Origin of the sequence: Aquiflexum lacus, from assembly GCF_015476655.1 — a bacterium.
GTDB classification, from domain to species: domain Bacteria; phylum Bacteroidota; class Bacteroidia; order Cytophagales; family Cyclobacteriaceae; genus Aquiflexum; species Aquiflexum lacus.
In genome coordinates this window covers 1-168,093 of record NZ_JABFHF010000012.1, presented here as the reverse complement: position 1 = coordinate 168,093, position 168,093 = coordinate 1, and the positions used below count along the sequence as shown (strand labels likewise).

The 168,093-nt window shown below is 38.5% G+C and carries 142 protein-coding genes and 1 pseudogene; 77 read left to right on the top strand and 66 right to left on the bottom strand.

Annotated elements, in window-relative coordinates; all coding sequences use genetic code 11:
* The first annotated feature begins 365 nt into the window (after positions 1–365).
* The 4 genes from HMJ38_RS12840 to HMJ38_RS12825 all read left to right on the top strand — a co-directional run bounded on the left by HMJ38_RS12840 (position 366) and on the right by HMJ38_RS12825 (position 2,555).
* Complete coding sequence (locus HMJ38_RS12840; protein WP_194974805.1) at positions 366–845, top strand: RES family NAD+ phosphorylase; 480 nt, start codon at positions 366–368, stop codon at positions 843–845.
* Between the two features lie 161 nt (positions 846–1,006).
* Complete coding sequence (locus HMJ38_RS12835) at positions 1,007–1,225, top strand: helix-turn-helix domain-containing protein (RefSeq protein WP_194974804.1); 219 nt, start codon at positions 1,007–1,009, stop codon at positions 1,223–1,225.
* On the top strand, positions 1,222–1,551 hold the full coding sequence (locus tag HMJ38_RS12830) for a HipA N-terminal domain-containing protein (RefSeq protein WP_194974803.1): 330 nt from the start codon (positions 1,222–1,224) through the stop codon (positions 1,549–1,551). Before HMJ38_RS12835 ends, HMJ38_RS12830 begins: the two co-directional genes overlap by 4 nt.
* A complete protein-coding gene (locus HMJ38_RS12825; RefSeq protein ID WP_194974802.1) occupies positions 1,548–2,555 on the top strand; it encodes a type II toxin-antitoxin system HipA family toxin in 1,008 nt (335 codons plus the stop codon). Before HMJ38_RS12830 ends, HMJ38_RS12825 begins: the two co-directional genes overlap by 4 nt.
* Before the next feature lie 349 nt (positions 2,556–2,904).
* Here the strand turns inward: HMJ38_RS12825 and HMJ38_RS12820 are convergent, their stop codons facing one another.
* The 11 genes from HMJ38_RS12820 to HMJ38_RS12770 form a co-directional block, all read right to left on the bottom strand.
* Positions 2,905–3,060: a hypothetical protein gene (locus tag HMJ38_RS12820; RefSeq protein ID WP_194974801.1), complete on the bottom strand. Its 156-nt coding sequence runs from the start codon at positions 3,058–3,060 to the stop codon at positions 2,905–2,907.
* Positions 3,061–3,599: 539 nt separating this feature from the next.
* Entirely contained in the window at positions 3,600–5,405 is a 1,806-nt protein-coding gene (gene typA, locus HMJ38_RS12815) for a translational GTPase TypA (RefSeq protein WP_194974800.1), read from the bottom strand.
* Positions 5,406–5,901: 496 nt separating this feature from the next.
* Positions 5,902–6,594, bottom strand: a complete 693-nt coding sequence (locus HMJ38_RS12810; RefSeq protein WP_194974799.1) for a hypothetical protein — start codon at positions 6,592–6,594, stop codon at positions 5,902–5,904.
* Between the two features lie 28 nt (positions 6,595–6,622).
* Positions 6,623–7,306: a hypothetical protein gene (locus HMJ38_RS12805; RefSeq protein ID WP_194974798.1), complete on the bottom strand. Its 684-nt coding sequence runs from the start codon at positions 7,304–7,306 to the stop codon at positions 6,623–6,625.
* Positions 7,293–7,763: a hypothetical protein gene (locus HMJ38_RS12800; protein ID WP_228780036.1), complete on the bottom strand. Its 471-nt coding sequence runs from the start codon at positions 7,761–7,763 to the stop codon at positions 7,293–7,295. Before HMJ38_RS12800 ends, HMJ38_RS12805 begins: the two co-directional genes overlap by 14 nt.
* A gap of 212 nt (positions 7,764–7,975) precedes the next feature.
* A complete protein-coding gene (locus HMJ38_RS12795; protein ID WP_194974796.1) occupies positions 7,976–8,641 on the bottom strand; it encodes a hypothetical protein in 666 nt (221 codons plus the stop codon).
* Between the two features lie 11 nt (positions 8,642–8,652).
* Positions 8,653–9,363: a hypothetical protein gene (locus tag HMJ38_RS12790; protein WP_194974795.1), complete on the bottom strand. Its 711-nt coding sequence runs from the start codon at positions 9,361–9,363 to the stop codon at positions 8,653–8,655.
* Positions 9,360–10,040, bottom strand: coding sequence for a hypothetical protein (locus HMJ38_RS12785; RefSeq protein ID WP_194974794.1), 681 nt, complete (start codon positions 10,038–10,040; stop codon positions 9,360–9,362). The genes HMJ38_RS12790 and HMJ38_RS12785 overlap by 4 nt, the downstream gene beginning before the upstream one ends.
* The gene (locus tag HMJ38_RS25800) at positions 10,040–10,387 is read right to left on the bottom strand and encodes a DUF5615 family PIN-like protein (protein WP_394355069.1); all 348 of its coding nucleotides are present in this window, start codon (positions 10,385–10,387) and stop codon (positions 10,040–10,042) included. Before HMJ38_RS25800 ends, HMJ38_RS12785 begins: the two co-directional genes overlap by 1 nt.
* The gene (locus tag HMJ38_RS12775) at positions 10,384–10,617 is read right to left on the bottom strand and encodes a DUF433 domain-containing protein (protein WP_194974792.1); all 234 of its coding nucleotides are present in this window, start codon (positions 10,615–10,617) and stop codon (positions 10,384–10,386) included. The genes HMJ38_RS25800 and HMJ38_RS12775 overlap by 4 nt, the downstream gene beginning before the upstream one ends.
* A gap of 128 nt (positions 10,618–10,745) precedes the next feature.
* Complete coding sequence (locus tag HMJ38_RS12770) at positions 10,746–11,090, bottom strand: PadR family transcriptional regulator (RefSeq protein WP_194974791.1); 345 nt, start codon at positions 11,088–11,090, stop codon at positions 10,746–10,748.
* 535 nt (positions 11,091–11,625) lie between these two features.
* Between HMJ38_RS12770 and HMJ38_RS12765 the strand changes: the two genes are divergently transcribed.
* Together HMJ38_RS12765 and HMJ38_RS12760 are read left to right on the top strand one after the other, a co-directional pair.
* Positions 11,626–12,432, top strand: a complete 807-nt coding sequence (locus HMJ38_RS12765; RefSeq protein ID WP_194974790.1) for a hypothetical protein — start codon at positions 11,626–11,628, stop codon at positions 12,430–12,432.
* 270 nt (positions 12,433–12,702) lie between these two features.
* Positions 12,703–14,085 (top strand): hypothetical protein, encoded by a 1,383-nt coding sequence (locus HMJ38_RS12760; protein WP_194974789.1) that lies wholly within the window; start codon positions 12,703–12,705, stop codon positions 14,083–14,085.
* A gap of 127 nt (positions 14,086–14,212) precedes the next feature.
* On the opposite strand, the gene HMJ38_RS12755 is transcribed toward HMJ38_RS12760, so the two are convergent.
* Positions 14,213–15,457 carry a serpin family protein gene (locus tag HMJ38_RS12755; RefSeq protein WP_194974788.1) on the bottom strand — a complete coding sequence of 415 codons (1,245 nt, stop codon included), beginning with the start codon at positions 15,455–15,457 and terminating at the stop codon, positions 14,213–14,215.
* A 98-nt stretch (positions 15,458–15,555) separates the two neighbouring features.
* Between HMJ38_RS12755 and HMJ38_RS12750 the strand changes: the two genes are divergently transcribed.
* A complete protein-coding gene (locus HMJ38_RS12750) occupies positions 15,556–16,470 on the top strand; it encodes a glutaminase (protein ID WP_194974787.1) in 915 nt (304 codons plus the stop codon).
* Positions 16,471–16,752: 282 nt separating this feature from the next.
* On the opposite strand, the gene HMJ38_RS12745 is transcribed toward HMJ38_RS12750, so the two are convergent.
* From HMJ38_RS12745 to HMJ38_RS12730, 4 genes are all read right to left on the bottom strand, one after another.
* Positions 16,753–19,242 carry an OmpA family protein gene (locus HMJ38_RS12745; RefSeq protein ID WP_194974786.1) on the bottom strand — a complete coding sequence of 830 codons (2,490 nt, stop codon included), beginning with the start codon at positions 19,240–19,242 and terminating at the stop codon, positions 16,753–16,755.
* A 3-nt stretch (positions 19,243–19,245) separates the two neighbouring features.
* The gene (locus HMJ38_RS12740; protein WP_194974785.1) at positions 19,246–20,406 is read right to left on the bottom strand and encodes a hypothetical protein; all 1,161 of its coding nucleotides are present in this window, start codon (positions 20,404–20,406) and stop codon (positions 19,246–19,248) included.
* 313 nt (positions 20,407–20,719) lie between these two features.
* A complete protein-coding gene (locus tag HMJ38_RS12735) occupies positions 20,720–21,028 on the bottom strand; it encodes a thiamine-binding protein (RefSeq protein ID WP_194974784.1) in 309 nt (102 codons plus the stop codon).
* A gap of 167 nt (positions 21,029–21,195) precedes the next feature.
* The gene (locus HMJ38_RS12730) at positions 21,196–21,861 is read right to left on the bottom strand and encodes an SGNH/GDSL hydrolase family protein (protein WP_194974783.1); all 666 of its coding nucleotides are present in this window, start codon (positions 21,859–21,861) and stop codon (positions 21,196–21,198) included.
* Between the two features lie 276 nt (positions 21,862–22,137).
* Here HMJ38_RS12730 and HMJ38_RS12725 point away from each other — a divergent pair, with 276 nt between their 5' ends.
* Positions 22,138–23,160 (top strand): DUF4407 domain-containing protein, encoded by a 1,023-nt coding sequence (locus HMJ38_RS12725; protein WP_194974782.1) that lies wholly within the window; start codon positions 22,138–22,140, stop codon positions 23,158–23,160.
* A 2-nt stretch (positions 23,161–23,162) separates the two neighbouring features.
* Here the strand turns inward: HMJ38_RS12725 and HMJ38_RS12720 are convergent, their stop codons facing one another.
* The 5 genes from HMJ38_RS12720 to HMJ38_RS12700 form a co-directional block, all read right to left on the bottom strand.
* On the bottom strand, positions 23,163–25,598 hold the full coding sequence (locus HMJ38_RS12720; RefSeq protein ID WP_194974781.1) for a DUF5686 family protein: 2,436 nt from the start codon (positions 25,596–25,598) through the stop codon (positions 23,163–23,165).
* A gap of 150 nt (positions 25,599–25,748) precedes the next feature.
* Complete coding sequence (locus tag HMJ38_RS12715) at positions 25,749–26,483, bottom strand: VIT1/CCC1 transporter family protein (RefSeq protein WP_194974780.1); 735 nt, start codon at positions 26,481–26,483, stop codon at positions 25,749–25,751.
* Positions 26,483–26,944, bottom strand: coding sequence for a membrane dipeptidase (locus tag HMJ38_RS12710; protein WP_228780035.1), 462 nt, complete (start codon positions 26,942–26,944; stop codon positions 26,483–26,485). Before HMJ38_RS12710 ends, HMJ38_RS12715 begins: the two co-directional genes overlap by 1 nt.
* An 83-nt stretch (positions 26,945–27,027) precedes the next feature.
* A complete protein-coding gene (locus tag HMJ38_RS12705) occupies positions 27,028–27,438 on the bottom strand; it encodes a DUF779 domain-containing protein (RefSeq protein WP_194974779.1) in 411 nt (136 codons plus the stop codon).
* Between the two features lie 323 nt (positions 27,439–27,761).
* Positions 27,762–29,288, bottom strand: coding sequence for an aldehyde dehydrogenase family protein (locus HMJ38_RS12700; RefSeq protein ID WP_194974778.1), 1,527 nt, complete (start codon positions 29,286–29,288; stop codon positions 27,762–27,764).
* Between the two features lie 234 nt (positions 29,289–29,522).
* On the opposite strand from HMJ38_RS12700, the gene HMJ38_RS12695 reads away from it, so the two are divergent.
* From HMJ38_RS12695 to HMJ38_RS12680, 4 genes are all read left to right on the top strand, one after another.
* Positions 29,523–30,440, top strand: coding sequence for an AraC family transcriptional regulator (locus HMJ38_RS12695; RefSeq protein ID WP_194974777.1), 918 nt, complete (start codon positions 29,523–29,525; stop codon positions 30,438–30,440).
* Between the two features lie 505 nt (positions 30,441–30,945).
* On the top strand, positions 30,946–31,866 hold the full coding sequence (locus HMJ38_RS12690) for a DnaJ C-terminal domain-containing protein (RefSeq protein ID WP_194974776.1): 921 nt from the start codon (positions 30,946–30,948) through the stop codon (positions 31,864–31,866).
* Positions 31,853–32,146, top strand: coding sequence for a chaperone modulator CbpM (locus HMJ38_RS12685; RefSeq protein WP_194974775.1), 294 nt, complete (start codon positions 31,853–31,855; stop codon positions 32,144–32,146). Before HMJ38_RS12690 ends, HMJ38_RS12685 begins: the two co-directional genes overlap by 14 nt.
* A 106-nt stretch (positions 32,147–32,252) precedes the next feature.
* Positions 32,253–32,846, top strand: coding sequence for a porin family protein (locus tag HMJ38_RS12680; protein WP_194974774.1), 594 nt, complete (start codon positions 32,253–32,255; stop codon positions 32,844–32,846).
* 26 nt (positions 32,847–32,872) lie between these two features.
* Here HMJ38_RS12680 and HMJ38_RS12675 read toward each other — a convergent pair whose 3' ends face one another.
* The gene (locus HMJ38_RS12675; RefSeq protein WP_228780034.1) at positions 32,873–33,802 is read right to left on the bottom strand and encodes a sugar phosphate isomerase/epimerase family protein; all 930 of its coding nucleotides are present in this window, start codon (positions 33,800–33,802) and stop codon (positions 32,873–32,875) included.
* A 113-nt stretch (positions 33,803–33,915) separates the two neighbouring features.
* Between HMJ38_RS12675 and HMJ38_RS12670 the strand changes: the two genes are divergently transcribed.
* Both HMJ38_RS12670 and HMJ38_RS12665 read left to right on the top strand, forming a co-directional pair.
* The gene (locus HMJ38_RS12670; protein WP_194974773.1) at positions 33,916–34,950 is read left to right on the top strand and encodes a DUF481 domain-containing protein; all 1,035 of its coding nucleotides are present in this window, start codon (positions 33,916–33,918) and stop codon (positions 34,948–34,950) included.
* Positions 34,951–35,202: 252 nt separating this feature from the next.
* Positions 35,203–35,955 carry an LOG family protein gene (locus HMJ38_RS12665; RefSeq protein ID WP_194974772.1) on the top strand — a complete coding sequence of 251 codons (753 nt, stop codon included), beginning with the start codon at positions 35,203–35,205 and terminating at the stop codon, positions 35,953–35,955.
* A gap of 53 nt (positions 35,956–36,008) precedes the next feature.
* On the opposite strand, the gene HMJ38_RS12660 is transcribed toward HMJ38_RS12665, so the two are convergent.
* The 10 genes from HMJ38_RS12660 to HMJ38_RS12615 all read right to left on the bottom strand — a co-directional run bounded on the left by HMJ38_RS12660 (position 36,009) and on the right by HMJ38_RS12615 (position 46,602).
* Positions 36,009–36,164: a hypothetical protein gene (locus HMJ38_RS12660; protein WP_194974771.1), complete on the bottom strand. Its 156-nt coding sequence runs from the start codon at positions 36,162–36,164 to the stop codon at positions 36,009–36,011.
* Positions 36,165–36,241: 77 nt separating this feature from the next.
* On the bottom strand, positions 36,242–38,017 hold the full coding sequence (locus HMJ38_RS12655; protein ID WP_194974770.1) for an SLC13 family permease: 1,776 nt from the start codon (positions 38,015–38,017) through the stop codon (positions 36,242–36,244).
* Positions 38,018–38,108: 91 nt separating this feature from the next.
* Positions 38,109–38,936, bottom strand: a complete 828-nt coding sequence (locus HMJ38_RS12650) for a ZIP family metal transporter (RefSeq protein WP_194974769.1) — start codon at positions 38,934–38,936, stop codon at positions 38,109–38,111.
* Between the two features lie 93 nt (positions 38,937–39,029).
* The gene (locus tag HMJ38_RS12645) at positions 39,030–39,449 is read right to left on the bottom strand and encodes a DsrE family protein (protein ID WP_194974768.1); all 420 of its coding nucleotides are present in this window, start codon (positions 39,447–39,449) and stop codon (positions 39,030–39,032) included.
* Between the two features lie 68 nt (positions 39,450–39,517).
* The gene (locus tag HMJ38_RS12640) at positions 39,518–41,899 is read right to left on the bottom strand and encodes a TonB-dependent receptor (protein ID WP_228780033.1); all 2,382 of its coding nucleotides are present in this window, start codon (positions 41,897–41,899) and stop codon (positions 39,518–39,520) included.
* Positions 41,900–42,161: 262 nt separating this feature from the next.
* Positions 42,162–43,424, bottom strand: a complete 1,263-nt coding sequence (locus HMJ38_RS12635) for an NAD(P)/FAD-dependent oxidoreductase (RefSeq protein WP_194974766.1) — start codon at positions 43,422–43,424, stop codon at positions 42,162–42,164.
* 157 nt (positions 43,425–43,581) lie between these two features.
* Positions 43,582–44,118, bottom strand: coding sequence for a hypothetical protein (locus tag HMJ38_RS12630; RefSeq protein ID WP_194974765.1), 537 nt, complete (start codon positions 44,116–44,118; stop codon positions 43,582–43,584).
* 19 nt (positions 44,119–44,137) lie between these two features.
* Positions 44,138–44,614 (bottom strand): nucleoside deaminase, encoded by a 477-nt coding sequence (locus HMJ38_RS12625; RefSeq protein WP_194974764.1) that lies wholly within the window; start codon positions 44,612–44,614, stop codon positions 44,138–44,140.
* 177 nt (positions 44,615–44,791) lie between these two features.
* Positions 44,792–45,532: a LytR/AlgR family response regulator transcription factor gene (locus HMJ38_RS12620; RefSeq protein ID WP_194974763.1), complete on the bottom strand. Its 741-nt coding sequence runs from the start codon at positions 45,530–45,532 to the stop codon at positions 44,792–44,794.
* On the bottom strand, positions 45,529–46,602 hold the full coding sequence (locus tag HMJ38_RS12615) for a sensor histidine kinase (RefSeq protein ID WP_194974762.1): 1,074 nt from the start codon (positions 46,600–46,602) through the stop codon (positions 45,529–45,531). Before HMJ38_RS12615 ends, HMJ38_RS12620 begins: the two co-directional genes overlap by 4 nt.
* Positions 46,603–46,874: 272 nt before the next feature.
* Between HMJ38_RS12615 and HMJ38_RS12610 the strand changes: the two genes are divergently transcribed.
* Entirely contained in the window at positions 46,875–49,391 is a 2,517-nt protein-coding gene (locus tag HMJ38_RS12610) for an outer membrane beta-barrel family protein (RefSeq protein ID WP_194974761.1), read from the top strand.
* A gap of 128 nt (positions 49,392–49,519) precedes the next feature.
* On the opposite strand, the gene HMJ38_RS12605 is transcribed toward HMJ38_RS12610, so the two are convergent.
* Together HMJ38_RS12605 and HMJ38_RS12600 are read right to left on the bottom strand one after the other, a co-directional pair.
* Positions 49,520–50,497 carry a pyruvate dehydrogenase complex E1 component subunit beta gene (locus HMJ38_RS12605; protein ID WP_194974760.1) on the bottom strand — a complete coding sequence of 326 codons (978 nt, stop codon included), beginning with the start codon at positions 50,495–50,497 and terminating at the stop codon, positions 49,520–49,522.
* 125 nt (positions 50,498–50,622) lie between these two features.
* Positions 50,623–51,033, bottom strand: coding sequence for a rhodanese-like domain-containing protein (locus tag HMJ38_RS12600; RefSeq protein WP_194974759.1), 411 nt, complete (start codon positions 51,031–51,033; stop codon positions 50,623–50,625).
* 73 nt (positions 51,034–51,106) lie between these two features.
* Here HMJ38_RS12600 and HMJ38_RS12595 point away from each other — a divergent pair, with 73 nt between their 5' ends.
* Positions 51,107–51,607 (top strand): metallophosphoesterase family protein, encoded by a 501-nt coding sequence (locus HMJ38_RS12595; protein ID WP_194974758.1) that lies wholly within the window; start codon positions 51,107–51,109, stop codon positions 51,605–51,607.
* Positions 51,608–51,748: 141 nt separating this feature from the next.
* On the opposite strand, the gene HMJ38_RS12590 is transcribed toward HMJ38_RS12595, so the two are convergent.
* On the bottom strand, positions 51,749–51,892 hold the full coding sequence (locus tag HMJ38_RS12590; RefSeq protein WP_194974757.1) for a hypothetical protein: 144 nt from the start codon (positions 51,890–51,892) through the stop codon (positions 51,749–51,751).
* A gap of 91 nt (positions 51,893–51,983) precedes the next feature.
* On the opposite strand from HMJ38_RS12590, the gene hisS reads away from it, so the two are divergent.
* Positions 51,984–53,351, top strand: coding sequence for a histidine--tRNA ligase (gene hisS / locus HMJ38_RS12585; RefSeq protein ID WP_194974756.1), 1,368 nt, complete (start codon positions 51,984–51,986; stop codon positions 53,349–53,351).
* 54 nt (positions 53,352–53,405) lie between these two features.
* Here hisS and HMJ38_RS12580 read toward each other — a convergent pair whose 3' ends face one another.
* The gene (locus HMJ38_RS12580) at positions 53,406–53,687 is read right to left on the bottom strand and encodes a hypothetical protein (RefSeq protein WP_194974755.1); all 282 of its coding nucleotides are present in this window, start codon (positions 53,685–53,687) and stop codon (positions 53,406–53,408) included.
* A 343-nt stretch (positions 53,688–54,030) separates the two neighbouring features.
* On the opposite strand from HMJ38_RS12580, the gene HMJ38_RS12575 reads away from it, so the two are divergent.
* Both HMJ38_RS12575 and HMJ38_RS12570 read left to right on the top strand, forming a co-directional pair.
* Entirely contained in the window at positions 54,031–54,363 is a 333-nt protein-coding gene (locus tag HMJ38_RS12575; RefSeq protein ID WP_194974754.1) for a YbaB/EbfC family nucleoid-associated protein, read from the top strand.
* Positions 54,363–55,367, top strand: a complete 1,005-nt coding sequence (locus HMJ38_RS12570; RefSeq protein ID WP_194974753.1) for a glycosyltransferase family 2 protein — start codon at positions 54,363–54,365, stop codon at positions 55,365–55,367. The genes HMJ38_RS12575 and HMJ38_RS12570 overlap by 1 nt, the downstream gene beginning before the upstream one ends.
* 50 nt (positions 55,368–55,417) lie before the next feature.
* On the opposite strand, the gene HMJ38_RS12565 is transcribed toward HMJ38_RS12570, so the two are convergent.
* The gene (locus HMJ38_RS12565; protein WP_194974752.1) at positions 55,418–55,636 is read right to left on the bottom strand and encodes a PspC family transcriptional regulator; all 219 of its coding nucleotides are present in this window, start codon (positions 55,634–55,636) and stop codon (positions 55,418–55,420) included.
* A 67-nt stretch (positions 55,637–55,703) separates the two neighbouring features.
* On the opposite strand from HMJ38_RS12565, the gene HMJ38_RS12560 reads away from it, so the two are divergent.
* The 4 genes from HMJ38_RS12560 to HMJ38_RS12545 all read left to right on the top strand — a co-directional run bounded on the left by HMJ38_RS12560 (position 55,704) and on the right by HMJ38_RS12545 (position 66,778).
* On the top strand, positions 55,704–57,491 hold the full coding sequence (locus HMJ38_RS12560; protein ID WP_194974751.1) for a tetratricopeptide repeat protein: 1,788 nt from the start codon (positions 55,704–55,706) through the stop codon (positions 57,489–57,491).
* Between the two features lie 559 nt (positions 57,492–58,050).
* Positions 58,051–61,311 (top strand): SusC/RagA family TonB-linked outer membrane protein, encoded by a 3,261-nt coding sequence (locus HMJ38_RS12555; protein WP_194974750.1) that lies wholly within the window; start codon positions 58,051–58,053, stop codon positions 61,309–61,311.
* 47 nt (positions 61,312–61,358) lie between these two features.
* Positions 61,359–63,089: a RagB/SusD family nutrient uptake outer membrane protein gene (locus HMJ38_RS12550; RefSeq protein WP_194974749.1), complete on the top strand. Its 1,731-nt coding sequence runs from the start codon at positions 61,359–61,361 to the stop codon at positions 63,087–63,089.
* Positions 63,090–63,250: 161 nt separating this feature from the next.
* Complete coding sequence (locus tag HMJ38_RS12545; RefSeq protein WP_194974748.1) at positions 63,251–66,778, top strand: FG-GAP-like repeat-containing protein; 3,528 nt, start codon at positions 63,251–63,253, stop codon at positions 66,776–66,778.
* Positions 66,779–66,787: 9 nt separating this feature from the next.
* Here the strand turns inward: HMJ38_RS12545 and HMJ38_RS12540 are convergent, their stop codons facing one another.
* A complete protein-coding gene (locus tag HMJ38_RS12540; protein ID WP_194974747.1) occupies positions 66,788–67,549 on the bottom strand; it encodes a creatininase family protein in 762 nt (253 codons plus the stop codon).
* Positions 67,550–68,091: 542 nt separating this feature from the next.
* On the opposite strand from HMJ38_RS12540, the gene HMJ38_RS12535 reads away from it, so the two are divergent.
* The 4 genes from HMJ38_RS12535 (at position 68,092) to HMJ38_RS12520 (ending at position 71,458) form a co-directional block, all read left to right on the top strand.
* Positions 68,092–69,075, top strand: a complete 984-nt coding sequence (locus tag HMJ38_RS12535) for an isoaspartyl peptidase/L-asparaginase family protein (RefSeq protein ID WP_194974746.1) — start codon at positions 68,092–68,094, stop codon at positions 69,073–69,075.
* 3 nt (positions 69,076–69,078) lie between these two features.
* Positions 69,079–69,831 (top strand): copper homeostasis protein CutC, encoded by a 753-nt coding sequence (locus HMJ38_RS12530; protein ID WP_194974745.1) that lies wholly within the window; start codon positions 69,079–69,081, stop codon positions 69,829–69,831.
* 261 nt (positions 69,832–70,092) lie between these two features.
* Positions 70,093–70,551 (top strand): CBS domain-containing protein, encoded by a 459-nt coding sequence (locus tag HMJ38_RS12525; protein ID WP_194974744.1) that lies wholly within the window; start codon positions 70,093–70,095, stop codon positions 70,549–70,551.
* A 199-nt stretch (positions 70,552–70,750) separates the two neighbouring features.
* Positions 70,751–71,458, top strand: a complete 708-nt coding sequence (locus HMJ38_RS12520; protein ID WP_228780032.1) for an endonuclease/exonuclease/phosphatase family protein — start codon at positions 70,751–70,753, stop codon at positions 71,456–71,458.
* A 164-nt stretch (positions 71,459–71,622) separates the two neighbouring features.
* On the opposite strand, the gene HMJ38_RS12515 is transcribed toward HMJ38_RS12520, so the two are convergent.
* The 6 genes from HMJ38_RS12515 to HMJ38_RS12490 form a co-directional block, all read right to left on the bottom strand.
* Positions 71,623–72,516 (bottom strand): dienelactone hydrolase family protein, encoded by an 894-nt coding sequence (locus HMJ38_RS12515; protein WP_194974743.1) that lies wholly within the window; start codon positions 72,514–72,516, stop codon positions 71,623–71,625.
* A gap of 290 nt (positions 72,517–72,806) precedes the next feature.
* Positions 72,807–73,745: a DUF4097 family beta strand repeat-containing protein gene (locus HMJ38_RS12510; RefSeq protein WP_194974742.1), complete on the bottom strand. Its 939-nt coding sequence runs from the start codon at positions 73,743–73,745 to the stop codon at positions 72,807–72,809.
* 18 nt (positions 73,746–73,763) lie between these two features.
* The gene (locus HMJ38_RS12505; protein WP_194974741.1) at positions 73,764–74,573 is read right to left on the bottom strand and encodes a hypothetical protein; all 810 of its coding nucleotides are present in this window, start codon (positions 74,571–74,573) and stop codon (positions 73,764–73,766) included.
* A 25-nt stretch (positions 74,574–74,598) separates the two neighbouring features.
* Complete coding sequence (locus HMJ38_RS12500) at positions 74,599–75,624, bottom strand: outer membrane beta-barrel protein (protein ID WP_194974740.1); 1,026 nt, start codon at positions 75,622–75,624, stop codon at positions 74,599–74,601.
* 22 nt (positions 75,625–75,646) lie between these two features.
* Positions 75,647–76,405, bottom strand: a complete 759-nt coding sequence (locus HMJ38_RS12495; RefSeq protein WP_194974739.1) for a hypothetical protein — start codon at positions 76,403–76,405, stop codon at positions 75,647–75,649.
* On the bottom strand, positions 76,398–76,967 hold the full coding sequence (locus HMJ38_RS12490; protein WP_194974738.1) for an RNA polymerase sigma factor: 570 nt from the start codon (positions 76,965–76,967) through the stop codon (positions 76,398–76,400). Before HMJ38_RS12490 ends, HMJ38_RS12495 begins: the two co-directional genes overlap by 8 nt.
* 391 nt (positions 76,968–77,358) lie before the next feature.
* On the opposite strand from HMJ38_RS12490, the gene HMJ38_RS12485 reads away from it, so the two are divergent.
* The 7 genes from HMJ38_RS12485 (at position 77,359) to HMJ38_RS12455 (ending at position 82,943) form a co-directional block, all read left to right on the top strand.
* Positions 77,359–78,009, top strand: coding sequence for a DUF998 domain-containing protein (locus HMJ38_RS12485; protein ID WP_194974737.1), 651 nt, complete (start codon positions 77,359–77,361; stop codon positions 78,007–78,009).
* Positions 78,009–78,224: a hypothetical protein gene (locus HMJ38_RS12480; RefSeq protein WP_194974736.1), complete on the top strand. Its 216-nt coding sequence runs from the start codon at positions 78,009–78,011 to the stop codon at positions 78,222–78,224. The genes HMJ38_RS12485 and HMJ38_RS12480 overlap by 1 nt, the downstream gene beginning before the upstream one ends.
* 25 nt (positions 78,225–78,249) lie before the next feature.
* Positions 78,250–78,690: a DUF4440 domain-containing protein gene (locus tag HMJ38_RS12475; protein ID WP_194974735.1), complete on the top strand. Its 441-nt coding sequence runs from the start codon at positions 78,250–78,252 to the stop codon at positions 78,688–78,690.
* Between the two features lie 30 nt (positions 78,691–78,720).
* Complete coding sequence (locus tag HMJ38_RS12470) at positions 78,721–80,397, top strand: mechanosensitive ion channel family protein (protein ID WP_194974734.1); 1,677 nt, start codon at positions 78,721–78,723, stop codon at positions 80,395–80,397.
* Positions 80,398–80,418: 21 nt separating this feature from the next.
* Positions 80,419–80,868 (top strand): GNAT family N-acetyltransferase, encoded by a 450-nt coding sequence (locus tag HMJ38_RS12465; RefSeq protein ID WP_194974733.1) that lies wholly within the window; start codon positions 80,419–80,421, stop codon positions 80,866–80,868.
* Between the two features lie 33 nt (positions 80,869–80,901).
* Positions 80,902–81,627, top strand: a complete 726-nt coding sequence (locus tag HMJ38_RS12460; protein WP_194974732.1) for a class I SAM-dependent methyltransferase — start codon at positions 80,902–80,904, stop codon at positions 81,625–81,627.
* A gap of 251 nt (positions 81,628–81,878) precedes the next feature.
* Positions 81,879–82,943: an amidohydrolase family protein gene (locus HMJ38_RS12455; protein ID WP_228780031.1), complete on the top strand. Its 1,065-nt coding sequence runs from the start codon at positions 81,879–81,881 to the stop codon at positions 82,941–82,943.
* A gap of 188 nt (positions 82,944–83,131) precedes the next feature.
* Here HMJ38_RS12455 and HMJ38_RS12450 read toward each other — a convergent pair whose 3' ends face one another.
* The 3 genes from HMJ38_RS12450 to HMJ38_RS12440 form a co-directional block, all read right to left on the bottom strand.
* Positions 83,132–84,532: an MBL fold metallo-hydrolase RNA specificity domain-containing protein gene (locus HMJ38_RS12450; protein WP_194974731.1), complete on the bottom strand. Its 1,401-nt coding sequence runs from the start codon at positions 84,530–84,532 to the stop codon at positions 83,132–83,134.
* A gap of 221 nt (positions 84,533–84,753) precedes the next feature.
* Positions 84,754–86,664 carry a PspC domain-containing protein gene (locus HMJ38_RS12445; RefSeq protein ID WP_194974730.1) on the bottom strand — a complete coding sequence of 637 codons (1,911 nt, stop codon included), beginning with the start codon at positions 86,662–86,664 and terminating at the stop codon, positions 84,754–84,756.
* A gap of 3 nt (positions 86,665–86,667) precedes the next feature.
* Positions 86,668–86,997, bottom strand: a complete 330-nt coding sequence (locus HMJ38_RS12440; protein WP_194974729.1) for a PadR family transcriptional regulator — start codon at positions 86,995–86,997, stop codon at positions 86,668–86,670.
* A gap of 392 nt (positions 86,998–87,389) precedes the next feature.
* Between HMJ38_RS12440 and HMJ38_RS12435 the strand changes: the two genes are divergently transcribed.
* Together HMJ38_RS12435 and porU2 are read left to right on the top strand one after the other, a co-directional pair.
* Positions 87,390–88,502: a putative type IX sorting system protein PorV2 gene (locus tag HMJ38_RS12435; RefSeq protein ID WP_228780030.1), complete on the top strand. Its 1,113-nt coding sequence runs from the start codon at positions 87,390–87,392 to the stop codon at positions 88,500–88,502.
* 6 nt (positions 88,503–88,508) lie between these two features.
* Entirely contained in the window at positions 88,509–93,536 is a 5,028-nt protein-coding gene (gene porU2, locus HMJ38_RS12430; RefSeq protein WP_194974728.1) for a putative type IX secretion system sortase PorU2, read from the top strand.
* A 372-nt stretch (positions 93,537–93,908) separates the two neighbouring features.
* Here porU2 and HMJ38_RS12425 read toward each other — a convergent pair whose 3' ends face one another.
* On the bottom strand, positions 93,909–94,607 hold the full coding sequence (locus tag HMJ38_RS12425; protein ID WP_194974727.1) for a TVP38/TMEM64 family protein: 699 nt from the start codon (positions 94,605–94,607) through the stop codon (positions 93,909–93,911).
* Between the two features lie 277 nt (positions 94,608–94,884).
* On the opposite strand from HMJ38_RS12425, the gene HMJ38_RS12420 reads away from it, so the two are divergent.
* Positions 94,885–96,072 (top strand): cystathionine gamma-synthase, encoded by a 1,188-nt coding sequence (locus HMJ38_RS12420; RefSeq protein WP_317174520.1) that lies wholly within the window; start codon positions 94,885–94,887, stop codon positions 96,070–96,072.
* Between the two features lie 276 nt (positions 96,073–96,348).
* On the opposite strand, the gene HMJ38_RS12415 is transcribed toward HMJ38_RS12420, so the two are convergent.
* The gene (locus HMJ38_RS12415; protein WP_194974725.1) at positions 96,349–96,771 is read right to left on the bottom strand and encodes a PIN domain-containing protein; all 423 of its coding nucleotides are present in this window, start codon (positions 96,769–96,771) and stop codon (positions 96,349–96,351) included.
* 3 nt (positions 96,772–96,774) lie between these two features.
* Positions 96,775–97,023: a DUF6364 family protein gene (locus HMJ38_RS12410; RefSeq protein ID WP_194974724.1), complete on the bottom strand. Its 249-nt coding sequence runs from the start codon at positions 97,021–97,023 to the stop codon at positions 96,775–96,777.
* Between the two features lie 265 nt (positions 97,024–97,288).
* On the opposite strand from HMJ38_RS12410, the gene HMJ38_RS12405 reads away from it, so the two are divergent.
* The 11 genes from HMJ38_RS12405 (at position 97,289) to HMJ38_RS12355 (ending at position 112,735) form a co-directional block, all read left to right on the top strand.
* Positions 97,289–98,179 (top strand): glycoside hydrolase family 16 protein, encoded by an 891-nt coding sequence (locus tag HMJ38_RS12405; RefSeq protein WP_194974723.1) that lies wholly within the window; start codon positions 97,289–97,291, stop codon positions 98,177–98,179.
* Between the two features lie 498 nt (positions 98,180–98,677).
* The gene (locus tag HMJ38_RS12400; protein WP_194974722.1) at positions 98,678–103,627 is read left to right on the top strand and encodes a DEAD/DEAH box helicase; all 4,950 of its coding nucleotides are present in this window, start codon (positions 98,678–98,680) and stop codon (positions 103,625–103,627) included.
* Between the two features lie 15 nt (positions 103,628–103,642).
* Positions 103,643–104,818, top strand: coding sequence for a hypothetical protein (locus HMJ38_RS12395; protein WP_194974721.1), 1,176 nt, complete (start codon positions 103,643–103,645; stop codon positions 104,816–104,818).
* Positions 104,815–107,091 carry a hypothetical protein gene (locus HMJ38_RS12390; protein ID WP_194974720.1) on the top strand — a complete coding sequence of 759 codons (2,277 nt, stop codon included), beginning with the start codon at positions 104,815–104,817 and terminating at the stop codon, positions 107,089–107,091. Before HMJ38_RS12395 ends, HMJ38_RS12390 begins: the two co-directional genes overlap by 4 nt.
* A 69-nt stretch (positions 107,092–107,160) precedes the next feature.
* Positions 107,161–107,340, top strand: a complete 180-nt coding sequence (locus HMJ38_RS12385) for a hypothetical protein (RefSeq protein ID WP_194974719.1) — start codon at positions 107,161–107,163, stop codon at positions 107,338–107,340.
* A 27-nt stretch (positions 107,341–107,367) separates the two neighbouring features.
* Complete coding sequence (locus tag HMJ38_RS12380) at positions 107,368–107,937, top strand: SH3 domain-containing protein (protein ID WP_194974718.1); 570 nt, start codon at positions 107,368–107,370, stop codon at positions 107,935–107,937.
* A 1-nt stretch (position 107,938) separates the two neighbouring features.
* Complete coding sequence (locus HMJ38_RS12375) at positions 107,939–108,559, top strand: hypothetical protein (protein ID WP_194974717.1); 621 nt, start codon at positions 107,939–107,941, stop codon at positions 108,557–108,559.
* A gap of 138 nt (positions 108,560–108,697) precedes the next feature.
* On the top strand, positions 108,698–109,801 hold the full coding sequence (locus HMJ38_RS12370; protein ID WP_194974716.1) for a tetratricopeptide repeat protein: 1,104 nt from the start codon (positions 108,698–108,700) through the stop codon (positions 109,799–109,801).
* Positions 109,785–110,393, top strand: a complete 609-nt coding sequence (locus tag HMJ38_RS12365) for an AbiU2 domain-containing protein (protein ID WP_194974715.1) — start codon at positions 109,785–109,787, stop codon at positions 110,391–110,393. The genes HMJ38_RS12370 and HMJ38_RS12365 overlap by 17 nt, the downstream gene beginning before the upstream one ends.
* A 440-nt stretch (positions 110,394–110,833) precedes the next feature.
* The gene (locus HMJ38_RS12360; RefSeq protein ID WP_194974808.1) at positions 110,834–112,177 is read left to right on the top strand and encodes an IS4 family transposase; all 1,344 of its coding nucleotides are present in this window, start codon (positions 110,834–110,836) and stop codon (positions 112,175–112,177) included.
* 168 nt (positions 112,178–112,345) lie between these two features.
* Entirely contained in the window at positions 112,346–112,735 is a 390-nt protein-coding gene (locus HMJ38_RS12355) for a helix-turn-helix domain-containing protein (RefSeq protein WP_194974714.1), read from the top strand.
* 124 nt (positions 112,736–112,859) lie between these two features.
* On the opposite strand, the gene HMJ38_RS12350 is transcribed toward HMJ38_RS12355, so the two are convergent.
* The 3 genes from HMJ38_RS12350 to HMJ38_RS12340 all read right to left on the bottom strand — a co-directional run bounded on the left by HMJ38_RS12350 (position 112,860) and on the right by HMJ38_RS12340 (position 114,110).
* Entirely contained in the window at positions 112,860–113,291 is a 432-nt protein-coding gene (locus HMJ38_RS12350) for a hypothetical protein (RefSeq protein ID WP_194974713.1), read from the bottom strand.
* Between the two features lie 182 nt (positions 113,292–113,473).
* Entirely contained in the window at positions 113,474–113,815 is a 342-nt protein-coding gene (locus HMJ38_RS12345) for a HepT-like ribonuclease domain-containing protein (RefSeq protein WP_194974712.1), read from the bottom strand.
* Positions 113,796–114,110 carry a nucleotidyltransferase family protein gene (locus HMJ38_RS12340; RefSeq protein WP_194974711.1) on the bottom strand — a complete coding sequence of 105 codons (315 nt, stop codon included), beginning with the start codon at positions 114,108–114,110 and terminating at the stop codon, positions 113,796–113,798. The genes HMJ38_RS12345 and HMJ38_RS12340 overlap by 20 nt, the downstream gene beginning before the upstream one ends.
* 245 nt (positions 114,111–114,355) lie before the next feature.
* Between HMJ38_RS12340 and HMJ38_RS12335 the strand changes: the two genes are divergently transcribed.
* From HMJ38_RS12335 to HMJ38_RS12325, 3 genes are all read left to right on the top strand, one after another.
* Positions 114,356–114,622 (top strand): GIN domain-containing protein, encoded by a 267-nt coding sequence (locus HMJ38_RS12335; RefSeq protein ID WP_194974710.1) that lies wholly within the window; start codon positions 114,356–114,358, stop codon positions 114,620–114,622.
* 208 nt (positions 114,623–114,830) lie between these two features.
* Entirely contained in the window at positions 114,831–117,239 is a 2,409-nt protein-coding gene (locus HMJ38_RS12330; RefSeq protein WP_194974709.1) for an ABC transporter permease, read from the top strand.
* An 831-nt stretch (positions 117,240–118,070) separates the two neighbouring features.
* A complete protein-coding gene (locus tag HMJ38_RS12325; RefSeq protein WP_194974708.1) occupies positions 118,071–118,682 on the top strand; it encodes a Uma2 family endonuclease in 612 nt (203 codons plus the stop codon).
* A gap of 236 nt (positions 118,683–118,918) precedes the next feature.
* On the opposite strand, the gene HMJ38_RS12320 is transcribed toward HMJ38_RS12325, so the two are convergent.
* Complete coding sequence (locus HMJ38_RS12320) at positions 118,919–120,088, bottom strand: FG-GAP repeat domain-containing protein (RefSeq protein ID WP_194974707.1); 1,170 nt, start codon at positions 120,086–120,088, stop codon at positions 118,919–118,921.
* A gap of 256 nt (positions 120,089–120,344) precedes the next feature.
* On the opposite strand from HMJ38_RS12320, the gene HMJ38_RS12315 reads away from it, so the two are divergent.
* The 3 genes from HMJ38_RS12315 to HMJ38_RS12310 all read left to right on the top strand — a co-directional run bounded on the left by HMJ38_RS12315 (position 120,345) and on the right by HMJ38_RS12310 (position 123,599).
* On the top strand, positions 120,345–121,391 hold the full coding sequence (locus HMJ38_RS12315; RefSeq protein WP_194974706.1) for a linear amide C-N hydrolase: 1,047 nt from the start codon (positions 120,345–120,347) through the stop codon (positions 121,389–121,391).
* Positions 121,392–121,575: 184 nt separating this feature from the next.
* Positions 121,576–121,704: a hypothetical protein gene (locus HMJ38_RS25530; protein ID WP_262892890.1), complete on the top strand. Its 129-nt coding sequence runs from the start codon at positions 121,576–121,578 to the stop codon at positions 121,702–121,704.
* A 167-nt stretch (positions 121,705–121,871) separates the two neighbouring features.
* Positions 121,872–123,599 carry an FAD-dependent oxidoreductase gene (locus HMJ38_RS12310; protein WP_194974705.1) on the top strand — a complete coding sequence of 576 codons (1,728 nt, stop codon included), beginning with the start codon at positions 121,872–121,874 and terminating at the stop codon, positions 123,597–123,599.
* Between the two features lie 10 nt (positions 123,600–123,609).
* On the opposite strand, the gene HMJ38_RS12305 is transcribed toward HMJ38_RS12310, so the two are convergent.
* From HMJ38_RS12305 to HMJ38_RS12295, 3 genes are all read right to left on the bottom strand, one after another.
* Complete coding sequence (locus HMJ38_RS12305) at positions 123,610–123,819, bottom strand: hypothetical protein (protein WP_194974704.1); 210 nt, start codon at positions 123,817–123,819, stop codon at positions 123,610–123,612.
* 182 nt (positions 123,820–124,001) lie between these two features.
* A complete protein-coding gene (locus HMJ38_RS12300) occupies positions 124,002–126,419 on the bottom strand; it encodes an ABC transporter permease (protein WP_194974703.1) in 2,418 nt (805 codons plus the stop codon).
* A 385-nt stretch (positions 126,420–126,804) separates the two neighbouring features.
* Positions 126,805–127,269, bottom strand: coding sequence for a YybH family protein (locus HMJ38_RS12295; protein ID WP_194974702.1), 465 nt, complete (start codon positions 127,267–127,269; stop codon positions 126,805–126,807).
* Between the two features lie 93 nt (positions 127,270–127,362).
* Between HMJ38_RS12295 and HMJ38_RS12290 the strand changes: the two genes are divergently transcribed.
* The 3 genes from HMJ38_RS12290 (at position 127,363) to HMJ38_RS12280 (ending at position 129,171) form a co-directional block, all read left to right on the top strand.
* Positions 127,363–127,728, top strand: a complete 366-nt coding sequence (locus HMJ38_RS12290; RefSeq protein ID WP_194974701.1) for a cupin domain-containing protein — start codon at positions 127,363–127,365, stop codon at positions 127,726–127,728.
* Positions 127,729–127,794: 66 nt separating this feature from the next.
* A complete protein-coding gene (locus HMJ38_RS12285; RefSeq protein ID WP_194974700.1) occupies positions 127,795–128,820 on the top strand; it encodes a quinone oxidoreductase family protein in 1,026 nt (341 codons plus the stop codon).
* A gap of 6 nt (positions 128,821–128,826) precedes the next feature.
* On the top strand, positions 128,827–129,171 hold the full coding sequence (locus HMJ38_RS12280) for a hypothetical protein (RefSeq protein ID WP_194974699.1): 345 nt from the start codon (positions 128,827–128,829) through the stop codon (positions 129,169–129,171).
* A gap of 209 nt (positions 129,172–129,380) precedes the next feature.
* Here HMJ38_RS12280 and HMJ38_RS12275 read toward each other — a convergent pair whose 3' ends face one another.
* Entirely contained in the window at positions 129,381–129,800 is a 420-nt protein-coding gene (locus tag HMJ38_RS12275; RefSeq protein WP_194974698.1) for a hypothetical protein, read from the bottom strand.
* A 150-nt stretch (positions 129,801–129,950) separates the two neighbouring features.
* On the opposite strand from HMJ38_RS12275, the gene HMJ38_RS25325 reads away from it, so the two are divergent.
* On the top strand, positions 129,951–130,199 hold the full coding sequence (locus HMJ38_RS25325) for a hypothetical protein (RefSeq protein ID WP_228780029.1): 249 nt from the start codon (positions 129,951–129,953) through the stop codon (positions 130,197–130,199).
* Between the two features lie 313 nt (positions 130,200–130,512).
* Here HMJ38_RS25325 and HMJ38_RS12270 read toward each other — a convergent pair whose 3' ends face one another.
* Positions 130,513–131,235: a class I SAM-dependent methyltransferase gene (locus tag HMJ38_RS12270; protein ID WP_194974697.1), complete on the bottom strand. Its 723-nt coding sequence runs from the start codon at positions 131,233–131,235 to the stop codon at positions 130,513–130,515.
* Between the two features lie 746 nt (positions 131,236–131,981).
* On the opposite strand from HMJ38_RS12270, the gene HMJ38_RS12265 reads away from it, so the two are divergent.
* From HMJ38_RS12265 to HMJ38_RS12195, 15 genes and pseudogenes are all read left to right on the top strand, one after another.
* Entirely contained in the window at positions 131,982–134,384 is a 2,403-nt protein-coding gene (locus HMJ38_RS12265; RefSeq protein ID WP_194974696.1) for an ABC transporter permease, read from the top strand.
* A gap of 244 nt (positions 134,385–134,628) precedes the next feature.
* Positions 134,629–137,055 carry an ABC transporter permease gene (locus tag HMJ38_RS12260; RefSeq protein WP_194974695.1) on the top strand — a complete coding sequence of 809 codons (2,427 nt, stop codon included), beginning with the start codon at positions 134,629–134,631 and terminating at the stop codon, positions 137,053–137,055.
* Positions 137,056–137,601: 546 nt separating this feature from the next.
* Positions 137,602–139,665, top strand: a complete 2,064-nt coding sequence (locus HMJ38_RS12255) for an adenylate/guanylate cyclase domain-containing protein (RefSeq protein ID WP_194974694.1) — start codon at positions 137,602–137,604, stop codon at positions 139,663–139,665.
* Between the two features lie 32 nt (positions 139,666–139,697).
* Complete coding sequence (locus HMJ38_RS12250) at positions 139,698–141,455, top strand: hypothetical protein (RefSeq protein ID WP_194974693.1); 1,758 nt, start codon at positions 139,698–139,700, stop codon at positions 141,453–141,455.
* Positions 141,456–141,476: 21 nt separating this feature from the next.
* The gene (locus HMJ38_RS12245) at positions 141,477–142,670 is read left to right on the top strand and encodes a phosphatidylserine decarboxylase (RefSeq protein ID WP_194974692.1); all 1,194 of its coding nucleotides are present in this window, start codon (positions 141,477–141,479) and stop codon (positions 142,668–142,670) included.
* Between the two features lie 183 nt (positions 142,671–142,853).
* The gene (locus HMJ38_RS12240) at positions 142,854–144,161 is read left to right on the top strand and encodes a DUF2254 domain-containing protein (RefSeq protein WP_194974691.1); all 1,308 of its coding nucleotides are present in this window, start codon (positions 142,854–142,856) and stop codon (positions 144,159–144,161) included.
* Positions 144,162–144,190: 29 nt separating this feature from the next.
* A pseudogene (locus HMJ38_RS25795) lies at positions 144,191–144,277 on the top strand (hypothetical protein); the annotation flags it as partial.
* A 281-nt stretch (positions 144,278–144,558) separates the two neighbouring features.
* Complete coding sequence (locus HMJ38_RS12230; protein ID WP_194974690.1) at positions 144,559–146,970, top strand: ABC transporter permease; 2,412 nt, start codon at positions 144,559–144,561, stop codon at positions 146,968–146,970.
* Positions 146,971–147,195: 225 nt separating this feature from the next.
* Positions 147,196–149,652, top strand: coding sequence for an ABC transporter permease (locus HMJ38_RS12225; RefSeq protein WP_194974689.1), 2,457 nt, complete (start codon positions 147,196–147,198; stop codon positions 149,650–149,652).
* 400 nt (positions 149,653–150,052) lie between these two features.
* Positions 150,053–150,289 carry a hypothetical protein gene (locus HMJ38_RS12220; RefSeq protein WP_194974688.1) on the top strand — a complete coding sequence of 79 codons (237 nt, stop codon included), beginning with the start codon at positions 150,053–150,055 and terminating at the stop codon, positions 150,287–150,289.
* Between the two features lie 101 nt (positions 150,290–150,390).
* Positions 150,391–152,064, top strand: a complete 1,674-nt coding sequence (locus tag HMJ38_RS12215) for a tetratricopeptide repeat protein (protein ID WP_194974687.1) — start codon at positions 150,391–150,393, stop codon at positions 152,062–152,064.
* A gap of 159 nt (positions 152,065–152,223) precedes the next feature.
* On the top strand, positions 152,224–152,802 hold the full coding sequence (locus tag HMJ38_RS12210) for an outer membrane beta-barrel protein (RefSeq protein WP_194974686.1): 579 nt from the start codon (positions 152,224–152,226) through the stop codon (positions 152,800–152,802).
* 292 nt (positions 152,803–153,094) lie between these two features.
* Entirely contained in the window at positions 153,095–153,808 is a 714-nt protein-coding gene (locus HMJ38_RS12205; protein ID WP_194974685.1) for an SDR family oxidoreductase, read from the top strand.
* A gap of 320 nt (positions 153,809–154,128) precedes the next feature.
* Positions 154,129–154,803, top strand: coding sequence for an ABC transporter ATP-binding protein (locus HMJ38_RS12200; protein ID WP_194974684.1), 675 nt, complete (start codon positions 154,129–154,131; stop codon positions 154,801–154,803).
* Between the two features lies 1 nt (position 154,804).
* Positions 154,805–156,139: a TolC family protein gene (locus HMJ38_RS12195; RefSeq protein ID WP_194974683.1), complete on the top strand. Its 1,335-nt coding sequence runs from the start codon at positions 154,805–154,807 to the stop codon at positions 156,137–156,139.
* A gap of 179 nt (positions 156,140–156,318) precedes the next feature.
* Here the strand turns inward: HMJ38_RS12195 and HMJ38_RS12190 are convergent, their stop codons facing one another.
* From HMJ38_RS12190 to HMJ38_RS12170, 5 genes are all read right to left on the bottom strand, one after another.
* Entirely contained in the window at positions 156,319–157,473 is a 1,155-nt protein-coding gene (locus HMJ38_RS12190; protein WP_194974682.1) for a hypothetical protein, read from the bottom strand.
* A 116-nt stretch (positions 157,474–157,589) separates the two neighbouring features.
* Positions 157,590–157,988: a VOC family protein gene (locus HMJ38_RS12185; protein ID WP_228780028.1), complete on the bottom strand. Its 399-nt coding sequence runs from the start codon at positions 157,986–157,988 to the stop codon at positions 157,590–157,592.
* Positions 157,989–158,148: 160 nt separating this feature from the next.
* On the bottom strand, positions 158,149–159,060 hold the full coding sequence (moaCB, locus tag HMJ38_RS12180; RefSeq protein ID WP_194974681.1) for a bifunctional molybdenum cofactor biosynthesis protein MoaC/MoaB: 912 nt from the start codon (positions 159,058–159,060) through the stop codon (positions 158,149–158,151).
* A gap of 138 nt (positions 159,061–159,198) precedes the next feature.
* Entirely contained in the window at positions 159,199–159,963 is a 765-nt protein-coding gene (locus HMJ38_RS12175) for a glycosyltransferase family 2 protein (protein ID WP_194974680.1), read from the bottom strand.
* A gap of 162 nt (positions 159,964–160,125) precedes the next feature.
* Positions 160,126–161,118 (bottom strand): glycosyltransferase family 2 protein, encoded by a 993-nt coding sequence (locus HMJ38_RS12170; RefSeq protein ID WP_194974679.1) that lies wholly within the window; start codon positions 161,116–161,118, stop codon positions 160,126–160,128.
* 264 nt (positions 161,119–161,382) lie between these two features.
* On the opposite strand from HMJ38_RS12170, the gene HMJ38_RS12165 reads away from it, so the two are divergent.
* The gene (locus HMJ38_RS12165; RefSeq protein ID WP_194974678.1) at positions 161,383–162,114 is read left to right on the top strand and encodes a hypothetical protein; all 732 of its coding nucleotides are present in this window, start codon (positions 161,383–161,385) and stop codon (positions 162,112–162,114) included.
* Between the two features lie 49 nt (positions 162,115–162,163).
* Here HMJ38_RS12165 and HMJ38_RS12160 read toward each other — a convergent pair whose 3' ends face one another.
* Together HMJ38_RS12160 and HMJ38_RS12155 are read right to left on the bottom strand one after the other, a co-directional pair.
* Positions 162,164–164,326, bottom strand: coding sequence for a xanthine dehydrogenase family protein molybdopterin-binding subunit (locus HMJ38_RS12160; RefSeq protein ID WP_194974677.1), 2,163 nt, complete (start codon positions 164,324–164,326; stop codon positions 162,164–162,166).
* Between the two features lie 2 nt (positions 164,327–164,328).
* Positions 164,329–164,784: a (2Fe-2S)-binding protein gene (locus tag HMJ38_RS12155; protein WP_194974676.1), complete on the bottom strand. Its 456-nt coding sequence runs from the start codon at positions 164,782–164,784 to the stop codon at positions 164,329–164,331.
* 218 nt (positions 164,785–165,002) lie between these two features.
* Between HMJ38_RS12155 and HMJ38_RS12150 the strand changes: the two genes are divergently transcribed.
* From HMJ38_RS12150 to HMJ38_RS12140, 3 genes are read left to right on the top strand one after another with little or no spacing between them, the layout of a single operon-like run.
* Positions 165,003–165,704: a DUF6503 family protein gene (locus HMJ38_RS12150; RefSeq protein ID WP_194974806.1), complete on the top strand. Its 702-nt coding sequence runs from the start codon at positions 165,003–165,005 to the stop codon at positions 165,702–165,704.
* A 23-nt stretch (positions 165,705–165,727) separates the two neighbouring features.
* A complete protein-coding gene (locus HMJ38_RS12145) occupies positions 165,728–166,936 on the top strand; it encodes a bifunctional alpha/beta hydrolase/OsmC family protein (RefSeq protein WP_194974675.1) in 1,209 nt (402 codons plus the stop codon).
* Entirely contained in the window at positions 166,933–167,970 is a 1,038-nt protein-coding gene (locus HMJ38_RS12140) for a glycoside hydrolase family 113 (protein WP_194974674.1), read from the top strand. Before HMJ38_RS12145 ends, HMJ38_RS12140 begins: the two co-directional genes overlap by 4 nt.
* Positions 167,971–168,093: the final 123 nt, after the last annotated feature.

The following is a 168,093-nucleotide window of genomic DNA, read 5'->3' as shown; positions in this document are numbered from 1 at the left end:
GAAACACTGACTATATTTGAAAAACAAAAGTGTCAACCATTTTCAGGACGAGACAAGCTTTTCCTTTTCATTTCGCCTGCCTGCCGTGGCAGGAACGTAGAGAGAAATCTAGGGATACGGGTTTATAATGAGAACCTTGACTAATGAAGGAATTGGCCTTAGAATGAAGGGATTTATTTGTTGGAATGGCGAATTAGATTAAATACTAGAAAAACCGGGCAGGGATGTCCGGTTTTTTTTTCTAAACTATTCAAGCGGTAAAACTTGCTATGCCTATTTACCAATGTCCATTATGAATTGTTTTGAGATAGAATTCAGGAAGTCAGAAACTGCCTAAACAGACTGGAATATGGAAATCTTGCCTGATGCGAGTTTATAGAATCAAAAGGAAGAAATACTTAGAGACTACCTTGAGTGAGACAGGGGCGGCATTAACAGAAGGTTTCCGATGGAACAGCCCTAATACCTATCTGGTTTACACTTCCGCATCAAGAGCCTTGGCAACTTTGGAAGTATCAGTTCATTTGGATCTCAGTGAAGACCTACCTACAGATAGGTATTATGTTGAAATAGAAATCCTAGATGAAATAGAGATTTTGGAGTTAAGGTCCGAAGACCTTCCAGAAAACTGGGGTGCCAATCCCCCCATACTTGAAACGCAATTTATCGGAGATGATTTCGTCATGGAAAAAATTGCCGCAGTATTAAAAGTGCCAAGTAGTATTGTTTCCCCTGAGTTTAATTATTTAATCAACCCAAATCATCCTGAAGGAAAAATGATTAAATTGGTTTCTCTTGAGCCATTAAGATTTGGTCAAAGGTTTAGGGAGATGAGGGAGGGATAAAGGGATTTTATGTTCCTTAGTTTATCTTTCTTAATAGTGAATTGATTCACTTCTAATTCAGCTTTTTACAAAAATTAAATGCATAACATAGTGCAATTTACCGCTCCTTTAATAGATTTCCAAGAAATTTACACTACATTTGTATAAAATAATGCCATATAATGCACTTTACAGGATTGGTCAAAACTATTAAAGAACGTCGGGAAGCGCTACATGTAACACAGGAAACAATAGCTGAACTTTCGGGTGTTGGATTGAGGACTTTAAAACAGTTTGAAAGCGGAAAAGGTAATCCTACACTTTTGACACTTCAGAAATTATTAGATGTGTTGGGGATGGAGGTTTGCCTGAAAATTAAGGACTTAACTTCTAATCAATGAGAAATGCTAAAGTCTTGTTCAAAAATGAAGAAGCGGGAATCTTGACTCAATACGATGATGGTTCGTTTTCATTTCGATATCATAATGATTGGATAGTGGACAGCCATAAGCAAAGCATCAGTCTCACATTACCTAAAACCAAACAAGAGTTTCATTCCAAACACCTATTTCCATTTTTTTATCACATGCTTCCTGAAGGTTCCAATAAGCAAGTGGTTTGTAAGCTCAATAGGATCGACCGGGAAGACAACTTTGGCATACTATTGACTACGACAAAGAATGACAGCGTTGGGGCAGTTAGGGTTGTTAAAGTAGAGGATCAATGAGCTTTGTGGAAATCAAATATTGTCCCTGTACATTATCTGAGGATTTTGATACTTACAACAGAACTGCTTTGAAGAGATTATTTCAAGGTAAAAAAGTACATCATGTTTTGCCTTATGATTCACCAAGCACTAATCCGGAAACTGATCAGCAATTTGAAGAGAACCGAAAACGAATATCGATATCAGGTGTGCAAGAAAAATTTTCTTTATTGCTTGAAAAGAACAAATTAAGGCTTATTCGTGAAGGTGAACAAGGAACCTATATCCTGAAACCAATTCCAGGTGCTGGTAAGTTGCCAGATCAAATGCCTGCCAATGAGCATTTGACCATGCAAATAGCCCGTCAGGTTTATGGGATAGAAACTGCAGAAAATGGGTTGATTTTTTTTAAAGACGGTACACCTGCCTACATCACCAAGAGATTTGATGTCAAAGAAGGTGCTTCTCTTTCTTTTGGAAAAGCCGAAAAATTGGCTCAGGATGATTTTGCTTCATTGGCACAAAGAACCCCACAAACCCATGGAGTGCACTACAAGTATCTAGGGAATTATTTGGAGATCTTTGAGTTGATGCAAAGATACTTGCCGACCTATAAGTTGGAGGCACCAAAACTGTTGAAAACACTTGTCTTTAATTACCTTTATTCAAATGGGGATGCACACTTTAAAAATTTCTCGATATTGGAAACCCCATTTGGAGACTATAGACTCAGTCCAGCTTATGACTTACTCAATAGCCGAATTCATATAGATGATAAAGATTTTGCCTTGGAGGATGGTCTATTGCCCAGAAATCTTGCTCTGGGAAAAACCAGTTTTCAATTTGCTAAACTAGCAGAGAAAGCATTAATAAGTGAAAAGAATTTTAATGAAATCATGGCATTGATGATTTCAAAATCAGAGTTTGTTGAAAAAATGATCGCCGCTTCGTTTCTAAATAACCATACCAAAAGAAACTATTTGCAGTCGTATCAAGGTCGTTTGAAACAACTCCTTAAAGAATAAAATAAAGATACAAGCTGAATTCTGTCACTTATTTTCAGGATTTTCGCCTTTTTTTGACAAAGGAAATTTAGAGGTTTAGGGAAACGGATTTCAAAAGAAAACCCAAAAAAGCACCAAAGAAAGAAATTGAAAGGGCATAAAAAATAAAAGCTGAGTATGAAAACGAAAGTGAGGATTTCGTTTCCAAATAATCAAGTATAAATGTTTAAAAATTCCTCTCCTTTTATAAAGTTGAACCCCATTCTTTATAAAACCCCTCCAAAACCCTCTCCGCCAAATCTACCATACTTTCCTCCTCAGGTTCATTTCTGTTGGTAAGGATAATGATGCTGATTTGTGTGGTTGGTATTCAGTAAAAGATATTTCGGAAGGAGGTGCTGCTGCCTGTATGGTAGACCACTTTTTCTCCTTGGTAATCTTTGAATAGCTCTGCAATTGGGTGAGGTTTTTGGGAACAGGCAGTCAAAATAGCAATGTTTAGCGTAAATAAAAGGTATTTGTTCATGGAGTGAATTTATGGATTTAAGATATATTTCAACCAATTCTATTTCTTAAATGGATGATTTTTTGAATTGAAAATTTCTAATTCCCACTGTTTTCAATAATGTAGTTTACTAAACAATAATAATATTGGTTAGTAAACAATAAAAGAGAATTGGATGGTCTTTATAAAGCGATGAGATTTTTTGATAAAAAAGAGGCTTTACTGGTCACAATTTCCCAGGAAGATGATTTTGAGCAGGATGGTTTTAGGATCAAAGTTCTGCCTTTTCATCAGTTAGAATGGTAAAAAGAAGGCATACCAGATTTTCAAAAACTTGCAGGTCTACTCCCGCAACCTTTGAGGTCTTCCCTACCGCGACGTCAGGACCTCGAAGGTTTTTCCCCTTATTAAGAATTCAATGATTTTACTTAAACGTCAAGACCTTCGGGGTTTTGAAAACCCCAAAGGTCAATGGGGCTGACAAAAAAAAGACCTCAAAGGTTTAAAAAAACCTTCGAGGTCAAGTCTTGAATCTTATGTCTTAAGTCTTGCGTCTTAGCTTACGCTTCTTTCTTCGCCATCCTAGTTCTTTCCCCTTCGTCCAGGAAGATTTTTCTCATTCGGATGGATTTTGGAGTGATTTCAAGGTATTCATCCTTCTGGATGTATTCCATAGCTTCTTCCAATGAGAATTTTTTGGCTGGTTGGATCCTGACGTTGTCATCAGAACCTGAGGCCCTCATGTTGGTCAATTTCTTACCTTTTTGCACGTTAACGACGATATCATTGTCACGGGAGTTTTCCCCGATTACCTGACCGGCATATAACTCATCTCCCGGATCGATAAAGAATGTTCCTCTGTCCTGTAATTTGTCGATGGCATAAGCGGTACATTGTCCACCTTCCATGGATATCAGAGAACCGTTGATCCTTCCCGGTATAGGACCTTTGAAAGGCTCATAGGCAGAAAACCTATGGTTCATGATGGCCTCACCCTGTGTCATGGTCAAGACATTGTTTCTCAAACCAATCAATCCCCTTGATGGGATTTTGAATTCCAAATGTTGTAAGTCACCCTTGGGCTCCATGATCAACAATTCACCTTTTCTTTGGGTAGCGAGTTCGATTACTTTTCCGGCCGTAGTTTCAGGGACATCCACTACTAAGGTTTCGATAGGTTCGTTTTTGACTCCATCGATCTCTTTAAAAATCACCTGAGGCTGACCAACCTGCATTTCATAACCCTCTCTCCTCATGGTCTCAATCAATACTGACAAGTGGAGGATACCACGTCCATAAACCAAGAATTTATCTTCGTTATCAGTGGTCTCAACCCTCAAAGCAAGGTTTTTTTCCATTTCCTTGAAAAGCCTGTCTCTCAAGTGTCTTGAAGTCACGAATTTGCCTTCTTTTCCAAAAAACGGAGAGTTGTTGATCGTGAAGAGCATGTTCATGGTAGGCTCATCGATCGAAATTCTTTGAAGCGGTTCAGGATTTTCCAAATCAGCCAAGGTATCACCGATTTCAAAATCCTCAATTCCAGTAACCGCGCAGATATCACCTGCGTGGACTTCAGTGGCCTTAACTTTGCCTAAGCCTTCAAATACATGAAGTTCTTTGACTTTTACTTTTTTGAATATACCATCAGCTTTGCAAAGGGTCAACTGTGCGCCTTCTTTGATGCTGCCTCTTTTGACCCTTCCGATAGCTATTCTGCCAACAAAAGAAGAGTAATCCAAGGAAGTAATCTGCATCTGCAAAGTACCTTCATCAATTTTTGGAGCAGGTATATGATCAATAATGGCATCCAAAAGTGGAAGGATAGTGTCAGTAGGATTTTTCCAGTCGGGACCCATCCAATTGTTTTTGGCTGAGCCATAGAGAGTCTGGAAATCCAACTGCTCCTCAGTAGCGTCTAAGTTGAACATCAGGTCAAAAACAGCCTCATGGACTTCATCAGGCCTACAGTTTTCTTTGTCCACTTTATTGACTACTACGATTGGGGTCAATCCCAAAGCCAAAGCTTTGCCCAACACAAATCGGGTCTGTGGCATTGGACCTTCAAAAGCATCCACCAATAGGATAACCCCATCGGCCATTTTCAAAACCCTTTCCACTTCACCACCAAAGTCAGCGTGACCAGGTGTGTCAATGATATTTATCTTGTGATCTTTATATCTAACGGATACGTTCTTTGAAAGAATGGTGATCCCTCTTTCTCTTTCCAGATCGTTGCTGTCAAGAATCAGGTCGTCAAATTGTTGGTTTTCACGGAAGATTTTGGAGATGTGAATGATCTTGTCCACCAAGGTGGTCTTGCCGTGGTCAACGTGTGCGATAATCGCGATATTCCGAATATTAAGCATTGCAAAATTGAATTAGGCTGCAAAGGTAGGAAGAAAATTTGGTATCGTACCGATTGACTTAAAAATCATAATGAAAAGTTAATGGAGAGAGGGTGGTTGGGAATTGAAAGATTGGAAGAACTTGTCCGCCGTGGCGGATTGTAAGATTGAAAAATTGCTAAACATCGGCATCGGGATCAGGTATTTTAAAATGAAGAAAAATCGGGAAGAAAAGACATATTGGAGTTAGCGCTGACTTCCAACTAATATACTACATTTCCGCCTTTCTTACGGAAATTTGTGATGGGATTCAGGTAGGTTGAGTAAGAAGGGGATCAATTCAGGTTCAGTCGTGTTTTAATCAGATAGGTTTTTTACTTTTTGATTCAGGCAATTTTGAGATAGCAAGTGAAAAGCTCCGGTGGAGGGGACAATATAGTAATCACGGCTTTTGATGAGGATAGCTTAAGAAGTTGGGAAGTGCTGTAGGTACGACTGAGATCATTGCATATATGTATCAACCTTCCCCATAGATTTGAATCAAGGCTTCTGTATCTGAAATACTTCGAGCCAATACCTTAGGTAAGATAAAAACACTGACAAAAAGAAAAGTGATCGCAAGCAAAATAGTGCCGATAAAGATTTGGGCAAAAAGACCGCTTTGCACACCTTGCTCTCGGTATACAAAAGTATGTCCCTGTATACATACGATCACGCCAAAGTTGATAATCTGGAACACACTGTTGGAGGCGATATATGAAGCATATTTCTTGTACTTTTTATGTTTGCCCCAATACCGGATTACCACCCAAAAGAAGGAAAATAGTAGGAAGGCAATGATCATTGCAATCCATGCCCTAGAATCCTGAAGCAGAATTGAAGATTGAAAAAACAGATAAAGAAGGCCAATTGGAAAAATAACCCTGTAACTCAACAACAAATCCTTAAGCGCTGTCCAATAATATCCCCAAAGCCTCTTTTGGATCATTTTTTTATACGATTCCTCCAATTCTGAAAACCCAAAAATCCCAAAGGAAGCATGTACTTTCGCAAAGGCAGCTTCTAATGTAGCCTTAGGTTCTTGTTCCATTAACTCCTCAATTTTACAAGCCACATGGTCCAGGATTTCATATTGCACATCGATCTCCGGATAGCCCTTGTAGGAGATTAGTTTTTTGAGTTGTTCGATTTGGTCTTTGGTTAGTTTCATAGGAGTTCCGGGTTTTACCAGGCAAATGTCAGTTATAGAGTTTTATCAACTCTTCGGTATCGGCTTGGCTTCTTTCGAATACTTTTGGAAGAATAAATAAACAGCAATACATCAACATGAGGACTCCGGTGATAGCAAGCACTCCGTAGTTAGACCAAATAGTTTCGTTTTTCAAGCAGTTATTTAGCATGATATAGCTAAAACTGCACAGTTGGTAAACAAAGGAGACAATAGCAAAGAAATTCCCTGTGGTATTGAAAGAAGCATATTTTCGGTACTTTTTAAGTTTCTTCCAATGAATGCCGGCCAATAAAACTACAAAACAAATAAACAGCATTAACAGTCCACCTATCCATCCATTAGTAGATTCAAATGCAAAGCGCAGGTTGTAAAACAGCGTAAAAACACCAAGCACTAGCAGTACTTTGAAGCTGAATAAGAACAGTTTCAATTCTTCCCAAAAATATCTCCAATGCCTTTTTGCAATCATTTTCTGGTAGGATGCATCGAGTTCATTGAAACCTTTATGACCAAAGGAAGCAAAGACTTCACGAAAAGCTTGATCCAATGATAAGCTGGGTTTTTCTTCCATGAATGCTTCAACCTTACATGCTACATGGTCCAGGATTTCGTATTGCACATCAATGTACACATGCCCCTTATACGAGATAAGGTCTCTTAACTGTTTGATTTGCGCCTTACTTAGCTTCATACAAGTAGGGTTTGAGTTTGGCTTGATAGACTTTGAACAGGGCTCGATTGGAATTGAGCAGCAGGAAAAAAATTAAGGTTGTAGGTTGGGGGCTTGCAAAGAGAACGTCAAATATCCCTTCAAACCCTTTCAATTTTTGTGTGGAAAACAAAAATATTCCCCAGCAGAAGAGATTGCCAACTATCAACTCATTGAAAGCATCTCTTTTTCCACTATACAAACCTTTCCCTTTTAAAGATGGGGATCGTTCTCCAATCGTATCTTTCGTATGATAAATCCATGCAAAAAAACAGATGGGTAAACAAATGAGTGATAAGAACATTATTAAAATGATTAATTTTTGATTAGGAAGAAAATAACCAAAAATTGTTGCTATTGTAAGAAAAATACCGTTAGCCATTAAGTCCTTAAGATGTAAAGAAGAGATACTTTTTAGAAAGTATTTCAAATACTCCAAGGTTAATAAGTTTCGATGCCTAAATTTGATTTTAAAAATCTTCCACCTACTCCAATTCAGTTTCTCCTGCTCCCAAAAAGCCTCAACCTCATCTATCCCCGAAAATTCATATTTGCAAAGTACATGATCGAGAATTTCAAAGTACAACTCCTCCCATCGAAAAGGTCTTTCGGCAAGTTTTTCCTCTAGATATTGAATGTCCTTAGCTTTCATTATCTTATCAGTTTTAAATTTTTGAGGTTAATTGATCCATAAAGGGATAAGGCATAAATATTCAAAATAGTAGTATAACAGATCATCAAAGCCATTGCCCAGCTTCCAAAACCGTGGATGTTCAGAAAGGTGGAAGTCCCCAAGAAAAAAGCGTTGAGCAAATTGAAGATCAGCACATACCTTCCAAGTGCACCTTGAAGAATTACATTTTTTGGTCTATTATACTTTGGATCACGGGAAAAAGAAAAGGAATTGCCTGAATGGTAAAGTAAAGCCACTAAGATGCCAACTATTGGTAGAAAGGAGAATACCAACATGACATCTAAACTGATAAATAGATTAACCATCACAAGAAAAATACTGTAGGAAAAAATCACCAATACTTTCCAAAAATCCATTTTCCAGAATTTTAAGGCTTGTAATTGAGAGCTTTGTAATTGATTGCTGACTGAGTTTAGAAGCTCTTTCTCCATTCGTTTAACGACCGACCATGCAAATTCTTCATCCAAGGCTTCCATTCTGTTTCCAAACTCTTCAGAAGCAACCTGTTCCAAAGCAGAGATATAATGATCTAATAGCTCATCATATATTTCCACATAAGTGATCAAGCACCGATCTAGCCGGTCTTTAATGGTTTGGATTTCTATATCACTTAATTTTTTCATTGTATTTAATGTCAATGGATTTGAGGTTTGACCATGGCCTTTTGGGCATTGAACCTTGCCAATGTCATCAGGAAAAACAGCCACAATCCCATAATGGTACCATACACATATGGCGGCTCAAAAAAGAATGTAGGACGCACTGCTTCCCCAAGTTCCAGAAGGTGAACAACCAATACAGGAACAAAGACAATTATCAAAATCAGGATATGTAGCACAGCAAAACCTCTTGGTACGGCAGCCTTCTTTTGAGCCAAAATAGTTTTGTCATCCACTGCGCGATAGTGGTGCTTCATTTTTCTTTTTGGATAGGATTGGTCTATTACCAAACCTTCAAGAACCAAACCCATCAGCATGATTAAATTGACTAGGTGCATCAGCATTCCTCCATTTTTGACCCAATTGGGGAGACTGATCACAAATGCGAAAAGGATAATTGGAATCCAGATTTTTTCTAACCGGAACAGATCAAATAGCTTTTCCTTAAACATTTTCGGGTATTCAGCTTTAAGGGAATCTAAGTAACTTTCAGCCACTTCCCTGCAATATTGAAGTGTAAAGGTTTCATCCAGTTCAGCCAACACCTCCTTCATGGGCCTTCCCGTTTCATTTTCCAAGGCAGTCTGATAATGATCTAAAACCTCATCCCTAACCTCCGTATAAGGGATTTGCTTCGCATTGATATGGAAGTGCAATTGTTTGATTTGGTCTTCGTTCAGTTTCATATCAGCGCAGTTTTAGTCTTGATTTGCCAAACTTCAAGTAGGGTGAGCACATAAATGGAAAGGATGATGAAAATAATTGCTGCAATTGACGGGGCCAAATTGGCGATTGGGTTGGAATTAAAAACCCATTCAGCAGACCACATGATGACATATGCCATCATGACTGGCAGGTAAAGTTTTTCTGAAAAGGGGTATGAAAGTGAAGATTGAAGAGGTCCTGCTGTATTGAAGTCTTTTTTTATGGTTTTGATCCTGAAATGGGATTTAATCAAAAAGAAAATATGAGCACCTGCTAAAATCACAAGAGGAGATAATACCAACAGAGCGATTTCTTTTTGGTTGGTCACAAAACGGCTCATTTGAAATGCAATGAAAGTAAAAATTATTACATATAGTATCTTGGAAAAGCAAAAATATCTTTTCAAAACCTGCCAATGTAGACTGCTGAGCTCCTTTCTGATTTCTTTGTTAAACTTTGCCTGAAGGGCATGGCAATAGGCAAAAGTGAACTTTTCCTCCAATTCAAAAAGTTGATCATTGAATTTCTGTACCGGAAACTCCTGCAAATGGCTGACATAGTGGTCATAAACTTCCATCAGGATTTCTGCTGAAGAAATCTCTTTCCGCATAATGGCCATGCGGATTCCTTGGAGTTCTATGTCTGTGAGTTGGCGCATTATTGCAAAACTTTAATACTATCCGGTGTCAAAACGATAAGTAAATATTCTGTAATCAGTTTTTCAATTTGATTCCAATTTTTCCGAAAATAAGACCTTAGTTCCCTTAACCTTTTGTTTCCCAATTTCACTAAAATTAATTTTGGCGGTATTTTTTTCAACATAAAAGAATCATAGAAATCAGAATCTTTTGTAATTAAAACACAATTATTTAATGCAAAATATTCATTGATTACCCCGTCCCTTGTTGAGGTTCCATTGGGGAAAGTTTTAACATGTATGACCTCTTGTCCTTGAATGTCCTCGGCTAGTGAAGGAGGGATATTTGCATCCAAGAGAAAAATCATGCCGCAGAAATTTTGAATTCTTTAATATCTACAGTTTGAGCAGCATAAGCAAGGCATGCCAAAATATCCTCTTTTTCCAAGTCCTTGAATTCTTCTAAAATATCTTCAACGCTATCGCCACCAGCTAAATATTCCAGAATGTAACTAACGGCATATCGTGTATTCCTAATGGTAGGTTTTCCATGCGCGATATCAGGGTTAATAGTGATTCTATTTAATTGATTTTTCATTTTTTCATTTTTTTTAGGTTTCAATGTCAAACTGTGATCCCGAAATTTCTGAATGCAGGGTTTAAAGTTTGTTTTATTTAGACATAGTTTTATGTCCAGATCGAATTCATTCAGTCCTCCGTTTTTACCTATACTAACCCCGGTTTCCATTCAGGGTCCAAAATCCGCTGCAGGTTGCCGACAAAGCTTTGCAGCTCGGACATCTTGGCGCTGACTTCCTTGTGACCGTTTTTGGTGAGGCTGTAGTATTTCCTTACCCGGTTGTCCACCTGTTGGATTTCAGTGGTCAACATCCCTTCTGCCTCCAATTTGTGTAGGGCAGGATATAGTGCGCCTTCCGTGATTTTGATTTCGCCCTCGGTAAGTTCTTTTACCCTTTGAGTAATTTCATAGCCATACATTTTATCGTTCTCCTCCAAGAGTTTGAGGATGATGGTCTGTAAGCTTCCTTTGATCAGATTATTGTTTGACATGTTTTCTAAGATGCATCAGTAAGGCAAATATATAAAAAAATTATATACATAAGCAAGTTGGGTATCTTTTTAAGATGTGAGATATGAGACGTGAGATTTGAGACAGGGTAGGGTAACCATTGAGGTCTTTTTTTGACCTCGAAGGTTTTGATTGATGGAACGGGAGGGTTGGGAAGGGAGAGATTAGAACCAAGATACAAGAAACAAGACAAAGTCCTCAGGGTTTTTTATAGCAAGGGGTCAAAATATTTTGGAAAATAGGGTTTTTCATTAGAACGAGTAGTTTAATCCGGAGATTGAGGAGGAGCTAGGATTCTAGGGATTGGCAGTCTGAAGACTGCAAAAGGGGTGGTCCAAGTCTGAAGACTTGAACCACTACTGGAACCACTATCCTTCACAAAGCTTTGGCAAATAAGTTCAAAGACTTCGAAAATAACCATCTTTAACAGATCAACTATTTTAATTTTTATTGCAATAAAATAATCTAACCAATTATTAGTTATAATAGCATGTTTTAATTTTAAACTGCCTGTTTATGAAATTAAGGATTGGATTTACAGGATTGATTATAATGCTTTTTGTTTTGGATGGTTATGCACAGCGGTATTATGAAAAAGAACTGCTATCGACCAGATTGGAAAGGAAAGAAATGAGACAAAAAGCAAGTGTGGCAGATGGGGGTTATGTGCTTTTTCAGGGGGGACTTAGAAAGCATGAAAATTCCAGAAGCAATGATATTTTTACCGGCGGTTATGGTGAATACAATGGAGTAGTCGGTGTTAATTATGGTTATCGGTTAAAAAATGCCTCAATCGAAACAGGATTGGGATTCATTTGGCAGTATCATAGTGAAATCTATTTTCTTGAAGCGGCAGGTGAAAACTTTAGGACTTCTGGGAATTATAATTCAATATTCCTTCCGCTTGTTATGAAATATGATGTGCCCACAGGTCCATCCAAGAAATTCAGATTTGGGGCTATGGGTTCATTGAACTTTCTCCTCCACCAAACAAGAAACAGGAACCAACAAGGAAGAGGTACATACTATTTTGATTATTTTAATGATAGAGAAAGGTATTTGCAGTACAAGTATTATTGGGATCGGCCAAGGATATCGGGATTTTTTAAAGCAGGAGTGTATGCGGAGTTTCAGGTTTTCAAATCCTCCTTCCTGAATCTACAGTTTTCAAGAGCAATCTCAGCAGGTCCTTTAAGGACAGTCACCTATGAATGGGAGTATCAAGGGCAGAAGGGCAGTTTCACGGATGAACTCAAGATTGAAGGGTATATAGTAGAAATTGCTTATAAATTGCCCCTGAATTTATTTTCAGCTACCAGGTAATAAAGACGTGAGATGTGAGACATGAGATTTGAGATGGGGTCCTTGCTGAGAGGGAATCCTGAATTTAAGGATTAAGTAGTGTTGGAGGAGGAGTTTTAGTTATTGGCAGGAAAAATGTAGATGAGATTGATATAGATTTTAATGAGTGAAAATTTTATATTGATTATTGATTTGCCTAATAAAAAAGGGGCCAATGATTTTTCCTTTTTTTATTAAAAGGAATTAGTTTAAAAGTCTTAATTTAATGATTCGTTCACGAAATATTCTAAAATGAAAAAACTACTGCTTTCAATGAGTATGCTTTTGTGGATGTGTTCTTTTCAAACAAATGCCCAAAGCAGGATCAATCTTGAAATGTACCTTGTTCCTCAACAACACCATCAAAGTTTATTAAATAATCCTTCTCCTTCAGTGGACTTTGTTACTCGTACAGGATTGAATTTGGGTTTGGGTTTGTCCTATAATATCAATAGGGACTGGCAACTTGTACTGCAATCCTGGCATGTGTCCTCACCTTTTCGGTTTACACAACATCCTGAACATTCGGGATTTGCATTTATTCCGGGGCCACAGAGAATAAATTGGGGGTTTTCCTACAGTAATTTTAGTTTGGGTCTTAGGAGAACTTGGGAAATGGGTGAAAATGATCTTTATGCACAGCCTTCCATTGGGGTCAATCTTTCAAGAGAATATGGGTTTAACGTTCAGGATTCGGTACTGAATTTTGGATTTACAACAAATGTGGTTCCTTCTGCTTCTCTTGAAATTGGAATGAAATTCAATACACCGGGTAATAACTATTTTTTAGTGGGATTGAGGCATCATCAAGGTTTTGGAAGGCTAGATGGCTCAATTTTTACCTGGACGGGGGTTTCCCCACAGCCGCAAGTCCAACGCAGGGGCAGCTACACTGGTCTTGTTTTGGGCTATGGCATAGACTTTAGGACAAGAAAAGGGGAGGATTGGAGAGTCACCAAAATGGAGCGAAAAACAGAGAAGCGTGTGGCGGCTTGGGGGGATGGTACTTATGTAATGTTCACTACCTTACAGAGGTTCCAGCCAGATTTTGTACAAAGTAATGCATCAGGCATGAACAGGCTTAGACCTGCTTCCCAAATTCTATTTGGTTACACTTCAGGCCAATGGAGTTTTGAGACCGGTTATTCCAGTTGGATGAGTCAAACAAAGGTGAATTCTCAAAACTTTGGATGGGTCAGCTTAAATGACCCAAGGACAAGGGCCATACCACTAAGAGCGAGATACCATTTGGATGTAGGCCAAAATAACCGGCTAAGGGTGGGAGTTTCAGCTGCTACTTTTGTTACATTAAATACCGTAAGGATGGATGAAACCCATAGAGGAGCCATTATGTTGAATGATGAACGAGTCCCTGTCCTGAAGTCTTCCCCAACAGATCAAAATTCCGGAGGTAGGTTGTTTTACCAAGGTGGTGCTTTCATAGATATCCCTTTTTTCAATTCCAGTATACTTTCATTTAATTTTTCGCAAAATTTTGGTAGCCCCGAAGTCGGAGTTGTAAATGTTCAGGAAATAGTCAATGGAGAACGGGTTGATTATATGAAGTCGGGAAATCTAAACGGGTTTAATATTGAAGTAGGCTTAAAGTTGCCCATCAGCACTTTGGTTAGATAATGGTAAATTTAAAATGGGTGCAAGAGGCCACTTTAAATGGTTTCAGATTTGATTTTGGCTGGAAAGTACCGTTGAATATCCTTGACAAACGGAAGAAATTAAATTTGAAAAGATAATTCTCAACCTCTCATTTCAAATTTGGATTTTCCATTTTACCCATAAACAAGATGGTACCACTGTGTTTTTCCTGGATAAAGAAAAGGAATGGTTTGTCCAAGCGAATGAAGGTTGGTATTACCGGCATGGAGGTGACTCCGACTTCTACTACAGTTGCAGCTGCTGCTTCCGTTCCTTTTTCATCCACTTCTATCATAGCCTGATGGATGACCCTTGAGATATACATATCCATTAAAGGATCCTCAAATAGTTTGGTGAAATTTTTCGGACTTGGTTCAAAGGCTTTTTTCAATCCAAGGTCCATTAGATGTTGTTTGAGGTTTTCCACCTTGTATTCCATTTTGAACTTGGGCATTTCCACTATCATTTCATTCTCGGAGCTTTGTTGATGCCAGGATTGGATATTTTCAAAATTGATTTCCGGCATCAATTCCGATAAATTTCCTCCGCTATGGTAAACGATGCCCATGTTATATTGTCCTGTGCTATAGGGGAGTTCAAGATATTGAAGTTGGCCGGACTGGAAATAATTGACTTTAATCTTGCCTCCCGTGCTCATCATATCCACTTGGGTGGAGGGAGATTTTTCGGGATAGAAATTTTGTTTTGTAGTCTTGGAGGCATCAAAAGGAGTTTTCCAGTCTCCTTTGAAATGGATGGCATTGACCAGGTACATGATGGCCTCATTGGGAATTCCATCCAACATATTTTTTATCAAGCCTCTTGTTTCCCTTTCGATCCAATTGTTGATGACCTGATGGGAATTGGGTTGATTAAAATCCAGCGCATCTACATTTGCACCATAGTAGTTTTCCATCGTGGTCATGAAAGGAGGCTGCACACTCAGGCCCTGTCTGTACCAAATGGCATTGGCAATGTTGATGGCCACTTTTGGGTCTACATTTTTCAGGAACTCTGTCAATCCTTTATTCGCATCATTTGCCTTGCCCAAATCCAGCCCCTCAAAGTGAAGCACTTTCAGAAACTCCTCCAATACTTCGCCTTCGTTGCCGTTCATCGCCATACTGAGGGCCTGATGTATACTGTATGGGCTGAAAAAATAATTGCCGTCTTCTGACTTTTCGATTTCCCGGAACATTTCCATAGCAAATTCACTGCTGCTATTGACCAATCTGATTTCATTTTGGTCCAGGGTTCTTACATTGGGGAGGATATCATTTGGAATTTGTGACACTTGAGCACAAGAAACCAAATATGTCAAACAAATAAAAGGGAGGAAGGATAGATATTTCATAGCAAATCGGATTTACTGTCAGGACGAAAATAAATACAAAAACGCTACAAATGTTCTTCGTATATTTTTTCCGCAAATAATAAAAGCCATTTTTGGGTATGGACTATCAACAATTAATAGAAGAAGTTTACGAAGAGGTAAAATCCAAAAACCCGAGGGGCAAAGTGGCGGATTATATCCCGGAATTGGCAGAAGTAGATGGGGATAAGTTTGGAATCGCATTGGTAGACTTGGAAGGAAATGTCTTTGGGGTAGGGGATTATGAAGTTCCTTTTTCCATACAGAGTATTTCCAAAGTCCATACCTTGACCATGGTTGCACATATTTTCCAAAGCAAGCTATGGTCAAGGGTGAATGTGGAACCGAGCGGTAATCCCTTCAATTCCATTGCCCAATTGGAATTTGAAAAAGGGATTCCCAGAAACCCATTTATCAATGCGGGTGCCTTGGTGATTACTGATGCCCTGACAACTAAGTTTGAGCAACCCATTTCCGAAGTCAGTAAATTCATCAATGAATTATCAGGGAAGGAATGCGTTAAAATCAATCAGGATGTAATGGATTCCGAACTCAAACATTCGGAAAGGAATACCGCGCTTGCCTATTTTTTGAAAGCATACAAAAATTTTGATAACAAGGTAGAGGATGTGTTGAAAACTTATGTCGCTCACTGTGCCATGGAAATGAACTGCGTAGATTTGGCGAGGTCCTTTTCTTTTTTGGCAAATGATGGCTATTCCATTTATGCTAAAAGAGAAATAGTGACGGAAAGTTATGCCCGACGTATCAATGCCCTGATGTTGACCTGTGGCTTTTATGATGAAGCAGGGGAGTTTGCATTCAGGGTTGGTCTTCCGGGTAAAAGTGGCGTAGGGGGAGGAGTGGCAGCGGTCATGCCCCACAAATTCAGCATTGCAGTCTGGAGTCCGGAACTCAACGAAAAAGGCAACTCTGTCAAAGCCATTTTGGCCTTAGAACTGTTGACAGATAAGTTAAAGTTTTCTTTATTTTAAGGAAAAAGGTGATTTCCTTCCTTTATCTTTTGTTTTTATAGCATTTCAATTAGGATCATACTACTAATTTACCTCCCGATGGAGATTGCCACGTCGCACGGAGGGTTCTCACAAAAAAAGGAGTAATTAAAAGTGGTCCCTACCAAATCGGCAGGCAGGCTCGCAATGACGACACTAACACCGGTCATCGGACATGACACTTCTTGATAGTGCCTACTGAACACTGCTCCCTGAGGCTGCCCACTGCGACACTTCCTTCCTTCATCCCTCATCCTTTTTCCTTTATCCTTGAATAAGCTCCGCCCTGACTTCCACTTTTCTATCCAGGTCATTGGACCCACTTCTTGTTCCTCTTATCACCTGACCTCCTGATTCAAATCTTAACTTTTCCTGTGGAATGCTAAATTCCTCAGAAAGGATATTTCCGACATTTTTCATCCTTTCATCGGCAAGCTTGAGATTGTAATTGACATTTCCGGTATTGTCTGCAAATCCTGTAAGGACTAGACCATATTCTCCATTTTCTTTGATGAAGTTGGCCAAATCACTGAGTTTATTGATTTCTCCTCTATCCGGAATCCTTTGATTTACTTTAAAGAATACCACTTCTTTTGATTTCAGAATCGTGACTACGGGCTCATTGTCCAAATAGACGGTGTCTCTTAATACCACTTCTTGAATTATTATGTCAGGGGTGCTCTGCGAAGGTTTTGGTGCTTCTTTTTGATCCAGCATTTCAGCGCTAATGGTAGTCCCCAAGATAGAAGAAGTAATCGCCATTGAGATATCGTCCAATTCTTTTTGAGTAGGAGGAAGGATTTCCTGAGCTGTTTTCTCAGTTATATCAGTTGAATCCTGTAGCATCGGCTCTTTTTCTTCTCCGTCATTGTTAGATAGTATTGCAGCCGTGGCAGCTACACCGCCCGCTGCTGCAAAAGGCCACCACCATCTCCTTCTTCTATCAGATTCATCCCGGGGACTTTCTTCCCGGATCGTTGTCTGACGATTGGTGATGGTTGATCTTTGGGTCCTTGTGTTTTGGGGTCTTTGTTGTTGTGATTGTTGGGTACTTTCGATCAGCAATCTGTCTCTTTCACTCCTCAGGTAGCGGTTTTCTTCTTCAAGACTTGACATGGTTTCTGGGTCCTGCACCACGCTTCTAGTCCACGTTGATGGCGTAGGCTGTATTTCCTGTCTTTGGGCCTGTTCAGGTTGTGACATTGGGCCTTCTGTTGTTTGAGTGCCTTGCATATCACTAGCGGACTCTATTTCTTCCTCTAGTCTAATGACCGGAGTGGTTTCTCTAGCTTGTTGAAAAGCGGAATCAGAAACATATTTCTCTTTTTCGAAAGTACGGCTGTCTAAATCAGGAGGAACTACCAAAACCCTCTGTTCCAGTCTGTAATCCCTTTTAAGTCTGGAAATACTGTCAATTTCCATCTTCAGTTCCCGTTCTCTTCTGCCGATGCTGTCAATACTATACCTTAGGTCAAATCTGTTTTTCTCAGATTCCTGAATCATTTTTTCTTTTTCTACGGGATCAAGGAATTCATCTGCAATGAGCTTTTCATTTTGTTCATCAAAATTCCTTCTCAGTTCAAGCAATGAATTGTTTCTGACTTGACCGCTTACTATTTTATTCTCTCTTTTTTGAATTTCCTGATCCCAAGCCAGGATCTGGCTTAAATATCTCAAGCTATCCAGTTTTTCTGTTTCCGCCAGTTGGATATTGTAGGTGTAATTGTAAGTGGCTGCTTGACTTTCCGGTGGAACGCTGTCTGAAGTGGTTTGAGGACTTTCCTCTGGAGCAGCAATACTTCTCTTGCCATAATCTGGATAATAGGTACTCAGACGTGGTGCCGAAAAGGTTTTCTTACTTACTCCAAGGTTATATTTGATACCAACCCCATGATAGATGATCCAATCATTGGCACTATTAGGATTTCCCCTATAGGGATTTTGTGGATCTACAAGGTTGGTTCCCGGCTTGGATGCATAGGCCTGAAAGTCATTTTCATAAAAAGTCCTGTATTTGCCGCTCACATCATCCAAGTAATCAGTGAAGGTGTAAAGTAAATCTGATTGGGCGAAGACTTCAAACCTATTGCCTAATCTGATTCTGAACCCCAATCCCAAATTGGTATAAAATGCCCCCAGTTCATATCCATTAATAAGTTCTGTTCTGACCGCGTGGAGGTCTGTTTCATAAATGCTGTTATGGATTATATTGGTAGAATTGTAATCATACCGAAGCCCATCAGCATCCAAAAGGTCGCCTTTAACTTCAAAATTTATCAAACCAAAACCTAAAGTGAAATAAGGAGCAATCCATGATTTAGCAGGAAGCATTATGTCGTTGTCTGCCTTGAATACAAATGAGACCCCCATATCTCTGGTATGGTTACTGAAATTTAAGCCTCGATCAAAATTCGGATTTTCGAGCATTAAGCTTCCATCTCTTTGAATATAGCGGTCACTCATGGCAAAATGATACTCTCCATAAGAAAACATCAGCCCGATTGTGGCACTCAATTGTTTTTCAAGAGAAACCTTAAATGAAGGCTTTTCAAAATAGTTTTCATTAAAGTAGAGCACATGATGAATGGCGTCCATGTTTGATATGCCACGAATCCGCTGAGGAGAAAGGTCTCCATAATAATTGGTGTAACCCCCGCTCACCCCTAAGCGCCAACCAAAATCCTTTTGTTGTGCCTGGGATTTATAAGCGAGCATCAATAAGAAACAACTTAAAATCAGGTATAGCTTTTTCATGGCTTACCTCCTGTTATTAAGACCCATCCAAATATTAAATTCAAGGCTTATGCCAGCAAATGGTTGTATATGGTGCTGGCTAACTCCTGCACCGTTGTCCATATTGAGTGAAACAGCTCCCACATTGAACCTGAAAACCCTAAAAATTTTATATCCTAATCCGGCATAAATAGGTAGTCCAATGATTTGTCCTTCGATTTGATCTCCTTGGGAAGATTCGAAGTTTTGCAAGAAAACTCCCGTGGAAAAGGATGCATTGCCCAGGAATTTGGTAAATGTTCTATTTCCCAAAGGAATTGAAAGTCCAGCGTAAGGACCATGGAGATATTCTGTAGAGGCCAAGCTTCTTTTGATAGGAATGCTGCCGTATCCAATATTCAGGGGCAATGTTCCCGGTTTCCTTTCTGTCGGATAATTGGAAACAGTCCTGATGTCTACCAAACTCAAAAGGCTCTCTTCCAGGTATTGATCTGATTCATTTTGAACAATGTCTATCAATTCACCAATATATTGGTCGGCATAAGCTGCTTTCTCATTATCTTCCTTATTTTTTCCTAAAATGTTAAACCTAGCTCTCTTGAGTTTAAGCCTGTCTTTTTGTTCAAGCTTTTGTCTGACAATTTCGCTGAACCCTTTAAAATCCCTCCCCAAAAAATGTCTATAATCCTCTAAGGCATCTTCCACTATCTGATTCATTTGGGTAATCATTACCTGATTGGAATTATTTGTTTTGATACCTCCTCCGGTGACTTCGAGATTGGCACGTATGTAAGACTCCAGATTATCATCGATGGAGGATTTAATTGCCTCCATCTGTTCCTTTTCGGCTCTTTTGTAGAAAAACAATTCCAAATCATATGCTTCATTGCTTCGAAGTGGATTGGAAACAAAAACCTCATATTGTGAAACTTCAAAGTCAAATGCCCTTTTCCAAGAATACTCGTCACCTCTTTGTGAATCTTTTCCGCTGCGATTTAAGACGACAGCTACCAACTCAATGTCTTTTGGAAGAATTCCTCTGATAAAAAAAGGTTCTTCAGAAGGTAAAGGATTGTTACTGTTGATTTCATTGTTGACCACATTATAGTTGACGGTTTTTATCTGTGCTTTTAATGTGTGGACAGTGAAAAAACCTAAAATTATGAGCAAAAGAATCCTTTTCATGAACATTGGTTTAGCGTTAATTTTTTATTTTTAAATTCTTAAACGGATAAATTCCCTTTAAAACCAACAAGTGGAAAAGCGGATTGTTGGCTAAGCGTTATTTCTCGAATACATAGAATTACCTTACAAAGTTTTGTCAAGGTTTTATAATATCTCAAAATTATTTAATATTTTATTGTTTTATTTATATAAATGTTGGATTTTAAGTATTTTAACTTAGTGGTTTATTGTAGTCTAGGTATCAATTAGGACAATGTTAATTTACTCAAAATAAGGGGAACTTATTTATGGATTAAAAATTAATAATTAGATATTATTTTGATTTGAATTTGCCAGTTTTCTCTGACATGGTCACATCAATTCCTTTTCGGATGTGTAATCGGTAATATACCAAGACTTCATCAGCCCCCGCATCTAACACTGCTTTTTGGGCTTTTTCAGCAATTTGCATCAACTCATCATGAGGACCTTCCATAACGGTTTCAAAAGGAGTAACTTCATAGTTGACACCTGATTTTTGAATAACTTCTATAGCCTTGTCCACTAGGGCATAAGTGTCAAAAGTTTTGCTTTTTGGAACGATCTGAATTCCAAGGTTGATGGTGTTTTTTGTGTTAGACATTAAATTTTAGATTTAAGAAAGGTAAGAGAAAAGAGAAAAGAGAGCCGAGATAGATATTTTTAGCTTCAAGCGTATAAATCTAAAATCTTATCCAGATACTTTCCTGAGCTCAAATCTAAGATCTAAAATCTCAAACTTCCAACTTCCTGACCTCCCTACTTCCCACTTTAATCCAAGAAAGGTTTCACGGCTTTTTTCCAAATGGCATAACCTTTTTCGTTCATATGGAGATTGTCTTCCAAGAACAATTCTGGTTTTGGTTTTCCATCTTTGGCCAACATTGGCGTCCAAATATTAATGAAATTTGCATTGGAATGGTTCATGGCAAATTGCTTCAACTGCTTATTGAATAGCTCATATTGTCCTTTTTTCGCCCACCTTGAGGGACTTGGTTTGGCACTTATAAAATAAAATTGGGCATCGGGCACAAGAGCAGTTACTTTTTCCATGATTTCGAAAAACTCCTCTAATATCTGCCTAACCGGTTTACCCGCATTGATATCATTATCCCCTTCATAAATAAAAATCTTTTTGGGCTCAAATTCCAATACCAGTTGGTCAAGATACTTGATCAAGTGGTGGGTCTGTGAGCCTCCAAATCCTGTATTGATGATATTGGCCTTAGGAAAGTCTTTTTCCAGTGATTTCCATAATCGGATGCTTGAACTCCCTGTGAAAACCACGCCACCTTTTTCCCAATCAACCTGCTGATATTTTCTGGATAGTGCTTCGACCTCTTTTTTAAATTGGTCAGTATTTTGGGCATAAATTGGTATGATAAAGGAAGAAATGAAAAGAATGAAAAGTAGTCCAAATGTATATTTTGTTCTCATGGTTTTTTCTTTGCAATTTAAATTTTTCTGATGGAATGGGTAGATCAAAAACGAACATTATTTGAGCAATTTTAGAAAATGAGCGTTTATGAACAGAGGAATTTAGAGCGTAAACTGGACTGCTCATTTTTTTATTGACCCCATAAAATAGCGCTTTGAACTACATTATGCCCTATTCTATCCCAGATATTTCGCCCTTTGTGTAGCTGAATATAATTTCATTATCAAGTTGCTCGTTTTTTGAGGAACTAACCAAGCATGCAGTCTTTTGTACCTATGAAAAAAATCACCCGCTTCTTTTTGTTTTGCTCTGGTGTTTATGCACCATTATTGAACAAGACACCGACTGATACCCATAAATATGTAGGCATTGGTGGAACGGTGTTCTTCACAGGCCTATTGGCTGCGATTTCGGCCTCTTACGCACTTTATACCGTTTTTCAGTCTATTTGGTATGCTTTGGGTTTTGGATTGGTTTGGGGTTTGATGATCTTCAATTTGGATAGGTTTATAGTTTCCAGCATGCGGAAAAGAAATAATGCTTGGGCAGAATGGAAAATGGCGATACCAAGACTTGTTTTTGCAGTGCTGTTGGCAGTAGTTATTTCCAGACCTTTAGAGCTTAAGGTTTTCGAAAGGGAGATCAATAGGAAATTGGATGAGAAAAAAACTGAAATGATAGCTCAAAGTAAAGAAGCTTTGAAAGCAGGATTTACTGAAATCAATGAGCTTGAAGCCAAAAAAGACAGTCTGAAAAGTGAACTTTCACAGGCGGCTGCTTACAGGGATAAATTACAGCAGGAATATGATTATGAGCGTTTTGGCACAAAAACAGACGGGACTAGCGGGATAGTGGGATTAGGGAGCAACGCCAAAAAGAAAGAACAACAATTGGATGCCGCTCAGAAAGAACTTGAAAGTATCAGGGCAGCACATCAAGTCAGAATCGATACATTGGATGCACAGATCAGACAACTGACTTTGGCAAGAGAATCCGAGTTTGAAAAGCTACAGCCCGGAATTGATGGGTTTGACGGTTTGGCGGCCAGGTTGGATGCACTTCATCAACTGACCCAAGAAAGTGAGGCCATGAAATGGGCCAATATCATGATCATGCTGCTTTTTGTGGCGGTCGAAACAGCCCCTATTTTTATAAAGTTGATTTCCCCAAGAGGACCTTACGATGAATTGTTGGACTTGTCGGAATTGAGAGTGGAGGTCTATTCCAAAGAACAATCCACCAAGGCCATTGAAAAAAGTGAACGTAACCTTCAGGTATTTAGGGCGGCTAATGAGTAGGGCTAAAATGAAATGGTCATCGAAAGGGTAATTGTAAGGTTATCATTGAACCTTGGATTGGCATACGGGCCATACCTGTAAAATGCGCCCAGACCCCATCCCCTGTATTGCAGACCTGCCTTTTGCTTGATAATATTGTTGAGTTCAATACCTGATTCCCAATAGCCTTTTTCCAAGGTTTTGAATTCCACAAAGTCATAAAAATCCGGATTGGTCAGCGTACCGATTGCAAAGCTTTGGAAAAATTTCAACTGTGGAGCGAAAATAATTCTCCCTGCTTTTTTATGGAACAATGGGCCTGTCTGATGGGCATAACTTGCCATCAAGCTTCTGTCAGAAAGGAATTCATAGATGAACATGGTCTGAAGATATCCCGGAAAGGAAAGTGCAAAATCCAATGCATTTCTCTGTCCTATATTAATTCCGTAGCCTGTATTCAAATAGGATAGAGGAAGGTTATTTCCCCAAATTCCGTTGGCAGCAAGGTGAAAATGATTCAGTGAATTGCCGGAATTCCATTGGTGTTGAAATCTGAACTCGGTATTAACGAAATCCACATTTCCGTCTAATAATTCAGGAATAGCTTTGGAGACCCTTAGACTGAGGACAGGGTAGGAGACTGCCCATGAAATCAGATTGTTTCCTATTCGTGAAAGACTTTCGTTACCTGTCCACCTAAAATTCAAACCTGCTTCCGAAACTCGGAAGAATTGCGGGAATTCATCAGTCGGATTGAGGTCAGTGAAATTGAGAATGTTGTTTCGATTTTGTACCGAACCGAAAAGGCCTATTCTAGTTCCCCTTAAAGGTATCTGCGAAAATTCCACACTGTAGTTTTCTACCCTGTCCATTCGCTCGGCTATAACTTTTCGGAATACCTCCCCTCCTGAACTGAAAGAATTGCTACGTGGCAGTAAGGTTCTTCCCGGTTCTTCCAAATCCTGACTGTAATTGAATTTCAATCTGGAATCATACTTCTTGTCGAGATTCAATTCCAGTCCACCGCCATATTTCCACCCCTTATCCCTGAAGCCATATCGAAAGTAACCTTCTACCCTGAAAAAATCAGATAAAGTCTCATTGGAGGACAAGCCCAGGCCAAGCCCAAAGCCTTCAAATCTGTTGAAACGAAACAACTTATTTGGAATAAGGTCTACAAAACCTAAAGGGATTCTTCCTGAGGAAAGTTGTGTCAGTACTTTGGAAAGGAGGTTGAGTCTCCTTTTGTCTTTGGGCTCCATTTGGTCAAATCTCACATAAGTAAGATATTCTCTAGTAGTGAGGGAATCAATCCTCAATTCATTCCAATCATATTTATTATTTTGGATATCAAAATTCAGGGAAACTGGTCCAAATCTCGTCTTATTGTCAAATTCATTGATTTTGACCTCCGAGACAAATGTTTGATTGATGACCTTAAGACCTTTTTCCTCAAACTCCATTTCAGGTGCAAAATAAATACTGTTGAACTGTTGGGGAAACCAATGTTCTCCGTCCCACAGGTTTTTTTGTTGGATTTCAAAAACCAGGTTGGTGTCAGGGTCGGATGGGGAAATGGTCATGTTTTCAATGGCAAATTGCTTATCTGAAATGTACAGAAGCCCTTTTCCAAGTTGATATACTTTTCCTTCCTTAGGTTGGTAAGCCACCACATAGGTTGTTCCCAAATCCGTTTTGATACTGTCTTCCAGAAAATAATCATATTTTCTAAGTCCATCACTTGAAATCGGATTGACATAGGGGACTTCAAGTATTTTGATATGATCGGTGTAAAAAGAAAATGGCTGAAAGCTGTTGGAGGCCATGGCTACCAAAGGGTTTTCGATACCTGACATTTTGGAAGCCAAGACGGTTTCATTCTTTTTTCCTGGCTTTTTAAAATTGACTTCTGAATAACTTTCCGCCATAAAAATATGTCCACCCTGTAGAATTTGGGCTGTATTGTCGTCATATTCTGGACTTTCTTTTAATCCATCCAGGGTCATGACCACCTTGTTGTAGCTTTTAAAACTATAGGTATTCAGTTTATCAGGATCGTTCAGTTTTTTATTCTCAATGACCTTTTTTACAATTGGGATGGCCGGGTTTTCACCTGCCTTCACCTGCACCTCACTTAGTGAAATGGTTATGGGTTGAAGAAATATTTCAGGATTTGTTCTCAAGGCAGAAACTCTGATAGACAGTTTTTCAAATCCTACATGAGAAACTCTGACGGAGTCGTTTTCTGTTTGAAATTCAAGCCTGTACCAACCTCTAATGTCCGAAACAGTTCCTTTATTCTTTGAATTTCCTAAAATTTGGAGCGAGGCAAAAGGTATAAAGGCCCCTGTTTTTCCATCAATGACATGACCTTCTATTTGAAAGCTTTGGGCAATGAGTTCCTTTTCAAAAGAACATATTACCAGGAAAAATAGTAAGGTTACTTTTTTGATCCTCATAAAAATTTAATGTCTTATGCAGGATGGGCAGATCCTGACTTTTTCTTGTCAATATTTAGTTTTTTGGTAAGTATACATTGTTTTAAAATAAATTGTTTCCTACAAATACATAAGTGCTGAAAAAAAGGGTTGGTTTAAAATCGCTTGTATTTATCGGGCATTCATGATGATGGTTTCCAAAAAACCACCGACAAAATAAGCCACTGAAGCAGCGACAAAACCCAGGGCAAGCGTCTCTAATACACTCTTAAAAACGTTGGTTTGATTAACATAACTTTTGAGCCAACCGATGACAATAAATGCAACTCCTGTAAATAAACTAGTCCAAAAAAAGAGATCAATTACCGTTTCATTGAAAAAGTCATAGACATAAACCATCAAGGGAATAAAACCGATGAATATAAACGAAATCAATGTAGCCAATCCGATTTTGAAAGGGCTCTTGGTTTCTTTAATCATATTGAGTTCATCCTTCATCATTTCGTTCACCCATCTATCCCGGTCAGAAACGATCACATCCACCACTTTTTCCAATAGCTCACCTTCAAAACCTTTGGCAGTATATATTTCAACTATTTCCTGCCTCTCTTTTTCAGGGATGTTGTCTACTTCCCAATATTCTATATTTTTATGTTTATTGTAGTTTTCTTTTTCTGATTTTGAGGATAGGTAGGCGCCAACTGACATGGAAAATCCATCAGCCAAGAGATTGGCAAAGCCGAGAATGATGATGATGGAGGCATCCAAATTGGCTCCGACTGCCCCCGCAACGACAGCAAAAGTAGTCACCGCCCCATCGATACCTCCATAGACAAACTCTCGGAGGTAATTTTGGAGATTACCCAAAAACTTTATTTCCTGATGAATTTTTTGTTCCTGTCCCATTAGAGTATATCCAATAAAAATCTTTTCACATTTTCTCCCATGATAGCTCGTGTTTCATCTTCTGTAAATCCATCCCATAATTTCGCCTCAATAATAATAGGTAACCCTGTAATGTCAAATGGAACAGTAACACTGCCATCATAATCCGATCCCAAAGCCACATGTTTATCACCCACGAGATTTTTAACTTTTTTCATACTGGCAACGATTCCCTTGATTTCATCATCTCCTACCACCATGTCAAAAAATGCAATTCCAATAATCCTGCCTTTCTCCGCTAATTTTTTTATCTGTTCGTCGCTTAGATTTCTGGGAGAATTCACCACAGCCCTAATCCCGGTATGAGAAACCCTTACGGGCTTTTTGGGATCTTTGCCTTTTTCTATGATGGCAGGAGCAAATAAAGTGGCTAACCCATAAATCAATAAAAGTGAAATCAAAGGAATTAACAGTTTCTTCATAGGGAAGTTTGTTCAGCTATGAAGATAAGTAAAAATGAATTTGTTGTAATAGGCTTTTTTGAATAATTGATTTATCCCCTGAATTAACCCTCTTCCAATACTTCTTCCCCCGTTTTGGTGGGGATAAGGTTATCCAACTCCTCCATGGTAAAGAGTTTGGATCGGATCATAAACCTGATACCCATTGGGATTTCAATGGAGAAACTGCTGCCTCTTCCCGGAGTAACATCCAAGGTCAATTGGGTATGTTTCCAATATTCAAACTGATCTCCACTCATAAAAAAATCACAGCCGTATACTTTGCCCAACCAAATGTCATTTCCTCCGACTTTGAAATCACCTTTTTCAAAGCACATTGGGGAGCTGCCGTCACAGCAACCACCGCTTTGATGGAACATCAGATCAGTCCCAAAGCGCTTTCGCAAGGTGTCAATGACATCCATAGCGGCTTCAGTGATAAGGACTCGGGGGGTTTGTGGGTTGTTGTTAGACATGAGAGTTTTGGTTTAAGAAGCGAGAGACGAGATGATAGAGCCAAGAATCAAGAGCCAAGAATCAAGACTGGGTATGTGAATACGGGAGGCTGAGGTTTTAGAAATAGGAAATGAAAAGCGAGAAGAGAGAGCCTAGATACTAGAACCAAGAGCCAAGAAAAGCTCTGTGAATCGGGAAAGATACGATTCTTTAAATAGGAAAAGAGATGCGAGACCTGAGATTTATGATGCCAAGAGAGTTTCGGGAAACATAGACATAAGATTAAAAGAACCTCTTGATTCTTCAATCTTATGTCTTGTGTCTTGCGTCTCAAATCTACCTGCTAAAAGAACCCAAGCTTATTCTTGTTATAAGAAATCAGCATGTTCTTGGTTTGACGGTAATGGTTTAACATCATCAGATGGTTTTCCCTTCCGAAACCGGATTTCTTGTAGCCTCCGAAAGGAGCATGTGCCGGATAAGCATGATAGCAGTTGACCCAAACACGTCCTGCCTGAATGGCCCTTGGAATTTGGTATAGCTCATGGGCATCTCTGGACCACAAGCCTGCACCTAATCCGTACATGGTGTCATTGGCGATTTCAATGGCTTCCTCGGTAGTTTTGAAGGTTGTTACTGATGTGACAGGTCCAAAAATCTCTTCCTGGAACACTCTCATTTTGTTGTGCCCTTTAAAGATTGTTGGTTGGATATAGTAACCATTTTCCAATCCTGAATTCAAAAAGGCTTTGTCTCCACCGCATAATACCTCAGCACCTTCCTGCTTTCCGATATCCAAATAAGAAAGGATTTTCTCAAATTGGTCATTGGAAGCTTGTGCACCCATCATGGTATCTTCTGCCAATGGATGCCCCATATTGATGGCTTTGGTCCTTTCGATGACCTTTTCCATAAATACATCATAAATGTCTTCATGTACCAGGATTCTGGAAGGACATGTACAGACCTCTCCTTGATTTAAGGCAAACATCACTGCACCCTCCACACATTTGTCGAAAAATTCATCATCGGCATCTGCAATGGATTTCATAAAAATGTTTGGAGATTTTCCACCTAATTCCATGGTGACAGGGATAAGGTTTTCGGATGCATATTGCATAATCAGACGTCCTGTGGTAGTCTCACCTGTAAAGGCTACTTTGGCCACTCTGGTGGATGTGGCTAGCGGCTTACCTGCTTCAGGTCCAAATCCTGTGACCACGTTCAATACACCCGGAGGAAGGATATCACCGATCAGTTCCATCAGTACCATTATACTGGTAGGGGTCTGTTCTGCGGGCTTTACAATGGTACAACAGCCCGCTGCCAAAGCAGGGGCAATTTTCCAGGTAGCCATCAACAATGGGAAATTCCATGGGATAATTTGTCCAACTACGCCTAAAGGTTCATGTAATGCAATGCTTACAGTGTGTTCATCATGTTCTGAAATGGTGCTTTCATCTGCCCTGATGACACCTGCAAAATACCGGAAATGATCAACGACAAGTGGTAAATCAGCTGCTCTTGTTTCTCTAAGGGCTTTTCCATTATCGATCGTTTCTACTCTTGCAAGCATTTCAAGGTTTTCCTCGATGACATCTGCGATTTTGTTTAGCAAACGGCTTCTTTCTGCCGCAGAAGTTTTGGACCAAGTTGGAAATGCTTCATGAGCAGCATCCAAAGCCTTTTCGATATCAGCTTTATTTCCTCGTGCAGCTTGTGAAAAAACTTTCCCGTCAATTGGAGAGGTGTTGTCGAAATATTCTCCAGATGCAGGAGCTACCCATTTGCCACCTATAAAGTGGTCATACTTTTCTTTGATCCTAGGCCTCTCTACAGGCTTAGCTTGAGATAAGGTTAATGTTGTCATAATTTTTGATTATTTTGGATTTATTCAAATTTACCCAATAATTTTCTCATTTAATAGACCTATCTTATCATCTTATCCACTAAAAATGATAATTATGTTCCAAATATGATGGTTTAGTTTTTTAAGGTTTTTAGATTGGCCCAAAACTTTATATGAGTACCTCGTTATATTGTTATGAGATTTTCTAAAATAATGCATAATGATTACCTTTAACATATACCCAAAATAGACAAAATGCACAATAATTTTATACCTAGAGTGCCTTGGCGAAACGATAGGGATTTAAAAACCTTGGTTGAAAACAGGACCACCTACACCCTCAATGATTGTGAACTTAATATTTTTGAGACCCATGAAGTTGCGGAAAACATTAACCTGAGTTTTGGAGATCTTGTGCTGACTACCATGCTCAAGGGCAAAAAAGTCATGCACCTTTTTGATAAACCCGGATTTGATTATTTACCGGGTGAATCTGTGATTGTCCCTCCGAATGAAGTCATGAAAATTGATTTTCCCGAAGCCCAAATGGATAACCCTACCCAATGTATTGCTTTATCCATTTCTCCTGAAATGATCGAAAACACATTTAATCTGCTCAACGAAAGATTGCCTAATAGGGAATTGACCAAAGAGTGGGGGCTAGACCTGTCTTATTTTCATTTGATCAATACCCAAGACCTTTCGGAAATCATCAATAGGTTTATCAAAATAGGTGTAAAAGAACGGTCCAAAGAAAAGGACCTGATTGCATCATTTGCATTGAAAGAACTTTTGATTAGACTTACCCAGACCCAAGCGAGGGAAATGCTGGAAATGACCTATAAAACCCAAGCGGGTTCCAATAGATTGGCTTTTGTCGTCGATTTTATCAAAGACAATATTAGGGAAAATCTAAATCTTGAGGTTTTGAGTGAAAAAGCCAATATGAGTAAAGCACACTTTTCTCGAACTTTTAAAATTGAACTCGGGCTTTCTCCCATGGAGTTTGTACTCAATGAAAGGCTGAAACTTGCCAAGCAATATCTTCAATTGGGAGACTATCAAATTCAGGAAGTTTGTTTCATGTCAGGATTTAATAATTCGACCTATTTTATTCGTGCCTTTAAAAATGAATTTGGCGTAACACCAAAGGTTTTTCAGAATGTGAGGTAATTACAAAATATCCTTTGGAGGTTAAAAAATTGTTAAAAAATATTTTATGGTTTTTATGGTCTTTTGAATTGATTTTGATAAGTTTAGAAAATTTTGGTAGCTAAAAAACACAAAAAGTTTGAAAATTACCAAAGTTTATATGGCTGTAGTCAGTTGCAAATAAACCCTATTTAGGAGTCTTTTACAAAGACTCCTTTTTTTATGCTTTATATTTTAACCGGTTTTGTTAAAAATTACATAAAATGACTAAAAAGAGGTTAAATTTTAACCCTGTTTTTCAATTAATTGGTTTTTTGACTACAAATAGGACATTCTGAAATGTAATGTCGTTGTTTTGGCGTTTTGATAAGGAAATTTTGGTTTAATTTTAACATAGGGTTTACATGAAGCCTTATTTTTTTGATGTGGGTTATTTGAATCGGAGGATTTTTTTCTGAAATCATTTATTTTTCTTTAATCCAATAATCATTTATCATAAATTCGATCAAGGATTAAAAACGGGTCTATGGAATTCATTGATTACTACAAGATTTTAGAGATTGATAGGAATGCTTCGGCAGATGATATCAAAAAAGCCTACAGGAAGTTGGCACGGAAGTACCATCCTGACCTGAACCCCAACGACAAGGAGGCAGAAAATAAATTCAAGCAGGTCAATGAGGCCAATGAAGTGCTCAGTGATCCCGAAAAAAGAAAGAAATACGATCAGTACGGCCAAGATTGGAAACATGCAGAAGAGTTTGAAAGAGGAGGCCAACGCCAATCCAGGCCAAGAGGACAGCAAAGTAGCAGGGCATACTCGGGACATTTCACGGAGGAGGATTTTTCTGACTTTTTCAGTTCCATGTTTGGTGGGGCTGCTTCAGGTGGTTTTCAGAGTTCGGGTAGGGAAGGAGTAAAGTATAAAGGAGCAGATTATAAAGCCGAATTACATTTGAAACTTTCGGATGTATATAAAACCCACAAACAGACACTGACCGTAGGCGGCAAAAATATACGACTTACCATTCAGGCCGGAGTGGAAGACGGTCAAACCATCAAAATCAAGGGGTATGGGGGTGAAGGTATCAATGGGGGACCAAAAGGAGACCTTTTTATTTCATTTGTGATCAAGAATGATACTGATTTTGTGCGGGAGGGAAATGATTTACATGCTAAGGTCAGTATGGATCTTTACACGGCAGTATTGGGCGGTGAAATCACAGTGCCTACCATGGATGGCAAGGTAAAGCTTAAACTCAAACCGGGAACGCAAAACGGTACAAAAGTCAGGTTAAAAGGAAAGGGATTTCCGGTATATAAGGAGGAGGGCAAGTTTGGTGACTTATATGTCACCTATCAAGTGGAGATACCCAAAGCCCTTTCAGAAAAAGAAAAGGAATTATTCATGCAACTTGCCAACATCAGAAATCATGGAAACGACTAATTATATTTCAATCACTACGTTTTGCCAATACCATGGCATAGAAACAAATCTGCTTTTTTCTTTTCAGGAATTGGGGATGGTAGAAATTATGGAAGAGGAATCGGAATACTACTTGGAAGAGGAAAAGCTGAGTCAATTGGAAAGGATGATCCGCATTTACAAAGATCTTGGGCTAAGTCCTGAAGGGGTGGATGTGGTTGTTGGCCTTTTGGATAGGATTCAGGACTTGCAGGAGGAGAATAGAAGGTTGAAAGGGAAGTTGGGGAAATTGGGAGGATGAAATTGAAAATCCTTCAAATCCATGCCCAAAACCTGGATTTTCAACTAATTTTTTTATTTGAAATAAATCAACTAATTTGAAAGTATGTTTTAACCTGTTTGATATCATGAAAAATCTTTCTGTCCTTCTGATTCTCTTCATAATATTTACCTCAAGCTTAAATGCCCAGGATACCCGTTTTGGAATAAGATTGGGGCCGAGTTTTACCACTGTTGATAGGGAATTTATAGATAGGAATTCTTATATTGTAGGATACCATGCAGGAGGATATGTAAATATTAGGATTAGTGAGAATATGAGTGTTGAACCGGGGCTGCAATGGGCCACCAAAGGATCTCCAATTATTTTTTTTGGATCTCCAGGCAAAGTGAGATATAGAAATTCCTATTTGGATATTCCGCTTTTGCTGAAATTAGATGCTTCCAAATCAGTTTTTTTCCTGATAGGTGCCCAGCCTTCGTTTTTATTGAATTCTGCAATGATTATCCGTGTAGATGAGGGCAAAACTGTTGATAAAAGCAAATCCATTAAAGATTCATACAATGATTTTGATTTTGCCGGATTAATTGGTTTGGGATTTAATTTGGGGCTTGGGATAAATCTTCAACTGAATTACGAACACGGCTTGGCCAACATAAGGGCCGATGGAGGCTCTAATTACAATAGAGGATTCAAATTCTCTTTGGGTAAGACTTTTTAAGGGAAATAATTTTATGGTTATACGCATTATATTTGCCTTTCAATTTCTCTAATAAACTCCGCACCCTCTAGATACTCTTCGGCTGTTTGTAAATGCTCCATCATCAATGGCACCTCTGGAAATTTTCTCAGTTCAGCGAGGAAAACACGATAATCCATTGATCCAAGTCCCGGTCTTACTTCATTAAATTCGGGCATAAAAGTCCCTTGCTTTAGGATAAGGTCCTTGGCATGGATGCTTTTGATATTTGGACCCAACTTTTTGAAACATTCTTTGATCAGGTTTCCATTTCGAAAAAAGACTGCCGGGCTAACCATCATATTCACCGGATCAAGATGTACAGCAAAGGATTTCCGGTCTATGGCTTTGATCAGACGGAGGTAAGCATCGGGTGATTCAGGAAAAATCCAAGGCATAGCTTCCAAAGTGAAGAAAGTCCGTGAGGGCTTTACCTCGTCAATTATCTTCCTTGTGGTTACCACAATCATTTCAAAAGTTTCATCCGAAAAGTTCTCCGGGTGTGGTCCGGCCCAGTTTTCCATATCTCTAGACCCTGCTATGTTGACACAGCATTTGGCCCCGATCTTATCTGCAAGTTCCAGTGAAGCAGTGCATTTTTCAAATGCTTCTTTGGCCATTTTTGGGTCGGGACTAATGGGATTGGACCAGGCACCGACCTCTGCAATCAATATATCGGCAGCCTTTGCTGCTTTTTCATAGGACTTGATTTCTTCGGAGCTTGCATTTAAACCAACAGGACAATAGGCGGCACGGTACCCCAGTTTTTTGAGAGCCGAAACCCAACCTGCGGGAGAATCAAATTTTTCAAAAACAGGTCCTCCGAGTCTGAGTTTGCTCTCGGTATTGAAAGGAGTAGCTTCTAATGGAAAATTGGCCAGCAATCCCGAACCGAGCAGGGTCATTGAGGTGACTTTGGAAAATTTGCGCCTTTTCATAGTTTTGGGTTAAAATTCATATAATTGTTGCATATTAAAGACCATTCTTTTTCAAGTTTTCGAAAATTAATTTTAAATCAAACCTGTTTTAAAAATATACTATGATTTAATATATGAATTGGAGGTTTTTATATGTGTTTATTTTTTGCAGCGCGCTGTCTATTCTCGATGCAATGGCACAGGAAAAGGACACACTTTATCTCCGTAATGGGCAGATTATGGTGGGTAAACTGAACAGCATCAATTTGGGTATCATTGAATTTGATGACATGGATTTGTCTGTACAAAGAATCAGGTACCATAAAATCAAAACCATCAAAGCCAGTATGGCGACATATCGGATTCAGACTTTAGATGAATCTGTGTATTATGGGGTATTGAAACCTACTCAGGAGTATGGGCAGGTGATTGTGGATGATGGATTTGTGGAGAAACAATATCCCATAGTCAATATTTTCAATTTGGTCTCATTGGAGAAAAGATTTATCAAAAAGATCAAAGGAACCGTTGCCCTAGGGTATTCCTATACCAAATCAAGTGATATTGGAAGATCCAATGTGGATTGGAATTTAAGATTTACAGAACAGAAATTTCAACTCGATTTTACAGGTTCCTTTATTTTCACCAATAACCAAGGTGAAAGAACAAGGGACAGGGAGTCAGTCACCCTTGGCGCATTATACAATCTCAATTCCATCCTTGTTGCCGGTGTCGCACTGAATTATCAAAGAAACATTGAATTGGGTTTGGCCAGCAGGTTACAGCAGATGGCTGGATTTGGGCGAAGGTTCCTTTTCAAAAGCAACCTTCAAGGAACGTTGATTTCGGGAGCTGTTATCAACCAGGAAAGGAGTTTGGAAGGAAATACTACAGGTAATTTATATGAAATTCCCGCTCAGTTCAAGTTGGATTATTTCCACTTTTCAGCACCTAATCTTTCTTTTACTGTTTTTCCTAAATTCTTTTTTGGTGTGAACCAGAATGGAAGGCAAAGGTTTGATGGAGAAGCAAGGGTCAATTGGGAAGTCATCAATAATTTGGATTTAGGACTTCAGTTCTATTCCAATTATGACAATCAGGCTTTGGAAGGCAGCAACACAAACTTTGATTATGGTGTTGTATTTAATGTGGGGTATAAGTTTAAGTAGTTGGACAGGAGACGGAAGACGGGAGACAGAAGATAAAACCTTCCTATTCGGTACAGGGGATGAAAGATTTAACGGGCATTTAAGAAATTTACCATTTGTTCATCGATTTTGTTTTTTTTGACTTGGTTGCCTAGAATTATAATAAAGTTATGGTGCCTCACCTGTTATGTTCAGAGTATAAATATCCATTGCTGAGTTACTTCAATAAATTAGAAACCTTGTCAGTGTTTAAATTATTATTAAGTTTAAATTATGAAAAAAGAGCAGTCAACCGATTTTGCACCTTTGGTCAATCCTGAAGAGGAGGCTTTCTTTGCAGGGCCTCAGACCCGTTGGAAGGAATTCAAATTTGTGATCAAGGTAATGCTGGAATTTGTAAGGGGTTTCAGAATGCTGCATTTTGTGGGGCCTTGCGTAACTGTATTTGGTTCTGCCAGATTTGAGGAGGACGACAAGTTTTACCGGTTGGCGGTAAATGTCGGGGAAAGGGTCAGTAAAATGGGCTTTGCGGTCATGACAGGTGGAGGGCCGGGGATTATGGAAGCAGCAAATAGGGGAGCGAAGAATGTGGGTGGAAAATCAGTAGGTTGTAATATAATCCTACCGTTTGAACAGCATCCCAATCCCTATTTGGATAAATGGATGGACTTCAAATACTTTTTTGTAAGAAAAGTTTTGCTCTCAAAATATAGCTATGCCTTTGTGGTGATGCCCGGAGGATTTGGAACTTTGGATGAATTTTTCGAAGCGTTGACCCTGATACAGACCAATGTGATGCGGCGTTTTCCAGTAGTGTTGATGTGCAGTGATTTCCACGAACATCTATATGAATATATCCACCATCTGGCTGAATACGGCACGATCAATAAAGAAGATTTGGATCTTTTTCTTTTGACAGATTCTGTGGAGGAAATGGAAGAACACCTTAGAAAATATGCCATAGAGGGATATGGACTTAAAAGGAAAGTGCCTGTCGAACCTTCTGCTGTATTGGGAGAAAAATAAAAACCTAAGGAGATATCTAAGAAGGCTTAAGGTAATATTAAAGGGACTGGGTTTTATTTGGCAATGGAATCAAGAAATCCTAAAGACCTTTCCAATGCCAATTTCCCTGCATCATCAAGGGTGAACTGATATTCATGGCCCAAAGCTGGCTCAGTTAAAAGCGTATCTGATGACCCAAACAGACGGATATGGTGATAACTTAAAAGCAAGGAAAATGATTGCTACTAATGTGATCAAAATAATCAATATGCGTTTTAAAATCATCATGCTCTTTTTATTGAAATTTTCATTTCGTCAACGGCCAGAAATATAAAATAAGCGGTATTCCGATAAGGATAATTAAAATAGAAATAGGGAGTCCCATTTTGAAATAATCCCTGAAAGTATAGCCCCCGGGCCCCATTACCAAAGTATTGGATTGGTGTCCGATGGGAGTCATAAATGCTGCTGAGGCCGAAACAGCAATAGCCATCAAAAATGGGTCAGGTGATAGTTCCATCACGTGAGACATACTAAGTCCAATGGGTGCCATTATTACGACTGTAGCGGCATTATTGATGATATTCGAAAGCAGCATGGTGACTATAAACAGTAATGCTACTGTTGCTTCTGGAGGAAATGAATCGCTTAGTTGCAGAATTTTCCTTGCAATCAAGTCTGCCCCTCCACTACTTTCCATGGCATCCCCAATAGGCATCAGTGCACCAAGAAGAATAATAACCGGCCAATCGATACTACTGTAAACATCTTTCAGTTTGAGGGTTTTACTTAAGACCAAAGCCACTGCTGCAAGGGTAAAGCCTATGTGAACCGGCATCCAGTCCAGAATTACCATTCCAATGGACAATAAAAATATCAAAACCGGAATAATGATTTTTCTTGGTTTGCCAATGTCAAACCCCCTGTCGGCCAGAGGAAGACAGCCGATATCTTTAAGAGTCTCGGCTATTTTTTGGGTGTTTCCCTGCAATAGAAGTACATCTCCTGTTTTGAATGGTACATGGTCCAATCTCTTTTTGATTTTTTTATCTTGTCTTGATATGGCGAGCAGATTGATCCCATAGCGGTTTCTCATACTCAGACTTACTGCTGTTTGGTTGATAATACCCGAATCTGCCATGACAACTGCTTCCACATTGGAGATCTCTTCTCCGCCGATCAGATTTTCAAGGTCTTCTTTACCTGCAATCAGATTGGTATTACTCTTTTGGAGAAATTCCTGTAAATCTTCAGAATCCGCTTCAATGGAAATTATATCTCCTTTTTTTAATATCATACCCATATCAGGGGTATGCATCAGGTATTTGTTTCTGACTATATTCAAAACCTGCAGATCCCCATCAGAAATTTCAATCAGGTCCTGCAAAGGTTTCCCATTTAATTTGGACTCTTCATCAATGATTATTTCAGTGATGTAATCATTGATATTGAAAATATCAGGGTCTTTGTTGGATTTGATTCTTTTGGGAAGCAATTTCCAGCCTAAAAAAATTATAAAAATCAATCCGGATATACTTAATCCGATGCCCACAGGGGCAAAATCAAACATTGAAAAGGTATAGCCAACTTCATTTTTTCTGAAATTGGCAATAATGATATTCGGAGGTGTGCCTATGAGCGTAATCATACCTCCTAAGAGAGATGAAAAGGCAATTGGCATCAGGAAAGAGGAAGGAGAATGCCCACTTTTATTGGCAATATGAATGGCAACGGGCATAATGATGGCCAAGGCGCCGACATTGTTCATAAAAGCAGAGGCTATACAGACAATGATACAAAGCAGGGTAATCTGAAGTGTAAAGTTGTCTCCTGTTTTCAGGACTTTCTGTCCAAGTATCGCGATCAGTCCAGATTCCTGAAGTGCCCTGCTGACGATTAAAATAACAGCTACTGTGATGACCGCAGGATGGGCAAATCCCATAAATGCCTCTTCATAGGGGACAATATTGGTCAAAGTAAGGATCAGAAGACAGGCAATGGCGACAAGGTCATGTCTGAATTTTCCCCATGCAAAAAGAATTAAAGCAAATAAGAGAGTTCCAAATACTATGTATAAATCCATCCAGAGTTTTTTATCATCACCCACTTTTAATCAACCAATCTGGTAATGGATGAAAAGCAGTGGATTACTATAATTCCTTGAACCTACTTCTCTATCCCAGCCCTACATCCAGGATCATCATGACTGTAAATCCCAACATGAATCCCAAAACTGCCAAATCAGTATACTTGTCCCGCTGCGTTTCGGGAATAACTTCTTCTACTACCACATAAATCATAGCTCCCGCTGCAAATGAAAGCGCATAAGGCAACACATTTTGCATATGAATGACGGCAACAGCACCCAAAACCCCGGCAATAGGTTCCACAACGGCGGATAACTGACCATACCAAAAGCTCTTTCTACGGCTTACCCCTTGTCTTCTCAATGGAACTGCGACAGCCAATCCCTCAGGGAAATTCTGGATCCCAATTCCAATGGCCAAAGCTACTGCAGCGGAAATACTAGCACCTTCCATGCCATTGGCAGCTGCACCAAAAAGAATGCCTACTGCGAGACCTTCGGGAATATTGTGTAGCGTGATCGCTAAAAGTAATAAGGTGGATCTGTGCCATTTTGTAGCGACTCCCTCCGTTTCTTCTTTTTTGAAATTGATGTGGAGGTGAGGTAAGAGTTTGTCCAAACCAAATATGAAATATCCTCCCAAAAGAAAGCCTATCGCAGCAGGTAACCAAGGCATGGTTGGAAACATTTTTTCAGAATGCTTGATACTGGGTGCCAATAATGACCAAAAACTCGCCGCAATCATCACCCCACCTGTAAATCCAAGCATGGTATCAAATACAGCTCTGTTGATGGTTTTAAAGAAAAAAACAAGAGAAGCTCCCAAGGCAGTCATCAACCATGTAAAAAGGGTCGCAAAAAGTGCAGCCTTCACGGGACCAAGCTCAGTAGCTATAATTTCAATCTGTTCTATCATTTTCAAAGGATTGATTAAAAATATCCGGTAATTTGGATTAAAGATACTATGAATATCGGCTTTTTTTGCGGGTTATATCTCTTATCTAAGTGATTATCCCCCCGCTTTGATATAAATCCAACCTTGTTCCTGCTTGATTACCAACTCCAGTATTGCAGAGGGCACAAAAGACGCCAATGATAAAAACTCTTCCTTTTTCAATTTTCTTTGCTTCAGGGTATTTTCACAGACCACAAAATCGACTCCTTTGTCCACAAGATTTTCCAAGTCATTTGAAAATGAGTTGTTATCTTTTTTTAAAAGGTCAACACCCATGCCATGAGTGACGACCTCAATTTTTGAATTGGGGGCAGCTGCCAAAACATTGTTAAGCTGTCTGAGAAACTTGGAATGGGTTTCGGGATTTCCATCTGTAATTTGGAAAATAATCCTGTGTTCGGCTTCTGAACTTACTTGTGCTTTGACTGCAAATACAGTAAGCAATAAGAGGATGAATAGTGTTGAGGCTCTCATTTTTTTAAGGCAATCTAAGTTTTTATACTAATATTTTAAAGGGATTTGAGTCATCTCATCGAATTTCTTCAAAAATTCCCGATTAAAGAAAGAATGAAATTCCTGCCTGGTGCAGCTACTCCCGAGCTGTATGAACGATACCTGACATCTGTAATATTCTCAAAACCCAAGCTAAGCGATATGTTTTCATGCATATTGAAGATGCCTTTCAAATTCAGTGTGGCCCATGAAGGGCTGTAAGGATTTCCGTTTTCATCGATGGCATAAAGTTCCGGTTTTCCTCTTTCTTCCAATGGCAATTGATCGAATGTAAATCTTCCTGAATACTCCGCAAAGAGCTGTATTTTATACTTATTCTGTTTGTACTCCAATCTGCTTACCCCAAATGTTGGTGGGGCATGTCGAGAGGGGCTTTGAGAACCATCTTCCACTTCCTCTATTCCTTTTTGAATATTCAATCTCGAAGAAAATGTAAGTTGAAAAGGGAGCTTGATTTCCAATGCCGCCTGAAGACCGATTATCCTTACAAATGAAGCATTTACCAAAGATAGCACCCGGCTCAACTCTCCATCATACAGGATGCTGTCCTGACCGTTGAGGGTAAATTCTCTCCTGACTAAGGCATTGTCCAAGAGTGTATAATAGGAAGTAAGGTCAACCATGATTTTGTCGTTGAAGACCTTACCAACATTAAGCTCCAAGTTGTAAGCATATTCTGCCTGAAGTTCGGGGTTTGGGACCATGACTGTACCTGGTTCTGTATCGAATACTTTACCGATATCATCTACATTTGGGGCTCTGAAACCTGTGGATGCACTTATATGCATGGTCCAGGAATCTGTAGGATGGTAAACCCATCCTGTACTTGCCGTGAAGGCTCCTTCCTCATTGCTGCTTTGATCAAATGGAAAAGGGTAGAATTCCGTATTGTTTCTAAAATCAGCATCTAGTCCGAACCGATTGTACCGCATGCCAACCTGAAGCATTGATTTTGGTGATACTTTCTGCTGATAGGTACTGTAAATGGCATAGGAATTCCATTTAGAATTAGGGTATCGTGCAGGACCTTGCTTTGATTCACCTGTTTGGATGTTTTCATCTAACCCGATAGAAGTGACATCATTGAAGATCCATTCCAATCCATACAATAAGGTAGTTTGATGGCTGAATTTTTTTCGAAAATCAAGATTCATAGAATAAGCGTTGACTTCTTCAACCCTTGTCCTCTTGGTTATGTCGTTGAAATTCCTGTCTATGCGGCTTTCTTCAAATTTTTGGTGGGCAAGATTTATCGACATTTCATCGAATAAGTTACTATTTGAAGAATGGGAAACTTTCAAGTGGTTCATCATCCAGATTTGGGGACCATATTTCCATTCGGCACTTCTTGGCAGTCCATCGGGACGAAATCTGATCAACCTGTCATATCTTGAGAAAGTGGAGGTTTCGGAGTAATGAAATGCATAGATAAAATCCCATTTTTTATCTGGTGAAAACCGGACCTTTTGCAAAATGTTAAATTGCTCATATCCAGTAGGATTTTGAATTCTTGGGTTGCTGTTTTCCACCACGATATCCTGACCCTCTTGAACTTCCACGTATACAGGCCTGAGGAATTCATCAGGTCCCCGACTTCCCATTTTCAATTCCCCAAATCTATTTCTGCTTACACTTGTAACTCCTGCCCATTTATTACCACCGTATTTCACATGAACATGTCCGGTTTTTTCTTCATTTGCTGTATTGGCGCGGATTATGGCAGAACCAGTTGCAGTAGGACTACCCTCTAGAATGGGTTGAAGGGTTTGAAAACTCATAACTGCCCCTATAGCATCGCTGCCGTAAATGATAGATCCAGGGCCAAAGAAAACCTCTGTACTTTCTGTGGCAAAAGGATCAAGAGAGATGACATTGTGTAAGTTACCGCTTCGGAAAATAGCAGTATTCATTCTCACGCCATCTACGGTATATAACAGCCTGTTGCTAGAAAACCCTCGAATCATTGGACTACCACCTCCCTGTTGGCTTTTTTGAATGAATACTTCACCTGAAATTCCCAATAAATCAGCTGCAGTCTGTGGGTTAAGAAGTTCTCTTTCTTCGGTTGAAATGGTTGTGATCCGAGCTGGTATTTCCTGCCTGGATTGGCTCCAGCGTGTGGCTGAAACAACTGCTTGTTGCAGATTAATGGTATTGGGAGCCAAGGCGATGGAATACCCCAAATCCAAGAGTTCGTTAAAGCTTTTACTAACGCTTCTATAGCCAAAAAGTCGGATGTCAATTTGCTCCGAACCAATGAAGTCCTTGATATCCACTTTACCTGCTGTATCCGTATAGCTGAATTTTTTTGATTTTTGGTCTATGATAGTTACCAGTTCCAGTGGTTTATTGGTTTCAACATCAAGTACCGTCAAGACTTGCCCAAAAGAAATCGTGACTAAATTGAACATGATGACCATTAAAAAACATCTTCTCATTTCCCAGATTCAGTGAATGCAATAATTCGTTGGAAATTTAGTCAACTTTTATTCAATTTTAGGAAGGGTTTTATGTAAGGTGATTTTTAATCGCTCAAACGAAAAAATACCCCTATGAATTCATAGAGGTACTAGTTTGTTTTTTTGATGTGAAATCTGAGAAAGGATGGTAACTTTTTTTCAATAGGATATTTGTTTATCGGTAGAAAATGGATAAACACATTTATTTTTTCAATTAAGCCCGACCTCTCAGCATCATATCCCAATACATTTTGGGCAAAACATATTTTTTCAACAGCCACATGCTGTATTGTTCTTTGGAGGTATCCACAAAGGTAGAAATCAAAGGATCACTGTCCCGGACATTGTTATATTTAAACTCCGCCAACACCATCTTGCTGTATCCTGTAACCAATGGACAAGAAGAATATCCTTCGTACTTAAGATCTCCTGATTTTTGGTTTTTGATAAAGTGTAGTAGGTTTCCAACTAAGACAGGAGCTTGTTTTCTGATGGCAGCACCGGTCTTGGCAGTAGGAAGTGCTGCAACATCTCCCAAAGAGAAAATATTCGGAAAACGGAGATGTTGCAAAGTATTGATGTCTACATCAACCCATCCCTTGTTTGGACCTTCTTTGAGAGAAACTGTTGAATTTCTAACAAAATCAGGAGCTTGCTGAGGTGGGGCTAAATGCAACATGTCATATTTGATGACAATTTCAGAATCACCGGTAAGCTGCTCTCCTACCTTATCAACCAATGTCTCTGCACATTGCGCGAAGTTTTCATGGGTGTATTTAAAGGTGATTTCCTGCTTTTTTGAATCAATTTTTACAGGTGCATAAAATGTTTTAAGAACAATATCCCTATCTATTATAATTTTATTCAGCGTCTTGGCAAATTCCGGAACTCCGAAGATAACAGTTCCCGGTGTCGCAAAGACTACATTGGTCTTGTCCCTAACCCCGGATTTTCTGAAATATTCCTCAGACATGTACATGATTTTTTGTGGGGCTCCTCCGCATTTGATCGGGGTGGTAGGTTGAGTGAAGACAGCGTTTCCACCCTTAAAGTTCTGTAAGATCTTCCATGTCTTTTCGGGATCAATATAATTGCTGCATACGGTGTCAGTCTTAAGGGCTTCAGTAAGGCCTGGCAGTAATTCTGGGGCCATAATCAACCCGGGCGCCAGTACCAAGTGGTCATAGGTTATTGAGCCTGAGTTTTTGGTTTTGACTGTATTTGATTCAGGGATTAATTCAGTGGCCTTATCCTTAATCCAATTTACCCCTTTAGGAATATACTTCTCTTCAGATCTTTCTGTATCTGAAAACTTATAAGTCCCTGCACCAACTAACGTCCAAGCAGGTTGATAGTAATGCTTTTCGGAAGGCTCGAGTATAGCAATCTGAAGATTTTTGTCTTTGCGTCGAAGCTGGGCGGCTACGGTAATGCCGGCTGTACCGCCTCCGATGATCAATATTTGATAGTGGCTCATGGTCTTTTGGTTTATTTTTATTGATGATAAATTTAATTGGATTGTAACTAACATAAGGTGATATTCATCACATTCCATAAAAAATCCCCTAACCTTTACAGACTAGGGGATGTTTTTTTGTCAAAAGACCTTTTCTGATTCAATGCCTCAACAATAATTAATTATTCACCTCTCCGGGCTTATCTATATCGATATCAAAATTGATCAATTCAGGTTCAATTTCCAATAATTCGGGAGCTTGATCCTCTGTTACTGTTCCTCTTTCGATCAACTCGGCGATCATATCCATTTGCCTTCCCATATCCAAGCCGTCCTTATGCGCCTGTTGGAATTGACTCAACAATTCTTCATCCGAGATTTCAGCATATCTAGATCTCCTGTTTTCCTTCAAAAGTTTTTTCTTTTCTTCTAGGAGTGCTTGCTTTCTCTCAGCATAATTTGCTTCCAAGGACTCTATGAATTCTTCTGAAAGTGCAGTTTCATAAAAGGGAGTTTCATCAATGGCTAACTTTTCCATGCTGCCATCAGTATGTACTACGGTGATTTTCCCTTCCTCTTCCATCATATATTCATCACCTGTTTCGACATCCACTATTTTTTCACCTTCGTAGATATATCTTTCTTCTACTGATTTTTCACTCGAACATGCACTCATCAAGACAATGCTCAATGTGATTATCATTAACTTTTTCATAATTTTATTTGGTTTATTTTCAATATAAATTTTTATTTTCTTTTTTGAGCCAATCTTTAAATACCTTTTTTGCTTCATTTTGTGAAATTTGCTCGAAGGGAATTTTTCTCTTTTCTAAAGGAAGTTCAATTTCCTGATAAATGAAATCATCATCAAAGCCTATTTCAGCTGCATCTTTTTTGGAATTGGCATAGAAAACCTTGGAGGGTCTAGCCCAATAAATGGCTCCAAGACACATCGGGCAGGGCTCGCAAGAGGTGTAAAGCTCACAATCCTCAAGTTGGAAATGCCCAAGGTTTTTACATGCATCTCGGATGGCTACCATTTCTGCATGGGCAGTAGGATCATTGGTCAAGGATACAGAATTGGATCCTTTTCCAATCACTTTTCCATTTTTAACAATCACGCATCCGAATGGCCCACCTTTACCCTGATCCATTCCATCGCGGGAAAGTTCAATGGCCATTTTCATAAAGAATTCACGGTTTTGTTCCATTCATCTAATTTGTCAACAAAAATGACTTCACAATAATTCGTCAAATTTACAACTATTCTGGTAGATTATTACGGCACAAACATCGGAATTGATTCAAAAAAATGTTGATTTTGATATTTAATTTTAAAAAATTGGAAATAATATTGAAATTATTCTTTAAATGGAAATAGGTTGAGTTTATCCCACCCATCTGTTCAGGAATTCCAAGAAATTGTCTTTGTAATTTTCACTCACTGAGATATTTGCATCCCCAATATTCACAGTATTTCTTGATATGGAGTTAATATGATCAAGATTGATAATGAAAGACCTGTGGACACGCATGAACTTGTCAGTTGGAAGCATTTCTTCCATACTTTTCATACTGGTCAGAGAAAGTAAGGGATTTGGTTTGTCAGCCAAATGTACTTTTACATAATCTTTATATGCTTCTATATAGGCAATATCTTTGAGTATCACTTTGACCAAAGAATACTCCACCTTCAGAAAAATATATTCTGAGGGCTTTTCATTTTCTTTTTTATCCGCTTGTTGCTTTGATTGGTTTTCGTAAAACTGGTATGCTTTGGTAGAAGCTTTTAGAAATTCCTCGTAGCTAAAAGGCTTCAACAAATAATCAAGCGCATCAACTTTATATCCCTCAATGGCAAACTGATTGTAAGCTGTTGAAAAAATTATCTTTGGCTTTTTCATACTGTTTTTGCCATCAATGATCCTTGCAAGCTCCATGCCCGATAGGTCGGGCATCTGAATGTCTAAAAAAATGAGGTCAACGTCATGCTGATTGAGGTGCCCTAATGCCTGAATGGCGTTATCAAACTTGGCTTCCAATGTCAGAAAAGATGTCTGTTCTATAAACTTGGAGACAAGTTCCAAGGCCAAGGGTTCATCATCAACAGCAATGCATTTGAGTTTCATTTGAGATCAATATTCAGGTATACTTTATATTGGTTTTCTGGATTGTCTTTGTCAAAAGTCAATTGAAATTTATTGGGATAAAGGAGCTCAAGCCTTCTCATGGTATTGACTAAACCAATTCCACTGGATTTTCCTTCTGGTGTATTCTCGGAAGAGTTGAAAATTGTGTTTTGAGTTTCTAAAGTCAATTTATTGTTTTGTTTTTTCAGAGAGATAACAATTTCGCTTTCTTTTTGGGAACTGATGCCATGCTTGAAGCAATTTTCAATAAATGGAAGCAACAACATCGGGGCTATTTCCGCTTCTTCAATTTTATCAGGAATTTCAATATTTAGTTTGACCCGTGAAGAAAGTCTCATTTCCATCAATTCGATGAAATCCTTGAGGAAGTCCAATTCCTTAGAAAGCAGGGTGTGGTTTTTTTCTGTTTCATAAAGCACATAGCGCATCATTCGGCTCAACTTGAGAAGGGCTCTCTTGGCCTTCTCCACATCGATATTGGTCAGCGCATAGATATTATTTAAGGTATTAAAAAAGAAATGAGGGTTAATCTGAGCTTTGAGGTAAGTCAATTCTGAATTGACCTGCTCTTCCATAAGCTTGAGCCTGAGTTGTTCATCAGCCTGCCATTTTTGTACAGCTGCAATGCTGGTACTAATACCTACTGCCATAAAAAATATTAACAGCTGTGAAATGTCCCAATAGAAATTACGTGGTCTTGGGGAATAAGGCACATTAGGTCTGAAGGCTTTATGCATGAGCTCCTGCATATTTGTCCAGTCGTCATACATAATCAATAACCCCACATATGCGAGACCTGCAACGAAATTGATGATAAGGAAAAGTGAGATTTTGTTATTGAAAAGAATCCTTGGGATTAAGTAAAGAAAATTAAAATAAAATATACCTATTAATAATGAAAAGTTGATGCCTTGTTTGAGCCAAAAGACATTTGGCCTTTCAACACCTGCCGACAATGGGGAGAGGACAAAGATGACGCATCCAAACAAAGCCCATCCCAAAACATGGATAAGCAGAGGGATATTTTTCTTGATTGCATTCTCTCGCATAGCATTTAAATTAGGCAATTTTTATGTAAACTAAAATAAAGTTTTGCTTGCAAGCCACTAGAATCTACCAATAACACGATATCATCGGCGAAATGGCGAATTTTATAGATAAAATATTGTCTTTGTTATAAACAAACCTATTCGTCAGGTGTTTTACCATATTGGTCGAGGGATGTGTATCACTGGTCTATTTGATTTTTTTATGTTTTATTCTTGCTATTCCTTTGTTGCTGTAAACTGTCCAACATTACCACATTATCACAAAAGAAATTATGAAAACGCTTATCCAATTTTTATTTGCAAGTTTGATTCTCCTCACTGGGATTCAGACTGTGAATGCTCAAAATACCGAAGATGATAAACCGGTATACAAAATCACAGGTAAAATCATCGAGAAAGGAAATGATACTCCGGTGGCTTATGCCGCAGTCGCTCTAATAGATGTGGAATCTCAAAAGAGCATTGTAGGCTCAATTGCTGACTTTGATGGTGTATTTATTATAACAGGTTTTGGTACCGGAACATATCAGGTACAGGTAACTTTTATGGGTTTTCAGACCTTCGATTCTCCAATTATTCAGGTAACTGAACAGAACAGCAATATCAACCTTGACATTATTTCTCTTGAAACAGAAGCAGTGGCCTTGCAAGAGGTAACAGTGATTGGTCAAAGAGACCTGATTGAGGAAAAAGTAGATAGGACTATTTATAATGCTGAAAATGATAAAACCCTTATCGGAGGAGATGCTGCCGATGTGATGAGAAGGGTACCGATGCTTTCTGTGGATTTGGATGGTAATGTTTCAATGAGGGGTAGTTCAAATATCCTGGTGTTGATCAACGGAAAGCAGTCTGCTATCGTAGCATCCAATGTAGCTGATGCTTTAAAGCAAATACCTGCTGAAGAAATCAAAGCCATTGAAGTGATCACTTCCCCATCTGCCAAATATGATGCAGAAGGTACGGGTGGTGTCATCAATATCGTTACGAAAAAGAATAATCTTCAAGGAGCATCTTTGAACATCAATAGCAGTGCAGGATTCAGAGGTTCTAATTTAGGATTAAATGCCAGTTTGAAAAAGGGTAAAATGGCTTGGACTCTTGGTGGCTTTGGAAGGGCCGGTTACAACATCCTGGGTTCTTTTGAAAATCAACAATATATCACCAATGCGGATGGAGCTATATTAAATATCAGGCAAACAGCTGATACCAGGAATAGAATGATGTTTGGTAGATATAACCTTGGATGGGATTTTGAAATAGACAAGTTCAATTTTCTTACCTCTTCGTTAAGTTTTGGAGTCCGGAATATGAGAAACAATCAGGACGGATTGTTGACAGAGACTTTCTTTGAAGATGTTTTGATCAATTCCTTGTTAAGGGATGTCAATGTGGCAAATCTTTCCAATAATGTGGATTTCAATTTCAATTATACCAGGACTTATGAGAAGCCGATGAAAGAATTCAGTGTTTCGGCATTATACAGTCAAAATAATCTGACCAATGATTTCATCAATAGTCTTTATAACGGAACTTTTGATGATATAGTAAGCAGGGTTAAAAACAATAATGCGGGCATCAACCAAGAATTTACCATTCAGTTGGATTATGTGACTCCAATAGGAACAGGTAAAAATCAGATTTTGGAATATGGTGCAAAAAACATCCTAAGAAAAGCAGTCTCTGATTTTGCATACTTCGAGGCGGAGGGTGCTGACGGTGAATTCGTAGAAAATCCTGATGTCAGATTTTCAAATGAATTCAGTTATGATCAAAATGTAACCGCAGCATACGCCTCGCTTACTACAAGTATCCTTGAAAAATATTCATTGAAGGCAGGTATGAGGTACGAATATACCAATATCTCCGCAGATTTCAGGAACTCTGAAATGGCCGCAGATATCCCATCTTTTGGCCTTTGGGTTCCAAGTGTAAACCTGAGCCGTAAATTGGCCAAAGGAAATATGATCAAAGCTGCCTACAACAGAAGGGTGCAAAGACCATCTTTAAACTTCTTGAATCCAAATATCAATGCTGCTAACCCGCAGCAGATAAGCCAAGGGAATCCTTTGTTGGATCCTGAATTGACAGATAACTATGAAATGTCGTATAGCACCTTCTTTAAAGGCTCATCTTTGAACTTCACCTCTTATTTCAGAAATACATCAGGGTCTATTCAGCCTGTAAGAACCGTACTGGATGACGATATCATCTTTACAACTTTTGAAAACATCGGACAAGAAAAAGCCTACGGGTTCTCTATCTTCTCAAATGTGAACTTATCAGGTAAATTCTCCTTAAATGGAAGTGTTGATGGTTATTATGCGAGATTGGATAATGGACTTGATGATCCATTATATGCAGCCTCTAACGAAGGCTTTGTTTTGAGCGGAAGGCTTTTTGCCAACTACTCCCTTCCTAATAACTGGCAAATTCAGAGTTTTACTTTTGCAAGGGGCAGACAGGTTCAGTTACAGGGTACAGCAGGTGGCTTTGGTGTCTATGGACTTAACCTGAACAAGCAATTCAATGAAAAAAGAGGGAGTATAGGATTTGGTGCGGAGAACTTTTTTACTAAAGAATTTACCATCAGGAATGAGTTGTACACACCAACCATTATGCAGCAAAGTACTATTGGTTTAAGAAATATGAATTTCAAAGTCAATTTCTCCTATAGAATTGGAAAGTTGACCATGGAACCTTCCAGAAGGAAAAAAAGAGGAGTTTCCAATGACGATTTGAAAGAAGGATCTGAAAGCGGCGCCGGTGCCGTCATGAATAACAACTAAGACGGTTTAGTTGATTGGGTAATAGTTATAAAAAAACCACATGGATTACCACGTGGTTTTTTCTGATATACTTTTTTGACCAACTAGCTTTCAGGGCTTAGTCCCTCAGTCAATTAAATTCATTTATTTTATTTATACATTACCTGCTTTACAGCATCCAGTGTTCTTTTCACATTTGGTAAAGTTGCATCTATATAGGTAGGAGCATAACTCAAAGGAATATCCATCGAGTTTACCCTTATAACAGGAGCGTCCAAATAATCAAAAGCATTTCTTTGGAGATGATAGGTGATTTCGGATGAAATTGCTGCTAAAGGATTAGCTTCCTCTACGACCACACATCTATTGGTTTTTTTAACGGATTCAACTACAGCCGCATAATCAATTGGTCTGACAGTTCTTAAATCTATCACCTCTGCTTCAATCCCATCTTTTGCCAATTCTTCAGCAGCTTCCAATGCTACTTTCATCATTTTACCAAAAGACACAATGGTAACATCTTTACCTTTTCTTTTAATATCAGCTACTCCGATTGGTAAAAGATATTCCGCTTCGGGAACTTCACCCTTATCGCCGTACATCAATTCTGATTCCATATATATGACAGGGTCATTATCTCTGATAGAAGCTTTTAAAAGGCCCTTGGCATCATATGGATTGGATGGGACTACTACTTTTAGACCAGGGGTATTGGCAAACCAATTTTCAAAGTTTGAAGAGTGGGTTGCACCAAGTTGTCCTGCATTTCCGGTAGCACCTCTGAATACAATTGGGACATTATAGGCACCTCCTGACATTGCGAGCATTTTTGCTGCAGAATTCACTATCTGATCAATAGCTACCAGCGAAAAGTTGAAGGTCATGAACTCGATGATGGGTCTCAATCCGTTCATCGCAGCCCCTACACCTAAACCGGCAAATCCAAGCTCTGCTATTGGTGTATCAATGACACGATCGGGGCCAAACTCATCCAACATACCTTGGGATACCTTGTAGGCACCGTTATATTCTGCCACCTCTTCACCCATGAGAAACACGTTTTTATCGCGTCTCATTTCCTCTGACATGGCTTCTCTTAAAGCTTCTCTATACTGAATTACTCTCATTGTTTGAACAATATTTTCGATGGTAAAAATAGGAAGGAATCCCTCAATTCCAAAACTACCTTTGGTGAATGGCCTGTTATTTTTATTTTGGTTTTATAAAAGTAGAATTGGTTTTTCTTGAGTTTTTACTTTTCAGGGACTTTAATAGGCTTACCCTTTTCCATCCAATTATTAAGTCCACCTTCCAGCATGTAAACATTTTTAAATCCCATTTCCATCATTTTTTCAGTGGCAGGTATTGTCCTTTTGGCCGAACGGCAGTATACATAATAGGTCCTTCTTTTATTTAATTTGCTGATTTCCTGTTCAAAATCTCCTCCCAGAAAATCAATAAATGTAGCACCATCAATGTGACCTTCTGCTGTTTCGTCAGGTGTTCTGATATCAAGGATTACATTCTTTTTTTTCTTTTTAGACTGCACCTCAAATTCTGAGGGAGTCAATTTTGGGGCACCATCCTGTGCAAACAGCTGTTGCGTGGGGCTTACCAAGCTAAGGAAAAACAGTAAAGTCAAAATTTTAGTTACAGGATTCATTATCTAGACAGTTTATTTTTATAATAAATTATATATTTCTTTACCACAAAACTAATCAATAAAACTATCTGAAATGATAAAAATAGGATTGATCTCTGATTCTCATGGCTATATCGATCAAAAAGTCATTGATTATTTGCAAGATGTGGATGAGGTTTGGCATGCGGGTGATATTGGAGATTTAAGAGTTGTGGAAAATCTTCCCAGAGATAAAGCAAGAAGAATTGTGACGGGGAATATTGATGACCAAATGGCAAGGCAATCTTTTCCGGAAGAAATTTGGGTAGAAATTGAAGGGCTAAAGGTTGGAATTATCCATATAGCCGGAAAACCCCCGCGTTATGCCAAAGGAATCAAGGAAAAGATCAGGGAAAATAACCTACAGTTACTGGTCTGTGGTCATTCCCATATTTGCAAAGTGGAATATGATAAGTCAATAAACTGTCTTTATATGAATCCCGGTGCTATCGGGCAACATGGGTTTCATGCGATGAGAACCATGCTGTTGTTTGAAATCCACAATGCAAAAGTCCAAAATTTAAGAGTTGTCGAATTGGGAAAAAGAGGGGTTTGATTCGAATTGACATCTATTTAAAGAATAGCGAACCTTCAATACAAACTAGGCTAAAGAACAGGTGGGTTGAATAAACTCAAAATAAAAAAGACAACGTCATTACGTTGCCTTTTCTATTTCTTGCCAAAGAGTGGTCTTGAATTATTTTTCAAAGGATTTTTTCAGTTCTTCGATATCTACATTTTTGATTACCGGCTTGGCACTCAATTGTTTGATTTTTATAACTCTTGTCTTCTGACCTTGTCTCTTTCTTCTCAATTTTCTTTTTAAAGTAGTAACAGCCATCGTCTTATCTGTTTATATTGTCTCAAATGAGGTGCAAAATTAAAATAAAATTTTGATTTTACTTAACTTTGGCCAAAATTAAAAATAAAACATGTCTGTTCAGAAACCAAGCCTGCCAAAAGGAACGAGAGATTTTGGGCCATTACAGATGGCTAGAAGAAATTTTATTTTGGAAACTATCAAGGATACTTTTAAGCTTTTTGGGTTTCAGCAATTAGAAACACCGGCCATGGAAAACCTAAGTACCTTAACAGGAAAATATGGTGATGAGGGAGATCAGTTGCTGTTTAAGATTTTAAACAGTGGAAATTTTCTAAAGAATTTGGAGGGGGGAGATGTTGAATCAGGTACTTCTATGGTTCTTCCAAAGCTGTCCGAAAAAGGCCTACGATATGACCTGACCGTTCCTTTTGCAAGATATGTCGTAATGAATCGAAATGACATTACTTTTCCATTCAAAAGATTTCAGATCCAACCTGTTTGGAGGGCTGATAGACCTCAGAGAGGAAGGTACAGGGAGTTTTATCAATGTGATGCGGATGTAGTGGGTACTGACAGCTTGGTCTGTGAACTCGAAATCCTGCTCATGATCAAAAGGGTATTTGCGAATCTGGGCATTACAGATTACAGTATTAAAATAAATAACCGGAAAATACTTACTGGGTTGTCTGAAGTAATTGGCGAAAAGGGCAGAGAGGGTGAATTGTGCGTGGCGATTGATAAATTGGACAAAATAGGTTGGGAAAAAGTGCAGGAGGAATTGTTGCAGAGGAATTTTGAACAAACCGCCATTGAGAAATTGGAGCCTGTCATCCACCTGAAGCAATCCAATCAAGAAAAACTTGAATTTTTGAAGGATTTTTTATCTGCCTCAGATATCGGCCTAAAAGGCTTACAAGAATTAGAGGAAGTATTTGATCTGTTGCAGACTTATGGAGAAAATGAAGAACATGTTGATTTCGATGTGGTATTGGCAAGAGGATTGAGCTATTATACAGGAGCGATTTTTGAAGTGAAGGTCAACAATGTATCTATTGGTTCGGTCAGTGGTGGCGGCAGGTATGATGATCTTACTGGAGTATTTGGCCTTGATGGTGTTTCCGGGGTTGGTTTTTCCTTTGGTGTGGACAGGCTTTACGATGTCATGGATGAATTAGGTATTTTTCCGGAAGAAAACTTCGATAGAACCAAGGTTTTAATCACCCATTTCGATGAGAAAGGTTTTGATTATGGTCTAAAAGTCTTGAATAAATTGAGAACCAATGGGGTAATTTCAGAACTTTTTCCTGAAATCACCAAAATCAAAAAACAGTTTTCTTATGCGGATAAAAAAGGGATTCCTTATGTGATAGTGCTTGGAGATGATGAAATCAATAAAGGTATGATCAGCTTAAAAAACCTTGCTACCGGTCAGCAGGATTCAATGCATCTTGAAGAAGCTATTGATAAAATTGTATAAAGCGCTTATATATTGAATTAGAAGGATAGTCTTTTTTTGACAGTCCTCATAATTTTAGTCAATTTCCAGAATGGAATTGATGGGTATATAGGTATTGCACTTGAGTGAAACAAATTGGTTGCCCACCGCCCATACTGTGGTATTTACTTGGTATATTTTTTCATCTGCGGTTTCAAAAGTGATATTTACTTTACTCCTTAAAAGGTTACCCAATGCCTGCGCTCTCATCAAATCAAAATTTCGTTTTCTGCGCGCCATTTCGTCCTCTAAAACTTCTTTTTTGCAGAATTTCAAATCTATGATTTGTTCCTTGCTGATTTTTTCTACGAGTTTCATAAATACCTTAAGTTTAGGATGTTGTTGTTTAATTAAAGAATTCGAAATTCATTGAAAAATGTTTCATAATATACATAAAATTTTATAATGATTTATATATAAAAAATATTATTTTGACCTTTGTTCTTTTAAAAGAAAATCATTGGAACGATTGAATCCCATTTATTTTCTATTTAAGGCATACGGAAAAATCTGTTAGCCTTTTTAGTGATTTATTTGAAGCTTTTGGGGTTTGGTGGATTTTAAGTCTACCGGTATTTTAAGGAATTAAAATGACAAGCCGAGTTTCTTTTATCAACTGAAATGAAATACTGTATATTTGTGGCAAACTAAATTTGATGATATGTTAGATATAATGAGTATCATGAACAAGGTAAAGGAAGCACAGGCTAAAATCAAAGATGCCCAAGCTAAACTTGTTTATCTTACAGTAGAAGGGGAGTCTGGCGCAGGTCTAGTCAAAGTGACCGTCAATGGCAACAGAAAAGTAGTGAAAATTGAAATGGACGACTCTTTGGTCAATTTGTCTGATAAAGAAATGCTGACCGACCTGATAGTGGCTGCAACCAATACAGCCATGGAGCAGATTGAAGTAAAAATCAAAGACGAATTAAAATCCGCAACAGATGGAATGATGCCAAATATTCCGGGGATGGATTTCGGTAATATGTTTTGATGCAAAAAGCAGCCATTGTTATTCTTAATTATAATGGGGAAGAAATGCTTCGCCAATTCTTGCCTTCTGTTGTAACACATTCCATTTATCCAATTATAGTCGTTGATAACGCTAGTCAGGATGATTCTATTGAATTCTTGCAAAATGAATATCCTCAAATCAGATTGATCAAATTGAATGTTAATTTGGGATATGTCGGGGGATATAATCAGGCTTTAAATCAAATAAAAGCAGAATTTGAATTTTATATCCTGCTCAATTCGGATATTAAAGTGAGTGCCGGATGGGATTTGGATTTGATTACCTGGATGGGGCAGCATTCAAATTTTGCAGCGATACAGCCAAAAATCCTTTCTTATCAAAATCCTGAATATTTTGATTATGCAGGTGCAGGGGGAGGATTCATGGATAGTTTGGGCTATCCTTATTGTAGGGGGAGAATATTCTCGACTATTGAAAAAGATACCAATCAATACGATGACCCTATTGAAGTGGACTGGGCCTCAGGTGCATGTATGGTCTTGCGTTCATCCTGCTTTCATGAAATAGGAGGCTTTGATGAAAGGTTTTTTGCCCATATGGAGGAAATCGATATTTGTTGGAGACTCAAAAGGAAAGGGTACAAGATAGGTTACCTTGGGAGTGTGAAAATATGGCACGTTGGCGGAGCGACACTTTCAAGGACTAATCCATTTAAAACCCACCTTAATTTTAGAAATAATTTATTGATGCTTCATAATAACCTGGATAGGAAAAGTTTTTTTTTAGTTTATGTCCTGCGGATGGGTTTGGATCTTATAGCAGCAATTTCTTTTTTCTTAGATGGAAAAACTGCCGACTCCAAAGAAGTTTTCAGAGCCCATTTGGCATTTGCCCAACTCAAAAACAAAAAAGATTCATATCCATTGGCACCAATATTGCCGAATGTGCATAAAAAAACCGCTAGAAGGTCTATTTTATGGGATTATTATTTAGTTGGGAAAAAGAAATATCGTGATTTATAGACCTTCCGCCATTTTCACAAAAGGTTATGTTACCGTCAAAGTAAAAGAGTTTAATCAAAAAGAACAGGATTGTTCATTTTCCTCAAGTATTTCCTAACTTTCATCATCATTGCAAGGCTTGTATAAATGATAACAGGAGAACCAAGGGTGATAAAGGAACTATAGATGAAAAATAATCGGATACTATCAATTGGAAAATTGAGTTTTTCACCCAACTTGGAACAAACTCCGAAAGCCCTTTCTTCGAAGAATAATTTTACTTTATTCATATTAAGCTGGTTTTGTTAATTCGATTAAAATTAGTAATTAATTTTCAATAATCTAATTGAATGCCAAATGTTTAAATTGTCCATAAAATCTTTGCTCTTTATTATTTTTATCGTATTGGCAGGCTCGTGCAGTCCGAAAATAGGTAAATATGACAGTCTTTTAAATGGGATAAATGCCAAACCAGAGGTTTTAGCGCTTCACAGGGATTCAGTCCGTTTTAGGATTGAAGGTGCTATTCCATTGGAATTGTTGAACAAAGATACAAAAATCACCCTATTCCCTGAATATATATATGGTGAAGGTGCTTTGAGATTAGGGGAAATTGTTCCTTATGACGGAGCTTTCACCAAAAGTCTTGTGGCAGCTAAAGTAGATGAGCAATATATTTTTCCTTATTTGCCAGGAATGGATCAGGGTACTTTAATTATGAAGGGTTTGGTTGAAAGAAGAAATAATGTTTTTCAATCTCCCACAAAAGTATTGGCAGAAGGATTGGAAACATCTCCGCTTTTGACAAGAATAGGACAAATAATTCAAGACCAACCCATTCCGGATATTGGGATTTATTTGGAGAAATTTTTTTCGGAAAGCAATACCTTGGAAACAAGAGAGTTTACTGTTGCTTTTCAACCAGGGAATGCTGAGAGGATGGCCCCAGTTTTACCTCTTCCCATAAGGGATTTTCTTCTTTTGGGCGAATCAGGGAAAAAAATTGACCGAATCATAGTGACAGGTTTAATCTCACCGGATTCCAGAGATAATATCCAAGGACTTGCCCAAAAAAGGGCTGAGTTTATTTCAGAATATCTTAAAGAAAATAGGGGACTAAAAGGAATAGAGATTGAAACTGAATACAGGAGCAATGATTGGTTTGACCTAAGATTGCTTTTGAGTGATTATGAGGGCATCAAACAGACTGAGAAAGAAGAAGTTTATACTATCCTTTTGAACGAAAGTGACTATTTCAGCCAAAAGGGGGAATTACAGAGATTGCCTGCTTTCAGAAAAATATCAAGAGATCTTTTCCCAAAACTCAGTTCTGCAAAAATATCTCTGGTCTTGGAAGATACAAGGTTCAATGATATTGAAATCGCAGCAAGTGTTTATGCATTGTTACAGGAGGAAAAGCCATTGGCAGGCTTTAATCAAGACCATTTGATTTTTGCTGGTCAAACAGCGAAAAAACTTGATGAGAAAGAAGCGATTTTTTTTAAACTAACTGAAATGTATCCTTCAGAATTAGCCTTTAATAACTTGGGAGTGGTCTATTTGAATCAGGCGCAGCGAGAACTTGATTTAAGAGCAAAAAATGTCCTGATCACTAAATCCATGAATATGTTCCGGCAGGCCAATAGGATTAAAACCACTTCAGTTTCTCTCCATAATATTGGAAGAGCGTATTTATTGAGGGGAGATTATTTTGATGCGTATATCTCAATCTCTGAGGCTTCAGCCTTGGAGAAAAATGAAACAGATGCATTTTTAATATATAATGAAGGTATTCGTGGCGCTTTGGATATTATCAATGGTGATTATAAGTTGGCAACTATCAGATTGAATAGAGCGACTGAAAATGAAGAGAATCTTTTTAATAAAGGTTTGGCTTATTTTTTATCTGAAGATTATAGATTGGCTTTGGAATCATTCGAAGAATGTGTGCAGATAAACCGCGAATCAGGATACGGGTTTTATGGATTAGCTTTAGTAGCATCTTATTCAGAGGATATAGAAGCATTAAAAGAGAATCTTTCAAAAGCAGTGGAGAGAAGCGAATTCCTTAAAGAAAAAGCTTTTAGAGATATTAACTTCAAACCCTTCATTGGTACCAAAGAACTTATTGAAATTTTTCGATAAGGTTATACTTTCTAAAAACGACGCGATTTAATTTTGAAACAATTTATTTCTTCAATTGAATGTTTCGCTCATAAGTAATAATTGCCGTTTGTATTAAAGCTGCATCTTTAGTACTTGTTAATTTGAATTTTATTTAATGATTTTTAACAAAAAGTTTTTGTATAGTTTATGATTTATTATATTAGTCGTTGTAAAATGAATTTAGATTATAATCAAAGCATTTCACAGTTTGAAAACCAAATTTAATTCCATTGAATTATTCAAGGATTTACTCAAAATTTTCAATTACATTAACCCAAAATCTCTTCGCCTATGAACAACACTTAATTTTTTAATAAGTAAAAAAATCACAGTAGTTTAATAATTTGGCATTTTGTGTTTCGATACAAAATGAAGTTTCGACAGGTTATCTGTCAAGGTATAATCCGCAATAGAGATGAATTTATCAAAATTCTAAAGAAGCTATTGCAATTATTTTAATAAACTTTGCAATCGTTTGCATCAAAAAAAATAAATGTTGCAACAATAAATCGATTAATAATTATTACCCAATCAATCTATGTTTATGAAAAAACTTTACAAATGTCTAAGTGTGTTTATTGTACTCTTAGCGCTTACCAGCGTTACAGCGCTGGCACAAAAGGCTGTAACGGGATCTATTCTCGATGAATTCGGGGAAGGTCTTCCTGGAGTCACTGTCTTGGTAAAAGGGACCACAACAGGAACGGCAACAGATATTGAAGGAAATTTTTCCCTCAATGTACCTAGCGATCAAAGTGTTTTGGTGTTTTCCTTTATCGGTTATAGAACCATAGAGCAGGTTCTTGGAACTCGTTCTAACATTGTTGTTCAAATGACTGTAGATGACACGCAGTTGACAGAGCTTATCGTGACTGGTTATACCATTGATAGTCGTAGGGAAACTACCGGTGCAATTTCGACAGTAAATCCGAGAGATATCCAGGTAATTCCTACAGGTAACGTCGAGCAGACCCTTCAAGGTAGGATTGCTGGTGTTACAGTTGTTACCAATGGTCAGCCAGGTACCCAATCTCAAATCAGGGTGCGAGGATTCGGTGCTTTTGGAGGTAACCAGCCACTTTATATAGTGGATGGAGTTCCTGTGGATCAAACAGATTTCTTAAATCCTGATGATATCGAGTCTGTTACTGTATTAAAAGATGCAGCTTCAGCTTCAATTTATGGTGCTCGTGCCGCCAACGGTGTAATTATCTATACAACAAAACGTGGAAATAAGCGGGCTCAGAAATTGCGCTTTGACTATAATGGTATGATGGGATTCACAGATCCTGGAAATGGATTGGCGATGACGAATCCCCAGCAATATGCGGATATCACTTGGTTAGCTGAAAAAAACCAAGCAAGAATTGACGGTAGAGCACCTAATTATGGTCACCCACAACTTGGTACTGGTCCACAGCCTGTATTGCCTTATTATATCAATGTTGGAGGTCAAGCAGGTGTAGCTGGACCACTTGGCCCAGCCGAATTAGAACGACAAAGAGAATTGTACAACATTGACCCGCGTCAAGGAGGCATTCACCAATTAGTTCGTGCTGCTACAGGCGATGGTACAGATTGGTATGATGCCATAACAAGAAGGGCTCCAATTTCCAGACATTCAATGGGCTTTTCGGGCGGAAACGGCTCAAGTAGATTTTATTTTGGATTGGGAATTCAGGATCAGGCAGGTATTCTACTTAATAATGATTTCCGAAGAATATCACTTAGAGCAAACTCCGAGCATGATCTTGGTTCCAAAGTAAGAATTGGCCAAAACTTTCAGGCAACCTACCGACAGGTATTGGGTCAGACCGGTGGTGGAGGAGGTCAGCGCGTAGCCCAGGATGAAAATGATATCTTGCAAGCGTTCCGAATGCCTTCTATGATTCCATTAAGAGATGAATTTGGTGGTTATGCTGGTACTGCTGCACGTGGGTTCAACAATCCGAGAAGCCCACTTGCCAACAGAGAAGGTCAGGTAGACAATAGAAACTTTAATGCTAATGCTTTTGGTAACGTCTACGTTGAATTTGATCCAATTGAGAATGTTACTTTACGTTCTTCAATAGGTGGTCAGTATAACAACTTCTACGGTGTTGGCTACAGCCGTTTGCAATATGAAAACTCTGAAAATAACTCTGCTTTTGGTTACAATGAGTTTTCTGGGTATTCGTTGAGTTGGACTTTTACAAATACCGCACAATGGAAAAAAACATTTGATAGGCATGCATTTGATGTTTTAGTTGGTCAAGAGGCTTTAAATACAGGTGCAGGAAGAAACATGAATGGCTTAGGTCAAAACCCTTTCTCTACTGACCCTAATTTTATAACCATCTCAAACTTACCAGTACCTACCCGTCAGGTAAACTCAGGACAGTTCCTTGGAGTTAATTTCTTCTCTTACTTTAGCCGTATTAATTATACTTATAATGATAAATACTTATTTAGTGGAGTGATTAGACGCGATGGTTCATCTCGTTTTGGAGCCAATACACGATTTGGTGTTTTTCCTGCAGTTTCTGCTGCTTGGAGACTTTCATCTGAAGGGTTTTTGGCAAACTCAACATGGTTAGATGACTTGAAAATCAGAGGTGGTTGGGGACAAATGGGTAATTCCAACAATGTTGACCCAAATAACCAATTCTCGCTATTTGGGGGAAATATTGGTGCTTCATCTTATGATATAGCAGGAACAAATAGCTCTGCTGTCATTGGATTTAGAAGATCAAGAATAGGTAATCCAAATGCCCAATGGGAAACTGCAGAAACAACCAACATTGGTTTTGATGGTAGTGCCTTTGGAGGACGTCTGGATGTGATTGTGGATTTCTGGAGAAAAGATACTAAGGATTTGTTATTTCAAGTGCCAATCCCTTCCATAGCAGGCTTTAATGCTGCTGCACCGGCGGTAAATATTGGTCAAATGAGAAATCAAGGTATTGATATCTTAGTGGCTACAAGAGGTAATCTTGCAAGAGGTTGGACTTATGAGCTACAAGTAAATGGTGGTTTCCTCAAAAACGAAATTGTATCCTTTGCGCCAGGTATTGATTTTCTTACTTCGGGAGCTGGCAACCCAGGATTCAGAGGAATCCAGCCAATACGTAACCAAGTGGGTTTACCTTTATCTGCATTCTTTGGATATCAAGTAGATGGTCTATTCCAGTCTGATGAAGACGTTTCAAACCATCCTGCACAAGATGGCGCTGCTCCCGGTCGATTCAAATACAGAGATGTTAATGGAGATGGGGTAATTACTCCGGATGACAGAACCTATTTGGGTTCTCCTGTACCAAAATTCTCTGGAGGTATGAATTTCACAGTTGGATATAAAAACTTTGATTTATCTGCTTATTTTTATGGAACTGCGGGAAATAAAATTTGGGCGCAATGGAGATGGTTTACTGACTTCTTCCAAACCTTTGAAGGAGCTGCAATTTCAGAACGCTTATTGGACTCCTGGACTCCAGAAAACCCCAATGCAACGGTGCCAGTAGCTGACAAAACGGCAAACATCAGTACATCAACCGCAGGAAATAGCTATTATGTAGTAGATGGATCTTATTTAAGACTTCAAAACTTGACTTTGGGTTATACTATGCCAAACAGTTTGCTACAAAGATGGAAGCTTGAGAGATTAAGAGTATTTGCATCTGCTAACAACCTTTGGACATTGACTGGTTACGATGGTCTTGATCCTATGGTAGGTGGTAATGTGGATTTGGCTTTTGGAATAGACGTAGGTAACTACCCTGTGACAAGAGGTTATACATTCGGAGTGAATCTTTCATTCTAATCCGATAGGAAAATAAACAATTGTTATTTTATAAAGTTAATTTAATTATGAAAAGATTTAAATTTCAAATAGCAGCTACACTTGCAGCAGGATTGATGTTGTTTGCGACTAGTTGTGATGATTTTCTGGAGGTACCCGTAGTAGGTCAGCTTTCAGAAGCTCAGCTTAGATCACTTGATGGATTGAATGCAGCTCTTATTGCAGCCTATTCGCAAGTGAATGGACGGAATCAAAGATTAGCTTCTCCTTCCAATTGGGTATGGGGTAGCATCCGCGGTGGGGATGCCAATAAAGGTACAGACCCTGGTGACTTCAATACCATAAATCCTATTCAACGTTTCGATACTGATCCTACTGTATCAATACTTGAAGAAAATTGGAATGGTTTATATGAAGGAATTGCACGATCTAATAACGTGTTGCGATTATTGGACTCTAGAGATGCAGGAGTTACTGATGCTCAAGCATTAGATATTGAAGCTCAGGCACGATTTCTTAAAGGTCATTATTATTTTCAATTGTGGAGAAATTTTAATAAAGTTCCCATCATAGAAAAAGACATCGATTATGGAGCTGGCTTAGAAGATTTGGCAAATGATCAGGATGTTCTTCCTTACATCATTCGAGAGTTTACATTCGCCGCGGATAATCTTCCTCCTACACAACCACAAGTAGGGCGTGTTAATTCATGGGCGGCTAAAAGCTACCTTGCAAAAACGTTGATGTATGCAAAAGATTTTGCAGGTGCAAAGCAGTTATTTGATGATATCATAGTAAATGGTGTAACAAGCAACGGTCTAAAGTATGGACTTGTACCGTATTATGAGGATATGTTCCGAGGAGCTAATGATAACCATCAGGAGTCTATTTGGGCATACCAGTCCGCCGCGGGTACCGGTTCGGTGAATAATGCAAATCCTGAGTTTGATTTAAATTTCCCTTACAATACTGGTCCTAATGGTCCAGGTAACTGCTGTGGATTCTTTCAACCAAGCTTTTCATTTGTGAATTCTTTCAGAACTACTAATGGGCTTCCTTTATTGGATAATTCCTTTAACCAGCCAGCAAATCGCGTTGCTAATGATCAAGGTGTGACTTCCGCAGAAGCGCATACACCAGATCAAGGCACCTTAGATCCTAGATTAGACCATACTGTTGGTAGAAGAGGTATTCCTTATTTAGATTGGATAGATCACCCAGGTGAGGCTTGGATTCGTAACCAACCTAATGGTGGTCCTTTTTCTCCTAAAAAATATGTGTATAAGCGGTCCGAACAGGGATCTTTCCAAGATAACTCTTCATGGACACCGGGCTACACAGGTATCAACTTTATGATCATACGCTTTGCAGATGTCCTTTTGATGGCAGCGGAAGCAGAAGTGGAGCTAGGCAATCTAGAAAAAGCGAGAGAATATACCAATTTGGTCAGAGAGCGTGCACAGAATTCTGATCTCGTAAGAGATAATGGTAACTCCGCTGCTAACTATGAGGTCTCCTTATACAATACTCCTTGGACAGATGCCAATTTGGCACGTGATGCCGTTCGATTCGAAAGAAAGTTGGAATTGGGTATGGAAGGTCATAGATTTTATGATTTAGTTCGTTGGGGGATTGCTAAGCAAGAATTGGATAGATACTTTGCTCACGATGGTCAATTACTTCAAGCAGCTTTGGGCGGTTCAAGTTTCACGCCTGGAAGAGATGAATTGCTTCCACTACCACAAAATCAAGTCGATTTGATGGGATCAGACAAGTTGGTTCAAAACCCTGGGTATTAATTTGACTTACCGATTTATAATCAATTTTAAAGAGATGGCTTTTGGTCATCTCTTTGATTTTTTATACTGTTTTTAAAAATTCTTTGGAAATCAATTTAGATAAAGGCTATTTAGCTTTAATTTGAAATCTCTAATCGCTGGAATCAACCCACAAATGCCGCATGAGAAATATTTTGATACCATTCAGTTTGTTCTTGCTTGTTTTATTATCCTGCACCAAGGAAGCTGATACGCTTTTTGAATTGAGAACTGCAAAATCAACAGGAATTGAATTCAATAACAGAATTGTTGAATCAGATACTTTTAACATTCTTACAGATGAATATATCTTTAATGGGGGAGGAGTAGCAGTAGGAGATTTTAACAATGATGGACTTCCTGACCTGTATTTCACAGGAAGCCAAGTTCCCAATGCGCTTTATTTAAATAAAGGTAATTTCCAATTCGAAGACATTTCAGAGCACTCTGGTACCACAGCACCTGAGCGATGGAGTACAGGTGTAACTGTTGTTGACATCAATGGGGATGGCTGGTTGGACATTTATGTTTGTGCAGCCATGTTCCCGGATAAAGAAAGAAGAGCCAATATGCTCTTTGTTAATCAGGGTTTGGATGCAGATGGTAAGCCCACTTTTAAAGAATTGGCATCCGAGTATGGAATTGCAGAGGCTGGAAACAGCATGATGGCTACTTTTTTTGACTATGACAATGATGGATTTTTGGATCTATATGTTTTAAATAATGAACAGGTAAAAGGAGTACCGTCCAATTTTAGAGAAAAAATTACGGATGGTTCAGCCATCAATAATGATAGACTTTATAGGAACAATGGAAATGGAACTTTTTCCGATGTGACTTTAGATGCAGGGATAACCATTGAGGGATTTGGATTGGGAATTGCTGTTGCGGATATCAATCAAGATGGTTGGTTGGATATGTATATCAGCAATGACTATATGCCTAATGATATATTGTACATCAACAATCAGGACGGGACTTTTTCCAACCAAACCCGGGCCTATATCCGGCATCAGAGTATGTTTTCTATGGGATCAGATATTGCTGATTATAACAACGATGGCTATCTGGACATCATTACTTTGGATATGTTGGGAGAAACGAATTTCAGGAAGAAAACCACCATTGCGAAAAATTCCTATCAAAAATATATCAATAATGAAGAATGGGACTATGAGTACCAACATGTACGTAACATGCTTCATTTAGGAAATGGGCCAGGGGTCCCTTTTAGTGAGATTGGGTTTATGGCAGGTGTTTATCAAACTGATTGGTCCTGGTCGCCGCTTTTTGTTGACATGGATAATGACGGACAGAGGGATTTGTTGATTACCAATGGTTTTCCAAGAGACATTACAGATAAAGATTTTGCCAATTATAGAGCAGATGTTGGTAGTGTTGCCTCTGTACGGCAGCTTCTTGATTCAATTCCAATTGTCAAAATCCCAAATTACTCATTCAAAAATATGGGAGATTGGACCTTTGAAGATGTAGGTAAATCCTGGGGTTTGAATCAGGCTTCTTTTTCCAATGGTGCTGTCTTCGTAGACCTGGATGGGGATGGTGATCTCGATTACGTAGTCAACAATATCAATGATCCTGCTTTTGTTTTTGAAAACAAAACCAATCAACAAAAGACAAAGCCTAATTTTTTTCGTGTCAAATTAAAGGGTAGTAGCAGTAATCCTATGGGAATTGGAGCCAAGTTGGTTTTACGCTTTGAGGACGGTACGTTTCTTTATCACGAGCAGCATCTTTCAAGAGGATATATGTCTGCTGTAGAAGATGTGGTTCATTTCGGACTTGGAGAAAGAGAAAATATTTCATCTTTGGAAATTTACTGGCAAGATGGTAAATATCAGGTTTTTAAATCGATAGCGGCGAATCAAGTATTGGAATTAGAGCATCAAAAGGCTAGCTCAGCTGATTTGAAAGGACTTGATTTTCCTTTCACACCCAAAAAGGTTGATCAGTTGCTTAAGAAGGTCACAGCAGAAAAAGGTTTAGATTTCGTCCATCAGGAAGATGATAAGATTGATTATAACGTTCAGCGGACCATTCCCCATAAGTTAACGCAATTTGGTCCAAGTTTGGTTGTGGGTGACATTAATGGAGATGGAACGGAAGATTTTATTGTTGGTAGTGCCGCTGGATATTCTCCCAGTATTTTTATTCAACATGCTGATGGGATTTTTACTGAAATAGAGATGTTCCAAGAAGGGGAAGACCGAAAGTATGAGGAAATGGGAATGGTACTATTTGATCTTGATGGGGATGGGGACCTTGACCTTTATATGGTTTCTGGTAGTTCTGAATTTGTCCCGGATGCAGCGGAGTATTTAGACAGAGTTTACATAAATGATGGGAAAGGAAATTTCACAAGATCATTGGAAGCCTTGGATTCAATAAAAGCCAGTGGTTCTGTCGTAAGAGCAGCAGATTTTAATGGAGATGGTTACATGGACCTTTTCGTTGGAGGGCGTAGTCCTATTGGACAATTTCCGTTTCCTGATATGTCTTTTCTGTTAATGAACAAGCAGGGCAAACTGGTTGATGTAACCGATCAGCTCGCTCCTGAATTGCGAAATGTGGGTATGGTAACCGATGCCATTTGGACAGATTTTGACGGGGATGGCTTGGTGGATTTGGTAGTGGTTGGGGAATTGATGCCTATTTCCTTTTTCAGGAACAATGGCGCTGGATTTGAGTCTTTCACCGAAACCGGGGTACAAAATCATTTTGGCTGGTGGAACAGCATTGTTGCTGGAGATTTCAACTCAGATGGTATGATGGACTATGTAGTTGGTAATCTTGGAGCAAATAACTATTACCATGCCAGTGAAATCAGGCCTGTGACCGTTTATGGGAAGGATTTTGATGGCAACAGAAGTACAGACCCTGTGGTATTTTCTTATTTCAAATCAGAAATGGGTGGAGGCTATATATCCGTACCTGTGCATTTTTGGGATGACTTGTACGGACAGAGTACATTATTCAGGAGAAAGTTTGACTGGTATAAAGAGTATGCCCGGATTACAGAGGGCGATTTTTTTACTGAGGAAGAATTGGAAGGAGCTTTGGTGTTGAAGGGGAATTATGACCGAACAAGTTATTTGGAAAACTTGGGAAATGGAAAATTCAAAATCCAAGAATTGCCCATCTTGGCACAATTTGCTCCGGTAAATGGTATGGTAGTAGATGATATAAATGGAGACGGCAATTTGGATGTTTTAATGATTGGCAATGATTATGGCAATGAAGTTTTCTCAGGTAGGTATGATGCTTTTAACGGTCTATTGCTGTTGGGTGACGGCAAAGGTGGATTTGAAGCGGTGCGCTCCCATGAAAGTGGGTTTGTTGTTCCCGGTGATGCGAAATCCATGGCAATATTAACGGAAGTTGATGGCAAGCCCTTATACTTATCCACTCAAAATAGGGGGGAACTATTGGCACATCAAACTGTAACTCAGAACGAAAATAGCTCCATCATACCACCAAATGGGATTCACACGGTATTAATTGAGTTTGAAAATGGTAGAACCCAAAAGATCGAAATTTTCAATAGATCTGGATTTTATTCCAATTCTGGTAAATCTATCACAATTCCTGAAAACGCAGTCTCATTGAAAGGAGTGGATTACAAGGGGAATCTCTTGGATCTGAAATTTTGAAGTTTGGTTTCACTTGTATAACTCCCTAGCATCCGCCTCACAAATATCCACCATCAATTTCCCCACCTTCTCACATATATCTTCAAAATACCGCTTTCCCTTCTCAGAAGTTGCTTTTTTAGGATTTCCGATTCCTGTATCTTCTGTGACCTGCGACCACTTTCTTTCAGCCCAGGCCCATTTTTCCCTCAAACCCGGAATCACGGATATTTTCTCTTTCCCTTCTCCGGCCTCTTCCAGTGGCGACACTAATTCAGGGTGAAGGTGTAAGATCAAACTGCTTTCCATTTCATCGGCATGATCTCCTTCAATTTCAAAATACTTGGTTTTGTCCAATGCCTGAAACCAGTTACAGGTCATCAACATCATTTCAGGAAAAATTAATCCCAATTCCCTTAACATCGTTTTGAAATCATTGCCACCGTGACTGTTCACGATCAGAAACTTCTTGATTCCCTGTCTGTCCAATACAGTCAGAATATCTTTGAGGATAGCCATTTGGGTACTTGGGTTCATATTGATATCCAGATAGATATCACTCTGTCCCGTGTTTACCCCAAATGGAATCGTGGGTAGAATGACAACTTTTGCACCTTTTTCCCAAGCATATTTACCCGCTCCTGCTGCCACAGCGTCTGCTTCAAATATATCAGTACCATAAGGCATGTGGTAATTATGTGCCTCTGTGGCACCCCAAGGTAAAACCGCCAATTCAAATCTAAAATCCTTTAAGTTTTTCCAGTTATTTTCTGCAAGTATGTATGGTCGCATGTTGGTTTTTTTAGAAGCGAGAGATTAGAAGCGAGATGCGAGAGTCAAGAAACAAGAGCCAAGAACCAATGCCTGTCCCGAATATCGGGAAGCCAAGAGTCAAGACATAAGAATCTATCAAAATGGGGTCAATTTTTCCGGCTAGAGAGTCTTCGAAATTCTGTGGGGCAGGCTTTCACTTTGCAAAAGGACGTTTTTTTGTTTCAAAGTTTTACTAGGCTCTTTCAGTATGAAGGATGTATTTCGGACTTTGAACTGTTTCTTGCTATATTCATCCTTTCCCTGTTCCTCAAGAGATTCTTCACTTCGCTGGTTAGTTCATATTAATTTCAGACTTTTACTATGCTCGTTCAGAATGACGGCCAATTTCGATGGTTTAGATCTTAAACCAGACATCGGTCATCTGTCATCTGATAAATTCATCCTCATCCATCACATCCCTAACTTCCTCAAAAAAATCAACGATGCCAAATATATTTATGCGAATTTTTTTGAATCTTTATTCCTGAATTAATTTTATGTTTCAGCTCAAAAAAATCAACATGTCTGATCGGAGATCATTTATAAAAAAAACACTTCTTTCCTCAACTTTACTTTTGCCTGGTGGAATATTGGAATCCTGCGCCAATCCTGTTCAAAAAAACAGCAATGAGAAATTCAAACCACTGATTCTCTCAACCTGGAACCATGGCATGCCTGCAAATGACAGGGCATGGGAAGTCATGATGGAAACTGGCAGTCTGATTGATGCGGTGGAAGAAGGGGTGAAAGTGACTGAATTGGATATGAATAATCTTTCTGTGGGACTTCAGGGTTTGCCGGATCGAGAAGGAATACCCACCTTGGATGCGTCCATTATGAAAGGTGATGGTTCTTGTGGGACTGTGGCATTTGTCAGACAAATAAAGCATCCCATATCATTGGCAAGGAAAGTGATGGATGAAACGCCACATGTCATGTTGGCCGGGGAAGGTGCAAGGCAATTTGCTATTGCGCAGGGTTTTCCTCTGGAATCAGAAAAATTGAGTCCCAAAGCCGATGAACTGTATCAGGAGTGGAAAAAAACTTCTTTGTATAAACCCATCATTAATATTGAAAACCATGATACAATCGGTATGATTGCTTTAGGTGCCGATGGCAAATTGGCCGGGTCTTGTACCACTTCAGGTCTAGCCTATAAGATGCATGGAAGGGTGGGAGATAGCCCGATTATTGGGGCAGGTCTGTTTGTTGATGATGAGGTAGGAGCGGCTACAGCTACAGGTTTAGGAGAATCAATCATCAGGATCTGTGGGAGTTTTCTGATCGTGGAATTGATGCGTCAGGGTAGAACTCCACAAGAAGCCTGTGAAGAGGCAGTGAAAAGGTTGATTGCCAAAAATAAGGGCATTGAGGATATTCAAGCTGGTTTTCTTGCTATTAATAAAGATGGGGAGTATGGTGCTTATGCAGTTCATCCTGGTTTTAACTTTGCCAGACACCATAGCAATGGGAAAGATCTGATCGACTCAAAAAGTAAATTTTAAAATATGTCTATTTTATTGGAAGCTCCCGTCTTTACGATTGAAGCGGGATTGAAAGCAGCGAAATTCGGGATCGACAGATTGGAACTCTGTTCGGATTTTGGTGAAGGCGGCGAGACCCCCAGTGCCGGTGCATTGTCTTTTTTGAAGGAAAAGGTACAGATTCCTGTTTTTGTAATGATCAGACCAAGAGGAGGTGATTTTGTGTATTCCCCGGAGGAATTGTATGTGATGAGGAAAGATATTGCTATACTGAAATCTCATGGGGCAGATGGATTTGTGTTTGGGGTATTGGACAAAAATGGCCATGTGGACAAAGAGGCCTGCAAATACCTGATGTATGCCGTGGAAGATTTACCATGTACTTTCCATAGGGCTTTTGATATCAGCAGAGATAAAGAAAAAGCCATGGAGGACATCATCTCCTGTGGCTTTCAAAGAATATTGACTTCAGGCGGTGAAAATGATGTTACAAAAGGAATGTCCAACATCCTCAAATGGCTGGATCAGGCATCAAATCAAATCATTATCATGCCAGGAGGAGGCTTAAAACCATCGCATATTTCCGAACTCATCAATACCAGAAAACTTCAGGAAGTCCATGCTAGCTGTAAAACATTTAGACCAACCGAAAGTAATTATTCTCACCCCTCTGTTTCCCTTTCAAATGATCCCAATGCTTTCAAACAGGTCCTTACAATAGACAGGACATTGGTTACTGAATTTTTGACTGAATTCACACCCAATCAAAGCAAATAAACCAACGCTATGAGATTTTCAGATTAAAGGATTAAGATTGCAAAACAGAAATTAGGTTTAACTCCTTCGTTTAAACTTTCCTTCTTTCAGTCAGACTAAAAAATGTAATTCAAAACCTTCTATTCCCTGAATTGGACAAAAGGATGGATTAAGTTGATTTCCTAAACATTTATATGGCATATTTATTTTTTCTGAGAATCAGATTTTGATGTCTGATTTTTTTGGGTTAAATTATTCGTCTCAAAAAAAATGTATTTTGTTATGGTAAAAAGCTTTCAAGGTGTTAGAGTGGTTGATTCCAAAAAAACCGCAGCACCAATTTTAGTAAAAGATCACATGACTACCAACCTTGTCACTTTTCGTCCCAGTGACACCATTGATCATGTTTTGGACCTCTTGACCAAAAGGAAAATTTCAGGTGCACCGGTGGTGGACAGTGATGGGAATCTTGTCGGAATTATCTCTGAAGTAGATTGTCTGAAAGAAATCATCAAAGGTAAATATTCCAACACCCCTGCATTTCCGGGAACAGTAGAAGAACATATGACCAAAAATGTAATGACACTTTCTCCTGACTTATCTCTATTTGATGCTGCCCAAAAATTTCTGGATAATAAAATCCGAAGATTTCCTGTAATGAAGGACGATAGATTGGTCGGTCAGATCAGTTTGAGTGACATCATCAGAGCATTTCCAAAACTAAGGGAAACTACATGGTAAACGTATTATATCTCAATCCTATTGACCTTGGCGGAGAAATCCGCCAAGGTTTTTTCTTGTTTTTGTTATTTTGTCTTTTCAAACAAAAAATACAACGCCAATAAGAATGATACCCAGATACCTTTTGATCATTGTATTTCTGATGTTTTCAATTTTTCTGATGATGCCACTTAAAGCTCAGGATCAAACTTTAACCTTCATGACTTATAACATTTATCATGGAGAGGACCCTTATAACCCAGGCAACAGTAACATCAGGGAGATTGCCGATCTGATCAATACCATTAAGCCTGATTTGGTGGCTCTTCAGGAAGTAGACAGTATGACCAACCGCACCAAGAATTTTAATCCTGATGGCAAAAAGAACCTGATGTTGGAACTTGAAAAGCTGACAGGAATGAATTCCTTTTTCGCTAAGGCAATTGATTATTCAGATGGAGGTTATGGGGAGGGCATTCTAAGCAGAAATCCCGCCATATTTGAGTCTTATTCACTTCCCACACCTAAAGGTGGAGAGGGAAGGAGTATGGCTGTCGCTAAAGTGAAATTCACGAACAAAGAGTTGATTTTTGCGGGTACACACCTCTGTCATGAATTCTCCGAAAACAGGACAGCCCAGGCGATTGCTGCCGAGGAAACCCTTTCAACAATTGGCTTACCGATTATTCTGACAGGAGACTTTAATTTTACCCATAAGGAAAAAGGATATGAATTGCTAAGCGAGCATTTTTTAGATGCTGCATTGGAAATGGGAGATCCTGAAAACACCTATTCCTCCAAAGAACCCAAAATCAGGATAGACTATTTTTGGTTCGACAGAAAGATTGATTGGGAAATTGTTTCGGTGGAAGTTTTGGATGTAATGCATTCAGACCACAAACCGCTGTTAGTCAAAATCAGGTGGTAATGCTTTTGTTCCCGAATGGATTTTTTTTTAGAACCTATCTATCTGATTTTTGTGTATTTTTCAGTTCTTCAATTTTCAAAAAAACTCCCGCAAATCGCTGAATTCTTAAGGTTTTATTTAAAAAAACCAAAGTTTCCTTGACCGGCGGGAGAAAAATATCTTTACTAGGTCAGATTCTTTTTGAAGAACTCAATGGTTCTTCCCCAAGCTAATTCGGCAGCTTCTTTGTCGTACCTTGGTGTGGAATGGTTATGAAAGCCATGATTGACTCCTTCATAGAAAAATACTTCATATTTTTTATTATTGGCGATCAATGCGGCTTCATAATCTGCCCATCCTGCATTCACCCTGGTATCAAGTTCGGCATAATGCAACTGCAATGGAGCTTTGATTTTTGCGGCATCTTCAGCACTCACCTGTCCTCCATAGAAAGGTACAGAAGCTTTTAAATCAGGTACGCGGGCAGCCATCATATTAGAAACCCAAGCGCCAAAGCAAAATCCCACAACACCAATATTTCCTGTACAGTGTTCATTGGCCTTTAATAATTCAAATCCAGCTATGAAATCTTCCAATATTTCGTTTCGGTCTCTTTTTGCCTGCATGGCCCTTCCTTCATCATCTGTTCCGGGATATCCTCCAAATGGACTAAGCGCATCTGGGGCAAAAGCAATGAATCCATCCAAGGCCGCTTGGTGCGCCGTATCTTCTACATAGGGATTGAGACCTCGGTTTTCATGCACAACCAGAATACCTGGAAGCTTTCCTTTGGCATCTGCAGGTCGGGTTAGTAATCCCCTCATTTTCCCAGCTCCTTTTGGAGAATCATATTCCACAAATTCTGATATTAACCGTGGATCTTCCAACTTAAATCTTTTGGCCTCAGCATAATTAGGTAATAAAAATGAAAGGATGCCAGAAACCGTAAGACCACCCACTGCATACACAGAAAGCCGATTGACAAATTCACGCCTATCGATTTTCCCATGGACATAGTAATCATACATGTCGAAAATTTCCTGATCTAAGTCTTCTTTTTTAATTGGTCTATTTTCCATATTTGTTTTCCTTAGATAAAATTCCAATCCTGAATATAACTAATTGCAAGATTAAATTTAACTGAATAATGGGGAATGGATATAAAAGAGGAAATCAGGCAAGATTGTTTGCTAAAAAACACAAGACCTCTAAAATTTAAATCTTAGAGGTCTTGTGGCATTTTTGGAATGATAGGTTTATGGGATTTTGGGCTCAAGAGAAGAATTGTTTGGCATACAAACTTATTGAATAGCACTTTTAATATTTTAAATTGGCTTGTGCTTTTTCAGCCTTAGCCAATTTAAAAATATTAATTAACGATTGATATATTGCCTGAGGTAATACTTCCTTTGATGCTGTCAGAGGCACCATTATCGATGGATAAGTTTCTACTGCCTCTTGAATTTCCTACAGTGATATTACCGGAGGTAGCGCTCATGGAATAATTGAAATCCCTGATATTTGAGCTTGTCTGGATTTTAAAATTACCCGAAGTACCATTAAGCCTGGTATTGGGTCCCAATCCAGCATTTCTGGCATCAAGATTACCTGAGGTCAACTTGAGATCTCCCAATTCAGCGACATTATCCAATTTTGCATTTCCAGATGTAAGACTGATATTGACAAGACCTTCAATCTCAGATGCTTTGACGCCACCGCTTCCAGAGTTATAATTCAAAGAACCTGATACGCTTCTGATTTCCGCCGAACCTGAACCAATCTGTCCTTTGACGTCTCCTTTGATGTCCGAAAGTTTGATGGAACCTGAACCTGCTTTTGCATAGATATCGCCATTAATGCTAGAACCCATAATGCTTCCGGATCCAACGCTGAGATTGGTGACGTCTCCCGTTACATTTTCCACATTGACACTACCTGAACCTGCCTTCATATCCAACTCCACACTTTGTGGCCCACGGATTTTGATATGGCCTTTTGTTCGGACGTTTCCCCAACTTGACCTGTTGTTGTTCACGTTATGTGATATTTTCAGAACATTGCCCATGGTGACAAAGACGATGTCCTGATCATGGTTAGTGGATTCCAGAAAAGCATTTACGGATACTTCATTCTCTGAATTCCCAAGGTATTCGATGTCCAATGAACCTCCCGATACTTCAATTTTGCTGATACCCGAAAAGGTCCTGTTGACATCTACCAAAGTTTTCAACTGAGCAAAACTTTGGCTTGCTGAAGCTACCATGACAAATAGTAGCATGCTTAAGAAGAATTTGATGTTGGTTTTCATAATAATTGTTGGAGTTTGTTATAATATTATTCCAAAGCTTAAAGTATTGACTTTGGGACCTTTGTCAGTTTGAAACATTTCGTTAAAATCGTAATTCATAAATAGGTCTACATCACCCACACCAATTTCGACTCTGCCGCCATACCTGAAGTCATTGGCAAACATATTCCCCATTTGAAATTGTCTTCTGCGGTTACCAGTATCATCGCGGTATACCAATTTTCCCCTGCCTCCCAATCTTAAGCCTGCATATGGACCTATTCCAAATCTGAATTTTCCATTATTACTCCGAATCGTAGGGATCAAACTGATGTTTGCATAGGAAGCAGAAATCTTGGACTTGATACCTGCTCCATCCTCAAATCGCTCAAAAAAAACACCATCTGGACCGCGTAAGGCCTGAAGATTTCTGTCTTCAAATTTAAAATTGTACCAGCTTACCCCTAGCATTGTTTTTAGACTGAAATTTTTATTTGGTTTGTAGGTGTAATAGGCATTGATAGCAGGATTCCAGCTTCCCCAAGGCCTTACAGCCGGGGCATCACCCTCTCCGATCCATGTGTTTATTCCTAATTCCAGATCAAGTCCGGTACTATGTTTGACTTTTCGATTGAAGTGTTTTTCTGTATCCTTATCATAGTACACTTTGGAGTTAGGAATGAATTCCCAGGTTTTTGTACCATCATCATTTTTCTGCACCTCTATTTTGGTGTCAAAAATTGAAAACACTGTCTTTTTGTTCATTGCGATTTTCACTGAATCTTCTACCTGGGCGAAAGCACAAGTAGAAAGAAAAAGGAAGGTCAAAATAATTGTGGTCTTTTTCATAGGTGTATTTTTTTAAAAAGGGAGTTTAAAATATCACCCCAAAGGTGATTGGGTTCAAGTCAGGCCCTGCGCCATCCTGGAAGAGTTTATTGAGATCATAAGTGCTGAAGAAATTAACCCTGCCAACGCCTACCTCACCTCGGATACCGTAGCGAAAGTTGTTGAGATATATCCCGGTGGCTAGGTGGTCTTTTCTACGTCCACCTCCTTCCAATGGCCTATATACATATTTACTCCTTCCACCGAGCCTATAACCTGCATAAGGCCCTAAGGCTACCCTGAATCCTTTTCTTCCCTGATCATTCATTTTGCCAAAATCCAATTTGAACAAACTCATGGCTGTCAGGTAGGATGCTGAAATCTTACTTTTGAATCCTGCTACATCGGTTCTTTGAATAAAATCAATCTGCCCGTCTCCACGGACTGCTTGAAAGTCACGGTTCTCAAACTTGAAATTATACCATTGTACTCCAAGACCAAGATCCCAATGGAATCCTTTGCTGATTCGCTGACTTGCCATCCAATTGAGACCCACATTCCAGCTTCCCCATCCTCTAACAGCGTAGGGCGAACTTGAGCTGGGGAATTGACCGTTCCCATCCAGGTAATTATTGATGCCCAGGTCAATGTTGAAATAAGTTCTGAATGGTGGATCACTTCTTTTCTTAGTACCGGTTTGAACCCTGACTTTGGTGTCACCACTAGTTTCATCCACAATGACCCGGATACCTCCAACATTAACTTCAGTTTCCTGGCCGTCTTCGCGGACTCTGACAACTTCTTTAGTTCCTTTTTTACCCTGTACTTCTACAACAACGAGTTCACCGGACTCCTCATCAACTGCTAAGTCTAGTTCTCTGATGATCTGATTGATGTTCATTCCTTTCAATCTTTCAAAATCCTCCTTGCTGTCCACGATGACAACAATTTTCCCGGATTTACCAAATTCGACAATGATGGTGTCATTCTGGACCAATAAGTCATCATTCACACGTCCATAGGCCAATTGTACCAAGCCTAACAAGCAAAACAATAACAAGTATTTTTTCATGGTTTATTTTTCTAATAATTGGTTATTTACTACGTTCTTTTCTTGGAACATTGCTGGCAAAGAGATTTTCCTTTGCATCCTGCAGGTCTGCAAATCCTTGTTCTACTTTGTTCAGAAATCCTCCGATTTTATCTACTTTTTCTTCAATTCCTACTATCAAACTCTGTTTGGCGGGTTCATCCTTCAAACCGTTGGATTTTATAATGACTTTATATTCTATTACGTCTTCATCGTCTTGTTCCTCAAGATTATTCATGGCTATGGCTTCTTCTAATTTTAATTCAGGAAGATCAAGTTCAGGAATACTGATCATCTGTTCCTGATTCCGTTCTGTCTGAATTGTATTTTCCGTTAAGAGTTCTTTCGGACTTTCAGTAACAGGCTTACTTACCATCTGTGGTTTTTTGACAGGAGTTTCTTGGGCTTTTTCCTTTTCAATTGTTTCCGGTTTAACAAAAACACCTTTGTCCTCATTTGTTATTTCCTGCTCAGTTAGGGATTCTGTTTTGTTATCTAAAACCTCTTCTTGCACAGGAATCTGAATGATTTCAGCAGTCTGAGGTCTTGTGATTTCAGCTGTTTTAAATTGCCATACCAAATAACCTGCCCCCATCAGCAGTATGATTGCGGCTGCGATTCTCATAAATGGATAATAAGCAGCTTTGCCTTTTTTGCCCAATTGGGAATCCAACCTTTCCCAAGCAAGCTTGGATGGTTTTACTTCATGATTCCCCAATTTTTCTTGGAAGTACTGGTCAAATTTTTTATCTGAATTAGCCATTGATTCTCCTTTCTTTAATTTGTTGATCGGCTATTTTTTGTTTCAATGTATTTCTTGCCCTGTTCAATTGTGATTTGGAAGTAGACTCCGTAATTCCCAATAAATCTGCAATTTCAGAGTGGCTGTATCCTTCGATGGCATATAGGTTGAACACTGTCCGGTAGCCAACCGGAAGTTCCTGGACCAAGTCCATCAGTTCCGCCGCTTCCATGTGATTCAGTTCATATGCTGAATCCATGGCTTCAAGATGGCTTTCCATATTGACCTCCATACTCAGGTTGCGGTTGTTTCTAAGGGTGAGCAATGATTGTGTGACGATAATTCTTTTCATCCAACCCTCAAAGCTTCCTTTCCCTTCAAACTGCGACATTTTTTCAAAGATCTTCATAAAGCCCTCTATCATTACATCTTCTGCAAGGTCCTTGTCTTTGACATATCGCATGCAGATGGCGAGAAACTTTTTGGAATAAGACTCATAAAGATGCTGTTGAGCTTTTCGCTCACCCTTGAGGCAACTTTTGATGATGTCCGACTCCGTTGTAAAAGTTTTTCTAAATAACATTATTGATGGCTTTCAAATAGGTAGATACAGGTCAGTAAAAATAGGTTGCATTGATTTGTGAAAAAAGGTTAATTTTTTTTTGAGAAGCGAGAGTCTAGACCTTTGAGGTCTTTTTCAGACCTCGAAGGTCTTTGGCCTTTAGTAACAAGAGCCAAGAAGCAAGAGCAAAGAAGCAAGAGGCAAGAGCCAAGAAACAAGAGCCAAGAAGCAAGAGGCAAGAGCCAAGAAGAAAGAACCAAGAAACAAGAATCAAAAACTAAAGCTTGGCCTGGTATCGGGGTGCTAAGTTTCAAGAAACAAGGAGAAAACAGTATCAGGAAATATTCAAAAAAAGTGTCAAGAAAAAAATACCAATTAGTGTTTTTATCAAGGAAATGATATTTTTATAGTTATGGCAGAAGATTTTAAAGAACCATACCTGACAACCTTCAACAGGCTTAGAAAATCCCTAGGTTTTTTGGCATTTACCTTGCCTTTGATTCTAATTGTTTGGGTCGCTATTTTTGGAGATTGCAAGACCATACAATCTTCCCTTTCAGATTATTATTATACGACCTCAGGGGACATCTTTGTTGGTATGATTTTCAGTATTTCCTTTTTCTTGATTGCGTATAAAGGGTATGATAGGGTAGATCAATGGTTGACAGGAGTAGCGGGGGTTTTTGCGATTCTAGTAGTTTTATTACCAACAGGTCAAAATATGGATGAACAGTGTAGCATCAGGGAATTGGAAGAATTGGCATGGAGAACTACTGCCCATAATATCCTGGCAATCCTTTTTTTCCTGATCTTAGCGTATATGTCCTATTTTCAGTTTACAAAGACTTCGGGAAATATGACCCCTCAAAAAGTTGATAGGAACAAAATTTACCGTATCTGTGCGATTGTGATGATTGTGGCCTTGGTACTGATACCGATATTTTCTGCCTTCCCCATTTTCCCAAAAGTCATTTTCTGGATGGAATGGGTAGCCATGGCGGCCTTTGGGTTTTCATGGTTGACAAAGGGGGAGTTTATTTTGGCTGATCTCCCAATGGAATAATGACCAAAAAAGCATTTGAGAGATATGAAAAATTACAATTTCCGCGTTCGAAAATGATTGTCAATGAAAGTCTGAAATTAGGGAAAATGGGTCAGCTTACAAATCCTGTGTTGATTGCTTTTAGGAATTTCGCTTTCAAGGCAATGCCTTCAAATTTGGCCATGAAAATGGTGGATAAGTATTTTTCATACCGTGTAACCAAAATTAAAATCTAAGTTCCACTACCTAATTTCAGAAGAAATGAAAAAGTACATCTTTCTATTTACGGTCTTTCAATTGTTCTCACTTGGTGTTTTTGCACAGGAAGATCAAAAACATAGACAGGCCATCATTGCTTTGATAGATGATTATGCCGAAGCGAGGGAATTGCAGGATACCATATTGCTAAAAAAAATCTTGATGCCGAATATTGACCAATTGGTTTCTTCCGGAGAGTGGAGAATGGGGATACAATCTGCTGTGGAAGGCATGCAGCGGAGTTCCATTGCGAATCATGGAAAACGAACATTAACTGTTGATAAAATCAAATTTATTACGGATGATGTCAGTATTGTTGATGCCAAGTATGTCATTGAAAATACAAATGGAATTAAGCGGGAAATGTGGAGTACGTTTTTGGTTGTATTTACCGATAAAGGTTGGAAAATCTCTGCTATCAGAAACATGTTACCTACACGATAGAAAAAATACATTTTTTTTGTACATTCCGACATGAGAACCCATATTTTGACGAGATCCTCGATAATTCTTGTTTTGGTTTATATTTTTTTGGGCTTGGAAACCAAAGCTGCCCAAAATGACAGTCTTACCAATACGTTACAATCCAGTATTCAGGAAAAGTCAGGTTTTCCGGTCTTAGGTGTAAATGGTGATACGATCTTTTTTGTGTATTCCCGTCTGGGAGCATCAACCCCACAGGAAAGAGCGCAAAATATCAGTAGTAAGATCAAAAAAATTTACAATGAGGAGTCTTTCAGCATAGACTCTCTCATCATACAGGAGGCTGAAAATTCGATTGATTTAATTTATAGAGACCTCATCATCACAAGTATAGTTTCATCAGATGCGACATGGCAAAACATGGAGATAATGGAGCTAGCCAATGAACTTAAAACCCAGATCTCAGAGTCGATTCTTGAAGCGAAAGAGGACCAGGAGTTTGTTAAGGTTTTGATAAGATCTTTACTTGTTTTGTTGGTCTTGGGCATTGCCGCACTTTTATATTGGTTGTTGGGAATCGGCAACACCAAGGTTTTGAATTATTTAAATACACATAAAGACAAGTGGCTAAGAAATCTAGCCTATAAGGAATATACTTTCCTTACTGCTGAACAGGAACTGCAGATGATACTTTTGGTCCTGAAAATTATCAGGGCATTTCTGTATGTGTTGTTGTTTTATTTCACTTTGTCAATTGCATTCAGCATTTTCCCATTTACAAGGGGATGGGCAGATAGGCTCTTCCAATTGGTTTGGTCACCCTTTACATCCATCTTTTTGGCGATTTGGGAGTATTTACCAAACCTCTTTACCATTGTGGTAATAGTTTTTGTAATGACCTATTTTATCCGCCTGGTAAAGTATATTTTCAAAGAGATTGATGCAGAAAAATTGCATATCTCAGGTTTTCATGCGGATTGGGCGATGCCAACTTATAGTATTGTCAGGTTCTTGTTATATGCTTTTATGTTTGTGTTGGTTTTCCCTTATCTGCCAGGTTCTGATTCCAATATCTTTAAAGGGGTCTCTGTTTTTATTGGTGTCTTATTTTCATTGGGATCCTCGTCAGCAATCGCAAACATGGTAGCCGGATTGGTGATTACCTACATGCGCCCCTTCAAAATCGGTGATAAGATCAAAATCGGAGATGTTACCGGAGATGTTATGGAAAAAACACTATTGGTTACACGGTTAAGAACTCCAAAAAATGAAGAGATTACAATCCCAAACTCCGCTGTTCTAAGTGGCAATACAACCAATTACAGTACTTTGGCAAGAACAGAAGGACTGATCATTCATTCCACAGTCACCATTGGTTATGATGTGCCTTGGAAAGAAGTTCATCAAGCGCTCATTGATGCAGCTTTGAGAACTGAAAAAATCCTGAAGGAGCCATTGCCTTTTGTTTTGCAGACCGGATTGGAAGATTTCTATGTTTCATACCAAATTAATGCCTATACAAGAGAGTCTAATCTATTACCAAGGGTATATTCCGAACTTCACCAAAATATTCAGGATAGTTTTTTTGAAAAAGGCATAGAGATTCTCTCGCCACATTACAGGGCAGCAAGAGATGGGAATAGGAGCACCATCCCTGACAGCTATCTCCCTAAAGATTACCAAGTTCCTAGTTTTAGTATAAAAATGGATAAAAGGGATGAAAAGTAGGTTTTTTAATTAATTGAAGAAATGTATAAATTAGTCAGAACAGATTCCAACAACCCTGATTTTAAGAAACTCGTCAAATTATTAGATTCGGAGTTAGCGATAACTGATGGTGATGAACATGCTTTTTATAATCAGTTCAATAAGATAGACAGCATAAAATATGTTGTGTTAGCTTACATAGGGGAAATTCCGGTGGGTTGTGGAGCGATTAAGGAATTTGATTCTCAAACCATGGAGGTCAAAAGAATGTATGTGGTGCAGTCACAAAGAGGCAAATGTATTGCCACTGGAATTTTGCAGTCCCTCGAAGTTTGGGCGAAAGAAATGTCTTTTTCCAGATGTATCTTGGAAACAGGGGTCAGGCAGCCGGATGCGATAGCTTTATATAAGAAAAACGCTTATTTACTTACCGAAAATTATGGTCAATATATTGGAGTTTTAAATAGCTATTGTTTTGAAAAATTACTTTAATTGGCGGACAAATTTTTTTAAAGAAAACCAAATATGATGAAACACGAATATGATGTGATTATTGCAGAAAATTATGCGGCATATAGGCCACCTCTGCATGATTTAATCTTGAAAAAGTGTCTTAAAGGATATCAGAAGTCGAAGTTCAAATTGGGTTTAGATGTCGGCTGCGGAACCGGACAATCCTCAGTTGCTCTGACAGGTTTCTGTGAAAAGGTCATTGCAATTGATCCAAGCCCTGAAATGCTTGTGATGGCAAAATCGAATCGAAGGATTAGTTATAAATCTTTTGATGGAAAGAATCTTGATTTTCCTGATGACCAATTTGATATCGTGACTTTTGCAGGCTCTCTTTTTTATGCCAAATCCCAAAGGCTTTTTGATGAGACGCTTCGAGTGACCAAAAGAGATGGACTAATCCTGATTTATGATTTTGAAATTATGATGGATGAATTTCAGAGAGATTTGGGAATCTTGGTAGAAAAGTCATTGGAGGGATACGATCATTGGTTGGACTTATCAGGTCTCGATACCTATGGGATTTCAAAACTCTTTACCCAAAAGGAAAGGATAAAAATACAAGTGTCTCCTAAGGAAATGACCCATCTACTTTTAGCAGAGTACGGAGTATATCAGGCATTGCTATCTAAATATCCGGATGTTATTCCCTTTGATATGGTTTACGGGAAGTTAAAAAACCTCCATCTTCAAGAACTTCCTGTTGATATTTTTTACACGCTATATAAAACTGAGAAATAAAAATAGATACCCCATGCTGTCAAAATAAAACCAAATTGAAAATAGCAGTTTTTGATGGGTGGCATTGAAATTCAATTATCTTTTCCAAGATTTCAATTTCAAATAGAATGATAACAGATTAAAGTTCTGTTGCATAAGTTGTACTCTACAAAGAATAGTATATGAAATCCCAAGGTTTATCTTTCATTTCCTTTAAATCACTGATTGCTGTTTTTCTTTTTTGTATTTCGATTGTCAAAATGGATTTTTCAATGGCGCAAGAAATGAGTTTTGAAGAATATAATCCTCCATCCACCCTTGTGGTTCCTGAAAATCCTGTTAAAAGAGCCAAGTTCCCCTTTATAGATGTGCATAGTCACCAATGGAATGTGGCACAGGAAACTGTGATTCGTTTGGTCACGGAAATGGATGAACTCAATATGGGTGTTATGGTGAATCTTAGCGGCAGAGGTTTTTCTAGGGGAGGTGCCAGCGATATTGATCAGCAGGAATACATGTTTTCCATGATCCGAAGGTTCAATGGTGTGGCTCCCGGTAGATTCATTGTATTTACCAATCTGTCTTTTACTGATTTTGGATCCGAGGGATGGAGTAAGAAAGCTGTTGCTGCTTTGGAAGAGGATGTAAAAAATGGCGCCAATGGTCTGAAAATCTACAAGAGTCTTGGATTTTCTGTCAAAGATATTCATGGGAAAAGAGTTCCTGTGGACCATCCCGATTTAGACCCTGTTTGGGCCAAAGCTGGAGAACTTGGAATACCGGTACTTATCCATACCGCCGATCCGGAGCCATTTTGGTCACCAATGGATGCCAACAATGAAAGATGGCTGGAATTGAAGATCAATCCGGGAAGAAAAAGAAGTGATACCGACCCCGCACCTTTTGATCAATTGATAGCTGAACAGCACCATGTTTTTGCCAAACATCCCAAAACCACTTTTATCAACGCACACATGGGTTGGATGGCCAATAACTTGGACAAGGCAGAAGCGCATTTGGAGAAATACCCTAATGTCTATTTTGGTATTGGGGCTGTGATCGCAGAATTCGGTAGACAACCCAGAAGGGCAAAAGCATTTTTTACCAAATACCAGGACCGTCTGTTATTTGCCAAAGATGCTTATAACAAAGAGGAGTTTTATACCTACTTCAGGGTATTGGAAACTGAAGATGAATATTTTCCTTATTACAAAAAATACCATGCTTTCTGGAGCATGTATGGTTTGGGTTTGTCAGATGAAGTCTTAAAAAAAGTCTATTACAAAAATGCAATCAAAATAATACCAAATATAGACACAAGTAGGTTTCCGGATTAATCTTAAAGGACAAAAACTTTCTTAAAAGGTTGATACATCATCTTTCTTAAAAAAAAATTAAAGTAAGTAAATTAACTTAGACCTGTTCAAATTATCATCGTCAACTTCCGTCTTCGGTCTACCGACTTCCGTCTCGGTGAGCAAAGGAATTTCGGTGACTGTCGTCGTTGCAGTTATCTATATTATATTCATATTCCATCAAAAAGCTCAAAACTTTCCAGATATTCAGGAACGATAGCATTCCAGCCCAGTTCTTCTTTGAGTCTTGTGGACAAACTCCCAGCTGCTTCTTTTTCACCATGAATCAGAAATGTCATTTTGGGACTTGAAGTGAATCCATCTGCCCACTCTACCAATTCATCTTGGTCTGCATGTGCTGACATCCCCTCAATATAATAGACTTTAGATTTGACGGGCACATCGATACCGTACATTCTCACTGTTTTCTCACCTTCCAAAAGTCTTCTGCCTCTTGTTCCTTCAGCTTGAAAGCCTACGAAAATAAAACTATCGTTTTCATTGGGTAATCTATGGTAAAGGTGGTGTACAATCCGGCCTCCTGTTGCCATACCACTGGCAGAAATAATGATTGCATCACCCCGGACTGCATTGAGAGACATGGAGGATTCCTGACTTCGGTAATAATGAAGGTTTTTGTGCGAAAAGGGATTGCAATCATCTTCCTCCAGAGTAGGGCTGAGTTTGTGGTATTTCCCAAATTTTTTGTATAGTTCCGTTACGTTGATGGCCATGGGACTGTCCACATAAATCGGGATATCAGGGATCTTACCTTTTTGCTGCAAAAGAAATAAATAGTACAAAATCAATTGTGTCCTCCCAACAGCAAAAGCAGGTATGACCGCAACCCCTCCATTTCTATAAGTTTCCCGGATTGCAAGTCCTAACTCCTCCTCAGGTCTGTTTGAAAGTTGCTTACGGTCACCATAAGTAGATTCCATCAATAAGATGTCAGCAAATGGAATTCTGACGGGAGGGTTCATGATAGGGTCGTGAAATCTACCCAGATCGCCGGAAAACACAATCTTTTTTTCCTGATACTGCCCCTTTACTTTAATTTTTAAAATGGCCGCTCCCAAAATATGACCTGCATTGAAATAAGTTATTGAAATGTTTTCATTGACTTTTTCCACCTGTTCCATTTCAATGGGATGAAGCTTAGGGAACACTTTTTCGGCATCTTCTATGGTATATAAGGGAAGTGGTTTTTCATGTTTGGAATAGCCTTTCTTGGTCGCAAAAGCAGCTTCTTCTTCTTGAAGTTTTCCTGAATCCAACAACAGAATTTTGATCAGTTCCATCGTAGGGTAAGTACAGTAAATTGGCCCGTTAAATCCTTCTTTGATCAGTTTTGGGAGGTAACCACTGTGATCGATATGGGCGTGAGTGATCATGACCATATCAATTTCTGAAGGCGGGATAGGGAAACTGTCCCAGTTTCTCAACCTAAGGTCTTTTAATCCCTGAAAAAGGCCACAATCTACCAAAACTTTATAATCATCTATTTCAAGCAGGTATCTAGATCCAGTTACAGTTTTGGCTCCACCTAAAAATTTTAATTTAACTTTCATCTATATTTTTGGGCTATGGTTTAGTTAAAAATACAAGAAATATTTCAATAATGACTATCTGCAACCTTGCCTATCATGATTTTTCTGTCTTTGTTGAAATAACTAAGTCGCAAGCCGCTAACTATTCCGTTCAATTTATGAATTTAATCAAACAATCAAAAAAAACAGGGCATCCTTCTAAGATACTCTGTTTTTTAAATCCGTATTTAGGTCAAAAAGGATTATCTGTTCATAAAGTAAGCCCCTTCAAATTTAGCTCTCGATAGACTGTCTGCAGTGGAAGTTTTTCCTGTATCCTGGCAGGTAAGGCAAAGCAGTCCGTTTTCATTGAAAACCCAATGATTTCGGGAGTTGACATCCCTTGTTTTATACCCATTTCTATGAATGGTATTCTGTATGATAGGTAATAGAGATTTATCCATGACAAATGGGCGGTCAAAAGGAATCTCCAAATTCAGTTTAAGACTTTGACCTCTGAATTTGTCCAATTGACTTAAATCCACACTCCTGTCCAGCGTAAGAACGGAATCTTTTACCGTAAAGCTGTATTCAAGGCTTTGTGCATTTTGGATTGCATCCTCATAATTTTTCCCTCTTGACTTGAAATTTTGAATCAGAATGGGCTGGCTTGCATCAGTACCTTCCAATTGAATACTTATTTGATTGGAAAGCCATTGATCTACTCCTATAGCAGATGATTTCAATACCATTGTACCTTCAGAAAATTCAAGTACTTGCTCGACGGAATGGGAGCCCTCAGTTTTAAACTGACCGATGACCCTTGGGATCTGGAATGCACAGATTCCAATACTCAGCAACCATATTCCTAATGCTACCAGACCGAATCTGGCGTCTATGATACTTCTTTGAACGAGTACCGATATTCCAAGTAATACAATTATTATTCCAGGTATCAGCACTGCTGAAGCCACTGCAAACGCAAGCCAAACCGGAACTATATCATTGATCCATTCTATGGGTATATTCTCATGAATCCCCCATACAATATCCCCATCTGGCACTAATCCGAAATAGACACCCAATAAGATCAAAGGAGTGATTGTAATACCCATTCCTATCAGAAATATAATCAGTCCAAAAATGACCCTAATAAAGGAAAGTAGAAATGTGCCTAAAGGACCCAAAGCTTCCCCGAGGGCATTGATCAACTTGCCTAGGAATCTGAACGGGGCAAGCAATACTTTTCTGGCCTGACTTTCTTCCCTTGGGGGAATTGGGTTCATGTTTTCCCTGATCGTCGTTTCTATATTGTCCAGCGTTATGGCACCACCCTTCATTTCTATCCGTTCGGTAATTGATTTGGCTACAGGTGTAATGATCCATAGAATAATATAGATCACAAAACCTGACCCACCGGCAAATATCAACCCAATGAAGAGCAACCTCATCCAAATAACCTCTATCCCAAAATAGGCAGCCAATCCGCTCGCTACCCCGCCTAGGGTTCTGTCATCCGGATTTCGGTAGAGTTTTTTAATGTTTTTGTCCTCAGGTTCGTCATAGGACACAGGAAGAATCACCCACAATACGATATAGGCAATCACTGCCCAAATTCCGAGGGAAAGATTGAAATCGAAATTCCATGGAAGGAAGTCCCAACCTGGTCTACCAAACCTTAGGTTGCCGCTGAATAAGAGGAGGATGGCGATCAATCTGGTCCAAAGTGGATCCACCGCAAGGTAATGAGCCATTCCTGCACATACACCACCAAGTATCTTCCGGTTTTCAAGTCGGGTAAGCTTTTTGTAGCCTTTGGTGTTTTGGTTGGGTGTAATATGTTTGTAGTAGTCATTGAATTCAGGTTCAGGTTTGGATTTTTTATCCTCATCCTGCGACAATTCTTCCTCTATTGCTTTGAAATCTGCAATAGTACCCATTTTTTCAATCAGACTGTTTACATTTTCCGATGTGATGACCTGTTTGTTGTTTTTCAGATTACTTAGAAAGATTTCAGCAATTCGGTTTTCTATATCCGAAATAATCTCCTGATTGTCCTGATAATGTGAGAAATGCCTGTTAATTGATTCGAGGTATTTCTTTAATGTGGTATAACCATCCTCTTCAATATGAAACAGGATACCACTGATGTTGATACTTATTGTCTTTTTCATGGCTTATTTCTTTGAGGTGATTAATTGGGTAGAACTGACAAGGGAGTCCCAGGTTTCATTGAGGGTCTCGAGAAATTCCTTTCCTTCATCCGTAATGGTGTAGTATTTTCTTGGGGGACCGGATTCCGACTCCACCCATTTGTAGGAAACGAGGGAAGCGGATTTTAATCTGTTGAGCAAAGGATAAAGTGTGCCTTCTACAACGATCATCTTTGCAGCGGTCAGTTCTTCGATCATATCCGAGGCATAAACTTCTCCTCGTGATATGATGTGCAGAATGCAGAATTCAAGCAATCCTTTCCGCATTTGTATCTGGGTGTTTGAAGCGTTCATTTGTTCTGATCGTTTAAGTTTTTCGGTGCTTGGACCTGATTCCAAGCTGTACCTCTTTTGGCGAAGAAATAAGAAAAACTGTACCAAAGTGTAAAATGGTACCTTGCAATACCATGTCACTTGTTATTAAAAGGTACCCTTTGAGAGAAAAAAAATAAAAAAAGTTGATTTTTTTTCAATAGAGACACATTTCTAATGAAATGGAATGAAAAGATTTTTTTTGAGCTTGATATGCAGTTTCTGTCAGTGGAAAAATGAATGTGGCTCAAATGGACATTTTTGTGTGCGTAATCGAACAGTTTTTTAATCTTTGTGCTAGTTTAATTTTCTTTGAATAGGCTTTTAACTTAAGTATTTATTTTTACTTTGCATCTGAATTTGAGACTCGATAAATGGTGATTATCAGGTGTTTTATTGGAATGCTGCTGTTTTTCAGTTTTGCTAAGCTTGATGCCCAAACTATAGCTCCGAAATATTCCAATGAATTTATGAACATAGGCATTGGTGCCCGTGCCCTTGGCATGGGTGGTGCGCAGGTATCTTCTGTCCGGGATGTCACTGCTGCCTATTGGAATCCTGCCGGCCTCTTGGGAGTTCAGCATCAGCATGAGTTTTCCTTGATGCATGCTGAATATTTTGCGGGTATAGCTAAATTTGATTATTTAGGATATACGACAAATTTCGATATAGATAATCAAATTGGTGTTTCCCTTATTAGGTTTGGAGTAGATGACATTCCTGATACCAGATTTTTGTATGATGCCAGCGGGGCTTTGAATTACAACAATATCCAGTTTTTCAATGCTGCTGATTATGCCCTGATCTTATCCTATGCCAGGGATGTAAGCGATCAGTTTAAATTGGGGGTCAATACCAAAATCATCCATCGTAATGTGGGGAAATTTGCCCAAGCATGGGGATTTGGACTTGATGTGGGAGGGATTTTTCTTTTGGAAGAATGGAGAATAGGTTTTATGCTTCGGGATGTTACTACCACTTTCAATGCGTGGTTTCATGATGCAGACATGGTAAGGGATATTTATTCCCAGACTAACAATGAGATACCGGTTAATTCTATTGAACTTACAATGCCAAGGGCTATATTCAGTATAACCAGAGACTTAGACATTACCGATGAAATCAGGGTGCAAGGTGTCATTGATTTGGATTTTACTTTTGATGGCAGAAGGAATACCATCGTCCGTACAGATATTGTGAGTTTCGATCCAAGAATTGGGCTGGAGGCAAGTTATAAAAATATGGTTTATTTAAGGGCAGGAGGTAGTCATGTACAGAGAATCAAAGATTTTGATGCGACATATTATATGTCATGGAAACCAAGCTTCGGTTTGGGTGTTTTTCTGAATGAAAAATTTCAGATTGATTATGCTTTAACGGATATTGGAGGAATTTCCCAAACACCCTATTCACATGTATTCACGGTCAAAGTGAGTTTGGAAAAACTTGACGGAAAATTCAGAATAAACAAAGGCTGGGACAATTGATATAAAATGCTGAAAAGAATCTTTTTTTTAGTTGTAATTGGTTTGACCATTAACGTTGGCTTTGCCCAGACGGAATGGATCGATTATAATCAGACCTACTATAAAATTGAGACGGCATCAGACGGTATCCACCGCCTCAATTTCACCAGCTTGTCCGCTTCTGGAATCAATCCCAATGTCATAGACCCCAGAAATATCAGGATTTTTCACAGGGGTGAGGAAGTGTCAATTTTCGTTCAGGGCGAGCAGGACGGCAGATTTGATCCTTCTGATTTCATAGATTTTTACGGAAAAAGAAACGATGGCACTTTAGATGTGAAATTTTTTGAAGATCCCTCTCACATTGGGAATATCAAATACAACATGCATAGCGATACCACTGCATTTTTCTTGGCAATCACTCCAGGTAGTCAGGGCAAAAGAATGGGTATGCGTCCCGCTCCCCCGTCAAGTGTCCCGGTTACGGGTACATATCATGGTGTAAGAGAGACTGTGTATTTTGAAAATTATAATTTAAGTTATTTCTATAATCCTGGAGTAAGGTTATCAGATTTTGAAGAGGGTCAAGGGTGGATAAGTGCCCTGATTTCCAAAACCAACCCAAGAACTATTGTTTTGTCGGATTTGGGTGAAATGGCTGCAACAGGTGAAGCCAGATTGGAATTTGGACTGGCAGGAAGAGCAGAAACTCCACATCTCGCACAGATCAGTGTTGGCCCTTCATCAGCAACTTTAAGGGAAGTAGGTACATTTGAATTCGAAAATTATCAGGCGATCAATGAAATGGTCACCTTTCAAGCTTCAGATTTTAATTCCAACGGGCAGATTTATATTCGAATTACCCCCATAGGTCCGGCTGCGACAGATAATATCGGTGTAACTTATATGACGCTTTCTTACCCCAAAAGCGTCACAAATGGAGATTTTTCTAAAGAAATCTTTGTCCTGGATGAAGGTGACAATGCTATTGAAATCAATAATCTTCTATCTAATTATCTTGCCCTTGAAGTCAGCGATCCAATCAATCCTGTTCGGATAGGTCTGGAAAGCGGATCCAACAGGATTAAATTTCAGTCAGGAGTGGCAGATAGGGGGTCTAGGGTGATGGTAGAAAATCAATTAGATATCAAAATCATCAGCTCGATGCAAATGGTGAGGTTCAGAAATTTGATCGAGAGGCATGCTGATTTCATTATACTCAGCAATAGGGCTTTGAGAAAGCCGGTTGGGAATTATGCTGACCCTGTTGCTGCTTATGCCGCTCACAGGGCATCTCCTGCGGGCGGAGGCTATGATACCTTGACTGTAAATATCGATGAACTCTACAATCAATTTACTTTTGGTGAAAGAACCCCCTTGGCCGTCAAAGAATTTCTAAGGGTCTACTATCCCTTGCACAAACCCGACTTTTTGTTTTTGATAGGTAGGGCTATGGGTATATTCTCAACTGCAAGGGCCAATAATACCAATTTTTTTTATAGACAGAATCCTTCAATTTTCGCTTTTCAGGACATGGTACCACCTGCGGGATACCCATATGCAGATAATAATTTCAGCATAGGCCTTGATCCCGAGAATCCCTTGGTGTCCGCTGTTTCGATTGGTAGGATTCCGGCCCGAACACCTCAGAATGTGGCAGATTATCTCGAAAAAGCTAAAGAAAAAGATGCAGCGGGTATCTCCGGTGATTGGCAGAAAGAAATCATCCATCTCAGTGGAGGCCTTACTTCTTTTGAACTGACACGATATTTCAACTTTCTCAACGGGTTCAAAACCATTGCAGAGGGTCCTTTTATGGGAGGGAATGTCACCACTTATAGGAAAAGGTCAAATTCTACCATTGAACTGATCGATATATCCAAGGATATAAATAGGGGTGTCAGCTTGGTGACTTTCTTTGGACATGGGGCACCTTCTGTTATTGATATTGAAATAGGTTTTGCTTCCGACCCAACCATGGGGTACGAAAACAGGGGTAAATATCCTATGATGCTACTCAATGGCTGTGATGCAGGTAATTCTTTTGGGAATGCATTTACTTTTGGAGAAGACTGGGTTTTAACGCCGAGTAAAGGTACCACCAATTTTATGGCACATGCCAATGTTGGAGTGGATGTTTACCTCAGAAGGCTAAGCGAATCCATTTACAACAAGGCTTTTTCCGACTCATCGATGATCTATCAGCCTATTGGCATTGTCAAAAGAGAAGCGGAGAAGTTGTTTTTTTTCAGGTATGGCTCATCAGTCATCAACAGGTCTCATGCTGAGCAGTTGGTCATGTTGGGAGATCCTGCAATAAGGATGTTTCCTGCTGATAAAGCCGATTATGCTGTACAGGAATCTGATGTGACTTTGGATAGTTTTGAAGGGGAGGTTTTCAATGCTTTGGCAGATTCCTTGAAACTTTCTTTTGTTTTGAAAAATCTTGGACGTGTAGATTTTGATTCTATAGAATTTAAGGTTACCAGAAGCCTACCTGACGGAACACAGATAAATTTTCCAGTTGAAAAGTTGGCAACTGTGTTCAGAAAAGATACTGTTGATTTTTCGATACCAAATACCGGTATTCAGGCTTTTGGGGAAAATATTTTTACCATTGAGATCAATCCTTCAAGATCAATTCCTGAAATGACTTTTGCAAACAACTCGGTGACAGTGACCAAGTTTGTTCCTTTGAGTGGGACGCTCCATCTTTTGCCTGAAAATTTTGGTATTGTCAATGATAATGTAATCAACCTGATAGCCCAAATCCCAGGTAAATCCACCGAACCAAGAAATATTGTCATTCAAATAGACACGCATGCTGATTTTTCATCTTCCCAGCGGAGAGAAAACAGGATCACAACCAGAGATCTTGCTATTTGGAATATAGACCTTTTTCAAAATGTGACACAGAAGGATTCCTTGACTTTTTATTGGCGTACGAGATTTTTGGAGCCAAAAGAAGGTGAAAGCCAGGATTGGACCAAAGGAAGTTTTTCCTTTATCAATAACGGACCAGAAGGATGGACCCAAAGAGAGATTCCGCAGTTGGAAAGTAACCAACTCACTAATTTGGAAATAGATAGGGATAAAAAGGAATGGAAATACCTTGATACTAACCTGAACATAGAAGTATTTACTTTTGGTACCCAAACAGACAGTCTTACTTTCCGGAATACACAGTTTTATTTGGAAGGTGTTCCCTACATTATTGACAATGTTAATAATGCCAATACAAGACTCTGTGCAAATGGTTCGCTAGGTTTGGTAGCATTCGAACAAAGGTCTCTGACCCCCTATCTCGTCATCCCTGTTACAGGCTTTGATGTACTGGATGGAAGGAGCTGCGGTAGATTGCCTCAGGTAATCCAAAGCTTAAGAAATAACTGGATCAATCAACCCGGACAAAACCTGTTGTTAGATTATATTGATGGTCTAAGAGATGGAGATTATGTGGTTATATTTTCAGTCGGTAATGTGACTTTTGAAAATTGGTCGGATGAAAATTTTGAAAAAATGAAGCAAATTGGTGCCAATGAGGCCCTTTTAAGAAATCTAAAAAATGGTGATCCGTACATTTTGTACGGTAGAAAAGGAATGAAGCCCGGAGAAGCAGTGGAGATTGTCGCCCAGAGGGATATAGAATTGGAAACCAATGAGCAGGTGATTGAATTTGAGACCAATCTCCAAGGTTATTTTACATCCGGAAGTATCATCACGCCAAGAATAGGCCCTGCCTCGGAATGGAAAAGATTCTACAATCATGTCAAAGCGAGAGATTGGTTCAATGAAGAACTTGCTGTATTTGATGTGATTGGGATAAGGAATACAGGAGAAGAGCAGGTGATTTTTGCAGATATTCAGGAAGGGGAGATTGATCTGGCGACCATTAATCCTGAAGTTTTTCCCCAACTCCGTCTTCGATATGCCATGGAAGATGAGCTTTCCACCGCGCCATCACAACTCGACAAATGGCAGGTCAATTACACCGGTGTACCTGAAGGAGTTTTGGTATTTAAAAATAGAGAAGATAAACGAACGCTGCAGGAAGGAGAAACTGAAATGCTTAATTTCGAATTCATCAATATCTCAAAATTCGACTTTCTTGATTCTTTGACGGTACAATGGGAATTTAACAACACCTCTCAAAAGAAAATTGAAAAATTCACAAAAAAAATCCCTGCTGTCAAAGCAGGTGAAAAACATGAATTCAGTTTGGAATTCAATTCCATAGGTAGGTCAGGTAATAATAAAGTGACGGTCTTTGCCAATCCCAGAATATTTCAGGAACTGACTTTCAGAAACAATTATATTGACTTGGAAACTTATTTTGTTGTCACTCCAGATAATAACATAGCAGTTTTAGATGTAAACTTTGACGGCATCTATATCATGGACGGAGACATAGTATCACCGTCAGTAATGATCAATACCTTGTTGAAAAACGACAAGTCCCTGATTCTGAAAAAAGACACCTTGGGTTTGGAGCTTTTCCTCAAAAAATCCTGTGAAGGCTGTTTGTTCGAAAAAGTTAATTTTTCTTCACCAAAAGTAGTCTGGACCGAAGCCACACAAAGTAACAGCTTTAAAATTGAATTGAGACCGGGTCCTTTGGAGGATGGTATGTATACTTTCCGAGTCGTAACTGAGGACTTGGGAGTAGACAAGCCCTATGAGATCAATTTTGAGGTGATCAATGAGGCCAGTATTACCAATTTCTATCCTTATCCAAACCCTTTCAGTACCAGTGTACGGTTTGTATTTACCGTAACGGGTTCCGAAGTTCCCGATCAGATCAAAATACAGATCATGACAGTGACTGGAAGAGTTGTCCGGGAAATTCTTCAGGATGAATTGGGTCCTCTTCGGATAGGCAATAATATCTCGGAATATGCATGGGATGGACGTGATGAATTTGGAGACCAATTGGCCAACGGGGTCTATATCTACCGGGTCTTAGTCAGAAAGAACGGTACATTTGTAGAACCAAGGGCTACAGCAGGAGATAAAGCATTTAAACAGGGTTATGGGAAGATGTATTTGTTGAGGTAGATGTAGGGAGAGAGGGTTGATTTATAGAACCAAGAGACAAGAGACAAGAAACAAGAACCAAGATTTAGGAATGAGAATAGAAAGAGGTTTACAGAAATAATTAGTCCTTCCATTTTTGTTGGATAATAGGTTGCAAGCATATCCTAGTCATATTGATCCCGATGATTATCAGGAGAGATATCTGATCTGCCTTGAAGGGTTTTTAGACCTCTCCTTCCGTCGAGGTGACAAGGCAAAGTTACTTCTCTCTCTTCCGTGCTTTTAGGTTCAGGCCTTGACTCCCGGAAATACATAGGGACGCTTAATTTCAAAGCTCTTGTCTCTTGATTCTTGATTCTTGTTTCTAACTTCTCGCTTCTCGCCTCTCCAACCTCACTTCCTAAAAAACCTCCAAATCCCCCAAAAACTCAGCAACAACAGGAAAACAAAAATCCAAACTTTCCCGCTGACGCCTTCCTGCCTGATGGCGGTATAGAGGTCAATGGCCAAGGTTCCTGAGATAAAGACCAAAGTCGTTCTGGGAAGCATGCCGATTGTTCCAAAAATAACCAATTTCTTCCAACCGGATTTCAAAAGGGCAAACATCAAGTTGGATAATGCGAATGGAATGACGGGACTTAAGCGGACAAAAAAGATCAATTCTCCCATACGGCCACTTTTTCTTTCCAACATGGTTTTTGCTTTAGGATACTTGTCAAGGATTATTTCTAGGCTTCCTCCTCCCAGTTTTTTGCCCCACCCATAACCCAAAAGTGTTGCCAAGGTATAGCCCAATACCAGCCATGGAAATGCCTGCCAACCAAAAATAAAACCTGATATTCCAGCAATCAAAGTCGTAGGCATCAATGCCAATCCCATAAGCAAGATGCTGATCAACAAACCTGTTAATACAGTAATGAAATCGCCAAAATCCAATTCAGATAGAAAACTATTGAATTTGACAGCTAAAGGGACAAAAACCAGTGAACCTATGGAAGGCATAAAACTTACCCATAGCAAGGCAAAAGCCACAACAGGGTTTTGTTTACCTGCTATTTTGAACTCCTTGAATATCCCTTGCTTTTTTTCCATCTTTGGACCACGTAACTGCAAAGGAAAGGAAATCCTTACCAAGTCACCAATACTTCATTTGATTTCAACCAAATCTTAAAGGAAGGAACCTTATGACCTTATTATGTTTTATTCCACTAAGATTACCTTCATTCTTAAAATCTAATGAATCCAACCTAATCAAAGTGAAGGTTCAATAAATTAAATCAGGCTTTCATCGGTCAACCAACTTCCGTCTTCGGTCTTCCGACTTCGGTCCCAAAAAACAAAGGGAATTAGATCACTTGCTTCATTCCCGATACTAAATAAAAATAGATATAACCCAAAGAAAAAGACAAACATGAAATTTGGTACCAAAGCAATACATGCCGGTGTAGAACCGGATCCAAGTACAGGGGCAATCATGACTCCTATTTTTCAGACTTCCACCTATGTGCAGCGCTCACCGGGTGACCACAAAGGTTATGAATATTCCAGAACACACAATCCTACAAGAACAGCTCTGCAGAATAATCTCGCAGCCTTGGAAAACGGTAAACACGGACTTTGCTTTTCCTCGGGTTTGGGAGCCATTGATGCCATTATCAAATTATTGAACCCCGGAGATGAAGTCATCAGTACCAATGATCTTTATGGTGGATCTTATAGGATTTTCACCAAGGTTTTTGAGCGATATGGCATCAAATTCCACTTCATTTCGATGGAAGATCCAAGGACTATTGAAACTTATATTACTCCTCATACCAAGTTGATTTGGGCCGAGACCCCTACCAATCCGATGATGAACATCATCGATATTGAGGAAATCGGAAAAGTGGCCAAAAAACACGATATCCTGTTTGGAGTGGATAATACCTTTGCCACGCCATTTTTACAGAATCCTTTGGATTTGGGTGCTGATATTGTGATGCATTCTGTGACCAAATACCTTGGTGGTCACTCTGATGTGGTGATGGGGGCATTGGTCGTCAATGATGATCAATTGCAGGAAAAACTGGCCTTTATCCAAAATGCATGTGGTGCTACTCCAGGGCCTCAGGATTGTTTTTTGGTGTTGCGAGGGATCAAGACTCTACACCTCAGAATGGAAAGACACTGTGAAAACGGTGCAGCAATAGCCCGATTCTTAAAATCACATCCAAAAATAGATAAAGTGTATTGGCCGGGATTTGAAGACCATCCCAACCATGATATCGCCAAAAAACAGATGCGGGATTTTGGAGGTATGATTTCATTTACCATCAAAAGAAATAAAATTGAAGATGCCCATACCGTACTGGAAAACCTGCATTATTTTTCTTTGGCGGAATCCTTGGGCGGAGTAGAGTCATTGAGTGGCCACCCTGCCAGTATGACCCATGCAAGTATTCCAAAGGAAGAAAGAGAAAAAGTGGGTTTGGTGGATTCTTTAATCAGATTGAGTGTGGGGATCGAGGATATTGAAGATCTCAAAAATGATCTTGATCAGGCTTTGGCAAAGGTTTGATAAAAGAATCTGTCATCACTCAAATGATTTAATTGAAGACCGGATATTGATTATATCCGGTTTTTTTATTTAGGATTATAATTGGAACGCTGATGACGCTGATTTGGCTGATTTTCACTGATTTATTTACATGCAGGAATTGAGAAACTCAGCTTTATCTCTGCCTGATTCCCTTGGGCAGGCAAGAGAGTTCAATTTAATTTTTAAGCCAATTTATTTGAGTTTAGATAATGGCTCTGAAATTTTAAATCAACCTATTTTTAGGGCCCTATTAAATCAAATATTGTATGTAACGAAATTCAAAGGATCAATTACTGGAATATCAGAAGCGAAAAAATCAGCGTAATTGGTAGTTATTATTATATTACAATTTCCGCTTTTTGCACAACTATATTGAAGACCGTCTTCGTAATCAGGCCATTTGGAATAATCCATTTCAATAAGATTTTTAGGGTAAAATGGGGTTAATTGTAGTAGACCCAAATAAGCATAAGCTCTAAGGGCAGCAGTTCTTGGATTATTAATTTTTCGGTCAATAAAGTAAAGCAATTGGTAGAAAGTAATTATACTGATATTTCCCTCCCAATGTCCCTTTTGAATTTCAGAAAAAATAAAATCAATTGCATTCTGTTGATTTTTTTCAGCATCCCTAAAATGGAAGGACAATAAGGTATTTGTATCCAAAAATAGTTTTTTCATTTTTTAAGCCTTTACTGACTTTTTTCGTCTTTGGATCAAATGCTTTTCAATTTCCTTTTCAGTTGGTCTTTGACCAGGATCTCTAAGGTTTTGGAGTTCTGGGCTTAATATTATTTCTTTTTTGTCAAATTCCATTATTGCCCTGATATGAGACTCAAATAAGCCACTCACACTTACATTATTGGCTTTAGCATAGTTTTTGGCCCAAGCAATCAATTCGGGATCTTTAATACTAAGGGTTAATTTTTCCATACGTGTGATTTTATTGTTTTACTCATAAATATACGTATATTTTTGATTTGAGATGATAGTTTTATAAATAAAATTAAGATGGAAGAAGGATGAGTAAATTCCCATTTTAAACTTGACATAAGAGATCTATTGAATATCGGTTTCCTTATCTGGCATTTTTAGTTTTTACCAAATATTACATCAAAAGGCAAACTTTAGAGGCGTATCAACTTTAGCTGTTGCATCTTTTTTTTAGATTTACTTTTGACTCCACCATTCTGTCATTATGAAGCTTCCAATACTATCAGTCCTTTTATTTTTGATTCATTTCATTTCCATTTCCCAAACCCAGGATTTTCATAAATCATTTGTAGAGGATTTTTCTGACGCTACCTCTCAATATTTCAGGTATGGCTCTACCGGAAACAAATCTGATTTTAAATACAAAATGGGTGTGAATTCTTCGATAGAGCCAGATACTAAAGTGCTTTCCTTCAAGATAGATCCCTTGGACAGTGCAGGGGCGGGTAGGGGACCGGAGATTATCTCCAAAAGCTTTACCCATTTTGGCACTTATGCTGCACGGCTGAAAGTTCCGGATACAAGAGATGTTCAGCCCAATGTGGGCGCGGTAGTAGGTTATTTCACCTATCATGTCGACAGCATTCCCGGACTGAGTGAGGTTGATTTTGAATGGCTCCTTGCCGATCCGACTGTGATTTATGTCGGCACTTGGACCGGCCACCGAGGTGAACTGAGAAGAGTTGGCAGGACCATCAATATGGCTGAAGGAATTATTTATGGAACCAGCTACAGAGAAGGGCACGGCGGCGAAAGAACGCATTTGACCGACATGCAGAATCAGCCGAAAACGATTGAAGCTATTCCAGACTTTGATGCTTCGGCAGCATTTTATACCTATGGTTTTGATTGGTATTCTGACCGCATACAGTGGTGGATGCTTCATCCTACAAGTGGTGAAAGAATAGTCTTGTGGGATTATCAGGGAACTACTAAGGGAATACCCCAACACCGGACCCGTTACCGGATGAACTTTTGGCATACCAAAGATTGGTCAGTGGAAACCAATCCCCTTTCTATCGAAAAACCACAGCATCCCTATGAATTGGAGGTGGATTGGATGTCTTATGAGCCTTTCGAAGTTGGGTCAAACTGATCTGTAAGCGGACAGTTAGCTTGTCTGTCAAAAGATATTTGCATTGCATTGCTATCTTAAAAACCATACTTGGCTAAAATTGTGGATTTGTCGTCCATACCTGAAAATTTTGTCAAACGAAGGGAAATTTTCGTCTGTACCTGAAAATTTTCATTGTCAAATGCCTAGGTTAAAAGTTTTATTTCCGAAGAAATACTTCTGGTTTTTGGTAAAAATACCCTGAACAAGGGATTTTTTGTTTGGTAGGAATAAGGTAAGTTTGAAATTGAAGATATTTCCACAATATTGTGGAAAGCATGACGGAATGGTGTGCTTTACTCTATTATTGGGGAAAGAAAATCGTTATCGCTCAGTGTAAAAAGACAGCAACAGTGAAAAAATGAACGACAGAATTAAAAAGCCAACCGCACATTCAGGCACATTTGCTTGCCCCGACACACAGGCGACCGCTTCGCAAGCAAAAGAGCCTGAATTTTTCCAACGCCCGACAACCAAATAATGCAGAAAGAGAATCAAATACTTTTAGAACTTTTAAACGGAGTTGACAATTGGTCTGACCTGAAACCTAAATTAGAACAGTTCAACACTTCGCAGACTGAGACGACAACCAAGAAAACTCTCGCTGGAAAAGTATTTGAAGTATTTGCAAAGTATTATTTCCAAACAGAACCGAAAAAGACAGAACTCTATGAAAATGTTTGGTTTTATGATGATGTTCCTTTAGAAATTAAACAACAATTACGACTACCATCTGTAGACCACGGAATTGATATACTACTGCAAGACTATGAAAAGAGATTTTATGCTGTACAGTGTAAATTTAAAAATGATGAAACCAAAAGCCTAAGTTGGTCAGGAGATAAAATTGCCAATGTATTTGCATTAGGCACAAACTGCGATAAGGTTATAGTTTTCACAAATGTTTCTGACATTACCCAAGTAGCAAAAAGCTTTGAACAAAAATTTGAACTGATTGCATTTGATGAGTTAATTTCTATTGAAGAAGATATTTTTGAAAACATTTTTCTTTTAGCCAAAGGAAATCAACCAAAAGAGTTAGAGAAGTACTTTCCACAGCCACACCAAGAAATAGCAATTACAAAGGTTCTTGAACACTTTAGAACGAACGAAAGAGGACAACTCATTTTACCTTGTGGAGCAGGTAAGTCTTTGACATCATTGTGGATTAAGGAAGAAATCAATCCCGAAACAACTTTAGTTTTAGTGCCTTCATTGGCATTATTAAAGCAAATTAAAAATGATTGGTCAAGACACAAAAATGACCATTTCAAATACATCTGTGTCTGCTCCGAAAAAGACATTGATAAAGACCAACAAGATGCTGTAAATGTTCACACCTATGAAATTGGTGGCCCTGTTACAACTGCCCCACTTGATGTGAAGGCATTTTTAATGAAAAGTGGCAACAAGGTAATTTATTCTACTTACCAATCAATTGGCGTTATTTCTGATGCTTGCAGACTTGTAAATGATTTTCAAATCGACTTGGTAATTTGTGACGAAGCACACAGAACAGCAGGGAGTAAAAATAAAAACACATTCACATTAGTTCACTACAACGTTAATATTCCTGCAAAGAAAAGGCTCTATATGACCGCTACTCCCAAAGTAGTTTCAACAAAACTAAAGACAAGACTGGGAGAAGATTATGAACTTTTGTGCGATATGAGCAATCCTGATGTTTATGGATTGGAGGCTTTCAGAATGAGCTTTGGTCAAGCAATAGACGAAGGTATTTTGGTTGATTATAAAATCATAGGAATCGGTGTAACTGACAAGCAAATTAAAAAATTCATTGAGGAGCGGAATTTCATAGGAGAAATATCAATAGATGAGTTAGCTCACAATTTTGCTCTTGACTTGGTAATGAATAAATACAAAGCGTTCCACGCTATTTCTTTTCATTCCAAAGTGAAATTTGCACAAGACTTTGCTATAAGACACAAGCAATTTTTTGAAACTATATTTTCGGAAAGTGTAAACGGAAAACAAACTACAACTTACCGAGCAAGAGTTCTTAGAGATTTTAAAAATAGTGAAATTGGTCTAGTGACCAATGCTCGTTGTTTAACAGAAGGCGTTGACGTACCTACAATTGATTTGATTTATTTCTGCGACCCAAAAACTTCAAAAATCGACATTGTTCAAGCTTCGGGTAGAGCACTAAGAACTAATAAAGCCAAAAATAAGGAGCTAGGCTTTATTGTAGTGCCAATCTTTCATCACATTGATGAAGATGTAGAAAAGGAAATTAAAAAGAAGCCAATTTTTGACCATCTTATACAAGTAATACGCTCACTCTGTGACCAAGACGAAAGATTACAGGCAGAGATTAATGATATTGCCTTTAAAAAAGGGAAGAAATCTAATTCCAAAATACAAATTGACTTCTCGGATGACGAAACTGAAAAGATTGTAAAACTTGAAGGACTTGAGAAAAAAGTAAAGGATGTCCTTTTTGATGAAATCATTGAAAAAACAAGGGTTTTTTGGGATGTGATGTTTAAGCAACTTTTAGATTACAAAAAAGTCAATGGACACACTAATGTTTCGAGAAGAGAGGAAGGTCTTAAACAATTAGGAAATTGGATTCTAGAGCAAAGAAGACAATACCATAATGGCAATATAAAACCTGATAAAAAGAAAAAACTTGAAGAAATTGGATTTGATTGGAAAGGTGAAAACAGAAGAGAAATAACAGACCTAGATGAAATCTGGAAACAAGGGTATGTCAAACTTGAAGAATATTTCAATCAAAATGGAAACTCGAATGTACCAGCCAGATATGAGGAAAATAAATCTCTAGGTACTTGGGTTGTATCACAGAGAGTAAAATTTGACAATGGCAAACTTTCTGATTGTCAAATTGACTTATTGGAAAAACTTAATTTTGAATGGGACCCAAAAAACAAGTTCGAAGAATACTTCGCTGAACTAATAAATTTCAATAAAGAAAATGGTCATTTAAGAGTTCCAACACAAGGAGAAGATAAATATAAGGCATTAGGAAGGTGGGTTAACAAACTAAGAGTTGTTTACAATGCGGGAGAATTAGATAATAAAGGTGATTTGGTAGCACCTAAAAAAGGCAGAATTCGCTCGGCACATTTACAAAGATTAAATGATATTGGATTTGTTTGGAAAGTTGGTAGAGGTGACTGGAACACAAGATTTAAGGAACTCCAAACATATTTCCAATTAAATGGAAATTCAAATGTAGGTCAAGCGGAAGATATGTCACTGTACTATTGGTGCTATAGAATTAAAAAGAATCCAAAAAACCTATCAAAAGAAAGATTAGCCAAATTAAAATCGATAAACTTTGATTTTACACTAAGAGCAGCAGAAGACAAGGTATTGCTTACTTGGACTGAAAGGATTGAACAACTTAATGAATTTTTTGAAGAAAACGGAAATTACAATATTCCCAAAGACAGCAATAAGTATAAAACACTTGTAAATTGGTTAAGACATCAACGCTCAAAGCAATTAAAGAACAAACTTAATAGCGAGCAATTAGATTTTTTTAAAGAGATTAACTTCTCCTTAGAGGAATATTTCTCTAATGAAGAAAGTGTTTCTTGGGATGAAAATCTACTTCGCCTACAGAAACTAAATGATGATACGGGTAGCTTTTACATTGCTTCAAATGACAAGGAGTTTGGTACGACATTAAATTGGCTTCGTTACCAAAAATCTCTATACAAGCAAGGTCTGTTACCAAAGAATAGAATAGATAAATTAAAGGCAATCGGCTACTCATTTGACATTAGTTACCGTGGCAAAAAAGGTAGAAGAGGAGTATCAACCAATAACGAACCAGATGAAAATTGGCTTAACAGGTATGAAGAATTAAAAAAATATTTTATCGAAAATGATACTTTTCTAATTCCTCAACAAGACAGTGAATTAAAAACCTTGGCGAGTTGGGTTAGGTATCAAAAAAGTCAATTCAGAAAAGCACTACTTGGAGATACCAAAACCAAATTATTAAGTGAAATTAAATTCCCTTTCAATGAGAATTTTCGTGGTAAGACTTTAAACTCAATAAAACGGGAATCTGAGGCAGAAACGAATTCTGATAAGCTACCAAGTTGGGACATCAAATTTGAAGAACTGAAAAATTATTATGAAACAAATGGAACATTTAGAATCCCCAGTGATGATAATTCTTTACAGCCACTTGCAAGTTGGGTAAGGTATCAAAGACTGCTTTACAAAGAGGATAAACTGGATATAGAAAAAATTCAAAAGCTATCTGATATTGGGTATTCATTTGAACTAGATTTCAGAGGTAGAAAGCCATTAAGTGAAGACTCGAACTATGAAGATTGGGAAACAAGGTTGCTCCAATTAGAAAGCTACTTTTTAGAGAACAAAACTTTTCATATAAAAGGAAATGACACAGAAAACGCAGACCTTCTTCAATGGTTGAGATACCAAAGGATTTTGAAAAATAAGGGTAAGTTATCGTTGGAGCAATTAAGTGCCTTTGAGAGGATTGGTTACTCATTTGAAACCAAATATTATGGACAGGGAAGAGAAAGGAAATTAAAAGAAGAAAAAATCAAAAAACCTGCCAATAATATTCAATCTTGGGAAATGAACTATATGAAGTTGTTAGATTATAAAATGACTATAGGACACTGCAATGTACCAAGAAGTTACGAAGATAAAACTCTTGCAAATTTTGTTAGCCGACAAAGATATATTTATAGGAAAGGTAATCTACCTCCAGAGCAAATAAAGAAACTTGAATTTTTAGGCTTTGAATGGGAAGTTGAACGAAAAGTAAATTTCATTGATGCTTGGATGGAGAAATATACCGAATTAACAAAGGTATTTAATGAATCTGGTAGCTGCTTTGTTTCCAGGAATGACAATAAACCTCTGGCGAATTGGAATATTCAGCAACGAGTAAAGAGAAAAAAAGACTCACTAACAAATGACCAAGTTCAATTGCTAGATGAAATAAATTTTGATTGGGAACCTGAAACTAAAGGCGGTTCACCTGATGACGAACAATGGTTTTTAAATTTTCAACAGCTAGAATTGTATAAAGAGAAATTTGGACACTGTAATGTTTCACAGGTAGACAAGGTATATAAGAAACTTGGTAGATGGTTAAATGACCAAAGAGTAAATTATTCTAGAGGCAAATTACTTGACCACAGAAAAGACTTACTTGAAGAGCTAGGCGTAATTTGGAATGTCAAAGAACACGAGTGGAACACTAAACTTCAAATGTTAAAAGATTTCTATCAAAAATACGGTCACTTTGATGTTAAGCAAAGCGATAAAGAGTTTGGAGGACTATATAATTGGCTTTTTAGAATAAAGAAAAATGGAACAAGCACAGAAAGAAAGAGAAAACTTGAAGAAATTGGCTTTGACACTAACGATATATTAACAAATGAGAGCAATTAACCCAATTGATAACAGATGATAAAAATAACAGGCAACATATCAATTACTAAAATTCAGAATTTATATTCTGAACTAGCTTTATCAAATGATGCTATGATCGATTTGCATTTGCCTAAGAAAATAGAGAAACTTGATTTCGGTTTACTCTTTTCCTATTTACAATTTCTATCCACTTGGGTAAGAAATAATCGTTCAGGTAAATTATATCTACCAGTTAACAACACGGTAGAAGCGATTGAATATTTGGATAACAATGAGTTTGTTTATCCATCTATTGTATTAGCATGGGAGAAAGAAATTGTAAATACAAATGGAGAAAACATAAAAGGTGAATTAAAGAATCCGAGCAAGGAATACTTCAATCGCATGGATTTTTTCGACTTAAAAGGAACTTCCGTTCCCATTTATTGTTTCGACCACGATAAATCAAACAGAGGTCTTTCACGCCACCTTTACAAGAATTTCAGAGAACTAGTTAATGAAACCACACTTGGCTTTAACCTTTTCAATGCCTTTAAAAAAGTTGGCGACTTCAACAAAGGAGTGTTTAGAACTGGTGTAAAAGGTCACTATGATGACTTTATATCAATAATCCACGAACTTTTTACGAATACACACGAACACGGAAAGACGAATGAACTGGGCTACAATCTTTATCCAAATATTCGTGCGTTGCAATTGAAATTCCACAAGAAGCCAATTAGAAAATTCATTGAACAGTTTCAGGATTATACAGGTCTTGTTCAATATTTCAATTCAGGATTTAATGTTAATCAACAAGGTGACTTGTATCTGTTAGAAATTTCGATTTTGGATAGTGGGCCTGGATTTGTGAAACGATACAAAAAGATAAGCGACTACAATTTAAACATATCCGAAGAGGTAGAAATTATCAAACAGTGTTTATGCAGACACAACACTTCTGCTGACGGATTCAGAGGTGAAATTAAAGGAATTGGACTTGACAGAGTTCTGCAAACACTAGACGGGAAAGGCTTTGTAAGGATAAAGACTGGACGGGCAGATGTTTTTCGTGACATGAGAAACAATCGCTATCATCATCATGACAATGCAAGTGAAATTCAGTTGAATGATTTTCAGAATAACAGCGCTAACAATTTTACTGTATATCCAGCAGCCGAAGGGACTTTACTTTCTATTTTTTATCCCTTAGAATTTAATCAGCCATGAGAAACTACTTTATATACCAATATGAAGACGTAGTTTCTTCAACAGGAAAACTGAGAGTTACGGTATTGTTTGTTCACCAAACAAAAATCGGCTCTCAGAATGCGTTGGCTCAAGAACTAAATAACTTCTTTCAGGAACACAGTATTACCGACAAATTGGTGGTTCTCGTTCCGAAATATCTTGATGCTTCCTCCTTAGAATATTTCAAATCAGGCAGAGAGATAACATTCCAAAGGGTTCCAGGTAAATCGGCAGACTATTTTGACAAATGCCTAATGATTCATGAATATGATGCTGACGGAAATGTCACATTGATTGAAGGCAAAAAACCAAAAAACGAATCAAAGTTCATTTCACATCTACTAAGAAGCGGTTCAACTATAATTTTCAAAAACAATGGGGGTTTGGTTGAATCGACTCCCGACCATCATTTTGTTTTCCCAAGCAATAAACATTGTGCAAAGTTTATTCGAACAGGAAATGTTTTGATAAATCAGTCAGAAATATTTTTTCTTGCTGTGCAACTCCTGAAACAGACAAAAGACAAAAACATTATTTATTGCGACACTTCATCAATTAATGTTTTACCCTATTCAGTTTTTGAACTTAGAAGAAGATTTAAACTGGATTTTGACTGCCCTATTGTTCATAGCTTTGAATCATATGATGTATTTGAATCAAGTAAAGACAGTTTTCCTTCCGAATCATTGATTTTAATTTCATCATCAACATCGGGTAATATCATTGATAGATTACTAAAAGAAAAGAGAGCAGAAAAAGAACAGATACAGGTAATTTATTATTTAGGTCCTACTGAAAAATTCCTCAATCATGGTGCTAATATAATTTGCAACTTGACTAAGGATAAGGACTTTCAGCTTGGAGAAGAAGAATTTGAAACATATAACACTCCGGAAAATCCAGTTTGCACTCTTTGTTTAGACCATTCACGCCCAATAAATATTCGTGGTGACGTATTTCTTACAGTTCAACCAAAAGTAGAACCACACCTTTTAAAAGTTAGTCCTGAATATTTTGCGAAAAGCATTGGGACATTTGCACAACATTACAAAAGCGGATTGCCAAAGGAAGGCGTGATTAAAGTCTATTACAAAGACAATTTTCCTGATGCCAACTATGAGGTATATTTTGACATTGTTTATTTGCTAAAAAACTTAACCAAGTTTGAAAGGTTTGATGAAGCCCTAAAAAGACACATTGACAAATACATACCTGCTAACACCAAATACCTTTTGCATCTCCCTGACATAGGTTCAGAAGAACTTGCAAAACACATTCTTACTAAAATTCCATCAAGCATAAAACCCGAGTTAGTTAAACTCGATACAGATTTTACAAGTAAAATCACAGAGGAATTTGGAACTGTTGTGATTGTTGCTTCTTGTATAACTACAGGCAAGAAACTATTACAGATAAGCCGTTTAATGCGAAATATGGAGAAGTTGAATTTGGTTTACTTCGTTGGTATTTACCGACCAGTAAATGAAAAATTCTCAGCAGACCTAATTAGTGATTTAAAGAAAGGCAAAGACAAAAGCGATGAACGGCCATTTGTTGCAGTTGAGACAATTTACTGTTCAATTCAGCAAACCGAAACATCGTGGGAACTTGAAAAAGTATTTTTAGAAGACTTCATAGGTTCACTTGATGAAGACAAAGAGCCTGAGGTTTACAAATATGTAAACGAAAGGCTTGAAATACTTATTGATAACAAAAGACTTCGGGGCTTTAGTGATGGTGTATTTCTAAAAACCGTTGAAGGAGAAGATTTAAGGTTACGAAAGAACTTTGCTTTTTGGACATCATTTGATTATAAAGAAAATGAAATAGCACAGTCTGAAGTTTACTTCACTATTTCGACAATCATTTCAAACCTTGAACAAAAGCAAATCAATTCTTATCCATCACTTAAGCAGACAAACTATGTGAGAAATATGCTAAGTCCAAGAAATTTTCACCGATTTAATGACGGCATTATTCAAGCTTCATTGCTTCGAAGTGGCAAGACTGAGTATTTCGCCTATGACCTTGACAGCGAACTGAGTTTACAAATGAAAGAATTTCTGTTAAGCATAATTGACAAATACAATTCAGCAGACGGTGAAGCTTTAATGGAATTTTTACTTGCAATTGGCATCAGAAGACTTAAAATGAGAAAAGAAGACCTGAAAGAAGTTTTAAACAAGGCAATTGGTTGTTCAGACAAAATAGTTTCAAGATTTTCAGTATACATTTATCAAACGACAATATAGCCCATGCAGCAGTCACACACATACCGCATTCGCACAAGCCAACGCACAGACCAAAAATGCGGTAAGAGTGTGCCTGCCCCTTCGCTAGCCCTAAAAGACAATCAACTGGACGAAAGAGAACACCGAAGCGATAACATCACCTATACGCAAGCAGGGGTTTCGTGCTTCGTAGGACAGGCAAGTGGTAAATTTAAAGTTCAGTTCTTCGTAGGAAGTTCAGTGGTTAAAACCCTGCCTGCGTATAGCTGAGAACCGTTGAACTAAAATTAAAGAACCATGAAATCAACAATTTTACTTTTAGTCATCTGCATTTTCCTTTCATCTTGTAATTACAATAAACTGGAAGGAACGTTTATTTATACCGAAGTTCCTAAAGAGAAAAAGAAAGATGAAAGTCTTTTTGGATGGGGAGTTGAACTTGGCAAGGAAATAGCCTGCTCAAGTATTGGTGTTATCACATTTAAAAATGGAAAATGTTATTATTCAATGTCTTTTTTTGGCGTAAAACAAGACATGAAAGTTGATTATCATATAGAGAATGGTATTATTTATATCAATTCAAATATGTTTAATAAAGGCGGGGTTGGTCTTTTTGAGTTAGTTGATAATAATACAATAACTTACCAAGGTTGTATTTTCAAACGGGATGACCTAAGTAAATACAAAGAAGGGAAAACAAGTTCAAAGGTGAACTTAAGAGCTGGTCCTGGTACAAATCACGATATTCTCAAATCCTTAGATAAGGATACTGAAATATTTTTGATTGAAAGAAAAGGAGAGTGGGTAAAAGTAAGAGCAAACTGGAAAGAAGGGTATATACATCAAGATTTTATTAAAGCCGATTAAAATGTGGATTGAAATAGTAAAATATATATCGCTTTCATCTGTTTTTGGTTTTACAGTCTGGATGGTAAAGCTACTTATTGAAAAATTCTTTACAACAGGCTTAGAAACTTATAAAAACAAGTTACAAGGCCAATTAAAGGAGTTTGAGTATAAGTTAAGAAGAATTGATTTTGAACATCAAGTGAAATTTTCTGACTTACACAAAGATAGAGCTTATGTTATCAAAGATGTTTATGGAAAGCTAATAGAAATTGAAATCAAAGCAAAAAAAGCAATTCAGAATAAAGAAGAGAATATTATGGAAGAAATTGCAGAAGATATTTATTCGTTGAATATATTTTTTCATAAGAACGAAATATATTTCTCTGACGAAACATCCAAAATTTTCTATAATCAAATGATAAACTTCAATGAATTAATTAATCAGTTGGGAATATTTGAGAGTTATGGAGAAAATAAAACATTGATTTCAATAGATAAATCACTTGTAAGAGAAAAGAGTGAATTAAGGAAATATATTAATATGCTTTTAAACGAGAATATACTTCAAGTAAAGAATCAGTTAAAAGATGAATTTCAAAAGCTAATTGGAACAAAAAATTCAGGTGCTAACAGCACCTAAGAAAATATGGGGCAGACATTGGTAAAGGCAAGCTTGGTTCTCCGTAGCAGCGTTAATTTCGGTAGACTGGTAATTGCTTCGAAATGCCTACGTATCTTAGCTGCGACACCTTACAGGCCATTTTAATAAGACACGATTATGAATAAAATTACATTAAGAATTAGCATTATAGTACTGTCCACTTTCCTTTCTTGCAAAAGAACAGACTTTTCAAATCCAGAAGAAGTCATAAAATCATTTCGAACTTTAACAAAGGAAAATAAAAACGAAAAATTATATGATGAATTTCTTTCAAGTAAATCAAAAGAATTCGTAACAAAAGACGAGTTTGTTAAAACTATGGATAATCCTGACAGTATATTAAATGAAACAACTCGTTTGGAAAGTAAGGTTTACAACTACCCTGTAGATGTAGTCAATCCATCTTATAGACGATTTAAAGTTGAAGAAAAGGAGATTTTCAAAAAAGACACTGTATATAGTCGTTTTTACTTTTCACTAATCAATGAAAATGCCAAATGGAAAGTGGTATGGACTAGTTCCCTATTTTCTTTTGCAGAAAAAAAGTTTATCGATGGCAATTATTCAGAAGCACGTAAAACTCTTGAAAAAATTATTGAACTAGATCCATTTTCTGGGAGAGCGTATAATTTTCTAGCTATAGCTTTTTTCAGAGACCAATCACTAAAATATAATGAGTGGGAAAATGGAGTTGTTAAAAATGCAAGATATGCTGTTACATTAGAGGAAGATAATTTCCTGAATTATAATACATTAGCTATATATTATTCGAGCATTAATAATTTAGACCTATCTATACAGAATTATGAAAGGGGGCTTGCTTTTTGTCAAAACAATAAGGATAAGTTCTTGTTCTATACAAATTTGGCTGGTGAATATATCACACTTAAAAAATTTGAAGAGGCAGAAGAATACATTAGGAAATCTATTGAAATAAATGATAAAAATACTTTTGCATGGTATATGTATGGCATTCTTAAACAAGCAGAAGGTAAAAATTTGGAAGCACTTGAACATTTTGAAAAATCAATAAGTGAAAAGAAAATGGAAAATTATCTTCAGGGAAGTTTATATTATTCATACTCGCTATGTTGTTTTGATTTAGGGAAATGTGATTTGGCTAAAGAACACATAATTAAGGCTTTAGACATTGAACCCAACAATGACACTTACCTGGACTTATTTAATAAAATTAAATATTGCAATGCAAGAACTAAATAAATGGTTTGATGATTTGAGCAAACTTATTCAAGACTCCTTCATCACATATAAGCATTTGTCAGTAATCAAAGAATTAAATGCTGAAACAAAATTTCTTAATGAGGATTTTTTCGTTTTTTTTCAATATCAACAATGGTTTATGCTTACAATTCAGCTCTCAAAAATATTTGAATGTAAGCCTAGAACACAAAAGAGAAACATCATTACATTTTGTAACAAAATAATAAAAGGCGACTACAAAGAAGAATTTGAGTTTATTTTACTACAAAGCAAATGTTCAAACCCTCTTTCTTACGCTGACTTTGTAGAAAAGGCAAATCAAATTAGAACTAAAATTAAGTTAAATCAAGTGGCAATTAATAAAATAATAAATGTTAGAAATAAAGTATATGCCCACACTGACATTGAAAGAAAAATTGACTTCCCGACAATTGAAGAAGTGAAATCAATTATTGATTTAGCTTCGTTTTCCTATAACAATTTAAGAGGTTTTATGTATGGCATAAGCACTGATTTCTCAAGAGGGATTAATAACTTAACAATGAAAGACGTAGTGAGAATAATGCAAAGGGGATTAAGTAAAAAGGAATAAGTTTAAGGACACTACAGAACAAAGCATAGTTGAATCACAGACTAAATACGGCTTGTAATAGCACCTTAGAAAACATGGGCGGACAGTGGTAACCGCAAGGTTTGTTCTCCGAATCAGCTTTCATTTCGGTTGGACAGGTAATCGCCCCCATCTGGGTTAAGATTGGAGAAGGAGCTAGGTGTAGATCGCATCTACATCTCCTTATTTTTGGATCCCGTACAGTGGTCCATAGCCGTCAAGCTAAGAAAAAGTTCTGGTTTTGGCCGAAGTTGAAAAGAGGGTAGCATTCCCTTGGAATGCTTAGTGTTCTTTTCCATAATTATATGAGATTATATTGTACTAAAAAGGCAGGTGTTCAAAGAACGGTTGTGTTTATCCTGCCTTATTTTCTTTAATTTAAGTATTTTTTAGAAAAGAACAAAGCTGAAAATCAACAATTTATCAATAAATATCTTGATAAATTCAAATCTTTTTTCGAACAATCTTTTGATGGGGATTCCTTAAATGGACTTGCCCGAAGCCATCAGTTCGTACGCAGGAAATCTGTTCTGGATGGAAAAAGGTTTCTTGAACTCCTTCTTTTTTCGGAACGTGACACAAAGCTTCAAAGCCTGGAGGACATAGCCTTTGATTTTTCAGAATATTATGGAAAGCATATTTCTAAACAGGCTTTACAGGAGCGCTTCAATGATTCTGCTGTCGAGTATATCTCCGCAGTCCTTCAACAGCAGCTGAGCAAAAAAGCAAATACTGTCTTTCCTTCCGAAAATGCCTACAGGTTTGATAAAATAATGATCAAAGATTCTACAAGGTTTAAACTTCCATGGCAGTTCAGGGAGGATTTTAAGGGTCATGGAGGTCATGGGATTGATTCACAGATAAGTATTCAGTTCGAATATGACCTGATAGGAGGAGGGGTTGCTGATCTGAACATAACTCCTGCCAACAGAAATGACCAAAAAGACTCCAAAGAAACTCTGGACAGAATAGAGCAAAACTGTCTATATATAAGGGATTTGGGATACGTAAGTCAGGAATATATTGACCGGATCCATGAAAGTAAATCCTATTATGTAAACAGGCTTAATACAAAATGGACCGTTTTAGATGCAGCAAAGAAACCTTTGGACTTTGTGGATATCGAAAAGCAAATGAGCAAGAGCCGTATCACATGTGTGGAAATTGATGTATTGATAGAAAAAGGCAAAAAACTGTTGCCTTCACGACTTGTATTGGAAAAGGTCAGAGAGGAAACGTACAAGGAAAGGATAAGAAAGGCGGAAAGGGCAGCAAGGAGCAAGGGATATTCCCTGTCGGATGATTACAGGGCCAAAACAAGACTCACCATGATTATCACCAATATACCCAAAAAGTGGGCAAACACCGAACAAGTAAGGAAAGCTTACAGTCTGAGATGGCAGATTGAGCTGATATTCAAAACATGGAAATCACAGATGAGACTCAACAGGGTCAAGCCTGTAAGAATCCAAAGATTCAAATGCCAGATAATTGCAAAAATGATCTGGATAATGATAAACCGCAGGTTTTTGGCAGCAATGGAAATTCCAGATTACAACGGGAAAAAACCAATTAAACTCTGCGAATGGAAATTCTTCAAAGTGGTAATGAGACTGTCGCAAAAATTAAGAATGGTCATATTTTACGGTGAAAACCTTGAATTATGGCTGGGGAACCTATTTGAAATTGCTAGAAAAAAATGTCAATCTGAAACCAAAAAAAAGAAGAACAACAATCTTGAAATTTTAAATATCTTCTTAGCTTGACGGCTATGGTACAGTGGTCGGGAGTAATTCCAGTATTCAAGAATTACTTTTAGTTATGGGAGATGCTCATAATCCCGATGCATTCACAAATTGAATATTTTTGTTAAAAACTAATTTCAAAAATTGAAATTTAATTTCTAATTTTAAAATTATCTAAGTTGATTCGGGATGTTAACTAAAATACGTACAGAAAAAGAATACAAGGCAGTAATGAAAACAATAGAGTCGCTTCTGGAAAAAGCAACTGCTTTAGGTGGTTTCCATGAATTGGCAAAAGAGGAGGCAATGATGTTGTCCACCCTTTCTGAACTTGCCGAGGCTTACGAAGACAATACATTGAAACTGATGCCTATTAAACCTAATACCTTGAGGCAGGCTATAGAATATAAAATGGCTGAGCTTGGGCTCTCCCAAGCAAACCTAGCTGAAGTAATGGGCATTGGTGCACCTAAACTTTCCCAGATATTGAGTGGAAAACGGGAGCCTGATGTTTCTTTTTTAAAGGCAGCTCATGAAAAATTGAACATTGATGCTGAGTTTTTGCTGACCCACGTGTAAGTGTACATAATAATTTATTTTCAGATATCAGTAAGTCAAAAACAAAGATAAGTCTTTCTAAAATGAGGCTTTTCACCATTATCAACCTTTCCGGATTGGTACTTGGTCTGAGTTCTTTTTTTAATTATTGCGCTATCGAAAAAACATAAACATCCCGGATCTGATTTTCACCTGTGCCAAGGATTCTTTCAAACCTCAAAGTGTTTTGGCTTTGTTCAATTTTGTATGTCCCGGATAATATCAATGTCCAATCAAATTCTGCTGTCCAAAAGCAGGCATTGGTAAAGGTGATTTCTTGGTTTTCTATTTTGTAAGTGCCATTGCACAAAGCGGGATATTTTTGGATGCTGGATGTTCCTTCCCAATTCCCATTTTCAAAATTCAATTCCACCAAAGCGATTTCACCTGCTGTTTCTCCGGAAAACCTCTGGAAAGTTCCTGAATAAGTACCTTCTAATCCTTGTGACAAAATAGTGGGTTCAGCATTTTCATTACAACTTGCAAAAAGAACAAGGGTGAAAATCAGCAATAGGTTGGATGTTGGTTTAAAATTCATACTTCATGGTTTAGATTCTTGTACAGGACGGTAAGGTTTATGGAAGTGTTGTGGGGGGGATTTTTTTATTTGAGTACTCCAAACATGCAATCCCATGGGGTTTGAATAAAAACCTTGACTAAATCAAAATTAATGAAGTTTAAATATAAAATGTCTGAAAGTGGAGAGGTTCGTTACGGATATCAAGAATTTTTTTCAATAATTTTTACGATATCCATTTTTAACTGAGGGATATCAGTTTTGATGACATCCCAAATAATATCGAAATCAATTCCAAAGTAATCATGAATGATTTTATTCCTGATGTCCCCCATCTCGCGCCATGGAATATCGGGATATTTTGCTTTAAAACTTTGATCAACCTTATTGCTTGCCTCACCAATAATTTCAAGGCTTCTGCATATTGCCCTAGATAATCTTTGACTGTTCACAAATTCATCAAAGGAATTACTTTTATACTCAATTTCAAGGTACTCACATTCGTCCAAAATATGTTTTAGCAATTCAATTGGTAAATGATACATATTCAACAGAATTTAATATATGAGGTCCGATATGTGGGCTTAGTGACTTTTCTGTCAGTAAATCCACTTTCTTCTGGAATAAGTTCTCAAGGAAATAGTTTAAAGCCATGAAATTTTTAAAAGTTTTTTTCTCTATTCTTAATTCAACTAATAAGTCGATATCGCTGTTGGGATGTGACATATTATTAAAATAAGAACCAAATAGACCAATTCTATTTACCCCAAACCCTTTTAGTTCCTCTTTATGGGATTGCAACGTATTTAAAATTAAATTTTTATCAAGTATAGGTTTCATGATCAAATATAAATAAAATAGCTGACCTTTATCTTTTGCTAATTATTACAAATTGTTCTTTAATACAAAGGTATTGAAACGAACAATGTTTTTATTCTGATTATGTCCGTCATCGAACAATATCAGCCCTTGACGGACATCGAAATCTTATTAAATGTTCAAATTTAAGGTATTATGACCCTTTTTCCCATTGGCACAATCTGTGGAATCGTCAGTTCGAACCAATATTATTTAAAACTCAAATTTTGCTTTCCAGCCATGAACAATTTAAAATCCATCATCCTTTCCTTATCCCTTTTTCTTTATCCCAGACAGATTTAGGTGATTTCAAGGGTGAGGAAGTTTCAGTAGAAGAAGCCACCATCAAAAAGACCGGTTCCGGCCAAACACAGATCGGTGCCGTGGAAAGCCTGAATGTCAGGGCTACAGGTTCGGGCAATGTATATTATGCAGGAAACCCGGGGAATAGAAACATTTCATCAACAGGTTCCGCAAAAGTGATCAAGAGGTGATTCAGTTCAATGTCGAAAGTCAAAAAGATAAAAGAGGATCCAATGGGCATGGAAACAAAGTTCAGCAATTAAATTTGCCCGTCAACGGACGATATTGTCCGCTAATCAAGACTAGGATTAGGAGAAGATAACCCTATTCAAGGATTTTGACAGGTATTGCATTGGCATGGAAGTAGTATAAGTTATTTGGAAAAAACCAGAAACCTTGATGCTAAAGAACATCTTCAAAACCGCCCTTAGAAGTTTTAGGAAGAACCTTTCAATTTCCGTGATCAATGTACTTGGTCTTGGAGTGGGATTGGCGACCTGTATTCTATTGCTTTTGTATATATGGGATGAAAGTAGTTATGACAAGCATCATGATGATTTGGATAATCTATATAGGGTCGCCATCAACTTTCCGGAAGGTAATTCAGCAGCTTCCCCTGCACCAATGGCATTTTCCATAAAGTCAGCGTTTCCTGAAGTATTGCAATCTGCAAGGTTACTGAAATATCCCATGCTGGAATCCATGATACTCAACTACGAAGCCGGAGGGGAACTAAAGGTTTTCAATGAAACAAATGGCTATTATGTGGATTCGACATTTTTTGATGTACTGACCTATGAGTTTGTTTCCGGAAATCCAAAAACAGCCCTTTCGGAAAACAACACCATGGTCCTTTCCGAGACCTTGGCAGTAAAAATCTTTGGGGAACAAAACCCCATCAATGAAGTCATCACCATTGGTTTGCCGGAAGGAAATTTTGACTATACGGTCAAAGGGGTTTTTGCTGATTCCCCCAAATCACATATCAGGGCAAATTTCTTCCTTTCCATTATCAATTCAGATATCGGGAATTGGGTAAGCAGCGAAACTTCCTGGCCAAACAACAACATGTTCCATACCTATTTCAGGATGCAGGAAGGCAAAACGATGGTTGAGATGGAATCCAAGTTACAGGATTTTTACCAAAACAAACTTGAAGAATCTGCTTCGGTAGGTGTTGCCCTTTCCTTGTTTTTGCAGCCGGTAAGGGATATTTACCTCAAATCAGATCTTGGTTATGAGATTGATACCAACGGCAACTACAGAAATCTTTTTGTATTTGGCTCCATTGGTTTTTTTGTGCTGTTGATAGCCTGTATCAATTTCATGAACCTTTCTACGGCTAGGTCTGAAAAGCGCGCCAAGGAAGTTGGTGTACGAAAAGTAATTGGGGCAGCTAAAAGTGAACTTGTCAAACAGTTTATGGGGGAATCCATTCTCATGAGTATCATCTCTTTGATGTTGGCTTTTCTGCTGTTGCAATTGCTGCTTCCCATGTTCAATAATGTGGCTGAGAAATCCCTTGGTTTGTTCGATAACCCGCTTTTGTTTCCCATTATTTTGGGACTTGCCCTGTTGACGGGAATAATGGCGGGGATTTACCCTGCTTTTTATTTATCAGGTTTCCGGCCTGTTGCCATCTTGAAGGGAATTAAGGGAAATGGTTTTGCGGCAATATCCATCAGAAAGGGTTTGGTGGTTTTTCAATTTGTGATTTCTATTGCCCTGATTGCCATGGCATTTATAATACAAGGACAGATGAATTTTTTGGTGGACAGTAACCTTGGTTTTGACAAGGAGCAACAATTGATCTTACCACTTCAAAGTGAGGAAGCAATGGCCAATTTTACTGTTTTGAAAACTCAACTCGAGAATCAGCAAGGCATCAGAGTGGTCAGTGGGGGTTCGTCTTATCCCGGACTAAAAGTTCTGCAGGATTGGTTACTGTATCCTGAGGGAAAAACCGTGGATGATGTCGTGGATGTGTATATCAACCGTGTTTCCAATGATTTCTTCGAAGTGCTTGACCTCGAAATCCTTGCAGGAAGGGGATATACAGAAGAATTTACAGAAAACAGCCGGAGATTGCTGATCAATGAGACTGCTGCAAAAGCGTATGGGTTTGAGGTAGAAGAGGCTATCGGAAAAAACCTTAACATGGATTGGCGTGGAGAAGTGATTACATGGGAAATCATCGGCGTAGTCAGAGATTTCCACTTTGAGAGCCTTCACAAAAACATCAAGCCATTGGCTTTCCCTTATACTGGTCAGCCTCCTTTTCTTGTAGCCAAGGTGGATACTGATAGGATAGTTGAAATGATTTCGATGGTGGAACAAACCTGGAAATCCGTCAATCCTGCCACTCCTTTTGCCTATTCCTTTTTGGATCAGGATTTTATGAGAAACTATGAATCCGAAAAAAGAACTTCCACCATCATCCTATATTTCACCTTTATTGCCATTTTGATTTCCTGTATCGGATTGTTTGGATTGGCAGCATTTACAGCAGAGCAAAAGACCAAGGAAATCGGTATCAGGAAAGTTTTGGGTGCCACCACCTGGAACATCACCACTTTGGTGTCAAAGGAATTTCTGGTATTGGTGCTAGTGGCCATCCTGATTGCAGCACCTTTGGGCTATTTTGCTGCTGAAAAATGGTTGGAGAATTTTGCTTACAAAATTGACCTCAGCATCTGGGTCTTTGTGATTTCCGGATTGGTGGCCGTTTTGATTGCCTATGGGACGGTGAGTTTTCAGGCGGTCAAAGCAGCTTTGGCGAATCCGGTTGATAGTCTGAAGAGCGAGTAGGGGAGATTTGGGAAGCGAGAGAAGAGATGCGAGAGACTAGAAGCAAGAACCAAGAAGCAAGAACCAAGAAACAAGAACCAAGAAAAAAGAAGCGAGAGCCGAGACGCGATAGCCAAGAATAAAGACACTATTGATGTTTTGATAATTTTAATGCAATAACTATTCGAAAAGGCTTGTCCTTGTCATGTCGACGGCAGGAGACATCTATTGAGAGGCTAGATGCTCGGCACAAAAATCAAGAAATAGAAACGAGAGCCGAGATGCTAGAGCCGAGATGCTAGAACCAAGAATCAAGAAGCAAGAGCCAAGAATAAAGAGACTAATGATGTTTTGATAATTTTAATGCAATAACTATTCGAAAAGGCTTGTCCTTGTCATGTCGACGGCAGGAGACATCTATTGAGAGGCTAGATGCTCGGCACAAAAATCAAGAAATAGAAACGAGAGCCGAGATGCTAGAGCCGAGATGCTAGAACCAAGAATCAAGAAGCAAGAGCCAAGAATAAAGAGACTAATGATGTTTTGATAATTTTAATGCAATAACTATTCGAAAAGGCTTGTCCTTGTCATGTCGACGGCAGGAGACATCTATTGAGAGGCTAGATGCTAGGTACAAAAATCAAGAAATAAAAAGGAGAGCCGAGATGCTAGAACCAAGAACCAAGAATCAAGAATCAAGACAAAGAACAGAGAGACGCGATGCGAGAGCTAGGTGGGATATGAAAAGAAGGTGATTTGGAAAAAAAGAATGTAACCAAAAGGTATTGTTTAGGTTTATAATAACAAGCTTTATGTCTTTTCTTTGTTTTGTGGAAATTGTTAAATTGTGGGATGGAAAGGGAAGAAGATAAATTTTTGTTAAAGGAACCTGATATAAGTTATGGGAATTACACTTATGCAGATTACCTGACTTGGAATATGGATGAAATGGTCGAATTGATCAAAGGAAAAGTCTTTAAAAAAGCTGCTGCTGCTCCAAGAAGGATCCACCAATGGTTAGCAGGAAATTTGTACACTGAATTTAACCTGTTTTTGAAAGGCAAAAAATGCCAGGCCTATATTGCTCCTTTTGATGTCAGGCTTCCGATTAAATCAAAGAAAGACGAGGAAATTGTTACTGTCGTCCAACCTGATATATGTGTGGTTTGCGACATGGAAAAGTTGGACGATAGGGGCTGTATTGGTGCACCTGATCTGGTAGTGGAAGTATTGTCACCGGGCAATAAGCAACTTGAACTCCAAAAAAAATATGAGGTTTACGAAGAATCGGGAGTAAAGGAATATTGGCTGATGGATCCTGAGGGACATACCCTCTTGATATACACGCTAATTCAAGGAAAGTACCAACCCTCGCGATTGATGACTTCAGGGGATACCGCAAAATCTTCAGTAATTCTAGGATTTGAATTGGATTTGGAGGTGTTTTTTGCTGAAATCAAATAACATAAGGGTATGTTCCACAATCAGGCGGATCATTCGGTCGGTTGTTTCAGTTTGGGTTTTTATCGACATCGTATTGGATCAGTATTAATATATCGATGAATAAATTCCCCATTAGGTTGCTTAGATATTGTCTCACAGATGCCACAGAAATCCACAGATATTTTTTTTCTATCTGTGAAAATCGGAGTAATCTGTGAGAAATAATTTACTCAAAGGATCTCCACGATCCTTCTATTTCAATCAGATTTATTCCAATAAATCCTCAGGTTATTGGTGGATCTTCCCGAAGCAATGATATCAGGTTTTCCATCACCGTTGAGATCAGCTATCTGAAGGTCCTCACAGGCCATTCCGTTTTTGTCCAGCCAGTATTCCTCAAAATCTGCGAAAGAGCCGTTTTTTGGCGTATATATTTTGATCCCAAAATCCCCGTCATCGTTGGCTACCCGCCATCCAGCTACAACCTGATTGACACCATTTCCCAAAAAATCCCCCCAGCCTATGGCATGACCATCTTTCAAAGTGTTGTCCAGTTCTCTTCTTATTGGGCTTTCATTGTCAAAATTCTTTACTTCATAAACAGCAACCATATTTCCATGCATAGGCTCTACAGTAGCTAATGCCTTAAAACCGAATGGTAAAAGTTGTAGTCTGAGTTCTCCGACCGCATGGTCTTCCACAATGCGTTCTACATCGGAATAGTTAGTCCATTTCCCCTCCTTGAAAGAAAAAACCTTAACACCTTCTCTTCCTCCGACCAAAATCGATTCTCCTGAACCATCCTCCAATTCTACAATATCCAGATTATGGGTGAGGTGCATGGAAGCATCTATCAGTTGGGTGGTCCATTCTTCCCTTGGATCATTTGGAGGCTGATAAGCCAAAACCCTCACTCCTGCACCTTGTCCCATTTTGTTGCCACGGCCATGGAGGGGTAGGACGACCAGTTGGTAATTATTTTCCGAGGTTTTTGCCCAGCGCATGCGGTGGACTGTGGGTTCGTGGTGGAGTTGGACAGGAGTCCATTTTCGGGTAGGGTCTTCGGGGCGGATCAGGTAATGCACCGAGCCGGATTTTTCAGCGTCAGAAGTCTCACCCGGATTCCATTGGGCACCGACTGCCACTTCCACTTTTCCATCTCCATTGATGTCCCTTGCTGCGATACATACATTGTCAAACTCAGTCAGGTTTTCCACCATCACAAATCGCTTCCAGTCTCCATTTCTATACCAAACAATTTCCGTTTTGTCCACCAAAAGAATATCAGGCTTCCCATCTCCATCCACATCACCAATGGCCAGGCCATAACCAATGGCAACATTGCCATCGATCTCTTGCATATCGAATTTGGGTTCCTTGGGGTTGAGAGACAATAAAAGGTAGAGTAAGAAGAGTAAGTTGTTCATAAGCTGGCAATTTGGGGCAGAATAAATATAAGAAAAAAATGGAATAGGATGGATGAGAATTGTAATTCAAGGGATTAGAGAGTTGAAAAATGGATGGTTTTTATTTTTTGGGTTATTTCAATTTATCCCAATAAACTGATTTTATTCAGAAATTTTGAATTTATTTTTGTATTGATTCATCATATTATTTTAATATAGTGTATTCAAATAAATTATTATTTTACTAATTAGTGTTTAAATTATAAAATTGTCTATCATGAAATTTCTGAATCTGTGTCTTGTCAATTTTTTTATTCTAGCTCTATTCGCTCCAACTCATCTCTCCAATGCCTGCACCCGAGTAGTCTATCAGGGGCCAAATGGCAATGTCATTACAGCCAGGTCCATGGATTGGAAGGATGAGATCCCTGCGGATATATGGTTATTTCCACGAGGTATGAGCAGAAATGGTGCAGTGGGTCCAAATTCGATAAATTGGAATTCCAAATATGGTAGTGTAGTGACAAGTGCTTTTGATATCAGCAGTACCGATGGAATGAATGAAAAAGGCTTGGTGGCCAATCTGCTTTGGTTGGCCGAGTCAACTTATCCTGAATATGATGGTAAAGGAAAAGGGCTTTCCATAGCGGCTTGGGTACAGTATATGTTGGATAATTTTGCAACGGTAGCTGAGGCAGTAGATGCTATGAGAAACAGGGATTTTGAGGTTGTATCGGCTCATATTCCCGGCACTGAAAGGTTGGCAACATTGCATTTATCCATTTCAGATGCCAATGGTGATAATGCCATATTTGAGTATGTGGATGGAAAAATGTTGATTCATCATGACAGGTCATACAATGTCATGACCAACTCACCTGTTTTCGATCAACAGTTGGCTTTGAATGCTTATTGGAAATCCATTGGGGGTCTACACGTACTTCCGGGAACCAATAGGGCAGCAGACCGATTTGCACGTGCCTCTTTTTATATTGATGCCATTCCTCAAACAGATGATATGCGGGTTTCGGTGGCATCGGTTTTTTCGGTAATCAGAAACTGTTCGGTTCCTTTCGGTATTTCTTCTGAGGAGGAACCCAATATTTCATCCACAAGATGGAGGTCTGTATCGGATCAAAAAAACTTGGTTTACTATTTCGAAACAGTATTGACACCCAATACTTTTTGGGTAGATATCAGCAAAGTTGATTTGTCCGAAAAGGCTACAGTCAAAAAGTTGAGTGTGTCAAATCATGAGACTTATGCAGGAAATACCAATAAACTGTTTAAGACAGCAAAGGCATTTGAATTTGCCGGGATTTGAATTCGTGGGGTAGGAGAGATCTATTTAACTTTGTTATCAATCGGATAAATAATTAAATTGAGACTTGGGTTTATAAAATTCAATAAATATAGAAAACATGAGTATAGGTGAATTGCAATTGAAATTACATCAGGCCATAGATTCCATAACTGATAGGTCAACATTGGAGGTTCTTAACAAATAATTGACTTCAGATAAAGGACCATTTTCTCAAATGTCTCTTAAAGAGTACAATGATGCTATTGAAAAAAGCATTCAACAAATAAAAGGAGGAGAATTTGTATCAGTTGAAGATTTGGAAAAAGAATTTTGAATGTAATCCATACCAGTCAAGAACCTGAAAAATAAATCACAATTTTATTCAGTTCGATTTTTTGAATAATTGAATTCTATCAAGGTCAATAACTTCTATTAAAATTTTTAATAAGTATCTTTTAATAACCTATTTTTTATAATTTAGCCAAATCCAAAATTTGACACATGAAAAGAAGAAACTTCCTGTCCGGTTTGGCATTGGGGTCCGGTGCCTTGGCCTTATCTACATTTCAGCAACTATCTGCAAAAGAAGGATTGTCCCGAAAAGTTTCTGTCTCCGAAAATAACAGAAGCTATCAGGCTGATGTGATTATTGCCGGAGGAGGGCTTGGAGGTTGTGCCTCCGCATTGGCAGCTTTACGGAACGGGCTTTCTGTGGTGATGACGGAAGAGACGGATTGGATAGGGGGACAGATTACCCAACAGGGTGTGCCACCTGATGAACATCCTTGGATTGAGACGCACGGGGCGCCGGAATCTTACCGGTATTTTAGAACGGCAGTCAGAGAATATTATAGAAACAATTATCCGTTAACTGAAGCGGCTGCTGCCAATGAATTTTTGAATCCAGGTGATGGGTCGGTGTCTCGGCTTTGCCACGAACCCAAAGTGGCTTTGGCGGTTTTGCATGACATGCTTGCCCCTTTTGAGAGTACCGGGAAATTGGTACTGCTGCTCAACCATCAGATAAACTCAGCAGATTATCAAGGAACCAAGGTCAAATCTCTCACTGCGAAATCTCTGCTTTCTGGCAAAGAGATTTTGTTGACCGCGCCATATTTCGTAGACGCTACGGAACTTGGAGACTTATTGCCATTGACCAAAACGGCTTATGTCACCGGAACAGAGTCCAAAGCTGAAACAGGGGAACTGCATGCCCCTGAAAAAGGAAATCCCGAAAACAACCAATCATTTACGGTTTGTTTTGCCATGGATTACGTCAAAGGAGAGGATTGGACCATTCCGAAGCCTGCGGATTATGATTTTTGGAAAAATTATGTTCCTGACCTGACTCCGCCTTGGCCGGGCAAGATGTTGGCCATGCACTATTCCAATCCGCAGACTTTGTCACCCAAGGCATTGGGATTTCACCCTGAGGGCTTACCCACAGGAGATTTGTTGAATCTTTGGCTTTACCGTAGGATTTTGAACAAAAACAATTTCACACCAGGTCTTTATTCAGGAGATATCAGCTTGGTCAATTGGCCCCAGAATGATTATATCCCCGGCAATATCGTGGATGTCAGTGAAGCAGAATTTCAAAAGCATTTCAATGGAGGCAAACAATTGAGTTTATCTTTTCTGTATTGGTTGCAGACAGAGGTGGAAAGACCTGATGGCGGCAAAGGTTGGAAAGGACTTCGGCTGAGAAATGATGTGATGGGGACCGAAGATGGGATGGCCAAATATCCCTATGTCCGTGAATCCAGAAGGATAAAAGCATTATTCACTGTCTTAGAAGAACATGTGGGAAAAGAGCAAAGGGCTTCGGTTTCAGGTTTGTCGGGAGATGAATTGAAAGCAGCGACTTTTGATGACAGTGTCGGCATCGGTTATTACCATATCGATTTGCATCCAAGTTCCAGAGGAGATAACTACATTGATTTCCCATCGCTTCCATTTCAGATTCCTTTGGGGGCCTTGATTCCCCAAAACATGGAAAACCTGCTTCCTGCCAACAAGAATATCGGCACGACCCATATCACCAATGGTTGCTACAGATTGCATCCCGTAGAATGGAGTATCGGAGAAGCTGTAGGCATGTTGGTGCCTTTTGCAATAGCCAAAAATATTACTCCAAAAACCATAAGAGAGGATAAAACGCTTTTAAGGGAATTTCAGGCAATGGTCAGAAGTCAGGGTGTGGAGACGGAGTGGGTTGGGGAATTTTAGATCGAAGATTTTAGATTTTAGATTTTAGATTGGAGAACAGGGAAGGATGAGGGATAAAGGATGAAGGAAGAAGTACCAAGTACGACGAACAAAGTACCAAGTTTAGTTCAGGGTTAAAGTAACCTGATTCCTCGAAACCCAGTGCAGGCTTTGAATAGATAAAGTATCTCAGGACAAGCATTGTTTCTTGATCCTGCATGACGGAAGCCGCTTTTCCCATACCCTCCTAATTTAACCAAAGCCTCCGCTCCCCGAGCTTACCGAGGGGATTTTACATTTATGTCATTGGTATGCTCGGGGCATGCTTTATTGGCTCTTACTTTCATCCTCGGGTCTCATCTATAGTCCCTCTTGCTTTTGGCTCTTGATTCTTGGCTCTTGGTTCTTACCTTCATCCTTTCCTTAGTCATTCCTCAAATAGTCCACTGGATTGCTGGCGGCAGTTTTGAAGGATTGGTAGCTGACAGTTAGCCAAGCGATGGCAATAGAAATGAGGCCTGCACCTAATATCATCAGGATATCAATATCAATCCGATATGCAAAATTCTCTAACCAAAATTTATTCATAACATAATAGGTCAAAGGTCCCGATATGATAAAAGCCAACAGTACTAAAAATGTAAAATCTTTGCTCAAAATGGTCACCAAATGTGGCATAGTTGCTCCCAAAGCTTTTCTGATACTGATTTCTTTGGACCGTTGTTCTGTTGTAAAGGCTGCTAAACCAAACAATCCAAGACAAGCGATGCTGATGGCCAAAATGGTAAAAATCAGGATTATATTTCCCATTTTTTGTTCTGATCGGAACAAGGCATCAAAATTTGCATCGACAAATGTGTATTCAAATGGATTTCCATTGGAGTGTTTTTTCCAAATACTTTCAAGAAGAGCCAACTTTTCAGCTACATTTCCAGAGCTGAGTTTAATGGCCATTTCATAATTTGGTTCTTCGCTCAAAGAAATAATGAGAGGTCTCACATTGTGATGCAGGCTTTGGAAGTTAAAATCACCAATGACACCGATCACGGTTTTTTCTACCGGTTGATCATTGTTTCCCCAAAATCCACTGATTTTCTGTCCATCCAATTCTGTCCATCCCATTTGGCGGAAAGCAGTTTCATTGAGGATCACTGCGGCTGAATCACTCAGAAAATCCTTTGAAAAAAATCTTCCCTGTGCCATCTTGAAACCCATGGCATCCAAGTGATCATGGTCTACAAAATAAATACTGCACAAAAAGTCCTGCTGCGTGTCACTGGTTTTAAATACACTGTTCCAATCCACATTTGGAGGGAGACGGTTAGCAAAGCTGGCAGCAATAAAATCCGGATATTGCATCAGCTCATCTTTGAAAGCATTGCCATTTTGGCCCAAAGACATGGTATGGAGCAAATTGATGACATTTTCCTTTCCAAAACCAAGATTTTTATTTTGTATGTATTTTAATTGTTTGTAGACAACCATGCTGCTGATAATCAGAGATATGGATATGAAAAACTGGAATATTACCAAGCCATTTCTGAAAGTTGATCTTTTGGCTCCATTCCTGATTTTCCCCTTCAGTACATTGGCTGGATTAAACGAGGTGAGGTAAAAAGCAGGGTAAGAACCGGCAATGATGCCAATCACCACTGCGAATAAAATCAATCCCAAGGGTACAATTGGCTTCAGGAATATCCATAAATCCAGACTTTTTCCTGCAAGATCATTAAAAGGCCTTAGTAATATGATGATCAAGATCGTGGCAATAAATGTGGAAATCAAGCTATAAAGCACTGATTCTGAAAGAAATTGTCCGATCAACCGGGAACGGATAGCACCAACTGATTTTCTTACTCCAACTTCCTTGGCACGATTGGCAGATCGTGCAGTGGACAGGTTCATAAAATTGATACAGGCGATAAAAATAATAAACAAGGCAATTGCACTGAAAATATAGAGATATTGGATATTTCCAGTTGGTTTGATTTCTTCTTGAAGGTTGGAATGAAGGTGGATATCAAGAAAGGGCTGAATGAAAAACCCTGCACTGTTGCCGGCAGCCTTGAACTGTTCCAGAGAAATCCCCATAAATCTCTCCAGTTCCACACCGAAATATTTTGTGATAAAAATATCCAAAGCTTCCTGCACTTTGCTGACATCAGCCTCAGGATGAACTTTGAAATAGGTATACAGATTGGAACTTGACCACTGATCATTTTTCATATATTCCCAACTTTCCCCTGAAAGCAACATGTCAAAAGTCATGTGGGAATTTTGAGGTGGATCTGTGACCACAGCGGTGATTTGGCATGCTCTTTTTTCTGCACCCCTTAAAATTATTTTTCCCATTGGGTCTTCATCCCCAAAATACTTCTTGGCACCGGATGCTGTTATGACCAGCTTGTCTGTACCTTCAAGTGCAGTTTTGGGATTGCCCTGTAGAACTTCGAAAGTAAAAAAGTCTAAGAAATTGGGATCAGCGACGATTATTCTTTGCTCAGTAAAAGTTTTGTCCTCATACTGCATGGGCATGGTTCTGAAAAGCCCAAAGCGTATAGCATCTTCAACTTCTGGAACTTCCTCCTTCAAAGCTTGGGACATTGGCGCGGGAGTCATGGCTACTTCAAACGCATTCTCCTGCATCTTGCCCTGCATATATACTCTATAAATACGGTCCCCGTCTTTTTGGAATTTATCATAGCTCAATTCATCTATGATGTAAATGGATATCAAAATACTGGCTGCTATGCCGAGACTCAATCCTAGAATATTGATGGCGGTGTAACCTTTCTGTCGGGCCATGATGCGCCACGCGGTAAGAAAATAATTTTTGAGCATGTCAGTATAGAGTTTTCAACATATTTTCAAGAGAAGTGCCAATATGAAAAATAGCTCAAACTCTCTAATTTATGGGTTTATATCAAATACTGATGAACGTTTTTGAACAATCTTGGAACAGAGACGGACAATTGAAATGCCACGGTAAATAATATATCAAGGATTATCAGATCTTTTGACTTATCTTACTGATGCCCGTAAATTAAGCCAAAGGCATTTTTATTAATCAAGGATGGCCTGCTTCAGGTACAAGGTTCTGCGCTCAAAAATCTGATCACTTTGGTGGACTATGATATCTACTTTAGCCAGTAATTGATAAATATCTCCAAATACTTATCCAAGAACCAAGTACAAAGCCATCATAAAGTAGTCTCTTTATGATGGATTAATCATTGCCGTTCCAGATATCATGGGTGGTTTTCCAAGCGCCATCTGACTGCCTTTCCAGGATATTCAGATATTTGGATTCCGAATAGATTTTTTTTCCGCCTGATTTGGGTGTGAGCCATACTTTGGCAAATCCGCGTCCATATGCCAAATCCCCATCGACTTTCACATCTTCGTAGCCACTTTCCAATTCTGTTTCAAATTCATCAAAAATAGCTTGATAATAGGCCTCAATTTCTTCCCTGCCTCTTTTGATTTCTGATTCCGGTGCCATTAGAAAAGCATCTGCGGTAAAGTGTATAGCAATCCCATTGGCATTTCCATCATTAAATGCTTTCGCCCTTTCAGCGGATATTGCTGTAATGGCAGCAATTTCATCACTGATTGTTTTCTTTTCCACTGCTTGACAGGAAACCAAAACGATACCTAAACCTACCAAAAATGTACCTATGTTTTTTTCCATGCCTTTAATTTTTATGGAGATGAATTTATATCAGAAACAAATCTATGCCTGTTATCTTTAACCTTGAAATATAACTCCCAAAATATTCAATTTATGAAAACCGACCTTAAAAACAAATTCGATAAAATATCAGATTTTTGGCATCCGTATATCATTGGAGAACTCAATGAAAACCATGTCAAGCTGGCTAAATTAAAAGGAGAGTTTGTGTGGCATAGCCATCAAGAAGAAGACGAAATGTTTGTAGTTATCAGTGGTACGTTGATGATGGATTTCAGGGATAGTGAGACGGTGATAACTCGACCCGGAGAGATTCTGATTGTACCCAAAGGTGTTGAGCATTTTCCTTGGACCAAAGATGGGGAAGAAGTATGTGTCATGTTGATCGAGCCCAAATCCACCAAGCATACGGGCGAAGTCATAACATCACAGACTGTTGAAAAATTAGATTGGATCTGAGAAAGATGTAGCCAAGGTTTTTAATGATGATACTCTACCTATCAACAAAATATGGTATTTTTAGATATGAAAGCTTTCTACCTTATCCAAAACGGTGATGCTGATAAAGCATTTGAACTCCGTGATTTAAATTTACCAGAACCAGCTGATAATGAAGTTCTGATCAAAACAGAATCCTTTGGCCTCAACTATGCAGATGTCATGGCTCGGCTTGGCCTGTATAGAGAATGTCCTCCTTTGCCTACGGTGATAGGGTATGAGGCTGTGGGAAGAATAGAGAAAATCGGAACATCGGTCCAAAGTATCAAAGTAGGGGACAGGGTTTTGGCTTTCAGCAGGTTTGGAGGCTATGCCAGTCACGTATTGACACCTGAATTGGCGGTAATTCCTTTACAAGATGAGGTGCCAGCAAGTAGGGCCTTGGCCCTGTCGGTTCAATATAGTACTGCTTGGTATGCATTGGAAGAATGTCTCAACCTTCATCCCGGAGATCGTGTTTTGATCCATGCCGCCGCAGGTGGGGTGGGAACAGCCTTGATTCAAATGGCCAAAAGAAGGGGCTGCATCATTGCAGGAACTGTAAGTTCCCATAAGTTAGATTATCTTAAAGGACAAGGGGCAGATCTTCCAATAGATTACAGAAATGAGGATTTTGAAAAGGTTTTGGAAAAAGCAGGATGGAAGAGAAAGCTTGATGCCATATTCGATCCCGTTGGTGGGATGTCAGTAAGAAAAGGAATGAACCTACTGAACAGTGGAGGTAAAATGGTAGTATATGGTGGCAGTAGCATGTCCGCTTCCAAAAGTTTTTTCCACAAATTCAGGGTTGCGGCCGGCTTTGGGATATGGTCACCTATCATCCTCATGATGCGATCTATCAGCATAATTGGCGTAAATATGCTGAGAATAGCAGAGGATAAACCTGAATTGCTTCAGCACTGCATGAAGGAAGTGCTGAAGTATTATCAAGAAGGTGCCTTTAATCCGGAGATTGGTGGAGAATATAGTTCCCATCAATTGGCTGAAGCCCACAGATTTTTAGAGTCCAGACAATCTATTGGGAAGATTGTGGTGCATTGGGAAACTGATTGATAAAGTATGGATAGTGCTTCAAAATTGGTTTGGATCAAAATCCTGCATACAGTCATTTGGCTATTTTTCAATGTAGTCATTTTTTATTTGCTGTATGCGGTTATCGTCAACAAGATAGACAAATGGGTGTGGATTTGTCTTGGACTCATCGTTTTGGAAGGGCTTGTTTTGTTGTTATTTAAGTCGATTTGCCCGGTAACTTTGATTGCAAGAAAATATTCGGATTCTCAGGCCCATAACTTTGATATTTACCTGCCCAATTGGTTGGCAAAAAACAATAAGATGATTTACACCACTATCGTAATTATTGCAGTGTTGATATTGATTTATCAGCTGAACTGGAATAAATAAATCGAGCAGTTGTTGTTCTGGGAATTTTCAATTTTAAAGACTGAAACTATCATTTGGAATGTGGCTTTCACCCATTCGCAAATATTTGTAAAACCTAATTAAGCTTTAGCCAAATTCAACAAAAACTGATATCATTTTTGATACCATTGATAATTTTGGAGTGGGAATTAAACATGAAGATTATTGGCCATCAAAGACCTTCCCCGGTATTACCTCTTTGGAAATGGTTTTGTAATTCTCTCCCTGACCATTTCCTTAACAGATTCCCCTGTCAGTATCAATGCCCCAAATGCAAGTAAAATGTCTTTGATGATGCGGAGAAAGATAATGGAACCGGATACATCTTGGGAAAAATCACTATAACCCACCAAAATGGCTGAGGTCAAAAAAAACAAGGTTGTCCCAGCACCGCCTATAGCACCAGCTTTGGGGTTTTTATAATGAAACAAAAGCATAATAATTAATCCGAATAGCAGCATTCCGACCAAGCCGGTATGTAATTGAGCCAATTCTGTAGGTTTAACGTTTCCGATGGTAAAAAATATAATAGATGCCAAGTAAAGGGCAATACCGCCCCTTAACAATTGCTTTCCGATTTTTTCGATTTTCAATAGGTTGTCTATCATCATTTTTAAAGCTACTTAATATGCTTTGTAATTTCAATTTTGCCTTTCATTAAATACTCTTTTGGTTCAATTACGAATAGAAATGAAGCTTTCTCGAGGATTTTGCAATGAACTGTCAAAGTCTTTATCACGTTAATCTTTGTACATGGCACCATGAAAACAGTAAAACTTGAAATAAAAGCAGCTAATAAAATCACCTCATTCTTGACTATTCTGGGATGGACTGCTTTTATTTTGGGTTTGATTTTATTCCTGACTTTAGACAAGTCCATGGAAAAATGGGGGCTATTTACCAGTCTTCCTTTTTTGTTTGCCTTCCTTGTTTTTCTGCTTCTTACCCTTGCTTTTCCAGTTCGAAAAATTGGAGAAGTCAAGTTGAAAAAAAAAAATACTAATCGATAAAGGGGAAAAGCCCAAGAGCCTCTCTTATTCAGATATAAGCAAAATCAGCCTTTTGCTTTACCCTTTCGCAAAAAGATTCCATAGAGATTGGTGGCCAATCGCAGATGACCCGATTGGATACGAACCAAGTTCCAAAAACTACCTCATCGTCAAACCCAAAAAAGGGAAGTCCATCAATGTTCCTGTTTTTCTTGGTTCCAAATGTTTAGAGGAAAATTTTTTAAATACTGTTCAAAAGTATTGCAGAAAATATAAAATTGGATTTAGAATTAAGTAAATTATAATTACAAATCTCATCTCAAATTCAGACGACTTAATCTTTCTCAAAAACCAAAAAATGCTGGATATTCATAAACTGTCCGTTCTGTGATAATTTGAATCCATTTGCTGAAAGTTCTTTGGTGACTTGTTCCACGGTCATTTTGTGCAATGGTTTGATCCTGACCTTAGGGTCTTCACCTCTGTATTCTATCAGCAATAGTTTCCCATCGGGTTTGAGAGATTTTTTGATTTCCTGCAATACTTCATGGGGATACAGCAGTTCATGGTATACATCCACCATGATGGCAAGGTCAATGGTATTTTCAGGTAGGTTGGGTGATTTTTCGGTTCCTTTGATGGTTTTCACATTGTCATATCCCAACTCCTCACTTTTGTCTTCCAGATATTTGATGGCAGGATCCTGGATTTCCACAGCATACACCAATCCAGCAGGTACCCGCTTTGCAATCCTAAATGTGTAATACCCTGACCCGGCCCCTATATCTGCTACTACACTCTTTTTGTCAATAGGAAGGTTTTTGATGGCCAATTCGGTATTTTCCTCTTGGGGCCTGGTGGACCTTTCCAGCCAACTCATGCCCATAAAATTCATCACCTGCGATATCTCCCTCCCCATGTATACTTTTCCTGTTCCATCACGGTCAGGAGTCTTATAGGAATAAACAGTTTTTGCCGAAGACTCTTTTTGTGAATCCTGTGCCTGAGAATAAATTGATAAAAAACAAAAGCAAAGAAAAAGAAAGGACTTATTCATGTTGGTAGCTTTATAATGAGATTCTATGCACTGAATATACTTCGAAAACGAGGGGCAGTCGTAATTGTTTTGATCGCAGGTGGACAATAACTGTACGGATACAGTTGGATTAAGCCAAGGGATGACCTCTAATTGCCAAAATTGGGAGATTTTGAATTTGGCATCTTTTTGGGAAAAAGGATAACAGCTTCAAACAATTTGATATTTGCCCTTTTTGAAACCTAAACCAACTATAAGGACATGGAGAATGTCCCTACTGCAGAAGAGGTAATATTTGATTTTGGATTTGAAGTCCCTAAGGAAGAATTGAAATAATTGCATTCTTCCCCAAGGTATGTTGCCTCGCACACCGAAACGTTCTTTCTAAGAGGTATTTTAGTTTAGTTGATAAACAGCGCAAAGCCTCGATGATGTCGGGGCTTTGGTTTTTGTCCGCTGACGGTCAAAACTGTTCGACTTTTTTTCATAATGATTTTTAGATTATCCCTTTTTGCCTTATTTGAGGGGTTTTGACTTGTGGCATAAATGTGGGATTAACCATATCAGTCCTAAAGACCGATTAATACAGAACCAACTATTTCAAAATTGTGCAACAGACTTTAAGGTTTGTGGCAAAAAGAGTTAATCAAATCAAAAAAAAATATAGCGTAAGATTTCTATACTTAAACCTGCCGGGCAGGTTTAGATCTTATTTCTTGCGTCTCATGTCTCGTGTCTTGCGTTTCACATCTCACATCTCAACAAAAATGTGGAAAAACTATTTTAAAGTCTCGTTACGAAACCTTTCCAAGCGAAAGCTATATACAGGTATCAACATCCTTGGGTTGACCGTCGCCATTGCGAGTTTTTTGGCGATCTCCCTGTATATTTACCATGAAGCCACTTATGATAGCATGTATGCTGATTCGGACCGTGTGGTCAGGTTCGGTCAGCGTTTTGCCATGGCAGGAGAAGAACAAGTTGTAAGTATGACACCTTCGGCTTTAGTGCCTACAATGATGGAAGAGTTGGAAGAGGTGGAAGTGGGGACCCTGATTTTTGACGTAGGGATTTTTTCTTCGGTGTTGGTAGATGCTGGTCAGGGCAATCAAGAAGAAAATAAATTTGCTTACGTAGATGAAAACTTTTTTGAGGTTTTCGATTTGGAAAAGTTGGTAGGACAGGATGGGGAATTATTGGCTGAACCCAATCAGATTGTATTGACCAAAAGTACGGCTGAAAAATATTATAGAAATATCAATTCAGGTATAGGTCAAGTTCTGAAAATCGACGGAAAGGATTATACAGTCACAGGAGTGGTGGAAGATTTTCCGAGCAACAGCCATTTGGATTTTGATTTTCTGGCTTCCTTTAAGACCCATCGTCACGGTACAAACCCGGAGTGGTCACCTGCCAATTATTATTCTTATGCCAAACTAATTCCAAATGCTGATAGGGAACAGTTTGCACAAAAACTTGATTTGTTGGTTGAGAAATATTTTGGAGAAGAAATGAGGAGTTATGGGTTTGAAGTGGGGATATTGTTTCAGCCATTGACCTCAATATACTTAGGCGATAGTCAACTAAAGGAAATGAAACCTGCCGCGGATATCAAAAACCTTTACATTTTTGGGATGGTGGCAATTTTATTGATTATCATTGGAATTATCAATTATGTGAATTTGGCTACAGCAGAAGCCACAGAAAGAAACAAAGAGGTTGGTTTAAGGAAAGTACTTGGTGCTGGTAGAGTTCAATTGTTCGGCCAATTTATCTCCGAGTCTTTCATTCTTTCAATTTTCAGTATGGCATTGAGTATTTTGTTGCTCTTCTTATTCAAATCCCAATTTGAGGATTTTGGTGGTATTCCCTTAAATACCGAGTTACTGCTCAGTCCCATAGGGGTTTCGACTGAAATAGGCCTGATCATTTTCATTGCGTTTTTTTCTGGCTATTATCCTTCGCTTGTTCTGTCTGGATTGGAACCTTTACAGGCTTTGGGCAAGAGGGTCTTAGGTGCAAAAGGAGGCCCATGGCTTAGGAGGAGTCTTGTGGTTTTTCAGTTTTTTGTGTCCATCAGTTTACTTGTTGCAACGTTGATTGTAAAACAGCAATTGGAATATCTACAATCTGTGAATTTAGGATATGATCGCGAATCCGTCGTAGCCTTGAATTTTCAATACAACATGCGGGAGCTGATACCTGCCTTAAAAAATGAAATTAAGAGGGAAGGGGTTGCCCTTTCCGCTAGTTTGGGAAATGCTATGCCTCATTTTATTCAGGCAGGTTATTCGGTAACTCCCGGTGGTGACAATGATAAGGATTTTATGATTACTGGTTTTGCGGTTGACCATGATATGGTAAAGACCATAGGATTGAATTTGATTGCAGGAAGTGATTTTACCGATCAGGATATAGATCAATCGAAAGCTTATGAAGAGAAGCAGGAAATGAATGTGATATTCAATGAGGCCGCAATAAAGGAACTGGGCTGGACACCCGAGGAAAGCATTGGGCGCAGAATTGTTTATAATGGGGTCAATAGTGTAATCAAAGGTGTGGTGGAAAATTTCTATTTCAATTCCCTTCACCATCAGGTTGGTGCTTTGGGGATTTTTATCCAACCTAGAGAGGCGAACTGGTTACTGGTCAAAATGCCAAAAGGAAATCTAACCTCAAATTTGGCAAAAATGGAAGAAGTATGGAAAGGGTTCTTTCCTGAGAGGCCTTTTGCCTATCGTTTTCTAGATGAAGAATATGGAAAAATGTATCAGGCAGAGCAAAAAATCGGTCAAATATTCGGTTTATTCGCAGCAATAGCTATCGGCATTGCCTGTATGGGACTCTTTGGATTGGTGTCTTATGTGGCCTTGAGGAGGACCAGGGAAATAAGTATCAGAAAAGTTCTAGGTGCCCAGGTATATGATGTACTCAAAGTGCTTTCCGCTGATTTCTTTATGTTACTGGGCCTTTCAGCGGTGATGGCCATCTTCTTTGGGATTTGGTTTTCCAATCAATGGCTTGAAGGATTTGCAAACAAAACTGAAGTGTCACCTTGGATTTTCGTATTGGCCATATTGCTTGTTGGTTTCATTTCTTTCCTTACCATAGGCTATAGAACCATAAAGGTTTTTGTCCAAGATCCTGCTAAGACATTGAAGGATGATTAGTAAGGGAAAGGATGAGGGAGAAAGGATGAAGGATGAAGAAGAGAGAACCGAGATGCGAACTTAGAAACGAGAATCGAGAGCCGAGAAGCGAGAAAGAACCAAGATTCAAGAACCAAGAACCAAGAATAAAAACCAAAGCTTACCCCGAAGAATTTCGTGGAAAAAACAACCAAAAAATACAAGGATCAACCCATAAATTGGATATCCTTATAACCATAAAAACTTACAACAACCAACAACTCCCATGCTCCACAATTATTTTAAAATATTTATCCGAAATCTAAAGAAAAACCCTGCTTATATCCTGATTAATATTTTGGGACTATCTGTTGGGATGGCTGCAAGTATCTTGATATTTCTATTTGTCCAACATGAACTCAGTTATGATAAATATCATGAGCACTCGGATAGGATTTACAGGGTTTCAAGAGCTTGGTTTAACCCGGATGGAGAAACCAACCTTCACTTAGGTCATGCAGCACCACCATTTGGGCCATTGTTGAAATCTGATTTTGAAGGGCAAATTCAGGAAGCTGTAAGGTTGATGAATGTCAATGTTGTGGCTAAGGATGGCACCAAGGTTTTTGAAGAAAACAGATTCTTTTTCTCCGATCCTGAGGTGTTCAAAGTGTTTTCATGGCCATTGTTGGAAGGGGACGCTGAAACTGCACTCACATTCCCTGATGGTTTGGTGATCAGCAAAACCATGGCAGAAAAATATTTTGGAATCCAAGACGCGTTAGGCAAGTCATTGGAAGTGATGATCGGATCCCAAGTAGTCAATATGCAGGTCAGAGGAGTTATGGAAGATATTCCTGATAATTCCCACTTCAAAGCAGACTTTTTGGCATCCATGGAACCTGTAGTTGCTTTTTATGGAGGCTACGAAAGTATGATGAAGAACTTTGGGAGCAATAATTTTGGAACATACCTTCTTCTGGAACAGGGAGTGGATGTAAGGGATTTGGAAGCTCAGATTCCTGATTTCATTGATCGCCATTTGCCCAAGAGTTCCCAAGGGTTTTCTGCTTCTATGGGCACCAAATTGTTTTTGTGGCCTTTGACCGATATACATTTACATTCAAACTTGGATTCTGAAATTGAACCAAACAGCAGTATTGAATACGTTTATATTTACAGTGCCATAGCCATTTTTATTCTTTTGATCGCTTGTATCAATTTCATGAATCTTGCCACTGCCCGCTCTGCAAAAAGAGCTTTGGAGGTGGGTTTGAGAAAGGTCCTGGGTGCGGACAGGCAACTGCTGGTAAGGCAGTTTATGGCAGAGACGATTCTAATGTCACTGATTGCGTTGATTGTGGCCCTATTGATTGCATACCTATTTCTACCCACATTCAGCAATTTCACCGGGAAACTTCTCAGCTTGAATTTTTTCAGTCATCCGGAATATCTCGTAGGATTGTTGGTCCTTGTAGTCGTTGTAGGATTGTTGGCAGGAAGTTATCCATCTCTTTTCCTTTCCGGATTTCAGCCTGTTAAGGTGTTGAAAGGAACTTATAAAATCGGTTCCATTCATGAAAAATTAAGATCATTTTTGGTTGTAGGTCAATTTGCAATCTCAGTAATATTAATAGTCGCTGTGATGGTTGTTTTGAATCAACTGGATTTTATGAAAAACAAGGATCTTGGTTTTGACAAAGATGAAATAGTTGTACTTCCAGCCTATGATGAATTGATAAGTAACTATGAGATGATGCGGGAAAGATTACTTCAGCAACCGGGGATAGACAATGTGGCTTTGGGAAGCAGAATTCCTTCAGGAAGACTTTTAGATGCTCAAGGAGCCCAAGCAGAAGTGAACGGTGAATTATTGCCCATTGAAGTTAGGATTTCAGACATTCATGTCAGCCATAATTTTATGGAGACTTTTGGGATGGAAATGGTTGCAGGACGTGATTTTGATTTTAACCTTGCCAGTGATTCTACCGAAGCATTTATTTTAAATGAATCTGCTGTTCGTGCTATTGGTTGGTCGAGTGCAGAGGAGGCAGTTGATAAACCATTTCAATATGGAATTAGGAGAGGATATGTAACAGGAGTCTTAAAGGATTTTCACTTTGAATCACTTCACCAACCGATTAGTCCCATGGTATTCCTGATTCCAACCGACCGTATCAATGAAGTAGCCATCAAAATTAAAGGCGAATACAAAGATGCCACCTTGGCATTTTTGCAAGAAGAGTGGTTAGCCATGAAGCCTGATTTTCCATTCAATTATTACTTGGTATCGGATAGGTTTGAACAACAATATAAAGCCGAGGAAAAGGTTGGGGCCATATTTGGCTTCTTTGCTGGATTGGCAATTTTGATTTCTGTATTGGGCTTGTTTGGCCTTGCAGCCTATGCTACGGAACAGCGAACAAAAGAAATCGGGATCAGAAAGGTCATGGGGGCGAGCATTTGGAGTATTGTTTCCCTATTGGGCAAGGACTTTCTTAAACTGGTGTTTTTTGGTTTCCTTTTGGCCATCCCCATAGCTTGGTATGGCATGAACGGGTGGTTGGAGAATTTTGCTTACAGTGTTTCTGTATCATGGATAGTTTTCCTAATTGCCGGGTTCTCGGCAACACTCATAGCTGCCTTAACCGTCAGTTCCCAATCCATCCGCGCAGCCATGATCAATCCGGTGGATGCTTTTAAGGTAGAATAAGTAGACGTGAGATATGAGACGTGAGATATGAGATTGGTTTGTTGTAGGGAAGAAGTTAGTGAAAGAAGCGAAGGGAGAAGCGAGAGATAAGAACCAAGAAGCGGGAGATAAGAGTTAAGGGTCGAGATGCGTGAGCCAAGAAAAAATTTGATTTATTAAATATGGGTATTCGCTGATATTCCTATACCAGATACATTAGGTTCTTTGGTCATAATATGTTCTTGTAGAATTAATTCTTTTGAAGATTAAACCTAATTGGTGGGCTTGTCTTTATTGATGAAAAAAACAGATCAGTTTCAAATTATGATGTGAAAGCTCTGTCTCATCGGGTTTTGAACAAAAGTTTTCATTTCATCAAATAATTATTGGTAAAAACGAAGATATTTATAGTTCTGAATAATTTTTGATTTGTTATTTTTTTAACTAATAAATTTTGTTGATTAACTGTATTGCAACATTTTTTTTGTATCGCAAATTCTGATTACATTTAATGGTAGCAGCGCTGTTTGGATTTCAAATTAAAAAGACAAACTCTTTAAAGACCTTATGTTATCATATTTTAGGCAATTGATTTTTTTGTTTCTCCTTTCATTTTTCTTTACGAGTTGTACAGAAGAAAAAAAACCTACAGCAGAAAAAGGTATTCTTGAAGCATCTGAATGGAATTTCCAAAATAAGGGTATTATTCCCTTAAATGGAGAATGGGAATTCTATTGGAATCATCTATTGGATCCGACTGATTTTATAACCTTGCCTACAAAATCTTATATAGAAATTCCAGGTGTCTGGAATGGTCAGGTGATTGACAATGTCAAATTGCCAGGTTCAGGTTTTGCAACCTACAGGTTATTGATAAAGACAAGTGGCAATAATGAAAGATTAGGGATTAGGATACCTTTTCACTTTACCGCTTACAAGCTTTGGATCAATGATAACCTTCTTGCTGAAAATGGCAAAGTTGGGACATCGAAGGAAGAGATGATTCCTCAGACTTTACCCCAATATATATACTTTGACACGGAGGGAAATGAAATAGCTATTACACTTCAGGTATCTAATTTTTATTTCGACAAAGGGGGGACGCCGGCAGCATACAAGCTAGGAAATGAAAATCAGATAAAGAAAATGCACTTAAGGCAATTTGCAATTGATTTATTTCTGACGGGGAGTCTTTTTATCATGGCTTTTTATCATTTAGGGCTGTATTATCTGAGAAGAAAAGAAATCTCTACATTATACTTTAGCATCTTGTGTTTTTTGATTATGCTAAGAACAATAGGCTTGGGAGAGACTTTTTTGATATCCTTATATCCGGAATTTAATTTTGAGATTTATATTAAGTTGATTTTTCTTGGGGCTTTCCTTGGACCCTCTATTTTTACTTTATTTATAGAAAACTTGTTTCCAGAAGATTCAAAACCTATCCTTGGAAAAATAAGCATTTATATGGGGGTTATTTTCTCCTTGTCCTTGTTATTTCCTGCTAAAGTTTCCACGTTTTTATTAAATCCATTCTACCTGGTTTTGGCGTTTACGCTCTTCTATCAAATGTATGTCCTGATTAAAGCGACATGGAATAAGAGAGATGGTGCCTTGATTGCCTCTGTTGGGATGTTTGTCATGTTTCTAGCTGCATTTAACGATATCCTGTTTGATAGTCAGATTATCAATAGCGGATATTATACCCAATATGGATTGCTGTTTTTGATATTTTGTCAGTCGTTTCTTATTTCATTAAGGTTTTCCAAAGCGTTTACTTCCGTGGAAAACCTCTCCCAACATATTCTCAAAATCTATAAAGCCAATAGCCGATTTGTACCAAGCGAATTTTTAAGTTTCCTTGGTAAGGAAAGTATAGTGGATGTTCATTTAGGAGATCATGTAATCAAGGATATGACCATATTTTTTGCGGACATCAGATCCTTTACCACTATATCAGAATCGATGACACCGGAAGAGAATTTCAACTTTATCAATTCGATTTTAAAGCGAATTAGCCCCATTGTGAGGAAAAATAACGGATTCATCGACAAATTTATGGGGGATTCGATCATGGCATTATTCCCCCTTGACCCTAAAGATGCCATTACTACCGCAGGTGAGTTACTCAAAGAATTAGAGTCTTTCAATGATATCAGGATAAAGTCCGGGTTGCAGAAAATTGATATTGGGATTGGGATCAATTCAGGGTCTTTGATGCTAGGTACAATTGGGGAAGAAGAGAGAATGGATGGAACGGTTATTTCTGATGCCGTGAATTTAGCTTCTCGGCTTGAAAGCCTTACCAAAGTCTATGGATCTAACATCATTGTCAGCGAGCATTTGCTTAAAGAGGTGAGTGATAATATCAGGATAGATTATCGATTCCTTGGAAATGTTCAGATAAAAGGAAAATCTGGTTCTGTTGCCATTTATGAAATATTCTCTTTTGATGAATCCGAAATTTTTAAAGCGAAATTAAAAACTAAAACCAATTTTGAAAAAGCCATAAATTGTTATCAAAACAAAGACTTCTCAGGAGCTAAGATATTATTTGAAGGTGTTCTTGAGGATTTACCAAATGATAAAGCTGCTGAATATTATTTGGATAAAGTTTCAGTATTGATATAGTATTTTAAAATCCACCTAAACATGAAAGTAAAATGAATATCCCTTTTCGAAATCCAATAGTTCATGATTCGGGAGACTCAAGTTTTCCGGGCCAATACGAACTGACCGATGCCGCATTAGATCAATATAAAATTGAAAGAGCGAAATTTGGCACTACTGAAATTTTACTGGCAGATGGGTCTTCATTTACAGTGAAAGATTATCAATATCTGCTTCCTGATGGCAAAATTGGAATGCATTTCGTTCCGATCAGCGACGATGGAAGTGTAATGGACCCAAACCATGCCTATGTACCCGGAGCCTCGCTCATTGATGCTTTTCTTAAAGAAAAAATGCAATTGGAAGAGGGAGACCCAATTTATGCACTTATAAATTACTTCCATCCCGAACAAAATAAAGGAAACCTGGAATTTTTCTTGACCAAATCCGACAAAATAGAATTGGGATTTACGCATTTGGGCGCTTACTACGGAAATGGCTACACGACCAACGCACCGATGCTTTACCATAGCCATAAATTTGGGGTAAATGGCAAAGTAGACGGAACACCTTTTGGCTATCCTGCAAACGTTCAGATCATTTCCCTTGAAGGTGTCCCGCAAGGAACTTTAAACAAAAACCTACAATACGTGGATACTTGCCTTAACAGTGGTATCATGTTTCCCAAAGATTATAAAAACTCCAAATTCAGACCTATCGATATCAATACCGCTTTGATGTTTTACAGAGACTGGATAAAATTTGAAGGATACCTGAGAAATGACGATACCTGGTTCACTTACTGTGCGGCACATAAAACCTTGGTAGCAACAATCGCTTTGAATTTACCACATAATCTAATCTCTTTTCAGGAAATTTATGGTGAAAATGAGGGCAAAGACCTTTACAATAGGTTTGTAAAATTTTATTCAAATATCATTGGTCCTGATCCCGGGTTTACTTCCAAAAATGAGACTTTTTTTGAGCCATTATGGAAAAAGCAAGGCTTTACGGCTAAACAAATAAGCCCATTTACCCTAAAGGAATATGAGGCTTATGATACAGCACGAAGGGGAGGTTTATTGAATGGATTTAAAGGAAAAAAACCACTTCAACCATCTGAAGCAACCTGTTGGGCACCACAGAGTGCTGCTGATGTGATGTTAGATATTATCCAGTTCTATGCGGATATGTTGGACGTTGGCCCAATTGTTTCAAGTACCATTATTTTGGCATTGATGGAAAAGATAGATGATAGGATGGGGATAAGTAAGTTGGAATTTTTAATGCACGCCATGCCCATCATCGAAAAACTAATGATGGCACATGCCCATATTTATGCTGCCAAAGATCCCAAAAATTATCTTCAAAACACCTTCAGTGAACTTTACCTCGCTTTTGGAGGGAACAAAAATGATGAATTGGACTTTGAAAAGGAGATCAAAAAACTGCATAGTTTTAAAGGACTTGCAGCGTCCTTATTCCACTTTATAAAAAGCGACCCAAAACCAATAGCTATTGCTGCATGGGCGCTTTTTGAAGTATTTACCCAACATGATAAAATTATCAATGAAGGTACGATGTCACCTGCTGACGCCTATGTGAAGATGATGGAAAGTATACAGGATGATTTGGAAAATGATAGGCAAATTACCGTCAAGGAAAAGGACAAAATTGAATACAATACGCCCCCTGCCATTACCCATCTGATGAGTATAGGAATGTATCAGCCGGGGCAATTTGTTAAGGTCCAAGAAGTCTGTACTGTCGTGGATTTTGGTGAGGTTCAACTAAAGCAATCAAATACCTAAACTATTTTAAATAAAAAAGCCATGTCTGATAAGAAAACAAATACCATTAATTTTAGAAATCCCGAATTGACTCAGGAAATGAAAGATTTGCTGATAGAACTAAGGGAAATAGTAGCTAACCCTGTAGTAGAGGCCGCCTATAATGATGCCATTTCCAAAGTGGACCCCTATTTAATGGATGGTACCCCAAATCCCTGGACAGGAAAAACGATTGATTATTTTGTCGATTATTTTGAAGATTGGTTCACTTTTCTGCCAACACCGGATGGTGGTTTGGGAAAAATTGTCCCTTTCACCTACTTCTACCTTAACAACAAGACAGCCTTTTATTTTTTAAATACCCTGCAAAGCCGAAAAAACAAAGATGTTTCTTACACCAAAGAAATATTCAATTGGACGGTACAATTCATCAAGGAACACGGCAGGTATATGGATTCCCCTGCCTCGCTTAAATTTCTAGAACTTTGGCTAAAAGACCCTTCCTCAGAGATTGATGATTTTATTGTTCCGGAAGGAGGTTTTAAATCATTCAATGAGTTTTTTACGAGAAAGCTTAAACCTTCGGCAAATGCAAGACCAATTGCCTTTCCTGAAGATGACGCTTTAGCTGTGGCATCTGCGGATTCAGAAATCAATTTCATAGAATCCGATCTGACCTTGTCAAAACAATTAAATGTGAAATCAAGGCAAATTAATGTGAATGACTTATTAAATGAATCCGAATTCGCTAAGAATTTTGTTGGGGGCACAGCGGTGTCCTGTGTCCTGATGCCAAACAATTACCATCGTTATCACTCGCCTGTTACCGGAGAAATTGTAGAGTCCCAAGAAGTCCCGGGCATTTACAATGGCATCATTGATGGAGAAGATTGGTTTAACAAATGGAATGTGGGAGAAAGCACCACTGATTTCAGTATTTTTGAAGATTTCCACCGTGCCTATTTTATTATTGAAACAAAAAAATATGGTTTTGTAGCCATCATTCCCGTGGGACTCAACACCATCAGTGCCATAGCGCCCTCAATGATCAATAATCAATCAAGCATGGTCCCCAAAGGTGCAAAACCGGTACCTATAAAAAAAGGAGATGAATTGGGACATTTTGCATATGGAGGATCCCTCAATATCTTGTTGTTCCAGAAGGGTGTATTCAATTCCATTTCACTATTGATGGGGCAAAGATTGGGAAGAATGAACCCTTTATCCACACCATAAAATTTATCAGCTATTTCCCCAATCTTTAAATTTCTATCATATGATTTGAAATGATGTATTTGGATTATTGGTGCTTTACAATCGGCATTTAAAAAATATCAGGTATATTGTTGGAAACATATTGTTCGGTTTGATTCAAGAATAATTGATGAATGTAAACCGCAATTTTTTCCTATCTATAATATGAAAAAAATACTCTTTTTCTTAAAAGAATTATTGGCAACCTTTTGGTTTTTGCCGGTGATTATTATGTGCTTTTCGGTTTTTTTATCCATAGGTTTGGTGTATTTGGATCGAATGGTTACTATTCCTTATGATGGTTGGCTTCGATTTTTTTTGGTAAACAGCTCTGATTCTGCACGTAGTATATTGTCAACTATTTCAGGGGCAATGATAGGTGTAGCAGGAACAGTTTTTTCTGTGACACTTGTGGCATTGACCTTAGCCTCTTCTCAGTTTGGACCCAGGCTGATTAAAAACTTCATGTATGTAAAGCTCAATCAGGTCGTTCTGGGCTCTTATATATCCACCTACTTATATTGTCTCCTTGTTTTGAATGCCGTAAAAGACAGTGACGATTATAGTTTCATTCCTTCCATTTCTATTTTTGCTGCAATTTTGGCCGCATTGGCAAATATTATTTTGCTCATCGTATTTATCCATCAAATAGCGATCAGTATTCAAGCAGATAAAGTAATTTCTGAGATTTCGGATTTTATTGCAAAACAAGTAAATACACTATTTCCCGAAAAAATAGGAGAAGAAAAAGAAGGAATGGATATTGATGCTGTTTCAGCTATTTCTGCTTATAAAATGCAGAAATCTATAAAATCTCCCAAAAGTGGTTATTTTCAATATATCGATGGTGAATCTTTGCTAGAATTTGTAGTTAAACAAAATGCGCTATTGGAGTTGCATTACCGTCCGGGTAGTTATTTGGTTAAAGGTATGGAAATAGGTATCCTTTATACAAACAAGAATTTGGAGAACGAAGCCATGGAAAACCTGTTAGTTCCGTTTGTCATCGGCAAAACCAAAACATCACAGCAAGACCTTGAATATTCCATACATCAGATGGTGGAAATTGCTGCAAGAGCACTTTCACCAGGAGTTAATGACCCCTTTACGGCAATAGCTTGTATTGATAATCTAACTACCACCATGTGTTATTTGGCACAGGCAATATTTCCTTCAAAATATCGGTTTGATGATGAGGGATATCTTAGAATAATAGCAGATAATTTGGATTTTGAGGGGGTTTTAGATGCAGCATTCAATCAAATACGACAATTTTCAACAGGTAGCACTGCTGTCATCATCCGGTTAATGGAAGCATTGACAATATTGCTTGAATTCACAAAAAAAGAAAACTACAAAAAAGCAGTAATCAGGCATGTTGAAATGGTACTGGCCAAAGGTGAAGGAGATATCAAGGAAAAGCATGACCTCGATGATCTTAGAAAACGAGCTGAAAAGATTTTGAAGAAATAAGGAGGTGGGATTAATTATTCCCACATCCATTTTTTGGGAACCTCGATAGGAATGAATGGTCAAGGTTAATATACAAGCATCTTGATCATCATTTGAAGCAGTTTGATAGCTATTGATAATTTGATTTTTTTATTAATTTGTTCTAAAGATTTTTATCAAACCCTTTACATAATTAATTTTTTTCTCTCACCAATCAACTCCAAATCTCCTAGCAAAACCCCCAAATTCGTCCGCCCACGAACAAAAATGTTCGCAGCAAAAGACTCTAATCCCTGAATTGAGTCTATTTCAGCCAATTTTGGGCATTTTGACTTGGCATGGGTATTGGCAAGAACATGTTGGTCTGGAATGGTTATTTTTATTTCCGGGATTCTTGAGAATGTAATCTTTGAAGGATATGCTAAAAAACTACCTCATCATCGCCATTAGAAATATCAAGCGGAACAAGCTCCGTACTTTGGTCCATATATTGGGTCTTTCCTTGGGGATTGCCATATGTTTGGTGATTTTCACTGTAGTCTGGAATGCCTACAGTTTCGATAGGTTTCATGCAGATAGCGAAAGGATTTTCAGAATCAATACTATTGAAGAATGGGAGCCGGGAAATATCTTTCAAACTTCCGCCACCAATGGACCTTTGGGAGAAGTGATTGATGAGGAACTTTCCTTTATAGAAAATAAAGGCAGGTTGTATACCCTGTACGAGACTATGGTGGTCATACCGGAGCAAAACAAAGTGATAGGAAGAAGTAACAGGGTGGCCTTTTCCAATCCGGGATTTTTTGAGATTTTCCAACGGGAGTGGATTTCCGGTAATCCCCAAACAGCCTTGCAGGAACCATATTCTGCGGTGATTTCCGAAGTCAGTTTACAAAAATACTTTCCTGGATTAGATGCCAATGATGTTTTGGGAAAAGAAATCTTATGGATCGATGCTTCAGATTCCATTTATGCGCAGGTCCAAGGTGTAGTGGCGGATTATACTGAAAATTCGGACTTTATTTTTACGGATTTTATTTCCTTTAGCACCATCGCCAAAAAAGAGAAAGAGGATTGGTATGGCCTTCACAGTTGGACTAATCTGAATACCTCTAGTCAATTGTTTGTGAAGATTGGAGAAAATTCGAGTAAAGCCAATTTGGATGAAGGCCTTGCTGTTTTGGCAAAAAAATACTTCAGCGAACAGGATAGCCACCCGGATTTTATCGGAGAACCTCTTGAGGAGATTCATTTTTCTGAAAACTACGATGATACGACTGTTTCAAAAACTCTTTTGAATGGACTGATTTATATAGGTATCATTATTTTGCTGTTGGCCTGCCTGAATTTTATCAACTTAGAAACTGCATTGGCTATCAATAAGGCCAAGGAAGTGGGAATCCGGAAAACTTTGGGCAGCAACCGTGGTCAATTGATATTTCAATTTTTGAGTGAAACTTTTGTTTTGGTGATTATTGCCTCTGTGGTTTCTCTCTTTATTGCTGATTTGATTAAAATCTATTTTGCAGATTACCTTCCTGCAAATTTCGAAGCTTCTTTTCTTAGCCAATTGAGCTTATTATTCTTAGCTGCCAATACAATCATCTTGACTTTGGTTTCTGGATTGTATCCAGGTTTCGTTTTGGCCAATTACCAACCGCAGCGGGCACTCAAGGGAGAATTGCATCATGAGCATGGCTTTTCATTTGGGGTATTTCTTAGGAAAAATCTGGCAGTTTTGCAGTTTACCGCCTCCATTACTTTTATTATCATGGTCTTGGTCTTGACCAGCCAATTGAAATACATCAGCTCTCAACCCTTGGGATTTGAAAAAGAAGCGGTGATGTACACGAATCTTCCATTTATGGGAGAAAGGTCCCAAAGGGAATTGTTGGCAGATAGAATCCGAAATGAAAGCTTTGTGGAAGGGGTAAGCTTGAGTAACAACTTGGTTTCTTCCAATGCCATTTGGACTTCAGATGCCTATGTGATGGTAGATTCCATTGAGCAACAGCTCAATGTACATGTGATGAATGTGGATTCGGCTTTTGTGTCCGTTAACGGAATTCATTTATTAGCTGGTAGAAAGGCCCATAATGTGGCCAATGAAATATTGGTTAACCGCAATTTCCTTAGAGCCTTGGGTTCCCCCGACGCCGGGGAAGTGGTGGGTCAATCTATCCGCTTTGGCGCTGAACAAAGAATAATTGTAGGGGTGGTAGAGAATTTTAATGCCCGTAACCTGAAAGAGGAAATCATGCCTATGGTATTGATTTACCAGCCTGACTACTATTTCCTGCTAACAGCCAAAATATCCTCACAACAAAATCTTGCCTATGCCAAACAGCGATTGGAATCATTGGTAGAGGAAGTGTTTCCTTATGAAGCTTCCGGATTTAATTTTATGGACGAGGTATTGGAGGGTTTTTATGAGGAAGACAGAAAGATCCAAGGTGTCTTAGGTTTTGCAGCAGGAGTGGCCATTCTGATTTCTATTTTGGGACTGTTTGGTTTGTCTTCCTTTACTATTGCTCAAAGAACCAAAGAAGTCAGTATCAGAAAAGTTTTGGGCGCAGGTATACTTCAGATCATCGCTTTAGTCAGCAAACAATATGTATGGCTTGTGCTGATGTCCTTTGCCTTGGCGGCTTATCCAGCTTATTACCTTAGCAATATGTGGTTACAGGAATTTGCATATAAAATAGACATGCCCTATCTGATTTTCGCAGGTGTAGGATTAGGAGTTTTGATACTGGCCTTACTGGTAGTCGGATTTCATTCCCTCGGAGTAGCCAAGACCAATCCCGCGAAGGTGTTGAAAAGTGAATAGTGAACTTATGTACCATCCGCCACGGCGGACAAGGTGTAAAAAGTACGATGTACAATGTATTTGGTCTGTTCAAGACCTAAGGAGCATTTCCTGATTATTGGGAGGTGGAAAAACAAAAACTTGGAAGAAAATGTCAAATAAAATCAAAAGGTACAATTCTGAATCGAGTTCCATCTCATGGTACTCGGTACATGGTACTTGGTACAAATACCAAACCTCAAACCCATGCTAAAAAACATCCTAAAAATAGCCTTTAGAAGCTTTTGGAAAACCAAGAGCATATCCATCATCAATGTTTTGGGTTTGTCTTTAGGTATTGCCCTTTGTCTGATCATTGCACTTTTTGTCCATAATGAACTGAGTTACGACAGGCACTTTCCGAATTCAGAACGGATATATCGGGTGACTTCTGATATTGTCTTTGGTGGCAATGCCTTTAACATGACTTTTGCGCCTGCACCAATGGCAGAAGCTTTGGTGGAAGAGATACCTGAAGTAGAGGCCTCTGTACATTTTAGAAATCAGGGTTCTTTTCTGATCAAAAGATTTGATGACAATATCAAAGAGGGTAAAGTAATTTTTGTAGGGCAGAATTTCTTGGATGTATTTGACATTCCTTTGGTACAGGGAAGTAAACAAGGAGCTTTGGACAAACCCAACACCATGTTGATCAGCCAAACCATGGCAGATAAGTTTTTTAAAGGAGAAAATGCAGTGGGGCAAAGCTTGGTATTGGACAATAAAGAAGACTACAAAATCACAGGAGTCTATGAAGATATTCCCGAAAACAGTCATTTTAATTTCCATGTGCTACTAGCCGCCGAGGGATTGCCTGAAGCAAAGTCCGGACATTGGTTGGGGAATAATTTTCAGACCTATATTCTGGTCAACCCCAATGCTGATAAAAGTGAAATGGAGCAAAAGATAGCTGTAATGACTGAAAAACATTTGACTCCTATGTTGAAGCAAGTTATGGGTGAAGATTTTACAGTAGAGCAATTCAAAGCCAGTGGAAATAAGGTGGAATATTCCTTACAGCCCCTGTTGGACATTCATTTGTACAGTGACTTGTTGGGTGAGTTCAAAGTCAACTTTTCAATTACCTACATATATCTTTTTGTGGCCATTGCGGTATTTATCCTGCTGATCGCCTGCATCAACTTTATGAACCTGGCCACTGCCAAATCCTCCAACCGTGCCAAGGAAGTTGGAGTCCGCAAAAGTATGGGTTCAGGCAGGGGAGATTTGATTTTCCAATTCATGGCAGAGACCTTTTTGATGAGTTTTATTTCTTTTATCCTCGCTGTATTTATAGCTTCTATTTTGCTGCCCTTTTTCAATGTCTTGGCAAGTAGAAATTTAAGCCTGCCACTGGGTGAAATAGAGTTTTATTCATGGCTACTGATTGGCGCCATGCTAGTTGGACTGATTGCCGGGATATATCCTGCGGTTTTTTTGTCTGGTTTCAAGCCTGCCAAAGTTTTGAAAGGGGATATTTCCAATGGTATGAAAAGTTCTACGGTCAGAAGTTCCTTGGTGGTATTTCAGTTTTCAATTTCCATTATCCTGATTTTCTGTACGATAGTGCTTTTTTCCCAGATGAATTTTATCCAAAATAAAAACCTGGGTTTCAATAAGGATCAGATTGTTATGGTCCATGACCTTTATGCCTTAGGGAATCAAAAACAAGCTTTCAAACAAGAGATTTTGGGAAGTTCTTTGATTGAAAAAGGGACTTTGAGTGGATTTTTACCGGTGTCGGGTACCAACAGGTCCGACAACCCTTGGTGGGTGATGGGCAGGGATATCCAAGATCAGGAAAATATGGTTTCTATCCAGAATTGGAGTGTGGATTTTGATTATGTGAAGACATTGGGGATGAAGGTGGTTCATGGAAGGGATTTCTCCATGGATTTTCCATCCGACTCTTCAGCAGTAATTATCAATGAATCAGCTGTAAGGAACTTTAATTTCGAAGGTGATCCTATTGGGCAGAAAATCACAACATTTACAGGGGATAATGTGTCAGGATTGAATAAGGATGATTTGGAGGTCAGAACGGTAATTGGCGTTGTAGAAAATTTTCATTTTGAATCTTTAAAAGAAAATATTGGGGCTGTGTTGATGTATGTCGACCCCAATCCTACAGGTATAGCTTCCTTTAAATTTGGGACACAAGATGCGAAGGAAGTATTGCAGTTGTTGGAAAGTAAATGGAAAGAATTGGCACCGGGACAGCCTTTTAATTATGAATTTTTGGATGAGAGATTTGCTTCTATGTATGCTTCAGAGACTAGGATAGGGAAGGTTTTTGCTGCTTTTACCGGATTTGCAATTTTCATCGCCTGCATGGGATTGTTTGCTTTGACGGCTTTCACGGCAGAGCAGCGTAGGAAGGAAATCGGGATCAGAAAGGCCTTGGGAGCATCCGTAAGTTCATTGGTATTGTTGCTCTCAAAGGAATTTACCAAGTTAGTCTTAGTGGCCTTTGTTATTGCGGCACCCTTGGCTTGGTGGGGAATGAGCAAATGGCTGGAAGATTATACATACAGGATAGACTTGGGTTTAGAAACAGTTCTCTTTGCCATAGGAATCGTCATGTTAATTGCTTGGTCAGTCATGGGAATACAGTCTTTGCGGGCAGCTTCTACCAATCCTGTCGATTCTTTGAGAGGAGAGTAGGGGTAGGGAAGATGAAGAGACAAGAGCCAAAAAACAAGAAGAGGCGAGACAGGGGTATGTTGGAAAGGGGAGGGTGAAATTTCCACCGTCATTCTGAAAGGAGCTTATTGAATCCTGGCTTATATGAGAATCCAAATGCGTATTGAAGAATCTATGACCTTAAAAAAGCGAGACAATTTCAATAAAGAAAACACAAAGTTTTTTGGTGGGTAGTCAGAGGCAAGATACAAGGAATAAGAAAAGGAAGAAATTACTACTGATTTAGGTTTTCTGTACTTACCTGATGATGTGCTTCGTGACGGAAATGGAAGGCAATTAGTTTACTGCCATTGATCTGATTCTTTAATAAATTAACTGTAAATTCTCAAATTTTTATAATTTGCATGATGTTTTTAACCGTATGAAATGCTTCAAGATTAGAGTTTTACCCTTCATATTGATATTCATCTTACTAAATGGATTTGGACTTTTTGCACAGGATCTTTCCAAAGTAGATTCCTTGCAATACCTTATCGAAACTTCAAAAAACGATTCGATAAAAGTTTATCTCAATGTTGCCATTTCCAGAGAATATGCAAAAAAAGAGGTATTGGTTTCTCTGGAATATGGTGAAAAGGCCCTTGAAATTGCTTCGTGACGGAAATGGAAGGCAATTAGTTTACTGCCATTGATCTGATTCTTTAATAAATTAACTGTAAATTCTCAAATTTTTATAATTTGCATGATGTTTTTAACCGTATGAAATGCTTCAAGATTAGAGTTTTACCCTTCATATTGATATTCATCTTACTAAATGGATTTGGACTTTTTGCACAGGATCTTTCCAAAGTAGATTCCTTGCAATACCTTATCGAAACTTCAAAAAACGATTCGATAAAAGTTTATCTCAATGTTGCCATTTCCAGAGAATATGCAAAAAAAGAGGTATTGGTTTCTCTGGAATATGGTGAAAAGGCCCTTGAAATTGCTGAAAAATCCAAAAATCCAAAATATATCTCCTATGCGCTTTTCAATTTGGGAGTACAATTTTTTCAGCAGGGGGTGATGGAACTTGCCATTCCCTATTTTTATAGATACTTAGAAATCCACAAGGAGCTAAATGACGACAAGGCCATTGCTTATGCCATGACCAATATCGGTGCCATATATCTTCAGATCAAGGAATTAGATAATGCTTCTGAATATTTTGAAAATTCTTTGGAGATTTTTGAAAAAATTTATGCAGACTCGGAAAAGCCGGGTAAAGAAATCATCAGTATTTATAATAACCTTGGGGTGATTGCCAAGCAGCGAAATCAGAGTAATATCGCTATTGATTTCTATAAAAAAGGAATAAGTCTTGCCCGTAGGACTCCGGGGTTTGAAACCGAACTTAGCAACTTATTGAATAATCTTGGTACCATTTACATGGAGTTGGAAGAATTCGATAAATCATTTGTTTACCTGTCCGAAGCCTTTGAGCTCAGGGAAAGTAAGGATGACCGCTCAGGTCTGATTAAATCGTTTCTATCGATAGGTAAATTCCATAGGTCACAGCAAAAGGGGGAAGATGCCTTGGCATCTTTTTACAATGCGTTGGAATTGGCCCAAAAGGTTGGAGTTATTAGCTCTATTTCGGAATCTCAATATTTGATCTTTGAAATCTATCATGAAAAAGCCATGCTGGACTCCGCTTTAAAGTATCATTTGCTGCACACGGCACTTAAGGATAAAATAAATAATGAGAATGCATTAAAAGAATTGCAACAGTTTGAAATTACTTCCAATTTCAGAGAGAAGGAAAACCTTTTTCAAATTGAGTTGGATCGTAAGGAATCCAACATAAAATTATTAAGCTTGATTTCAGGGCTGATCATCATCATTCTCGGTCTTCTGTATTTTTTAGCCAATAATAGGAGCCGTCGATTGAGGCTGGAAAAGGAAAATATTATTTTAAATTCTAAAAACATCGCTTTACAAAAAACCAAGGTGGAAAATGAATTGACTGTCAAAACCAAAGAGTTGGCAACTGGGGTTATATACCAAATTCAAAAAAATGAACTGATCAAAAAAGTCATCGAGAAGCTTAAAAAACTAAGTATATCAGAAAGAAAAAACCAAACTGTCTTGATTAAAGAAATAATCGTAGAACTTAATAACGCCCAAAATCCATCTGTTTGGGAAGAATTTGAAATAAGATTTCAGCAGGTAAATGATGAATTTTATGATAAAATCAATGAGATCAACCCCCCACTTTCCACCAATGACAGAAGACTTTGTGCATTCCTGAAATTGAATTTGACAACCAAAGAAATTTCCTCCATCACAGGACAATCCTACCGAAGTATAGAAGTAGCTCGAACAAGACTTCGTAAAAAATTAAATCTCACCAACACTGAAACTAGTTTGGTAGAATATTTTTCAAAAATATAAATAGATGATAATAAGTTCATTAACATTTTTTGTAGTAGTAATGCATGGGTGATTTTTTGATATGTAGTGTATTTTTGCAGTACGAATTATAATTTATTCTTATTTTTATAATTAGTTTTAGCTTTTAACAATAAGAAACAAAATTATAAACATTAATTTATGAAAAAGTTTATTTACACAACAGTAGTACTGCTCTTTATGGGTTACAATGCTATGGCTCAATTCTCGCTCCGACCTCAGGTTGGGATTCAATTTTCAAATTTGACTTATGAGGCTGTCGAGGGTCAAATCAATAGCCAAAATGGTTTAAGCTTTGGAGCTGACGTTCAAATTGGAGGAACTTTATTTGTGCAACCAGGTCTCATGGTTACTCCTGTCAAAATGGAAATTGATAATGTTGGAGATATCGCTATTACAAAGTTAAATGTACCAGTGATGGTAGGTTTTAAATTATTTGAACCTGATGGGGGAAGAGCATTTGGGATGAGGGTGTTTGCTGGTCCAAACTTTGCATTCAATGTAAACGATACTATTTCTGAAGCAATTACATCTGTAACAACAGATGATTTAAATAACTTTCAGTTGTCTGCAATTGGGGGAATTGGTTTTGACTTAAGTATTTTATTTATTGATTTCGCTTATAAATACGGAATATCAGAAACTATCTCTCCTCGGAATGGAGTGGGTGCGGGTTTAAATGCTTTCATGATTAACGCAGGTATTAGAATCGGTTTTTAGTGACCCACTCTTGGGTTTACTTGTGTCCTATGTGTGTAATACTTACATAAGCACAAGGTTGGGCTAATCTTAGTTTCAATAGAGCGGACGATTTTAGTTGAATGAAACAATTTCGTTCGTTCTTATATTTTTAAAATAATCTTCCAGAGTTAATTTTTTTATAGTTAAAAATCTGGAAATACTTCAGTCGTTTTTAATTTCCCCTTTCTGTCGAAAAGAAAAAAAGTGAACCACTTTTTAGTTGTGTAGGTTCTATAAAAGGATTGTTTGAATTTTTAAATTAATAAAAACCATGCAGAAAATAGAGAATAAAACCGCACTGATTACAGGCGGAAGCAAAGGGATAGGTTATGGAATAGCTGCAGCTTTGGTGGCACAAGGAATGAAAGTGGCCATTACCAGCCGTTCCCAAAAATCAGCTGATGAAGCTGCTGACCATCTTAACAAAATTGGAGGAGGAGAAGCCATAGGTATTGAAGCCGATGTTAGGGATTTTGAATCTCAGACAAAAGCTGTAAAAAAGGTTATGGATAAATGGGGACAATTGGACCTCTTAGTGGCTAATGCCGGAATTGGTCATTTTGCACCGGTACAGGATCTGACATTGGAGCAATGGCACGAAACCATAGACACCAACCTAACAGGAGTATTCTATAGCCTTAAAGCCGGAGTGGAGGCTCTGAAAGCTACCAAAGGTTTTTTCATCAGCATTTCCAGTTTGGCAGGCACCAATTTCTTTGCCAACGGTTCGGCCTATAATGCCAGCAAATTCGGGGTTACAGGTTTTACACAAGCTGCGATGCTAGACTTGAGAAAAGAGGGGATCCGGTTCACGACCATTATGCCCGGTTCTGTAGCCACTTATTTCAATGACCATGTTCCCAATGAAAAGGATGCGTGGAAAATACAGATTGAGGACTTAGGACAAATGGTTGTTGACCTGATGCAAATGCATCCGAGGACCTTACCAAGTAAGATTGAAGTGAGGCCAAGCATGCCAGGATGATTTAATTCGTCCGCCAGCGAACAAAGTTGTTCGGATAAAATGGAGAAGTATTGCCCATTATTGCCCTTATACGGACAATTATGGGCTTTTTTTTGTGGCATGGCTTTGGGAATATGTTCGAAGTCGGAAGCCGGATGTCCCCTGCCTGCTGGCAGGCAGGGATGTTTCCGTTATCCATCAACAAACCAAAAATAAATATTTTACCATGGCATAAGGTTTTGTCTCATCCTGATTTCTATTGGAACTAGCGTCCCAAATCTCACGTCTCACGTCTCAAATCTCACGCCTGCCTGCCGGCAGGCAGGTCTAATTTTAAAGAAATGATCCAACTTACAAACATTGATAAATTCATTGAATCCCGATTTCAACGGGTTTTTATCTTAAAAGGGATAGATATCAAAATCGATCAGGGAGAATTCGTTACTTTCATGGGCCCATCAGGCGTAGGAAAGTCTACTTTGCTCAATATCATTGGGCTCTTGGATGAAGATTATGAGGGGCAATATTTTTTCGATGGCAAATCCATCAACGGGATGAAAGACAAACAAAGATCAGCTTTACATAAAACTGAGTTTGGTTATATTTTTCAAGCATATCACTTGATAGATGAATTGACTGTGTATGAAAATATCGAAACTCCGCTTCTTTATAGAAATGTTTCGGGTTCGGAAAGGAAAAGCATCATAGCTGATATTTTGGACCGCTTTAAAATGGTTGCTAAAAAAGACCTCTTTCCCGAGCAACTTTCAGGCGGACAGCAGCAATTGGTAGGTATAGCGAGAGCCATTGCAGGCAGGCCTAGGGTACTATTGGCCGATGAACCTACCGGAAATCTTCATTCTGCACAGGCAAAAGAAATCATGGAAGTTTTCAAGGAATTAAACAAAGAGGGAACAACGATTATCCAAGCAACTCATGCCCGCGAAAATGCAGATTATGGTACCCGTTTGATCGAAATGTTGGATGGTAAAATTGATCAGGATATTACAATTTAATATGAAAAAGATTTTAATTACTTATTTGGTCTTGGGCCTGTTTATTGGAGAACTTAAGGCGCAAGATACTATACCACTTTCTTTTCAGGAGGCAGTTAAAATTGGGTTGAAGCAAAACGTAACCTTTCAATCTCTGAACAATCAGCAGGATGTACTCCATATGGAAAAACGTGCTGCGCAAATGGGACACTTGCCTAGATTGAATTTGAATACATCAGTATTGCAGACCATAGGACAGCAGTTTCAACAGGTGGAAGGGCAGCTGATTGTAGTCAATCAGGTCAATAACATCATTGAAGGCGGCGCCAACGCACAAATGCCGATCTATAATGGGGGAATGAGAATCAAAAATACACAGGCCAGTCGCTATTTTGAGGAAGCAGGGGAATATGGCCTTTCAAGAGCCTCGCAGGAAGTGATGTTCAATATTGCCCAACAATACCTTCAAGTATTATTGGACGAAGAATTGTACCGTATCGCACTGGAAAATCTTGAAAATCAGAAAAAACAGTTGGAGCAGATTGAGGGCTTTGTTGAGGCGGGGCTGAGAACACTTTCAGACCAATACAACCAACAGTCTGAAGTTGCTAGATTAGAAACCGTAGCCCTAAATTCCAAAATTCAATGGGAAACAGATTTGTGGACGCTCGCCGAAACCTTGCAATTGGGTCCAAACAAACTTCCCGCACTTCAACCGGTTCAAATGGAAAATGTGGAGAGTGTTTACATGGGCAGGACTTTACAGGAATTGTATGATTTGGCATTTGAAAATAGACCGGACCTTGTTCAGCAACAGTTATTGGAAGAAGGAAATATGAAAATGGTGGCTGTTTCCAGGTCTGCCATGCTGCCACAGCTCAATGCATTTTTCAATTACAATACTTTCTTTACTTCTTTGGATGAAAGAAATATCAGGGATCAGTTTCTTACGATTTACCCAAGACGTACTTATGGAATTTCTTTAAATATCCCGATTTTCAATAATTTTGAAAACAAGGTTTCCGTTGCAAGAAGCAAAGTCAATCTACAGAACCAGCAACTTGAAAAATCAGCACTTGAAAGAAGGGTAACGCAAGAAACCAAACTGGCCTACGAAAATTTCAAAGCTTCCATCAAAAGAGAAGAAACAACTAAGGTGCAATTGGCCGCTGCTGAAGAAGCCCAAAGGGCCATTTCAGAGAGATTCAGGCTAGGGGTTTCCAACTTCGTGGACCTTGCCCAAGCCAATCAACAATTGGTCACCGCTCAGTCGGACTATGCCCAATCACTCTATACTTTATATTTTCAGGAAGTGATTTTGAGGTTTGCTTTGGGGGTGTTAGACGTGGAGGTTTAATTAGAAGAAAGAATACTGGTTTTAAAATTTAAAGAAGGCTATATAATAGTAAAATTCAAACCCAAGTTGGCTGTTCCAAAAAGGAGCAGCCTATTTTTTTGATGCATGCTTTGGATTTTCTGATTTGATCCAAACATCAGTTCAAAAAAAACCTCATATAATGGAACAAAACTTATTTTTTACCGCTTCACCAGCTCATAAACACTATATCTCGTAAATTCCTCTTCAGTCTCTTCACTAGGCTCTTCAGAAACCAAAATATGATTTCCATTAAAGGCAAATAATATATTGCCCCTTGGTGATTGGATTTCTGCAGGAATCTGTTTTCCTTTTTCAAAAACCAAAAGTTTTTGTTTTTCCTTTACCTTTTTTGAGGAGAAAGGACTGTCTTCTGAATTATTTGCTTCATATAAGGCAGGTGTGACGCCCTGAAAATAAGATAGAATCCAAAGCTGATTGCCTAAAGAGAGGAGTTTCTCATTTTTTCCGGACATAAAATTCAGTTCTTTCATTTTGGGATCATCCATCCCTGTGCCGATGGGCAAAGGATTATATTTCTCAAACGTACTATGGTTGATGGGAACTGTTCTTTTCAGTGCGAAATTGTCGTTGATGTCATATACAAGAATCTCATCTGCCAGATTATGTACGACTATTAATTCATTATCCTCAACAAAAAAAGATTTACCCATACGCCCATAATAAATAGCCTCTGTTTTCTTGTAATATGATTCCTGTTCGTAAGGAATAATGGATTTCATATCGCCGGATTCTGGATTTAATAAAGAAAAATTCTGAAGGGTATCCCTTCCTTCTTCATTGTAAATCAAAAGATGAGCTGATAGGAATGTGGTGGGGCCCACCAAGTACCTGGGTTTTCCATCCTCCAAAAAATAAGCTGTCTGCCCAAGTGGAATATTTGCCCTTACGGGAAGCGGAGATTGTATCCTCAAATTGGATATTTGATTGTAATCTTTGTCATAACTTAACAGTTGGAATGGCAGTTGGAAAATCCGCTCTCCATTAGGGCCAAAACTCATGCCCAAGGGAGTCCAATTACCCATATTATTTGGGCCATCCCCCCGGCGGTTGACCCTTTTTAGGATTTCACCTTTAGGAGAAATTTCCAGGATATCATTTTCCGCCTCCGAATAACCCAAAAAGATATTTTCAGCTTCATTGTAATCAGTAATCTGCACCCTCGTTAGATTATCAACCTGGAAGGAATCGGTTTTTACCAGTTGATAGCCCATTGATTCCTCCAAAGATTCACTGTTTTTTTGGCTACATGCCAACAATAGGCAAAGCGCCAATATTAGGTTTATGTTTCTCATGATGTTTAAGTTTAGGTAAACTTATTAAATATTTAGTTTATACCAAAGAGCATTTCAAAAAAAATCTTTAAAAATTGATTTGTGCATGAAAATCACTTTTAAATAAAAAGCTTGAATCATTTGAAAGTCACCTCAATCCTATTGCCGTCAGGATCTAAAGTCTCAAATTCATAGTAGCCATCTCCCGTAGTTCTGGGACCTCTGAGAATTTCAGAACCTGCTTCCGAAAGTTCTTGGGCTTTTTCATCTACCTCTTCTTTCGAATTGGCTCCAAATGCCAAATGTATCAATCCAAGGTGTTGTTTGGACTTTCTGTCATTTAAATTGGCTGGGATTTTTGCCATCTGCATGATTTCCAATCTGGCACCTCCTGAAAAGCTGATAAAATAGCTTTTGAATCCGGTCTTTTTATTGTGGTAAAGTGAATTTGCTTTACCATGGAAATGTAGACAATAAAAATCTTTCAGAAGTTCGAGTTTCTCTGTCCAAATTGCAACGTGTTCCAATGTCATCATATCAATGCGTGGAGTTAATGGAGGACCTGTAGTCCAGTTAAAATGGAATGCTTGCTAATAAGTAATGTCAAGATATTTAGAAAGTTTCATGCATTTTCCCTACAAAGTAGGAACGATCAAAAGGGCTTTTAATGCCATGCAATTTTTATAAACCTTCTTTTCAATCATGCCTAGCACCTTCCATAACCTTGAAAATATGCAATACTGCCGGGAAAATAGCATCCATGGATTCGGCAGCACCTTTGGTGGAACCTGGCAATGCCAATACCAAACTGTCACCAACCAATCCGGCTACACTCCTGGAGAGCATGGAATAAGGCGTTCGGTTCTGGCCATAGGACCGAATTGCCTCTTCAATTCCCGGGACTTCTTTTTCCAACATGGGTCTGATGGCCTCCGGGGTTACATCCCTGGGAGACAGTCCTGTACCTCCTGTGAAAATCAGTAATTCTACTTTTTCTTCGGTGTATTTTTTTACCCTATCCTGAATGACGGACTTTTCATCAGGAATTATAATATAGTCAGCTATCTGAACGCCGTGTTTTTCTAATTTTTCTATGATTGCCTTTCCCGCCCGGTCTTCTTTGTCACCGGCTGAAATGGAATCCGAACAAACAATCACAGCTGCTTTGAAAGCATTTTGATCCTTTTTATTGTAATCGGTTTTTCCACCTTTTTTCTCCAAAAGTTTGATTTGGTTGATGCTAATGCCTTTGTCGATGGGTTTGAGCATGTCATACATCGTCAATGCGACAACTGAGGCCGCGTGCATGGCTTCTACTTCTACGCCTGTTTTATAGATGGTGTGGATTTCAACATGGACATGGATGTCCAGCCCTTCGATTTTATATTGGATAGCGGTAAATTCAATGGGCAGGGGATGGCAATCGGGAATCATGTCGGCAGTTCTTTTGGCTGCAAAAAGTCCGGCTGTTTTTGCCATTTCAAACACATCTCCCTTGGGTACATTTTTCTCCACCAATGCCTTTATGGTATCATAAGAACTGACGCTTACAATCGCTTGAGCAATTGCTTTCCTCAGTGTGGGGGATTTGTGGGTGATGTCAACCATTGGGTTTTGTGTTTAAGATATGAGATATGAGAAGCAAGAACCAAGAGCCAAGAAGCAAGAACCAAGAACAAATCTAAAATCTAATATCAACAATCTTCAATCCCACCCTTCATCCTTCATCCTTCCTTCCTTATCCTTCTAAAACCACCCGCTCACCTTATTGATCACTTCCGACCAGGACCTTGGGTTTCGAAGGGGGCCTCCTATCTGTTCTTTTAAGAAATCTATATGTTTTTCATTGATAAGTTCAATGGTTTTTTGCTTGGCTTCTTTATCAGTGGATTTTCTTCTTGATCCTTCCCTTATTCTATAATAAAAACCAGTTATCGGAAGCTTGACGACTTCTCCTCCTGATTTTAGCATATTTATCCAAAATTCCCAATCTTCCCATCCCCAAGTCATTCGGGTATCATAGCCACCACATTTTTCCCAATCTGATTTTTTGTAAAGTGCCGAGACAAAGATCATGTTGTCCAATGCCAATGCTTTTTTGGAAAAAGGTTTGAGTTGCCAGTGACCGGATTTGTTCCCGAATTTATTAGCTTCGGAGTAAACCACTTTTACCTCCTCATTTTTTTCAAATATATCAACAGCTTCTTTGATATAATCCTTACTGATTTTGTCGTCTCCATCCAAAGGAAGGATATATTTGCCTCTTGCTGCTTTGATGCCGACATTTCTAGCTTTTGAAGGGCCAGCATTTTCCTGCATGATGACATGTATTATCTCAGGATATTTTTGATGGACTTTGAGAGCTACTTTAGCAGAATGATCATGACTGCCATCATCTACAATAATAATTTCAAAATTGGGATATGTGCTGCTCAGAACAGAATCGACTGCTTCTTCTAAAAAAAGAGCCTGATTATAACATGGGATGATAATACTGACTAATGGAAACATCTATGTAATTTACCGGAATGGCTAAAGATCAAAAATAATTCCAATCTGAAGAAAAATCGAAGTATTTCAATATTAATTTACTTGACCCGTGGTTCGAATTGAAATACAAAGAGAAACAATACCAAATATCATGAACAGATGGGCAACATATTTGTTGATAATTTAGATAAATTTTGGATTTTGAAATGTCAGTGATTTCTCAAAATCTTTTTCCAAATCAAAAATCGATACGTGACTCTCATGATCCTTCATCAGAATTTCAAGGGATTTCCTAGAGTTCTCAATTTCAACACTGTATTTTTTGTATTCCAAAAAGCTTTTTAGGATCCAAAAATTTCCTATCAAAAATTTCGGGAGAACTTCAAATAAGAACAGTTGCATTTTCCAAAAAGGAAGATGCCTGCTTTCTACATGTATGGCGTGCAATAACATCCTGTTTCTGAAATAAATGGATTTCATTTTCCTTCTTTTACAAGCACTTTTTATGGTATGGCATCCAAGATGGTAGCATATGGATTTGTGCTCGTAGTAGGATTTCCATCCAACTCGCCATGCCCTCAATCCAAGATCAAGGTCCTCTGAATAGAAAGGACTGAAAATTTCATCAAAGCCTCCCAACTCCCTCATTTTTTTGGTCACCACCAAGGAATTTGCCCCTGATAGAAAAATGGTCGGGGTTTTCCTTTTATTGGAGGAAGTTGAATAAAATTGTTTGTTGACTTTGATTTTGAAACCTTTAAGAACAGGTAATTTCGCGGCACCTTCAATCCTATTGCCATCAGGCGTCAGCATTCTACCCATCACCCCAAATGTATCTTCAAGTTCAAAGTATTGCCATTGTTCACTAAAATAACCTGGAGTCAGCTTGACATCTGAATTCAAAAAGAGACAGAGTTCGTGTTTGGCAGCTTCAAGACCTTTATTACAGGTATAAGAAAATCCCCCATTTACTTTATTTTGAACAATAATTATTTGGGGAAAATTTTGACTTAGAAAATCAACGGATCCATCAGTTGACGCATCATCCACTACGATAATTTCATAAGGTACATTTTCAACTTCTATTGCTTCGATGGTATAAGGCAGATACTGCTCTAGTAAACTTAAACCATTAAAATTCGGTATGATGATTGAAACTGACTTTTTTATGCCCATAAATGAAAGTTTTACTTAGGACGAAGGGATTTGATTAAATGCAACAAAGATTTGATAAATGGAAAGTGAATTTATAAAATAAATCCACTTTTTACTTTTTTTATAAAAAATTTATTTAGAAATAATTTTTTCTTCAAAAAAATCGATCAAAAATTATAAAAAATGAAATACTGTTTATATTTTTCAGGTTAATTAAAATCCTACTAGACCTTTTGTCATTCGTTAGCTCTTATTTTTAACTTTGCTTCCAAAGCACCATAACCTATGAACAACATTTTAAAATTTATTGCCCTATTGATTTTGTTCATTTCGATGAGTTGCTCATCAGGCAGAGATAAAGAGGCTATTTCACGCATTGAAAAATCAATTGAAGCTCATGGGGGACAAATGGCCTGGGACCAATTACGGACTTTTTCTATGGAAAAGGAAAGCTGGTTGTATTTTGAAGATGGACAAATTGAATCTCATTCATTACAACAAAATGAATTCAGACTCAAGCCTTACTTCGAAGCAAAAATGTCTTGGGAAAAGGATAGCATTACCCATAAAGTAATCTTTGATGGGATTAGAACACAATATTTGATGGGAGAAAATGTAATACAGAATGAAGGGTTTCTACGCAATAAAAAGAGAGATATTGATGCAGCTTACTATGTCATGACAAAGCCTTTTGACTTGTTGGATGTTGGGAAACAACTTTCCTATCTTGGATTGTCAAAACTTCCTGATGGGAAGGAAGTGGAAACAGTTAAAGTTATTGATGGGGATCCGGAAAATCCTGAAACAGACATTTGGTGGTATTTTTTTGATCCCGAAGATTTCAGGATTGTTGCCTACAAAGCCAAAACTTCAGACCATTTTAGTCTGGTATATAATTTGGAATGGGATAATTCTACGGGAATTCTTTTTCCCGCGAAAAGAGAAAGTTACAGGGTTGATTCTTTGGGAAACCACTTGTATTTGCGGGCAGAATATGCTTACAGGAGTTACAAGTAAATGCTACCCTTACTTTGTAAACTGGATTCTGAAATTTAAAAAAGCAGTCCTATCCCAGCAATTCCAATACCTTCTCAGGTGTAAATGGCATATGCCTTAAGCGTTTACCGGTCAGCGATGCAAAAGCATTGGAAACTATCGCGCCCATAAAAGGCAGCCCTGCCTCACCGATACCTGTTGGTCTTTCTATAGAAGGAATGATTTCTATGTCTATACGCTCCGGGGCATCTTCCATCCTTAAGATGGGATAGTCATGAAAATTGTTCTGTTGTACTTCCCCATTTTCAAAAGTGATGCTTTCCAACATCACACTGCTGAGTCCCATGACCAATGAACCTTCTACCTGAGCTTTGGCATTATCAGGATGGACTACGATACCGGCATCCAATGCGCACCAGATTTTATGGACTTTGATTTTTCCGCTTTTGCGGTCCAGGGAAATCTCACAAACTCCAGCTGCCAAAGAATCACTTCGCTCTGCAAAACCAATCCCCCTTGCTCTTCCCTGAGGGATTTTTCCGCCCCAATCGGACATTTTGGCCACTGTTTCCAGAACCTTAAGTTCCCGTGGATGATTTTTCATCAATTGCCTTCGCAATTCCAAAGGGTCTGTTTTCTGATCAATAGCGATTTCATCCACAAAGGTTTCAATGGCAAATTTGTTGGGTCCATGTCCCACCGCCCGCCAATGTTTGGTCCGGACTCCATGGTCAATATTTCTGACCTCGATGTGTTTATTGGGAATGTCATAAAAAGGAATGTCTGCGCCTGAACCCAGCAGTCCGCCCCCTGTACCGACAACCACATGTTTCCATGCTTTAATCTGACCGGAAGCATCTATTCCGGCTTCCAATCTCTGAAGAGAAATGGGTCTGAATGCGCCAAACTGAATATCATCAGTTCTGGTCCAGATCAATTTTACTGGTAGGTTTACTGCTTTGGAAAGGTCCACTGCTTCTAGTACAAAATCATTCATGGACCGCCTTCCAAATCCTCCGCCAAGATAGCAGGGATGAAGATTCACCGCTTTGAAATCAATGCCTAGGTGATTGGCGATAGCTGACCTTGCCCCATCTGTGCCCTGGGTTCCCGCCCAAACCTCGGCTTCACCGTCTTTGACCCAAGCCACTGCATTGAGCGGTTCCATCTGGGCATGGTAGACATAATCATTTTTATAATCCGCTTGGATTACTTTTCTGGTGTTCGGAATCTCCCGTGAAAAGTCTCCTGAACTAGCCACCATAGAGCCTGAATTTCCTGATTCAGCCAATGTTTCATATTCTTTGTAGGCAGATTGGCTGTTATGGTTATCTGCTTTGGTTTGACCCTTCCAATTGATGTCTGCAGTATATTTTGCCTGTTGGGCAGCCTCTATGCTATTTGCGATGAAGCCTATGCCGTAATCCAAGTTGACTATTTCAATGACTCCAGGTATTTTTCGTAATTCGGCTTCATTATTCAGTTCAGGTTTGGTGCCGTTTACTGGCGATCGGTTGATCATGCCATAGACCATGTTGGGGACTTGGATATCTATGGAATAGATTGCTGATCCATTGACCTTTTCAGGGATATCATACCTTTGAAAATCTTTGCCGATCAATCTGAACTCTGACACTTTCTTCAATTTATTTGTAGGTATTTCAGGTATTTCTTCTGGGAATTTTGCAAAGGAAGCGATCTCTCCGTAAGATATTTTTTTGCCTGTTTTGGGATGAATGACCATGCCCGGTTGTGTTTCCAATTCGTCAATATTCACTCCCCACTTTTCTGCCACATTGCTCATCAGTACAAATCTGACCTGTGCCCCTGATTGTCTGAGGTTTTCAAAATGACCACTTACGGACCTACTGCCCACAGTCAACATGCTTCCGCCTCTTCCACCACCTCCCCAAGGGATCCCGTAGATTTTAGGTTCAACAGGCGAATGCTCGATTTTCACTTTTGACCAATCCGCATCCATTTCTTCAGCGATAATGGCCGGCAAAGCGGTCATCGTTCCTTGTCCCATTTCTGCAGCTGGGTTATAAATGGTGACGGTCCCGTCAGTGCTTAAATGCACCCAAGCAGAGATTTGAACATTATTTTCCGCAGATTCTTCCTTTTTCCAAACAAAAGCCGGTATGCCAATGCCGGCAACCAAAAATGTCAATCCACCGCTTCTTTTCAGGAATTTTCTTCTTGAAATGGTATTTTCTTTCAATTCATTTTCCATGATCAGCTATTTTGGATGGTTTTTTCTATGGCTTTCATAATTCTGGTGTAGGTCCCGCACCTGCACAAAACAGGGTTCATGTGTTTGATGATTTCATCCCTGTTGGGTTTCGGATTTTTCTTCAATAACGCTGCTGCCTGCATAATCTGTCCGGAATGACAATAACCACATTGAGGCACTTGCTCGGAAATCCATGATTTCTGCAAAGGATGGGAATTGTTATGAGAAAGACCTTCAATGGTAGTAACCTCTTTACCTTCTACGGCTGACAAAGGCATGATACAGGCTTTCACAGGATTACCATCCAGATGAATTGTGCAGGCCCCACATTGGGAGATACCACAGCCATATTTGGTGCCTGTCAAATGAAGCCTTTCCCGCAAGGTCCAAAGTAAAATGGCATCTGATTCTGCCGTAACCTCAACTTTTTTTCCGTTGAGAATAAATGAAGTTGTCATAAGTGAAATCTATTATGAAGAGCTTATAATTTAGATATAAAAAACAGAAGAACCTTAGTATTCAGGAGTTTTATCAAATTGAGGACATACCGTTTAATTCAAATCAATTAATTTATGAACTGGAAATCATTAATTTTGATTTTGTAAACAAAAATCATCGAATGAAAAATCTATCCATTTTGAAATTATTACCTTATGCAGCAATCGTTTTTTTACTCATGCTCCAATCCTGCGAAACGAAATCTGAAGCGCAGAAAATAGTGGATCAGGCCATAGCCGCTCATGGTGGTCAATTATTTGAAAAGGCTAAAATCAGTTTTGATTTCCGGGACAGAAATTATCAGATTTTCAAATCTCCAAATAGCTTTGAATATATCCTGGAATTCTCTGATTCCACAGGAATGGTGAAAGATGTCCTGAACAATGAGGGCTTTCAAAGAACAATAAACGGTGAGAAAGTACAATTGACAGAGGAACGAACCGGCGCATTCAGCAGATCGGTCAATTCTGTTGCTTATTTTGCCTTTTTGCCTTACGGACTCAATGATCCTGCAGTATATAAAACCTATTTGGGAGAGGATGAAATCGACGGGAAAACTTACCACTTGGTGAAAGTCACTTTTTCAGAGGATGGAGGCGGGGAGGATTTCGATGATATCTTCCTGTATTGGTTTGATAAAGAGACTTTTTTAATTGATTATCTGGCTTATTCTTATCATACAGATGGGGGCGGGGTGCGTTTCAGAAAAGCCATTCAACAACACAATGTCAATGGATTGATTTTCAAGGATTATGAAAATTATAAGCCCGAGGATAAAAATACCCCTGTTGACCAGATGGGCAGTTTGTATAAAGAAGGTAAATTGGAATTGCTGTCTGAGATTCTTTTGGAAAATATCCAGGTAGAATTGATCAAATAACTTAACCTTAAATGAAAAAAGCCATGAAAATTGAAAGATTGAATTTCAAAAATAAAGATGGCTTTGAGCTGTCAGCTCGGCTTTATCTTCCTTTGGATGAAAAGCCTAGATTTTTTGCAATTTTTGCGCATTGTTTTACCTGTTCAAAAAATTTCAAGGCTGTCAGCAATATCAGCAATACACTTTCCCAACTTGGGGTGGCGGTATTGAGTTTTGATTTCACAGGATTGGGCAATTCCGAAGGAGATTTTGAAGACACAGGTTTTTCCTCCAATGTGGCGGACCTATTGGCTGCATCAGACTTTTTAGAGAAGAACTACGAAGCGCCGAAGTTATTAATTGGCCATTCATTGGGAGGTGCTGCGGTAATTTTTGCGGCAGCAGAACTTGACTATGTGGAAGCGGTGGTCACTATTGGAGCACCAGCAAATCCCAAGCATGTCAAAAAGCTTTTTGAATCGGATATTGAAACCATCAAAAAAGAAGGGTCAGCCAAAGTCAATATCGGGGGGAGAAGTTTCAGGATCAAAAAAGATTTTGTGGAGGATTTGGAAAGTAAAAACCTTCCCGATTTGATTTCTGGGATGAGAAAGGCATTTCTTTTCTTACATTCTCCCCAAGATCAAATAGTTGACATATCCAATGCTGCCGAACTTTATCAAAACGCCTTTCATCCCAAAAGCTTTGTTTCTTTGGATGGGGCTGATCATTTATTGTCTGAAGAAAAGGAAAGTCAATATGTAGGGGAGTTGATCAGTACTTGGTCCAAAAAGTATTTGCCAATAGAAATAAATGAAAATGACATCAAGGGACATCAGGTAAAAGTCAGGTTATTTGGGGATGGCTATACTTCTGAAATTAAAACACCATTTCATCATTTATTGGCAGATGAACCCAAAGAAGTTGGAGGTGACAATTTAGGTCCAACTCCCTATGATTTGTTGATGGCCTCCTTGGGCACCTGTACGGTAATGACTTTGAAAATGTATGCAGACCGAAAAGGTTGGGATCTTAAGCAAATAACGGTCTATTTGGATCATGATAAGGTGCACAAAGAGGATTCTGAAGATTTTGATAAAAAAGGCTCAAAGGTCAGCAGATTTACCCGAAGCCTCGAAATCAAAGGAGATTTGAATGATGAGAAGAAAGAAAAGCTATTGGAAATTGCCAATAAATGCCCTGTCCATAGGACCTTGCATGATGACATCATTATCGAGACCAAATTCAAATGAAAAAAACCTTACTCCTTGGAATTTTGATTTTGCTGGTCCTTGCTATTTGGACTTATCAAAATCAAGCGGCTGAGGAGGTCAGTTCCATCAAAGTATTAAATAAACAAAAAGGAGTTTGTTGGGTAGGGAGTCCAAAACCATTGGAAGGCTGGGAATTGGATTCCTTGGAAAGTTTTGGAGTGACCCATATTTCCCAAACCCCTTTTGGATGGCAAGCCGATCCCAATCTTCCTGATATCAAATGGGAAAAGCATACAGACCGAATGTGGTGGGGAGAGTCTTTGACTGGTGTTGAATATACAACTGAGTCAGCGAGGGAAGAGGGGATTGAATCCATTCTTAAACCGCATCTTTGGGTCAGAGGAGAATGGCCCGGTGCCATAGAGATGGACTCAGAAAAAGACTGGGTAGAATGGTTTGGACAGTATTCTGAGTTCATCCTTTACTTTGCCCATTATGCAGAATCCCATCAGATCCCAATTTTGTGTATTGGAACAGAATTGGAGTTGACTTCCGGAAGAGAAAAAGAATGGAGAGTCCTGATCGATCAAATCAGGACTGTTTTTAGTGGGGAGTTGACCTATGCAGCAAATTTTACTGAATATGAAAAGGTGAGCTTTTGGGACGCATTGGATTATATAGGGATTCAGGCCTATTTCCCTTTGACTGAAAGAATCAATCCTGATTTAGCGTCTTTGAAAATTGGTTGGAATAAAAAAATCAAAGAAATCGAAAAAGTCCAAAAGAAATTCAATAAACCGGTAATCTTCACCGAAATCGGATATTGCAATACGGTGGATGCGGGCATTGAACCATGGGTCTGGCCCAAAGAGCGCAAGGAAGTGGCTTTATCGGAAGAGGTACAGGCCTTGTGCTATCAGGCATTTTTTGAAACAGTTTGGGATAAAGACTGGCTGGCAGGAGCCTATTTTTGGAAATGGTATCCCCAGCCCAGAGACAGGGATCCTGATTTTACCCCTCAAAACAAAAAAGCGCAGGAGGTGATGCGGAGTTTTTATACTGCTGGATTGTAATGGGTACCAATGACAGAATTGAAAATTGATGGTACGGAACTACAAATAGCATTCAATTCTATTACAGGACTTTGCCTTGTCACCTCGACGTCAGGAGAGGTCTGCAGCCCACCTAGATGTCAC

What these genes read in the sequence shown, in the direction of transcription:
- HMJ38_RS12840 (WP_194974805.1), top strand. Translation starts at nt 366, where the DNA reads ATGCGAGTTTATAGAATCAAAAGGAAGAAATACTTAGAGACTACCTTG.
- HMJ38_RS12835 (WP_194974804.1), top strand. Translation starts at nt 1,007, where the DNA reads ATGCACTTTACAGGATTGGTCAAAACTATTAAAGAACGTCGGGAAGCG.
- HMJ38_RS12830 (WP_194974803.1), top strand. Translation starts at nt 1,222, where the DNA reads ATGAGAAATGCTAAAGTCTTGTTCAAAAATGAAGAAGCGGGAATCTTG.
- HMJ38_RS12825 (WP_194974802.1), top strand. Translation starts at nt 1,548, where the DNA reads ATGAGCTTTGTGGAAATCAAATATTGTCCCTGTACATTATCTGAGGAT.
- HMJ38_RS12820 (WP_194974801.1), bottom strand. Translation starts at nt 3,060, where the DNA reads ATGAACAAATACCTTTTATTTACGCTAAACATTGCTATTTTGACTGCC.
- typA (WP_194974800.1), bottom strand. Translation starts at nt 5,405, where the DNA reads ATGCTTAATATTCGGAATATCGCGATTATCGCACACGTTGACCACGGC.
- HMJ38_RS12810 (WP_194974799.1), bottom strand. Translation starts at nt 6,594, where the DNA reads ATGAAACTAACCAAAGACCAAATCGAACAACTCAAAAAACTAATCTCC.
- HMJ38_RS12805 (WP_194974798.1), bottom strand. Translation starts at nt 7,306, where the DNA reads ATGAAGCTAAGTAAGGCGCAAATCAAACAGTTAAGAGACCTTATCTCG.
- HMJ38_RS12795 (WP_194974796.1), bottom strand. Translation starts at nt 8,641, where the DNA reads ATGAAAAAATTAAGTGATATAGAAATCCAAACCATTAAAGACCGGCTA.
- HMJ38_RS12790 (WP_194974795.1), bottom strand. Translation starts at nt 9,363, where the DNA reads ATGAAACTGAACGAAGACCAAATCAAACAATTGCACTTCCATATCAAT.
- HMJ38_RS12785 (WP_194974794.1), bottom strand. Translation starts at nt 10,040, where the DNA reads ATGCGCCAACTCACAGACATAGAACTCCAAGGAATCCGCATGGCCATT.
- HMJ38_RS25800 (WP_394355069.1), bottom strand. Translation starts at nt 10,387, where the DNA reads ATGATTTTTCTCTTGGATGCAAATATCCCTCCTTCACTAGCCGAGGAC.
- HMJ38_RS12775 (WP_194974792.1), bottom strand. Translation starts at nt 10,617, where the DNA reads ATGAAAAATCAATTAAATAGAATCACTATTAACCCTGATATCGCGCAT.
- HMJ38_RS12770 (WP_194974791.1), bottom strand. Translation starts at nt 11,090, where the DNA reads ATGTCAAACAATAATCTGATCAAAGGAAGCTTACAGACCATCATCCTC.
- HMJ38_RS12765 (WP_194974790.1), top strand. Translation starts at nt 11,626, where the DNA reads ATGAAATTAAGGATTGGATTTACAGGATTGATTATAATGCTTTTTGTT.
- HMJ38_RS12760 (WP_194974789.1), top strand. Translation starts at nt 12,703, where the DNA reads ATGAAAAAACTACTGCTTTCAATGAGTATGCTTTTGTGGATGTGTTCT.
- HMJ38_RS12755 (WP_194974788.1), bottom strand. Translation starts at nt 15,457, where the DNA reads ATGAAATATCTATCCTTCCTCCCTTTTATTTGTTTGACATATTTGGTT.
- HMJ38_RS12750 (WP_194974787.1), top strand. Translation starts at nt 15,556, where the DNA reads ATGGACTATCAACAATTAATAGAAGAAGTTTACGAAGAGGTAAAATCC.
- HMJ38_RS12745 (WP_194974786.1), bottom strand. Translation starts at nt 19,242, where the DNA reads ATGAAAAAGCTATACCTGATTTTAAGTTGTTTCTTATTGATGCTCGCT.
- HMJ38_RS12740 (WP_194974785.1), bottom strand. Translation starts at nt 20,406, where the DNA reads ATGAAAAGGATTCTTTTGCTCATAATTTTAGGTTTTTTCACTGTCCAC.
- HMJ38_RS12735 (WP_194974784.1), bottom strand. Translation starts at nt 21,028, where the DNA reads ATGTCTAACACAAAAAACACCATCAACCTTGGAATTCAGATCGTTCCA.
- HMJ38_RS12730 (WP_194974783.1), bottom strand. Translation starts at nt 21,861, where the DNA reads ATGAGAACAAAATATACATTTGGACTACTTTTCATTCTTTTCATTTCT.
- HMJ38_RS12725 (WP_194974782.1), top strand. Translation starts at nt 22,138, where the DNA reads ATGAAAAAAATCACCCGCTTCTTTTTGTTTTGCTCTGGTGTTTATGCA.
- HMJ38_RS12720 (WP_194974781.1), bottom strand. Translation starts at nt 25,598, where the DNA reads ATGAGGATCAAAAAAGTAACCTTACTATTTTTCCTGGTAATATGTTCT.
- HMJ38_RS12715 (WP_194974780.1), bottom strand. Translation starts at nt 26,483, where the DNA reads ATGGGACAGGAACAAAAAATTCATCAGGAAATAAAGTTTTTGGGTAAT.
- HMJ38_RS12710 (WP_228780035.1), bottom strand. Translation starts at nt 26,944, where the DNA reads ATGAAGAAACTGTTAATTCCTTTGATTTCACTTTTATTGATTTATGGG.
- HMJ38_RS12705 (WP_194974779.1), bottom strand. Translation starts at nt 27,438, where the DNA reads ATGTCTAACAACAACCCACAAACCCCCCGAGTCCTTATCACTGAAGCC.
- HMJ38_RS12700 (WP_194974778.1), bottom strand. Translation starts at nt 29,288, where the DNA reads ATGACAACATTAACCTTATCTCAAGCTAAGCCTGTAGAGAGGCCTAGG.
- HMJ38_RS12695 (WP_194974777.1), top strand. Translation starts at nt 29,523, where the DNA reads ATGCACAATAATTTTATACCTAGAGTGCCTTGGCGAAACGATAGGGAT.
- HMJ38_RS12690 (WP_194974776.1), top strand. Translation starts at nt 30,946, where the DNA reads ATGGAATTCATTGATTACTACAAGATTTTAGAGATTGATAGGAATGCT.
- HMJ38_RS12685 (WP_194974775.1), top strand. Translation starts at nt 31,853, where the DNA reads ATGGAAACGACTAATTATATTTCAATCACTACGTTTTGCCAATACCAT.
- HMJ38_RS12680 (WP_194974774.1), top strand. Translation starts at nt 32,253, where the DNA reads ATGAAAAATCTTTCTGTCCTTCTGATTCTCTTCATAATATTTACCTCA.
- HMJ38_RS12675 (WP_228780034.1), bottom strand. Translation starts at nt 33,802, where the DNA reads ATGAAAAGGCGCAAATTTTCCAAAGTCACCTCAATGACCCTGCTCGGT.
- HMJ38_RS12670 (WP_194974773.1), top strand. Translation starts at nt 33,916, where the DNA reads ATGAATTGGAGGTTTTTATATGTGTTTATTTTTTGCAGCGCGCTGTCT.
- HMJ38_RS12665 (WP_194974772.1), top strand. Translation starts at nt 35,203, where the DNA reads ATGAAAAAAGAGCAGTCAACCGATTTTGCACCTTTGGTCAATCCTGAA.
- HMJ38_RS12655 (WP_194974770.1), bottom strand. Translation starts at nt 38,017, where the DNA reads ATGGATTTATACATAGTATTTGGAACTCTCTTATTTGCTTTAATTCTT.
- HMJ38_RS12650 (WP_194974769.1), bottom strand. Translation starts at nt 38,936, where the DNA reads ATGATAGAACAGATTGAAATTATAGCTACTGAGCTTGGTCCCGTGAAG.
- HMJ38_RS12645 (WP_194974768.1), bottom strand. Translation starts at nt 39,449, where the DNA reads ATGAGAGCCTCAACACTATTCATCCTCTTATTGCTTACTGTATTTGCA.
- HMJ38_RS12640 (WP_228780033.1), bottom strand. Translation starts at nt 41,899, where the DNA reads ATGTTCAATTTAGTCACGATTTCTTTTGGGCAAGTCTTGACGGTACTT.
- HMJ38_RS12635 (WP_194974766.1), bottom strand. Translation starts at nt 43,424, where the DNA reads ATGAGCCACTATCAAATATTGATCATCGGAGGCGGTACAGCCGGCATT.
- HMJ38_RS12630 (WP_194974765.1), bottom strand. Translation starts at nt 44,118, where the DNA reads ATGAAAAAGTTAATGATAATCACATTGAGCATTGTCTTGATGAGTGCA.
- HMJ38_RS12625 (WP_194974764.1), bottom strand. Translation starts at nt 44,614, where the DNA reads ATGGAACAAAACCGTGAATTCTTTATGAAAATGGCCATTGAACTTTCC.
- HMJ38_RS12620 (WP_194974763.1), bottom strand. Translation starts at nt 45,532, where the DNA reads ATGAAACTCAAATGCATTGCTGTTGATGATGAACCCTTGGCCTTGGAA.
- HMJ38_RS12615 (WP_194974762.1), bottom strand. Translation starts at nt 46,602, where the DNA reads ATGCGAGAGAATGCAATCAAGAAAAATATCCCTCTGCTTATCCATGTT.
- HMJ38_RS12610 (WP_194974761.1), top strand. Translation starts at nt 46,875, where the DNA reads ATGAAAACGCTTATCCAATTTTTATTTGCAAGTTTGATTCTCCTCACT.
- HMJ38_RS12605 (WP_194974760.1), bottom strand. Translation starts at nt 50,497, where the DNA reads ATGAGAGTAATTCAGTATAGAGAAGCTTTAAGAGAAGCCATGTCAGAG.
- HMJ38_RS12600 (WP_194974759.1), bottom strand. Translation starts at nt 51,033, where the DNA reads ATGAATCCTGTAACTAAAATTTTGACTTTACTGTTTTTCCTTAGCTTG.
- HMJ38_RS12595 (WP_194974758.1), top strand. Translation starts at nt 51,107, where the DNA reads ATGATAAAAATAGGATTGATCTCTGATTCTCATGGCTATATCGATCAA.
- HMJ38_RS12590 (WP_194974757.1), bottom strand. Translation starts at nt 51,892, where the DNA reads ATGGCTGTTACTACTTTAAAAAGAAAATTGAGAAGAAAGAGACAAGGT.
- hisS (WP_194974756.1), top strand. Translation starts at nt 51,984, where the DNA reads ATGTCTGTTCAGAAACCAAGCCTGCCAAAAGGAACGAGAGATTTTGGG.
- HMJ38_RS12580 (WP_194974755.1), bottom strand. Translation starts at nt 53,687, where the DNA reads ATGAAACTCGTAGAAAAAATCAGCAAGGAACAAATCATAGATTTGAAA.
- HMJ38_RS12575 (WP_194974754.1), top strand. Translation starts at nt 54,031, where the DNA reads ATGTTAGATATAATGAGTATCATGAACAAGGTAAAGGAAGCACAGGCT.
- HMJ38_RS12570 (WP_194974753.1), top strand. Translation starts at nt 54,363, where the DNA reads ATGCAAAAAGCAGCCATTGTTATTCTTAATTATAATGGGGAAGAAATG.
- HMJ38_RS12565 (WP_194974752.1), bottom strand. Translation starts at nt 55,636, where the DNA reads ATGAATAAAGTAAAATTATTCTTCGAAGAAAGGGCTTTCGGAGTTTGT.
- HMJ38_RS12560 (WP_194974751.1), top strand. Translation starts at nt 55,704, where the DNA reads ATGTTTAAATTGTCCATAAAATCTTTGCTCTTTATTATTTTTATCGTA.
- HMJ38_RS12555 (WP_194974750.1), top strand. Translation starts at nt 58,051, where the DNA reads ATGTTTATGAAAAAACTTTACAAATGTCTAAGTGTGTTTATTGTACTC.
- HMJ38_RS12550 (WP_194974749.1), top strand. Translation starts at nt 61,359, where the DNA reads ATGAAAAGATTTAAATTTCAAATAGCAGCTACACTTGCAGCAGGATTG.
- HMJ38_RS12545 (WP_194974748.1), top strand. Translation starts at nt 63,251, where the DNA reads ATGAGAAATATTTTGATACCATTCAGTTTGTTCTTGCTTGTTTTATTA.
- HMJ38_RS12540 (WP_194974747.1), bottom strand. Translation starts at nt 67,549, where the DNA reads ATGCGACCATACATACTTGCAGAAAATAACTGGAAAAACTTAAAGGAT.
- HMJ38_RS12535 (WP_194974746.1), top strand. Translation starts at nt 68,092, where the DNA reads ATGTCTGATCGGAGATCATTTATAAAAAAAACACTTCTTTCCTCAACT.
- HMJ38_RS12530 (WP_194974745.1), top strand. Translation starts at nt 69,079, where the DNA reads ATGTCTATTTTATTGGAAGCTCCCGTCTTTACGATTGAAGCGGGATTG.
- HMJ38_RS12525 (WP_194974744.1), top strand. Translation starts at nt 70,093, where the DNA reads ATGGTAAAAAGCTTTCAAGGTGTTAGAGTGGTTGATTCCAAAAAAACC.
- HMJ38_RS12520 (WP_228780032.1), top strand. Translation starts at nt 70,751, where the DNA reads ATGACTTATAACATTTATCATGGAGAGGACCCTTATAACCCAGGCAAC.
- HMJ38_RS12515 (WP_194974743.1), bottom strand. Translation starts at nt 72,516, where the DNA reads ATGGAAAATAGACCAATTAAAAAAGAAGACTTAGATCAGGAAATTTTC.
- HMJ38_RS12510 (WP_194974742.1), bottom strand. Translation starts at nt 73,745, where the DNA reads ATGAAAACCAACATCAAATTCTTCTTAAGCATGCTACTATTTGTCATG.
- HMJ38_RS12505 (WP_194974741.1), bottom strand. Translation starts at nt 74,573, where the DNA reads ATGAAAAAGACCACAATTATTTTGACCTTCCTTTTTCTTTCTACTTGT.
- HMJ38_RS12500 (WP_194974740.1), bottom strand. Translation starts at nt 75,624, where the DNA reads ATGAAAAAATACTTGTTATTGTTTTGCTTGTTAGGCTTGGTACAATTG.
- HMJ38_RS12495 (WP_194974739.1), bottom strand. Translation starts at nt 76,405, where the DNA reads ATGGCTAATTCAGATAAAAAATTTGACCAGTACTTCCAAGAAAAATTG.
- HMJ38_RS12490 (WP_194974738.1), bottom strand. Translation starts at nt 76,967, where the DNA reads ATGTTATTTAGAAAAACTTTTACAACGGAGTCGGACATCATCAAAAGT.
- HMJ38_RS12485 (WP_194974737.1), top strand. Translation starts at nt 77,359, where the DNA reads ATGGCAGAAGATTTTAAAGAACCATACCTGACAACCTTCAACAGGCTT.
- HMJ38_RS12480 (WP_194974736.1), top strand. Translation starts at nt 78,009, where the DNA reads ATGACCAAAAAAGCATTTGAGAGATATGAAAAATTACAATTTCCGCGT.
- HMJ38_RS12475 (WP_194974735.1), top strand. Translation starts at nt 78,250, where the DNA reads ATGAAAAAGTACATCTTTCTATTTACGGTCTTTCAATTGTTCTCACTT.
- HMJ38_RS12470 (WP_194974734.1), top strand. Translation starts at nt 78,721, where the DNA reads ATGAGAACCCATATTTTGACGAGATCCTCGATAATTCTTGTTTTGGTT.
- HMJ38_RS12465 (WP_194974733.1), top strand. Translation starts at nt 80,419, where the DNA reads ATGTATAAATTAGTCAGAACAGATTCCAACAACCCTGATTTTAAGAAA.
- HMJ38_RS12460 (WP_194974732.1), top strand. Translation starts at nt 80,902, where the DNA reads ATGATGAAACACGAATATGATGTGATTATTGCAGAAAATTATGCGGCA.
- HMJ38_RS12455 (WP_228780031.1), top strand. Translation starts at nt 81,879, where the DNA reads ATGGCGCAAGAAATGAGTTTTGAAGAATATAATCCTCCATCCACCCTT.
- HMJ38_RS12450 (WP_194974731.1), bottom strand. Translation starts at nt 84,532, where the DNA reads ATGAAAGTTAAATTAAAATTTTTAGGTGGAGCCAAAACTGTAACTGGA.
- HMJ38_RS12445 (WP_194974730.1), bottom strand. Translation starts at nt 86,664, where the DNA reads ATGAAAAAGACAATAAGTATCAACATCAGTGGTATCCTGTTTCATATT.
- HMJ38_RS12440 (WP_194974729.1), bottom strand. Translation starts at nt 86,997, where the DNA reads ATGAACGCTTCAAACACCCAGATACAAATGCGGAAAGGATTGCTTGAA.
- HMJ38_RS12435 (WP_228780030.1), top strand. Translation starts at nt 87,390, where the DNA reads ATGGTGATTATCAGGTGTTTTATTGGAATGCTGCTGTTTTTCAGTTTT.
- porU2 (WP_194974728.1), top strand. Translation starts at nt 88,509, where the DNA reads ATGCTGAAAAGAATCTTTTTTTTAGTTGTAATTGGTTTGACCATTAAC.
- HMJ38_RS12425 (WP_194974727.1), bottom strand. Translation starts at nt 94,607, where the DNA reads ATGGAAAAAAAGCAAGGGATATTCAAGGAGTTCAAAATAGCAGGTAAA.
- HMJ38_RS12415 (WP_194974725.1), bottom strand. Translation starts at nt 96,771, where the DNA reads ATGAAAAAACTATTTTTGGATACAAATACCTTATTGTCCTTCCATTTT.
- HMJ38_RS12410 (WP_194974724.1), bottom strand. Translation starts at nt 97,023, where the DNA reads ATGGAAAAATTAACCCTTAGTATTAAAGATCCCGAATTGATTGCTTGG.
- HMJ38_RS12405 (WP_194974723.1), top strand. Translation starts at nt 97,289, where the DNA reads ATGAAGCTTCCAATACTATCAGTCCTTTTATTTTTGATTCATTTCATT.
- HMJ38_RS12400 (WP_194974722.1), top strand. Translation starts at nt 98,678, where the DNA reads ATGCAGAAAGAGAATCAAATACTTTTAGAACTTTTAAACGGAGTTGAC.
- HMJ38_RS12395 (WP_194974721.1), top strand. Translation starts at nt 103,643, where the DNA reads ATGATAAAAATAACAGGCAACATATCAATTACTAAAATTCAGAATTTA.
- HMJ38_RS12390 (WP_194974720.1), top strand. Translation starts at nt 104,815, where the DNA reads ATGAGAAACTACTTTATATACCAATATGAAGACGTAGTTTCTTCAACA.
- HMJ38_RS12380 (WP_194974718.1), top strand. Translation starts at nt 107,368, where the DNA reads ATGAAATCAACAATTTTACTTTTAGTCATCTGCATTTTCCTTTCATCT.
- HMJ38_RS12375 (WP_194974717.1), top strand. Translation starts at nt 107,939, where the DNA reads ATGTGGATTGAAATAGTAAAATATATATCGCTTTCATCTGTTTTTGGT.
- HMJ38_RS12370 (WP_194974716.1), top strand. Translation starts at nt 108,698, where the DNA reads ATGAATAAAATTACATTAAGAATTAGCATTATAGTACTGTCCACTTTC.
- HMJ38_RS12365 (WP_194974715.1), top strand. Translation starts at nt 109,785, where the DNA reads ATGCAAGAACTAAATAAATGGTTTGATGATTTGAGCAAACTTATTCAA.
- HMJ38_RS12355 (WP_194974714.1), top strand. Translation starts at nt 112,346, where the DNA reads ATGTTAACTAAAATACGTACAGAAAAAGAATACAAGGCAGTAATGAAA.
- HMJ38_RS12350 (WP_194974713.1), bottom strand. Translation starts at nt 113,291, where the DNA reads ATGAATTTTAAACCAACATCCAACCTATTGCTGATTTTCACCCTTGTT.
- HMJ38_RS12345 (WP_194974712.1), bottom strand. Translation starts at nt 113,815, where the DNA reads ATGTATCATTTACCAATTGAATTGCTAAAACATATTTTGGACGAATGT.
- HMJ38_RS12340 (WP_194974711.1), bottom strand. Translation starts at nt 114,110, where the DNA reads ATGAAACCTATACTTGATAAAAATTTAATTTTAAATACGTTGCAATCC.
- HMJ38_RS12330 (WP_194974709.1), top strand. Translation starts at nt 114,831, where the DNA reads ATGCTAAAGAACATCTTCAAAACCGCCCTTAGAAGTTTTAGGAAGAAC.
- HMJ38_RS12325 (WP_194974708.1), top strand. Translation starts at nt 118,071, where the DNA reads ATGGAAAGGGAAGAAGATAAATTTTTGTTAAAGGAACCTGATATAAGT.
- HMJ38_RS12320 (WP_194974707.1), bottom strand. Translation starts at nt 120,088, where the DNA reads ATGAACAACTTACTCTTCTTACTCTACCTTTTATTGTCTCTCAACCCC.
- HMJ38_RS12315 (WP_194974706.1), top strand. Translation starts at nt 120,345, where the DNA reads ATGAAATTTCTGAATCTGTGTCTTGTCAATTTTTTTATTCTAGCTCTA.
- HMJ38_RS12310 (WP_194974705.1), top strand. Translation starts at nt 121,872, where the DNA reads ATGAAAAGAAGAAACTTCCTGTCCGGTTTGGCATTGGGGTCCGGTGCC.
- HMJ38_RS12305 (WP_194974704.1), bottom strand. Translation starts at nt 123,819, where the DNA reads ATGGGAAAAGCGGCTTCCGTCATGCAGGATCAAGAAACAATGCTTGTC.
- HMJ38_RS12300 (WP_194974703.1), bottom strand. Translation starts at nt 126,419, where the DNA reads ATGCTCAAAAATTATTTTCTTACCGCGTGGCGCATCATGGCCCGACAG.
- HMJ38_RS12295 (WP_194974702.1), bottom strand. Translation starts at nt 127,269, where the DNA reads ATGGAAAAAAACATAGGTACATTTTTGGTAGGTTTAGGTATCGTTTTG.
- HMJ38_RS12290 (WP_194974701.1), top strand. Translation starts at nt 127,363, where the DNA reads ATGAAAACCGACCTTAAAAACAAATTCGATAAAATATCAGATTTTTGG.
- HMJ38_RS12285 (WP_194974700.1), top strand. Translation starts at nt 127,795, where the DNA reads ATGAAAGCTTTCTACCTTATCCAAAACGGTGATGCTGATAAAGCATTT.
- HMJ38_RS12280 (WP_194974699.1), top strand. Translation starts at nt 128,827, where the DNA reads ATGGATAGTGCTTCAAAATTGGTTTGGATCAAAATCCTGCATACAGTC.
- HMJ38_RS12275 (WP_194974698.1), bottom strand. Translation starts at nt 129,800, where the DNA reads ATGATGATAGACAACCTATTGAAAATCGAAAAAATCGGAAAGCAATTG.
- HMJ38_RS25325 (WP_228780029.1), top strand. Translation starts at nt 129,951, where the DNA reads ATGAAAACAGTAAAACTTGAAATAAAAGCAGCTAATAAAATCACCTCA.
- HMJ38_RS12270 (WP_194974697.1), bottom strand. Translation starts at nt 131,235, where the DNA reads ATGAATAAGTCCTTTCTTTTTCTTTGCTTTTGTTTTTTATCAATTTAT.
- HMJ38_RS12265 (WP_194974696.1), top strand. Translation starts at nt 131,982, where the DNA reads ATGTGGAAAAACTATTTTAAAGTCTCGTTACGAAACCTTTCCAAGCGA.
- HMJ38_RS12260 (WP_194974695.1), top strand. Translation starts at nt 134,629, where the DNA reads ATGCTCCACAATTATTTTAAAATATTTATCCGAAATCTAAAGAAAAAC.
- HMJ38_RS12255 (WP_194974694.1), top strand. Translation starts at nt 137,602, where the DNA reads ATGTTATCATATTTTAGGCAATTGATTTTTTTGTTTCTCCTTTCATTT.
- HMJ38_RS12250 (WP_194974693.1), top strand. Translation starts at nt 139,698, where the DNA reads ATGAATATCCCTTTTCGAAATCCAATAGTTCATGATTCGGGAGACTCA.
- HMJ38_RS12245 (WP_194974692.1), top strand. Translation starts at nt 141,477, where the DNA reads ATGTCTGATAAGAAAACAAATACCATTAATTTTAGAAATCCCGAATTG.
- HMJ38_RS12240 (WP_194974691.1), top strand. Translation starts at nt 142,854, where the DNA reads ATGAAAAAAATACTCTTTTTCTTAAAAGAATTATTGGCAACCTTTTGG.
- HMJ38_RS12230 (WP_194974690.1), top strand. Translation starts at nt 144,559, where the DNA reads ATGCTAAAAAACTACCTCATCATCGCCATTAGAAATATCAAGCGGAAC.
- HMJ38_RS12225 (WP_194974689.1), top strand. Translation starts at nt 147,196, where the DNA reads ATGCTAAAAAACATCCTAAAAATAGCCTTTAGAAGCTTTTGGAAAACC.
- HMJ38_RS12220 (WP_194974688.1), top strand. Translation starts at nt 150,053, where the DNA reads ATGAAATGCTTCAAGATTAGAGTTTTACCCTTCATATTGATATTCATC.
- HMJ38_RS12215 (WP_194974687.1), top strand. Translation starts at nt 150,391, where the DNA reads ATGAAATGCTTCAAGATTAGAGTTTTACCCTTCATATTGATATTCATC.
- HMJ38_RS12210 (WP_194974686.1), top strand. Translation starts at nt 152,224, where the DNA reads ATGAAAAAGTTTATTTACACAACAGTAGTACTGCTCTTTATGGGTTAC.
- HMJ38_RS12205 (WP_194974685.1), top strand. Translation starts at nt 153,095, where the DNA reads ATGCAGAAAATAGAGAATAAAACCGCACTGATTACAGGCGGAAGCAAA.
- HMJ38_RS12200 (WP_194974684.1), top strand. Translation starts at nt 154,129, where the DNA reads ATGATCCAACTTACAAACATTGATAAATTCATTGAATCCCGATTTCAA.
- HMJ38_RS12195 (WP_194974683.1), top strand. Translation starts at nt 154,805, where the DNA reads ATGAAAAAGATTTTAATTACTTATTTGGTCTTGGGCCTGTTTATTGGA.
- HMJ38_RS12190 (WP_194974682.1), bottom strand. Translation starts at nt 157,473, where the DNA reads ATGAGAAACATAAACCTAATATTGGCGCTTTGCCTATTGTTGGCATGT.
- HMJ38_RS12185 (WP_228780028.1), bottom strand. Translation starts at nt 157,988, where the DNA reads ATGATGACATTGGAACACGTTGCAATTTGGACAGAGAAACTCGAACTT.
- moaCB (WP_194974681.1), bottom strand. Translation starts at nt 159,060, where the DNA reads ATGGTTGACATCACCCACAAATCCCCCACACTGAGGAAAGCAATTGCT.
- HMJ38_RS12175 (WP_194974680.1), bottom strand. Translation starts at nt 159,963, where the DNA reads ATGTTTCCATTAGTCAGTATTATCATCCCATGTTATAATCAGGCTCTT.
- HMJ38_RS12170 (WP_194974679.1), bottom strand. Translation starts at nt 161,118, where the DNA reads ATGGGCATAAAAAAGTCAGTTTCAATCATCATACCGAATTTTAATGGT.
- HMJ38_RS12165 (WP_194974678.1), top strand. Translation starts at nt 161,383, where the DNA reads ATGAACAACATTTTAAAATTTATTGCCCTATTGATTTTGTTCATTTCG.
- HMJ38_RS12160 (WP_194974677.1), bottom strand. Translation starts at nt 164,326, where the DNA reads ATGGAAAATGAATTGAAAGAAAATACCATTTCAAGAAGAAAATTCCTG.
- HMJ38_RS12155 (WP_194974676.1), bottom strand. Translation starts at nt 164,784, where the DNA reads ATGACAACTTCATTTATTCTCAACGGAAAAAAAGTTGAGGTTACGGCA.
- HMJ38_RS12150 (WP_194974806.1), top strand. Translation starts at nt 165,003, where the DNA reads ATGCTCCAATCCTGCGAAACGAAATCTGAAGCGCAGAAAATAGTGGAT.
- HMJ38_RS12145 (WP_194974675.1), top strand. Translation starts at nt 165,728, where the DNA reads ATGAAAATTGAAAGATTGAATTTCAAAAATAAAGATGGCTTTGAGCTG.
- HMJ38_RS12140 (WP_194974674.1), top strand. Translation starts at nt 166,933, where the DNA reads ATGAAAAAAACCTTACTCCTTGGAATTTTGATTTTGCTGGTCCTTGCT.